General features: G+C 47.9%; 192 protein-coding genes and 5 tRNA genes (2 of these 197 running past the window's edge). 119 read left to right on the top strand and 78 right to left on the bottom strand.

The annotated features are described in order from the left end of the window. Positions 1-148, bottom strand: the 5' end (the start) of a protein-coding gene (locus K7B07_RS05765; protein ID WP_223708169.1) for a POTRA domain-containing protein. 1,655 nt of this gene lie to the left of the window's left edge; the window shows 148 of its 1,803 coding nt (coding positions 1-148); it begins with the start codon at positions 146-148; the stop codon falls past the left edge of the window. Positions 149-240: 92 nt separating this feature from the next. Between K7B07_RS05765 and hemW the strand changes: the two genes are divergently transcribed. Beyond that, positions 241-1,362, top strand: a complete 1,122-nt coding sequence (gene hemW, locus K7B07_RS05760) for a radical SAM family heme chaperone HemW (protein ID WP_223708168.1) — start codon at positions 241-243, stop codon at positions 1,360-1,362. A gap of 36 nt (positions 1,363-1,398) precedes the next feature. Here the strand turns inward: hemW and K7B07_RS05755 are convergent, their stop codons facing one another. The 7 genes from K7B07_RS05755 to K7B07_RS05725 are packed head-to-tail and all read right to left on the bottom strand — an operon-like array spanning position 1,399 to position 8,303. Continuing rightward, on the bottom strand, positions 1,399-3,231 hold the full coding sequence (locus K7B07_RS05755) for a hypothetical protein (RefSeq protein WP_223708167.1): 1,833 nt from the start codon (positions 3,229-3,231) through the stop codon (positions 1,399-1,401). A 34-nt stretch (positions 3,232-3,265) separates the two neighbouring features. Beyond that, positions 3,266-3,694: a GPW/gp25 family protein gene (locus K7B07_RS05750; protein ID WP_223708166.1), complete on the bottom strand. Its 429-nt coding sequence runs from the start codon at positions 3,692-3,694 to the stop codon at positions 3,266-3,268. A 6-nt stretch (positions 3,695-3,700) separates the two neighbouring features. Continuing rightward, positions 3,701-4,786 carry a PKD domain-containing protein gene (locus tag K7B07_RS05745; protein ID WP_223708165.1) on the bottom strand — a complete coding sequence of 362 codons (1,086 nt, stop codon included), beginning with the start codon at positions 4,784-4,786 and terminating at the stop codon, positions 3,701-3,703. Positions 4,787-4,807: 21 nt separating this feature from the next. Beyond that, positions 4,808-5,329 (bottom strand): type VI secretion system TssO, encoded by a 522-nt coding sequence (tssO, locus tag K7B07_RS05740; protein WP_223708163.1) that lies wholly within the window; start codon positions 5,327-5,329, stop codon positions 4,808-4,810. 42 nt (positions 5,330-5,371) lie between these two features. Beyond that, positions 5,372-6,523 (bottom strand): hypothetical protein, encoded by a 1,152-nt coding sequence (locus tag K7B07_RS05735; protein WP_223708161.1) that lies wholly within the window; start codon positions 6,521-6,523, stop codon positions 5,372-5,374. A gap of 25 nt (positions 6,524-6,548) precedes the next feature. Next, a complete protein-coding gene (locus K7B07_RS05730) occupies positions 6,549-7,400 on the bottom strand; it encodes a TssN family type VI secretion system protein (RefSeq protein WP_223708160.1) in 852 nt (283 codons plus the stop codon). A 39-nt stretch (positions 7,401-7,439) separates the two neighbouring features. Beyond that, complete coding sequence (locus tag K7B07_RS05725; RefSeq protein WP_223708158.1) at positions 7,440-8,303, bottom strand: hypothetical protein; 864 nt, start codon at positions 8,301-8,303, stop codon at positions 7,440-7,442. Between the two features lie 309 nt (positions 8,304-8,612). On the opposite strand from K7B07_RS05725, the gene K7B07_RS05720 reads away from it, so the two are divergent. The 10 genes from K7B07_RS05720 to K7B07_RS05675 all read left to right on the top strand — a co-directional run bounded on the left by K7B07_RS05720 (position 8,613) and on the right by K7B07_RS05675 (position 19,643). After that, on the top strand, positions 8,613-10,526 hold the full coding sequence (locus K7B07_RS05720; RefSeq protein WP_223708156.1) for a phage baseplate assembly protein V: 1,914 nt from the start codon (positions 8,613-8,615) through the stop codon (positions 10,524-10,526). Positions 10,527-10,532: 6 nt separating this feature from the next. Further along, the gene (locus K7B07_RS05715; protein WP_223708155.1) at positions 10,533-11,144 is read left to right on the top strand and encodes a DUF4123 domain-containing protein; all 612 of its coding nucleotides are present in this window, start codon (positions 10,533-10,535) and stop codon (positions 11,142-11,144) included. A gap of 10 nt (positions 11,145-11,154) precedes the next feature. Beyond that, a complete protein-coding gene (locus K7B07_RS05710; RefSeq protein WP_223708153.1) occupies positions 11,155-11,781 on the top strand; it encodes a PAAR domain-containing protein in 627 nt (208 codons plus the stop codon). 13 nt (positions 11,782-11,794) lie between these two features. Continuing rightward, positions 11,795-13,762 (top strand): hypothetical protein, encoded by a 1,968-nt coding sequence (locus K7B07_RS05705; protein ID WP_223708152.1) that lies wholly within the window; start codon positions 11,795-11,797, stop codon positions 13,760-13,762. 11 nt (positions 13,763-13,773) lie between these two features. Further along, positions 13,774-14,430 (top strand): hypothetical protein, encoded by a 657-nt coding sequence (locus K7B07_RS05700; protein ID WP_223708150.1) that lies wholly within the window; start codon positions 13,774-13,776, stop codon positions 14,428-14,430. Positions 14,431-14,457: 27 nt separating this feature from the next. Next, on the top strand, positions 14,458-14,907 hold the full coding sequence (locus K7B07_RS05695; RefSeq protein WP_223708149.1) for a hypothetical protein: 450 nt from the start codon (positions 14,458-14,460) through the stop codon (positions 14,905-14,907). 15 nt (positions 14,908-14,922) lie between these two features. Continuing rightward, complete coding sequence (gene tssD, locus K7B07_RS05690; RefSeq protein WP_223708148.1) at positions 14,923-15,408, top strand: type VI secretion system tube protein TssD; 486 nt, start codon at positions 14,923-14,925, stop codon at positions 15,406-15,408. Positions 15,409-15,429: 21 nt separating this feature from the next. After that, on the top strand, positions 15,430-16,764 hold the full coding sequence (locus tag K7B07_RS05685) for a DUF5458 family protein (protein ID WP_223708147.1): 1,335 nt from the start codon (positions 15,430-15,432) through the stop codon (positions 16,762-16,764). A 91-nt stretch (positions 16,765-16,855) separates the two neighbouring features. Further along, the gene (locus K7B07_RS05680) at positions 16,856-18,469 is read left to right on the top strand and encodes a hypothetical protein (protein ID WP_223708146.1); all 1,614 of its coding nucleotides are present in this window, start codon (positions 16,856-16,858) and stop codon (positions 18,467-18,469) included. Between the two features lie 85 nt (positions 18,470-18,554). Beyond that, positions 18,555-19,643: a lytic transglycosylase domain-containing protein gene (locus K7B07_RS05675; protein WP_223708145.1), complete on the top strand. Its 1,089-nt coding sequence runs from the start codon at positions 18,555-18,557 to the stop codon at positions 19,641-19,643. Between the two features lie 48 nt (positions 19,644-19,691). Here the strand turns inward: K7B07_RS05675 and accC are convergent, their stop codons facing one another. The 3 genes from accC to efp form a co-directional block, all read right to left on the bottom strand. Continuing rightward, the gene (gene accC / locus K7B07_RS05670) at positions 19,692-21,032 is read right to left on the bottom strand and encodes an acetyl-CoA carboxylase biotin carboxylase subunit (protein WP_223708144.1); all 1,341 of its coding nucleotides are present in this window, start codon (positions 21,030-21,032) and stop codon (positions 19,692-19,694) included. 105 nt (positions 21,033-21,137) lie between these two features. Beyond that, a complete protein-coding gene (gene accB, locus K7B07_RS05665; protein WP_223708143.1) occupies positions 21,138-21,614 on the bottom strand; it encodes an acetyl-CoA carboxylase biotin carboxyl carrier protein in 477 nt (158 codons plus the stop codon). A 185-nt stretch (positions 21,615-21,799) separates the two neighbouring features. Beyond that, complete coding sequence (efp, locus tag K7B07_RS05660; protein WP_223708142.1) at positions 21,800-22,366, bottom strand: elongation factor P; 567 nt, start codon at positions 22,364-22,366, stop codon at positions 21,800-21,802. A 369-nt stretch (positions 22,367-22,735) separates the two neighbouring features. Here efp and K7B07_RS05655 point away from each other — a divergent pair, with 369 nt between their 5' ends. Further along, positions 22,736-23,809, top strand: a complete 1,074-nt coding sequence (locus K7B07_RS05655; RefSeq protein WP_223708141.1) for a porin — start codon at positions 22,736-22,738, stop codon at positions 23,807-23,809. A 152-nt stretch (positions 23,810-23,961) separates the two neighbouring features. On the opposite strand, the gene K7B07_RS05650 is transcribed toward K7B07_RS05655, so the two are convergent. Further along, positions 23,962-24,129 carry a DUF5684 domain-containing protein gene (locus K7B07_RS05650; protein ID WP_223708139.1) on the bottom strand — a complete coding sequence of 56 codons (168 nt, stop codon included), beginning with the start codon at positions 24,127-24,129 and terminating at the stop codon, positions 23,962-23,964. An 80-nt stretch (positions 24,130-24,209) separates the two neighbouring features. Next, positions 24,210-24,668, bottom strand: coding sequence for a GNAT family N-acetyltransferase (locus tag K7B07_RS05645; RefSeq protein WP_223708137.1), 459 nt, complete (start codon positions 24,666-24,668; stop codon positions 24,210-24,212). A gap of 128 nt (positions 24,669-24,796) precedes the next feature. On the opposite strand from K7B07_RS05645, the gene K7B07_RS05640 reads away from it, so the two are divergent. Together K7B07_RS05640 and K7B07_RS05635 are read left to right on the top strand one after the other, a co-directional pair. Further along, a complete protein-coding gene (locus K7B07_RS05640) occupies positions 24,797-25,123 on the top strand; it encodes a hypothetical protein (protein ID WP_223708136.1) in 327 nt (108 codons plus the stop codon). 65 nt (positions 25,124-25,188) lie between these two features. Further along, positions 25,189-25,629: a tail fiber domain-containing protein gene (locus K7B07_RS05635; RefSeq protein ID WP_223708135.1), complete on the top strand. Its 441-nt coding sequence runs from the start codon at positions 25,189-25,191 to the stop codon at positions 25,627-25,629. A gap of 23 nt (positions 25,630-25,652) precedes the next feature. Here the strand turns inward: K7B07_RS05635 and K7B07_RS05630 are convergent, their stop codons facing one another. Next, positions 25,653-26,297 carry a response regulator transcription factor gene (locus tag K7B07_RS05630; RefSeq protein WP_223708134.1) on the bottom strand — a complete coding sequence of 215 codons (645 nt, stop codon included), beginning with the start codon at positions 26,295-26,297 and terminating at the stop codon, positions 25,653-25,655. Continuing rightward, a complete protein-coding gene (locus tag K7B07_RS27780; RefSeq protein WP_223708133.1) occupies positions 26,284-28,221 on the bottom strand; it encodes a tetratricopeptide repeat-containing sensor histidine kinase in 1,938 nt (645 codons plus the stop codon). The genes K7B07_RS05630 and K7B07_RS27780 overlap by 14 nt, the downstream gene beginning before the upstream one ends. Positions 28,222-28,415: 194 nt before the next feature. Between K7B07_RS27780 and K7B07_RS05620 the strand changes: the two genes are divergently transcribed. The 7 genes from K7B07_RS05620 to K7B07_RS05590 all read left to right on the top strand — a co-directional run bounded on the left by K7B07_RS05620 (position 28,416) and on the right by K7B07_RS05590 (position 35,044). Beyond that, a complete protein-coding gene (locus tag K7B07_RS05620) occupies positions 28,416-29,075 on the top strand; it encodes a hypothetical protein (RefSeq protein WP_223708132.1) in 660 nt (219 codons plus the stop codon). A gap of 46 nt (positions 29,076-29,121) precedes the next feature. Further along, complete coding sequence (locus K7B07_RS05615) at positions 29,122-29,856, top strand: hypothetical protein (protein WP_223708131.1); 735 nt, start codon at positions 29,122-29,124, stop codon at positions 29,854-29,856. Between the two features lie 17 nt (positions 29,857-29,873). Next, positions 29,874-30,296 (top strand): hypothetical protein, encoded by a 423-nt coding sequence (locus K7B07_RS05610; protein WP_223708130.1) that lies wholly within the window; start codon positions 29,874-29,876, stop codon positions 30,294-30,296. Between the two features lie 68 nt (positions 30,297-30,364). After that, on the top strand, positions 30,365-30,667 hold the full coding sequence (locus K7B07_RS05605) for a hypothetical protein (RefSeq protein WP_223708129.1): 303 nt from the start codon (positions 30,365-30,367) through the stop codon (positions 30,665-30,667). Positions 30,668-30,759: 92 nt separating this feature from the next. After that, on the top strand, positions 30,760-32,307 hold the full coding sequence (locus K7B07_RS05600) for a YifB family Mg chelatase-like AAA ATPase (protein ID WP_223708128.1): 1,548 nt from the start codon (positions 30,760-30,762) through the stop codon (positions 32,305-32,307). A gap of 247 nt (positions 32,308-32,554) precedes the next feature. Beyond that, positions 32,555-33,043: a putative immunity protein gene (locus K7B07_RS05595; protein ID WP_223708126.1), complete on the top strand. Its 489-nt coding sequence runs from the start codon at positions 32,555-32,557 to the stop codon at positions 33,041-33,043. 195 nt (positions 33,044-33,238) lie between these two features. Continuing rightward, positions 33,239-35,044 carry an ABC transporter ATP-binding protein gene (locus tag K7B07_RS05590; protein ID WP_223708124.1) on the top strand — a complete coding sequence of 602 codons (1,806 nt, stop codon included), beginning with the start codon at positions 33,239-33,241 and terminating at the stop codon, positions 35,042-35,044. Positions 35,045-35,226: 182 nt separating this feature from the next. On the opposite strand, the gene K7B07_RS05585 is transcribed toward K7B07_RS05590, so the two are convergent. The 3 genes from K7B07_RS05585 to K7B07_RS05575 form a co-directional block, all read right to left on the bottom strand. Further along, a complete protein-coding gene (locus tag K7B07_RS05585; RefSeq protein ID WP_223708123.1) occupies positions 35,227-36,351 on the bottom strand; it encodes a cysteine desulfurase family protein in 1,125 nt (374 codons plus the stop codon). A 134-nt stretch (positions 36,352-36,485) separates the two neighbouring features. After that, positions 36,486-37,877 (bottom strand): phosphoglucosamine mutase, encoded by a 1,392-nt coding sequence (glmM, locus tag K7B07_RS05580; protein WP_223708122.1) that lies wholly within the window; start codon positions 37,875-37,877, stop codon positions 36,486-36,488. A 241-nt stretch (positions 37,878-38,118) separates the two neighbouring features. Next, a complete protein-coding gene (locus tag K7B07_RS05575) occupies positions 38,119-40,089 on the bottom strand; it encodes an LTA synthase family protein (RefSeq protein ID WP_223708121.1) in 1,971 nt (656 codons plus the stop codon). 125 nt (positions 40,090-40,214) lie between these two features. On the opposite strand from K7B07_RS05575, the gene K7B07_RS05570 reads away from it, so the two are divergent. Together K7B07_RS05570 and K7B07_RS05565 are read left to right on the top strand one after the other, a co-directional pair. Further along, the gene (locus tag K7B07_RS05570; RefSeq protein WP_223708120.1) at positions 40,215-40,832 is read left to right on the top strand and encodes a phosphatase PAP2 family protein; all 618 of its coding nucleotides are present in this window, start codon (positions 40,215-40,217) and stop codon (positions 40,830-40,832) included. Beyond that, positions 40,832-42,127, top strand: coding sequence for a hemolysin family protein (locus K7B07_RS05565; RefSeq protein WP_223708119.1), 1,296 nt, complete (start codon positions 40,832-40,834; stop codon positions 42,125-42,127). The genes K7B07_RS05570 and K7B07_RS05565 overlap by 1 nt, the downstream gene beginning before the upstream one ends. A 74-nt stretch (positions 42,128-42,201) precedes the next feature. Here the strand turns inward: K7B07_RS05565 and uvrC are convergent, their stop codons facing one another. Continuing rightward, positions 42,202-44,001 (bottom strand): excinuclease ABC subunit UvrC, encoded by a 1,800-nt coding sequence (gene uvrC / locus K7B07_RS05560; RefSeq protein ID WP_223708118.1) that lies wholly within the window; start codon positions 43,999-44,001, stop codon positions 42,202-42,204. 173 nt (positions 44,002-44,174) lie between these two features. Beyond that, the gene (gene gpmI, locus K7B07_RS05555; RefSeq protein WP_223708117.1) at positions 44,175-45,716 is read right to left on the bottom strand and encodes a 2,3-bisphosphoglycerate-independent phosphoglycerate mutase; all 1,542 of its coding nucleotides are present in this window, start codon (positions 45,714-45,716) and stop codon (positions 44,175-44,177) included. A gap of 213 nt (positions 45,717-45,929) precedes the next feature. On the opposite strand from gpmI, the gene K7B07_RS05550 reads away from it, so the two are divergent. From K7B07_RS05550 to K7B07_RS05530, 5 genes are all read left to right on the top strand, one after another. Next, a complete protein-coding gene (locus tag K7B07_RS05550) occupies positions 45,930-46,322 on the top strand; it encodes a DUF4783 domain-containing protein (protein ID WP_223708116.1) in 393 nt (130 codons plus the stop codon). 63 nt (positions 46,323-46,385) lie between these two features. After that, a complete protein-coding gene (gene nadC / locus K7B07_RS05545; protein ID WP_223708115.1) occupies positions 46,386-47,246 on the top strand; it encodes a carboxylating nicotinate-nucleotide diphosphorylase in 861 nt (286 codons plus the stop codon). Positions 47,247-47,298: 52 nt separating this feature from the next. Further along, a complete protein-coding gene (locus K7B07_RS05540) occupies positions 47,299-47,643 on the top strand; it encodes a translation initiation factor (protein ID WP_223708114.1) in 345 nt (114 codons plus the stop codon). A gap of 189 nt (positions 47,644-47,832) precedes the next feature. Then, complete coding sequence (locus tag K7B07_RS05535) at positions 47,833-48,117, top strand: hypothetical protein (protein WP_223708113.1); 285 nt, start codon at positions 47,833-47,835, stop codon at positions 48,115-48,117. A gap of 4 nt (positions 48,118-48,121) precedes the next feature. Next, positions 48,122-48,751, top strand: a complete 630-nt coding sequence (locus K7B07_RS05530; protein ID WP_223708112.1) for a hypothetical protein — start codon at positions 48,122-48,124, stop codon at positions 48,749-48,751. A 78-nt stretch (positions 48,752-48,829) separates the two neighbouring features. Here K7B07_RS05530 and K7B07_RS05525 read toward each other — a convergent pair whose 3' ends face one another. The 6 genes from K7B07_RS05525 to aspS form a co-directional block, all read right to left on the bottom strand. After that, positions 48,830-49,423, bottom strand: coding sequence for a rhodanese-like domain-containing protein (locus K7B07_RS05525; RefSeq protein ID WP_223708111.1), 594 nt, complete (start codon positions 49,421-49,423; stop codon positions 48,830-48,832). 29 nt (positions 49,424-49,452) lie between these two features. After that, complete coding sequence (locus K7B07_RS05520; RefSeq protein ID WP_223708109.1) at positions 49,453-49,899, bottom strand: GNAT family N-acetyltransferase; 447 nt, start codon at positions 49,897-49,899, stop codon at positions 49,453-49,455. A gap of 60 nt (positions 49,900-49,959) precedes the next feature. Then, a complete protein-coding gene (locus tag K7B07_RS05515; RefSeq protein WP_223708108.1) occupies positions 49,960-52,902 on the bottom strand; it encodes a M16 family metallopeptidase in 2,943 nt (980 codons plus the stop codon). A gap of 105 nt (positions 52,903-53,007) precedes the next feature. Beyond that, positions 53,008-53,586 (bottom strand): GNAT family N-acetyltransferase, encoded by a 579-nt coding sequence (locus K7B07_RS05510; RefSeq protein ID WP_223708107.1) that lies wholly within the window; start codon positions 53,584-53,586, stop codon positions 53,008-53,010. A gap of 111 nt (positions 53,587-53,697) precedes the next feature. Further along, the gene (locus tag K7B07_RS05505) at positions 53,698-54,030 is read right to left on the bottom strand and encodes a hypothetical protein (protein ID WP_223708106.1); all 333 of its coding nucleotides are present in this window, start codon (positions 54,028-54,030) and stop codon (positions 53,698-53,700) included. A gap of 87 nt (positions 54,031-54,117) precedes the next feature. Further along, positions 54,118-55,944: an aspartate--tRNA ligase gene (gene aspS / locus K7B07_RS05500; RefSeq protein WP_223708105.1), complete on the bottom strand. Its 1,827-nt coding sequence runs from the start codon at positions 55,942-55,944 to the stop codon at positions 54,118-54,120. A 192-nt stretch (positions 55,945-56,136) separates the two neighbouring features. On the opposite strand from aspS, the gene deoC reads away from it, so the two are divergent. The 6 genes from deoC to K7B07_RS05470 all read left to right on the top strand — a co-directional run bounded on the left by deoC (position 56,137) and on the right by K7B07_RS05470 (position 64,365). Continuing rightward, positions 56,137-56,805 (top strand): deoxyribose-phosphate aldolase, encoded by a 669-nt coding sequence (gene deoC, locus K7B07_RS05495; RefSeq protein WP_223708104.1) that lies wholly within the window; start codon positions 56,137-56,139, stop codon positions 56,803-56,805. 431 nt (positions 56,806-57,236) lie between these two features. Next, positions 57,237-57,602 (top strand): response regulator transcription factor, encoded by a 366-nt coding sequence (locus K7B07_RS05490; RefSeq protein WP_223708103.1) that lies wholly within the window; start codon positions 57,237-57,239, stop codon positions 57,600-57,602. Positions 57,603-57,638: 36 nt separating this feature from the next. After that, complete coding sequence (locus K7B07_RS05485; protein WP_223708102.1) at positions 57,639-58,772, top strand: HEAT repeat domain-containing protein; 1,134 nt, start codon at positions 57,639-57,641, stop codon at positions 58,770-58,772. After that, entirely contained in the window at positions 58,769-60,217 is a 1,449-nt protein-coding gene (locus tag K7B07_RS05480) for a glycosyltransferase family 2 protein (protein WP_223708101.1), read from the top strand. Before K7B07_RS05485 ends, K7B07_RS05480 begins: the two co-directional genes overlap by 4 nt. Next, positions 60,214-62,130 carry a tetratricopeptide repeat protein gene (locus K7B07_RS05475; protein ID WP_223708099.1) on the top strand — a complete coding sequence of 639 codons (1,917 nt, stop codon included), beginning with the start codon at positions 60,214-60,216 and terminating at the stop codon, positions 62,128-62,130. Before K7B07_RS05480 ends, K7B07_RS05475 begins: the two co-directional genes overlap by 4 nt. 12 nt (positions 62,131-62,142) lie before the next feature. Continuing rightward, complete coding sequence (locus K7B07_RS05470; protein ID WP_223708098.1) at positions 62,143-64,365, top strand: DUF4838 domain-containing protein; 2,223 nt, start codon at positions 62,143-62,145, stop codon at positions 64,363-64,365. Between the two features lie 24 nt (positions 64,366-64,389). On the opposite strand, the gene K7B07_RS05465 is transcribed toward K7B07_RS05470, so the two are convergent. The 3 genes from K7B07_RS05465 to K7B07_RS05455 form a co-directional block, all read right to left on the bottom strand. Beyond that, positions 64,390-64,875, bottom strand: coding sequence for a GNAT family N-acetyltransferase (locus K7B07_RS05465; protein ID WP_223708096.1), 486 nt, complete (start codon positions 64,873-64,875; stop codon positions 64,390-64,392). A 29-nt stretch (positions 64,876-64,904) separates the two neighbouring features. Further along, positions 64,905-67,580: a 4-alpha-glucanotransferase gene (locus K7B07_RS05460; protein ID WP_223708094.1), complete on the bottom strand. Its 2,676-nt coding sequence runs from the start codon at positions 67,578-67,580 to the stop codon at positions 64,905-64,907. A 580-nt stretch (positions 67,581-68,160) separates the two neighbouring features. Continuing rightward, positions 68,161-68,805, bottom strand: coding sequence for a hypothetical protein (locus K7B07_RS05455; protein WP_223708092.1), 645 nt, complete (start codon positions 68,803-68,805; stop codon positions 68,161-68,163). A 146-nt stretch (positions 68,806-68,951) separates the two neighbouring features. Between K7B07_RS05455 and K7B07_RS05450 the strand changes: the two genes are divergently transcribed. Genes K7B07_RS05450 through K7B07_RS05440 form a run of 3 tightly spaced genes read left to right on the top strand, consistent with a single transcriptional unit; the run spans position 68,952 to position 70,198 of the window. Beyond that, a complete protein-coding gene (locus K7B07_RS05450) occupies positions 68,952-69,359 on the top strand; it encodes a DoxX family protein (RefSeq protein WP_223708090.1) in 408 nt (135 codons plus the stop codon). A 6-nt stretch (positions 69,360-69,365) separates the two neighbouring features. Next, positions 69,366-69,788 carry an acyl-CoA thioesterase gene (locus K7B07_RS05445; RefSeq protein WP_223708088.1) on the top strand — a complete coding sequence of 141 codons (423 nt, stop codon included), beginning with the start codon at positions 69,366-69,368 and terminating at the stop codon, positions 69,786-69,788. Between the two features lie 32 nt (positions 69,789-69,820). Continuing rightward, positions 69,821-70,198, top strand: a complete 378-nt coding sequence (locus K7B07_RS05440) for a VOC family protein (RefSeq protein WP_223708087.1) — start codon at positions 69,821-69,823, stop codon at positions 70,196-70,198. 24 nt (positions 70,199-70,222) lie between these two features. Here the strand turns inward: K7B07_RS05440 and K7B07_RS05435 are convergent, their stop codons facing one another. From K7B07_RS05435 to K7B07_RS05425, 3 genes are read right to left on the bottom strand one after another with little or no spacing between them, the layout of a single operon-like run. Continuing rightward, positions 70,223-70,621: a thiol-disulfide oxidoreductase DCC family protein gene (locus K7B07_RS05435; protein WP_223708085.1), complete on the bottom strand. Its 399-nt coding sequence runs from the start codon at positions 70,619-70,621 to the stop codon at positions 70,223-70,225. Position 70,622: 1 nt separating this feature from the next. Next, positions 70,623-71,036: a hypothetical protein gene (locus K7B07_RS05430; RefSeq protein WP_223708083.1), complete on the bottom strand. Its 414-nt coding sequence runs from the start codon at positions 71,034-71,036 to the stop codon at positions 70,623-70,625. A gap of 25 nt (positions 71,037-71,061) precedes the next feature. Beyond that, the gene (locus tag K7B07_RS05425; protein WP_223708081.1) at positions 71,062-72,381 is read right to left on the bottom strand and encodes a Gfo/Idh/MocA family protein; all 1,320 of its coding nucleotides are present in this window, start codon (positions 72,379-72,381) and stop codon (positions 71,062-71,064) included. A gap of 143 nt (positions 72,382-72,524) precedes the next feature. On the opposite strand from K7B07_RS05425, the gene K7B07_RS05420 reads away from it, so the two are divergent. Continuing rightward, positions 72,525-73,880 (top strand): 3-keto-disaccharide hydrolase, encoded by a 1,356-nt coding sequence (locus K7B07_RS05420; protein WP_223708079.1) that lies wholly within the window; start codon positions 72,525-72,527, stop codon positions 73,878-73,880. A 171-nt stretch (positions 73,881-74,051) separates the two neighbouring features. Further along, entirely contained in the window at positions 74,052-76,322 is a 2,271-nt protein-coding gene (locus tag K7B07_RS05415; RefSeq protein WP_223708078.1) for a monovalent cation:proton antiporter family protein, read from the top strand. Between the two features lie 53 nt (positions 76,323-76,375). On the opposite strand, the gene K7B07_RS05410 is transcribed toward K7B07_RS05415, so the two are convergent. The 4 genes from K7B07_RS05410 to K7B07_RS05395 are packed head-to-tail and all read right to left on the bottom strand — an operon-like array spanning position 76,376 to position 81,627. Then, positions 76,376-76,999, bottom strand: coding sequence for a SprT-like domain-containing protein (locus K7B07_RS05410; RefSeq protein ID WP_223708077.1), 624 nt, complete (start codon positions 76,997-76,999; stop codon positions 76,376-76,378). Further along, complete coding sequence (locus K7B07_RS05405) at positions 76,992-77,411, bottom strand: hypothetical protein (RefSeq protein WP_223708076.1); 420 nt, start codon at positions 77,409-77,411, stop codon at positions 76,992-76,994. Before K7B07_RS05405 ends, K7B07_RS05410 begins: the two co-directional genes overlap by 8 nt. Then, complete coding sequence (locus K7B07_RS05400; protein ID WP_223708075.1) at positions 77,408-77,614, bottom strand: AtpZ/AtpI family protein; 207 nt, start codon at positions 77,612-77,614, stop codon at positions 77,408-77,410. The genes K7B07_RS05405 and K7B07_RS05400 overlap by 4 nt, the downstream gene beginning before the upstream one ends. A 32-nt stretch (positions 77,615-77,646) precedes the next feature. Further along, the gene (locus K7B07_RS05395; protein WP_223708074.1) at positions 77,647-81,627 is read right to left on the bottom strand and encodes a hybrid sensor histidine kinase/response regulator transcription factor; all 3,981 of its coding nucleotides are present in this window, start codon (positions 81,625-81,627) and stop codon (positions 77,647-77,649) included. A 522-nt stretch (positions 81,628-82,149) separates the two neighbouring features. On the opposite strand from K7B07_RS05395, the gene K7B07_RS05390 reads away from it, so the two are divergent. The 14 genes from K7B07_RS05390 to K7B07_RS05325 all read left to right on the top strand — a co-directional run bounded on the left by K7B07_RS05390 (position 82,150) and on the right by K7B07_RS05325 (position 107,652). Beyond that, positions 82,150-85,119 carry a TonB-dependent receptor plug domain-containing protein gene (locus K7B07_RS05390; protein ID WP_223708073.1) on the top strand — a complete coding sequence of 990 codons (2,970 nt, stop codon included), beginning with the start codon at positions 82,150-82,152 and terminating at the stop codon, positions 85,117-85,119. A gap of 30 nt (positions 85,120-85,149) precedes the next feature. After that, the gene (locus tag K7B07_RS05385; protein ID WP_223708072.1) at positions 85,150-86,694 is read left to right on the top strand and encodes a RagB/SusD family nutrient uptake outer membrane protein; all 1,545 of its coding nucleotides are present in this window, start codon (positions 85,150-85,152) and stop codon (positions 86,692-86,694) included. A 60-nt stretch (positions 86,695-86,754) separates the two neighbouring features. Next, on the top strand, positions 86,755-87,426 hold the full coding sequence (locus tag K7B07_RS05380) for a fasciclin domain-containing protein (protein ID WP_223708071.1): 672 nt from the start codon (positions 86,755-86,757) through the stop codon (positions 87,424-87,426). Between the two features lie 9 nt (positions 87,427-87,435). Then, positions 87,436-88,458 (top strand): DUF5007 domain-containing protein, encoded by a 1,023-nt coding sequence (locus tag K7B07_RS05375; RefSeq protein WP_223708070.1) that lies wholly within the window; start codon positions 87,436-87,438, stop codon positions 88,456-88,458. Between the two features lie 32 nt (positions 88,459-88,490). Then, the gene (locus tag K7B07_RS05370; protein WP_223708068.1) at positions 88,491-91,631 is read left to right on the top strand and encodes a SusC/RagA family TonB-linked outer membrane protein; all 3,141 of its coding nucleotides are present in this window, start codon (positions 88,491-88,493) and stop codon (positions 91,629-91,631) included. A 14-nt stretch (positions 91,632-91,645) separates the two neighbouring features. Continuing rightward, on the top strand, positions 91,646-93,181 hold the full coding sequence (locus K7B07_RS05365) for a RagB/SusD family nutrient uptake outer membrane protein (RefSeq protein ID WP_223708066.1): 1,536 nt from the start codon (positions 91,646-91,648) through the stop codon (positions 93,179-93,181). 6 nt (positions 93,182-93,187) lie between these two features. Next, positions 93,188-93,925, top strand: a complete 738-nt coding sequence (locus K7B07_RS05360; protein ID WP_223708064.1) for a fasciclin domain-containing protein — start codon at positions 93,188-93,190, stop codon at positions 93,923-93,925. Between the two features lie 11 nt (positions 93,926-93,936). Further along, positions 93,937-95,553: a DUF5008 domain-containing protein gene (locus tag K7B07_RS05355; RefSeq protein ID WP_223708062.1), complete on the top strand. Its 1,617-nt coding sequence runs from the start codon at positions 93,937-93,939 to the stop codon at positions 95,551-95,553. Positions 95,554-95,567: 14 nt separating this feature from the next. Continuing rightward, entirely contained in the window at positions 95,568-97,340 is a 1,773-nt protein-coding gene (locus K7B07_RS05350) for a LamG-like jellyroll fold domain-containing protein (RefSeq protein ID WP_223708061.1), read from the top strand. A gap of 13 nt (positions 97,341-97,353) precedes the next feature. Beyond that, the gene (locus K7B07_RS05345) at positions 97,354-99,378 is read left to right on the top strand and encodes a M60 family metallopeptidase (protein WP_223708059.1); all 2,025 of its coding nucleotides are present in this window, start codon (positions 97,354-97,356) and stop codon (positions 99,376-99,378) included. Positions 99,379-99,445: 67 nt separating this feature from the next. Further along, positions 99,446-101,134: a DUF4983 domain-containing protein gene (locus K7B07_RS05340; RefSeq protein WP_223708057.1), complete on the top strand. Its 1,689-nt coding sequence runs from the start codon at positions 99,446-99,448 to the stop codon at positions 101,132-101,134. A 388-nt stretch (positions 101,135-101,522) separates the two neighbouring features. Then, a complete protein-coding gene (locus tag K7B07_RS05335) occupies positions 101,523-103,613 on the top strand; it encodes a glycoside hydrolase family 2 protein (RefSeq protein ID WP_223708056.1) in 2,091 nt (696 codons plus the stop codon). A gap of 37 nt (positions 103,614-103,650) precedes the next feature. After that, complete coding sequence (locus K7B07_RS05330) at positions 103,651-105,153, top strand: alpha-L-fucosidase (RefSeq protein WP_223708054.1); 1,503 nt, start codon at positions 103,651-103,653, stop codon at positions 105,151-105,153. 879 nt (positions 105,154-106,032) lie between these two features. After that, on the top strand, positions 106,033-107,652 hold the full coding sequence (locus K7B07_RS05325) for a beta-N-acetylhexosaminidase (RefSeq protein ID WP_223708052.1): 1,620 nt from the start codon (positions 106,033-106,035) through the stop codon (positions 107,650-107,652). 13 nt (positions 107,653-107,665) lie between these two features. Here the strand turns inward: K7B07_RS05325 and K7B07_RS05320 are convergent, their stop codons facing one another. Then, positions 107,666-108,337 carry a DUF1345 domain-containing protein gene (locus tag K7B07_RS05320; RefSeq protein ID WP_223708051.1) on the bottom strand — a complete coding sequence of 224 codons (672 nt, stop codon included), beginning with the start codon at positions 108,335-108,337 and terminating at the stop codon, positions 107,666-107,668. Between the two features lie 74 nt (positions 108,338-108,411). Here K7B07_RS05320 and K7B07_RS05315 point away from each other — a divergent pair, with 74 nt between their 5' ends. Then, positions 108,412-109,650, top strand: a complete 1,239-nt coding sequence (locus K7B07_RS05315; protein WP_223708049.1) for an MFS transporter — start codon at positions 108,412-108,414, stop codon at positions 109,648-109,650. 26 nt (positions 109,651-109,676) lie between these two features. Here K7B07_RS05315 and K7B07_RS05310 read toward each other — a convergent pair whose 3' ends face one another. Continuing rightward, entirely contained in the window at positions 109,677-110,570 is an 894-nt protein-coding gene (locus K7B07_RS05310) for a LysR family transcriptional regulator (protein ID WP_223708047.1), read from the bottom strand. Positions 110,571-110,801: 231 nt separating this feature from the next. Here K7B07_RS05310 and nhaA point away from each other — a divergent pair, with 231 nt between their 5' ends. The 3 genes from nhaA to K7B07_RS05295 all read left to right on the top strand — a co-directional run bounded on the left by nhaA (position 110,802) and on the right by K7B07_RS05295 (position 114,009). Beyond that, positions 110,802-111,995 carry a Na+/H+ antiporter NhaA gene (gene nhaA / locus K7B07_RS05305; RefSeq protein WP_223708046.1) on the top strand — a complete coding sequence of 398 codons (1,194 nt, stop codon included), beginning with the start codon at positions 110,802-110,804 and terminating at the stop codon, positions 111,993-111,995. A 120-nt stretch (positions 111,996-112,115) separates the two neighbouring features. Continuing rightward, on the top strand, positions 112,116-112,994 hold the full coding sequence (locus K7B07_RS05300; protein ID WP_223708045.1) for a bestrophin family protein: 879 nt from the start codon (positions 112,116-112,118) through the stop codon (positions 112,992-112,994). A gap of 49 nt (positions 112,995-113,043) precedes the next feature. Next, positions 113,044-114,009: a helix-turn-helix transcriptional regulator gene (locus tag K7B07_RS05295; RefSeq protein WP_223708044.1), complete on the top strand. Its 966-nt coding sequence runs from the start codon at positions 113,044-113,046 to the stop codon at positions 114,007-114,009. A gap of 27 nt (positions 114,010-114,036) precedes the next feature. Here K7B07_RS05295 and K7B07_RS05290 read toward each other — a convergent pair whose 3' ends face one another. Beyond that, the gene (locus tag K7B07_RS05290) at positions 114,037-114,528 is read right to left on the bottom strand and encodes a DinB family protein (RefSeq protein WP_223708043.1); all 492 of its coding nucleotides are present in this window, start codon (positions 114,526-114,528) and stop codon (positions 114,037-114,039) included. Positions 114,529-114,671: 143 nt separating this feature from the next. Between K7B07_RS05290 and K7B07_RS05285 the strand changes: the two genes are divergently transcribed. Together K7B07_RS05285 and K7B07_RS05280 are read left to right on the top strand one after the other, a co-directional pair. Beyond that, positions 114,672-115,664 carry a hypothetical protein gene (locus K7B07_RS05285; RefSeq protein ID WP_223708042.1) on the top strand — a complete coding sequence of 331 codons (993 nt, stop codon included), beginning with the start codon at positions 114,672-114,674 and terminating at the stop codon, positions 115,662-115,664. A 1-nt stretch (position 115,665) separates the two neighbouring features. Continuing rightward, the gene (locus K7B07_RS05280) at positions 115,666-116,361 is read left to right on the top strand and encodes a hypothetical protein (RefSeq protein ID WP_223708041.1); all 696 of its coding nucleotides are present in this window, start codon (positions 115,666-115,668) and stop codon (positions 116,359-116,361) included. Positions 116,362-116,373: 12 nt separating this feature from the next. On the opposite strand, the gene ilvA is transcribed toward K7B07_RS05280, so the two are convergent. From ilvA to K7B07_RS05210, 14 genes are all read right to left on the bottom strand, one after another. After that, a complete protein-coding gene (ilvA, locus tag K7B07_RS05275) occupies positions 116,374-117,621 on the bottom strand; it encodes a threonine ammonia-lyase IlvA (RefSeq protein WP_223708040.1) in 1,248 nt (415 codons plus the stop codon). A 178-nt stretch (positions 117,622-117,799) separates the two neighbouring features. Further along, on the bottom strand, positions 117,800-119,251 hold the full coding sequence (locus K7B07_RS05270) for an ATP-binding cassette domain-containing protein (RefSeq protein ID WP_223708038.1): 1,452 nt from the start codon (positions 119,249-119,251) through the stop codon (positions 117,800-117,802). Positions 119,252-119,349: 98 nt separating this feature from the next. Continuing rightward, complete coding sequence (gene ilvC / locus K7B07_RS05265; protein ID WP_223708036.1) at positions 119,350-120,831, bottom strand: ketol-acid reductoisomerase; 1,482 nt, start codon at positions 120,829-120,831, stop codon at positions 119,350-119,352. Positions 120,832-120,901: 70 nt separating this feature from the next. Next, entirely contained in the window at positions 120,902-121,363 is a 462-nt protein-coding gene (locus tag K7B07_RS05260; protein WP_223708035.1) for a DinB family protein, read from the bottom strand. 3 nt (positions 121,364-121,366) lie between these two features. Further along, the gene (locus K7B07_RS05255; RefSeq protein WP_223708034.1) at positions 121,367-121,744 is read right to left on the bottom strand and encodes a glyoxalase superfamily protein; all 378 of its coding nucleotides are present in this window, start codon (positions 121,742-121,744) and stop codon (positions 121,367-121,369) included. 4 nt (positions 121,745-121,748) lie between these two features. Continuing rightward, complete coding sequence (gene ilvN, locus K7B07_RS05250) at positions 121,749-122,336, bottom strand: acetolactate synthase small subunit (protein ID WP_223708033.1); 588 nt, start codon at positions 122,334-122,336, stop codon at positions 121,749-121,751. Positions 122,337-122,351: 15 nt separating this feature from the next. After that, a complete protein-coding gene (locus tag K7B07_RS05245) occupies positions 122,352-122,936 on the bottom strand; it encodes an O-methyltransferase (RefSeq protein WP_223708032.1) in 585 nt (194 codons plus the stop codon). Continuing rightward, positions 122,929-123,273, bottom strand: a complete 345-nt coding sequence (locus tag K7B07_RS05240; protein WP_223708031.1) for a cupin domain-containing protein — start codon at positions 123,271-123,273, stop codon at positions 122,929-122,931. Before K7B07_RS05240 ends, K7B07_RS05245 begins: the two co-directional genes overlap by 8 nt. Continuing rightward, positions 123,270-123,569 (bottom strand): antibiotic biosynthesis monooxygenase family protein, encoded by a 300-nt coding sequence (locus K7B07_RS05235; RefSeq protein ID WP_223708030.1) that lies wholly within the window; start codon positions 123,567-123,569, stop codon positions 123,270-123,272. The genes K7B07_RS05240 and K7B07_RS05235 overlap by 4 nt, the downstream gene beginning before the upstream one ends. A gap of 42 nt (positions 123,570-123,611) precedes the next feature. Continuing rightward, positions 123,612-125,366 (bottom strand): biosynthetic-type acetolactate synthase large subunit, encoded by a 1,755-nt coding sequence (gene ilvB, locus K7B07_RS05230; protein WP_223708028.1) that lies wholly within the window; start codon positions 125,364-125,366, stop codon positions 123,612-123,614. Positions 125,367-125,399: 33 nt separating this feature from the next. Further along, the gene (ilvD, locus tag K7B07_RS05225; protein WP_223708026.1) at positions 125,400-127,082 is read right to left on the bottom strand and encodes a dihydroxy-acid dehydratase; all 1,683 of its coding nucleotides are present in this window, start codon (positions 127,080-127,082) and stop codon (positions 125,400-125,402) included. 285 nt (positions 127,083-127,367) lie between these two features. Then, a complete protein-coding gene (locus K7B07_RS05220; RefSeq protein WP_223708024.1) occupies positions 127,368-128,354 on the bottom strand; it encodes an isocitrate/isopropylmalate family dehydrogenase in 987 nt (328 codons plus the stop codon). A gap of 1 nt (position 128,355) precedes the next feature. Further along, entirely contained in the window at positions 128,356-129,852 is a 1,497-nt protein-coding gene (locus K7B07_RS05215) for an ATP-binding cassette domain-containing protein (protein ID WP_223708022.1), read from the bottom strand. Between the two features lie 76 nt (positions 129,853-129,928). Continuing rightward, positions 129,929-131,089: a 2-isopropylmalate synthase gene (locus K7B07_RS05210; RefSeq protein ID WP_223708021.1), complete on the bottom strand. Its 1,161-nt coding sequence runs from the start codon at positions 131,087-131,089 to the stop codon at positions 129,929-129,931. A gap of 200 nt (positions 131,090-131,289) precedes the next feature. On the opposite strand from K7B07_RS05210, the gene K7B07_RS05205 reads away from it, so the two are divergent. Beyond that, positions 131,290-132,855 carry a hypothetical protein gene (locus K7B07_RS05205; RefSeq protein ID WP_223708020.1) on the top strand — a complete coding sequence of 522 codons (1,566 nt, stop codon included), beginning with the start codon at positions 131,290-131,292 and terminating at the stop codon, positions 132,853-132,855. A gap of 36 nt (positions 132,856-132,891) precedes the next feature. Here K7B07_RS05205 and K7B07_RS05200 read toward each other — a convergent pair whose 3' ends face one another. Then, on the bottom strand, positions 132,892-133,251 hold the full coding sequence (locus tag K7B07_RS05200; RefSeq protein WP_223708018.1) for a hypothetical protein: 360 nt from the start codon (positions 133,249-133,251) through the stop codon (positions 132,892-132,894). 346 nt (positions 133,252-133,597) lie between these two features. Here K7B07_RS05200 and K7B07_RS05195 point away from each other — a divergent pair, with 346 nt between their 5' ends. Next, positions 133,598-135,019 carry a tetratricopeptide repeat protein gene (locus tag K7B07_RS05195; RefSeq protein WP_223708017.1) on the top strand — a complete coding sequence of 474 codons (1,422 nt, stop codon included), beginning with the start codon at positions 133,598-133,600 and terminating at the stop codon, positions 135,017-135,019. A 180-nt stretch (positions 135,020-135,199) separates the two neighbouring features. Here K7B07_RS05195 and K7B07_RS05190 read toward each other — a convergent pair whose 3' ends face one another. Continuing rightward, positions 135,200-139,102 (bottom strand): AsmA family protein, encoded by a 3,903-nt coding sequence (locus K7B07_RS05190; RefSeq protein WP_223708016.1) that lies wholly within the window; start codon positions 139,100-139,102, stop codon positions 135,200-135,202. An 89-nt stretch (positions 139,103-139,191) separates the two neighbouring features. After that, positions 139,192-141,321 carry a methionine--tRNA ligase gene (gene metG, locus K7B07_RS05185; protein WP_223708015.1) on the bottom strand — a complete coding sequence of 710 codons (2,130 nt, stop codon included), beginning with the start codon at positions 141,319-141,321 and terminating at the stop codon, positions 139,192-139,194. 197 nt (positions 141,322-141,518) lie between these two features. Between metG and K7B07_RS05180 the strand changes: the two genes are divergently transcribed. The 3 genes from K7B07_RS05180 to K7B07_RS05170 all read left to right on the top strand — a co-directional run bounded on the left by K7B07_RS05180 (position 141,519) and on the right by K7B07_RS05170 (position 144,769). Further along, positions 141,519-142,547, top strand: a complete 1,029-nt coding sequence (locus K7B07_RS05180; RefSeq protein ID WP_223708014.1) for a S66 peptidase family protein — start codon at positions 141,519-141,521, stop codon at positions 142,545-142,547. Positions 142,548-142,568: 21 nt separating this feature from the next. Beyond that, positions 142,569-143,480, top strand: coding sequence for a S66 peptidase family protein (locus tag K7B07_RS05175; RefSeq protein ID WP_223708013.1), 912 nt, complete (start codon positions 142,569-142,571; stop codon positions 143,478-143,480). A 350-nt stretch (positions 143,481-143,830) separates the two neighbouring features. Further along, positions 143,831-144,769, top strand: coding sequence for a hydrogen peroxide-inducible genes activator (locus tag K7B07_RS05170; RefSeq protein WP_223708012.1), 939 nt, complete (start codon positions 143,831-143,833; stop codon positions 144,767-144,769). A gap of 48 nt (positions 144,770-144,817) precedes the next feature. On the opposite strand, the gene K7B07_RS05165 is transcribed toward K7B07_RS05170, so the two are convergent. Further along, entirely contained in the window at positions 144,818-146,797 is a 1,980-nt protein-coding gene (locus tag K7B07_RS05165) for a KUP/HAK/KT family potassium transporter (protein WP_420847740.1), read from the bottom strand. Positions 146,798-146,976: 179 nt separating this feature from the next. Between K7B07_RS05165 and K7B07_RS05160 the strand changes: the two genes are divergently transcribed. The 4 genes from K7B07_RS05160 (at position 146,977) to K7B07_RS05145 (ending at position 150,965) form a co-directional block, all read left to right on the top strand. Beyond that, positions 146,977-148,560, top strand: a complete 1,584-nt coding sequence (locus K7B07_RS05160; protein WP_223708011.1) for a hypothetical protein — start codon at positions 146,977-146,979, stop codon at positions 148,558-148,560. Between the two features lie 93 nt (positions 148,561-148,653). After that, entirely contained in the window at positions 148,654-149,622 is a 969-nt protein-coding gene (locus K7B07_RS05155) for a hypothetical protein (protein WP_223708009.1), read from the top strand. A gap of 88 nt (positions 149,623-149,710) precedes the next feature. Next, a complete protein-coding gene (gene purQ, locus K7B07_RS05150; RefSeq protein ID WP_223708008.1) occupies positions 149,711-150,424 on the top strand; it encodes a phosphoribosylformylglycinamidine synthase subunit PurQ in 714 nt (237 codons plus the stop codon). Positions 150,425-150,512: 88 nt separating this feature from the next. Next, positions 150,513-150,965, top strand: a complete 453-nt coding sequence (locus K7B07_RS05145; RefSeq protein WP_223708006.1) for a protein-disulfide reductase DsbD domain-containing protein — start codon at positions 150,513-150,515, stop codon at positions 150,963-150,965. Positions 150,966-151,045: 80 nt separating this feature from the next. On the opposite strand, the gene K7B07_RS05140 is transcribed toward K7B07_RS05145, so the two are convergent. Beyond that, positions 151,046-151,636 (bottom strand): UbiX family flavin prenyltransferase, encoded by a 591-nt coding sequence (locus K7B07_RS05140; RefSeq protein ID WP_223708004.1) that lies wholly within the window; start codon positions 151,634-151,636, stop codon positions 151,046-151,048. Positions 151,637-152,009: 373 nt separating this feature from the next. Continuing rightward, the gene (locus tag K7B07_RS05135) at positions 152,010-152,348 is read right to left on the bottom strand and encodes a YbjQ family protein (RefSeq protein WP_223708002.1); all 339 of its coding nucleotides are present in this window, start codon (positions 152,346-152,348) and stop codon (positions 152,010-152,012) included. A 37-nt stretch (positions 152,349-152,385) separates the two neighbouring features. On the opposite strand from K7B07_RS05135, the gene K7B07_RS05130 reads away from it, so the two are divergent. Both K7B07_RS05130 and K7B07_RS05125 read left to right on the top strand, forming a co-directional pair. Then, positions 152,386-152,874, top strand: a complete 489-nt coding sequence (locus tag K7B07_RS05130; RefSeq protein ID WP_223708001.1) for a hypothetical protein — start codon at positions 152,386-152,388, stop codon at positions 152,872-152,874. Between the two features lie 1,098 nt (positions 152,875-153,972). Continuing rightward, complete coding sequence (locus K7B07_RS05125; protein WP_223707999.1) at positions 153,973-154,356, top strand: hypothetical protein; 384 nt, start codon at positions 153,973-153,975, stop codon at positions 154,354-154,356. A gap of 145 nt (positions 154,357-154,501) precedes the next feature. Here K7B07_RS05125 and K7B07_RS05120 read toward each other — a convergent pair whose 3' ends face one another. Beyond that, positions 154,502-155,761, bottom strand: a complete 1,260-nt coding sequence (locus tag K7B07_RS05120) for an aminotransferase class I/II-fold pyridoxal phosphate-dependent enzyme (RefSeq protein WP_223707997.1) — start codon at positions 155,759-155,761, stop codon at positions 154,502-154,504. 143 nt (positions 155,762-155,904) lie between these two features. Then, positions 155,905-158,337: a penicillin-binding protein 1A gene (locus K7B07_RS05115; RefSeq protein WP_223707995.1), complete on the bottom strand. Its 2,433-nt coding sequence runs from the start codon at positions 158,335-158,337 to the stop codon at positions 155,905-155,907. A gap of 205 nt (positions 158,338-158,542) precedes the next feature. Here K7B07_RS05115 and K7B07_RS05110 point away from each other — a divergent pair, with 205 nt between their 5' ends. Both K7B07_RS05110 and K7B07_RS05105 read left to right on the top strand, forming a co-directional pair. Continuing rightward, positions 158,543-159,316 (top strand): phosphosulfolactate synthase, encoded by a 774-nt coding sequence (locus K7B07_RS05110; protein ID WP_223707993.1) that lies wholly within the window; start codon positions 158,543-158,545, stop codon positions 159,314-159,316. Beyond that, positions 159,316-160,059: a shikimate dehydrogenase family protein gene (locus K7B07_RS05105; RefSeq protein WP_223707992.1), complete on the top strand. Its 744-nt coding sequence runs from the start codon at positions 159,316-159,318 to the stop codon at positions 160,057-160,059. The genes K7B07_RS05110 and K7B07_RS05105 overlap by 1 nt, the downstream gene beginning before the upstream one ends. A 13-nt stretch (positions 160,060-160,072) precedes the next feature. Here K7B07_RS05105 and K7B07_RS05100 read toward each other — a convergent pair whose 3' ends face one another. Continuing rightward, complete coding sequence (locus K7B07_RS05100; RefSeq protein WP_223707990.1) at positions 160,073-160,945, bottom strand: cupin-like domain-containing protein; 873 nt, start codon at positions 160,943-160,945, stop codon at positions 160,073-160,075. A 330-nt stretch (positions 160,946-161,275) separates the two neighbouring features. Between K7B07_RS05100 and K7B07_RS05095 the strand changes: the two genes are divergently transcribed. From K7B07_RS05095 to rplL, 15 genes are all read left to right on the top strand, one after another. Then, the gene (locus K7B07_RS05095) at positions 161,276-162,076 is read left to right on the top strand and encodes a glycosyltransferase family 2 protein (RefSeq protein WP_223707988.1); all 801 of its coding nucleotides are present in this window, start codon (positions 161,276-161,278) and stop codon (positions 162,074-162,076) included. Positions 162,077-162,131: 55 nt separating this feature from the next. Next, positions 162,132-163,295 (top strand): glycosyltransferase, encoded by a 1,164-nt coding sequence (locus tag K7B07_RS05090; RefSeq protein WP_223707986.1) that lies wholly within the window; start codon positions 162,132-162,134, stop codon positions 163,293-163,295. 86 nt (positions 163,296-163,381) lie between these two features. Continuing rightward, entirely contained in the window at positions 163,382-164,494 is a 1,113-nt protein-coding gene (locus tag K7B07_RS05085; protein WP_223707984.1) for a glycosyltransferase WbsX family protein, read from the top strand. 73 nt (positions 164,495-164,567) lie between these two features. Further along, on the top strand, positions 164,568-166,781 hold the full coding sequence (locus K7B07_RS05080) for a glycosyltransferase (protein ID WP_223707983.1): 2,214 nt from the start codon (positions 164,568-164,570) through the stop codon (positions 166,779-166,781). Positions 166,782-167,091: 310 nt separating this feature from the next. Next, positions 167,092-168,363 carry a glycosyltransferase gene (locus K7B07_RS05075; RefSeq protein ID WP_223707982.1) on the top strand — a complete coding sequence of 424 codons (1,272 nt, stop codon included), beginning with the start codon at positions 167,092-167,094 and terminating at the stop codon, positions 168,361-168,363. Positions 168,364-168,482: 119 nt separating this feature from the next. Beyond that, positions 168,483-169,283, top strand: a complete 801-nt coding sequence (locus tag K7B07_RS05070) for a DUF5672 family protein (RefSeq protein WP_223707981.1) — start codon at positions 168,483-168,485, stop codon at positions 169,281-169,283. Between the two features lie 92 nt (positions 169,284-169,375). Beyond that, positions 169,376-170,692 (top strand): glycosyltransferase family 4 protein, encoded by a 1,317-nt coding sequence (locus tag K7B07_RS05065; RefSeq protein ID WP_223707980.1) that lies wholly within the window; start codon positions 169,376-169,378, stop codon positions 170,690-170,692. A gap of 68 nt (positions 170,693-170,760) precedes the next feature. Then, positions 170,761-171,423 (top strand): TylF/MycF/NovP-related O-methyltransferase, encoded by a 663-nt coding sequence (locus K7B07_RS05060; protein WP_223707979.1) that lies wholly within the window; start codon positions 170,761-170,763, stop codon positions 171,421-171,423. Positions 171,424-172,165: 742 nt separating this feature from the next. Further along, the gene (locus K7B07_RS05055) at positions 172,166-173,278 is read left to right on the top strand and encodes a clostripain-related cysteine peptidase (protein ID WP_223707978.1); all 1,113 of its coding nucleotides are present in this window, start codon (positions 172,166-172,168) and stop codon (positions 173,276-173,278) included. A 259-nt stretch (positions 173,279-173,537) separates the two neighbouring features. Next, complete coding sequence (locus tag K7B07_RS05050; protein WP_223707977.1) at positions 173,538-174,770, top strand: M57 family metalloprotease; 1,233 nt, start codon at positions 173,538-173,540, stop codon at positions 174,768-174,770. A 438-nt stretch (positions 174,771-175,208) separates the two neighbouring features. After that, positions 175,209-177,023, top strand: coding sequence for an ABC transporter ATP-binding protein (locus tag K7B07_RS05045; protein WP_223707975.1), 1,815 nt, complete (start codon positions 175,209-175,211; stop codon positions 177,021-177,023). A 270-nt stretch (positions 177,024-177,293) separates the two neighbouring features. After that, positions 177,294-177,737 carry a 50S ribosomal protein L11 gene (gene rplK, locus K7B07_RS05040; RefSeq protein WP_223707974.1) on the top strand — a complete coding sequence of 148 codons (444 nt, stop codon included), beginning with the start codon at positions 177,294-177,296 and terminating at the stop codon, positions 177,735-177,737. A gap of 32 nt (positions 177,738-177,769) precedes the next feature. After that, positions 177,770-178,465: a 50S ribosomal protein L1 gene (gene rplA, locus K7B07_RS05035; protein WP_223707973.1), complete on the top strand. Its 696-nt coding sequence runs from the start codon at positions 177,770-177,772 to the stop codon at positions 178,463-178,465. A gap of 49 nt (positions 178,466-178,514) precedes the next feature. Then, on the top strand, positions 178,515-179,084 hold the full coding sequence (gene rplJ, locus K7B07_RS05030) for a 50S ribosomal protein L10 (protein ID WP_223707972.1): 570 nt from the start codon (positions 178,515-178,517) through the stop codon (positions 179,082-179,084). A gap of 108 nt (positions 179,085-179,192) precedes the next feature. Continuing rightward, positions 179,193-179,567, top strand: a complete 375-nt coding sequence (gene rplL / locus K7B07_RS05025; RefSeq protein ID WP_223707971.1) for a 50S ribosomal protein L7/L12 — start codon at positions 179,193-179,195, stop codon at positions 179,565-179,567. Between the two features lie 114 nt (positions 179,568-179,681). On the opposite strand, the gene K7B07_RS05020 is transcribed toward rplL, so the two are convergent. Further along, the gene (locus K7B07_RS05020) at positions 179,682-180,599 is read right to left on the bottom strand and encodes a ComEA family DNA-binding protein (RefSeq protein ID WP_223707970.1); all 918 of its coding nucleotides are present in this window, start codon (positions 180,597-180,599) and stop codon (positions 179,682-179,684) included. A gap of 464 nt (positions 180,600-181,063) precedes the next feature. Here K7B07_RS05020 and K7B07_RS05015 point away from each other — a divergent pair, with 464 nt between their 5' ends. The 17 genes from K7B07_RS05015 to K7B07_RS04935 all read left to right on the top strand — a co-directional run bounded on the left by K7B07_RS05015 (position 181,064) and on the right by K7B07_RS04935 (position 202,307). Continuing rightward, positions 181,064-184,615: an Ig-like domain-containing protein gene (locus K7B07_RS05015; protein WP_223707969.1), complete on the top strand. Its 3,552-nt coding sequence runs from the start codon at positions 181,064-181,066 to the stop codon at positions 184,613-184,615. A gap of 82 nt (positions 184,616-184,697) precedes the next feature. Then, entirely contained in the window at positions 184,698-185,696 is a 999-nt protein-coding gene (locus K7B07_RS05010; protein ID WP_223707968.1) for a hypothetical protein, read from the top strand. Positions 185,697-186,120: 424 nt separating this feature from the next. Further along, positions 186,121-189,924 (top strand): DNA-directed RNA polymerase subunit beta, encoded by a 3,804-nt coding sequence (gene rpoB, locus K7B07_RS05005; RefSeq protein WP_223707967.1) that lies wholly within the window; start codon positions 186,121-186,123, stop codon positions 189,922-189,924. 118 nt (positions 189,925-190,042) lie between these two features. Next, the gene (rpoC, locus tag K7B07_RS05000) at positions 190,043-194,338 is read left to right on the top strand and encodes a DNA-directed RNA polymerase subunit beta' (protein WP_223707965.1); all 4,296 of its coding nucleotides are present in this window, start codon (positions 190,043-190,045) and stop codon (positions 194,336-194,338) included. Between the two features lie 109 nt (positions 194,339-194,447). After that, positions 194,448-195,167, top strand: coding sequence for a hypothetical protein (locus K7B07_RS04995; RefSeq protein ID WP_223707963.1), 720 nt, complete (start codon positions 194,448-194,450; stop codon positions 195,165-195,167). A gap of 9 nt (positions 195,168-195,176) precedes the next feature. Then, positions 195,177-195,914, top strand: coding sequence for a class I SAM-dependent methyltransferase (locus tag K7B07_RS04990; protein ID WP_223707961.1), 738 nt, complete (start codon positions 195,177-195,179; stop codon positions 195,912-195,914). 176 nt (positions 195,915-196,090) lie between these two features. Beyond that, positions 196,091-196,163 (top strand) — tRNA-Thr (locus K7B07_RS04985). Between the two features lie 84 nt (positions 196,164-196,247). Further along, positions 196,248-196,330: transfer RNA gene (locus K7B07_RS04980), tRNA-Tyr, on the top strand. Between the two features lie 73 nt (positions 196,331-196,403). Then, positions 196,404-196,476 (top strand) — tRNA-Gly (locus K7B07_RS04975). A 53-nt stretch (positions 196,477-196,529) separates the two neighbouring features. Beyond that, positions 196,530-196,601: transfer RNA gene (locus K7B07_RS04970), tRNA-Thr, on the top strand. Between the two features lie 166 nt (positions 196,602-196,767). Further along, positions 196,768-197,955, top strand: coding sequence for an elongation factor Tu (tuf, locus tag K7B07_RS04965; RefSeq protein ID WP_223707959.1), 1,188 nt, complete (start codon positions 196,768-196,770; stop codon positions 197,953-197,955). A gap of 364 nt (positions 197,956-198,319) precedes the next feature. Then, positions 198,320-198,390: transfer RNA gene (locus K7B07_RS04960), tRNA-Trp, on the top strand. An 81-nt stretch (positions 198,391-198,471) separates the two neighbouring features. Further along, complete coding sequence (gene secE, locus K7B07_RS04955) at positions 198,472-198,669, top strand: preprotein translocase subunit SecE (RefSeq protein WP_223707957.1); 198 nt, start codon at positions 198,472-198,474, stop codon at positions 198,667-198,669. A 3-nt stretch (positions 198,670-198,672) separates the two neighbouring features. Then, the gene (nusG, locus tag K7B07_RS04950) at positions 198,673-199,266 is read left to right on the top strand and encodes a transcription termination/antitermination protein NusG (RefSeq protein ID WP_223707955.1); all 594 of its coding nucleotides are present in this window, start codon (positions 198,673-198,675) and stop codon (positions 199,264-199,266) included. A gap of 154 nt (positions 199,267-199,420) precedes the next feature. After that, positions 199,421-200,026, top strand: a complete 606-nt coding sequence (locus K7B07_RS04945; RefSeq protein ID WP_223707953.1) for an OmpH/Skp family outer membrane protein — start codon at positions 199,421-199,423, stop codon at positions 200,024-200,026. Positions 200,027-200,130: 104 nt separating this feature from the next. Beyond that, positions 200,131-201,645 (top strand): APC family permease, encoded by a 1,515-nt coding sequence (locus K7B07_RS04940; RefSeq protein WP_223707951.1) that lies wholly within the window; start codon positions 200,131-200,133, stop codon positions 201,643-201,645. Positions 201,646-201,755: 110 nt separating this feature from the next. Beyond that, complete coding sequence (locus K7B07_RS04935; RefSeq protein WP_223707950.1) at positions 201,756-202,307, top strand: hypothetical protein; 552 nt, start codon at positions 201,756-201,758, stop codon at positions 202,305-202,307. Here K7B07_RS04935 and K7B07_RS04930 read toward each other — a convergent pair. From K7B07_RS04930 to K7B07_RS04910, 5 genes are all read right to left on the bottom strand, one after another. Next, a complete protein-coding gene (locus tag K7B07_RS04930) occupies positions 202,273-204,006 on the bottom strand; it encodes a M14 family zinc carboxypeptidase (RefSeq protein WP_223707948.1) in 1,734 nt (577 codons plus the stop codon). The two genes, K7B07_RS04935 and K7B07_RS04930, sit on opposite strands and share 35 nt — an antisense overlap. A 24-nt stretch (positions 204,007-204,030) precedes the next feature. Continuing rightward, positions 204,031-204,762 (bottom strand): pyridoxine 5'-phosphate synthase, encoded by a 732-nt coding sequence (locus K7B07_RS04925; RefSeq protein ID WP_223707946.1) that lies wholly within the window; start codon positions 204,760-204,762, stop codon positions 204,031-204,033. A gap of 136 nt (positions 204,763-204,898) precedes the next feature. Continuing rightward, positions 204,899-205,702 carry a 5'-nucleotidase, lipoprotein e(P4) family gene (locus tag K7B07_RS04920; RefSeq protein ID WP_223707944.1) on the bottom strand — a complete coding sequence of 268 codons (804 nt, stop codon included), beginning with the start codon at positions 205,700-205,702 and terminating at the stop codon, positions 204,899-204,901. Positions 205,703-205,793: 91 nt separating this feature from the next. Then, the gene (locus K7B07_RS04915) at positions 205,794-206,066 is read right to left on the bottom strand and encodes a hypothetical protein (protein ID WP_223707943.1); all 273 of its coding nucleotides are present in this window, start codon (positions 206,064-206,066) and stop codon (positions 205,794-205,796) included. Positions 206,067-206,095: 29 nt separating this feature from the next. After that, entirely contained in the window at positions 206,096-206,965 is an 870-nt protein-coding gene (locus tag K7B07_RS04910) for a UbiA prenyltransferase family protein (RefSeq protein WP_223707941.1), read from the bottom strand. A 72-nt stretch (positions 206,966-207,037) separates the two neighbouring features. Here K7B07_RS04910 and K7B07_RS04905 point away from each other — a divergent pair, with 72 nt between their 5' ends. The 7 genes from K7B07_RS04905 (at position 207,038) to K7B07_RS04875 (ending at position 213,227) form a co-directional block, all read left to right on the top strand. After that, positions 207,038-208,018, top strand: a complete 981-nt coding sequence (locus tag K7B07_RS04905) for a LuxE/PaaK family acyltransferase (RefSeq protein WP_223707939.1) — start codon at positions 207,038-207,040, stop codon at positions 208,016-208,018. A 41-nt stretch (positions 208,019-208,059) separates the two neighbouring features. Further along, a complete protein-coding gene (locus K7B07_RS04900) occupies positions 208,060-209,013 on the top strand; it encodes a hypothetical protein (protein ID WP_223707938.1) in 954 nt (317 codons plus the stop codon). A gap of 78 nt (positions 209,014-209,091) precedes the next feature. Next, on the top strand, positions 209,092-210,465 hold the full coding sequence (gene dacB, locus K7B07_RS04895; protein ID WP_223707937.1) for a D-alanyl-D-alanine carboxypeptidase/D-alanyl-D-alanine endopeptidase: 1,374 nt from the start codon (positions 209,092-209,094) through the stop codon (positions 210,463-210,465). 38 nt (positions 210,466-210,503) lie between these two features. Further along, positions 210,504-211,496 (top strand): aldo/keto reductase, encoded by a 993-nt coding sequence (locus K7B07_RS04890; protein WP_223707936.1) that lies wholly within the window; start codon positions 210,504-210,506, stop codon positions 211,494-211,496. A 32-nt stretch (positions 211,497-211,528) separates the two neighbouring features. Continuing rightward, positions 211,529-212,260, top strand: coding sequence for a hypothetical protein (locus K7B07_RS04885; protein WP_223707935.1), 732 nt, complete (start codon positions 211,529-211,531; stop codon positions 212,258-212,260). Positions 212,261-212,316: 56 nt separating this feature from the next. Further along, a complete protein-coding gene (locus K7B07_RS04880; protein WP_223707934.1) occupies positions 212,317-212,772 on the top strand; it encodes a hypothetical protein in 456 nt (151 codons plus the stop codon). Beyond that, on the top strand, positions 212,772-213,227 hold the full coding sequence (locus tag K7B07_RS04875) for an RES family NAD+ phosphorylase (protein ID WP_223707933.1): 456 nt from the start codon (positions 212,772-212,774) through the stop codon (positions 213,225-213,227). The genes K7B07_RS04880 and K7B07_RS04875 overlap by 1 nt, the downstream gene beginning before the upstream one ends. A gap of 8 nt (positions 213,228-213,235) precedes the next feature. Here the strand turns inward: K7B07_RS04875 and argC are convergent, their stop codons facing one another. From argC to K7B07_RS04855, 4 genes are read right to left on the bottom strand one after another with little or no spacing between them, the layout of a single operon-like run. After that, on the bottom strand, positions 213,236-214,219 hold the full coding sequence (gene argC / locus K7B07_RS04870) for an N-acetyl-gamma-glutamyl-phosphate reductase (RefSeq protein WP_223707932.1): 984 nt from the start codon (positions 214,217-214,219) through the stop codon (positions 213,236-213,238). Between the two features lie 12 nt (positions 214,220-214,231). Beyond that, positions 214,232-214,597 (bottom strand): cupin domain-containing protein, encoded by a 366-nt coding sequence (locus K7B07_RS04865; protein WP_223707930.1) that lies wholly within the window; start codon positions 214,595-214,597, stop codon positions 214,232-214,234. Beyond that, on the bottom strand, positions 214,578-215,783 hold the full coding sequence (gene argG / locus K7B07_RS04860) for an argininosuccinate synthase (protein ID WP_223707928.1): 1,206 nt from the start codon (positions 215,781-215,783) through the stop codon (positions 214,578-214,580). The genes K7B07_RS04865 and argG overlap by 20 nt, the downstream gene beginning before the upstream one ends. Before the next feature lie 14 nt (positions 215,784-215,797). Further along, positions 215,798-216,508, bottom strand: a complete 711-nt coding sequence (locus K7B07_RS04855; protein WP_223707926.1) for a GNAT family N-acetyltransferase — start codon at positions 216,506-216,508, stop codon at positions 215,798-215,800. Between the two features lie 305 nt (positions 216,509-216,813). Here K7B07_RS04855 and K7B07_RS04850 point away from each other — a divergent pair, with 305 nt between their 5' ends. Beyond that, positions 216,814-217,251 carry a hypothetical protein gene (locus K7B07_RS04850; RefSeq protein WP_223707925.1) on the top strand — a complete coding sequence of 146 codons (438 nt, stop codon included), beginning with the start codon at positions 216,814-216,816 and terminating at the stop codon, positions 217,249-217,251. Here K7B07_RS04850 and K7B07_RS04845 read toward each other — a convergent pair. The 3 genes from K7B07_RS04845 to upp all read right to left on the bottom strand — a co-directional run bounded on the left by K7B07_RS04845 (position 217,240) and on the right by upp (position 220,212). Next, a complete protein-coding gene (locus K7B07_RS04845) occupies positions 217,240-217,938 on the bottom strand; it encodes an SAM-dependent methyltransferase (RefSeq protein ID WP_223707923.1) in 699 nt (232 codons plus the stop codon). The genes K7B07_RS04850 and K7B07_RS04845 overlap by 12 nt on opposite strands. A 90-nt stretch (positions 217,939-218,028) precedes the next feature. Continuing rightward, positions 218,029-219,369, bottom strand: coding sequence for an NADP-specific glutamate dehydrogenase (gene gdhA, locus K7B07_RS04840; protein ID WP_223707922.1), 1,341 nt, complete (start codon positions 219,367-219,369; stop codon positions 218,029-218,031). Between the two features lie 192 nt (positions 219,370-219,561). Next, positions 219,562-220,212 (bottom strand): uracil phosphoribosyltransferase, encoded by a 651-nt coding sequence (gene upp, locus K7B07_RS04835; RefSeq protein ID WP_223707921.1) that lies wholly within the window; start codon positions 220,210-220,212, stop codon positions 219,562-219,564. 111 nt (positions 220,213-220,323) lie between these two features. Here upp and K7B07_RS04830 point away from each other — a divergent pair, with 111 nt between their 5' ends. The 5 genes from K7B07_RS04830 to K7B07_RS04810 all read left to right on the top strand — a co-directional run bounded on the left by K7B07_RS04830 (position 220,324) and on the right by K7B07_RS04810 (position 223,683). Further along, positions 220,324-221,406, top strand: coding sequence for an anhydro-N-acetylmuramic acid kinase (locus K7B07_RS04830; protein ID WP_223707920.1), 1,083 nt, complete (start codon positions 220,324-220,326; stop codon positions 221,404-221,406). A gap of 49 nt (positions 221,407-221,455) precedes the next feature. Further along, positions 221,456-221,746 (top strand): Asp-tRNA(Asn)/Glu-tRNA(Gln) amidotransferase subunit GatC, encoded by a 291-nt coding sequence (gene gatC / locus K7B07_RS04825; RefSeq protein ID WP_223707919.1) that lies wholly within the window; start codon positions 221,456-221,458, stop codon positions 221,744-221,746. Between the two features lie 4 nt (positions 221,747-221,750). Further along, complete coding sequence (locus K7B07_RS04820; RefSeq protein ID WP_262903523.1) at positions 221,751-222,455, top strand: ABC transporter ATP-binding protein; 705 nt, start codon at positions 221,751-221,753, stop codon at positions 222,453-222,455. 90 nt (positions 222,456-222,545) lie between these two features. Continuing rightward, positions 222,546-223,103: a cob(I)yrinic acid a,c-diamide adenosyltransferase gene (locus K7B07_RS04815; RefSeq protein ID WP_223707918.1), complete on the top strand. Its 558-nt coding sequence runs from the start codon at positions 222,546-222,548 to the stop codon at positions 223,101-223,103. Between the two features lie 169 nt (positions 223,104-223,272). Then, positions 223,273-223,683 (top strand): hypothetical protein, encoded by a 411-nt coding sequence (locus K7B07_RS04810; protein ID WP_223707917.1) that lies wholly within the window; start codon positions 223,273-223,275, stop codon positions 223,681-223,683. A 51-nt stretch (positions 223,684-223,734) separates the two neighbouring features. On the opposite strand, the gene K7B07_RS04805 is transcribed toward K7B07_RS04810, so the two are convergent. Beyond that, positions 223,735-224,385, bottom strand: coding sequence for an ABC transporter ATP-binding protein (locus tag K7B07_RS04805; RefSeq protein WP_223707915.1), 651 nt, complete (start codon positions 224,383-224,385; stop codon positions 223,735-223,737). A gap of 320 nt (positions 224,386-224,705) precedes the next feature. Between K7B07_RS04805 and K7B07_RS04800 the strand changes: the two genes are divergently transcribed. Further along, positions 224,706-224,927 (top strand): DUF2795 domain-containing protein, encoded by a 222-nt coding sequence (locus K7B07_RS04800; protein WP_018627833.1) that lies wholly within the window; start codon positions 224,706-224,708, stop codon positions 224,925-224,927. Positions 224,928-225,249: 322 nt separating this feature from the next. On the opposite strand, the gene K7B07_RS04795 is transcribed toward K7B07_RS04800, so the two are convergent. Together K7B07_RS04795 and K7B07_RS04790 are read right to left on the bottom strand one after the other, a co-directional pair. Then, a complete protein-coding gene (locus K7B07_RS04795; RefSeq protein ID WP_223707913.1) occupies positions 225,250-225,972 on the bottom strand; it encodes a DsbA family oxidoreductase in 723 nt (240 codons plus the stop codon). Between the two features lie 107 nt (positions 225,973-226,079). Further along, on the bottom strand, positions 226,080-227,255 hold the full coding sequence (locus tag K7B07_RS04790) for an acyltransferase family protein (protein WP_223707911.1): 1,176 nt from the start codon (positions 227,253-227,255) through the stop codon (positions 226,080-226,082). 254 nt (positions 227,256-227,509) lie between these two features. Between K7B07_RS04790 and K7B07_RS04785 the strand changes: the two genes are divergently transcribed. Further along, a protein-coding gene (locus tag K7B07_RS04785; protein WP_223707909.1) for a hypothetical protein crosses the window boundary here: on the top strand, positions 227,510-230,686 show its 5' portion. 312 nt of this gene lie beyond the right edge of the window; only the first 3,177 of its 3,489 coding nucleotides appear in the window; it begins with the start codon at positions 227,510-227,512; the stop codon falls past the right edge of the window.

Here is a 230,686-nt window from a genome sequence, read left to right as displayed (position 1 = left end):
AGTCGGTCTTTACCGGAAAATCTTTTTTCAGAAAATTACTGTCTTTATCAACAAGGGTAACAATCAATGTATAGCGGTCCTGAGCCGCGGCATAAAAGCCCGTCCATAAAAATGCAAGAAGCGGTAAAAGGTATCGTACATTTGTCATTCTGAAACACAAATAAACGCTATTTTTTATAGAAAATTGCTGCGTACCGGGGCAATATGAACCGGGCGCTTTTGTATAAAAGGCAACAGATTTTGGCAGGTATTTATATTCATATCCCTTTTTGTAAAAAAGCTTGTAATTATTGCAACTTTCATTTTTCCACTTCCCTGCATTACCGGGAGGCATTGATAAAGGCCCTGGGAAGCGAAATAGCTCTTGCGGCAACCGGAAATTTTATCCGTACAGAACCCGTGGAAACGGTATATTTTGGCGGCGGCACACCCAGTCTGCTGCCGGATGAGGATATCAGCTCACTGCAGCAGCAGCTCAAAGCCCGGTTCCCGGTACAGGAAGATGCAGAGATCACACTGGAAGCCAACCCCGACGACCTGACCCGCGGGAAGCTGGAGGCCTGGAAAGCCGCAGGTGTCAACCGTCTGAGTATCGGTGTGCAATCTTTTTTTGAAAGGGATCTCGTCTGGATGAACCGGGCGCATAATGCCCAACAGGCGAAAAACGGACTGGAACTGGCGCTTACTTATTTCAACAATATAACCATCGATCTTATATATGGCGTGCCGGGGCTGAGCGATGAGCGGTGGCGTCAGAATGTGGAAACAGCGATGGATCTCGGCATTCCGCATTTATCCTGTTATGCATTAACCGTGGAACCGGAAACACCGCTGGATAAAATGATCCGCAATCACCAGAAACAAAATGTGACGGGTGACCAGCAATCGGAACAATTTTTATTGCTGATGGAATGGCTGGGCCGGGCCGGCTATGAGCATTATGAGATATCCAATTTTGCAAAGCCCGGCTTCCGGAGCCAGCATAACAGTGCCTACTGGCAGGGCGTACCCTATTATGGCCTGGGACCGGCAGCTCATTCCTACAATGGAATGACCCGGCGCTGGAATGTGGCCAATAACCAGCAGTACATCCGCAGCATTGCTGCCGGGATCATCCCCTATGAGGAAGAAGTACTGACACCCGTGCAAAAACAGAACGAATACATCATGACCGCTCTTCGTACTGCAGAGGGAATAATGCCGGACCGCTTTGAAGGTGTGATCCGGGAACAGTTGTTAAAGCGTGCGGCGCAGTTCCGGGAGAAGGGCTGGCTTACACCAGAGGAAGCGGTGATCCGTTTAACCAATGAAGGGAAGCTGTTCGCCGATGGTATAGCCGCCGATCTTTTTACCGACGAATAACCGGGAGTATAACGTATCCCGGGTCTGCGGTCGCTTTCAGTCGATATAGGTGATCCGGCTTTCGAAAGGAAGCACAAAAGATGCATGGTTTTCCAGCTGATAATGTAACAGCTTCTGAAGATAAGCGAGCTCATCTGCCGTATAATCCTGTTCCCGCAGCTGCAGTTCAATATCGATGACTTTGGTAATGCCGTTCCGGGCTCCCTGAAGAATATGCATGGCCTTGCTGATGATCACGTTCTTGAGCCGTATGCCAAATAATTCAAAACACAGCAGCCGGATATCTTCCCTGGAGATGATTTTTCCACGGGAAGATAATTGCCGCACCAGCATTTGTTTTTGGGTATAATCACTAAAGGTTTCCACGCCACCGGAAGTACCGGTTAACGCGATACAGGGACCTGCTGTAAGAGAATGCATCACCGGTTTGAAGACGGTAAAGGCTTTTAACGCGGAAGCTGTGGCAGGAGCCGTGGACCAGTACTGCACGAAAACGGTTTCCTGTTGCTTTTTTGACCGGAGCAGCACATAATAAAACGCGGGCCGCTCATCTTTTGCCACCAGGAGCCGGTCCTGCAGCCGCGCCAGCAGTTTGGAGATCTCATTCAGCTGGGCGGCGATAAAATCATTGCTGATCCTGCTGAAGTAGGCACTCTCATCCCGGATACTTTCCAAAAGACTGTTGATGGAATTCCGTACATCGCGGCTGCTGTCCTTCCCGATACGGGAGGTCCTCATGATGGCCTGCCCTTCCTCAATAGTATCTTTCCCTGGATCCGGGCGCAACTGGTACCGGGTCCCTTCGATCCCTTCGATACTTTTGATATCGAGAAAAGATCCCTGTACGGGAAGGGGAATGATGTTGATCCAGCGGTCTGTCTTAAAGTGGATTTTTTCAGGCTTGCGATTGATCACGGGAAACGCATTCACACTGATCAGCAGCCGCTCCAGTACTTCCCGGGAAAAATGCCTGCTTAACCGGAGGGTGAGGTAGATGGTTTCTCCGGTGTAAATGGTTTCCTGTAATTTCCCGGGAAGGCCCGCCAGGAATAAGGGATCTTCAGGAACACCGGGAAGGTTTTCCTGCGCTACTGTTATAAACTGGCGGCCGTAGATGCCGGCGATCTCCCTGCGGATCTTCCTGCTGTAATCGCCGTCCGGGGCGAGGCTGTCTTTCAGGCCTGTCTCGTACTGCTGCTGCTGATAGCAACCGCCGGAAAACGCGGCCGGCACTCCGTTGATGAACAATTGTGCCTGTTGAAGGGCGAAGTAGAAGTTCGAGGCTTCTGAATGTCCTTTCAGATCAAAAAAAAGCTGCAGGCCCTGAAGTGTATCAAACACTTCCCGGCTATGAAGGGTGAGATGAAGTTCGTCAACCAGCACAGTCGCCGCCGGCTCATCGTGTATCAATGACCTGCGGCCGGCTTCATCCAGTTTATAAACCTTACCTCCGGTTCTTAAATAACCGGTGCTGAGCTTAAACAACTTCACGGTACCATTGGGCGTAAAATTGAGTTCGGTCTCTGCAACCGGCATTCCGGGATCCTGGCTGGTTACCACAGCGCTGAAACTGTGCTCTTCATTCAACAGCACTGTTCTTTCAACGGGCATTGCTGTAAGAATACAGGAGGCGGGTTTGGCACGCAGCAGGGCATGTGGCAGCATTATGGACGACAGCTCGTTCAGCAGCCGGCCGCTTACGGCATCGATCTGGTGGCCGATGGTTTCCACTTCTGCTGCCAGCACATCAAAGATCAGCATCAGCAGCGGATCAAAATGGGCTTCGATCTCATTCTCCGGGATCTGCCACTGGGCTGCAGCCAGGCGCACCATCCGGTCTCTGATCTGTTCTTTTTTTAATGTTTCCATCCGTAGTGATTGCTTTATTGAGTGGTATCTACGGTTAATCCAGTGTCAGTGGCCCGATGAACAATCCTGTCTGAAACCGGAACGGCTCGAGCGTTTTCTGGATCTGTCCCTGTACCCTTATTTCAATTTTTCTTCTGGGCAGACCGGCATTTTGTGTTTTCAGCACGGCCATTTTTACTTCAACGCTTATGACAACATTGGTGATCCGTTTTTCGTAACGTTCGATCTGCCGTTTAAGGATATTGGCGATCAGTTCTTTCCGGGAATCGTTGTCGAGATGGATGTCATAATCGGTTTCCCAGAACGAAGCCCCGTATACTGCATCCGCCTTGTTCTCTCCCCGGACGGTGGTGATGATCAGGTGGAGGTTGCGGTATATGGAATCCTGCAGCTCGCAGGAGGGCAGCTTTTTTTTATCGAAGAACTGATCGAAGCGTAATGGTAATTTCAGATATGTTTTCACCTGGGTTTATTTATAACTGATGTAAATTATTTTTACGCAATTGCCATTGCCGGCATCTCTTACAATTTTAAATGACTGGATCTTTCTTTTTCTTTTTAATAAAGGCAGTCCTTTCTTTTCTTTAAGTGCATTGCAAAGAGCAGCGAAAGTGGTGGCTTCATTATTGGCCATAACTTTTGTTCCTGCCCCGTTACAGAGGATGTTGTTAAAATCCTCAACGCTTTTCTTTCCTACTGTTACCTCTTCCAGCATCGCCTGTATCGCCGGCTCTGGCAACTGTTCATACACTTTGACGGCAGGGGGCGCCGGTTCCTGTGGTGCCTGGGTGCCGGCCTCTTCTTTGACCGGCTCCTGCTTTTTCGGTTCATCCACAGGCAGCGGTGGCGGCCCTGTTTCGGCCGGACCGGGTGGGAGCGGAACACTGGAGGCAGGAGTGCCACTCCCCAGCGGATCGGTTACCTGGATGGGCTTCTGATACCGTAGGCCTTTATCCAGCAGGAGCAACACGGTGAAAGATCCCGGCTTTGTAAATATAAAGCGCGCGCTTTGTGTGGTTTGCTGTCCCAGTTCCGGCAGCTCTGCAATACTCCAGGTATATGTTCCGGAAGAGGCGGTGGTATTAAAAACGGTCTCATTGCCCAGGGTAACAACATCATCCGAAACAATCCCGGCCACTGCGGGACTACCGGTTTCACTGATAGGCGTGCTGTTCTGTATCACGCGTATATTGAGGGACATGGTACAGCGGCCGTTCACTGATGCCGTAACGAGGTAATTGCCTTCTTTGATAAAACGGTGCATGACCGATGCGCCGATCTGCGTAGCCGATTTATCACCAAAATTCCAGGTAACGATGAGGCTGGCATCATTTTGCGTAGCGAGAAACTTTACCTGTTCGTTGACGAAATAGGTATTGGGACGCTCCGAAAGATGATTGATCGTGCTTCCGGTTTTCAGCTGAAATTCAGGACAGGCCACATGGGTAGCCACTTTATAGCCGAGAAGTCCCAGGGTGGCCACAGCCAGAAGGAGCAGGGAAACCCATACCCTGAAATCGAGCCGTCCCCATTGTTTTGAATATACAAAATGCATGATGTAGTGATTAAGGTCCTGTTATTTTTGACGCAGGAGAAGGTTCTGCATCTCCAGTTGTTTATACGAGTCCTGCCACTTTGTAAGCGAATTTTTCAGTTCCTGTATCTGTGCGTTATACATGGCCACAACAGAATCCTTGCTGCTGGCGGCTCTCAGCCCTTTTTTGTCCGTCTGTGTATTGTTGAGGGCCTTGATCACCTGCGCGTAGATGTCCTTTGAGCCGGCCTCGTTCCGGCTCAGCAGTGCATCCATCTCCTGTATCTTCTGGGTGATGCGTCCGTCGATGAGTCCGGACCGGGCCGGGTCAAGGTTCACGGTGTCCAGCAGGGACTGTGTTTGCAGCATATTGCCCGCAAAATTGTCGCGGAACCGGTTCTCCTTTTCAATGATGGCGAGCTGTTCGCGGAGTTTTTCATTTTCCGCGTAAGGAATGCGGATCCCAAAGAAGATCGCGGTGACCATCAACGCGACGGTAAGGAAAAAAAACAGTAAAAAACGGGCAAAAGCACGGCTCCTTTCAGTGGTATTGTTGGGTTTCATGAATAATTATTTATCGCTTTAAGGATTATATACATTCCGGTATTAGCCGAAAAACCGGCGTTTCGGTTTGGGGGCATTGGCATCGTTGACGGGAAAGGTCTGCTCTTCCTTTACAAATAAGCCGGAGTCCTTGCGTTTGCCTATAAATTCCAGGTTGCTCAATGTGTTGAACAGCTTTCCGATCACTTTGGCAAAGCCGATGATCTGCCGGATATTTTCATTGATGTCATTGTGCTGATACCGCAGCAGTGCCATATCGTTCAGCAGGCCTTCCAGTTCGCCCTGGTTCAGTTCGCACCATTCGCAGAGATAGCTCATCAGTTCATCCTTGCCGGAGCCGATACGCAGGTCGATGGTATTTTTAATAACCCGGGCCAGTGCTGCAATATGCCGGAGCAGGAGCGCCGGCGATTGATGAATCAGGTCCCAGCGGTATTCGGTGATCACCTGGCCGAGGAACAGCATGATCCGGTCGCAGAGAAAGCGGGCCAGTTCAGACAGGTTGTTCTGCTGGCTTTTTTTATAGATCTTCTGAACGATCTGGGAGCAGGACTGTTCAAGCCCGGAGAGGAACTGATCCAGTTCTGCATGCAAGCCCAGCAGGTCGGCAGAAGCGGCTGTGCAAATACAGGGGGGAATGTATTCCTCGTCGATATAGGCTGCGTTTCCTGTTGCGTTTATTTTTCCGATACACAGGGCCATCGGATGTTGGGCGTACTGACCGAATTCCTGGTCCTCCACCAACAGCACCGTAAATCCCGGTTTTACAAAAGGGAACCGGGCTGGGGTTTCATCCGGGTCAATAGTGCCGGCGGGATTCCGTTCAAAGGGTTTGGCCAGCAGTACCACCCAGTAAAGGGCCTGTTGACTGGTATTGATCTCCAGGGATGCAGCGGGAATGCCATCGGCAGCGGATGCGTCGGTGAACGCGTCGATGAATACAGGGATACCGCCTAGGGTAAGCGCTTTACAGGAAAGCACCGAAACCCGGATGGTATGCTGGTTGTCTACAGCCATCCTTACCGAAAAGTTCTTTTCCACCGGCAGCAGCCCGTATCTTATAGGAGACAGTGTGGAGGCGATCAGCTGGTGGGAAGCGGCGGCGGCGGCATTGTCCTGGGCAATAAAAAGCGCTTTGTTCAGCTTCATGCCGTCCGACCAGTTTACACGTAAAAAAGTAGATCCGTTGTCCATGTTTTAGTTTTTGAATAACGGGTGGTTACTGAACCCGTTCACAGATAATAATAGTATTTTCTTTTATCGGGTTCCGGGCCACCGGGGAGGCCGCATCCAGTACTTTTGAGAAATTGTACCAGCGGGACCGGGTCCGGAACTGCCATTCGGAGGTTTTCTCGTCGTTCTTATATTCAATCGGTGTTTCGCTGTGATCCTCATTGTACTCATTGATAAAATGATAGAACAGATCGCCCAGCAACATGTCTTCCGGGGCCTTTCCCCTGAAAAAGGTGCGTTGGGTATCCGTGAGTTTTTTTGCTATTTCAAACCAGATCACATAAAGGTGTTCCCCTTCCTTTTCGTCCGGCAGTTCGAGTGTTTGTTCCGGATACTGCCATGCCGGGTAGTCCGGCCTGGGGATATTTATAGCAGCATCAAATGTATGCAGTACCAGAACCGGGATAAAAAAGAACAGCATGCACAGCAACATCGGGAAATACATAAAATTCCGGTCTTTGAGAAAATACTGCAGCGAGGAGAAAAGGGCAACGCAAAGGAAAAGTATCGAGCAGCCGAAAAGCAGCTCCGAGAACAGCTGTTTGTTGCGGTTGTCATGACGGGCACGGAAATATTTCTTATGCACGAGTAATACAAAAAGGAAACCCAGGACCAGGAACAGCCCGCCAAGCAGCCAGAACGTTGTAAACAGGTTTTGGGTAATATAAGTAATGGCAAAGGCAGCACCGGATGAAAGGGCCGAGGCAACAAAGCTAAAGATCCAGGGACGTTTGCCCCTGTTGCTGAATGAGCTGCTCATTTGCCGGATCAAAGGGATCAGTGCCAGTGACGAGAATAAAAACAGGCCTGCGTAGAGTATAAAAAACTTTAACGCCATAGTTATTAAGTTTTGAAATAAACAGTTGTAAGACCCGGATCAGATATGGGCTCCATAGCCGAGTACCGAACCAAGATCTTTACCCGCCTCCTTTTCCTGTATATCAAATTCAAATTGCACATCTATTTCAAATGGAACAAAGAGGTCTTCGAATTTTTGCAGAATAGTTGTCTGGCCGGGTTGGGGGACAAAGAGCAGCAGTTCCCTGCCTGTTGTGCCCTCAATCGAAAATACCCAGTGATGAAACAACTCCAGCGTGTTATCGCCGATCGTACTGTTTCCTCCCAGCCGCGTTTCGGCGAGCGCATCCGGAGATGACAGGGGAACCGCACTGGGCTTCTCTGCTTCACGCAGCAGCACTTTTTTATTCAGTATATAGGCCAGCGCTTCTGCTGTATCGGCGGGGTTCCCTTTTATGGCATGCAGATAGGGCATCAGTTGCAACATCCGGCCGGCTTCCTCTCCCGGCAATGCGGTGTCGAAGTTCCAGAAATCAAACCATGCCCGGTTCAATCTTCCTCCCTGGAGATCAAACTGCATGTCCTGTTCTTCTTTTTCCAAAAGAACCTGGTAGCGGAACAGGAGCTGTTCCAGTGGCGAAAAAAACTTCCGGGCCAGCCGCTCTTCTTCCTTATACCGTTTGTGCTCCTGAACGGCATCTTCTATGGTGCGGATCCGGCTGTTACCTTTTGTCTGATGAAAGAGTCCTTCCGGCAGCTTGTCATAGAGGCTGTCCCTGTTCACGGTCAGCTCAAATCCGGAGCCGGTCTCGTCCAGTTCCGCCACGTCGTCGCTAAAGCTTTTTCTGAAGCCGCCTCTTGCATGAACAACGATCTGATCTGCCGGAATTCCCGATCTGATCAACCCCGCACATATGGCTTCGGCGCGAAACGGAGGTTTCATAATATGGTTATTCCGGGAGCTCATGTTGTTTTAATTATGGTATTCTTTTCTGATGCGAATGACCTGGTATCAAAAGTAGAAAAAAAGAAAAGGGTGGGCTATACCTAATAATAGCGATGGTTTGTAGTAACGCAAAGATCTATTTTTACTGAAAATAAAAACCTATTCTGTAACTAGGCAATTAATGAGCTGTGTAATCTAAGAAAGGACATCAGGCAGGCAGGTAGGTGTTTCCGACCGATCTGGCCCCAGCCTGACCTAGCGTGAACATGCATTTCATCTGCTTAAAGCCGGCTTAAATAATAACACATGTCAAATGATGCCATTCTGAGCAAAACCGAGATCGTTATACAGGGATACCGCAACAACCAGCCGGTTGTCTTCTCCAATCTCTTCCTGGATGAAGCGTTCGTAAATGTAAACGCTTTTTCATTTTCCATGCGGGCAGACGATGATCATGGAACACTGGATGCGATCATTGATTTTAAGAAAGCCGTTCTGGGCCGGGAGCTGCAGATCGATTTCAAGGACAGCAGCGATACTTCCTGTCACCAGTTCAAAGGGATCATCGAATCGGTGAACTCGGCGCTTATCGATGAACGCAATTATGAATTCCGGATCAAAGGCTCCGGTCTTTTTTGTAAGGTGGATAAAATACCGGAATTCCATTCCTTTTATAAACAGTCCATTTCCGGTATCCTCGACAAGGCTTATAAGGATTCTGATCTGAAACCGGCCGTGAAAAAGGAACCGCAGTATACGCGCCTGCTGCATTATACGGTACAGTATGGGCAGACCCTGTTCGATTTTACCACTTCTCTCGCCGTGCGTTTTGGTGAATGGATGTTCTATGACGGAGCGCATCTCGTATTCGGAAAGAAACCCGATGGACAGCCGGTTGAACTGAGGGCGCCGGATGATGTTTCGAATCTGAATATTCATGCCCATGTGTTGCGGAACCCCAAAGCGGTTGTAGGTACCGATAGTTATAAAGGTGAGATCATCCGTTCGGAAAAAGAAGAAAAAGTGCCCGATAGTTCCATCGTTCAGGCTGCGGAAGATGCCGGTAAAAAGGCCCTGGAAGCCCGTGGCGATGATTTCCTGGCATCGGGTTTTAACCAGGAAATGATGGATCATTTTTTTCGCATCGACCAGCATTCCCGGTATACATCAGCCGCCGCCATCACCGGCACCACGCGAAACAATAAATTGTCTGTTGGAAAGATCGTAAAGATAAAAGACCAGGATGATACCGCGGGAAAAAGCTTTATTATCACGCAGATCCATCACGAAGCATTACAGGCAGATCATTATAACAACCATTTTACCGCGATCCCGCTGGAAGCGGAAGTGCCGCCATATGCGGATGCCGCTGTTTTTCCAAAGGCCGTATCGCAGGTAGGCGTCGTTACCGACAATGAAGATGATGCCGGTATGGCCCGGGTAAAAATAAAATTTCCCTGGATGAAAGAAGATGAAAAAAGCCCGTGGATACCAATGGTGGTGCCACATGCCGGCGGCAGTAAAGGATTCCGGTTTCTTCCGGAGATCGATGATGAGGTAATGGTGCATTTTACCGATAACAATGCAGAACGGCCTTATGTGGCCGGTGCGCTTTATACGGAAAAACACAAGCCGGAAATACCGGAAAAAGGCAATCATATAAAACGGATCGGGACAAAAACCGGAAGAAGGCTGGAGATGGACGATGACAAAGGCGAAATGATACTGGCCGATGATTTTGATAATGAAATTGGAAACCGCCTTTATATGCTGAAGAACAAAGAACAGAAGATCATCAAAATAACCAGCGGTAATGATGATGATAATTTTTCGGTATTGTTCCTTGACGGGGATAAGGGCCGCGCTACCTGCGGTATAAAGAGCGGAGGTAATGTGATCCTTAAAATCGATATGCAGAAGGACGGCAGTGTGATCGACATTACTTCAAACGGAAACATCAATATCAAAGCCGACCGGTCGATCAGTATGAGTGCGGGTGAGATCAGCCTGAATGCCACTACCATCAATGTAAAAGCAGACGATAAGCTAAAGCTGGAAAGTAAGCTGGCGGCGGAGCTTTCCGGTACCGAGATTAAAGTGGATGCCAGTGCCTCGCTGGATCTGAAAGGAGAGGCCCAGGCAAAACTGGCAGGGGCCATGCTGGATCTGAAAGGCGATGGTGTGACTTCTTTAACAGGGGCCCTCGTAAAAATAAATTAAGCTGCCGTGCATTTGTTATGTTATGATACCGCTCTGAATGGCGAATATACACTGATCCGGTTACTTCAGCGCTATCCCCGCTACAGGTCGCTGTTCTATCAAACCGATGATGAGCGGATATGGGATGCTGCACCCTATCTTTTTGAAATGGATAAGGAGGTATATTCCCTGCGAGAGAAAAATGCACTGGTCCGGCTGAATCATTGCATCTTTTTTGAAACGCAGGAATCCACGGAAGCGGTTGTCGCCTTCCTGCAGTCGCTCTTCTATAAAGAGCAGGAAGCCCGGCCGGTATATGTTCGTATATGGGATGCCCGGGTGCTGTTGTCTGGGTTTGGCGGCTGGAGCAGGAAAGAGCAGCTGGCTTTTTTTGACTGTTTCGATTGTTTTTATACCGAGCATGAGGATCGGGGCTACCTCAACCGGTGGCTCCCCGGCCGGAATAATGAATTACGATCCGAACGCATACCGGCATCCGCGATCAGCTACGGAACGGCAGAAACCGGGCAGTTGCCGGCAGCAGCAGCACCCGGAAATATACCGGAAGATACTACAAGACCGGAGACCGGCGCACAGCAGGAGGAAGCACCGAAACGCCGGCGATTTTTTATTGAATAAAATAATAACAATGGGAAAACCAGCAGCACGGGTAGGAGATATGCATGTTTGTCCGATGGTGAACGCACTGGTGCCGCATGTTGGAGGACCGGTGCTGCCGGCAGGAGTGCCAAATGTGCTGATCGGAGGATTGCCTGCTGCAACGATGGGCGATATGTGTGTGTGCACGGGTCCACCTGACGTCATCACGCTGGGAAGCTCCGGCGTACTGATCGGAGGAAAACCTGCTGCCCGTATGGGCGACATGACGGCACATGGAGGAAGTATTCTACTCGGATGCTTTACAGTGCTTATCGGCGAAACCGGAGGAGGTGGAGGTGGTGATGCTGCCGGTGCCGGAGGAGGAGCGGGAATGGCAGGAAAAACAGGCGCCGCCCAGGCAAAGGATATCGCGAATGGCAATGCCTTAAAAGCGGCCGCCGAAAAAGGTGAAGCGGTTGCAGAGAAAACGACAAAAGAGGATTTTACCGCCACGTTCACACTGAAAGATGAAGCACAGAAGGCCGTTGCAGGAAAACGATATGAGATCCGGACCAGTGATGGCAAGATCCATGAGGGAAAAACAAACAGCAACGGGGAAACCCAGCCATTGCAGGGCTATACAACGGCCGACTGCGCAGTGACCTTTATAAAATAACAAAGAAAGCAATATGCCCGCAAACGGTGCAGATACAAAACAGGAGTTTGAACTCAGCGACATCCGGCAGCTGCTGGTGCTGGTACGGTATAAACCTTCCGGTGCACTGGGTGCGGATCAGCTGCTGGGTGGTGCTGCAGGTGCTGTGCAGGGCGCCGTGGATAAAGTGGAAGGGATGGCCGGCAGCATTCCCGGACTGAGCCTGTTTTTCAAGGAGGAGCAGGAGCCGGAAAAGAAAAGTGATAAGGAATACACGTACTATAAGGATTACAGCGACTGGGATGCGTATATGAAGAAGATGAAAAATGAGCTCTCCAACCGTCTGAACATCGATAATGAGGTACTTGTTTTTGATTTTGATGCCGAGGATGCCGCGGAACGGAAAAAAGAAGCGGCGAAACTGACCGCCCAGATAAAAGCAAAGACCGCTTCCTGGACGGATTACCGGTCCTGCTTTCATTTCGTAGGCCTGGGCCAGGGAGGGAATGTGGCCAATGAATGCATTGAAGAGCTCAGTAAAGAAGAAGCGTTTAAGGATAAATGGTGGGTGAAATCAGTAGTATATGTAGCTACACCGTTGTACCGTTATCAGCACACATTTGACGAGCAGCGTGCCTTTCGCGGTAAAGGAACAAAATATGCTTTTGGGAACCGGTTCGATCTTACGGCACAGGCTATCGAATACTTTGAACCGAATGAAGACCTGCGCCGGGTGATAGCGGAATGCAATTCAAATACGCTTTCCGTTTTTACCGGCAAGCTGAAAACAAGGCTGGTGACGGCTTTAGGTAAACTGCTGAGCATTGATGGCTTTGGAACAGGAAAAGATAACGAAGGACATCTTAATAAACTGAAAGAAGCTAAGGAAGAAGTAGAGGGGCTGATCGGAGAATGTGTGAATGCGGTAAAAACACTGGTGGATGCGGTTCCTGGTCTTATAAAACCCGGAGACCTGCCGGAATTTGATCAGATGCTCCAGGGGTTTGACCAGGTTCCCAGGCAATCAGTACAGCGGCTTGAGAAATTTATCGATGAGGTGAAAAACGCGGCCCAGGGCACCAGTCTGGATACCCAGCGCATTAAGAAGGAGAAAATACTGAATTTTCTTTGTCCCCTTGTCGACAAACTGACTGCATCACTCCGGTTATTCGCTGTGGGATCGGAAACAACGAACCAGGCTTTCGACAAGCTGATCGAACAGACCGGTATAAAAAAGATCCATGCACCGCAGACAATGCCTGTGGAACAACTGGGTGTTGATCCTTATCTTGAAAACGTGGCAAAGATGGCGGCGGCAGCGCAGCAAAAACAACCCGGGGAAAACGGAACAGCCCAGCAATCGGCCGATAGCGCGGTTTACGACCAGTCGGTGACAATGATCAGCAATTGCCGGAGCAATATCGGCGCCGTTACAAAAGACCAGGACCTGGATCTTAAAAACAACACCCTTTCCGGCGAAGACCAGGGCCGCATCGCCGCTGCTATTTCGGCACTGTTGCTGCCAATGATGCCTTCGAAGAAAAAATTCTACGCCCAACTGTTGCAATACCTGCCGCTGGATGGGATGAATGGTTTTTTAAAAAAGCTTACCGGAGAAAACGCTTTTGCCCCGCTGAAATCGGTTACCGGAAACTTCCTGGGCGACTTTGATGAAGGAACCCCGGAAGAACCGGGCCTGAAAACATCGCTCAAACAATTTGATGAAGCGCTCAGCCGGATAAAGGGCTTTCTGAACAAGAATAACTACCCGGTACATAAGGATGCGAACAGTCTGTATTTTATTTATAACAGTCATAACCTGATGTTGAAAAAAGCATACGGGCCGGTATTGAATACCATCGACCGGGAGACAGGATACCTGGATTATATGGAGAGCACGGGGAATGCAAATTTTTTTAATCTGGAGAAGAATGAATACAGAGCGTCCGGCAGCGGCCCGTCGGCGGAGGCGGAGCCGGCGATCCGGAAGACAGCAACATAAAATAAACTGAAATGTTTGACGGTTTGGGAGATTATTTAAAAGCACGGGCCATCTGCACAGGAGCAACGGATGAGCAGGTCTATAATTCGATCATGAATTACTGGGACTGGATATCGCCCCAACCCAACGCGCGGGCGCATCTCTGGCATTACCGTAACGGCGGCGGGCAGGATTATGCGGAGCCCCGGCTGGCAGACCTGTTCCATGCAAATGCCCGGATCCGTACCAAAATATTTGAAATGATCGGCCGCCAGCTGCAGGCAAGGCCGCAGGAAGATGCCGGCAGCATTATCGGGCGCGGAGTGGATGACGGGGCGCCGCCGCCTATCGGCCAGGGAGATTATGATTCGGAAGACTGGCTGAATGCGAACGGTAATATTGATGAAGTACACTGGCGGCTGGAAGGAGATTATAACCCGTATGACAACCGGGAAACAGAAGAGCGGGCTTATTTCCTGCGGGCACAGCGGCGGGGCTCGGTATTTCTGCTTCGGGTGCAGGTTTCCATCAGGGATCCCTACACCTGGCATCCGCAGGAACAGCGGCCCACGCAATGCATCCACCAGGCGATGGAACGGTTGAAGACGGCCGGTGCAGCAGATTATGTAACAACCGGAACTACCGTGCTTTCCATGCCTTCGGTATACCTGCCCGGATGGGTGCGGTAATGCCGCTTAACAGAAAAATGTTTAAAGATGGCAGATGAGTTTTACAACAACAGCTGGAATGGGGAGCAGCAGCTGACGGAAACGGTGGCGGAGATCGCGCCCAATCGTACGCTTTTTGTACTACAGCTCACCGATCAGCCTCCACTGAAGCCGGAAGCGGTGCACGGACTCAAAGACCCGGAGATGCTCTTTAATCATTACCGGCCGGAAATGACCGTAAAGATTGAAAATGAAAAAGAAGAAATGGTTAGTGAAACCTTTCGTTTCCGGAACCTGGAAGATTTTGCTCCCGGGCAGCTTTCGGAGCAAAGTGCCTGTCTGAGCGGTATACGTTCCCGGCAGCAGGAACTTTTACTGCTGCTGAAAGCACTGAAAACAGATCCGGCGCTGCTGCAAACCCTGGCGAATGCTGAAAAAAGAAAAGCGCTGCATGCCGCTGTAAAAAAAATGATCGCCTTTTTAGAACCATATTCATAATTAAAAATATGCACTATGTCTTTCTATGCTATTTTAAAAATATCGGGTAAAACCTACAATGTATTAAGCGCCGCGTATGATTTTAAGAAATCAGCGGACCAGTATGGAAAACCACGGGTAGGAACGGATGGCGGATTGATCAGCCTTACCCTGGAATCCTCACTGGATACGACTTTTATCAAATGGATGCTTTCACCCACCATGACACAGGAGGGAGAGCTTATTTTCATGAAGCGGGATACAAAAGCCGCCATGCGAAGGGTGCAGTTCTCGAACGGGTATTGTTTGAACTATTCGGAGACCTTCACCGGCTCCGGCGAAAACCCGATGACCATAGGTCTTCTGATCTCCTGCAGCAAAATGGAGATAGACGGGGAGGCGTTTGATAAATCCCGGTTCTGGGGCAATGCAGGATCCGGTAGCGCACAACAGCGTAGCTCCGCAGGAGCCGGAAGCGACAGCCCGTCGGGAAATGGTGTCAGTTCCTTTATCCCCGATTAAAAATTTTGAAGATCAACGTATATGACAGGCAATACAGTACATCAGAATGAGCCGGACCGGTCTGCAGCAGTTACGGGTGGGGAACCGTTTTCCGGTGAGCTGTTCTTATTGCTTGCCGGGCTTATTGAAGGTGTGTCCTACCTGGATCAGGAACACGAGGCGCGCCGTGCTGTTTTTATACAGGAGAATGATTTCCGGCGGGAGCGGAGGCAGCTGCTGAATCGGCTGCAGCTCTGGGAGGTGCTGCTGGGTGCAGCAGACGATGATACATCGGTGATAACTGATTGTGAAAAAGAGCTGGCGGACCTGCAGCGTATTTATGAAAATGGCCTGGCGCATATCCTGAACCAGACAAGAACACTGGAAAGGGCATACCGTGCTGTGACCGCCTTCTTTATGAATACAGAAAAAGATATCCTGTCCAATATTTCTTTTGTGAATGCCGGCCTGGAGCAGCTGAAAGAAACAGAGCACCCGGTCTTTATTGATTTTGTCCGGGAGGAACTTAAGAAGAACTACGACCGCCTGGATCTGCGGGATCATTACAGTCTGCTCGTTGTTCCCGGATACCTTGGAGCTAAGGTGATCGTAGACACCTGGGCAAAGCTGGCACATGAGAACAAGGTAATGCTGGTGACGGACTTTGAGCATCTTGATGAGCCGGATGATGTGATGGAACTGTTTGACCGTGTACAACACGCAGGGGGTGAAAAATTTCTGTCAAGCGTAATGATGACCTGTAACTGGCTGATCGCACGTGGAAGATATGTGAACATAGAGGAAGAAGATCTTTATATGCCCCCCTCGGCGGCCCTGGCGGGAAAACTGTATCACATACAGATGAGCCAGGTGGCAGCGGGGAAAAAATTCGGGATGCTTAAGGGAGTGAACGGAGTGGCTTTTGAACTGAAAAAAAGCGAGGTCGCCAACCTGGAGAAAATGAGTCTGATCCCGATGGTAAAGGAACAGGGATCCGTTATTGCTTTTTCCGCAAAAACGTTGTTCTCAGGCGACAATATGGGGCTTCAGACCTACTCGGTGGTGCGTGTATTTGATTATGTGACCAAAGTACTGATCGACTTCCTGAACCGCCGTGCATTTGAAAATTTTAATGCGAATACCCGGCGCGAGCTGATGACGCAGCTGGTGATGTTCCTGGACAGCATTTCAGGCCCCCGTAAACTGGTGGAGAATTTTACGATCCGGCGGTTTGAACAGGATGCCGTAAAAAAAGATAACATTCATCTTGATATTTTCATGAAGCCCTATTTCCCGGCCAAGAATTTTCTGATCAAAATGGAGGGGCAAAAGAATGATGGCGGCAACAGCTGGGATACGGATTATGATGACTCGTAGCTATCAGCTGATTGCTATTCTCAACTCTCATCCCGATAACTATCGGGACGCAACTCTCGAATCTCAATTTCAGAATCTCAACTCTCAAAGCATGTATACTTCCGGTTATTTAAAAAAATGTTTTCTTATCACGTTGTGCTGCTTCGTTTATTATGCGCATACCAGTTCCCAGAACATCAATGGGGAAAAGATCATTGTCGGACGTGAAAGCATTACCATTATTAACTTCCCGGATAAGGTGGTTAATATTAACTTTTCTGATGAAGCGGCTTATGATTTTTATATACCCAAACGGAGAGAGGAGCGGTCCATTTCCATTCAGTTCAATAAAGAAAAAAGCAGCGGCCCAACCACTGGTCTGCTGGTAAATGAAGGCGGCCGCAGTCATATGTTCCGGCTGCTGTTCGATTCGGCTTATGATATCAATGACGACAGCCGCCCCCCGTTGTGGTATGATCATTCCAGTCTTAAAGACCTGAAAGCATTTGTAAAGAATCAGAAAACACCTGCAGAAGCCGCACCGGAGGAAGAGCTGGTTCAGGAGCGGGCGCGACAAAAAGAAGCAACCACTGCGCGCAGGGAGGAGGCATTGGCAACACAACAAAGGGCCGGAGAAACGGCTATTGCAAAAGGGCCTGCACCGGAAACAGAAAAGCCGGCAAAACAACAGCAGGCGGCACTGGAACAGGCCCGGAAAGAAGCCGGGGAGCAGGAACGGCAATTAAAACTGGCTCAGGAAAAGGAAGCGGCGGCACAGAAAGCTGCTGAAGAACAGGCACAGAAAGACGCGAAGACCCTGGCTTTACAGAAAGAACAGGATGAAAAAAAACAAAAAGAACTAAAGGAAAAACAGGATGCTGAAGCCCTGGCAAAAGCGCAGCAGGAAGCACAGGAGAAAGAACAACGGCGGCAGGAGCAATTGGCAAAGAAGAAAAAAGAGGAGGAGGAAAAACGTAAGCGAATCGCGGAGGACCTGGCGCGGAAAGAAGCAGCCCGTAAGGAGGCGCAGGAACGCCTGGCAAGACTTGAGGCAGAGAACAGGAAAAAGGAAGCGGATAAAGCCTACTCGGAAGCCGGCCTGTGGCAGCGGTACGGAAAGCGGGGGATCGACCTGTATAATTTCCCGAGAGAACAGGTGGCTACCGTAAACTCCGATTTTTATATAGCAGCAGATACCCTGCGGAATTTCAGGATATCGGATTCATTGCTGCATACGGATATCACTGAAAAACTCAATATACCGGCCGATAAACCGATCAATAAAGGGGTTGCCATTTCACTGGAGAACATCGTATTTAAGGATGTGCATACATACTATAAACTGAAGATCGAGAATAAAACGGACGAAGATTTTTTAATGGGCCGGACCTATATCTACTGGTATGATGCGGCCGAGCAGGCAAAGATGATGGTAAAAGGGAGTTATCTTACCTATATCAGTTTTTTCCCGCTGGTGCGGCCGAAAACAACACAGTATGTGGTGTTTGTAACGCGCTCTCCCAATATGGTTAATAATGAAAGCCTGGTATTGTTTATCGATGAACGCCGGAAGGAAAAAGGCTCCGCCAGTATCGTTATACCGGGCAGCGATTACAATAAGGAACTGGCGAAGGTACAAATATCAGTAAAAAAAGAACCTTCGAACCAAAACAACGGACCGGAGGTGCAGGGGAAAAAGAAAACAAAGAAACACACCGGCAAATAAGTTCGGGTACGGGAATGTCTGTACTCATTTGCCGGATCACAGAGCGGCACCCCTTTAAATACAGTACGCTTTAAACAGCATCGTATTGAAAACTTATAAAAAACATATAATAACAGCGCTGGTATTTTTTATCCCGGTCTCCGCAGCGGCACAGCACATTGTTACTTTTTGCGGGGAACAGGTGCCGATGGATCAGCAGTTCATACAGGATAAGCTGGTCAATACCATTAAGAAGCAGGTGAACGTGGTCAATTTTCCTGCGCTGCGGAAGCGGGCCTTTGCTTATTTCCCGCTCGTAGAGCGGTATCTGGCAGCCTATGGTCTTCACCGGGATCTAAAATACCTGCCTATTGTGGAAAGCGGCTTTCTTACGGAAGAGGAATCCGCGGTGGGAGCAAAGGGCATCTGGCAGATCATGCCGGCTACTGCGCGCAGTTATGGCCTTGTAATTGATGAGACCCGGGATGAGCGGCAGAACTTTGACAAAGCCACCCGGCTGGCCTGCACGCTTATAAAGGACAATTACAATATGCTGATCAGGTTTGTGGGAAGGACCAACTGGCCGCTTACCATTGCCGCCTATAACTTTGGTATCGGTAATATTGTAAAAGCAGTAAAAGCACAGGGGTACAACTATTTTACAATGCGGCTAAATCCCGAGACGGCTTTGTATGTATATAAGATCATTGCTGTAAAAGAGTTGTTCGAATACCCGGAGCTTTACAATTCCAAATTTGGCTATAATATTTTTAATCCAAAATCCGGCCCGCGGACACAGCCTTCCCAAAAGGATCTGAAAGTGGTCAACGACCCGGATGTATTACAGGAGATCGAAAAGGAAGTGGCAAAAAACGCTGATAAGAAAGAAACCGTAGTCCGGGAGGAATATGTAATGGCGCATGTGCAGGGGAAGATAAAGAATTTCCAGGACGGGGATATTGTGGAAGTGGAACTGGATGAGGATCTGCAGACAGCACGGAAAGGGCTTTCTTACAAGGGTTATAAGTTTGGCGTGCAGGGCTGGATCATCGATGACCGTGTATATTTTAAACTGGGCTATGATCATGATGTGACACTGCTGGATACCAATAAAGAGAAGGGGATATTACTGACGGACCTGCTTGCTCAAAAGCGGATCGACGTTTTGCTGAAGAACCTTGTATATGGGAAATAAAAAAACCGCAACAAAAAATGCTGCGGTCCTTATTGCTGAATAATTCAGTTATTTTTTCATTACAAAGCTTTCCATGAATTTGGTATTGAAATTACCGCTCCGGAAATCTTCGTTCTGCATTAATTGCAGGTGGAAGGGAATGGTGGTCTTGATCCCCTCGATCACATATTCACTCAGTGCACGGTACATGGTATCGATGGCTTCGTTACGCGTACGGGCCACGGTGATCAATTTCCCGATCATGGAATCATAATAAGGAGGGATGGTGTACCCTGCGTACACATGACTGTCTACCCGTACCCCATGTCCGCCGGGAACATGCAGGTTGGTGATCTTTCCGGGAGAGGGGCGGAAGTCATTATAGGGATCTTCCGCATTGATGCGGCATTCGATCGCATGCATCTGGGGGATATAGTCGGCTCCGGATACTTTTTCACCCATTGCAATCTTTATCTGTTCCTTGATCAGGTCAAAATTGATCACCTCTTCTGTTACACAATGCTCTACCTGGATACGGGTATTCATTTCCATGAAATAAAAATTCCGGTGTTTATCCACCAGGAATTCGATGGTACCCACGCTTTCATAGCCGATGGCACCCGCAGCTTTTTTTGCAGCCTCACCCATGGCATGCCGCAGTTCATCGGTCATAAACGGGGAGGGGGACTCTTCCACCAGCTTCTGATGGCGGCGCTGAATAGAGCAATCACGCTCACTGAGATGGCAAATGGTGCCATACTGGTCGCCGGCCACCTGGATCTCGATGTGGCGGGGTTCTTCCACGAATTTCTCCATGTAGATCCCATCGTTTTTAAAAGAAGCAGCCGCTTCCGCTTTTGCGGTATCATAGGCCCGTTCCATTTCTGCGTCTTCCCATACAATGCGCATGCCTTTACCACCACCACCGGCTGTTGCTTTCAGGATCACCGGGTAGCCGATCTCTTTCGCCACAACCTTCGCCTGGTCCAGACTTTGCAGCAGTCCTTCACCCCCCGGAACTACGGGTACGCCGGCCTTGATCATGGTTTCTTTTGCAGTAACCTTGTCGCCCATTTTGTTGATCATTTCGGCGGTGGGTCCTATAAATTTGATCCCATTCTCATTACAGATATTGGCGAACTTGGCATTTTCAGCGAGAAAGCCATATCCCGGATGTACAGCATCTGCATTGGTGATCTCCACCGCAGCCATAATATTGGGTACATTTAAATAGGAGTCTACGCTGGCCGGTCTTCCGATACAAACCGCTTCGTCTGCGAATTTAACATGGAGGCTTTCGCTGTCTGCGGTGGAATAAACGGCCACCGTCTGGATGCCCATTTCCCTGCAGGTCCGGATAACACGAAGGGCGATCTCACCTCTGTTCGCAATTAATATTTTTTTAAACATCGAACGTCGTTGATAATTGGATGATTGATAAAGAAAAATAAACCAATCCGGCTGGCAGGATACGGCAACGCCGTTTTCAATGCCCCGAATTGGATGACGGGTAAATTAAGCGGGTTCTACAAGGAACAACGGCTGGTCAAATTCAACCGGAGAGGCATCGTCTACCAGTACTTTTATTATTTTACCACTTACTTCGCTTTCAATTTCGTTGAAGAGTTTCATGGCCTCAATAACACAGATCACTTTCCCGGGGGTAAGGATATCGCCTTCTTCAACAAAGTTGGATTTATCGGGTGCCGGTCTTCTGTAAAAAGTACCGATCATAGGACTTTTAACGGTGATCGTATTCGAGGGCAGTTCAGCCGTCTTGGAAGCAGCTGCGGGAGCCGCTGGCGCTGCTTGTGCAGGCAATACTGCAGGCACCTGGGGCTGGGCAAGCACGGGGGCGGCGGCAACCACCTGGGTGATCTGCTCTTCTTTCTGACGGATGGTGATTTTGAAATCTTTTTGTTCAATACTCAATTCGCCAATATTGGATTTGTTAACCATTTTGATTAACTCCTGGATTTGCTTAAAGTCCATATTTCTTCAAGATTTAAATAGTTTGGGGTCCGATTTTCTTTAGTTAATAGAAAATTCATAAATGAGAAAAGCTAAGGTAAACATTTCAATAGCATTTCTGTGTAATATTCAGCAAAACACCACAATTTATACGAAAAATGGCTTAAAATCGGGTGATTTAAGCCATTTTTCAGCGATATTTTGAATTATTCCTTTACGCGCTCAACGTATTCACCTGTTTTGGTATTTACGCGGATCAGTTCTCCTTCATTTACAAATAAAGGAACATTTACCGTAGCTCCGGTTTCAACTGTTGCAGGTTTCAGGGTGCGGGTAGCAGTATCCCCTTTAAGACCGGGCTCTGTATAAGTTACCAGCATTACAATTTTATCGGGCAGCTCCACGCTTACCGGCAGTTCTGTTTCTGTGTTGATGGCAATGGCCACTTCCTGTCCTTCTTTGAGGAACTGGGGGGCATCGATCAGGCTCTCGGCAATGCTGATCTGCTCAAAGGTGGTATTGTCCATGAAGTTGTAGCCGGTCTCATCCTGGTACAGGTACTGGTAGGCTCTTTTTTCAACACGAACCGGATGGATGGTATCACCCGAGTTCCATGTCTTTTCAATGGTACGGCTGTTGTCCACACCTTTCAGCTTGGCCCACACCTTCGCTGCAGCACGGGCTGTTTTGTTTTCGCCGAATTCTACTACTGAATAAAGATTGCCATCGAGCTTTAAGATCATGCCGCGGCTGATGTCTGCTGTATTTGCCATGTAATTTTTTTTGAGGCGGCAAAGATAGCAGTTGCGGAGAAGTCCGCAAACAGACGATGGGGAAAATATCCGGATCCGTAAAAATTTTGAATTAAAGATTTATATATTAGTAATAAAAATATTTGATAAAAAATATAAATTGAATCACGTATTTTGTATTTTTATCAAAATTAATATGATTTATAAATGGTAATAACAAATAAAAAATAGATAATTGTTTAAAATAGTTAACATTATAAATAATATTAATATTAAATTGCACTGTTTCAATCAGCATCCCGCCTGCCGGGAAAGACCAGAACGATACCAAAACGGCCTGCCCTCTGAAAAGACCATAAACCAGTTTAAAACAAATTAAAATTTTATTGAATGAGGAAAATTCTGTTGCTCACAAAGACGATTTTTATTTCCGGTGCTTTATTGGCCCAGGACGCAACCACGAACGAAGTGGAAGATAAGGGAGATCTGCAGATCAATGGCTCTGTAGATGCGTATTACCGTTTTAACTTTAACCATGCCAAATCTGTCCAGCAGGCAAATAATTTCACCAGTTTTACTAATTCCCACAATTCCTTTGAGCTGGGTATGGCCTCTTTAAAGGCCAGCTATACCAAAGGAAAAGCCGGGATTGTGGTAGACCTCGGCTTCGGAACAAGAGCAAAAGAGTTTTCTTATGCTGAAAGCGGCATCACACAATCTATTAAACAGGCCTATATCACTTATGCTCCCACTGATAATATTAAACTGTCGGCCGGTAAATGGGGTACCCACGTGGGTTATGAACTGCTGGATCCCCAGCTAAACAGGAACTATAGTATGAGCTATATGTTCTCCTATGGTCCCTTCTCACATACCGGATTGAAAGCGGATTTCACTTTTGGAGAGGGCTTTGGCGTGATGGCGGGGGTGACCAACCCAACCGATTACCTGTCAGCCCCCTGGAACAAGAAGTTTATTGTCGGACAGATCAGCAAAACCTCGGAAAAGGTGAATGTGTATCTGAACTACGTAGGCGGTAAGGATACCGCAGCGATCGCTTCGAACCAGCTGGGTCTTACAGCCACAGCGAAGATCACCGACAAATTCTCCCTGGGGTATGACGGCACGGTAAAATTTGTTAAAGCCCCGGATGTGTCTTCACAGTCCTGGTGGGGTTCGGCGCTTTATGTAAATGTGGATCCTAGCGATAAGTTCGGGATTACACTGCGCGGCGAATATTTTGATGATAAAAAAGGCGTGATCGCAAATGCCGACGGCAGTGCGCTGTTCGGAACCTCTATTGTGCAGGGCACGCTGTCCTTTAACTTCAAGCCGGTAAGCGGACTGATGATCATACCGGAATTCCGGATCGACAGTGCGAAGGATCCCATTTTTACAAAAAACTCCGGAGACGGCACCAAGAGCACGGGCACCTTCCTGGTTGCTGCTGTATATTCTTTCTGATTGATACCATTACTGCTGGTAAGAGCCCCGCTGATGCGGGGCTTGTTTTTTTATAACCCGTATGGGATCATGATAATAGCACGGGTGATGTGCTGCTTTTAAAGGAAAGGCCGGATATTTACCCGGCCTTTTTTAATGTCAAAAAACAATGACTACGGATTGTTTTTTTCGAAATCAAAGCGATTGTTTTCCGTAGCTGCCCGGAAGGCTTCCGGATCGCCGTAGGGCCCCAGATACCGGGCACTTCCAAAACCCGGGATGGGATAAAACACGAAGCTCAATAAGATAAGACCAGCGGTAAATCCTTCCTGTTTGCCCAAACGTTAAAAAATATAGCGAAGCTGCTAGGCTTTCCGAACTTCTTATTAACAATATCCTTTACCGTATGGTAAATCTTATTTTAGTGCCCTTGCAATGATACCGAACAGTTGATCCACTCGCCATCAAAATGGGCGTTGTACTTTTTATAAAAATTGATCGCGGGCTCATTCCAGTCGAGTACCTGCCAGCAGATCCGCTGGAATCCCTTTTCCTTTGCCTCTTCAAACAGCCGGTCGAATAAACGGGCACCGATCTTATGCCCCCGCATGGATTCGGTAACCAGGATATCTTCCAGGTACATCGCCTGTCCTTTCCAGGTAGAGAAACGGACATAATACAGCGCAAAGGCAACAACACCGGTTTCTGTTTCCGCTACAAATGCCCACCATACGGGGTTGGGACCAAATCCGCTTTCCCTGAAATGCTCCCGGGATACGGTAACCTCCGCGGGGGCTTTTTCATAATGTGCCAGTTCTTTTACCAGCTCCAGTATCCGCGGGCAATCCGCCGCAACGGCTCTTCTGATCCTTATTTCCATGATCGCAAATTAGGCTTTTTCAACGGACCTTCAGCAATGCCTTCATCCATATCCATTAAAGCGGTTGATCATGATCAAGGGTTGTCGGATTTGTATACTTACGTTTGTTCATTTATCTTTGCATACCGATGTCTGACCTGATAAAATATATCACAGCCGGTTTTTTATCGCTGGTTATTGTTTTTGCGGCCTTTTCCGCAGACATCATCCTGCTGTATGAAAAGTCCCTGCAGAAGGAAGACATCTCCCTGGCTGCAGATGCGGGCATGGAAAAAAAGAGTACTGAGATAAAAGAGCTGTCCCCCGGAAAAGAGTTTATCAGTGACAGCAGTTCCCTGTCGCCGCTGACCATGACTGCTTTTAAAAAGACCTTCTGCGTTTTTAAACAGCCCTATATCCATAAGCTGTATAACCAGATACCGACACCGCCTCCGCGGCCTTCTTTGCCGGCATAATGCCGTTACCGCCCACGGGGCGTTCCTGAATTTTTATTTTTCAAATCATTTAATTCATTATAATTATGAACAGAAGAGTTGTGGTAAACATACTTCACGTAGTGCTGTTTTCGGGGGTGTTTTCGGTTGCCGGTGCACAGACCCTCTCCGACAAGGACATCAAAAAAAATGTGGTACCCATCGATAACCCGATCGGCAAAATAGTGCAACTGGAGCCCCGGCAGTTCGAATACAAGGCGGGGGATTACAAGTACCTTAAATTGAGTGAAGGCGCACAATACGGCTTTATGGCAGAAAACATGAAGACCGTTTTCCCGGAACTGGTAAAGGAGAGAAAAGTTTCTTATATGTTTGGCAAAAATGCTTACCGCGATGCCAGGGTAAGCACCATTGATGAAGCCGGGCTGATACCCGTCCTGGTGGCTTCCATCAAACAGCAGCAGCAGGAGATCGAGCAGCTGAAGGCCGAGCTGTTACAACTGAAAAAAGAAACGGCAGGCAAATAACGCAGGAGCGTTTTGCGTGCCCACTAAATAAAATGATATTCTTTTGCAAGGTTCACCATCGATACGATATTATTCACTCCGAACTTTTGAAGCAGGGTGGCCCGGTGTGTTTTCACGGTCAGCGGACTGATGAAAAGTGCTGCGGCGATCTCTGCGGATTTTTTACCCTCCGCAAGCAGCAGGAGTATCTGTTTTTCCCGTTTGGTGAGATCCGGTAATGCCGCCGGAGCATCCGGTTCCGGCTTTTCCATTATCGTCCGGATCTCATTGCTGAAAACCGGTGTATCGTTGTTCAGGGCGTGGTGAACACAATCCAGTATATCTTTTGCGGCGGCGGTTTTAAGCAGGTAGCCGCTGGCGCCGTTCTGCATCATTTGTACAATGATACTGCGCTCGCTCAGGTTGCTGATGGCCAACACCTTTGTGGCGGGGTACCGTTTACGGATCTCCCGGCAAAAAAGGATACCGCTACCGTCGGGTAAACTGATGTCGAGCAACAGGATGTCGACGGGGTGCTGTTCAAGCGCCTCCATCAGGCTGCCGCCGGTAGTAAAACAGCCGGTCACGGAAAAATGGGACACACCTTCCAGCAGGTTCTTTAATCCCTGTATCACGATAGGGTGGTCGTCGGCAATGGCGATATGAATCACCGGATCAGGCTGTAACATTGAGTTCAATATTTATGATAGTGCCTTCCGAGGAGGAGTCGATATGAATGTTCCCTTTCAGAAAATTCACCCGGCTGTAGATATTACTAAGTCCGATACCTTCCCGGCCGGCATGCTGTGGGTCAAAGCCGATGCCGTTGTCTTCGACTGTGATAAAAAAAATACGGTCGGCCTGACTGCATTGCACGATGATCTTACCCGCCTGTGCATGTGTTACGGCGTTGCCTACTATCTCCTGTACCAGCCGGTAGATCATCAGCTGCGCCTGCTGGGGAATATCGGGTTGCAGCTGGAAGGCATTTAAGACAATGGTTGTTCCGGGGGTTGTCATGCTTTCGCAAAGATCCTTTAAAGCCGCCTGCAGCCCGGACCGCAACAGCGATTCCGGCATCATATTCCGGGCGATCCGCCGCAGTTCCTTTACGGAGTTATCAAGCTGGTCGATGACCGGATAAAGCTCCAGCCCGCTGCGGTGCTGCTCATGGTTATAGACCATTCCGGAAAGATTGAGCTTTACCCCGGCCAGCATTCCCCCCAGGCCATCGTGCAGGTCGCGTGCCAGGCGGCTGCGTTCGCGTTCCTCTCCGATCAGCAATGCATTGGATACCTTCAGCTGTTGCTCCTGCTCCAGCGACCGCAGCTGCTGGGCGGTCTGTATCTTTTTTTGTTTAACGCTGTAAATAAAGAAAAGAATGGTAAGGGTCAGCAATGCCAGTACGCCCCATAAGGAGATCTTTTGCATTTTCGACCGGGTCTTCAGTTCGAGGATCTGTTGCTCTTTCTGCGAAGTCTGATAACGCAGCTCCAGCTCATTCATCATAAGGGAGGTCTGCTGTTTGTCCATACTGTCTTTTAAAAACGAGTATTGCTCAAGGTAGTCGTATGCAGTAGTCATATCTCCCGCCTGTTTCGAAAAGGCTGCAATGTCTTTGAGCGAGGTCAGGGTATAGGTAGAAACAGAATCTTCCTTCGCCATTTTGTTGATGGTATATGCGGCATCCCTCGCCTGGATGAACTGTCCCCGGGCAGCGGCCAGCGTTTTTCGTGAATCGTAGGCATCGTACTGGTTCTCCCGGTTGGGATAGGATTTCAGTTCTTCAAATGCCATTTTACTGGCTGCTGCAGAACGATCATATTGTTTTTTACCGGTATAATAAAAAGACAGATAGCTGTAGTACCGTGCCCACAGGTTGGTTTTGCCGATGCCGCTCAGCAGCGCCAAAGCCTTATCCAGGTAGTGTTTGGATTGGTCCAGGCTATCCATTGAGTACATCAGTAATGCCCCGCTCAAATAAGTGGTGCTCAGCTCCTCCGGCTGTCCTTTTTTTTCCCGCAGCAGGAGGTCTTTGCGAAAATAGGGATAGGCCCGGCTGTATTGCTGCATGGAGGTGAGTCCGGCTGATACATTGTGCAGGATCACCGCATACATGGTGGTATCGTTTATGGATTCGGTGAGCGGGAGGATCGAAATGATCAGCTCCATTGCTTTTTCGGAGTACCCCTTATTGTCATAGGCATAGGCAAGATTATTGGTGCTTTTGATATACAGTTTTTTTGATGGCAGTGCGGCGGTATCAGGCAGTAACAGGATGCGGGACCGGTTGAACTGGTCGATGGCGCTGTCGTTCCGGGAGGTCAGCAGCAGCACATACCCCATCCGGTGATGAGCCAGCGCCTTGTAATAATCATCGGGCAGCTGCCGGCTGAGATCCAATGCCCGGGCGGCGAAGGCCCGGGCGGTATCAACAGCACCCATATTGACATAGGCACTGGACAGCTCGCCCAGCAGAGAGATACGGGCAGTATCACTTGATGCCTTTTTCAGCAGCAGCTGCAGGCTGTCGGCACGGTGCTGGTACAGTTGCGCCTTTGTCAGGGATATACTCAGCACACAGGCCAGCAGGGTGTATAGAAAGCGGTTCACGTCAAGCTTTATTGAGAAGGTAATGTTACAGAAATTTTTCAAATTAAACTGCCAGGAAGTAAAAATACTCTCTTGGGAGTATTGCCCGGATAAAAATTGCGGCACAACTTTGAACGCAGGATCAAAACGAATGGAATGATCAGACCCTGCGCTTTTCCTGTAAAAGCGGGGCCGGAAAACAAAGCATAAATAACATGAAACAATCAATTTTTTTTAGCAGCCTTTTATTGGTAATGACACTTGCCGCCTGTAGCAAAAAAAAAGACGCGCCGGCCAGTGAGGTCGTATTGTATGAAACAGATTTCAGTACCGACGATGGTCATTGGAGTTTGGGTGCGCTGGGTAACAATGGCGCAACTGCATCTATAAAGAATGGCTACTACAATCTTGAGGGTGTCAGCGAAGGCCACGATGTATGGACGGGCTCGGTATTCTCTCAAAACGAAAAAGGAACTGCGGTTGAGGCCCATATCAAGGTCACTTCCACGAATGGAACGAAGTATGGCACCGGTGCGCTTTCCTGGGGGGCGCGGGAGTCGGCTAATAATGAATATTTTAATTTTTACTTTGTGATCTCGTTTGATGGTTATTTTACTGTAGGAGGATATCCCAATGGTATGTCGCGGCCCTATGTAACCTACAAGGACTGGACCCTGAACAGTGCTGTGAAACGTAACCAGTTCAATAAGCTCCGCATTACATTGGCGGAGGGACTGCTTCATTTTTATTGTAACGGTACCGAGTTATACAGTATGTCGTCTACAACAGATCACACACTGGATCATGTAGGGGTATCAGTAGGTAATTATTCCTTATTGCAGGCAGACGATTTTAAGGCGGTTGAATTGCCCTGATCTGTTAAAAAAAATATTATCCCCCGCAGGGGGTAAATGAAAAAAGATGAAAACATTTTTACTCCTGTGCAGCTTCTTCATCCTGGTACCGTGCACCGCCTGCGGACAGGATATGCTTACTGCAACGATCTCAAATATTGCCATACATGATTTTCAGCGGGAGCGGATACGGAGTGAATACGAACAGGAGAAGATCCGCCTGGGGAAGTCAGGTGCCGGTAGTCCTGCAAGATCCGGCCCAGCCGCAGGGGACCGTCTTTCGGCTTTTCGCTATGTTCCCTCGGAAACGACTTCCGTAAAAGTGAAGCAGGCGATCATCGCCCATCTGAAAAAAGTGAACCCCGTTTCGGGGAAAAATTTAGAGGCGGCGCTGAACCGGGACAACCCTTATGCCGCCTATGTACGGTATCTGAAAACAAGGGGATTGGATGTGCAGCACAATTATGCAGATGCTTTTACGGCCTACCTGCTGGGTATGTGGCGAATTGCAAACGGATGGAGTGATGACCCGGGAGCCGCGCAGATCAGCTATGTAAGAAACCAGGTGGCCACTGTTATGAATGTAAGCCGGTGGAATAATACACAGAAACAGGAAGCTGCAGCCTACCTGGTCTATGACCTCATTTTTGCCAATGAGCCTTATGAGGGCTCGCGCAGGAGCGGCGATAAACAACAACAGCAAAAAGATTCCGATGCGGTACACGACCGCTTCCTGAAACAGAATAATATGAACTTAAGAAAAATGATCATTACGGGCAGCGGCCTGATACCGGTCAAATGATCGCCAAAAAAAACAGGATGCAATTAATAAAAGTACTTGTCATATTGTTGATACTGCTGCCGGCCGGGGCCTTCGCCCAGGAGGGCAGGCCGGAGAAAGGAGCTGCAGTATATGTTGTCAGTAATAAGGACGCACATGCGAACGATGTAAAAAAAGAGCTGGAACACCAGCTGAAAGAATGGGGATACTGGACGATCGCCGGTTCAAAAAAGAATACCGCCGGGACCCTGCGTTTACAGGTGCAAACACATCGCGGTATGACTGCCTGGTCCTGGGGCGGGGTTACGGTACGGGCTTCTGTAGCTCTTGAAGATGCAGCGGGCGAAGTGCTTTGGACATCGAAGGAATATAAGGCGAACCCGAACGGAACAAACGGCTTTAATACCGCAAGGGCCACCGTAGAAAAGATAATCAGGGAAATGCAACGGTCCTTCCGTTAAGCATGTGCCTTCCGGAAAAGATCCGGCATCACACGCTGCCAGGGCCCTGATCTCTAAATAATAATCATATGCTCAAAAGAAATTTTTTGCTGTTGTCCCTGCTTTGTATGGCAGGATGGCTGCAGGCCCAGGACCTTGAAAGGCAGCAGCAGAAACAGGCTGTTTCGATCGAATCGGCATTTAAGAAAAAACGCATCACAGAACGGGAGTATTATAAATTACAGGAAGAGCAGGAAACGATCGTTAAGGCAATAGAACGGGCAAAGGCAGATGATTATATGAGCGCCAGAGAGAAAAATGAGATCTACGGAAAACTGCAACGGGCCGAAAAGCGCCTGCGTAAATATAAGACCAACAAGGAGCAGTACTGAGCCGTTGCTACCACACACCAGTCCGGGAGTATCGCGGACCAAATTAGGAACCTGAGTCTTACCGTTTCCTGAAAATATGCTAACTTCATTGCATGCTTGTGAAAATCAATGGAAGCGCCGTTTATGGAGTTGAGGCTATACCTATTATTATAGAAGTGAACTGGATGCCCACCGGCAAGGATCCCATGATCGTTGGTTTACCGGACAGCGCAGTAAAGGAAAGCTGGCAGCGGGTAGAAAGCACCATCAAAGCCAATAATTTTGAAATGCCCCGTACCAAGATCGTTGTCAATCTTGCCCCGGCCGATATTAAAAAAAGCGGGGCGGCATTTGATCTGCCGATCGCATTGGGGTTGCTGGCGGCTACAGAGCAGCTGAAAAATGCAGCGGCCCTGTCCGATTATGTAATTATGGGCGAACTGGGCCTGGACGGAACATTACGTGCGATCAAGGGCGCGCTCCCGATTGCCATACAGGCGCGTAAACGGGGATTTAAGGGGCTGATCGTTCCAAAGGTAAATGCCCGCGAAGCTGGTATGGTCAACCAGCTGGATGTATATGGCGTCGAGCACATCCGGGAAGTGGTGGATTTTTTTGAGAACGGCATGCAGGGGCTGGATCCCGTAGTGGTGAACACGCGGGAGGAGTTCTTTCATTCCCAGTATGATTTTGATATCGATTTCTCAGATGTTAAAGGCCAGGAAAATATAAAAAGAGCATTGGAGATTGCGGCTGCCGGCGGCCATAATGCCCTGCTGATCGGTCCGCCAGGGGCCGGGAAAACCATGCTTGCAAAAAGACTGCCGACCATTCTTCCTCCATTGACCCTGCAGGAAGCACTGGAAACAACAAAGATCCATTCGGTTGCGGGAAAACTGCCCGAAAATGCAACGCTGGTTTCCCGGAGACCTTTCCGGTCGCCGCACCATACCATTTCGGATGTGGCATTGGTGGGTGGTGGCGGAACACCGCAGCCGGGCGAAATATCACTGGCTCATAATGGGGTGCTGTTCCTGGATGAACTGCCGGAGTTTAAGCGTACCGTGCTGGAAGTGATGCGTCAGCCGATGGAAGAACGGAGGGTGACCATCTCACGTGCAAAAATAGCAGTGGATTTCCCTGCCAGTTTTATGCTGATGGCATCCATGAATCCCTGTCCCTGTGGTTTTCATAACCATCCGGAACGGACCTGTACCTGTCCGCCGGGCGCCGTACAAAAATACCTCAATAAGATATCGGGTCCGCTGCTGGACCGGATCGACCTGCATGTGGAAGTAACGCCGGTTCACTTCCAGGAGCTTTCTGTATTAAAAAAAGAAAAAAGCTCTGAAGAGATAAGAGCGAACGTGATCCGTGCGCGCGACATACAGGCCGGCCGTTTTAATGAAAGTCCGGGTATTTACTGCAATGCCCAGATGAGCAGCAAACAATTAAAAGAAATCTGTATCATTGATCAGGTTGGACAGGCATTATTAAAAAAGGCAATGGAAAAACTCAGCCTTTCTGCAAGGGCCTACGATCGTATTTTAAAGGTGGCCCGGACGATCGCAGACCTGGAAGGTTCCGCTGCTATCCGGCCGGAGTTTATTGCCGAAGCGATCCAGTACCGGAGCCTCGACCGCGAGAACTGGGCGGGATGATCGATCAGAACTGCACGATAGAATGCTTGAAAATCCGGGGGTATAGCAATAGGGTAGTCCCTACAGCGCATCAAATAAACGGGGTGTCAGGATTGATCGCTTCATTGGAGTTTTAGCTGCCAATTCAAATTTGCTGCTACCGGGTTACCTGGATTTGACCTGTTTCTTCCGGAATGTATCGTCTTGAATTTCTAATCGCCTGACTCGATGCGTTGCCGAATATAATAGTATAAATAAATTGACAGGAATGAGAAATAAAAAATTTGTAACGGAACAACGAGGAGGAACGCTTGCTTTAAAAGATCACCGGGGACTAATGAATTGGGCAATAGCATGTTCTGAACATGTTTTATTACTTGTGCAAGACCCGCCGATTGATAATCGGCTAACCTACGCCCTTTCTGTCGCAAAAGAATGGGAAAAAGGGAAGGTAAAAACCGGTTCAGCAATGAAAGCTGCCCGGGATGCACATGCTTCTGCACGGGATACCGCAAATCCCATATTGAAATCCGTAGCCCGATCAATTGGTCAGGCTGTTGCAACTGCTCACATGGCTGACCATAGCGTGGGAGCTGCCTTATATGCCTTACAGGCAGTCCTGCAAGCTGGCAAATCCGTTGATGATGAAAAAGCCTGGCAAGACGAAAAGATGAAAAATCTGCCACAGGAAATTATAAATCTTCTTAAAGAGACCCGTAGCGAGAAAAAACAAGGTTTCAAAGATTTGCGAGATTAAGTTGTTTGCATCTCTGCTTTGTTGTTCATATAAGAATCGCCCAGACACTAAAAGCTACGGCATAACCTACTTCCTGTATGGTTCCCCGCCGCAACTCTTTTCCATTTTATTTGTTGGGATAAAGAAAAATTCTTTCAAAAACCGGATTTTTACAGATTGAGCTTAATTTTAGATAATTTATTGTGTTAACAACATATGCGCATACTTCTGCAATACATTAAACCTTATCGCTGGCTGGTGGTGCTGGCATTGTTCCTTGCTGCGGTAAACCAGGTCTTTTCCCTTTTTGCACCACTCATCAGCGGAAAATTACTGGACCTGTTTGCCACGCATCCGCATCATTTTGATCATGGTAAAACCGTGCCCCGGTCGGAACATCAGTATCTTTTTGGCGGGAACGGTTATCACGGGCTTTTATTCTTTTTGGTGCTGCTGATCGGCACCGCTATGGTAAGCCGGGTGGCCAAAGCCTTCCAGGATTATTTTGTCAATGTGGTCATACAAAAATTCGGTGCTACCATTTTTACAGACGGATTAAAGCATTCCATGCGGTTGCCCTACCAGGATTTTGAAGACCAGCGAAGCGGCGAAACGCTTTCCATTCTTACCAAGGTGCGGACAGATACCGAAAAGTTCATAACCAGCTTTATCAATGTTTTTTTTGTGATCATAGTCAGCATTGTATTTGTTTCCGTTTATGCGTTCCAGCTGCATTGGTCCATTATGCCGGTATATGCTATCGGCATCTTTGCCATTGCCTTTGTTACCAGTTTGCTCAGCCGGCGTATCAAGGTCATCCAGAAAAACATTGTTAAAGAGACCACGGCGCTTGCCGGAACCACAACAGAAAGCCTGCGCAATATCGAGATCGTAAAAAGTCTCGGGCTTACGGAGCAGGAAGTGCAGCGGCTCAATAACAACACGTTTAAGATCCTGGGTCTGGAACTCAAAAAGGTGAAGAGCATCCGGGCACTGAGCTTTATACAGGGAACCATGGTGAATTTCCTGCAGCAGGTGATCGCCTTCACCCTTTTGTGGCTGATCTATAAGGATGCGATCTCCCCCGGTCAATACCTTTCCTTATCCTTTTATGGATTTTTTATTTTCGGTCCCATGCAGGAGATCGGGAATATTATTATTTCCTATCGTGAAGCAGAAGCTTCGCTGAATAATTTTCACCAGCTGATGCAGCGGAAGGCAGAACCGCGGCCGGTATTGCCGCAAACCATCGGCTTTGCCGAAACACTGGAGTTCCGGGATGTGGTGTTCCGGCATCAGACAGCGCATTTTAATGCATTGAACGGGATCTCATTTAAGGTAAAAAAAGGGGAGACCATTGCTTTTGTAGGACCCAGCGGTTCCGGTAAAAGCACATTGGTAAAATTGCTGGTGGGTTTGTACCGTCCGGGGGAAGGCCGGATCTATTACAATAAGGTAAGCGAAGAAGAGATCGACTTTGATGAGTTGCGTATGCAGATCGGTTTTGTAACGCAGGACACACAGTTGTTTGCGGGTACCATAAAAGAGAACCTGTTGTTTGTGAACCCGCAGGCTTCCGATGCGGATCTTACCGATGCACTGGAGAAGGCCAGCTGCACCAACCTGCTGGCACGTGCTGAGAACGGTGTGGATACGGTGATCGGTGAGGGCGGATTAAAACTAAGCGGCGGAGAAAAACAGCGTATTGCAATTGCACGGGCTTTATTGCGGCATCCGCACTTATTGATTTTTGATGAGGCCACCTCGGCGCTTGATTCCATTACCGAAGAAGAGATCACGCAAACAATAAAAATGGTTTCGTCTAAAAAAAGCCAGATCACCGTATTGATCGCGCACCGGCTCAGCACCATTTTGCATGCCGACCGGATCTATGTTTTGGAAAAAGGAGAAATCGTGGAAACCGGTGATCATTTTGCATTACTGGAACAAAAAGGCCTCTATTATGCCATGTGGCGGCAACAGATCGGTGAACGGAAAAAAGAAGCTTATGATCTGATATAAGCCGGTTTGAAAAGGTTGTCACGCCACACGATAAAATGATGCCCTTTCTGGTAAAGCCGCCCGCAGCGCGGTTCTCCAGCTGTTGTAAGTAATCGCCGGCCCGGAACAATAAGAAAAGAGCGCCGGGGATGCGCTCTTTTAAAATACATTGGAAGGCTGCTGTTTAAATCGGTAATCGATTGTTAGATCAGTTCTTTCAGTGCATCAATTGTATGATCGATTTCTTCTTTTGTATTGTATTTACTGAAAGAGAACCGGACAGGGACAGCATCCCCTGCATCAAGCGCAGCGATGACGTGTGAACCCTGGCTGGCGCCGCTGCTGCAGGCACTGCCCCCGGACACACAAATATTATGAATGTCAAGATTGAACAATAACATTTCTGAGCGCTCTGTGAGAGGAAATGAGGCGCTTAAGACCGTATAAAGGCAGCTGCCTTTGTAATCCCCGTTAAATTTAACCGAAGGGATCTTGCTTTGCAGCTGCGTGATCATATAGTCTTTCAGGTCCCTGATATAGGCGGATTCCTTTTCATAGTTTGCCATCGCAAGATCCAGTGCTTTTGCAAAACCTACAATACCGTATACATTCTCAGTACCCGCGCGCATGTTGCGTTCCTGCCCGCCGCCAAATATGAAGGGTTTTATCTGAAGATTACTGTTTACATATAAAATTCCGGCTCCTTTGGGCCCGTGGAATTTATGACCGGAAGCGGAAATAAAATCGACATCAATCCGTTCCAGGTCGATGGGATAGTGTCCCACCGTCTGTACACAATCGGAGTGAAAAACAGCACCATATTTCCGGCATAATGCACTCACAGCATTGATCGCCAGTAAGTTCCCGATCTCATTGTTAGCGTGCATCAGGGTAACCAGGCATTTCCGGTCCTGTGCCGCAAGCTGCTGCTCCAGGTCTTTCAGGTCAACATGACCATCCGGAAGCAGTTTTACAAAGCCGGAAGTTATTTTTTCGCCGTCACAATAATGTTCCACGGTGTGCAGCACGGCATGATGCTCGATACCGGAAGTGATGATGTGCGTACAACCGAGGTCGCGGATGGAGGCGCTGATGGCCGTGTTGTTGCTCTCGGTTCCTCCGGAGGTAAAAAAGATCTCCCCGGGTTTTACGTTCAGGTGGCGTGCCACTGTTTTGCGGGCCGTTTCTACTGCAAGCCTTGTTTCCCTTCCATAGGAATAGACCGATGAGGGATTGCCAAAACTGGTGGTCATATAGGGGAGCATCGCATCCAGTACTTCTCTGTCCAGACTGGTGGTTGCGGCATTGTCTAAATATATTTTTTCCATGTCTTCTCTTCCTTTTTCCGGTATGTCTCCTCCCGGTAAAACGATTTGCAAAGTTAAGGAAGCTCTGGCATATGTTTTTTATAGACTATCCGGCCGGTCCTGCAAAACCGGCGTGTATCCATTCAATTCCGCTTTTATACCATATTCTCTTTGATGTCCTGCATCAGTTTCTGCGCGATATTTTGTGCTTTTATCTCAAAATCGCTCTCCGAATAGATGCGGATAATGGGTTCGGTATTGGACATCCGGAGGTGTACCCAGTCCTCATCGAATTCGATCTTCAGTCCGTCCTCATCATTTACAGGGAGTTTGGCGTATTTCTGTTTGATCCGTGCAAAGATCGAGGGAAGATCGGTGTTCTTATCCAGCTCGATCTTGTTCTTGCTGATAAAATAATCCGGGTACAGGCCTCTCAACGACTTGATGCTTCCTTTTTGATTGGCCAGATGGCTCAGGAATAATGCAATGCCGATCAATGCATCGCGGCCGTAATGGAAATCGGGCACAATGATGCCTCCGTTGCCTTCACCTCCGATCACGGCATCCACGGCTTTCATTTTGGCCACAACATTTACTTCGCCAACGGCTGAAGGGTAATAAGTGCCCCCGTGTTTGAGGGTGACCTCTTTTAATGCCTTGGTACTGCTCATGTTGCTTACGGTATTCCCTTTGCGTTTCGACAGTATATAATCGGCTACCGCCACCAGCGTATATTCTTCACCAAACATGCTGCCATCTTCATTTACAAAACAAAGACGGTCCACATCCGGATCTACGGCAATACCCAGGTGCGCTTTTTCCTTTACTACAATACTGGACAATTCACGCAAATGATCGGGCAGCGGTTCCGGGTTGTGCGCAAAATTTCCGGTAACTTCTCCGTTCAGCACAATCACCTCATCCACACCCAATGCTTTCAGTAATGCGGGAACAAAAACAGCACCTGTGGAATTGATGGCATCCACCACCACTTTAAATTTTTTGGCTGCAATGGCATCCCGCTGCACCAGGGGATAAGCCAGGATCGCATCGATGTGCTTTTGCATATAAGTGTCGTTGGGAGTGATTTGCCCCAGTTTATCAACCGGTACAAATTCAAACTGCTCTGCAGCGGCAATGTCAAGCAATTGCCGGCCCAGCTCGGCGGAAATAAATTCCCCGTCACTGTTTAAAAGCTTCAGTGCATTCCATTCCCTGGGGTTATGACTGGCGGTTAAAATAATGCCGCCGTCTGCTTTTTCCAGGGGAACTGCTATTTCAACAGTAGGGGTGGTGCTGGGACCAAGATCGGTCACGTCGATTCCCAGCGCACTCAGCGTTGCGGTCACTAAACTGCTGATCAGCGGCCCGCTGATACGTCCGTCACGGCCTACAACTACCTTTAACCGTTTCTGGGCAGGAGCTGCTTTTTTCAGGATGGTGCCATAAGCTGCGGTGAATTTCACTACGTCTACAGGAGACAGGGTTTCTCCTGTTTTCCCGCCGATTGTTCCACGGATTCCGGATATACTTTTAATAAGAGACACTATTATGTTGATTTAAGTTTTAAACGTTCTGTACCATTGACCGGCGACGGCTTATGGAGGTTGCAAAAGTACACTCCTTCCACGATATTATTTTAGTTATAACATTACTTTTACTGAAAACAATCACCGGTTCTGTCCTTTGGAGGGCGCTGTGACATTAAAGCAGTACCTGCGGTGAAACGTGCCGGGATCCGGAATCAAATAACCTGATTATCATCGATCTATTTACCGGTGCTTATGACTAAGGAAGTTGTTTGTTGTTGAGAAGGAGGTATTGAGCCGTCTGGTAATAGGCCTCGGTAAAAGCACGCATCTTTTTTTTCACAGAATCCAGCGCGGCGGGAGAATAATGAGCAGCTGTGTCAATGGGAACAAGATCCTCTTCCGCAAACCCGAGGCTTTTTACATAATAGAAATCATCATTGACCATTCCGATCTTTCCCGCTGTGTTGGTGATAAATGCGGCATTGCCTTTCTTGCCGGGATCAAGCAGATCACGGCCCAGCGTAAAATTCTCATAAGGACGTTGCAGCAATCCCGCAATGGTGGGCAATACATCGATCTGGGAAACTGTTTCCTTCTTTAATTGCGGCGCTACAAGATAGGGCGCGTAAATCAGAAAGGGAACATGTTCATCGGAAAGGCGGTGCGTGGTCCATACCGCCGGGTATACATTGGTGGCATTGCCGGCCACACCGTGATCACCGATGAATACAAAAATCGTATTGTGAAAATAGGCTTCCTTTGTTGCCGCCTCCATAAATTTTTGGATCGAATAGTCGGCATACCGGAAGGTGTTATACTCTTCGGGCGATTCGAACCCGTTTGCCAGAAGCGTATCCTTTGGTATTATTTTCCGGGTAAAATCCCTGTCCGACTCCGGTATCGTATATGGCCGGTGGTTATCGGATGTTTGGATGATGGCAAAGAAGGGTGTTTTTTCTGCCTTAAAGACATCATTGGCTGCGAGGAACAGGTCCTTATCACTTACGCCCCATACATTGATACGCGGCGCTTTGATGGTTTGCTCTGTATGCAGGCGGAGGTTGCTGATGTTCATTAACAGACCTTCAAAATTATTGAACTCCGGGTCACCGCCTAAAAAATAATGTTTGGAGTAGTCGGTGAAATTATTGATGATGGTATTCTGGTTGATGGCTTCCGGGTTCCGCGTGGAAAATTTGAACAACTGCACATCCGGGGTACCGGTGAGAATGGCAAAAAGCCCTCTTGCGGTTGAAAAGTGCGGCGTAAAACAACGTTCAAAGAAGATGCCTTTTTTGCTCAGAGAATCAAAAAAGGGAGAGGCATTGAGTTTGTTGCCGCTCATCGTACTTTTATACATGCTGTACGACTCGCAGATGACCAATACCACATTGGGTTTACTTTCCAGTGCGGCACTATGGGGCGCAATGGTGCGTTTAAAGCCAAAAGGTGCATTGGGCGGAAGCTGCAGGAAGCCGGCCATAAGCGGGAATGCTTCGCGCGCGCCTTTTTCATTGATCACAGGCTCCCTGAATTTCATAGTGGAAAAGAAATTTTGCAGCGGGTTCAGCGCCAGGTAGGTTTTAAAACTGTCCCTGAGCGCAAAGGAGTCCTTCCATTTCAGCGGCGGGCCCATTTTACCATAAGCGAAAAGTCCCAGCAGGAGGGCTGCGGCGATAAAGGGCATTTTACGGTGGGGAATAGCTTTGCCATCGGTCAGGTTGATCACCTGCCAGTGACTTTTGTTCAGTGCCCATTTAAAGCTGATGACGGCGGCTGCAAGTCCCACCAGGATCCAGACAAGCGGGTAGGTCTGCCAGATCATGTTCAGGGAAATGCCCGGATCTTCCACAAAGTTCATGGCACCGGCATCCAGCCGGGTGCGGTTATAGGAAAAGCTGACCAGGTCGGCAATAAAAAAAAGAAAGATCAGGAAGGTGATCACCGCCAGGTACCAGGTCCAGATGCGTTTGTTGCGCGCAGAATAAAAAGGAGAGAAGGACCGGTGATAGCTGAACAGGATGATGGGCAGCAGGAATACCGCGATCCAGCGGAGATCGTACTGGATACCCAGCACAAAGGCCGGGATACAATCGTTAAAAGAGATCCCCGGTGGTTTGAAGGCAAAGAACGTGATCAGGCGGAATATGAAGAACAAGGCAAAAAGCACCAGTCCGGTGTTGATCACCCACAGAATGGTCTTTGGTATTTTCAGCCTTGATAACATAAAACTGCAAACTTAATCAAAAGTATCAGCTATTGGCCTTCCGCTTTGTGCGGTCAGCTGAAAGCGGAGGGCTCAATTCGCGGATCTAATGCTCAAATTAACGTTTTGCGTTCTAAATTTGCCGAATGACCTCATTTTTGTATATCCCGTTTCCGGATTGGCTGGTAAAAGCAGACCGCTGGTTATTTGAGCTGATCAATATAAAAAGTGCCGGTCCGGTTCTGGACGGACTGCTGCCGCTTTTCCGCAATCCCTATGTATGGGGACCGGTGTACCTCTTTGTGGTGGCCTTTGTGCTGATCAATTTTAAAAAACAGGGCGCATTCTGGCTGTTGTTGTTTATCTGTACGGCGGCCAGTACCGATCTGGTGGGTGCACACCTGTTTAAGGACATTTTCGAGCGGCTGCGTCCCTGCAATGACCCGGAGATGGAAGGGAAGGTACGCCTGGTACTGGGGCGCTGTTCCGGCGGGTTCAGTTTTGTATCCAACCATGCGATCAATCATTTTGGTATCAGCATGTTCTTTTTTGTAACCTTCCGCCGCTTTTTTAAGTATGCCTGGCTGCCGCTCATCTGGGCCGGTATTATCGGGTTTGCCCAGATATATGTAGGCGTGCACTATCCCTTCGACGTTCTCGGAGGTACCGCCCTCGGGATTTTAATTGGATGGTTTTGGGGCAACTTATTCAATAAAAGATTCGGATTTCATATCTTCGATAAGGAATCAACCGAAATAGTTTAATGGAACTACTCATAATAGCCTTATTGATTTTACTCAATGGACTATTCTCAATGGCAGAAATAGCACTTGTATCAGCCAGGAAAGCAAGATTGGAAGCCCAGGCAAACAAAGGCGATAAACGGGCTGAAGCAGCACTCAAGCTGGCCAATCACCCGGATGTCTTTTTATCCACTGTACAAATAGGTATTACCCTTATCGGTATCTTAACCGGTATCTACTCCGGAGATAAAATTACCGGACATATTACTTCTTTCCTTGTACAATTTCCAAACATTGCACCTTACAGCAAAGGCATTGCTACCACAACAGTGGTAATCATTATCACTTATTTTACACTGATCTTCGGCGAGCTAGTGCCCAAAAGGATCGGGCTGTCCCGGCCGGAAAAAATTGCCAAGTTTGTAGCACAACCCATGCGGTGGGTATCCATCATCACGTATCCGTTTATATGGTTGCTGACCAAATCGAGCGGATTGATCGGTAAACTTTTCAATATAAAAAGTGAGAACAGCCAGGTTACGGAGGAAGAGATCAAAGCGATCATCAGCGAGGGAACCGAACAGGGAACGCTGGAAGAGACGGAGCAGGAGATCATTGAGCGGGTCTTTCACCTGAGCGACCGGAACATTACTTCCCTGATGACGCACCGGAGTGATATTGTATGGTTCAAAGTGAACGACACCGAAGAAATGATCCGGGAGAAAATCTTAAAGGAGCCGCATTCGATTTACCCGATCTGTGATGAAGAAATTGATAATATAAAAGGGGTGATCTCACTGAAAGACCTGTACACCAACAAAGACACGGTGCCGTTCAAAGACCTGATGCGTCCCGCACTTTTTGTACCGGAAAATAATACGGCGTTCCGCGTAATGGAGAAATTTAAAGAATCGCAGTTACACTCCTGTTTTATTATCGATGAATACGGGAGCGTGCTGGGAATGATCACCCTGAACGATATCCTGGAAGCGATCATCGGTGAGATGCCTGATGAGAACGAAGATGATTATGAGATCGTCCGCAGGGAGGATGATTCATTCCTCGTGGATGCGCAGATCCCTTTTTACGATTTCCTTTCCTATTTCGATAAGGCCGAATGGATGAATGAAGGTGAGCAGGAATTTGACACACTGGCCGGATTTATCCTGCACCGGCTGAAACAGATCCCTTCCACAGGCGACAAGCTCGACTGGAACGGGTTCGATTTTGAGATTGTGGATATGGACGGGCATCGCATTGATAAGGTACTGGTACATATCAGCAATGAACTGAAGGAAGAGATGGATGAGGAATAGAGTACTGTTAAATTGGCCATGAAAAGCTGAGGATAGAGCATCCTTTACTGATCACATTTCACGAACTGCCGGCCTCATAAAGCAAAATGATCAACGATAAGCTGGGCCTTTGCCTTCCCTACTACAATGGCCAGCTCGTCCAGCGATCTTTCTTTAACGTTCTTAACCGACCGGAAGGCCTTCAGCAACTCATCGGCAGTGTTTTTCCCAATGCCTTTTATGTCTTCCAGCTCATTTTTAAAGGTGCCCTTGCTCCGCTTCTGACGGTGGAAGGTGATACCGAAACGGTGTACCTGGTCGCGGATAAAACGGATGAGCTTGAGGCTCGGGCTGTTGTAGGGTAATTTCAGTGATTCCATATCACCTGCAAAAAAGAGCTCTTCCACGTTTTTTGCCAGACCGATCAGGGTGATGCTCCCCTGCAGCTCCAGGTCCTCAACGGCCTCCAGTGCCGCTCCCAGCTGACCTTTACCTCCATCAATGATCACCAGTTGCGGCAATGCAGCCCCTTCTTCTTTCAGTCGTTTATAGCGGCGGTACACCGCCTCCTTCATGCTGGCAAAATCGTTGATGCCCTCGACGGTCTTTACATTAAAATGACGGTAATCTTTTTTACTCGGCACGCCGTTTTTAAAACAAACCATGGCGGATACCGGGTAACTGCCCTGGAAATTGGAGTTATCAAAACATTCGATGTGGACGGGCAGCTCCTGGAGCTGAAGATCGATCTGCAACTGTTCCAATACCTTTACATGACCCACATTCCGGTTGATCTTTATCCGTTCCTTGTTCTTCAGCTCTTCAATAAAATAACCGGCATTCTTTTCAGAAAGTTCCAGTAATTTTTTCCGGTCTCCGGCCCGGGGTACCATTGTATCAACACCCGCTTCGGGGTACTCGATGTCGAAAGGTACCACGATCTCCGGCACCTGGCTGTTGAACGTCATGCGCAGCTGGCTGATGGCATAAACCAGGATCTCTTCAACCGGCTCATCCAGATGTGTTTCCAGCTTGTTGGTTTGGGTTTGTACTACCGTTCCGTTCCGGATCATGAGGTAATTTACATAGGCGACCGATTTGTCCTTTATGATGGAAAATACGTCTTTGTCGCCTCCCTTTATCCCGGTGATCACGGATTTGGACTGATAATATTCTTCCAGGTATTCAATTTTCCGGCGCACCTGTTCCGCTTTTTCAAACTCCAGGGCATCGGCATGTTGTTTCATTTCTTCTTTGAAATGGCGGATCACCGGTCCCAGGTTGCCTTTCAGAAGATCCCGTATCTGGCCGATGTTTGCATCATAATCCTCCCGGGTCTGCAGCCCTTCGCAGGGGCCTTTGCAGTTGCCGAGGTGGTATTCCAGGCAGACCTTGAATTTTCCTTTCTGAATGTTTTTAGGTGTCAGGTTCAGACTGCAGGTACGCATGGGAATGGTGCGCTTAATAAACTCCAGCAGTTCGCGTACCTTAAAAACAGAGGTATAAGGCCCCAGGTACTCGGAACCATCGTTTACCGGTTGTCTTGTGAGGTAAATACGGGGGAACGGTTCGTTCTTGATAACAATATACGGATAGGATTTGCTGTCCTTCAGGTTGATATTGTATTTGGGCTGGAACTGCTTGATCAGGGAATTCTCCAGAAAGAAAGCATCCGGTTCGCTGTTTACAATGGTAAACTCCAGGTGATGGATGCGCTGTACCAGCTCGTGGGTCTTATAATTGGTAAATGTTTTATTGAAATAAGAACCCACCCGTTTGCGCAGGTCTTTTGCCTTGCCTACATACAGGATCTTCCCGGCATCATCAAAGTATTTATAGATGCCCGGCTGGTGCGGAATAGTGGCGGCGATATTTGAAAATTCTTCCTGTGTCAATCTGTTGCTTCAGGCGTTTAAGAACCTGCAAAATTAACAGCAAAATCCTGTTTTAAAAAATGTGGCCGCATCCAGAGAAAAATAAAGTGAGACCAGCAAGGCAACCATCAACCGGTTCATCCGGCCCCGCGTTTGCTTTTCTGATCCCACTCCGGCGGAAACCGCCCTTATTATTATATGGAATCCTTATCCACTAATACATCTCCTGTCATTTCTTTGGGGATCGGCAGCTTCATAAAAGTAAGAATGGTTGGAGCGATATCTCCCAGTTTTCCTTCTTTTATAGCCCCTTTAAAGTTATTGTCGATAATGAACAACGGCACCGGGTTCATGCTGTGTGCGGTATTGGGACTGCCATCTTCGTTGATCAGGTAGTCGGAATTACCGTGGTCTGCGGTCAGGAACACCACGTAATCCTGTTTCAGCGCTTCTGTTACGATCTGCTCCACGCACTGGTCAACAGTCTCCACCGCCTTAATGGCTGCTGCAAAAACACCGGTGTGGCCTACCATATCAGCATTGGCGAAATTCAGGCAAATGAAATCGGCATTCTTATTCCGGATCTCCGGCAAAATGGCTTCCGTAAGTTCCTTTGCGCTCATTTCCGGCTGCAGATCGTAGGTCGCTACTTTGGGTGAAGGTTTTAAGATACGGCTTTCACCTACAAAAGGATTTTCGCGTCCGCCGCTGAAGAAGAAGGTAACATGCGGGTATTTTTCTGTTTCGGCAATACGGATCTGCTTCAGATGATTGGCCTCGATCACTTCTCCGATGGTCTGGGTAAGGTCTTCATTGCGGAATAATACATGCACATTTTTGAAGGTGTGGTCGTAAACGGTCATGGTGGTATAATCCAGTTCCAGTGTATGCATATTGTATTCCGGGTAGTTCTGCTGGGTCAGCACCTGTGTGATTTCCCGGCAGCGGTCGGTCCGGAAGTTAAAGCAGAGCGCCGAGTCTCCGTTCTGAATAGTGGCAACAGGTTTATTTTCGGCGTCGACAATTACAGTGGGCTTTATAAATTCATCGGTAATGTCCTGTGCATAGCTGTTTTTTATGGCGTCCACGGCTGAAGGAGCTGTTGCTCCTTTCCCGTTTACCAGGGCATCGTAGGCAAGTGCCACGCGCTCCCAGCGCTTGTCCCGGTCCATGGCGTAATAACGTCCGTCCACGGTTGCTATTTTACCCACTCCGGTCTGGTCCAGGTGCTGTTGCAGGTCCTGTATAAATCCGAGTCCGCTTTTGGGATCTGTATCCCTGCCGTCGGTGAAGGCGTGGATATAAACTTCGTTTAATCCGTTATCCTTACAAATGTTAATTAGTGCTTTCAGGTGGCTAATATGAGAGTGTACGCCGCCATCGCTTACCAGGCCTAACAGGTGTAAGGGCTTGTTATTGTCCCGGGCATGTGTAACAGTGCGCAATAGTTCGGTATTAGCCGCCAGTTCACCTGTCTTTATGGCTACATTGATGCGTTGAAGCTCCTGATACACAATGCGCCCGGCGCCCAGATTGAGATGCCCTACCTCGGAGTTGCCCATTTGCCCCTCCGGCAGACCCACCAATTCTCCAAAAGTGGTCAGCGTGGTATTCGGATATTTTTCGTATAAAGATTTTGTAAAAGGCACGTTGGCATTCTGGATGGCGTCTGCTGATGCAACTTTACCGAGTCCCCAGCCGTCCATTATTAATAAGATCGCTCTTTTTTGTGACATGAACTACATGTTTTTAGTTAAAAAAATAAGAGGCTGTAAAACTGAACTGCAAAACGGTTCCCTCAGCCGAAACTGTAAAATTAAAAATATTGTTTAAGATAAATGATTTTAAAAGGTTCTATTTACACAGAATGCGGTTCAGGGAAGATCAAGCACTTTTTTTTATATATTCGTAAAAACCTTGAACGGAGCGTGATAACAAAAATGAATACAATGAAACATTTTTTACGATTGTCCTTAATTGCTGTTTCAACCTGCTTACTGGTCTCCGGTTTACATGCGCAGAGTGTGGACGGCGTTATTACAAGTCTTAAAACAGGAAATGCGGCCCAGCTTGTAGGAAATGTGGGAGGAAGCATGCAGCTGACCATCGCCGACAAAAGCAATACCTACAACAAGTCGCAGGCGGAGCAGGCATTAAAGGACTTTTTTGGAAAGAATACCGTAAAGGGTTTTGAGCTGAAACACAAAGGCAGCTCGCCCACCGGCAACTATGCTATCGGCACCCTGCAAACAGCGGGCGGCAGCTACCGGGTAAATATTTTTATGCGGAAAGAGAAGGGCGGTGAGGTGATCAAAGAATTGCGTTTCCAGCTGATTGAGTAAGTTTCTCGAAAATTTAGTTATAAAACGGCCTCTCCTATGGAGAGGCTGTTTATTTTTACAGGTATGATAGATCAATTTCAGGAAAAACTCGGACAACTGATCAGTAACGCGCTTCAGGAAGACATAGGAAGCGGGGATTATTCCACACTGTCCTGCATCGACCCGCAGGCAAAGGGAAAAGCCGTGCTGAAGGTAAAGCAGGAAGGTATTCTGGCCGGTGTGCAGGTGGCTGCCGCGATCTTAAGGTTCAGGGAGCCGGGTAGTACTGTCACATTTTTTATGGAGGATGGCAGCGCAATGCAGCCCGGCGATGTGGCATTTGAAGTGGAGGCACTGGAGCATACCATTCTGCAATGCGAGCGGCTGCTGCTGAACTGTATGCAGCGTATGAGTGGTATTGCAACACTAACCCGTAAGTATACCGATAAGCTGAAAGGGTACCGGACGCGTTTACTCGACACAAGAAAGACCACACCAAATTTCCGGTTGCTGGAAAAGGAGGCCGTACGTATCGGCGGTGGAGTGAACCATCGCTTTGGTCTTTATGATATGATCATGCTGAAGGACAATCATATCGATTATGCCGGAGGCATAGAGAACGCCATTCAGAAAGCGCATGCATATGTAACGGAGCACCGGTTAGGGATAAAAATAGAAATAGAAACCCGCACACTGGCGGATGTAAAAAAAGTGATGGAAGTGGGCCCGGGAAAAGTGTTTCGCGTAATGCTGGATAATTTTACACCGGAGCAGATAACGGAGGCGCTGAATATCATCAGCGGAGCCTTTGAAACAGAAGCAAGCGGGGGCATTAACCTGGATACGCTGGAAGCTTATGCCGCTACGGGTGTTGATTTTGTGAGTGTGGGCGGACTGATCCACCAGGCGCAAAGTCTCGACCTGAGCCTGAAAGCGAAGGTTTAGCAAGGGCCGGACAGAGCGGGCTCATCTCTTAACAGTTAAAACGTATCTTATTGTGGCAAAGAACAAATCAGACAGGCAGGGGTTTGTCTACAGCACCGATCCGGATTTTAAATTTGAACCGGATGCAGACCAGCCGGCTACCCTGCCGCCTGCACAGCAACGGCTGCGCATTCAGCTGGAAACAAAACACCGCGGCGGAAAGACGGCCAGTGTGATACTGGGGTTTACAGGTACCGATGATGCCCTGCAGGAGCTGGCAAAAAAACTGAAATCGTTTTGCGGAACGGGTGGCAACGCCAAGGATGGCGAAATCATCATCCAGGGTGATCACCGCGACAAACTGCTGCAATGGTTCCAGAAGCAAGGGTATACACAGGTCAAAAAAAGCGGGGGATAGCGTCTGAAATGTAAAAGCAGAGAAGCCCGCTGACGGTGTGGCAGATGTGCCGTTAAGAAAATAACCTCTGTCATCTGCCTGCTTCCTCCGACAGCGATGTCTCCTGGCATTTATGGCTGATTGCTGACCTTGCAAAAACAGGCAGATGTAGCAAGGCTGCCGGTATCTTTAAAAAAATCACCACCCGTTATGAAATTCCTGATACCTCTTGTCTCCTTCCTGTTTACACAGTACCATGCGTTGGGACAGGAATCCCATATGGTTTTTAAAAATGAAAAGGACAGCTCACAAAATTTTTATATTGTCAGGCCCCCGCGTAGTGCGATAAAGGGCCTGCTCGTACTCAACGACCGGACCCTATCCGATAGTGCTAAAAGGAAAGCCTTTGAAGCCGGTATTCTGATAATGACGGTTGTACCTGCGGCAAACGCTCTTGATAATTTAACGGGCGACAGCGTCGCCGGTACGTATTGACAAAATGATCAAAGAGGAACTTTGTAACTACAGCGTTCCCGGGAACAAATTTGTGATCGGCGGAATGTCTGCCGCCGGAACGGGCGCCATTCGGTATGCCCAGTATTGCTCGGGTCAAATAAAAAGTACGATAAAACCTATTGCTGTATTTGCAGTGGATCCGCCGCTGGATTATGAGCGGTTATGGAATGAAGCAGAAAAATCGGTACAGCGAAACTTTAACAACGATGCTGTTGCTGAAGGTAAAAGTATTATGACGCTTTTGAAGACGGCGCTGCATGGAACACCCGGAACAAACAGCAGCGCTTATCGCATAAAATCCCCGTTCTGTTATTCGGCTGCTAATGGCGGTAATGCTTATTTACTCAATAACCTGGCATTGCGGCTGTACATAGAACCTGATATTGACTGGTGGATTGAGAACAGAAGAAAAGATTATGGTGATATTAACGCGATTGACAATGCCGGCCTGATCAATCAACTAAAAATAAATGGCAATAAAAATGCCGAATTGATTGTAAGCAGCCATAAGGGATACCGGGAAGACGGAAGCCGGCATCCCCATTCCTGGAGCATTTTAGATGAATCAGAATTGCTGGACTGGTGCAGCCGGCTGTTTGCCACTATGCAATAATTGCTGGTGAACGAAGTTTCTTAAAACAACAGAAAATAACGGGCTGATAGAATCGTTCCCTACAGCACAAGGTTACAGTCATCTTTTCGACATCAGTGTTACACCTGCGGGTGAAGGTCCGGGACCACCGACCCCGGTGCCTTCCAGTTGCAGACGGGGATCATCGATGTGCACCAGCTCGGAAAGCTCGAACACATTCCGGTAACCATATCCATATAAGTTGATATAGGTGGGAATATTCAAAGCCAGGGTGATGGGCTTTACCTTTTTGAGCGCAGCGGCCGGTACCACCGTTTTGGTGGCGAAGTTGCGCTGATCTCCCTCAAAATTATTATTACAGTAGATGAGCACTTTTGTTTTAAACGAAGGGATCAGCCTGGCCAGGTTCGCCTGTGTAAAGTCTGAAAAATTCAGATGTACCGCACCTTTTATGTGTTTCCGGTTGTACATTTCATCCGACCGGGTATCCAGTACAAGCACACCGCTGTCGCTGCTTAGTTTTAAAAATTCATCCAGGGGCACCAGTCTTTTTTCCCGGTGTTCCTTCACTTCTTTTACCAGGTTTTCGAAAGCATCGTAATCAACCCTGGCCTTTGTAACAGCCGTTTGGGCCCGTACGATACCAGGTATCGATAAGAAAAGTAAAATGAAAAGCAGGATTGTCCGTTTCATTGCGGCAGTTTTAAACAAGATGAGATCCGTCAGTTTTCCGTTGCATACGAAAAGTGGATCACTTTTTCCGGCGTGCCCCCGGTGGCCTGGTAAAAGTCAACCGCGTGCTGGTCTGTAATAGCTGCCTGCACGAAAAAGCCTTTCACCCGATGTGTGCTGCACCAGCTGTTTAATGTGGCCAGCAACTGTTTGCCGATGCCTTTGCGCTGAACTGCCGGGGCTACGGCCAGGTCGTATACATATACTTCCGACGCTTCCGAATAAAGGGAAGGAAGGATATGTGCCGTTAAACCGCCTGCAACCCGGTCGTTTTGTATTGCGGCAATGAACAGTAGGTGATCTGCGCTGAGCAAATAGCGGAAACGGGAAGCTTCCGGCATCGCATAAGGCGTGTCAAATACTTCGGTGTAAAGCTGAAACAGTTCCCGTAACAATACTTCATCATTACTGTCCAGGAGTTTGTACCGGATATTCATTTTCAAAAGGTACAAAAAAGCCGGAACAATTGTTCCGGCCTTAACAAAATAGAGATAAGGTCAATAGCCGAAGAGCTCTTCAAGGCTCAGGGTCTTTACTGTTCCTATCTTTTGAAGATCATCCGTTTTTATCTTTTTATCGGAGGCCAGCACACAATATGTATATGGCTTTCCCGAGAGCTCCTTTTGATGGAAGGCCTGTATGTCGGTAAAGCCTACCTTGCCCAGCTGATCATATTTTTCTTTCCGGATATCATAATCCAGTCCCTTGCGCTGTGCGGCCAGATAACTGAAGAGAATACCTTCGTTTGTGATACGGTCGGTCTCCAGATCATTTTTCAGACTGGCCTTGGCACTTTCAAAACTTTTATCTGATCGGGGAAGCGTTGCGATGAGCTCGTTCATGCCCGCAACCGCATCGTTCATTTTGTCTGCCTGACTGCCCACATAACCCATAAAGCTGTACCGGTCGTCTTTTTTGGACGGCGTCAGGTAAAGGGCATAGGTGGAATAAGCCAGCGCTTTTGATTCACGGATGGTTTGAAAAACGATACCACCCATACCACCTCCAAAATAGTTATTGAACACATCTACCGTCAGTTCCTTTGAAGGCGTGTAGGCATCGGTATTACGCACCCAGCGGATCTCCGACTGTACCATATCATAATTGGTGAACAATACCTGGTTCTCCGTCTGGCTGGTGCGGTTAAAGGTCAGCCCCGCAGGATATTCGTTGAAGCGGGAGGGGACTTTGTGAAGTACGGCGATCTTCTTTGATGCATCTGTAAGCGGCGCCGGCCCGAAATACATCACGATGTGTTTATATCCTGTAAGCTGATGTAACGCATCGATGAGGGTTTTGCTGTCCAGGTTCTTCAGCTCCTCATCGGTGAGTGTATAATTGAATGGATTTTTGGCACCATAAGAGGCATAGGCATTCAACCCCTGCATGATAGCACCTTTGTCCAGCTTACGGTTTGCCCTCGATTTAGCCAGCCGGCCCTTTAATGCGGTAAGGGCCGCTTCATCCGGCTTGCAGTTCAGCAGCAGGTCTTCAAAAAGCCGAACAGCTTTCTCAAAATTCTCCTGCAGACCGCTGATGGTGATGGTAGTGTTCTCCGTGCCTACATTAACGGAATAATTACAGGCGATGTCGTAGAATGCCTTATTGATGGCTTCTGCTGTAGCATTGGCGGTGCCGATATAGGACAGGTAATTGGCGGCTACCGGAAGTATTTTGTTGTTCCAGGAGCCCATATCAAAACGGTAGTAGAGGCTGAACAATTCATTCTCTTTATTGGGAACATACAGCAGCTCGGTGGTGCCGGCCCTGCCTTTTTGGATCGCCTTGTTGTAATCGATCCATAAGGGTTTTACCGGGGTGGCCGGCATGGCATTTACAGCCTTTACATAATCAGATTCAAGATTGTCGTTGGTAGCCACCGGGGTGATGGACGGTTTTTCGACCTTCACAATACTTTTGTCTTCCCCTTTCCGTTTATAGATGACGGTGTAATTGTCGGGTTTGAAAAACCTGTTGGCAAAATCAACCACATCTTTTTTGGTGATCGTGGAAAGGTCCTGCAGGTATGAAACCGTGCGGATCCATCCTTCGCCCTTGCTGGCAATAAAAGACTGCATCAGCTGTTCCGCCCGGTTGTCGTTGCTCGATAGTCCGCGGATCTCGCTTAATTTGTAGTTGGCAACGATGGCCTTTAAAAGGTTGTCATCAAAAGTCCCTTTTTTTATAATGTCGATCTGTTCAAACAACAGTCCTTTTACATCTTCAAGTGACTGGTCCTGTTTGGCCGTTGCATAAATGTCAAAAACACCATAGTCCTTGTATTGCCGCAGGTAGGCACCGCCCGACAGGATCTTTTGCTGCTGATTCAGGTTCAGGTCGATCAACCCCGCCTTGCCGTTGGAAAGGATGGTGGACAGCAGGTCCGCCATCATGGCATCCCGGCTGCCTTCCGGGCCGCCGCGGAATCCGATCTGGATGTTCTCAGCGCTGGGGCCGAGGATCTCGGTAACCACCGGCCCTTTTATCTCGGGTTCCGGTGCATGCTCGTAACCGGTCACCGGCTTGGGCTGCATGTAGGCAAATTGTTTACTGATCTCGCGGATGGCCGCTTCCATATTAAAATCGCCGGCAAGGATAATGGCCATATTGTTGGGCACATAGTATTTGTCGAAATATTCCCTGATGGCTTTTAAAGAAGGATTCTTCAGGTGCTCGATGGTGCCGATGGTGGTCTGCTGCCCGTAATTTGACGTGGGGAACAGGTTGCGGTGCATGGCTTCCATTACCTTCCAGCCATCGTTGTCCATGGTGCGGTTCTTTTCTTCGTACACGGCCTCCAGCTCGGTATGAAAGATCCGGAATACAGGATCCCGGAAACGGTCGGCCTGCACTTTCAGGAATTTGTTCAGGGAAGTGGAAGGGATATTTTCTTCATATACGGTTTCTTCCACCCAGGTGTGGGCGTTGGTACCCTGTGAGCCCATGGTGGCCATCAGTTTGGTATATTCATTGGCGATGGATACTTTGGCGGCTTCCCCGGATACCTGGTCGATCGTTTTGTAAATCTCCCTGCGTTTTGCGGTGTCGGTGGTGGAATTGTATTGTTCATACAGATCGCCTATCTGGTCGAGATAGGGCTTTTCTTTTGCAAAATCGGTAGTGCCCATCTGGCTGGTGCCCTTGAACAAAAGGTGTTCCAGGTAATGCGCCAGTCCGGTATGATCTTTCGGATCTGTATTACTGCCCGCCCTTACAGCGATCTTTGCCGTGATCCGCGGTTCCTTTTTGTTTTCGGTAAGGATGACCGTCAGTCCGTTCTTCAAGGTATAAAAACGGGTCTTCATCGGATCATTGCTTACATATTTATACGGGATGCCATCGGTGGTGCCGGTAGCCCACTGGTAGTTTTTTTGCTGCGCCTGTACACCGGTGATCAGCAGGGTGCAGGCCGCCGCACAAGCAATTAATTTTAATTTCATAACCGAATAATTATTGTTAGTCGTTTTTGTAAATATAATAAAATACCTTTTTGTTTTAAATATTTTTAAATAAAATGGATTTGAGGCGGGGATATTGGATATTTTCTAAACCGGATGCGAGGGGGAGAGCGTCTGGGTTGTTTGCGGGAGGGAATGGACGAGGGGGTTTTTCTGCAATTCAAAAAGGCAGCATGCTTCCTTGTCGCCCCGCAACAGGACCGTTCCGGCGGGATGTAATCCCAGTTTTTGCAGCAGGCGTTGGGAGCCGGTATTATCCGGGGCGGTAATAGCCAGGATGCGCTCCAGCTTCAGAATGCTGAATCCCGCCTCAATGACTTTCTGCGCTGCTTCGAAGGCATATCCCCTGTGCTCGAACCGGGGCAGAAACGCAAAGCCGATATCAGGAGCCGTAAGGTTTTCGCGCTGGTAGAGCCCGCAGGTGCCCATTCTTTTATGATCTGTTTTGCGGATCACGGTAAAGCTCCCAAACCCTGCCCGCGCCTGTTGCGGCCTGATCCGCTGGAGAATATAATTGCGCGCTTTTTCTACGGAAGTGATCTCCCTGTTGCCGATATACTTCAGCCACTTCGGACTGTTCATCAGGTAGAAGAGAAAAGTGGCATCGGCTTCTTCTGTGGGCCTGAGTATCAGTCGCTCTGTTTCGAGTAATGTGAGGGAAGCCATGCAGTTAACGTTTAATTGCAGATCAAATGTAACGAAAATTACCCGATCGGAACAAAAGAGGCCGGATAGCACCCTGCCGGCCGGGATGAAAGGATGCACGAAAACAGTGTATCATTCTGTATTACCTGGTCTCAGATCGTCGAGGAAAGGGTCTTTTTCTGAAACGGGCTTAAGAAGATCAATCATCAGTTTCAGAAATGCGATGGCAAAAACAAGATAGGTGATATGGGATATATTGGCGAGTACCATAAGGTTCCAGTGCCGCTCTGCCAGACGACCGGATAAAGAGATCGTCTGCTGAAACTGTAACAAACCTATTGCATAGGATACCAGATAGCTGAGAAATAAAACGTAACTGAGCGCGCTTTTTTTCCGGATCAGGTAGTAAAACAGGGCACTTAAAATAATTAATTGCGGAATATTCCGGATGATCAATGCCAGCATAGTTGGTTATTTGTCTTAAAAGTACAAAAAAATAACCAGCGGCAATAATGTTGCCGCTGGTCGTATAAACTCTGGTATCTCCGAAAACTATTTCAGATCCACTTTTATCTGCAATTCATCCAGCTGTTTGTTGTCGATGGTAGCCGGTGCATCCAGCATGATATCCCTTCCGCTGTTGTTTTTGGGAAATGCGATAAAATCACGGATGCTTTCGCTTCCGCCCAGGATAGCGCAGAGCCGGTCGAATCCGAAGGCAATGCCGCCATGCGGTGGTGCGCCGTATTCAAAAGCACCCAGCAGAAAACCAAATTTATGCTGCTGTTCTTCCGTATCCATGCCCAGCGCCTCAAACATTTTTTGCTGTAATTCTTTCTGGTAGATCCGGATACTGCCTCCGCCGATCTCGTTACCGTTGAGCACCATGTCATAGGCATTGGCTTTGATGTTGGCATAAGGATGTTCCAGGTATGCTGCTGCATTTTCGATCCGGGGGTTATTGCCGATCATGGTTTCAATATCTGCCGGCTTTGGCGAGGTGAACGGATGATGGCGGGCCACCCACCGGTTCTCCTCTTCAGCGTATTCAAACAGCGGGAAGTCCAGTACCCAAAGCAGTTTGAATTCATCCTCCCTGCGAAGCCCCAGGCGTTTGCCCATTTCCAGTCGCAGCTCGCTGACGGCCTTGCGGGTACGCTCTTCTGCGCCTGCGAGGATCAGGATCAGGTCACCGGGCTGTGCCTCTGCTGCTTCGGCAATGGCTTTCAGCCGGTCTTCACTGTAAAATTTATCCACGCTGCTTTTAAAGCTACCGTCTGCATTGTATTTTATAAATACCAGGCCTTTCATCCCGATCTGCGGGCGTTTCACCCATTCGGTCAGCTCATCCGTTTGCTTCCGGGTGTATTCGCTGCAACCGGGAACTGCGATGGCCAGAACGGTTTCGGCATCATCAAATACGCCGAAGCCCGCACCTTCGATGAGGGAGACCTTGCTATGTTTCTGAGCAAATACCTGCGCCGGGAACTTGAGGTTCAGCAGTTTCATGCCAAAGCGGATATCCGGTTTGTCATTGCCATACTGCCACATGGCCTCTTCCCAGGTCATGCGTTCAACTGCTTCTGCGTAATCGATCCCCTTTACTGTTTTAAAAATGTACTTGATCAGGTTCTCAAACATGCCCAGGATGTCCTCCTGTTCCACAAAGGCCATTTCACAGTCGATCTGTGTGAATTCCGGCTGGCGGTCGGCACGCAGGTCTTCATCCCTGAAACATTTTACGATCTGGTAGTAACGGTCGTAGCCGCTCACCATCAGCAGCTGTTTAAATGTTTGGGGCGACTGGGGCAGTGCGTAAAACTCACCCGGGTTCATACGGGAGGGCACTACAAAATCCCGCGCACCCTCGGGTGTCGATTTGATAAGGAAAGGCGTTTCAATATCCATAAAGCCCTGCTGATGCAGGTAATCGCGGGTGGCGCGGTTAACAGCATAACGCAGCTCCAGGTTCTTTTTCACCGCATTACGGCGCAGATCCAGGTACCGGTATTTCATGCGCAGATCATCACCTCCATCGGTATCGTCCTGGATGGTAAAGGGCGGTGTAATGCTTTTATTGAGTATGGTAAAACGGTCAACCAGGATCTCGATATCTCCTGTAGGAATGTTTTTGTTCTTATTGCTGCGCTCGCTGACACGTCCTGTAACCTGCAATACAAATTCCCGGCCCAGCGGATTCGCATCCAGCTGCGCATTCAGGGCTTCCGAAAACAGGAGCTGGGTGATCCCGTAACGGTCGCGAAGGTCCACGAATGTAATACTGCCAAACTTGCGGACGGTTTGCACCCAACCGGCCAGGGTCACTTCATTATTAATGTCTGCGGATCTCAGTTCTCCGCAGGTCTGCGTACGAAACATGCTTGAAAATTTCGGCAAAGATAAGGGCTGGGAGAGGTTTATAAGTTTAAAGTTCAAGGTTTAAAGTTCCGGAACCAGAGATCAGGCGTCCGGTCTCCCGTCTCCGGCAGCCATAACCCTCCTGTTAAAAAAAGGCACAGGTACCCGGTTCCCACGCAGAAATCAGTAGGTTTGCACTTTAAATCAAGAACAATGAACATCGCCGGATATATAGACCATACCATCCTGAAGCCTACCACCCTGGTAAGTGATATTGAAAAATTGTGCAGTGAAGCAAAGGAATACGGCTTTGCAGCGGTTTGCGTTCCGCCTCCTTTTGTAAAAAAAGCCAGGACCCTGCTGGAGGGGTCGGAAGTAAAAACGGCCACGGTGATCGGGTTCCCGTTCGGGTACTCCGCCGTGGAAGCAAAGCTGGCTGAGGTATTGCTGGCCATTGTAGACGGAGCCGATGAGCTGGACATTGTGATCAACCTGATCGCATTAAAAAATAATGACTGGCAATACCTGGCCAATGAGATCAATCACCTGATGCCCGTGATAAAGGAAAAGGGCCGGGTAATTAAGATCATCATCGAAAGCGGTGTTCTGACCGATGAGGAAATTATCAAATGCTGTGAATTATACGGAGCGGCCGGTATCGATTATCTGAAGACCTCTACTGGGTATGCTGAAAAAGGTGCCAGTGTGCATGCTGTGGAGCTGTTCCGGAAACACCTGCCCGCACAGGTGCAGATAAAGGCCAGCGGCGGCATACGGGATTATACGTTTGCCCGTGAACTGATCGCAGCGGGCGCCACCCGCCTGGGGTGCAGCGCCAGTGTGGCCATCGTTAAGGGCGAAGCAGGCACCGGTACATATTGATATTTGTTTATATTAATTTCTTTGGTGATCCTTAATAGATTGTAAATGATCTTCCCCGGATCCGTTATCCGAACGATCCGTATTTTATATTAATTTTAATAGAAAGCGAACGGCCGGATGCTATCTACATCTTGTCAACGAACTGAAATTTTTATACGTCTCTCAGATCAAATGGCATCAAAATTGAGTTAAGTGATGTCGCAAAAAGTATAAATCAGCAGGCGTGCATGAGAAGAAGGTATACCCGTGGAAGGACCGTTGATCCGCCGCCGGTCTAAAACAGGAACAGCGGAGTGCTATTCAGGGATGTGTAATGCCTGTGATTGATGGGATGCTATACTATAGGCAACACCTGTGAAATAAGCCACCAGGGACAGGAACCATGCTGTAAGTTGATTTCATTTTATTGATTCGTATAGGCAAAAAAATCTATGGACAGAATTCTTTTAGTCGAAGACAACGCGGTGATACTAAAAACGGTGCAGTTTATTCTTAACAAACAGGGGTATGAGGTGGTTATTGCCACCAATGGAAAGGAGGGGCTGGAAGCGCTTGACCGCGAGCATTTTGATCTGATGATCACCGATCTGATGATGCCTTTTGCAAACGGAATGGAGCTGGTGGAAGCCATCCGTTTAAAGGCACCGGATACAAGGATACTTGTATTATCGGCTGTGCAGAATGAGGAGACGGTCACCGATAGTTTTGACATTGGTGCCAATGACTACCTGAAAAAGCCGTTTACACCGGGAGAACTGGTATCCCGGGTAAAGCGGTTGCTGGCAGTAAAGCAATAAAATATAAATATCCCTTATTGTAATTTAATCCAACAGATGCCTGTGGCACTACTGAACCTTCTGCAATACGAACACTACCCCATTGTTATCCAGGTGGCGCTATGGGTGTCGCTTACAGCGATCAGCGGTTTTATCCTGGTGCACCTGGTCTTATTCTACCGGCGGTTGAGCGGCTATTTTCTGAACCGCCGGAAAAAAAAGCTGATCGCAAAATTTGAAAATTTATCGCTCCCTCATCTTGTCCTGAACCCCAACCTGGGAAAGGTACCGGTCAGGGAGATCAGCCTCCCGCTGAATGATTATATCAGCCTGGGTATTTATAAAAGCAGTCATACCCGTATCGTTTTTACAGAATACCTGATGCAACTGAGTGATGCGTTTTCGGGTAATGTGCATTTGTTGATCCGGAAATTATACAACGACCTCCGGTTGGGCCGTCATGCGCAGACCCGGTTGCGGTCGGGAAAACGGGATATCATTCTGGGACTGCACGAACTGACCTATTTCAATGTGGTAGTGAAAGATGATACGATCTTCCGGCTGATCAATCATTCCGACAAGCTGATCCGACAGGAAGCGACCTGTTATGCGCTGAAACTGTTCCCGGAGCCGCTTGAGATTTTTTCTTCCATAAAAGCGCCTTTTTCTGAATGGGCGCATGTGGAGTATTTTGAAATAATAAAAAGCCGGAATGATATCGAAATACCCGGTATGGGCAGGTGGATCCAGCCGGGAGGGAATAAAAGCGTTATGCTTCTGTGCCTGGATCTGGCAGTGTATTTTCAGCAGGTGGAAACTGCCGATGCAATACTGGCATTGCTCCCCGCAGCGGATACCGGTTTGAAACGGAAGCTGGTTAATGCATTGGGAAAACTTTTTGACCCTTCCCATGCAGCGGAACTGGAGCAGCTGTATGCGGCGGAACCCGAACTGCCGGTCAAAACAGAGATACTGAAAGCACTGGGCCGCATGGGGAATGAGGCTTCCATTCCGTTTTTGCAGGAGGTTTTCAGAAGCACCGGTGATATTGTATTGAAGAAACACGCGGCATATTCCCTGTATCATATGAACGTGAACCGGGCCGCCCTGGTGCCTTTGTATGAGGATGCTACTGCGGAAGATAAGGTGGTGCTCAGTTATATTCAGAATCCCATTATAAAATATATATGAATATCTGGAAAGAAATACTGCATTTTTACGATGGTGCCATCTTCATTTATTGCATGATGATCTTCCTTTGTTATTGTTTTCTTTCCATCGCTTCCTATATCTCCATTAACAAAAACCTCTTCCTGCATAAATACCGGAATCTCAATAATCTTTCCCGTCTTTCACTTATGCCGGGGATCAGCGTGATCGCACCTGCGTTTAACGAAGGGAAAACGATCATATACAATGTGCGGTCACTGCTGACACTGAACTATCCCAAATACGAAGTAGTGATCGTGAATGACGGAAGCACGGATGATACACTGGAGAAACTGATCCGGGAATTCAAGCTGATAAAAGTCGATTTTGCCTATAATGCCGTTGCCCTGTCGCGGCCTGTAAGAGGATTTTACAAGTCGACCGACAAAGCTTATAAGAAGTTGCTGGTAATCGATAAGGAGAACGGCCGGTCAAAAGCAGATGCTGTTAATGCGGGCCTGAATGCTGCTGCCTTTCCTTATTTCCTCAATACTGATGTGGATTGCATCCTGGTGAACGATACGCTGGTGGCCCTGATCCAGCCGTTCCTTGCTGATGACAAGCGGGTCATCGCGGCAGGCGCCACACTCCGTATGGCCAATTCTTCAGAAATTGATTCAGGAATGATGATCCGCGCGAGGCCGCCCCGCCAGCTGCTTCCCCGGTTCCAGGAAATGGAATACATCCGATCCTATGTGCATGGAAAAATGGGTTGGTCGCTGATCAATGCAGTGCCCAATGTCTCAGGTGGATTGGGGTTATTTGATAAGGAGATCGCCTTAAAGGTGGGAGGCTATGATGCCCGCTCGCTGGGGGAAGATATGGATATCGTCATCCGCATGTGTAAATACATGTGCGAAACGGATCAGGAATATGCGGTACGTTATATCCCGCAAACATTATGCTGGACCGAAGGACCGGAGTCGCTCAAGGTATTTGTGCGGCAGCGTGTGCGCTGGGCGAGGGGATTATGGCAGATATACATGAGCAACCTGAAACTGCTTTTTAACCCGCGTTATAAACGCCTGGGTTGTATTGTTTACCCGTATAATTTTTTCTTTGAACTACTGGCGCCCATCATTGAAACGGTTGGGATACTGGTATTTATTTTCCTGATCATCTTTGGCAATATCAACTGGACCTATGCCACGATTTTATTGATCCTGGTATATGTATTCGCGATCTTTTTAACCACAATGGCCATTTTATGGGATCAACTGATCTTCCGACAGTATAAATCCTGGAAAGAAGTAGCCGGCCTGACGCTCATGGCCTTCGTGGAGCCGTTTATCTACCATCCTGTTATTTTATATGCTTCTATAAAAGGCTATATAAAGGAGATCACCGGTGCAAAACATCAGTGGGGCAATATGCAACGCAAGGGCTTTGAGGCGCCTCCTCCAAAAAAAGTATCTGTTAATAAATGAAAATTTCCACAATATACCGTCCCCTTTTTCTCATCCTGCTTACACTGTCGGTTTGCTCATTACAGGCACAACGGAAGAAAAAAGCAGATGCGGATGTGCTGTTGCAGCAATCGATCCGGGAAGGGCGGGCTGCAAACTATGATAAGGCGGTAGAGCTGGCTAAAGCCGGATTGGCAGTAAGTCCCGCTTACACCGATCTGCGGCTGCAGCTGGCGCAGTTATACCGGAGACAGGGCAACTATACTGCCGCTATCGAGCAATACCGCCTGCTGCTGGCAAAGGAACCGGGTAACCGTGAAGCACAAACAGGACTGGCCGGGAGCTACGAGGCGGCGGGTAATTATGAAGAAGCGCTGGCCGTTTACAAACAGCTGTCGGAGCGGAGCCCTGCAGATACCGCTTATCTTCTGAAGCAGTTTGGGATACTGGAACTGCAAAAAGAGTTTGACCAGGCCGCTGTAATATCCCATCGGCTGATCAGTTTGTATCCTTCCAGCCCCCGTTTTCAACAACTGGATGCATATGCATTGTTATCCGCTGCCCAGATAGCGGAGAAGGAGAACCGGACTGAGGCTGCGGTCGGAAAATACAAGTCATTGCTGGATGCCTATCCGGGTGACGGGCCGGCACTGAAGGGGCTTGCCGGTGTATATGAAAAGCAGGGGGATCTCGAACAGGCGCTTCTGTATTATGAAAAAGCTTACGGCGCTTCGTCGCAGGACAGCAGCTATCTTCAGAAAAAGATCGCCCTGTACGATGCATTGCAGCAATACGGACCGGCAGTTGAAACGATTTTAAAATTAAAGACCGCATATGGCAGCACCGATCAGCGGACAAAACTGGAGCGCTACCTGCGGCTGGCGCTTGCAGATCAGCTGATAAAGAAGGATTCCCTGCAGGCTGCCACAGCACAGTTGGATCAGGTGCTGGAAACAAGCCCCGGGGAGACGGAGGCATTATTAAAAAAAGCAAGCGTATCGCTGAAGCAGCAGCAATATGGAACTGCATTGCAGACCTACGACCGTTTGCTGGAGCAATCGCCGGGCGACAGTAACTACCTGCTGAAAAAAGCCGGGATCTATGAACTGCAAAAAGAATACAGACAGGCTGCGGCAACGATCCGGCCGCTGACCACGCAGTATCCGGCCAGCAGGCGTTTCAGGGAATTGTACCGCTCTTATCAAAGCAATGTACAGGAAGATAACCAGATCGGTGTCCTGCATATGCAGTCGTTCTACAACCTCGGTATCCGTACCGCTTCCATCAGCTCCCTGCAGTACCTGCGCCGGCTGGGAAATAACAGGAAAAGTACCGTGATCGGCCGGATCAATTATGCAAACCGCGCATTCGGTGACGGGGTGCAGTTTGAAGCCGAGTCGTATATTTCACACAATAAAAAACAATACTCCTTTTTAAATGCTGCTTTTTCCAACAGCACCGTGTTCCCAAAATTTAAGGCCGCCTATTCTTTTAACCAGGGGCTGGGAAAAGGATGGGAGCTTGAGGTGGGTGCGCGTTATCTCCGTGCAGCGGAACTGGACATCTATTCAGGTATTCTTGGATTTACAAAGGAATATGATAATGACTGGCTGAACCTGAAGAATTATGTTTTAAGGGACTCCGCCAGCTGGTACCATGCCCATGTGTTTACCTGGCGTCATATGGTAAATGAAAAAAGGGATTATTTTTCGGTAATACTCGGGCTGGGAACTTCGCCGGACGACCGGAGCCGGAACTTCGCCGGATCCAGTTTTTCCACATCCAATACGACTTCTGCCGGGCTGGGTTATGCAAAAAAACTCGGACTGCGGTCGCTGATAACGGTTTCCGGCGTCTGGAACCAGCAGCGGCTGCTGGATAAAAGACGACTGAACCAGGTTGATCTTTACCTGAACTTTTTCCGGGATTTTTAGAAGAGGATCGTTATGAAGAACATCGTTTACCTTATTATTGTTTTTTTTATGCAGCAGGTTCAGGCACAGAATGAACGGGGCCTTGTTTTGGTCCGCGATGGCAGCTCTTCCTACAGCATTGTGATTTCCCGGGGTGCAAGTCCTGCCGAAGAAAAAGCTGCGGGGATCCTGCAGGATTACCTGGTGCGCACCACTACCTGCAAATTGCCCATCGAAAGATCATCAGCGATTGCCGGCAAAGCCATCCGGCTGTCGGAAGACCGGGCAGCACTGCAGCCCGAGCAGTTTACTATTGAAGTAAAAGGGCCGCTGCTGGAAATAAAGGGGGGCGCCCGGCGCGGACTGCTGTTTGGTGTTTATGATTTTATTGAAAATTTCCTGGGGTGCAGGAAGTGGAACGCCGGCGAACCGGCTTATTGTCCGCAGTATAAGGAATTGTTATTGCCGGGGCAGCTTCATAAAACGGGCCGGCCCGCTTTTGAATACCGGGAAGTTTATTATCCTGGAGAAACAGACCCTGAGTACCTCGACTGGCATAAACTGCAACAGCTGGAAGATCTCTGGGGGATCTGGGGGCACAGCTTCAATAAACTGGTGGATCCGGCCATTTATTTTAAAAGCCATCCGGAATATTATTCCTACTTCAATGGAAAGCGGCAGCCACTGCAGCTCTGCCTCACCAATGATACCGTATTTCAGATCGCCGCTGAAAGTCTGAAGAAAGCATTTGCGGCACATCCCGATGCTTTGTACTGGTCGGTGAGTCCGAATGATGATATCGGGTATTGCGAATGCGATGCATGCAGGAAAGCAGATGCGGTTGACGGAGGGCCCCAGGGCTCATTGATCCGGTTTGTGAACCGGATCGCGGCCACTTTTCCGGATAAGAAGTTTACCACGCTGGCCTATACCTACGCCGCCCGCCCGCCTTTAAAAACGGTTCCCGGAAAAAATGTCTATATCCTGCTGAGCAATATTGATGCCTACCGGCTGCAGCCGGTAGGGGAGGCGCCTTCTGCAGCGGCATTCAGAAAAAATCTTGCAGGCTGGATCGCGAAAACACCGAATGTATTCGTATGGGATTATTATACCCAGTTCACGAATTACCTGGCGCCTTTTCCCGATATTCCGGCGCTGATGCCCGGAGTCCGTTTTTTTCAGCAACAACAGGTCAAAGGCGTTTTTGCACAGGGAAGCGGTGCTACCTATAGCGATATGGCTGAGCTGAAGTCCTACCTGCTGGCCAAAGCTTTATGGGATCCGGGTCTGGACGCCACTGTTGTTGCTGATGCGTTTATAAAGGGGTATTATGGCAACGCCGCTCCGTATATAAAAAAATACCTGGATGCATTGAGAGCCGCGGCAGAAAAGGAAAAAGTACCGCTGGATATTTATGGAAATATTGTCAATGATCATAACAGCTATCTGACACCTGCACTGATGGATGTCTACAGTTCCCTGCTGGATAAAGCTGAGGCGGCCGCCGAACCGGATCCGGTCTTGCTCAAACGGGTGGAGCGGGTACAGCTGTCGCTTGAATATACGTATCTGCAGCAATCCCGTTTTTACGGGATCGGGCAGCACGGGATCTTTTACCGCACGCCGGAAGGCGACTGGCAGGTGCATAAGGGGTTTGAAGAACGGGTGAACCGATTTGTAAAACGTTGCAATGCGTATAATGTGAAGGAACTGTCGGAAGGAGGAATGAGCCCGGCAGCTTATCAAAAAGAATGGCAGTCCATTTTTGAGAACGGTGTCAGGGATAACAAGGCACTGGGTGCTGCGGTTACACTAAAATATCCTTATGTGCCGGAATATCCTGCAAAAAAGGAGCGGACACTTACGGATGGCGTACCGGGATATCTGGATTTCAGCTATAACTGGCTTTGTTTTGCAGGGGTACCCCTGGAAGCAGTGACAGACCTCGGAACCGTAACGGATATCCGGGAGGTTGAATTAAATTTCCTCGAAGACCAGCGGCACTGGATCTTTCTTCCGGCTTCGGTTGTTGTCCAGGTTTCGGATGATAATGTGCATTACCGGGAGTATGGCAGGCAGCAGCTTTCGTTACCGGAAGAAGATTTTGAGATCCGCCGGCATGCGGTGCGTTTTACAGGTGCTGTAAGCGCAAGATATCTTAAAATAACGGCCCTAAACCGGGAGCAGCTGCCGGAGTGGCGCTTCAGCCGCACCCGCAAACCCATCATTGCAACCGATGAGATCTGGGTCCGCTAAAAAGGGCTCCTGCGTACCCAACCGCTACAGGTCTTTCAACATCCAGATATTGCAGCCGCAATGTCCTGAATTGCCCATGGGGGCATCCAGTTTTCTAAAGCCCAGTTTCTCATACATTCCAACGGCGGTGTTGAACTGCGGAAGGCTTTCCAGGTAAACCTGGCTGTAACCTAATGCTGTGGCGGATTCCAGGCATTTATTAAAAAGGGATTTGCCTGCTCCTTTGCCCCGGGCGGCCCCGGACAGGTAGAATTTTACGAGCTCCGCACAATGCTCCGGTAATCCTTCTGTTGGATAAATGCCGCAGCATCCCAGCAACTGTCCTCCTGCTTCCGCCACCCACAGTACCGAGCGGGGGGCACCGAACAGGTCCGACAGACGGTCGGTGGTGGGGTCTTCAAATACGGTACCCCGGGTAGGAGCGTTGAATTCTAAAAATGCGGTACGGATGATCGTAGCCAGTTCAATATTATCCTTTTCTTCAACGGGCCTGATGAAAACGGTGCTCATAGCACAAATATACTATTTGTTCATGGTGATCAGCGGCCGCTGGAGCTGATCATATCTTTTAACAGATCTGAGAACGGAACATTCTCGATCAGTTCGGTCAATGTCAGGTGCATGCGGTAACGCCAGTAGTGATGCGGGTCTGCCGGTATGTTGATCCGCTCTTCTGAGGGGTCCTTTCTGCGGATGCTTTCATCCATGCCCAGCAGGTCCTGCAGCTGGCAGATGCACCACATTGCCGGAGACTGCAGGTGACGCCGGATGATCTCCCGGTTGATCCACCCTTCACAGGTGGCCGGGGCTTCTCCCTGCAGGTGCAGCAATTCATTATAAAAATATTGGGTCTGCTCCCTGTTCTCTTCCCACCAGCCGCGGAGCGTGCTCATATCATGTGTGGAAGGAGAGACCACCGACAGGTAGGGGGCATTGGCCGGATCAAAGAACCTCAGACCCTGTAGCTTGGGCATGCGCTGAATCTCCAGGCTGAGAATACCGAGCTCCTGCATTACTTCAGGAACACTTGAGGGAACAAGGCCGAGGTCTTCGCCACAGATCAGCATATTGGTGGCGGCTTTCAGCTCCGGCAGTTTTTTCAGTGATTCCCGTTTCCAGAACTGATCCTGGCGGCGGAAAAAGTAGTCGGTATACAGCTCTTTCAGTTTTAGCTGCTGGTCGTGCGGAAGCGATTGAAAGGACAGGGTACGGTCCAGGCCGAAACGGGGATGATAGACGGTTTGCCCGTTTAGTTGCTGTCTTAACACCAGTACATTCGACAGCAGCTGGAACAATCCCTGCTTCAGCTCATTGCCAATGGCATCCTCCTGGCAGGCAAGCCAGTGCTCCATCTTGCGCTGCGTGTCAAATTCCGGTAAAAACGTATAATCAAATCCGTTCCCGGTTTCGAGGAATTGTTGTTTTACGAATCCGGCGCGGTCGTCAAACAGCTGGTTGAGCACCACATTGTTTACAAACGGCGTGCAGAAGCGGTCCTCATTGAATTGAATGCCCCGCTCATAAAATTCCTGCGCGGACAGGGGAATGCCCGGATCAAAATATCCCATAATGCCCTGCACGGCGTCGAGCGGAATGCTCCAGATTCTGAAGAAACCCAGGATATGATCAATACGGAAGGCATCAAAATAATGACTCATCTGTTCAAACCGGCTGCGCCACCAGCTGAAATGATCTTCCTGCATACGTGGCCAGTTATAAGTCGGGAACCCCCAGTTCTGACCGTTTATGGCAAAGTCATCCGGCGGTGCTCCGGCCTGCAGTTCCATATGATAAAGCTCCGGTGCCATCCAGGTATCGCTTCCATAGCGGTATACCCCGATGGGAATATCCCCTTTGAGAACAACACTTTTCTGATGCGCATAAGACACCGCATCTTTCAGCTGCAGGTGCAGGTGATACTGGAGGAAACAATAAAAACTGACTACCGGGTTGTTTTTAAAAATTTCGGTTATGGCCGCCGGGTCATAAACGGTATGACTGTTCCATTTGGAATAATCTACCGTTTTGTATTTATCCCTCAGATAGCAGAATACCGCATACGGCTGCAGCCAGTGCTGGTTGGCGGCAAAGAACTGTTTATAATTTTTGGACTTCAGCTGTTCCTTACCAAGTAATTCAAACAGCTTCTTAAGCGTATGGATCTTTATTTTTAAGACCGCTTCATAATCGATGTGGGAAAGTGCATTCAGCCGTGCTTTCTCCGGCAGGAGCTCCTGCAGCAGTTCCGGGGCTTTATCACCGGCGACTGCTTCCATATTCAGATAAATCGGATGAAGTGCAAATGCCGAGATCGCAGCGTAGGGATAAGAGTCCCGCCAGGTAAATGTAGCCGTAGTATCATTCACCGGGAGGATCTGGATCAGTTTTAAACCGGTCTGCTGTGCCCAGTCGGCCAGTTGCTTCAGATCGCTGAACTCGCCGATACCCAGTCCTGCGGCGCTGCGCAGGCTGAATACCGGAATCGCCACTCCCGCCCCGCGCCAGGCATCGTTGGGCAGCTTTATAAAACCATCCTGCAGCATCACAACATCGGTCGCATTTGCCGGGTGGTCAGCGATCCGGTTCTCTTTTTGTTCAAAGCAGATGAAGTGCTGTTGCCGTGTATCGTAGATCCCGTATTTGTATTCAAAAGGAAAGAGTGAAGACGTAATGGACAACTGCACGATCCAGTCGTCCTCTGACCGGTTCAGTAATACCGGTTTTGCAGTGTCCCAGCCCGAAAGCTCCTGTATGCTGCCCAGCAGGCAAACCGCTTCATGTTCCTTTACAAGCGGGGCCTTGATGCTGAACGTATAATTAGTGCCAGGTGGCAGGGCCCCGGCGGGGTTGCTTCCCGAAGGCAGCAGCACTTCCCGGAAAGGAGCTGTATAAAACACATTTTCGATGGAATCGGTAGCCATCCAGGTATCATAGATAACCAGCCGCTGACCGTGTTCCTGAAGCAGCACCCGGCGGGTACCTTTCTGTTCAGGGATCAAGGCTCCTTCGGTGTTCTGAAAGAGGTAATAATAGGACAGGGGGCGGCTGAGGGTGGCTGCGTCCAGGTCGAGCTCCAGTGTCCAGTAATCATAGCTGAGGTATTTCATCGGGACGGGGTCTGTCCAATCACCCTCTTTAAAAGCGGTATCCATGCCGCACCACCACAGGCTTTCTCCGTACCGGGTATGGAACCGGATAGTAAACTGAACTTTCATGTATCAAAAAATTTTCTAAGAACCGGCAAGTAACAGGTTTTATTCAATAATCGTTAATCTTTTTTATAAAGATAATGTGTATTTGATACACATTCAAAAAAAATACACCTTTTTTGACCGGTGGCTATCTGCCCAAGATTCGTTTTTTAATATTGGCGGCATCCCTTATTTTTGTGCAAAATTTTAAGAATGACAGCAGCATCAAAAAATAAAGGGTTAATGTGGATCTTGTTTTTCCTTTCCACTGCTTTTTTTCTGTATTTAATCTTCAGCCATAACCCCTGGCTGACCCTTGCGCTTCCTTTTGTGACTACCTTTTTTGTAAAGGCAATGGATATTATTTAAGCCATCCTTACGATTTTATAACAGGCTGCCCCAAAAAGGCAGCTTTTTTTATGCGAATAAAGAGCATTCTGACTTGATGCCGTTGACGGGTACGATGATGACAGGGAATTATTCAATTCTTGTTCTATTGGCCGGAACAGCATTATGAGCGACACCCGACGCTGAAGTCGCCTGGCCGCTACATTACAGCCGGGCTTTCTTTATCAAGGTACGGTCAGCGGAAACGGTTCCCGGTTTATTTGAGCTCGTATGTATCTGCCGGTTTTTGTATAGTGGCTTTTTGCTGATTGGCTGCTGATTGCAGGCTGCAGCCATTCTTCAAAAAGAACAGGGCCGCGATCACGGCTGTTGCCGCCAGGACGATCCAGGCTATTTTTAACCCGGTACTTCTCTTTTCGCCGGCTGCCAGCATTTCCTCTCTTATAGCTTCTGAGCTTGTTTCGTTTTCGCCCCGCAGTACCTGGTGACTGGCGTGTTCACGAATGACACGCTGCGCTGTGATACCGGAAAAAGGAGACAGGGTTACGGTCTGTGGAGTAAAGACAACACGGAAATCCGGCTTCTCCAGGATCCCCACATCTTCCCACACCACTGTTTCCTGGTCATTCAGCTTTACCTGTGTATTCCTTGCAAATTCTTCAAACTGCTGCCGTGCCTCTTCGTTGCTGATGGCTTCCTTTGCCGCCAGCAACGTGTAAAAGCTGTCCGGGTTTTCGGAAGCGGTTGCCGCTTTGTCCTCTGTGAACCTTATTTCCCAGGCAGGAGCTTCCACCGCATCAAAACCCGCAGCCGCATTTTTAGGCGCCAGTTCAAAACGGCCGATCCCCGGTATACTTATTTTTTTCTCCTGGTACAGATATGCGGATAAGATAGAAAACATGATGCGATGATTTGTGGGAACGAATATACAATTCCTCTGATTATCCGGGAAAAAACCGGTACGAATGTCCGGAGCGGGTCAATCCGTCCTGGCGGATTGTTTCGCTAAAAGAAATACCCTATGTTTGTTTATAAATCGATATTCAGATGAAATTTATCAGTACGAAGTACAGGGATAACCATGTGGCGCTGGGGATCTTATTGCTGCGGGTGGTGACGGGTTGTACAATGGCGGCACACGGATTAAAAAAACTAACAGGATTTAATGCGATGGCTGCCAAAGGGTTTGCCGATCCGTTCCATATCGGGGTGAAGGCTTCCCTTTCTTTAACCATTTTTGCAGAGTTTTTTTGTGCGTTATTCATCGTCCTGGGGCTGCTGACCCGCCTGGCAACCCTTCCCCTGATCGTGTGTATGTGTGTGGCGCTTTTTATAGCGCATGACGGGAAGATCTTCGGGGATGGCGAGCTGGCCGCGGTATACCTCGCGGTGTTCCTGACACTCTTCATCATCGGGCCGGGCAAATACAGTGTTGATAAAGCAATCGGTAAATAATTTCCCATGTTCCTTTCCGAAACACAGCTCCGGGTCCGCTATGCCGATACCGATAAAATGGGCGTCGTATATCACAGCAACTATATCAATTATTTTGAGGTGGCGCGAACAGAGTCCATCCGTAACCTGGGTTTTACCTATGCGGCCATGGAGTCCATGGGTATCATCATGCCCGTGATAGAAGTGCATTGCAGGTATATACGGCCGGCCACCTATGATGACCTGATCACTGTAACGGCCAATCTGCATGAGTTGCCGGAGGGCCATCGTATCGTGTTTCACCAGGAGGCTTATAATGAGGAGAAGGCGCTGCTGGCAAAAGGACATGTGGTGCTTTATTTTATGGAGGCCCGGACCATGAAGCGGACAGTGATGCCGGATCCGCTGCGGGCGGCACTGATCCCTTATTTTGAAACTGCAACAAAGTAGTTCTTTGTTTGTTCCTTTTAAAAACAGATCTTATGAAAGTAGCAAAAGGCCACCAGCCGCTGATGCCTTATCTTATTTTGCTGAAGGCGGAGGACTTTATCGGGTTCACACAACGGGTATTTAACGCTATTGAAATCTTTAAGAGCTATCGGGACGCCGACAGCAGGGAGATCATGCATGCTGAGGTACAGATCAATGGCTGCAATATTCTTTTTGCGGATGTAACAGAAGGGTACGATCCGGCACCGGCCAACCTGTTCATCTATGTGGAGGACGCCGCGGAAACGATGCGAAAGGCCGTGAACAACGGATGTACCGTTATCGATGAGCTGGCGCAACGCGATTATGGTTACAGCGGAGGTGTGCGTGATCCGTTCGGGAATGTGTGGTGGCTGACCGCCATGAAATAAGCGCACAGCAACTCTCCGGCGCTGTTAAAGGAATCTGGCCTGAAGCTGCGGTGTCGGTATCATACAGTGACCGGACCTGCCAAACCATTTATAGCGATTGCGTGCAATAAAATCATAGATCCGGTCACGCAGGAAAGCCGGGATCACCCATCCGAAAGCCAGCAGCGGCCATAGTCCGCCCAATTGCTGTACCACCTTTAGTGCTGCGGCCGATCGCCGATAAGCCCGGTTGTTTTGCAGCAATACAAATGATTCGAAAGAATGGGGAAGGGCATATTCTTGTAATAGTTGTTGCCCTGCGGGTGACTGTAAAGCAGCAAACCGGAACCGGTCTTTTTTATCGTGCCGGATAACAAACTGAACGGTATTGTTGCACAGGTTACAGACCCCATCAAATAATATCACCGGATGGTTTGTTTGCATATCACTGCAATTTACGAACAGCAAACACTGCCTTTTGTAGGCCTTTTTTGAGCGTGCTTGCAGGGTTGGGAACAATATCGCTGAGAGTAAGCTCGTACTGATGATTGCCGGATGTAATGGTGTCCTGTCCGGTGCGTTGCTGCAGGCGGCAATCGGGGCCGGTACAAAGTGAAAGTGTGTCTGCGCTGCCTTCCAAAGCCAGGGTTGCGATGGCCTCTCCTGCACGGATACAGCGGGCGTTCATCGGGCACCTGCTCTCCCGGATGCCTGATACCGCGATGGTGAGATCTCCGTAGGTGATCTTTTCGTGAAGTGCAGCGCTGAATGTAGCGCCGTTGGCACTGGTAGCCGGTATTGTTTTTTCTGCACATCCCGCAAGGGCTGCAACAATCAATATCCCCCACAAATAATTCATCGTATCTCTTTTTGCAAAGATACGCTTAAATCTGCGGCAGCTTCCAGCCGTTTTGATACACCGGTTTTACCAGTTGTGTTGCAGCGGGCACATTGAACTGGTTCTTCATTTTATCCCAGTAGATCTTTTGTCCCGTCCGCACAGCTATATTGCCCATATGGCTGGCAATGGCCACGGTAGCGGCTGCTTCCACCGGGCAATGAAGGGTTTCTTTTTTGCGCGATTTTACCGCGTCGATAAAATTGGCGGTGTGCAGGTTCAGTCCATTGTCCACGGACCTGGTCCAGGCAACGGCCTCGATCTTGTCTTTTTCGGGCCGTACTTCCCAGCCGCCCCGGTTTAAAAGCAGGGTGCCGTTTTCGCCGATAAAGGCAATGCCATGCTGCATGTTGTACAGTCCCACACCTGTGGCCAGGTTGTGTTCCCAGCTCATCTGGAAATTTCCGAAATCATACAGGGTGGTCTGCAGGTCAGGCGTCTCCCTGGCATCATCCGGGAAAACAAATTTTCCGCCGGTGGCCATCACCGATTTCGGCGCGTCTGCCTTCATACCCATCAGTACGATGTCGATCAGATGCACTCCCCAGTCGGTCATCAATCCTCCGGCATAATCCCAGAACCAGCGGAACTCGTAATGAAAACGGTTCTTGTTGAACGGTCTTTTTTTTGCCGGGCCTAACCACATATTATAATCCACGCCCGCGGGAACCGGTGTGTTGGGTACTACCGGCAACGCAACAGAACCGCCGCGGTACATCCAGGTTTTTGCCGAAGAGATACGCCCCAGTTTTCCGGATTGCGCAAAAGCGATCGCGTCCTTGAAATGCTGCTGGCTGCGCTGCCATTGTCCTGCCTGTACCATCCGGTTGTATCGGGCTGCTGCTTTTACCATCAGCTGCACCTCAAAGATGGAATTGGCCAGCGGCTTTTCGCAGTAAACATCTTTGCCTGCTGCGCAGGCATCGGTCATTTGCAGACAATGCCAGTGATCGGGTGTGCCCACAATAACCACATCCACATCCTTATTGGCCAGCAGCTTCCGGTAATCTTTATACACCGCAGGTTTCGTCGGACTCAGCTTGGCGAGGTCGGCAAGGCGTTGCTGTAGAATCGTATCGTCAATATCGCAAACCGCCACACATTGTGTTTCCGGTACTTTCAGCATGGAAGAAAGGTCGGACCAGCCCATGCCTTTCAGCCCGATCACGCCGATACCTATCTTATCATTAGGTGATACAGCTCTTTTGATCGCTGCAAGCGACTCCAGCGGGATCAGGGCTCCCAACCCGGCCGCTGCGGCAGCCAATCCTGTATTTCTTATAAAGATGCGTCTTGTTGTGCTCATCTGGCAATAATTGTAAAGAGTGGTAATGAAAACGAATATAGGGTATTTATCAAAACCGGATTTACGAAAACGTTTGAAGAGTTAATTTCTTTGTTTTAGCGGAAAGCTGCTAATTTAGCCGGTATTCTTTTAAAAAATAAGCAATGAAAAAGTTAATGATGCTTGCAGGCTGTGCAGTGTGTATGCTTACAGCAGCAGCCCAGGGCTCAGGATGGAAAGACCTTTTTAACGGGAAGGATTTAACGGGATGGAAACAACTGAACGGCAAAGCCAGGTATACAGTAGAGCAGGGTGAGATCGTGGGAACGACCGTATTCGGGCAGCCCAATTCATTTATGGTTACCGAGCAGGATTATGGCGATTTTATTCTTGAACTGGAATTCAAGGTAGACAGTACCATGAACTCCGGTGTACAGTTCCGCAGCGAAAGCAACGCGGCCTATAAGAACGGCCGGGTACATGGGTATCAGTTTGAGATCGATCCTTCCCCCAGGGGCTGGACCGGCGGTATCTATGATGAGGCGCGCCGTGACTGGCTGTACCCGCTGGATCTGAATCCAGCGGCAAAGACGGCCTTCCGTCAGGGTGCCTGGAATAAGATCCGGCTGGAATGTATTGGCAACACCATGCGCACCTGGGTGAACGGGATCCCCTGTGCTTACCTGGTTGATGATATGACACCCAAAGGATTTATTGCATTGCAGGTACATGGCATCGGAAATAAAAAAGATGAAGGCCGACAGATCCGCTGGCGTAATATCCGTATCCGCACAACCGATCTCAAACCGGCGCCGCTGGACGGAACATTCGTGGTAAATATGATCCCGAATGACCTGTCGGATGCCGAAAAGCACAACGGGTTCGGCCTGCTGTTTGATGGCAAGACAACATCCGGATGGAGGGGCGTTCATAAAAAAGCATTTCCGGCCAAAGGATGGGAAGTGAATAACGGTGAAATCACCGTACTGGCCTCACAGGGAAAAGAATCACAGAATGGCGGCGACATTGTAACCGACAAACAGTACAGTGCCTTTGTGCTGGAGTTTGATTTTAAACTGACCGAAGGTGCCAACAGCGGTGTGAAATATTTTGTTACCGAAAAAGAACAGACCGGCGGTTCGGCCATCGGCCTGGAATACCAGGTGCTGGATGATGAGCGGCATCCTGATGCAAAGCTGGGCGTTAACGGCAACCGGACCCTTTCTTCCCTGTATGACCTGATCACTTCAAACCGGGAAAAGCGCGCGCGCAAACCCATCGGTGAATGGAATAAGGGAATGGTGATCGTGTACCCGGATAATACAGTACAGCACTGGCTGAACGGCTGGAAGATGGTGGAATATAAAAGAGGGTCTGCCGAATTTGAAGCACTGGTTGCCAAAAGTAAATATAAAGGATGGACCAATTTCGGAATGGCACCGCAGGGGCATATCCTGTTACAGGACCATGGCAACCGGGTTTCTTTCAGGAGCATTAAGATCAGGGAATTGAAAAAATAACAACTAAGAATCGTATTGGCAAAAGAGCAATCATTAAACGGATTGCTCTTTTTTGTTGGGGAGTTGCCGGCACGGCCATTTCCGCGTATGATTTTTTTGTAAATAGTCTTCATTTTCTGCCAGAAAATGCTTATATTTTCCGCAAACTGAAAGCGCGTAACGTTTAAATATATGGGGCATTTACCAAAATTGATCGAAGACCTGGCACTGATCCTGATTGCGGGAGCAATCGTTACTTTATTGTTCCGGAAAATAAAGCAGCCCCTGGTTTTGGGATATATTATTGCGGGATTTCTGGTAAGTCCTCATTTTATTTTTACCCCCAATGTGGTGGACCAGGAAAATGTAAAAACACTGGCGGAGATCGGGGTGATCTTTTTATTATTCAGCCTGGGTCTGGAGTTCAGTTTTAAAAAGCTGGTCCGGGTGGGGGGTACGGCATCGATCACTGCATTTACGGAAATCATCTTTATTACCGTCGGGGGCTATTTTACGGGAAAGCTGATGGGGTGGAGCACTATGGACAGCCTTTTTCTTGGCGGTATGCTGGCGAGCTCTTCTACTACCATTATCCTGAGGGCCTTTGACGAGCTGGGAGTAAAAACAAAACAGTTTGCGCGTATCGTTTTTGGCATACTGGTGGTAGAAGACATCGTAGTGATCTTATTAATGGTATTATTGTCGACAGTTGCCGTTACGAAAAATTTTGAAGGAACACAGATCCTTTACACTGTAGCAAAACTGTTGTTCTTCCTGGGAATGTGGTTTATTGTCGGCATCTTCCTGCTGCCCACCTTTTTGCGGGTGGCCCGGAAACTGCTGGATGAGGAAACCCTGCTGATACTGGCGCTGGGACTGTGTTTGGGAATGGTGGTACTGGCAACAGAAGTTGGTTTTTCTGCAGAGCTGGGAGCTTTTGTAATGGGATCGATCATTGCGGAGACCACGCTGGCCGAAAAAGTAGAGCACCTGATAAAACCCGTGAAGGATCTGTTTGGTGCGGTATTCTTTGTTTCGGTAGGGATGATGATCGACCCGAAGGCGATTGCAGCTTACGCCGCACCTATTTGCTGGATCACGCTGCTTACACTGTTCGGGAAAATGATCAGCACCACCATCGGGGCACTTATATCCGGTCAGCCTTTAAAGCAGTCGGTGCAGGTAGGGATGAGCATGGCGCAGATCGGGGAATTTGCGTTTATCGTAGCCACACTCGGTTTATCATTGGGTGTGATCTCCGAATTTTTGTTCCCGATCGCCGTGGGCGCTTCGGCCATTACCACCTTTACCACACCCTATCTGATCAAGTTCTCCGAACCTATTTATAACGGATTGATAAAAATGCTGCCGGACAGATGGGTGAACCGGATCAACCGGTATTCTTCAAGTACCCAGCAGATCCAGGCGGAGAGCGACTGGAAAATTGTACTGAAGACGTATCTGCGGATCCTGCTCACCAATTCGATCATCCTGGTGGCGCTGCTGTTGCTGAGCAAGAATTTCCTGCTGCCGTTCATCAATGAACGGATCGCCAGCGGATACCTGCGCAATATCGTGGTGCTGATCGTTTCCCTGGCTGCCGCCGCTCCTTTTTTCTGGGCCTTTATGGCAGGGAAGCCCAAGAACCAGGCGTATAAAGAGCTTTGGGTGGATAAGAAATACAACCGCGGGCCCCTGTTCATTGTAGAGCTGCTGCGTGTGGCAATGGGTATCTTGTTTATGGCCATTTTTGTGAATACGCTGGTGCCCGCCCGTATTGCGCTGCTGGTGGGTATCCCTTTTACCGTGCTGGTACTGATACTGTTCTCCAAAAGGATCCAGAAATTTTACCAGCGCATGGAACGGCGTTTCATCAGCAATTTAAATGAACGCGAGACCGTTGCGGCGGAGGCAAATGCTGTAGAAAATAACCTGCAGGAAAAGAATAAGGAAATGCGCTCCAACCTGGAAGCATGGGATGCGCACATCGTGGAAATGGAGGTGAGCCCGCAGGCGACCGCCATTGGTATTGCTTTTAAGGACCTGCTGTGGCGGGAGCGGTTCGGGATCAATATCGTATACATCAAGCGGGGGGAGAAGATCATCCATACTCCCGGACGGAACAACCGGTTGCTGCCTTTTGACCGGGTGGGTATCCTTACCACGGATGATCAGCTGGCGGCCTTTAAACCGGTATTTGAAGCAAAGGAAGTGCTCGAAAATGAAGAGATGGATATTTCCGATATCGTATTGCAAAAGATACTGGTAGATGAACATACCAAGCTGAAAGGGCAGACCATACACGGGTCGGGCCTCCGCGAACGTACCAACGGACTGGTGGTGGGGATCGAAAAGGGAAAGGGCCGGATACTGAACCCGGAATCTTCGACGGTTCTTGAATGGGGCGATATTGTTTGGATCGTTGGTGACCGGAAGCGGCTGCAGCGGCTGATCGTGGAATAAAGCTATCAGCGTTCAGCTGTCAGCGTAAAGCTCATGGCCGACAGCTCGCCATTCTAGTCCTGCGGGGCATATACTTCATAAACCGGACTGAATAAATACAGTTTACCGGTTTTCATTTCCTGGCATTCATAGCGTTTGGTGCGCTTCCTTCCTTTTTTAAAAACACGCCCGTCCTGAAGGGCGAACAAAGCGCCTTCCGGCAATTCTTCCACCAGGTAATGATGCTGTTTCCGCTCATCGTACCGGTAGAGGATACGCTGCAACCCCTCCTCGGCGCAGGTGGAGGCGCCCGGATTGTGAAGGGAGCGTTGGAGCTCAAGTGCGATGTCCTGAGGGAACACGGCTCTTTCGAGAAAGCGTGCCAGCAGGCGGCCATAATTGCTTTTCCACTCCCGGCCGTGGGCCATTACCTTGTTGCCGTATTGCTCAAAAGTGATAAGATGCGCCAGTTCGTGCAGCAGGGTGATCAGGAAGGCATATTTATTCAGGTTGCCGTTCACACTGATACGATGATGTTCCGCTGCTGCCCGGTGCCGGTAGTCGCCCAGAACCGAGGAACGGCTTTTGGCAATGGTAAGATGCACGTTGTACTGTTCCAGGTAGGCCAGAACGGACGCATAGGTATCGTCCGGAAGATAAGCTGCCAGCTGCCCCATGGGAACCTGTTTCTTAGGCATCTCTTTTTTTATTATTGAATATGGTTTTCAGGGTAGTGGTCTCTATCAGCGAATAGATGATATAAATGCCCAGGCAGATAAACAATGCCGGTTTGTTGATACGCCCCTGTTGCGTATAAATATAAATAAAAGCAGCTACCGCGCAGGCAAACAGACGGATGATGAAACCGCCGTAAAATACACGCACAAATACCTGTGGGTTGGGTTTATCGATGGCATTTGCCGACCGGATGATATTCAGCAGGCTGATCAAAAAAAGCAGCAGGTTGCCTGCAAGCACTACCGTAGTGTCGATATTGTTCTTTTGTAAAGGTTCTTTTCCGAAGATAAAAATACCGCTGATTACCACAAATACGGCGATCATCAACCGTATGGGGATCTTGATGGCGGCTTTGGCGCTGGATGAAGTCATTGTTTTTTCCTGATCGTTTCTTTATACAATTTATAAAAGGTTACTCCTAAAACCAGCAAAGGTAACACGATTATGAACAACGGCGAAACATGAAGTTTTTTATCCAGCCAGATGGCTGCATATACTGCCAGGCCGATCAGGACCAGCAGCTGGGCGGTCAGCCCCAGGTATTTAAGCCAGGAATTTTGGGAAGGTTGGTTCATTTTTTTGGTTTTAAACAGGTTAAAGGCGGTATCTACGGTGCAGCCTCCTGATTTTTTATATATTCCCTTGGGGTAACCCCGAATTGCTTTTTGAATTCTTTACTAAAGTATTTACGATCGTAAAAACCCACCATCAGGCTGATCTCATTGATGGAGTAACTTTTTAGCTGCAAAAGTTGCGCCGCCTTTTTCAAACGGATCGATTTGATAAAATCATTAACCGACATATCAGTAAGTGCCCGGAGCTTTTTATAAAGCACGGACTGGCTCATCGCTATTTTAACGGAAAGCGGATCCACGCCGAAATCCGGGTCATCCAGGTGCTCTTCAATGATCTGCACCAAGCGGTCGATAAAGTCTTTGTCTGCCGACCGGATCACGGTGTTTACCGGGGCGATCACAAATTCCTTGCTGAACTTCTGCCGCATCTTTTCGCGGGCGGAAAGCAGGTTGTGCACGGTCAGCTGCAGTATCGGTACGCTGAAAGGTTTGGTAAGGTATATGTCGGCCCCCCTGCTGAGGCCGGTGATCTGATCTGTCTGCGCGCTTTTGGCCGTCAGCAGTACAACGGGAATATGACTGGTGCGCTCATCTGTTTTGAGCATGTTGCATAACGCCAGACCATCCATTTCGGGCATCATTACGTCACTGATGATCAGATCGGGGATCTGCTGGATGGCGGCTTCCCATCCCTCCACACCGTTTTCGCAGAGCGTGATCTGATAATGATTCCGGAGGGATTCCCGGATCAGCCGGCGGAGCGATTCGTTATCTTCCACCACCAGTATATGAAAGGAGGCGCTGTCCGGCGAAAGCCCGGGCATATCAGCAGCCGCAGGGTTGCTGCTGCCTGCGGATTCGTCGTGCTGCCGCTGCCCGGGTATTATTTTTGTGTTCTTAAAATGGGCATGACCTTTCAACAGGGATACCGTAAAACTGGTAAGTCCTTCGGTGTCGTTCGTTGCAGGTCTGCTGGTGGCATGGAGCGCACCTTTATGCAGGGCCACGATCGATTTAGACAGTGCCAGGCCGATCCCGTATCCGGTGTTTTTATCGGGATTGTCTTCTGCCTGGAAATAATTGGTAAAGATCTTATCCAGGTATTCGGGGGCAATGCCTTTTCCGTTGTCGGTAATGTGGATCATTACCCGGTCTTTTCCATCCTCCACATACATACCGATGCGACCGCCTTCCGGTGTGAATTTAAAGGCATTGTTAAGCAGGTTGAAGATGACTTTCTCCATTTGGGTCTCATCAAAATACAAGAATATTTCCGGCAGGTCGTGTATCAGTTGCAGCTGTATATTTTTCTTTAGTGACAGGTCCTCAAACGATTCGTATATGGCGTTCAGGAAGATGATAAGATCGTTCCGCCTGATGTGCAGCGGTATTTCTGTTGCTTCGGCTTTTCTGAAATCCATAAGTTCTGTTACGAGCTGCAAAAGGCGGTGCGCGTTGGATTTGAGGTGTGTGAGCTGCCGCATCAATCCGGGATGTTTGCGGTGCTCCTGTTCGATCTGCTCAATAGGTGCCTGGATCAGTGTGAGGTGGGTGCGTATCTCATGGGAAATGTTTGTAAAGAAGTTCAGCTTCATTTCGTGCAGGGCATGATCCTTCCGGAGTAAGGCGCGCAGGTAAAAGAACCGTACCACAAAGAAGAGCAGTGTAAAGCCCGCCGCTGCATAGATCAGGTAGGCCCACCAGGTAGCCCAGAATGCCGGCAGCACTTTGATCTTTAAAAAACGGGGGGTGCTCCATATCCCGTCATTGTTGGCGCCTTTGATCGCCAGGGTATAGGTTCCCGGGGAAAGGTTGGTAAATGTTGCTGCGGGTATGGGAGAATAGATCCAGTCTTTATGTACTTCCTGCAGTTTATAGGCGTACAGGTTTTTCCCGGGTTTTATAAAATTAAGCAGGGCAAATTCTACCGCGAAGGTATTGTTGCGGTAGGGCAGTACCAATTGGGTAATGTGGTTGATATCGTCTGGCAGTATACCGGAGGGATCTTCCACTGCTATTGTTTCATTCAGTACTTTCAGGCCGGTAAAAACCAGTGGTGCCGCATCGGTATTTTCCGGGATCTGGTCCGGCCGGAAACCGATCAGTCCTTTCATGCCGCCGAAGAATAACATGTCCGACCGGGCTTTAAGGAAGGCGCCTTTATTGAATTCGTTGCCGGGCAGTCCGTCGCTTATGGTATAGGTGCGGATCGCATTTTTTTTCGGATTGAATTTTACCAGCCCGTTGCCGGTGCTGAGCCAGAGATTGTTCTCCTTGTCGGCAAGGATACCGGTTACGTTGTTATTGGGTAGGTGTTGTGTGATGCCGTGAACACTGAAACGGTGCTGATCTTCGTTATAGGTTGCCAGTCCTCCATAATACAATCCCAGCCAGATGATGCCCCGTTCGTCCTGTGCAATGCAATTGATCTTCAACGGTTCGGTGGCATTGGTAAAAGATAGGGCAGTGATAGATGACGTGCGGCGGTTAAAACGCCAGATACCTTTCAGCGTACCGATCCAGATATTTTGCTGCCGGTCTTCCAGCAACGCCGTGATGTATTCGTTAAGCAGCGGTTTTAGGACGAATTGCAGGGATGCAGGTTGCAGCAGTGTTCCCGTACGGTTAAAAACATTCAGTCCCCTGCTGGTGCCTACCCAGAAAAGCCCCTGCTTATCTTCAAGAAGGGCCGGGATCTCTGCCTGGCGGTAATTTAGCACACCGACCTCATTGAGATAGGTTTGGAAGGTGCCGTTTTGAGGGTCAAATCGGTTCAGTTTACCGCCATGCGTACCGATCCATAAATTTTTATCCCTGTCAATATAAATGGTCTTTATCAGGTTGGAGGCCAGGCTTCCGGCTGCATCAGGTGCATTTTTATAGCTCCGGATCTGATGGGTCTGCTGGTTGACAAAGTTTAATCCGCCCCCTTCTGTGCCGATCCACAGGTTATGCGCATCGTCCATTGCTATGGAGCTGATGATATTGCTGCTGATCGCGGGGAAGGAGTAGCGCTGTTGCCACACAGGAGCATTCAGCGAAGGATTGTACGCAACATTGACCCCTCCGTAAAAAGTGCCTGCCCACATGGAGCCCTTTGCATCGCGGAACAGGCATTGGATGGAATTCTGACTCAGACTGCCCGGATCATCAGCATCGTAGCGATAGGAGGTGCAGCGGTTTGTAAACGGATCCATAATGCTGATACCATCCTGGGTGCCGATCCAGATATTGCCTGCCGCATCGCTTTCCAGTGCCCGGATATTATTATGTACAATGGCATCGGGGTTACGGGCGTCTGCAAAAAAATGGGTGAACTGTTCGGTTGCCGGATCAAAGCGGTTCAATCCGTTCAGCGTTCCCAGCCACAGCGCGCCTGCGGCATCCTCATAAAAAGCGGTCACAAAATTATCGCTGATAGTTCCGGCGCCCTTGTCCCGGATGGGAAATGATTTCTTTTCATACCTGCCGGAGGTCAGGTTGATCCGCAGCGGCCCCGACTGCGAATCACCTGCAATCCAGAGAAATCCTCTGGAATCTTTAAAAAGCCGGCGGACCCGTTTGTTTTCCTGTTTGCTGAGGATGCCAAGTCGATCGGCCCTGGTAAACCGGTTCTTACCGGGGTCGGTGAGTACATAAAGGCCATTGAAACTGCCCACCCAGATCCGGTCTTTGTCGCTTATGATCCAGTCGATAACAGGGGCGCTGGTTGCCACGTTGTCGCCCAACGGTATTCTTTCAAACCGGTTTTTTTGAGGATTGAACCGGTTAAGCCCCTTTTCCGTGCCGATCCAGAGGCCGGTGGCCGGGTGGTAACAGATGGTATTAATATAGTTATTCGATATCGATGTACTGTCTGCAGGATCGTTTGTATAAACCTTGAAGCGGTAGCCATCATAACGGTTCAATCCATAGCGCGTACCCATCCATATAAATCCGGCATCGTCCTGAGCGACCGTCAGCACCGTATTTTGTGAAAGCCCGTGTTCTGAATTAAGGTTCGTAAAGGACACTTTCTGGGCACCGGCTGCGGCATAACAGCACAATAGTGCTATTACCCAACTAAGATATTTGTACTGGCAACACATTGGTATATACTCTAAAACAGCTGGTCCGTTCAATTTTCTCCGGGGACAGCAGGTGCTGACATGGGTGTGCAACCATTTTTACCGATCCGCTAACCTAAAAAAAGGGGAACCCTACAAATGTAAGGGTATTTTATTTGTAAAAAAGAGGACAGATCTGTTTCTCTTAAAAATGAAAAGTTTTTAATATTTTGATAATCAGATTGTTGGAATCGCCTTTGAAACTAAACGCTTTTTTCCCCCTTTTTAAGCAGGATTATCACCCTTTTTCACAGCAGAACGGCCGCATCTTTAACACCACGGAACAGAGATTAATTGCGGTGTAGAAAATTACCGGAGAGAAAATTGAAAGAGGGATGATTGCCATAAAGACAGCTGTATCTGTTTGTTCCGCCATTTATTAATTCCACGTATTGGTTTTTCATTAAATCAAAAATGATCTATTTGAGGATGAGAAAATTGCTATTAACTGCCCTGTTGTTTGCCGGAATAGGCGCACATCGTGCCAGCGCAGGGGCTGCGGCACCGGAGATCGCGGTATCTGCTGCCTGGTTTCAGGATACTATTCCTGCAACCGATTCAGCTTCGCCGGACATCCGTATCAACATTGAAGGGTATATCGGATCCGTTGGCACAGAGCTGGCGTCAAAAGGGGATTCCGTCCCGCTGCTGCTTCAAAAAAAGATGCCCCTGATCACGGTTCCCCAGTATGTGAAAGGAGCAGCTGCCGGTCTTTATATACAGGAAAATACGGGCGAGCCGGGAACAACCCGTCAGTTCATGTACCTGCGCGGACTTGCCAGACCGGTACTTTCAATAAAGGATATGTACGATGTACAACCGGCTGTTTATGTTAACGGCATTCCCCTGATACAGGACAATCCCTTTATCTATAATATTCAAACCTATACAGTAAACCCGGCCGGCCCTGCGAATAATTTACTGTCCACGCTGAGCCTGGACAATATCGATCAGATCCGGGTGGTAAAAGATTACAGGGATGCCGCCCTTTTGGGTCCCTTTGCTTCCAACGGTGCGGTTTACATTACCACCAAAGCTGCAGCTGCGGGAGAAAACAGGGTGAGTGTCAACAGCTATATGGGATACGTACAAACCCCGGGGATCACTACCATCAATGCGGAATATGAAAAGAATTTCCGGCTGCCTTTCTATTATAAATATGGTACCGCAGCAGATTTCGAATCCATGCCGGCCTATTTAAGTGATTCGTCCAATGCCAGCTACTATGGCCCTTCCAACTGGACAGACCGCTATTACAAGAATACACCCCAGTACTCGGTCAATGCCAGTTTAACAGGTGGCTCAGAGCGGGCGAATTTCAGATTTTTCGGAGATTATACCCGTTCAGTGGCGGGCGCGGACGATACGAAGTTTGACCGGTACAGCGGCTCCTTTTATATCAACATGATGCCTACCCGCTGGCTGACCATTTCCAGTATGATCAACGGAAGCATCCTGGACCGGGACCGGAATAAAAGCTTTGTAGACCGTTTTGCTGAAATGCAGTTCCTGCCCAATTCAAAGAACCCGCTGGCACCGAACCTTAATAACTACAATGCCTTTCTTGATTTTTATGATAACACCATCGACGACAATGCCACTACTTCCATCCAGGGTTTTTGGGATATGAACGCGCGGTTGCTGAAGGACCTGAATTATGATGCCCGTGTTGCGTTCGACTACAACGAAGGACGGCGGAATATATTCTGGAACAGCGCACTGTTTGACGGCAGCAATTACGCCTCCAATTATTTTGGGTTTAACCAACGGCTGGTTATTGAAAATACGCTCAATTTTAAAAGGGAGCTGAAAAACGGAGATGTGTTGAAGCTGAAGGGCGGCATTTCCTATACCGGCGATATACAACGCTATAATTACGGGATCGGGTACAATGGTCCGAATGACTATATAAAGGTGAATGTGGTAAAGGGGAACAAAAAAGAGCCGGGAACCTATCTTATATCCAAGGGATTTGATGTATACAGTTTTACAGACAAAATGCAGCAGCGCCTGATGTCTTTTTACGGTAAAGCCGATTACAGTTTTTCTGATCAGCTGGATCTTGGGGCATTGGTGCGGAGTGACGGGTCCTCGGCCATGCAGCCCGGAAACCGCTGGTTCATCTCCTATGCTTTTGACGGAACATATCACCTGGCACCAAAAATAAATTCAGCCCTGTTCTCCCGGTTGGATGTATTTGCTTCCTGGGGAAGGATCGGGGATTTGAGAACCGATCAGAACATTGGTGCCGGCCCGCAATACCTGTCGCAGCTGGGTTGGGCCAGCTATCCCACCCTGGGGTCTTATAATTCTTTTGGTACTTATTCCCGTCCCTATAACTATGGCTGGATCGGCTATGATATTCCCTGGGCGTACAGCAGCCAGCTGAATGCCGGAACCGAATTCGCTGTTTTGAAAGACCAGATCGCTCTTCGCCTGGAATGGTATTCGAAGGATAACAGGAATGTTGTTTTCCCGTCGCCGGTAACCGCAGAGTCCGGTTATATTTATGAATGGAAGCCGGGAATGGAAGTGAATAATACGGGGCTCGACCTGACCATCAGCTCCCGGCTGGGCAATAAGAACGGTCACGGACTCTCCTGGAACGGACAGCTGAATGTCGGGTTCAATAAGAATAAATTAAAGGCGTTACCGGATGGCCTGTCGTCCGTAATCACCGACGGCCGCAAACTGGAAGTAGGCAAGGCGGTAGATCAGTTCTGGCTGCTGCAGAACAATGGTATCTATAATACGGACAGTGAAGTACCGGTAGATCCGGCCACCAATCTGCCCATGACCTACAGGGGCATTGCCCTGAAAGCGGGCGATCCGAAATGGATGGATGTGAACGGAGATTATACTATTGATGATAAAGACCGCATACTGATGGGAAATTACCTGCCCAGGATAAGCGGTGGCTTTGTCAACCAGTTCGCCTATAAAAAATTTGACCTCAGCTTTCAGCTGGTATTCGCGCTGAAAAAACAGGCGATGAACCAGGTTGCAGCCGGTTATTACGGTTTTATTGAAAGAGACAACGCCAATACCCTGGAGAGTGTCAAAGAGATCACCTACTGGGAAAAGACGGTGGAGCCCGATGCCTATGAACGTTACAATCCGTGGAGCCAGGTGCGCCCTTACCAGGTAGATCAAAGCATTTTTATGGAAAGTGCTTCATTTCTTAAGCTGAGGACAGTAAGCCTGGGTTATCAGGTCTCCAATAAAGTGCTTGCCAATAAAATAAGAAAGATTTATCTGTACATAACCGGAACGAACCTGCTCACGTTCACCAATTATTCGGGCAAGGATCCTGAACTGATCGAATACAACGGATATGATACCGGGTATGGCATGCGCTTACCCAAAAGTTTTATCCTGGGCGTAAAGGTAGACCTGTAACACTCATTTTAAAGTATAATGTCTTTTATCATGCATATAAAAAACAGAAGGCTAAGACTGGCGGCTATGTTCCTTTTCCTTTGGGCGCTGGGCAGCAGTTGTAATAAAATACTGGATATAAAATCCTCCAATTTAATTAATGAAAGCAATGCCTGGAGCTCTATAAATGATGCGAGGGCCGGATTACTGGGTACCTATGGATTGTTAAGAACGGCCCTGGCGGAGAATGAGGCGAATTGGTTGTACGGAGAACTCCGGTATGGCCCGTTTGTGGCGATGAACCGCCCCGACCTGGATGCCATTATCCATAATAACCTGAAGCAGTCGCATGATCTTTTAACCAAAGTATCCAACTGGCGTAAGTTCTATGCGGTGATCAACAGCGCCAACTTATTTATTGAACGCTCAGGAGAGATCCTGCAAAAGGATCCCCAGTATACCCGGCTGAACAACAGTGTGGACGTCGCCCAGATGAAGGCGCTTATCGGTCTCACTTATTTTTACATGGTACGCATTTGGGGGGATGTGCCTTTGCTTACCAAATCGTATGACGGCACATTTCCGCAAATCCCGAGATCGGAAGCAAAAGCCGTTTTGAAATTTGCAGAGACGCAGCTGAAAGAAGCGGCTTTGGTATTGCCGTTTGTTTACGGGGATGTGAATGCGGATTATTTTCCGGGGCTTTATTACGGAAGGAGCATTACTACCTGGGCAGGGGCATTGATCAACAGGAATGCCGCCTATGCCATACTGGCCCATATTGCGGCATGGGACAACCGTTATCTGGATGCTTCTGTTTATGCAGATTTTGTGCTGAACAATGCCGGCAGGTCAGGCATCCAGTCTTCTACCACCTATGATCTGACCCGCTCCGATGGCTTTTTCCTGAACGTGAACAGCAACCAGGTTTTTGCACTGGGCATGTCTTCGCTCAACGGCGAGGCAACACCTACGGGGCATATTGAAAATCTGGCACTCGCCAACCCGCTTATTCCAAGGGCCAATCCGGCCGTTTATATCCCGGATAGCAGGATCGTGCAGTTGTTCAACCAGCCGGGAGACGAGCGGTTCTTTATTGATTCGAACGGCGTTGCCCATTCGTATTATTTTTCAAAATCATCATCGGATCTTATCATCTTCAGCAAGATCAAGGTCATAGGGTCGGGTGGCACACAGCAAAATACCGCGGGGGAAAATACCAATGTACTTACCCGGTACAGCTCCCCCGTGATCTTTACCCGGCTGGAGGAAATAAAGCTGCTGAAAGCGGAAGCCTTAACCGTACTGGGCCAGGGCCGGGATGCGCTGGATATCCTCAACGGATTAAGGACGAACAGAGGTATCGAAACAACGATTGAGACAACCGATGGATTGCTGGAACAGATCTTCGCAGAACGGACCCGGGAGTTACTGGGAGAAGCCTGGGCCTGGTACGACTATGTGCGGTATCAGCAGATAAAAAATAATGATGCTGCGTTCAATGCCATTCGTCAGAAAGGAGGAATCTACTGGCCGGTGGCCCGGGAAGTGCTTGATCAAAACCCTTTGCTACAACAAACAGAATACTGGAAATAAGATAGCCCGGCCGGAATGCCGCCTGCCGTATGGGTTACCGCCATTAATAAAATCAGACAAATGAGAAAAATATATTTATTGCCCCTGTTCCTGGTCCTTTTTATGACAGGACTGTTCTATTCCTGCCGGCAAAAACCGGATGGGTATTATGATTTCAGCAATAAAGAGAATGTTTTTGAAGGAACCATGTATGAATACCTGAAATCCAAAAACGGTATCTATGATTCCCTTTTAAAGACCATGGAACGGGTGCCCTGGCTGAAGGACAGTCTGCAGAAGGAGAACGGCGCCTTTACCCTGTTTGCCCCGGTGAACAATAATTTCCGGCTGGCCCTGCAGAACCTGAACATTGTACGACAGGGAACCGGCAAGCCGTTGCTGGACCTGAACACCGTGGATGCATTGCAGCTGGATACGTTAATGGACTGGTATGTGGTAAAAGGGAATTATACAACGGACAGTATGTTGTATGTGGATGGATTGTACATGCGCTCGGCAAAGAACAACGACTCCCTGCATGCGCAACGGGTAATTGATGGTGCGCAAGGTGTAAAGGATGGCGGGCCAACCAGCGTATACTACAGCTATACCAACCGGTCGCAGTTTGTGAGCAACTGGGTGCGTGCGCTTACCCAGGTGGTGAATATCAAAACGAAGAACGGCACGGTGCATGTGCTGTCCTTTGCCAATGAGTTTGGCTTTAACCAGTTTACTAACAGGATGAATAAATAATAAAACGGTATGAGAAATAATTTTTATGTGACCCTGCTGCTGCTGCTGATGGGCATAGGAGTACAGAGCTGTCAGAAAAAGTACCTGCCGACGGACCGTGATGCGTTTGATCTGGGGGCCTCTTTCTCTTCAATGGTATACCGCCCGGTTCTGGGCCGGACGACATTGTTTACCGATAATTTCAGTGATCTGAATTCTTCCAAACCCCTGAACTTCCGGATGCTGAATATCCGCACGTTTGATGGGTCCGCGGCTCCCGAGCTGCTGAAACCATTTCCTGCAACGGTCTGGATAAAAAAGTATACCGGAAAGGAAACCAGTCTGGCCGAGATCGAAGCCAAAAGGAAAACAGAAGATCATCCGCTCTTTGAAATAAGAGCGCATTCGGGTGAATTTATATTATGGTCGAGCGCCAGCTCATCCCTGTTGCGTCCCATGCCCGATTCAGGATATGTTTTTGATGTGGAAGTGAGTAATAACGGCGGACGTAAAATTATTGAAGGATTAAAACTGCAACCTTACCGGGAGCGCGACTATGAGCCGAACAATGCAGACCCTGTTACGGGGAATGTGGTCAATGAAGCGGTGCATCCGCTCTCGGTTTCAAATATCATCGGTGATTCATCGGGCATTACATTAAATGCGCAGGACATTGATATTACATTTCACCGGGCATCCTTTACCGGGTCTTCGCTCACGTTCAAGTTCCTGGATGATAATAACCGGCTGATTGATCCCGCACGGTTCAATCTGACCGACTGGGCGAAGCTGTTGCATGGATTTAATATGCAAAAGACCAATACCTATATTAAATATGATGTCGCCTATCCTATTCCGCTGGTGGAAATACCTACATCCTATACCAATGGCCCGGGTACCATGGCCCATTTAAATTTTGGCTACGAACGGCTGGGGTTTGGAGGGATCCGCCAGGTTTCCGGTCTTTTATTTGATTTTGCGATATACTCCAAAGGAGACTGGGAGATCGTTATCGCCTTTAGAAAAGAGACACCCAGATTCGACAACGATTAATTTTTTAAGCAGCAGATATGAATACTAACAATATGAGGTATTTTCTTTCATTCATACTCTTTTTCTTTTCGGCAGCACTGCTTCATGCGCAAAACAGGGTAGTCAAGGGTAAAGTAATGGATAACACCAGCAAAAGCCCGCTATTCGGTGTTACCATTAGTCTGTCTGATACTGCCAATGCCCTGGCAGCTACCGACGAGAACGGAAACTTCTCTGTAATTGTGGCAACGGGAACTGCCACGCTTCATTTTTCCAATGTTGGTTTTAAAACAAAAACGGTAATCATCAGGGGAAAAGAGGAGGTGGAAGTATTTATGGAGGCCAGCAATGACGCCATGCAGGGCGTGGTGGTACAGGGTTTTCAAAAACGGTCAAAATCCACCGCAACGGGGTCCACCATAAGTTTAAGCGGGGAAGATATCCAGAATGTGCCGGTATCGAACTTTACCGAATTGCTGCAGGGAAGGGTGGCAGGGGTGAACATACAGAACACGACCGGTATGCCCGGCTCACGCACTTCCATGACCTTCCGGGGAATGACTTCGGGGTCAATATCCGGTTCCGGAAACGATGCCTTTCTTTCACCTACATCTCCGTTGTTTGTAATTGATGGGGTACCGGTAGATGTCAACTCCGGCTATGAATATGGTTTTGACCAGAGCGGTCCGGGTATGAGTCCTTTATCCATGATACCTCCGGAGGATATCGAAACGATCGACTTTCTGAAAAGCGGTGGTGCCACGGCACTTTACGGATCGCGGGGAACTTACGGCGTGGTGCTGGTGACGACCAAGCGCGGTAAGACAAAAGTGCCTGTTATCCGCTACTCCGGGAAGTTCTACGTAAATACAGTACCAAAGCTGAAGCCGGTGATCGGAGGGAAGCTGGAGCGGGAACTGCGCATACAGCAGATCCTTGAGAATGATTCCAGCCTTTATTCCGGCCGGGACAAAATTGATATGAACCCCGGACTTTCGGATTACCTCAATCCCTATTACAATAACGCTACCGACTGGCAGTCCATTTTCTATGGACCTACCTACAACATGAGCCACAATATACAGGCCTCCGGCGGCGATCAGAAATTTAATTACAAAGTGAATGCCGGGTATTCCAAGGATAAGGGGATCATCAAAAACACGGGCTTTACCCGTTATGCCCTTTCCATGAATACGGATTACCGGCCTACCGAACAGTTCAACCTCACCACTTCTTTTAATGCCAGCATGGGTGAACAGCAAAAAGGAAATGGCAATGGCGTATCGCAGACGGGAGTGGCTTCCGCTGTTTCTGCTTCTTCACTTCTTCCCCGGCCGTCTTTTTTTGGAGGTAATTCCGTAGCCCTTGGTAATTTTTCCAACCGTAACGAGAATAAATCTAGCAGCCTGATGGGGAATATCCAGGTGCGGTATGAATTCCTGAAAGGACTGACCGTATCGGATAATTTCAGTTATACCTATACAGCAGGCAGGGAAACGAATTTCACACCCTCGCTGATCAATAATAATACGGCAATGGCCTATGCCTACGACGACAAAAAACAGGAATTGAATAACCGGGTAATGCTGGCACTGAACAAGCAAATCGGTGATCACCTCATCAATGCCTATGCTTTCAATGAGCTTACATCAAGGACGTTTTATCCCAAGGCCATTATGCACTATGGTTCACCCAATGATCAGTATGAAGGACCACTGGGGTATGACCCGGGAACCGGGTTATGGGGCATTATAGATAACTATACTCCCGGCTACCGCATCATGGGGAACGGAGGCAGTGTTACGTACAACTATGATGGCAGGTACATCCTGGATCTCTCTTACCGGTTTGACGGTACTTCATCCAATGGTCCCAATCAGCCCTTTATCCGTAACCCTTCCATAGGAGCAAGATGGAATTTCTACCGGGAACATTTTCTGGAAAATGCAGCATGGCTGAGCAATGGTTCCATCCGGGCCGACTGGGCAAAGAACATTACCCCCCAGGGCAGTATTTTTGATGCCAATGGTAAATACCTGTTCACCGGCCGCTTTAATAACAATCCTACTATCGGTATGGACTGGGAGTTTATTCCCAACCCGGATCTGTTGCCCATTACCGCACAAAAGTACAATGCAGCGATAGAGCTGGGCTTCCTGCAGAACCGTTTCAATCTTACGGTGGAATCGTATTATGAGCAAAAAGATAATGAATTGTACGATTATGCAATTGCGGATCACAATGCCTTTTCAAAAAAGAAAGCCAATGCGCTGAGCTCTGTTAACTACGGATACGAATTTTCATTGGGTGTTACCCCGCTTCCCCGGACCAGTAAAGTGCAGTGGACGGTAAATTTTAACGCCTCCATTAACCGGAACGTGGTAACACATCTGCCGGATGATGTGCGCCTTCTTTTCAAATACGACAACGATAACAAACAGGATATTGTTTACCGGCTCGGAAGAAGCAACCTCAGCTATATCCTGTATCATTACCGTGGAGTGTTTCAATCCGATGATGAAGTGCCCGTGGATCCCGCTACGGGTAAGCCTTACAGGGTGCAGACAGATAAAGGAACCTATTATTTTGGTGCCGGCGATCCCTACTGGACCGACCTGGACGGGAACTATATCATTAATGGGAACGACCGGGTAATAGCGGGCAGCGCTGCCATAAAGATCTTCGGCGGGATGCAATCCAACCTCCGGTACAAGGATTTTTCGCTCAATATCAATATGTCGTATGTAAAAGGACGTGATATCCTGAACAACGCCCTGGCACAGCGGCTGCAGTCTTATGGAAATCCCTTCGCGCTTGAGAAAGATGCCAGCCTGATCCCCATTAATGATATCGATTTCTGGTCGGCGGACAATACGGTGGGCAGGTATCCCTATCCCTACAATTACCTGTACAACGGGCTGTATAATCCTTTCCGTTTTGATCAGACCCTGTTTATGGAAGACGGATCCTACTTTAAGATCAACACGGTTACCTTAACCTATATGTTGCCCAAGTCGCTGATCTCCCGTTTCAATATGACCACGTTCCAGGTATTTGCCACTGCCAATAATGTATACACCTTTTCGAGATACAGCGGCCCCGATCCCGAGCTGGTCACGGACCTGGGTAAGGACCGGTCGGATGGATATCCCAACCGGAGGAGCTATACACTTGGTTTAAATATTCAGTTTTAAAATTGATTTGAGTAATGAAGCAACGATTTCTTATTACGATACTGGTCATTGCCATGTTCAGCGGGTGTAAAAAATTTCTGAATGTGGATCCGTTAGACAGCCTTTCGGGAAATAATTTCTGGAAGACCCGGCAGGATGCCGAGACCTACACCCGGGAAGTGTACCGGTTATTTAGAGAAGGGGTGGCGATCCGGACCGGGATGATCCTTGTGGGGGACCTCCGCTGTGCCCCTGTGGCATATGGGGCCTATCCGCCCCGGGGGGATTTTAACCTGCTGTCATCAAACAGTATCCGCACACTGGTGAACACGCCGCGGATCCAGGGGGATATCAATACCTACTGGCAGGTGCATGGTGCCTGGGATGTGATCAGCGACTGGACACCGATCTATAAAGTAGTACAGGCGGCAAATGTACTGTACGAAAAAGCCCCGGATGTAGCGGAAGCGGATCAATCCATGTCGGCCGAACTGATCCGAAAATACCAGGCGGAAGCCGTTTTTATGCGCTGCCTGAGCTATTTTTTTATGATCCGCCTGTTTGGGGATGTACCTTATTATACCAATGCGTACAACGATGTACCGCTGCCGAGAACCAAAGATGTTGAAGTGGCCAAGGCCTGCATTGCAGAATTGGAGGCGCATAGGAACGACCTGCCCTGGACCTATGAAGATCCCGCCAACCGGGCAGTCCGGGCGATGCGGGGAAGTGCTATCGCCCTCGAAATGGACCTGAATATGTGGCTGGCCGGAATAGATGAGGCGAATAAAAAAATGTACTACGAGGAAACAGACCGGCTGGGGGACGAGCTGACCGCATCCAATGCCTATAAATTACTGCCCATGGAAAATATTGCACAGGTGTTTGCGGGAAGATCAGAAGAAGGATTGTTTGAAGTACCGCAAAATGTGAATTACGGGGATGTACTGGGTAATATCAGGCGGACCTTTACCGGTGCCGTATTGCACTATCCTTATATACAGCTGAACCAGAACAGTACCAAATCCGAGCTGACCTATACCGACGGATACCTGAAGAAGCTGTATCCGGAAGAAGCCAATGATCTCCGGAAAAAATACTGGTTCGACAATAATATTTACAACGAAGATGGTACCATGCAATGTTTTAAGTTCTTCAATCTCGCCCTGGGGGAGAATAACACTACGGCATCGCTGAGTAACTATTTTATCATTTTCCGTTATGCGGGTGCACTGTTGCTGCAGGCGGAGGCACTGGCAAACCTGGAGGAAGGCAGCCAGAAGGCGGAGGCGTTGTTAAACCAGGTGCGGACAAGGGCCGGTGCGGATCTGTATTCGGCAGGTACGGATAAAAACCTCCCGGACGCTATATTTTATGAGCGCTCCAAGGAACTGATGGGAGAGGGGCATTACTACTACGACCTGGTACGTTCCCGGAAGATATATAATCCGGACTACTGCTATCGCCCCATTTCATATGGAAATTTTGTACAGGGCGCCTGGCTGTGGCCCATCAGCGAAAAAGCATTGGTGAACAACCCGCATATGACATTAAACAATTACTGGAGGTAACAACATATGAAGAAAATCATCTTACCGGCACTTATAGTCGTTCTGTTGACAGCGGCCTGCAAAAAAAGCAGTTTTGAAGATTCGGGTGTCAATGATCCCAGGTTCAACGGTACCATCATGGAATACCTGGAATCGGATCCCCTCTATTTTGATACCCTGGTACGTGTAGTAAAATACGCAGGGTTGGAAGAGACGCTTCGCAAGGAGAACCTGACCTTTTTTGCGCCTCCCGATCCTTGTTTTAAAAAAATACTGGATGCCGTCAACGACTACCAGCTGACGCTGGGGGCCGACAGCGTAACCCGGTTTGAACAGGTGAAACCGGAGGTATGGAAGCAGTTCCTTGATATCTACCTGTTCCCGGGAAACAGGGGACTTAAGGATTATACACAGGTAGATACCCTGGCACTGGATACCTACAAAGGAGCACTCTTTGAATCGGTAAACACCACACCGATGAATATCGGGGTTATTTATAACGATGCAGTAAGCGGTGACCCCAACACGGTTGGAGGCAGCACGATTATCAAATACAAAGGATACCGGCAGCTGATGCTGTCCTATGTGCCGGACGAGGCTTTCCCTTACTCCAACTGGATCAATGCAGTAGTGGCTGCCTCGGATATCGCCCCGACAAATGGTCGTGTGCACCGGCTGCGGTATATGACCCATATATTCGGGTTTGATCCATTCCGGTTTATACAGGCAGCGCGGGAACGAGGCATTGACTATACAAAACAATAATCAGAACAGCTATGATGATGCATAGAAATTTTTATATACTTTGTTTATCTGCCCTTGTATTAACGGGACTGTCGGCCTGCAGCAGAAGTGCGGATCTTTACGATGATCCCTATGGTGGCGGGAAAGAAGTGATCGAGGTCGATTTTATAAATACACCACCCACACCGGCCAACGGACAGCCGGGGCAGCAGATGACTTTTGCGGTAAAAGGACTGAAACCGGAAATGAAAGATCAGCTTACATTTCTGGCAAACGGAATGACCGCAACAATCGCTGCCTACACCGACAGCTCTGTAACGATCGTGCTGCCGGATAACGTAAGTTCCGGCGGGGCTTCGCTCCGGGTGGGCGGACAGATCTTCCCGGGTCCGTCTTTTACCATCAGGGGAAAGCTGCAAAAAGATCCTTCTTTTAACCCGGGCACCGGTGTAAAAGGTATTACCAACCAGATCCTCCAGCTGCCGAATGGCAATTTTATGCTGGCCGGTTCCATATACGGCTATCAGGGAAAAGACCAGGCCTCGGGTATAAACGGCCTGGTACAGATCGATCCCAGCGGTAATCTCGCGGGTAACTTCAGTCCGGGCAGCGGTCCCGCCGGTTTTATCAACAGCGTTCTCCGCCTGCCGTCTGGAGAATTCCTTATCGGTGGTACCATGACAACATATGATAACGTGGATGGTATGAATGGATTGACCGTTCTGAACTCCAATGCCTCGATCAAAACAAAGATCGTTAGTCTTTATGTTAGTCCCAATGTGTCGGACCCCAGCATGGCAACAGATACTGTTTCCTGGTTTAACGGCAATCTGACGGAAGGAAGCATCAGCAAACTGTTCTATGGCAATGATCAGATCACGGCAGTGGGGTCCTTTGAAAGATACGGGACCTATTTTTATGAGCGGTCTACAAAAGACAATAAGCTCTTCGACTACATACCGGCAAACCAGCTGGTGCGTATGGATACAGAAGGCAACCTGGATTCCTCGTATTCTTATAATAAAACTACCCGGCAGGCTCTGCCGGGCGCAAACGGCAGCATCAACGATGCCTTCCTGCAGCCGGATGGCAAACTGATCGTGGTGGGGGATTTTACGACGTTGCGCGGCAAACCGGCCAACCGGATCGCCCGTTTAAATGCAGACGGTACACTGGACGCGGGCTTTAAGACCGGAGCGGGAGCTGATGATGTGATCTATTCCATCCGGTACAATGCCGTTTCAAAAAAAATCATCCTTACCGGAAATTTCAGCAGGTTCAATAACCAGCCGGCTGAAAAGATCGTAATGCTGGATGAACTGGGACAGCCCGATCCTGCTTTTAAGAGCGCAGGTTTTAGCGGTGGTCTGCCCACAATGGCGTTGCAACTGGGCAATGGGCTGGTTGTGGTTACCGGCTCCTTCACCACTTATAACAACATTGTAAGAAACGGGCTGATGGTGCTGAATGCTGATGGTTCGCTGGCAGCGGGATATAATGCCACCGGCAAGATCGACGGAACGGTGACGGATATGATAGAAACAAAATCCGGCATCGGCGGATTGCCCGCAGTGATGCTGGTAGGCTATATCAGCCGGTTTGAAGGACAGCCTGCGGGTGGTATTCTAAAGCTGGTATTCAATAATTAAAGAAGTAATAGCGTATGAGAACAAGATCTGTATTCGTTCAATGGGGCTTCGCGCTTCTGGGTTTAATACTCGTTTCCTGTAACCGCGATTTTGAAAACAAATTGCAGTTCCCGGCTGATACCGACACTACAAAGCACCAGTTGCGTGACGGCAATAAGGTACTCTATGTTATTGTAGACGGAGGCGTTGGCGCAGTGCTGGAAGCAGAGGCGCTGAAAGATGATATCCATCCCAACCTGTATGCCTTAACAAAGAATGCCTTGTATACGGGGGGAAGTGTTGCTGATTCGCTTACTTATGCGCCAACTACCTATGCCGATATGCTTACCGGTGTGGATTATAAAAAGCATCAGGTGGGCCCCGGCGGGAACGGTAATCTTGCGGATTATCCTGCTGTACCGGCGGTATTGAAGAACAGTAAACCGGCATTGCGGACAGCGGCTTTTGTACGGGCACCCTATATTTTTGATCACCTGCTTACCGGAGCGGATCAGAAGCAATTGCTGAATTCCGATACAGAGGCACAGAAAGCAGTGGTGGATGAACTGAAAAGACCGGAGGCTGCGGTTGTAATAACGCAATACCAGGGCCTGCAGGATGCCGGTCAGCAATTTGGCTACGGCCCGCGTGTGCCGCAGTATGTAGCTGCCGTAAAACCACTCGATGATTTCCTGGGCGTATTAAGAACCGCGCTGCGCAGCCGGCCCACCTATGCCAGTGAAAACTGGCTGATTGTTGTCGCTTCCAATAAAGGCGGTGTCTATGCACTTTATCCCGAAGAAGACGACGACAGCCCTTTTACGGATACGGAGCGCAACACATTCCTGCTTCTGGCCAATGATAATTTTGTTACAAGATATATCGCCCGGCCCAATACCCTGAACTACCAGCAGGAAGGATATATTATCGGGGATGCTTCTTCTGCGGTAGCCGCCAACACCATGGGCAGCACTACAAGCAGCCTGGGCATTATCGACGAAAACCGTGCCGATGTCTTTAACCTGGGCACTGCGGGTGGCTATACCATACAGTTAAAAGTGTATATGGTGAACAGGGGTTCCAACCTGCCGGCTATTTTTTCAAAGTCGAGTACAGCAGCCGGAAACAGTCCCAACGCCGGCTGGGCCTTTGTGCTCCATTCGGATGGCCGGAATGATTGGGATTTCCGTATCGGAGGTACTTCCTGTACCGCGCCGGCTTTTGGACTTAACACCTGGAATACCTTCACGGCAAGGATCTATGACAGTGCCTCCAAGCGCTGGTTGCGTACCTATACCAATGGCGTTCCGGGAGGAGTGGCTGATATCACCGGCAAAAACGGAACTACCGTATCGCCGCTCCGGCTGGGTGGTGTTCCCTCTTATGGTCAGGGAAATATAGGATTTAATGTGGTGGACGTGCGTATTTACAATACAGCCCTTCCGGAATCGTACATCCTTTCAGGCTATTGCGGCACGATGGTGAATCCCGGTGATCCCTATTACGCTTCGCTTATCGGTTACTGGCCGGGAATGGGGCTGCAGACCAGGGAACGGTCTTCCAATAGTTTTATTGATATGAGTCCGGGCGGACGTGATATCGTATTTCCTGCCTCCTTCTCCTGGACGAGTTTCACCCTGGGTAAAAGCGATGCCATCTGTCCTACGGTGCCGTATAATATTACGGAGGCCGTACCGGTTCCGGTGGATCTTCCCCTTTTTATTTATAGCTGGATGGGTGTTTCCGGCATCAGCAGCCTGAACCTCGACAGCAGATCATGGATGCCTGCCTTTGATAATGCCCAATAATAATCTTTTTAATATGAAGTATAAAAAGCAATCCATTTTTCCGCTGATCCTGTTTTGTATCGGTATCCTTATTGCCTGCAACAAAGAATACGGATTCAATTTCGAGAATGGGTATACACCTACCGATTTTCCGGACACCGTGAATTACGAAGTGGACACCAGTGTTAAGATCGACAAATCAAAATATGTTGCAGCCAGCGTGTTCCCTGGTCTGATCAATCCGGATGAACCCCGGTTGCAAAACTACAAGGTGGAGATCGATCTTAACTACATCAATGTGCCCGCCGCTGATCTCCGGATCAGCGTGGCACCGCAGAACTGGCTGAGCACAGGAGTTTGGGCCCCGGCAGGAGAACTGGTAACCGTTGAGGTGCCCGACGGTATTTACGGACTGGAAGCGCAGATCGGGTCGCATACGGATAATTTATCAGGTAAACCGGAATTAAAAAGAGACCCGCTGATCTACAATCGTAAACAATTGTTTCCCGGCAAAAACTATTTAAGGAACCTGTATGGAGGACTGATCTACATCATTCCGTCAAAACCTACGGGGAGCGTGGTGCCGGTGACATTTTCAGGAGTGGCGAAATCAGCCAGTTTCTTTCTGGGAAAAACAACCGACAGCGAATGGAAAGAACTGGTGTCCAAGACTTCTGTTCCCTTCTTTGAACTGGTGGGTACCAGGATCGTATTTACACTGGAGGTAGCTAAATTAAAGTCCGCGCCCATCAGCAGCCCGACAGAACTGATGACCTTATGGGATAAGACGATAAAAGAGGTTTACTGGGACTGGTATGGTCTTACAGAAGGGAATCCGGATGTGAAGAACCGTGCCCCGGTAAATCAATGGCGTATTGTGCATGATGTACAACCCTCTGTGGGAGCACAACACAGCGGCTTTCCGGTAGTGGCGATGAATACGATGAACTATTTTACTCAGGCCGTGACACCGGAGCTGGTACGCACTTCCAACTGGGGTACCTTTCACGAGCTGGGGCATAATATGCAGATGCATTCTACCTGGACCTTTGGCGGTAACGGCGAGGTTAGCAATAACCTCTTCAGTTTCAAAAATGCGCAGCGCAACAGTTACCGGCACGGCAACGAGCTGCGTTCCTGGAATGCCGCACTGCCTTATGTTTCGCTTGATTCAAGCAAAAAACTCTGGACGGGTACCGGCACAAATATTTCCAACCCGACGGATGATGCCAAGATGAGTTTCTATACGCAGATCTTTGAAAAATACGGCTACGACTTTATGACCTATCTGTGCATTGCGGCGCGGAATGCCCGGTTTACCTCGATCGATGATCAGTCGAAGACCGACTTTTATTATGAACGCCTCTGCGAATTCACCCAAACGGATATGTACCGGTTCATGCGCGAATGGGGGCTTAAGATCAGCCAGACCTCCCGGAATGTGATCGCCGGAAAGGGATATCCGAAGCTGCGGACCAACCTGTGGATGTATAATCCATATACGAGAACAGGGGGGGATCAATCAATAGTGCCCCGAAAAGAATTTGGCGAAGGAAAGCCTGGCCCCGCGCTGGGATGGGTTATCGACAGTATTACAAATGTGAGGGGCAACAATGATGGAACGGTTAATACAACCTACCAGGCGAGCAATTTGCTTGATGGAGATATCAATACCATCTGGCACAGCTGCTTCAACGGTTGTGTAGTCGGATACGATCCGGGTACAAAAACGTTGTATCCATTTAAAGCAGCTGTTAAAACAGGAAATGCACCTGTAACAGCAGACGGGTTTTACATCGTACAACGGCAAAACGGAAACAGCAATCATATGGAAAAAATTACCATCCAGATAAGTATGGATGGCAGCAGCTGGCAAACATTGGGAGTATTTCCGCTGAAAACTGCAGCCAACAGTTCTGCCGCTGAAGCATTGGCAAAACAGTACATTGATTTGCAGAATCCGGTAACGTTTCAGTATTTCAGATATGTGTGGGATGCGCCTCCGGCAGATGCGAATAAGAATTCCGCATTTGCAGAAATGGGTGCTTACTATTATTAATCATCAATAGCGAATGAATATGCGAATCTCTAACAGGACCCTGATTTTTTTTAGATATGCCGTTTGTATGATGGTACTGCTTGTGCTTTCAAATGCCTGCTCGAAATATTACGATCCCCCGCCTGTATTTGAAAATGCAGCGGATAAACCGTTTACCAAAAAACGGAAGCTGCTGCTCATCGTGATCGATGGTGCTGCTGGTCCGGAAATAAAAAAGATCGCCCCGCCGGCCCTGATGGGTCTTACGGAACATGCGAAATATACCTGGGAAGCCTTTGGTGATACCCGGTCGGGCGACGGTCCTTCCTGGATCAATATCCTTACCGGGAAATCCGCAGCACTGGCTGCCGTTTCCGACAGCACCCTGGCACCCGTTGCTGATGAGGAAGATGAACACGAGCATGAAGAGATACCGGTATACAGCAACTTTTTTCAGCGCCTGCTGGTCTCCGGCTATCTGCCTACCACGGTATCCATCACTCCCTGGGAGCTGTTATCGGAACGGGCACTGAAATTTTCAGGTCGTAATATTGCGGCTGCTAACGACCGGGCTGTAAAAGACAGCGCGCTCCGCAATATTACAGACGATAAGGTAGGCGTCATGCTGGTGAATTTCAACGGTGTTAACCTCGCCGGCAGGGCCGCTGCATTCTCGGCCGATGAGGTATTGTATAAGAACGCCGTACTGACGGTTGACGGCTATGTAAAAGAGCTCCTGGAGGCAGTAAAAAAACGGCCGGACTATGCCAATGAAGACTGGCTGACAATTGTAACATCGAATCACGGAGGCACGGGAAATAGTTACGGTGGGCCGAGTTTTGCAGAGCGAAAAGTTCTTAGTATTTATAATAATTCAAATCTTAAAGGACAGGAGCTGGAACTGCCTTCCATTCGTAATACTTTTGTTTTTACTGGCAGTGCATCCGCCGGAACCCGGCGGGCGGTTATTCCCGCTGCGGAAGCCGGCCCCTATGAAATAGGAGCTTCGGGTGATATGACTATCATGGCAAAAGTAATGATGCTTACAAAACCTTCCGGGGGAGCGAACCATGTTACGCTCGCTTATAAGGCCAATCACGCTTACAGCGGGGTGCGGGGGTGGACTTTTCAACATGCGGCAACGGGCGCTTATCGTTATGTTATTGGCGACGGCGCCCTCATCTATATCGGAGGCAGCGGCACAGAAGCCTCAGGCCCGGTAGGTTCGTGGGATGTTGTAGCTTTAAAGATCTACGCAGAGGGAAGTAAACGGTTTGCAGTAATGTACACCAATGGAAAAAGAGGAACACCCGTAGAAATAACAGGCCGTAACATAAATGGAAGTGCCTACGATTTCGGATTGGGTACGATCTCCACATCACAGACCACTGCAAACTTCGTATTACAGGATGTTGGCATATGGAATAAGGCCTTGCCGGACGATTACATCGAGAATTACGGCTGTTTGAACGGAATTCCGCAGGCAGATATAAATAACGGGAACCTTATCGGATACTGGCCCTGTGACGAAGGGGATGGTACTGTAATAAAAAATGGCAGCTCCCTGGCGGCAGGAAAAGATGCTGTATTGGGCGCATTACCTGCCTGGAGCATACGATCATCGTTGACCTGCGGCGATACCGGTAATACAGCAATGATCGTTAACTCGGACATTGCCCCCAATCTTTTTTATTGGCTCAACCTGACCCCACTGACCTCCTGGGGTTTTGAAAGCAAGGAGTGGTTGTCGCGATATGAAACTGAATTTATCAAATAGGAATAAGCGCATTACTGCGAAGCCCCGGTATTATGGAGATGCTGTTACCGTGGTATTGGTCGCAGTGCTGCTCTTTTTTATCTTTTTAAAAGCAAATGGCTTTGTGTAACGCAGCCTGCACCGGTTCAGCCGGAATGCTTCGGACGATTTTCTACAAACAATCAATCTCTCGTCGCGCCATTTCTATGGTGTGACTTTTCTAATGACAAATAAACACTTAATGAACTTTATATACAGAGGATCCGGCCGGCACATGCAATAACAGCAGGGTCAGGGTGTGCCTGTTAATTCTTGGTGAAGATGAACGGACCACCGGCGGGGCAGGAAAATTTAAAATACCTTCGGTGATCGGGATATAATAGTACATAATAAATCGCTACAGTTAAAGATGATGCACACAGTTCAGAGTTTTGGAAAACACTTTTTATTAGGGCTTCTTTTCTGCGCCGGTCTGATGAACGGGCTTTTGGCGCAACAGGGGGGCGGCCGTCAGACGATCCCGTTTAACGATAACTGGGAGTTTAAAAAAGGCCCGGGCAATTTTGGGAAAGATACTTCTTACCTGCACGAAGAGTGGGAACCGGTAACCGTACCACATACCTATAACCGGACGGATATGCAGCTGGATAAAAACTTTTATACCGGAGATGGGTTCTATAAAAAGAAATTTTGGGTAGATGCAGAACAGAAAGGGAAGCGGATTTTCCTGCGTTTTGAAGGAGCTGGATCCGTGGCAACCGTGTATGTGAACGGAAAGTACCTTACCACCCATAAAGGAAGCTATGCGGCATTTTCGTTTGAGATCACGCATGTTATAGCGTATGGACAGGACAATATGATCCTCGTAAAAACGAATAACGATGCCCGCAGGGATGTACTCCCGGTAAACCATTTTCTTTTCCCCATCTACGGCGGGATCTACCGGCCGGTGGCGATGATCATTACCGGACCGGTGAATATTACCGTAACGGACTATGCTTCCCCGGGCATCTATATCACCCAAAAAAATGTTTCAGCCGCCGGGGCGGATATTGATGTGAACGTAAAACTGGAAAACAAAGAAAAGACCGCGCAACCGGTCACAATTCAGACAATAATAAAAGATGCCTCAGGTAAGCCCGTCGGAGCTGTGAAAAAAAACCTGATGATAAGTCCGCAAGGCACTACTTATACGGCACAATCCTTAACAATGTCCCGGCCGCATCTCTGGCAGGGCGTACGGGATCCATACCTGTACACGCTTACCACAACGCTGTTGCAACAGGGCAAAGTAGTGGACGCGGTAACACAACCGCTGGGTATCCGGCATTTTGAATTAAAGGCCGGCGAAGGTATGTTCCTCAACGGGAAAAAATACCCGATGTATGGTGTAACACGGCACCAGGACCGCTGGCAGTACGGAAATGCCTTGTCGCACGATCAGCATCTGGAGGATATGCACATCATCCGGGAAATGGGCGCTACCACGATCCGGCTGGCACATTACCAGCAGGCGGAAGATATGTATGCGCTGGCCGACCGGATGGGATTGCTGATCTGGGCGGAAATTCCTTTTGTAAATGCCACTTCCTTTGAAGAGGATGAGAATGCAAAGCAGCAGCTTACCGAGCTCATCCGGCAGAACAGGAACCATCCTTCCATTTTTATGTGGGGCCTGCACAATGAAGTGTATTCAAAAACACCGGATGAGCATGTGCCTGTACTCACGCGGGTGCTGAATGATATTGCAAAAACCGAAGATCCGGACCGTTATACAGTGGCTGTTTCGGGGTATGGTGAAATGGACCGCCCGGCTAACCTTGCAGCGGATGTGCAGGGGATGAACCGCTATTACGGCTGGTATGAAGGAAAGATCGGCGACCTGGAAAAATGGGCCTCGAAACTGGAAACAACCTATCAGGGTTATAAAGTAATGTTGTCTGAATACGGTGCCGACGGTAATATGGATCAGTCTGCTGAAAACCTGCCGGATCCTTCAGCCATCAACCCGGTGAGCGGCAGGTTCTTCCCGGAAAATTACCAGACAGAAACGCATATCCGCCAGTGGGCGATCATCGAAAAACACCCCTATATCCTCGCTTCCTATTTATGGAATACCTTTGAGTTCGCTGTTCCCATGTGGAACAGGGGGGGCGTGAACGCAAGGAATTTAAAGGGCCTTGTAAGCTTTGACCGGAAACGGAAGAAGGATGCCTTCTACTGGTATAAGGCCAACTGGAACCCGGAACCCATGCTGTACCTGGCCAACCGGCGCGACAGCATCCGGACAGACGGCACGACAACCGTACAGGCATTTTCCAATTTAAAAAATGTACGGCTTTTTGTAAATGGAAAAGAAGCCACAGGAAGGCAGGGCGTTAATGATAAACACTGGATCTTTGACCCGGTGTTGCTGAAGCGGGGCGTTAATAAGATCAGGGCAACAGCGGTATCACAGGGGAAAACACTGACAGATGAGATGCAATGGATCCTGCGCTGAGGTTGCTGCATTATTATTTTTTAAATGAATACGAAAAATGAAAGGAATTACAATCAGATTAGGGTTTGGGCTGTTGTTTGCAATGCTGGCGGTTAACAGTCCGGCGCAATGGACAGGTGCCAAAAAAAAGCCACAAACATTAAAAGATATAAAATACGGCCCCATCACACCGGCGCATCGTACCGATGCACAGATGTCGGCTTTCCGCAATTATGGTCTGGGACAGTTCATCCACTGGGGGTTATACGCCATTCCCGGTAATGAATGGAACGGTGTAAGCGCGAGAGGCGGGGCTGCTGCTTCTGAATGGATCCGCTCCTGGGGTGGTCCTACGGCTCCGAAGGACTGGAAAAAAACATATGACAATCTTTACCGGCAGTTCAATCCCCGGCAGTTTGATGCGGTAAAATGGGCACAGCAGGCAAAAGCGATGGGCGCCCGTTACATGATCTTCACTACAAAACACCACGATGGATTCGCATTGTGGCCAACCCGGTACTCCGACTACAACATTTCTAAAACACCGTATAAAAAGGATGTGGTGAAACAGGTGGTGGATGCTTACACTGCTGCGGGGATCGATGTGTTCCTGTATTTTTCCGTGCTGGAATGGAACAACCCCGACTATCTGTCGAAAGCACCGCAGACACCGGAAGAACATAAACGCTTTGACCGGTTTTTGCAATATACCCGGAACCAGTTACTGGAACTGGTGACCAATTACCCGCAGATAAAAGGCCTGTGGTTCGACGGAACATGGGATGCCTCCTGGAAAAGTGCATATGATTTCACCTATAAACTGGAAAAAGAACTGCGCGAAAAACATCCGGGGCTGATCATTGGTTCGAGATTCCGGAACGACGAGTTCGGCGCAAGGCATTTCGACAGCAACGGGCGCTTACTGGGCGACTATGAACAGGGCTGGGAACGCAAGATGCCCGGGAGTTTCGACTGGCTGGACGGCAACGACTGGGACTGTGTTATGACGATACCGCCCAACGGCTGGGGCTATATGAAAGACTGGAGCGGGATCTATACCAAAACCACGGATGATCTGCTGGAAATGCTGATGCGTTGCCGCTCGATGAATGGCAACTTTGTTTTAAATTTCGGTCCGGATGGTAACGGGAACATGCGGCCCGAAGAAGACCGGATCGCTTCGGAAATGGGGGAATGGGTGAAACAAAATGCGCCCGCCGTTTATGAGAGCAGGCATTCAGACCTGCCGGCCTCTGGTTACGGATACTTTACAGAAAAAGACAGTGTACTCTATCTTACGGTTTTTAACCGGCCGGTAAACAATATTGCCCGTATCGCGATACCCCGGTCATCAAAGCAGGTACCGGTATCGGCGACCCTGTTACAGAATGGCAGCGGACTTGAAGTGAAACATGCAGATATCGGACTGGATCTTGATAAGAATACGTATTATGATATTGTGTTGCCGGCATCTTTTCAGACAGAACGTGCGTTTGTGATCCGGATCGGGTTAGGCGCTCCTGCAAAAAAAGCCGACCGGCTGATGGATGCAAAGATGTAGACGCAAATTGCCTGTTTGCTTTTTTGAATCTGTGCTCAACAGGAAATAACCGCAGTGCGGCGGTAACCTGCTGCACAGGATCATGCTATTCCCGGTACGCTGCACCTTAATTGTCTGTTAGGATCATTTACTTCAACGATCAACGCTGCGTTGCAACTTTCAGAAGAGGCACGACCTTTTCAGAATGAAATACACTGATCCGGTGTTTTTTCCGGGGCAGAGGGTCATTAAAAACAAGTGGTCAAGGCACAGCGCGCCGCTCATCTTTATAACCCGGGTGCCTGATGACTTTCCAGCCGCAGTGCGGCTGGAACCTGCCTTACAGGATCACGCTATTCCCGGTGCGCTGCACCTGGTTGTCTGTTACGATCATCTGCTTCAAAGATCAACGCAACGTTGCAGCTTTCAGGAGAAGTACGTCCTTTTTAGAATGAAATACGCTGAGCACCGGTGTTTTTTTTTGGCAGGGGATCATTAAAAATAATTGACTTAGGCGCAGCGCGCCGCTCATCTTTGTAACCCGGGTGCCTGATGACTTTCCAGCCGCAGTGCGGCGGTAACCTGCCTTACAGGATCACGCTATTCCCGGTGCGCTGCACCTGGTTGTCTGTTACGATCATCTGCTTCAAAGACCAACGCTACGTTGCAGTTTTCAGGAGAAGTACGTCCTTTTTAGAATGAAATACGCTGAACGCCGGTGTTTTTTTGGGTAGCGTATCATTAAAAACAATTGACTTAAGGGCAGCGCGCCGCTCATCTTTGTAACCCGGAATAACAAATGAGTTCAGCATGACAACATAAATCCGCGCTTCCGGTCCAGCCTGTTCATCGGCAGCGGGATGCGCTAAAAATAGTATCTTTCCGCATAAAAAAACTGTAATGAAAAAATGGTATGCCCTTCTTCTGCCGGTGATCGCAGTGCTTGTAACCAATGCCCAGCAGTCTTGTCCTGTTATTCCGGCTCCGCGTAAGGCCGTACTTGGGAACAACGCATTTGTACTCAATAAATACACACGGATTTATACTGGTCATCCATCGTTAAAGGATGCTGCCGCTTATTTACAGCAGGAATTGCTGGTAAAGGAGTTGCTGCCGCTTGCATTGACCAGCAATACCTCTACAGCCAATACCATTCATCTTGCATTTAGCAAAGAGGCATCGGAGGGAAATGAAGGATACCGGTTGCGTATTACAGAAGGACAGATCACGATCCTCGGTAATTCAGCGGCAGGCGTGGTGAATGGCATCTCCAGCTTATTACAGCTGGTGCGCGATAAAAAGCAGGAGCACGGAACTATCACTATTGACGGATGGGAGATCACAGACGGCCCCCGGTATGGCTGGCGTGGATTTATGCTGGATGAGGCGCGGCATTTTATGGGAAAGGAAAAAGTACTGCAGCTGCTGGACTGGATGGCGTTTTACAAACTCAACCGTTTTCACTGGCACCTGACCGATGAACCGGCCTGGAGGTTGGAAATAAAGCGGTATCCCAGGCTGACCCTGGTAGGCGGTGCCGGCAGCTATACCAATCCGGCGGCGCCGGCAGCCTATTATACCCAGCAGGATATTGCAGACATTGTACACTATGCCGCGCAGCGGAACATCACGGTGATCCCGGAGATCGATATGCCGGGGCATGCAACGGCTGCCAACAGGGCCTATCCGGAATACAGCGGCGGCGGAAGTGCCCAGCACCCGGATTTTACCTTTGATCCCGGTAACGAACGTACTTATAATTATCTCACTAATATCCTGCGTGAAGCCAACACATTGTTTCCTTCGGGCATTGTGCACCTGGGAGGAGATGAAGTGAGCTTTGGTACAGATAAATGGCTGCAGAACGCAGGAATAAAAAGACTGATGACACAACATGCTTTAAAGGATCTGAAAGCAGTTGAACGTTATTTTATGGAGCGCATGGCAGATTCGGTTTACAGTATGGGCGCACGTTTGGCGGCCTGGGACGAGATGGCAGAGGTGAACCTGCCTAAAGAGAAGACCATTATTTTCTGGTGGCGGCACGACAGGCCGGAGCAGCTGCGGATGGCGCTTGAGCGCGGATACGAAACCGTGATCTGTCCGCGGCTGCCGTATTATTTCGACTTCGTACAGGATAGCCTGCACCGCCTGGGACGCAGATGGGGAAAGGGCTATGCCGCGCTGAAAGATGTATATTCTTTTCAGGTAACGCCGCTGATCGAAAAGAAGCAGGAAAAACAGGTACTGGGCTTACAGGCCAATTTATGGACGGAAACGGTTCCCAATACCAACCGTATGGACTATCTGGTGTTTCCGCGGATCGCCGCTTTGGCGGAAGCCGCCTGGACCAGCGACACCAATAAAAATTATGAAGATTTTACTGCCCGTTTAAAAAAGCAGCTGGCATTATACCGCGAGGCGGACCTTTATTTTTATAATCCCTTCAATCCACTGGAAATCCCCGAGCCCGTATATTTCCGGAAAGACCGGCGCAACCTTGAAGCGCAGGAAAACTAATGCCCGCACATGTTTAATGGATCAGTCCGGAGATGATGTTGATGGTGAGCGCCACCACAAAGGTATTCAGGGCGAAAGAAAGCACGCCGTGGAACAACGCTACATGCCGGATATTCCTGGAAGAAATGGCTACATCCGATACCTGGAAGGTGCAGCCCATCACCAGCGAGAAATAAGCAAAATCAAGGTAGTCGGGTTTTTCATTTCCCGGAAAGTCAAGACCGCTTCCTTTACTGCCTTCCTGGTAATAAAGATGGGCATAGTGAAAGGTATAAATGGTATGCAACAGCAGCCAGGACAGGATCATGCCCGCTACAGAAACAGGTACAAGCAATGCTTTGCTGATCTCATTCTGCCGGGCATTGATGATGATGCTTAAAACTGCAGCCAGACAGGCAAAACAGGCAATAAGAATGAACAGGAATACATAGGCCCGGCTTCCATCCTCCTCATCCGCCCGCTTTACAATGAAGGATTGCGGCATCGTATAAATAACATACCAGCACAGGAACAGGTAACAAAGACAAAAACACAGCCATGCGATCAACAGGTTCATGATCTCGGGAAGATCAAACGGACGTACAATAAAGTAAGCCCCCGCAGCTGCCCCAACCGCTATAAAAGCACGCTGCAGCGAGCGGAACCGGTGTACGGCCTTCTCTTTGAAAGGGGCATCTCTTTTCATAACGCAACTTGTGTAACAAATGTACTGGATATTTCGTGCTTTTTGCGGTACCTTTGACGCCTTTTCGATTACAGATGGGCATTCTCCGGGTATATATCAATTCCTTTAAAGGGCTTTCCAAAGAGGCCTGGATGCTGGCGGCAGTCATGCTGATCAACCGCTCCGGCTCTATGGTACTGCCTTTTCTCGGTGTATATATGACCGATCACCTTCATTTTGATCTCAAAGAATCAGGCATTGTGCTCAGCTTTTTTGGTGTTGGCTCTGTGGTGGGTTCCTGGCTGGGCGGTTTTATTACCGATCGTTTCGGCGAATTTAAGGTACAGGTATCGAGCTTGTTTTTGAGTGCCCCGATGTTTGCAATGCTGCCGTTTTTCACAACCGTACACGGACTGGCCGCCGGCATCTTTATTCAAAGTGTGATCAGTGAATCGTTCAGACCGGCCAACTCGGTAGCGATCACAAAATACGCAACACCCGAAAACCTCACCCGGGCCTTTTCGCTGAACCGGATGGCTATCAACCTTGGATTCTCCATCGGCCCGGCGCTGGGCGGCATCCTGGCCGCAGTATCCTACAATTTCCTTTTTATAGTGAATGCGGTAGCGGTACTGGTGGCGGGAGTGGTGTATACCCGTTTTTTCAGCAGGCGGTCGGCACAGTTCAGACCTGCAAAAAGAACGCAGCAAAAAGAGACAGCGAATGCTGCCATTACCAGGGAAGGTTCGGCCTATCGCGATGTGCCTTTTATTATCTACTCGGTTTTTTGCGGGATCTTCTCCATATGCTTTTTCCAGTTCTTTAATACACTGCCCTTATTTTACCGGGATGAGGCAAAACTTCCGCAAACAACGATCGGCTATATACTTGGCTACAGCGGGTTTGTGATCGTTGTTATGGAAATGTTGCTGGTAAATATGGCTGAAAAGAAACTGACCCCTGCCGCTACGCTTTTTGCCGGTGCAATGGGAACAGCGTTGTCCTATTCCATGCTTGCCCTGAGTCATCACCTGTTCGTCCTGGTGCTGTCCATTACCGTCTTAAGCCTGGCAGAGATCCTGGTATTGCCTTTTATGTCGGCAATTACTGCCCTCCGGTCGGGGAAAGGTAATAAAGGCTCTTACATGGGACTGAACGGCATGGCTGTTTCTATTTCCTTCATCATAACACCGCTGCTGGGAACAAGAGTGGCGAGCGATTTCGGATTTGATACACTTTGGACCGGTACAGGGATCATCCTCCTGGTAGTGGCAGTGGCGCTCTATTATTGCGTGAAACGTATGATGCCCGGAAGAACGGCCACCCGGCACTGATGGGCGGAATGCTGATGCGGCAGCGGTTACTTAAAATTGTAATGGTTCATAAAGTTCATAAAAAAAACAGGGATTGCTGCTGCGCCGCTGTGTAGCTGGATGAACTGGAAATGCCGCTCAATGTCTAGTCCCTGCACATCCACTATGGCGAGCTCATTGGTATTTAATTCGCGCAGTACCGTGTGGATGGAAAGAAAAGAAACGGCTTGTGAGTTGGCAATATAGGACTTAATGCTCTCTGCACTTTCAAGTTGAATCTCCCGGTTGAGCTGCGACAGTTTAATACCTTTTGCCTTAAGATGCTTGACGATGGTTTCCAGCGTACCGGATCCGGGTTCACGCAGTACCATCGGCAATGCCTGTAGTTCTTTCAGGGTTATTTTTTGCTTCCGGGTAACCGGGTTTTTTCCCGAAGCCACCAGCACAATTTCATCTTTTGTAAAGGGAGTGTATTTGAAAAGACTGTTCTTCGGCTGTCCTTCGATCATGCCAAAATCGATCTCGTTCTTTTGAAGCAATTGTTCGATGTGCTCTGTATTTCCTCCCGAAAGTACAATGGAAATATCGCGGAACCTGTTTTTAAAAGCGGCCAGTGCGGGCGGCAGCAGGTATTCTGCAATCGTGGAGCTGGCGCCGATCCGCAGCCGCCCTTTGTGCTGCGCTGCAAAAGAATGCAGTTCCAGTTCCATTTTCCGGTGAATACTGAAGAGTTCTTCGGTATACCGCAACAATGCTTCACCCGCAGCGGTGAGTGTTATTTTTGAGCCGTTCCGCTCAAATAGCTTTGTTTTATAATACTGCTCAATTTCCTGTACATGCTTGGTAGCGGCCGGTTGGGAGATAAATAATTCTTCTGCGGCACGTGTAAAATTCAAGCGCCGTGCAACTGCCTGGAATACCTGCAAGCGAAAATCAAACATAATAAAAGCTTCTGGTCAAAGATAGGAAACCCGCCTGTTCCGCAGGGCGGACGCTTATGTTTATTTTTTGTACACAGCTCTTTAAGTTTTGCGGTAGAATAATCATTCTGTTTGTGCATTCCCGGCCCGGATGCCGGCCTCCAACGGAGGGAACTTTACAGTTTCATCATCAATTCGTAATTTTAGCATCTTTATTATTACTACACCTTATTGTTATAAGAAGTGCCGGCTATGTTAAAACGGATCAATTTAGAAACATTTAAGAAATATGTCAGTTCCAATTCCACCGGAGGCGTGATCCTGATCATATGTGTGCTGTTGTCATTGCTGATCGCCAATCTTCCCGTGGGTGCTTCATTTGATCAATGGTTGCAACGATATGCCGGATGGGAAAATGATGTTGTGGGCCTGCGGTTTTCGATACTGCACTGGATCAACGACGGGCTGATGGCTGTTTTTTTTCTGCTGGTTGGCTTAGAAATAAAACGCGAGATGGTGGAAGGCGAACTTTCTTCTCCGCAAAAGGCCTTGCTTCCGGTTATCGCAGCTTTTGGAGGAGCAATACTGCCTGCGCTTATTTTTGTATTGTTTAATAAGGGAACAGCCACCGCTGCCGGATGGGGCATACCGATGGCAACCGATATTGCTTTTGCATTAACGGCTGTTATCCTGCTTGGGAAAAAAGTGCCGGCCAGCCTGAAGATATTCCTGGCGGCTTTGGCGATTGTTGATGATCTGATTGCGATCCTGGTCATAGCATTGTTTTATTCGTCGGAGCTTCATCTTAATTATTTACTATATGCAGGCGGGGTGCTCTTGCTGCTGATCGTATTTAACCGTCTCAGGTTGAAAAGCCTTTGGTTTTACCTGGTGCCGGGTGTTTTTGTATGGTATTTTGTACATCATTCCGGTATTCATGCCACCATTGCCGGGGTTCTGGTTGCCATGACGCTGCCCACAACGCCGGACGCTACCCAATCACCGCTGGAAAAACTGGAGCATGCACTTACAAAGCCGGTCAATTTTTTTATCATACCGCTGTTCGCACTGGCCAACACCAATATCCGGTTTGAATCATCCATGCTGAATGGCTTGCTGGAGCCGCTGGGGCTTGGTATTATTGTCGGTCTGATCGCAGGAAAATGTGCCGGTATTCTCCTGTCTACCTGGCTGGGAGTGCGGCTGCGCATCGGGAAGCTGCCGCGGCAGGCTACCTGGTTACACATGACCGGATTGGGTCTGCTGGCGGGTATCGGGTTTACTATGTCTATTTTCATAAGCCTGCTTTCCTTTGAAGATCCGGCGTTGATTGCAGAAGCCAAGCTCGCCATTCTGGTGGCTTCTGTGCTGGCGGCCTTGCTGGGCTGTCTGGTGCTGGTCGGGGTGAACAGCCGGCAAAAGCCTATAGGGGAAGATCCCGATTAAAGACAGCAGTCATCGTACGCATGTGACAGGAAACAGAAGCCCGGAACTGTGCTGATTCTCCCGGGATCTGTGTATTTTGCACAACACCTTACACCCGTTGATTATTTTAAGCATTTATATATGATGGTTTATAATTCGAAGGAATGGTTCAAGTCGGTTTTCTTTATACATAAATCGGATACCTTCCGGAAACTGTTCCCTTACCTGTTACTGACCGGTCTGTTTTCCTGGGGCATTGCCTATCTGGAACTGGAATACCTGAAACTATCTGAAAAAAGCTGGCTGAAGAACATTAATATGGTGCATAACCTGCTTGGTTTTGCACTTTCGCTGTTGCTGGTTTTTCGTACCAATACAGCATACGATCGGTGGTGGGAAGCGCGGCGCCAATGGGGAACACTTACCAATGTATGCCGGTCGCTGGCAATAAAACTGGATGCCTTCCTTCCCAAAGACGATAAGCAAAGCAGGCATTTTTTCCGGAAATCGATCCCGTTATTCCCGCAGACCCTGTTCGGGTTTTTACGGTCGGACTACACCACTTTTATGCTGGATCAGGCCGATCATCCGGAACTGGACTTTGAAAAAAAACATGGTCCCAACCAGGTGGCTTCGATGATCTTCCGGTATGTAAATGAGTTGTACCGGGAGGAAAAGATCACCGGAGATCAGCTGATCGTACTGAATAATGAAATACAGTCGCTTACCGATGTAGGCGGGGCTTGCGAACGGATCAAGAATACGCCGATTCCGTACTCCTACAGCTCCTTTATCAAAAAATTTATTGTAGTATATGTGATGACGCTGCCGATCGGTTTTGTATTTTCGATGGGCTATTTTGTAATCGCAGCGGTACCTTTTATTTTTTATGTGCTGGCGTCATTAGAACTGATCGCAGAATCGATAGAGAATCCATTTGGAACGGATCCGGATGACCTGCCCCTGGAGCAGATCACCACCAATATGAAGAAACACATCCAGGAAGTACTGCACGCATAGGATGCCGGCCGTTTGAAGAGCCGCCGCCCTTGGTTTATAAAGAATAATTATGTCATTTGATACTATCAATAAATTTGACCGGATCGTTGCGATACTGATACAGCTGCAATCAAAGCGTATTGTTAAGGCGCAGGACCTGGCAGATCGTTTTAATGTAAGTTTGCGTACGATCTACCGGGATATCCGCAGCCTGCAGACAGCAGGGGTGCCGATCTCAAGCGAGGCAGGTATCGGCTATGAACTGGTGGAAGGATACCGGTTGCCGCCGGTAATGTTTACCCGCGAAGAGGCTTCCAGCTTTGTGGCGGCCGAAAAGCTGATGCAGAAATTCATTGACAAACGGATGGGGGATCATTTTGCTTCCGCGATCACCAAGATGAAGGCCGTCCTGCGTATGGCCGATAAAGACTGGATCTCAAGCATTGAAGGACAGGTGCTGGTACGGCAGGGACAGAGCATCTTTAATGAGAAAGTACCGGAAGCCTTATCGGTATTGTTCGACAGTCTTGCCCAAAAAGTGCAGGTAGAAGTGATGTACAAAAAACTGGAATCCAGTCAGCCGGAGCGGCGCATCATAGAGCCGGTAGGTGTGTTTCATGAAAATGAATTCTGGTATCTTATGGCGTACTGCCATCTCAGGAAGGATTACAGGCGGTTCCGTACCGACCGGATCCAGGGGATCAAAAAAACAACAACCCCTTTTATAAAAGAACATCCGGAGCTTCAGGAGTTTTTAAAGCAACGCCAGGATTTTCCCCGTACAAAAGTGCGTATCGTAGTCCATCCCAAGGTTGCCGGTCACCTGCAATGGAATAAGAATTATCATGGATTTACGGAAGAAAAGATCACGGAAGAAGGTATTGAGATGACCTTTATGAGCCGCTACCCCGAAAGTGATTTTGCCCGCTGGTTCCTGAGTTTTGGCGATTATGCGCGGATCCTTGAGCCCGAAACCCTGAAGAAAAGCGTTCATGCGATCGTAGAAAAACAACTGGAAAACCTGAAAAAGAAATAAGCACCCTAAGGTGCTTATCCTGGTTCATTATCCACGTTCCCAGAAGAACGGAGGTTCAATATTCAGCGCCCTGAGATAAACATAACCCTGGCCCCGGTGATGGATCTCGTTGTCTACAAAATACAGGACGTTCTGATAGATCGGAAATTCATATTGTCCGAACAGGTTGAATGTTTTTGAAAAATCCGCTTCCGGGATCTGCCCGAAATATTCGTTGATGGTCGCTGTTTCCGCATCCCATAAGGCCAGTAATTCCTGTTTGGTTTTCGGGGCAATACCTTCTTCTGTGTAAGGAGTGGCTTCCCGGCCGGCAATGGCTTTTAATGCCGGTCCGCCGATGGACAATAATTCAATGGCCAGCTGACTGAAGGGACGCATTCCTCCCACGGAAAACTCAAACAGTTCTTTCTCCGGAAAAGCATCAATAACCCTGCGGGTTAACGTGCGGTGCCCCTGCCAGTGCTCAAGAAGTTGCTCTTTTCCGATAACGGAACCTTGTTGGATTGTTGCTGTTGTCATAATGTTTTTGTTTTATAAATCAAAACTATAACCAGGGAGTGACAGCCCTTTGTCAGCAGGATTTAAATTCTTTTTGTTTTTTTATCATCGAGCGCTTTTTTTAATTGTTTGGCGCATTTACACCAAAAACATTAAATTTAATTATGACGCCTTCTCCAAATAAAGCGATACCCGGTCTCGGTGGTCTCCGGTTCCTGCTGTTCTTTTTTGTTGCATTCACACTTTTTATGACCATCGGCCTTCCGCTGATCATCCACTATGCGGGCGGTGAATGGGCACTTAGCGCTCCTGATCAGTCTGCAACAGCAGCATTTACCTGGCTGGGGACCGGTTGTTTTTTGTGGCTGCTGGCCCTGTGGCTTTTTGTGAACAATTTCATATTGGATCAGTTCCGGAAAAAACACCGGCTGGAACGGCTGCTGCGCGAAGGAAGGCATGCAAAAGGCACCGTGCTTCAAAAACAGGTGGCACAACAGATGGGTGGGAATGAATTGCTCCTGCTAAGGGTTTCTTTCCGGAACTATGCCAATGCAGAAGTGGAAACCTCACTGGATATTGTGGACTCCAACCCGCTGATGAACCGGTTTGCTCCGGGTAAATCGGTGCCGCTGATCCTCAGCCTGGATGCAGGCAATCCGCCTGTGATGGTGGAGGGCAAAGGGTTTCAATGGAACCGGACCATTATGGGCATTGTTGTTTTTGTGCTGCTTCTCCTGCTGCTGATACCGCCGTCATTGCTGGTCTATTCCTATACCCGGGAAAGCCGGGGATACGGCTGGCGCTATCTGGGTTTTAGCCACCCCTTTATACTGATCGCCTTTATCATTACAATCGAACTGCTGGTTTACAGCCTGATCCGGAAGAAAGCAGGCGTCAGGTCACAGACATCCCGCCTGCTGCTTTATGGTAAAACCGCAACCGCTACCATTATCAGTACTTCGCAGACCGGTTTATACATCAATGAGCAGCCACAGGTGCTTTTCCACATCGAGTTCGAAGGAGACAGGGGGCGTATCCTTCAGGCTTCTTTTAAAAAGATCGTCGATCTGCTAAAAATACCCGAAATCGCCCCCGGCAAAACAGTAACAATATTATATAACCCCGAAGATCCCCAACAAATACAAACCATTGATTAACATGAAACCTTCTTTTTACTTCAGCCTTTTGGCCGGTGCGGCAACCGGACTGACATTTTTATCCTGTCAGCAGCTCAGCAAAAGCTTTGAAGAAACCCGGAACCCCAAACCTCAAAAAGAAGCGGTGCAGGAAACCGGCAGCAGTACCACAAGTACCAGTACCGTCATCATCCGGGATCATGCAGAAGGACAAACGGCAGGGCCGGGCATTTTTGAAGACGCAGAAGCATTGGACCGGATCCAGCAGGAACTGGAAAACCTGCCGCAGTTCAGAGGTAAAAAGCTGATGTTGTACCAATCACTTCATTTTTATGATTTTCAGGGTGGCCGCATTTCCATTAATATTCAGAATCCGGATACGACTGAAAATGTGGATACCTATGTTTACTTTAACGGTAAATGGCAGGAGCCTGCCCCGGTAAAGATCATTGGACAGTTACAGACCGAAGTGGACTTTTTTATGCCCCTGGACCGTATCCGGTTTGCAACGGCAAAAAAGATCAACGATATCACCCGGGAAAAGCTGAAGGGGATCCCGGGAGGCCATACAAACGGATTTATTTATTTTAACTGTATGCGCATTAAACGGCTTAACAGGGAAGAAGCGGGCTGGTATGTGCAGATACAGGGCAGCCGCAGCGATACAAAGCTGGACTTTGATGTGGAGGGCAACCTTAAGAAGGAAATGAAATTATAGCAGTGACAAAACTTATACCAGGTAACTGAACAAGGTGTTATCCTTATTCAGTTCAGTAAATTCGATCTGCATTTTTTCAAGATTGCTGATCAGGGGCTGGTAATCTTCCCGGTTTTTCAGCTCAATGCCGATGAGGGCCGGACCACTTTCCTTATTGGTCTTTTGCATGTATTCAAAACGGGTGATGTCATCGTCCGGTCCCAGTACGTGATTGACAAAGACCTTCAGCGCGCCGGGACGCTGGGCAAAATTGACCAGGAAATAATGTTTAAGCCCTTCGTATTGCAGACTGCGTTCTTTGATCTCCTGCATCCGGTCGATGTCATTGTTGCTGCCACTTACAATACACACTACATTTTTGCCTTTAATGACATCCTGCATAAGATCCAGTGCGGCGATCGAAAGCGCGCCGGCCGGCTCCGCCACAATCGCATCCTTATTATAAAGCTGGAGGATGGTGGTGCATATTTTCCCTTCGGGAACCAGGCGCATGTCGTCGAGGTGCTGTTTGCAAAGTGAATAGGTAAGCTGACCGACCTTTTTTACGGCGGCGCCATCCACAAAACGGTCGATGCTTTTTACTTCAACGGGGCCTCCGCTTTTTAATGCCAGTGTCATCGAAGGAGCGCCCTCGGGCTCTACACCGGTTATTTTTGTATCAGGACTTACCGATTTGATATAGGTGCTTACGCCGGCACATAGACCGCCTCCGCCGTTGGGTATAATGATATGGTCGATCTTTTTCAGATCCTCCCAGATCTCCACACCTACGGTGCCCTGACCTTCGATGACCCGCTCGTGATCAAAAGGAGGGATAAAGATCATTCCCTTTTCTTCCGTATAGATTTTTGCGGCTGCAGCACAGTCGTCAAAAGTGTCTCCCGTAAGGATGATCTCAATATTGGTATCTCCAAACATTTTCGTCTGATCGATTTTTTGTTTGGGTGTGATGGTCGGCATAAAGATCACGCCTTTTACATTCAGGCGGTTGCAGCTGTAAGCCACGCCCTGGGCATGATTTCCGGCGCTGGCACATACCACTCCCTTCTCCAGTTCTTCAGGGGCAAGCGACTGCATCATATTAAAGGCGCCGCGGAGTTTGTAGGAGCGCACGACCTGCAGGTCTTCTCTTTTTAAATAAACATTGCAGCCGTACCTCCTGGAAAGGTTGAGATTCAATTGCAGCGGTGTATGCGTTACCACGTCTTTGATGCGTGCCGTGGCTGCCGGGAAATCGAGGTGTATGGATGTTGCTTGCATGAGGCGGATCTTGCTTTTTATTGGCAGATAAAGGTACAATATTGAAGGAGACGCTGCCTGAGAACCCTTTATAGGCAGGTACTGTACCTGTTTCCTGTGTGAGGGTTCCGGCAGTTAAAAAGAATACGACTGCTTTTGACCGTTTTTTATTACCCCGGGGGAAAGCATACACTGCTGCTTATCCGGGTTGGGTTGCAATATGGCTGTTTTGCAGGGATCTGCCGTCCTGCAACACCAGTTTATGTGTGAGGCACCCGGGCAGCTGCGTTTCAAAATGGCCTACATAAATGATGGTAACGCCGTTCCTGCTGATCTCGTCTACCAGTTTATTAAAGTATTGCGTTTGCTGCTGATCCAACCCCTGGCAGGGCTCATCCAAAACCAATAACTGGGGGTTTTTGATGAGTGTACGGCCGAGTAAGGCCAGCCGTTGCTTGCCCAGCGGAAGCGTGGCCAGGAGTTCATCTTTTACATCATAGAGCTCCAGGAACCGCAACAACTCATCCAGCTGCTGTTTTTGCGTATAACGCAGTTGCCGGTAAAGGCCGTTACTGTCAAAAAAACCGGAAGCAAGACTTTGCAGAACCGTGGCGTTCGCATCAAAATACCAGTGGAATTCCGGGGAGATGAGACCGATCCTTTTTTTGATGTCCCAGATGCTTTCCCCGCCACCGCGTTGTACGCCGAATAACCTGATATCATTGGCATATGCCTGGGGATGGTCGCCGGTGATCAGACTCAGCAGGGTTGACTTTCCTGAACCGTTATGGCCCTGGAGCAGCCAGCGTTCCCCGGCATTTACCTGCCACCGGATGCCGGACAGGACCTGCTTGTCGCCGTAGTGTACGTGTACATCGTTCATGTGGATCAATGTGTGCGTGGTATACTGCGGCGGTGCTTTTAAGAAACCGGGAAGAGGTTTTAAGATCTTCTCTTCAAAAACAACTGCTGCATTACCTGTTGTAAGAGTCCCGTTCTTCAGCACTGCAAAATGGTTCACACAGGCGGGCAGTTCCGCATCATTGCTGATCAGGAGCAGGGTGCCATCACTGACGGTGTATTCATTGAGCAGGTCATTGAGGCGTCCGCGTGAGGTTACATCCAGCCCTGTATAAGGCTGATCAATGATCAGCAACTGCGGGCACAGCCACAATGCTTTGATCAGCTGCAGTTTTTTGTGCTCACCGCTGGAGATCTCAAAAAGCTGTTCATCCAGTACTTTGGCATAGTCCAGTGCGGCGATGAGCTCGTTTAAACGGTCGTTGTTCAGCGCATGTTCTTTGCCATACAGCTCCAGCTCCCTTGCGATGGTGACGGTGTCTCTTCTTTGCTGATGATTGTACCGTTGCTGGTAGTAAAAATTCCGGTCACCCTCCAGGTTGGTAAAGCGGTACCAGCTTTCTACAAACAATACTTTTGCAGGCAAGGGGCTTTGCGGATTGAAATGAATGTCCAGCGTTCCTGTATATTTTGCCTGGCCGGCGATCGTCTTTGCCAGGGTTGTTTTGCCGCTTCCGCTTTCGCCGCGTATCACCCAGCTTTCGCCCTGGGTTATCGTAAGAGACAGGTGGTCCAGAACTGTTTTAGAGCCATAATGTACAGACAGCTCTTCTATATTAAGTAAGGTCAAGGGTGCAAGTTTTTAAAATAAATAAGACCCGTAAGGTTTAACCTGTCCGCTGTGACGGGAAACCTTACAGGTCTTTAGGTCTCTTGGGTTTGCGGTTGTTACGCGGTTTTGATCGCCTTCATAGCGGTCATGGCCTTACGCAATACCGTGCCCACCTGCTCTACAGGGTGTGTACGAAGTGCTTCATTTACTTCCACCAGTTCCTGGTTGTCTACAGCACCATCCTTTCCTTCATTGTAGTTCTTCCCTGCCAGGTCGGTATCCACGGTTTTCATGAAGTCCGCCAGCAATGGCTTACAGGCCTGGTCGAACAGGTAACAGCCGTATTCTGCCGTATCAGAGATCACCCGGTTCATTTCGAACAGTTTCTTACGTGCTATGGTATTGGCAATTAACGGTGTTTCGTGTAAGGATTCATAATAGGCAGACTCCGGTTTGATGCCGGCCTCTACCATTGTTTCAAAGGCCAGTTCCACACCCGCCTTGATAAAAGCTACCATCAATGTATAATTGTCAAAGTATTCCTGATCTCCGATCTTCATCTCACCAGCGGGTGTTTTTTCAAATGCGGTCTCACCGGTTTCAGCCCGCCACTTCAGCAGGTTGGCATCTCCATTCGCCCAGTCTTCCATCATAACGCGACTGAACTCGCCGCTCATGATATCGTCCTGGTGCTTCTGGAACAAAGGACGCATAATGGTTTTCAGTTCTTCTGAGATCCGGAAGGCTTTGATCTTTGCGGGATTGCTCAGCCGGTCCATCATACCGGTAACACCACCATGCTTCAGTGCCTCGGTGATTACTTCCACACCATATTGCACCAGTTTGGAAGCATAGCCCGGATCAATACCTTTTTCGATCATTTTGTCGAAGGAAAGAATGGAACCGGTTTGCAGCAGTCCGCAAAGGATGGTTTGCTCACCCATCAGATCGGATTTTACCTCTGCTACAAAAGAAGAGCGCAATACACCGGCACGATGTCCGCCGGTACCTACGCAGTAAGCTTTTGCCTGTTCAAGGCCTTTGCCCTCGGGATCATTTTCCGGGTGTACGGCAATAAGCGTGGGAACGCCGAAGCCACGGAGGTACTCGGCCCGCACTTCGCTGCCCGGGCTTTTGGGCGCCACCATAATTACTGTAAGATCTTTACGGATCTGCATGCCTTCTTCAACGATGTTGAAGCCATGGGAATAAGAAAGGGTAGCACCCTGTTTCATCAATGGCATCACGGCGCTTACAACACTGGTATGTTGTTTGTCGGGCGTCAGGTTGATCACCAGGTCTGCACCGGGGATCAGTTCTTCGTAAGTGCCCACATTAAAATTGTTATCGGTTGCGTTTTTCCAGCTGGCTCTTTTTTCTTCTATGGCTTCTTTCCGCAACGCGTAAGAAACATCCAGACCACTATCTCTTAGGTTTAAGCCCTGGTTCAAGCCTTGAGCACCGCAACCGACGATCACAATCTTTTTTCCTTTTAATGCATCCACGCCGTCCAGGAACTCGTCGTTGCTCATAAATTCACAAACACCCAGTTGGTTCAGCTGTTCCCTCAGGGGTAGTGTGTTAAAGTAATTTGCCATTGTTATTTGATATTTAGTATTTACGATTTTGAGATTTGAGATTTCAGATCTCGGATTTGTTGTTTAGTATTTACGAATTGAAAATTCGTTTATAGTCCCGCATCGCCTGCCAGTGCAGGGTATCATGCGCCGCTACGGTAATCAGCATTTCTTCGATAGTGGTAACCGTCAGGCCAAAGGTGGCAGTAGTATACGCTGTAATATCCTGGAAGCGGTTGGCATCAAGGGCTTCTTTTACGGCTAAAGTGAAGGTGTCTGACAAGGCGATCAGCTCATCAACCTCCTGTTGCGTAGCAGGAACGGAGGGCCTGCTGCCTTTTTTGTAAGTGTCCTGCAGCGGAATAATGAAATTGGGATCTACTTCAGTGGCTTTAAATACCAGGCTGTAACCGCTGACCACCAGGTGGCCAAAATTCCAGATCATATTGTTATTGAAGCCGGCAGGTATCTGGTTGAGTTGTTCAAGCGGCGTTTCTTTTATAAGGGCGATCGCTTTTCGCCGGATGCTGTCAATGATATTAAGTAGGTACATGATTTAATTTTTATCTCCGGACATTTTTTCGTTAAAAGATATCCTGTTGTTAAAAGGATCGTTGACCGTAACACACCAGGCGTCATAAAAGGTTTCTTCCAGGCCGGGTCGGTTGTATTTGTATGGTTTGTTGATGAGTTCGCTGTGAAATGCCTTTAAACCGGTGCACCATACAAATACATGGGTGCCGGGGGTGCCGTCGCCATGATGCTCACTTAGGTGCAGCAAGATGCCGTCTCGCTCTACTTCAATATATCGGGGTGCTCCTTCGTGAAAAGTATGTTCAAAATTAATTTTAAAGCCCAGCCAGCCGACATAAAACTCGATGGCTTTATCATAGTCGAAGATACGCAATACGGGTATGGTCTTATCTGCGGTCATATTGTTACATGCTGAATACTTTATCCTGTTCATTCAGGAATTCGTTCTCGATCACTTCTTCTCCCGGTTCGCGGGCTTCAAACTCCTTGATCTTTTTATGGAAGCCTTCACTGCTCTTGATAATGGCTACCCGGCCGCCGCGTACAAATTCGATGAGCCCGTATTCTTCAAACAGTTTCACGAGCTTTTCGGTTTCTTCCCGGTGCCCGGTACATTCAAAAACAGTATAGTCGCTGTTGATGGAAACCACACGGGCGCCGTATTCTCGCAGGATGCGCTCTACGATCATCTTTTCGGTCACCTGGTTCGTAGGCACTTTGTACAACGCCAGTTCCTGCCAGATGATCTCGCTGTTCAGGTTGTAATAGGCTTTCAGCACTTCCACCTGTTTTTCGATCTGCTTACAGAGTTTTTTTACCACTTCTTCTGTTTCGTCAATAACAATATTGAACCGGTGGATACCGGGGATCTCTGAAGAAGAAGTGTTCAGACTGTCGATGTTAATTTTCCGCCTTGAGAAAATAATGGTGATCCGGGCCAGCAGCCCGATCTGATCTTCCGCGTAAACTGTAATGGTATATTGTTGTTTCATTTCAATGTTTGATGTTTAAAGTTTGATGTTTGAAGTTTTTGTGGCGATGATGATCCCGGTGGACCAGCTCAGCTTTGTAAGCACAAGATCTGTTCTTGACTCAAGCATTGTGATAAAAGCCGCCACCTTTTGTGCATGCCCCTCCGGCCAGTTGGGCTGGGGCAGCATGTCGTCGATAAAATAGATCCCGCCGGTATTCAGGAGTGCAAAGGTTTCGTCGAACAGGTCATATTTACCCGGCATGGCATCGGCAAATAGGAGATCAAATTTTTCATCGTTATAAGCAGCGATCCATTCATAACCGTCCGCACATACAAATTCAACCCGTTCGTCCTTTAACTGTTCCTGCGCAACATTGATCAATAAAGCATTATTGTCGACAGAGATCAGCCGGGATTTCGGGTCCATGCCATTAAGGATCCAGGAAGTGGCCAAACCCGTACCGGTACCTAATTCCAGCATCCGGCCGCCGGGTCTGGATGCTGTCAGCGTGCAAAGCAGCGAACCGGTCTGCAGGTCGGAGGGCATATCAAACCCCAGCTCCTTTGTTCTGTGAACAATGGTATGATATTGCGCCGGTATATTGTTAATGTTATTCATTAATGCTTGCTTTTTCTCCGCCTGCCGGACCATAAAAGATTACCCAGGTTGAAAAGTCCTCGCTGAATTCAAAAAAACGATGTTCTTTGCCCGCAGCAACAAATAAAAAATCTCCTTGTACCACTTCAACAATTTCCTGATCGTTGATAAACCGGGCCGTTCCTGAAGCGATAATGTATACCTCATCTTTTTTGTGCGGCTGCTGTTGATCTTTTTTGTCCGGCTTATACAATTCCACTTCTAAAGAACCATGATTGAAAAGCGGGATGAATTCCTTTCCCGAATTTTTCAATTGCTGTAAGCCATTGAACAACCCTATTTTAAATTCCTGGTTCATGCTGCTTTAGCTGTTCCTTGATAATGTTCCACAACAGGAAAGGGATCATAAAAATGATGCAGGAGCTTTTTCCATTCCTGGTATTCACTGCTTTTTCTGAATCCTTCCGTATGGTCTTCCAGATGTTGCCACTGTACGATTAAAATATATTTATCGGCTTCTTCCATGCATTTCAGTAACTCGTGTTGCAAATACCCCTTCATGGAGCGGATGATATTCCGGGCCTGCTCAAAGGAAGCTTCAAAAGCGCCGCCCATTCCCGGCCGGATATTCAATATCGCAATTTCTGTTACCATCCCCTTTCACTTTTTACTTTTAACTATTGCTTTTCACTGCGGCTATTTCAACCGGATCTCCGCTACACTGCTGCCCTGCGGCACCATCGGGAATACATTGTTCTCTTTGCCCACTTTAACTTCCAGTAAATACGCTCCGTCGTGCTCCAGCATTGTCCTGAGGGCTGCTTTGAGATCGGAACGCTGATCGATGGACTGACCTTCGATGCTATAAGATTTTGCCAGTGCCACAAAATCCGGGCTGGTAATATTTACAAAGGAATAACGCCGGTCGTGGAACAGTTGCTGCCACTGGCGTACCATTCCAAGAAATTCATTGTTCAGGATCAGGATCTTTACTGCTGCACCAAACTGCATAATGGTTCCCAGCTCCTGTAAGGTCATCTGGAAACCACCGTCTCCGATGATGGCCACTACGGTTCTGTCGGGAGCGCCGTATTTTGCGCCGATGGCCGCAGGCAGTCCAAAGCCCATGGTTCCCAGGCCGCCGGAAGTTACGTTGCTGCGGGTCTTATTGAATTTGGCATAGCGGCAGGCGACCATCTGATGCTGGCCGACATCGGTGACGATCACCGCGTCGCCTTTCGTAAGCTCGTTTAAGGTGGCCATTACCTCCGCCATCGACATCACGTCAGTTTCCGGATGCATTTCCGGCTGGATACATTCTTTGTCTTCTTCTGCAGCATATTTTGCAAACTCCTTCAGCCAGCTGCTGTGCTCCTTTTTTTCGATCAGTGCGGTAAGCAGGGGCAGGGTTTCTTTACAGTCGCCCCAAACCGGCACCGTAGTCTTTACGTTCTTATCCACTTCTGCGGGATCAATGTCGAGGTGGATCACTTTGGCCTGTTTGGCATATTTGTCCAGGCGTCCGGTCACCCGGTCATCAAAACGCATCCCTACGGCGATCAGTACATCACACTCATTGGTCAGTACATTCGGGCCATAGTTCCCGTGCATACCCAGCATGCCCACTCCCAGGGAGTGATCGGTAGGCAGTGCGCTTTCACCCATGATGGTCCATGCCGCGGGAAGATTTCCCTTCTCGATAAAGGCTTTGAATTCATTCTCTGCCTGACCTAAAATAACCCCCTGTCCAAAGATCACAAAAGGCTTTTCGGCACTGTTGATCAGTTTTGCCGCTTCGGCAATATATTCTTTACGTACGATCGGTTTGGGACGGTAGCTGCGCACATGATTGCATTTCTGATACCCGGGGTATTCAAACTGCTGCAATTGCGCATTCTTGGTAATATCTACCAGCACCGGACCGGGACGGCCGCTGCGGGCGATATAGAAGGCCTTGGCCAGCACATGAGGGATCTCATTGGCATCGGTAACCTGGTAATTCCATTTGGTAACCGGCATGGTTACATTGATCACATCTGTTTCCTGGAAAGCATCTGTTCCCAGCAGATGGGCAAATACCTGGCCGGTGATACATACCAGTGGTGTGGAGTCGATCTGTGCATCGGCCAGACCGGTAACCAGGTTGGTGGCGCCGGGACCGCTCGTGGCAAATACCACACCCGTTCTGCCGCTGGTACGGGCAAAGCCCTGCGCTGCATGTATGCCTCCCTGTTCATGTCGTACCAGGATGTGCTCCAGTTTTTTTGTATAATCGTAAAGCGCATCATAGATGGGCATAATGGCGCCGCCGGGGTATCCGAAAATAGTGGATACGCCTTCCGCGATCAGCGCTTCCAGCAGGGCCTGGCTTCCCGAAATGGTGGTGCCGGGTTTTATGCCTTCAGCTGCTGCGGTTTTATTTTCTGTATCGGTGATCTGGATTGTTTCCATAATATTTTTGTTTTGTAAGAGTCGTTATTGTTATTAATCTTCATCGGTTACGCAGCCCTGGGAAGCATCCTTTACCAGCTTGGCATATTTGTAAAGGATACCGCGGTTCACTTTTAACGGCGGTTGTTTCCAGCCGGCCTTCCGTTTTGCGATCTCTTCTTCCGGCACCTGTAAGGTGATGGTATTATTTACTGCATCAATTTCGATCTGATCGTCGTCCTGTACAAAACCGATAAGACCGCCCTCGAATGCTTCCGGGGTAATATGACCAACTACAAAACCATGCGTTCCGCCACTAAAGCGGCCATCGGTGATAAGTGCCACGTTTTTTCCAAGACCGGCACCGATGATGGCGGACGTGGGCTTCAGCATTTCGGGCATACCGGGAGCGCCCCTTGGCCCTTCATTTTTGATAACAACCACGTCACCGGACTTTACCTTTCCGCTGGAGATACCTGCGATCAGGTTTTTCTCCCCGTCGAATACACGGGCCGGACCGGTGAATTTTTCGCCCTCTTTTCCGCTGATCTTTGCAACACTTCCTTTCTCTGCAAGATTGCCATAAAGGATCTGCAGGTGCCCGGTAGCTTTTATGGGATTTTCCAGCGGATGAACAATATCCTGGCTTTCAAAATCCAGATCCGGTACGGTCTCCAGGTTCTCGGCAATTGTTTTACCGGTAACGGTTAAACAGCTGCCATCGATCAATCCTTTTTTCAGCAGGTATTTCATCACCGCGGGAACACCACCCTTATTGTGCAGGTCTTCCATCAGGTATTTACCGCTGGGTTTGAAATCCGCAAGTACGGGAATGCGGTTGCTGATCGCCTGGAAATCATCCTGGGTCAGCGGTACATCCACGCTGCGGGCCATGGCCAGCAAATGCAGTACGGCATTGGTGCTTCCGCCCAGCACCATGATCACCACAATGGCATTTTCAAAGGCCTGCCGGGTCATGATGTCCCGGGGCTTGATATCTTTTTCCAGCAGCAGGCGGATCGCTTCACCCGCAGCGGCGCATTCCTTCTTTTTTTCTTCACTCAGCGCAGGATTGCTGCTGGAGTAGGGGAGGCTCATTCCCATTGCCTCAATAGCGGAGGCCATGGTATTCGCCGTATACATACCGCCGCAGGCACCGGCGCCGGGGCAGCTGTTTTTTACAATGCCCATAAAATCGGCTTCGTCCAGCTGTCCGGCGATCTTTTGCCCCAGCGCTTCAAAGGCAGATACAATGTTCAGGTCCTGCCCCTTATAATGTCCCGGTGCAATGGTACCGCCATACACCATAATGGAAGGGCGGTTGAGGCGGCCCATGGCGATGATGGAGCCCGGCATATTTTTATCGCATCCCGGTACAGTGATCAGCCCGTCGTAGTATTGTGCCCCGCATACGGTTTCAATAGAATCAGCGATCACATCCCGGCTCACCAGGGAGTAGCGCATTCCGTCCGTACCATTGCTCATACCATCACTTACGCCGATGGTGTGAAAAGTTAAACCGACCAGGTCCTGCTTCCAGACCGCATCCTTCACATGTTTTGCAAGGTCGTTCAGATGCATGTTACAGGGATTGCCGTCATAGCCCATGCTGACGATCCCGACCTGTGCTTTCTTTAAGTCTTCTTCTGTTAAGCCCAGTGCATACAGCTGTGCCTGTGCCGCGGGTTGTGTAGGATCCTGCGTAATGGTTTTGGAATACTTGTTTAACTCTGTCATGCCGTTTAACTTATGATTTAATAATAAATAAAAAACCCGCCTTGTCGGAGGCGGGTTCTATTTGAAAAATGTTATTGTTTCAGATGATATACCCTCCTCCATTTTGATGCAAAATGACGCTGACAATCACCACAATAATATTGCGGGAAAAGAAACTGCCTGTGTTGAAATTGCCGGTCATAAAATGAAGGAGCTTTCTGCGAATATAAAGCCTCATTTGTTGTGATCAAAATTTTTCCCGGGAGAAAATTTTTGAACTATATAAAAGAACTACAGGGAGCGGGACTATATGATCGTTGATTTCTGCAACGCCATATTTTCGCCTTTTGCAAAACCGGGTATGGTTCCGCGTATAAAATCACTTACCAGGTCACCGATGGTGCCGGTTGAATAATTGTTTACAGCATCAATATCTTTTGATACAAATCCGTGGAGTAAGGTCCAGTTGATCGCCGTCCTGATGATCAGCGCTTCTTCATGCAATCCGAAGTAATCGAGCATCATTGCCACCGACAGGATCGCTCCAACGGGATTGGCATTGCTTTTATTGTTCTCGTTTTGCTGATCGAATCCAAAGGCCGGACCAAAGAACGGAACAGCTTCCGTCACTCGTACGGAAGGGATCATCAACCGGGCGCCGCTGATTGCTGCTGCCTGGCTGAACAGGTAATAACCTGCAGCTGCATCTGTAACAATGATGTCAAATTCCGCCGGCTGTTGCAGCAGCAGGTCCCAGGCGGTCTGAAGCGGTACCTGCTCCAGATGGATTTCCGTCGTGGTCTTGCCGATCTTCTCAAAAACCTGCTGCCAGCTGCTGCTGCTTTCCGGTTCTGCAACAATGCTTATCTTTTTCTTCCGGTTGGCAGCCTGCTGTACTGCCGATTGCGCAATACGGAGCCGGCTGTTTTCATCTGTTGCTGCCGCCTGGTCCTGGTAGATCAGCAGGTTCATTCCCTCACTGTGCCGGGGCTTTAAGGGGGAGAGGTGCTGAAGGGGAGGATAAACGGCAACCGGCTGCACCATTGCCACTAACGGGAATGTTTTTTTGATCGCCTGTTCGGTAGCGGTGCCGCTGAACAGAAGCGCATCACTGCCGGTTGCGGCCGCTGCGGCATTTTCGGAAAAGAACGGCGGTGTTTCCGCAAGGCGGATGCCCGATCCCTCGAAGTAGTGATCATATTGTTCGGCCACGGCGCTCAGCACTTTCACCGCCTGCGCGGTTACCTCTCCGGCTGCACCCGTTTCCTCTATGATCGTGATTTTCTTTTTCATTTTATGATACCCGGTGGGTTAAGGTGTGATGTCTGGGTTTGGCAAAAGCGGCAGGGGCCACACTTTTATAGATCGTAGGTACTCCCTTGTCCAGCTCCATGATATTTTTAACACAGGAAGGAACTTCGTCTTCGTAGTGACTGATGAACAGCAATGTCATCCCGGTTTCCTTATGAATGCGGTCCAGCAACTGTATTACCATCTTCGACTGGCTGTCATCCAGCCCCTGGCAGGGCTCATCCAGTGCCAGCATCAGCGGATCTTTGATCAGTGCCCGCGCAATCAGCACCAGGCGCTGTTCTCCGCCAGACAGCGCTGCCAGCGGAAGCTGTGCTTTGTCCTGCAGCGAAAAGAAGGACAGCCACTCGTTTATCTTTTGTACCTGCGCGTCGCTGAGCTTTCTGAACAGTCCGATGGTATCAAAGAAACCCGATCCTGCTGCCTGGAAGATGGTGGTAGCCGGGTCAAAGAAATGCTGCAGCTCCGGTGATACAAAACCGATGCGGCTCTTAATGTCCCAGATGCTTTCGCCGCTGCCGCGTCTCTTTCCGAACAGGTAAATGTGCTGCGAATATGCCTGCGGATGATCGCCGTTGATCAGGCTGAGCAACAGCGATTTTCCTGCTCCGTTATGTCCTTTTATCAGCCAGCATTCGCCATTGTTCACCTGCCAGTTGATATTGTTAAGCAAGGTATTGTTGCCATAACGGATGGTAACATCTTTCATGGACAACAGCGGACCGATGTGATAGGCCTTTTTAAGGGAAGGAAGTGATGCGTTCAGTTTCCGGGGCTGCATCGATTTCATAAACCCGAGCTGTTCCACCGGGGTATAATTGATCACTGTGCCGTTCGACATTTCCGCAAAATGGGTAATAGAGGCCGGCAGCTCATGACTGTCTGTAATAAGGATGATCGTGATGCCCGTTGCTGCCAGCTGGTTGAGCACGGTATGCAACACTTTCCTGCTTTTTGCATCCAGACCTGTAAATACGCGGTCGAGGATAAGAATATCCGGATTGGTAAGCAGATGACGGATCAGCTGCATTTTTTTCAGTTCGCCGTGAGACAACCGGATCAGCGGCGTATTGCGGCGGTGCAGCAGCTGGAATGTTTCAAGCCAGCGGGTGATGGTGGCGGCATCGCCTTTCTGTGAGAGTTCTGTATTAAGGGTAGCGGCGTCTCCGGCAGTACAGGTATTAAAACGCTGCCGGTAATAGAAACCGGAAACACCGGATCTGGCCTTGAGGGGATATGCGGCCGGAACATAGGCCACAATCGGGTTTACAGCGACCCCCTTCTTTTTATATTCAATGGTACCGGTATGGAAGATCGCTCCTTTCAGGGCTTTTGCCAGCAATGATTTACCACTGCCGCTGGCGCCAAAAACGGCCAGGTGCTCACCTGCCTCCAGGGTAAAGCAGATGTTATTCAGTAAAGATTTTCCGGACTGTTTTACCGTTACATGGTTCAATATGATGCTGCAGTAACCTTCCATTGCTTATGTCCCGATAGTGATATCCGCTGCTGGTCTCCGGTATATAACCCTTTACTGCGGGGCGGTATCAAAAATATTATGCGATTGTTTTTACTTTCTCTGCCATTTCTTTTAAGTCATTGTCGCCTACTTCTTTTTTTGCATCGGCTACATTCAGGAATTGCTGGTACAGGGCATCAACCTGGTTACGGTCGAATTCATATCCCAGGTTTTTGAAACGGTAGGCGAGTGCGCTGCGGCCGCTGCGCGCGGTGAGCACGATACGGGAAGTATCGGCACCCACTTCATGCGGCGCAATGATTTCGTAAGTGGTCGACTCCTTTAAAAAACCGTCCTGGTGTATGCCCGATGAATGCGAAAAGGCATTGTCGCCGACGACGGCCTTATTGGGCTGGACGACCATCCGCATGGTTTCGGCCACGAGGTGGCTCATCGGGAGTAATTGTGTGGTGTCCACATCAGTGTACAGGTCCAGCTCCGGATGCTTTTTAATGGCCATTACCACTTCCTCCAGGGAAGTGTTCCCGGCACGTTCACCGATCCCGTTAATGGTGCACTCGATCTGCCGGGCTCCGGCGATGGCACCTGCGATGGAATTGGCGGTTGCAAGACCGAGATCATTATGACAATGGCAGGAGAAGATCGCCTTATCGGCATTGGATACATGCTGCAGCAGGTAAGCGAATTTTTCTGCATACTGATGCGGCAGGCAGGAGCCGGTAGTATCGGGAATGTTTACCACCGTAGCACCGGCACCAATCACCGCTTCCACCAGCTGTGCCAGGAACTGAAGATCGGCACGGCCTGCATCTTCGGCAAAAAATTCCACATCCGGAACCAGGTTACGGGCCAGCTTTACCGCGGCTACGGCCCTTTCAATAATATTTTCGCGCGTGGTATTGAACTTGTATTTGATATGGTTATCGGACGATCCGATACCGGTGTGGATCCGGGGACGTACAGCAGGCTTCAGCGCCGCCGCAGCTACTTCAATGTCCTTTTGCACTGCACGTGTAAGACCGCATACCGTTGCATTTTTAACCACTTTGGAGATCTCTTCCACGGAAGCAAAATCGCCCGGGCTCGAAATGGGGAAACCGGCTTCAATAACGTCTACGCCAAGAGCTTCGAGTTTAAGCGCCAGTTTGATCTTCTCTTCGGTATTTAACTTACAACCGGGTACCTGTTCTCCGTCTCTTAATGTAGTGTCAAAAATAAAAACCTTGTTATCCGCCATAATTCAATTTATTTAATTTAGAATTGTTATTTTCAATGACCCAATCCGCAACATCGGAAAGCGATATTTGTAATATTCTTAAAAATACCCCCATATTATAAAATCGGGAAACCAATTTGCGGAACTACTTACATTGAATAAAGGGAATTGATGAATTGTAATTGATTGATAATCAATATTAAAAGGAGGTGTAAATTACGATGCCCAGTAGGTCGACAGACGCATTATTTCAACTGATAAAATCACTGGAAAAATCGGAAAAACGGAACCTGAAACTTTTTGCAGGCCGCAATTCCGGAGCAGAGTCATTAAAGAGCATGCAGCTTTTTAATGCCCTGGATAAATTGCCGGAATACGATGAGAAAGTGCTGCTGAAAAGGGTCCCTGCCGTAAGCAAGCAGCAGCTTTCCAATACCAAGGCTCTTTTATACAAACAGATACTAAGCAGTTTGCGGATCATCAGGGAAGACAAGAACGTTGATATGCAACTGCGTGAAATCATGGACAGTGCCCGGATCCTTTTTAATAAAGGACTTTATCTTCAAACACTCAAAGCACTGGACCGGGCCAAAGAAGTAGCGCGCACCTATCACCAGATGACCTATCTGCAGCAGGCACTTTTTTTTGAAAAGAAGATCGAGGGCCTTTATATTACCCGCAGCATTCAGAACCGTGCCGACGAACTGGCTGAGGAAGCAGATGCTGTAATTGAAAAGATCGCTCATATCAATACGCTTTCCAACCTTGCTCTTCAATTGTACAGCTGGTACATCCAGAACGGGCATGCCCGCAATGAAAACGATGTGAAAACCGTAAAGCTCTTTTTTGAAAAGAGCCTGCCCCGGAATGCGGTACAACTGGAAGGGTTTTATGAGAAGCAGTATTATTACCAGAGCTATGCCTGGTACGCTTTTATAAAACTGGATTTCCTGGCCTTCTACCGCTATTGCCAGAAATGGGTGGATTCTTTTGAGGCAGAGCCGCAGATGATTCAGGTAGAAACCACCATGTACATCAAAGGCGTACATAACCTGATGAGCGCCCATTTCGATCTGATGAACCGGGACGGTCTGGCCGCCTGTATCAAAAAGTTCAAGCATTTTGTGCAGACGCCGCTGGTGCAGGACAATAATAACAACCGCATTAACGGCTACGTTTACCTTTATACGGCAGTGATCAACCTTCATTTTCTGGAAGGCACTTTTCACAGAGGACTGAAGATGGTGCCTTACCTGGAGGAAATGCTCATTGAGCATGGCCGCTACCTGGACCGGCACCGGGTAATGGTGTTCTATTACAAGATCGCCTGTTTGTATTTTGGAAGCGGCAACAATAAAAAAGCGATCGATTACCTCAACCGGATCATTCATCAGAAGGATGACCTGCGCACCGATCTGCAGTGTTACTCCCGGCTGCTGCACCTGATCGCCCATTACGAACTGGGTAATTTTGACCTGCTGGAATACCTCATCAAATCGGTATACCGTTATATGGCAAAAATGGAGAACCTCAGCAAGGTGGAAGAGGAGATGTTCCGCTTTCTGAGAAATGCCTTTAAATTTAACACCCGCACCATAAAACCGGAATTCGAAAAACTGCTGGTCAAACTGAAACGCTATCAGAATAACCGGCTGGAGGCAAGGGCATTTGCCTATCTGGACGTGATCAGCTGGCTCGAAAGCAAGTTGTCCGGCATCAATGTTCAGGATGTGATCCGTAAAAAATACCTGCGCGAGAGCCGCCTTAGCAAAAAAAACGCTCCCTGATAAAAAGGAGCGTTTCGTTGAAATAATTTAGTGCCTCTACCGGTTGAAATTCCTGAGCGATTCGTTCGGATTAAAAGTGAACCGGTTTAATACCACTTTTTTCTTATAGGGAACAAAATAGGTATTGGTCCCTTTCTGATAAGAAATCGTGTTATTGAGGTTGATGTAGTTATTATTCGTTGTGCTGGTGTTCGTCAGAACACGATCGCCTCTGTATTGATAGTCCGACCGGAGGGAAAAAGAGGAAAGCTCTTTTTCAAATTTGTTCTCTGCCACATAGCCGTTTTTCGGTTTATCCTTTCCATGATCCACATCGGTAACGGTATTCTCGGCAGCAAACGAAGCACCCCCTACAGCCAGGACACAAAGCACAGTAAGTAAGAAGGTTTTTAACATTTTTAATGCCTTTTGATAATTTAAACTAATGCAAAGTTATAATATAATTGTAAGATTTGAAAATTTTAATTTTTTTTTAACCCATTTTGTCATACGATGGATAATAAATAACCGTTAACAGTGCTTTTTTGGAAAATCTTTAATAGGGAATTCAGACTGTTTTTTGTATAATATGCTTATTATCAGTATATTAATTTTTGATGCAACAAAGGGGCCTGAAATTACCTCTTACCAGTAAGTTTTGCACACCGGAGGAAAACTTGTAACCGGGGGGTATGGGGCTTTTTTCCTATATTGAAACAAAATAGGGGATTTAGTGGTTTTGATAATATAATAAATGAGCAGTATGAGAGAGTATTCGAATCAGAGTGAAGAGCGGAGGGAAGACATGGACGAATTATTACAACGCTATGAAAACCTTAAAACCGGCCAATCCGCATCCTACCTTGAAGAAGAAGAATTTGAACGGGTTATCAATTATTTTGAGTCGAAAGAGGCATTTAAAAAGGCGTTAAATGCAACAGAGATCGCCATCGAGCAATTCCCGTATTCAGCCGGGCTGCTGATAAAGAAGGCCGACCTTGTTTTAAATAACCGTGCCTACGATACGGCACTGGAACTGCTGGATAAGGCCTCCATATTTGATGGCAACAACATCGACATCTATATTCTGAAGACGGAAGCATTCCTGGCGCTCGACCGGCAGGAAGAGGCGGTGGTATTGCTGGAAGAGGCGCTCAACCTTTTTGAAGGCGATGAGAAGATCGAGCTGCTTTTTGAGCTGGCCGATGTTTACGACGACTATGAAAGCTTCGATAAGGTATTTGATTGCCTGAGATGGATCCTTGAGCTGGAACCGGCCAATGAAGAAGCCCTGTACAAGATCTGTTTCTGGACCGACTACACCGGCCGTAATGCAGAGAGCATTGAGTTGCATCAGAAGATCATCAATGAATTTCCTTACTGCGAGCTGGCCTGGTTCAATCTGGGTGCATCGTATCAGGGGATCAAGCTGTACGAAAAAGCAATAGATGCATATAAATATGCTATCGCCATCGATGAGAAATTCGATTATGCCTACCGCAATATCGGTGATGCGTACATCCGTCTGCGGAAATATAAAGATGCTATCGAACACCTCGAGCGGGTACTGGAACTCGCAAAACCGGAAGATGTGATCTACGAGGCCATCGGGTATTGTTACGAAAAACTGAAGAACTATGCCCAGGCGCGTTTTTATTTCCGCAAAGCCTCACATTTAAATGACGACAAAAGCGTCTTATTCTATAAAATGGCGCTTACCTACTATAAGGAGGATAAATTCGAGCTCTGTGTCCGCCAGCTGGAATCCGCACTGAAGATCAAGAATAACAATCCCGAATACCTCTTGCTGATGGGGCAGAGCAAGCTGGCCCTGGGCCAGCAGCGGGAAGCATTGCAATACTTCCTCAATGTGGTGCGGCTGCGTCCCAAACTGATGATGGGGTGGGAGGCATTGCTGATCGGACTTTATAAGGCAGAACAGTTTGACCAGGGGCTGGAGCAGGTTCAGAATGCCATCCTGCGGATCGGTGCCGATAAGCCGTTATTTCATTATTACAAGGCCCTGTTCTGCTTTGGTCTGGGCCAGTCGAAACAGGCACTGCTGGAACTGGAAGAAGGCCTTGTGAAAGCACCCCGCCAGCTGAAGAAGATACTGGAAGTGGAACCGGCGCTGCTACAGCGGCCGGCCGTAACTGCGTTGATCGTAAAGGTGAAACGGAAGTAGGCTTTAGTCTTTAGATATCCGGATACCGGATCTGGCACAGGATGGAGCAATTCTTGATAATGCAGGCGCGATAAGGTTGGCGATTTAATGCTTTCCCGGAATTAAACGGAAGTTCTTCTTTCAGATGAGATAAAGTGACATTGTTACGTTGCCGGCTGTGGTTGATTGCGCCGGGCGTGCTCAGCTGTTCCGGTGTTTGGTTTGCTGTAATCTTTTTACCCGTTTCATGTACCGGCGTTCCTTTCTTTTGGCGCCAGGTATGCCAATGCTGGATTTAATGCCTTCCAGGATGGATTTGATAAAAAAGTTAACGGGGGATTTATCCTTCAGGCGTACAAAGAAAACCGGGGCATTTTTACCTCTGTTGTTTTTGCGGAGGATGAGGGCATTGGCCGCCCAGCTGATCACTTTATTCTTAAAACTTTGTTTAGTGAGGTCGTCTTTATTCATCAGCCGTAACTTCAGCCCCTGGTAATACATTTGCATGGATCCTTTTGAATAGTCCTCGTTACCGGCTGCGGTCATGTTCAGGCTGTCGAGGTATCCTCCCAAAACTTCCGCGCCTACAAGGGGAAGTAACGCGGCGTTCCATTTTTTCAGATCCAGCGCGCCGGTATGCAGCTGCATGCGGAAGCGGGCGAGACTATCGGTATATGACTCCTGTACATCCAGACGGGTGTCCATTGCCCCCAGCACCTTTGCCCTTGCCTGGATGTAAAGGCTGTCGGTTGGATGCAGGTCATAATTCCTCACGGGATAAAGGGATGCATTGAGCTCATAAACCGGGATGATACCCAGGGTATCGGTCTGCGGATTGATCTCCCAGTATTCCACGTATGCGTTTGAAATACCCACCGTATCAATATTGATCTTTATCGGTATTTTCAGTATCTGCGGTACGGGCAGCGCTTTGTATTTCTTTGCGGTATCCGGTTGTGTCTTATCCTTGAACGAAAGCAGCCGGACAGCATCCGCATTCAGGTTGCCGATTTTAAGGATACTGTCACTGCCATAGGCCAGCCGGTCAAAAGGCCCGCCGCTGATGGCTCCTGTATGCAGGCGGAGATAATCTTCATTAAAGGCTTTTGCCTTTTTATAATCTTCAATACTTTGAACAGGTACCAGGCTGAGGGAATCCACCTTGAAAAAGCCCTTGTCCAGATTAAAATTATACCAGTCGAGCTGGTTCTTGCCGGTAGTATAGCTTCCTGAGGCATTACCGATATACAGGCGGTCGCTTGCCTGGATGACCTCTGCAATATTCCGGAGCGATCCGGAGCTGAGGGCTACATTCCGCACGTCACCTTTATCCAGCTTCAGAACGGCATTCTTTTTACCCAGACTGTCAAATACCAGCTTGTCCATGGAGCGGACGCTCAGCAGGGTGCTCCAGTCCAGTTTCCCGTCTTCATTTTTTCCTGCTTTCAAACCGGACAGCAGGATATTGAATCGGTTGTAGTTGGTGGCGAACCGTTTTCCGTTGCTGTTGTTCAAAAACTCAAAGTTGGTAAGGTAGGCTTCCAGTTCATTTACATCAAGCAGGGACTGCGCGGAGGAGCTGAACTTTTTAAGACGCAGGTAACTGTTTTCCGGAACGCCATCCCAGCTGATGGTATTGGTCTGATTTTTTTTGTTTACAAAACGCAGTTCCAGTTTTGGCCGCTGCAACAACACCTCCCCGAGCAGGATGTCAGGTGTTTTGTTTTTCTCGCCCGCGCTGCTGCTGTCTTTTTGCCCGAAATGCCCGGTAATGTCCGGATCGCTAAGTGTAAGCTGCTGCAGTTCCAGGTGGCCATTCACCATCCGGTTAACTTCCGGGATAAAAGCGATTGTTGGGATCTGTATGCGGATGGAATCCGTAGCGGTACTTTTTTCAAATGAAAAATTGCGGAGGATGCTGCTCGACCGGTCGGCTATAGAGATCTCGTCCACCGACAGCCGCTGATCCGGGCCGGTCATAACAAAATTATTTCCCGAGAGGGAAAGTCCCTGTAACTGTACCGCATTCTTTTTGTTTTTATAAAATTCGTCCACAGCAAGGGTGGTAAAATAGCCTTTGACCTCCCTGCTGCCATCATTGAATTGCAGGGAGGTATTGCTTCCTTTGAGGTCCTTTATAACGAACTGGGCAAGCGGCTCTTTTTTTGCCGGTTTCCCCGGCGCTACCGGCTGGTCCATGCGGATCGCGGCGCTTCCCCAACGGATGCCAAAAAGCGACAACCGCTGGTTGGTACTGTCGAGGACCATATCCCGGAGCCTTGTATTGTTGACGTCGGCATGGACCCCGTTACCTCTCACCGCAATACTGGCGGCCCTGATGCCATTGTCTTCCAGGGCTGCCCGGTTAAATGTTACCGTCAGCGGCCCTTTCTGATAGACGCCTTTACCAAAATTAAAAACTTTGATGGAGTGCTGGATGTGCTTGACCTTCTTTGATGCGGTCAGTTCCTCCGGCATTACGGAAAGGTTGGCGTCATTGAGTTTTAATGTAGCGTTCTTCCCCAGGTTAAGATGGATATTGCCGTTCTCTATTGCAAGCGCATCCAGGTTCATGATCGCTCCTATATTGGTGAGGGTCTGGAAAATGCTTTTATCCTTTTTCGTTTTTTGCGGGGTTAATGTGTATTGTATTTCAGGGTTCAGGAACAAGGCACTGTTGGCACTGAAAAAATTATCATAGAGCAGGGATTCCCAGGAAAGCCCCCGGAGCTCAAACCGCGGCATCTGCACGTTGTTGATGATCTTTCCCTTGTTGTATTCCTTAAAGGAGAATTTGGTAAGGTTGATCGCATCATTGAGGAACTGGACACTGTCAAATGCCAGCGCATACCGGCCATCCTGTAGTTTTGTTTCATAGTTGTGGAGGGTCATAAGGAATTTATCCACCTTTACCGCCTGATCATAACTCTGCCGGATCATCAGCCCCTGTAATTCAAAATTGTTATTTGTGGAGGTAAAGGTGTTGACCTTTCCCTTGCGGATGGTATTGATATTGATGCCGGCATTTTGCACGATAACGTAGTTCAGCATCACATCCCCGAACAGCTGCTGCAGCAGGTCATCGATCTTCTGGATCTTTTTATTGTTCCGGCGGGATGTTTTCTGATCGCTGTCGATATCGAGGAAAATATTGGGGTTGGTGCTGTAAACCGAATCCGCCTGTACCACTTCCTCATGATAAAGCGTGTCGAAATTTATATTGGTCAGTCTTAATTTATCAAAATAGATCTTAAACGCGCTTTTTGAACTGTCGTCTTTGGTGCCTCTTATGGTGCAGCTGTCAAACTCCACCCGCTGATCCTGCAGCGTGAACTTAAAGTTTTTAAAGCTCAGCATATAGCGGTTACCGGGGAAGATAATGTTCTGATCGTGGGAGCGGATATAGATCTCATCGGTAAAAGGGATCTTTTCGTCGGAATTGCTGTTCTTCCTGCTGGTGGTGCTGTCTACCTGAAGACCGTCCAGCCGCATATCGATCTTATTGACCACAAACGGCATTTCTGCTGGTTTGGTATTGTCGATCAGTGAAAGGCTACCGTCATTCAGGATGAACCGGTTGATCTGTAGTTCATTGATCGCATCATTGATGGAGTTGGACACTTTTCCCATTTCCAGCGCCACGGAGAAATTTTCATCATTGGCGTTCCTGCCCGCCCGCCTGGAGCGCCGGTTCATCCGGGTAATGGTCACTGCCGGTGTATAGAGATGGATGGAATCAATGAGGATCTGTTTTTTGAACAACAGGGGTAAAAAGCCGCGGGCCTTTACCGTAATGCGTTTGACATTTACATTGTAAACCGATCGGGCAGTGCTGTCTGTTGAATAAAATAATGCGTTCTGCAGTTCGATCTTGTTTTTGATCCAGTTGAATTTGAATTTATCAACCTTGAGTTTCAGCTTTCCCTTCGACTGGCGTTCCACGATCTGTTCCAGCGCCGATTCCGCGTGATCGATAAACCAGAAGTTAAATGCGGTGATAGCAGTAGCTACAATACCAAGAACAATAAGCCAGAAACGATAGCGTATTCTCCTGAACCGGAGGTTCAGGCGTGGTAAATCTTTCAGGCGGATACGGGTTTTCAAACTGTTGTTGGTTTATACTTAAAAATAATGAAAAAAGTTGAATGATTTCATTAAACAAAAGTATAACTATCAACGTTTTAACAAGATGCTTAACTTATGGCGACGCCATTAGGAGCCGTAAGGTCCGCTGCAACAAAGACCAATTTGCCCGTTTCATCCTCCGCCATGAGTATCATGCCATTGCTTTCGATGCCCCGCATCTTCCTGGGGGCGAGGTTGGCCACCACCACCACTTTGCGGCCCGGTAATGTTTCCGGGGCAAAATGAAGGGCAATACCGGAAACGATGGTCCGTTTTTCAAAGCCGAGATCAATTTCAAGTTTTAACAGTTTATCGGCTTTTTCCACTTTCTCTGCACTAAGGATCGTCCCGGTACGCAGGTCGATCTTGGAGAAATCGTCGAAGCTGATCTGGGATTTGAGATTTGAGTCCCGATAATCATCGGGATGAGGTTTGAGATTTGAGGTTTGAGATTTGAGATCGGGCAGCCCGCTGCCTGCTGATGGCTGATCGCTGCCGGCCCTTAGTTTTTGCAACTGCGCTTCCACTTCCGCATCTTCAATTTTCCGGAACAGTAATTCCGGTGCCCGCAAGGTATAACCAACACTCAGAAGGTTCAGTTTGCCGGCATTTTCCCAGTCCAGCATGCGGTCCACCACCTTCATCATATGCAGCATTTTTTGTGCTGCCGTTGGCAGGAAGGGATTGATGAGGATGGCCAGGTTGGCGGTGAGCTGCAGACACAGGTGCAGGCAGTTGTCGATCTTTTGTTGCGCAACAGCACTGTCCGGGTTATCCGCTGTGAGCTGTTTTGCAAGGATCCAGGGTTCTTTTTCCTGCATGTATTTATTGCCCTTACGGCTCAGGTCGATCACCTCAAACAAGGCATCGCGGAAACGGAAATTCTCCAGTGCCGTCTGCACTTTGGCTGCCGACTGCTGGATGTCGGAGATCAGCGTCTGGTCGGCCTCATCCAGTAATTCGGTATGCAGCTTTGGCACTTTGCCGCCGCAGAGTTTATGCATCAGCACAAAAGTGCGGTTTACAAAGTTCCCGAAGATCGATACCAGCTCGTTGTTATTACGGTCCTGGAAGTCCTTCCAGGTAAAATCATTATCCTTGGTTTCGGGCGCGTTGCTGCAAAGCACATAACGCAGGGCGTCCTCGCATCCGGGAAAATCTTTTACATATTCGTGCACCCATACGGCCCAGTTGCGGCTGGTAGATACTTTTTGCCCTTCGATGTTCAGAAATTCATTGGCGGGCACATTGTCCGGCAACACAAAATCACCGTGGGCCTTCAGCATCGAAGGAAAAATGATGCAATGGAATACGATATTGTCCTTACCGATAAAATGGATCAGGCGCGTGTCTTCCTTACACCAGTAGTCGGCCCATCGATCGGTAAGCTCCTTGGTGGCGGATATATACCCGATGGGCGCATCAAACCATACATACAATACTTTACCCTCGGCATCCGGAAGCGGCACTTTAATGCCCCAGTTGCTGTCACGGGTCATTGCCCGCGGCTGCAGCCCATTGTCCAGCCAGCTTTTGCACTGGCCGTATACATTGGCCTTCCATTCCTTATGGTCTTCCAGTATCCATTGTTTCAGCCATTCTTCATAATTCTGCAACGGGAAGTACCAGTGTTTGGTTTTTTTCTTTACGGGTATGGCATCACTCAGCGTACTGCGCGGGTTGATCAGCTGCTCCGGCGACAGGCTGCTGCCGCATTTTTCACACTGATCCCCGAAAGCGCCGGGGTTGCCGCAAACAGGGCAGGTGCCGGTAATGTACCGGTCTGCCAGGAAGGTGGCTGTTTTTTCATCGTAGTATTGCTCGGTCTCGCGCTCCTCGAACAGGCCTTTGTCGTAAAGCACCTTAAAGAAATCGGCCGCCGTTTCATGATGTATTTTGGCGGAGGTACGGGAATACACATCAAATGAAATCCCCATCTGCTCAAAGCTTTCTTTGATCTGGGCATGGTATTTATCCACGATGTCCTGCGGTGTTACTCCCTCTTTCATGGCCCTTATGGTAATGGGTACTCCGTGCTCATCACTGCCGCCGATGAATTTAACATCTTTTTTCTGTGCCCTCAGGTAACGTGCATATATATCAGCGGGGATATAACACCCTGCCAGGTGGCCAATGTGCACCGGCCCGTTGGCATAAGGTAACGCCGCTGTAATTAAGGTTCTTTTATATTCTTTCATTGATCGTGCTTGAATTAATCTGCAAAAGTACAACGATTTCCGCTATTAGCCACCAGGAGTTGGTCGTCGGCTTTTAACTTTAGAAAGGAGAATTGAATTTTGAGAATGGACTGCTGACCGCCGGGAGCTGACGGCTGATCGCCGAAAGCCGGTAGGTGCCCGCTCAAATCTCACGTCTCAATCCTATCTTAGCAGCTATGAACCGTAAAACCTTTGTACAATCATCATTAACGTTGCTTGCTGCAGCAGGGCTCCCTGTATCCGTTGTAAATGCGGGAACGCAACCGGCGGAAACAAAAGAAAAAATACCGCCTTTTCTGAAGCCGGGCGACATGATCGGGATCACTTCCCCTGCCGGATTTATCATGCGGGAAGGGATCATTCCGGCGGCTACCCTGATGCAGCAATGGGGGTTTAAGATCCGGGTCGGATATACGATCGGCAAACGCGATTTTACATTTGGCGGAACGGATGCGGAGCGGAGGGAAGATCTGCAGCAATTGCTGGATGATCCGGCGGTAAAAGCGATCATGTGCGCCCGGGGCGGCTACGGATCGGTGCGGATTGTGGACGGCCTGAACTGGGACCGGTTTAAGGCAAATCCCAAATGGCTGATCGGGTTCAGCGACATCACCGTATTGCATTCCCACATAAATAAAAACCTGGGCATCGCCACCCTGCATTCAAAAATGTGCAATAGTTTCCCGGATGTATGGGACACCGCAGACCCGCTGCAGAAAGATACGATCGAATCGATACGAAAGGCGCTTACGGGGGAGAAGATGAGCTATACCGCGGAGGCATTCAATCAGCTGAACAAGACCGGAACCGCCACAGGAGCCCTGGTGGGCGGCAACCTGAAAACGCTGGAAACGCTTGCCGGATCTGCGTCTGACCTGGATACGGACGGGAAAATACTGTTTGTGGAAGATACCGGCGAATACCTGTACAGCATTGATCGCATGTTCTGGAACCTGAAGCGGACAGGGAAGCTCGACCGGCTGGCAGGACTGATCGTGGGCGGTATGAAGATTAAACAGGACCCGCTGGATGAACAGTTCGGAAAAAATATTTATGATATCGTACTGGAGAAAACAAAAATGTACAGTTACCCTGTTTGTTTTGATTTCCCGGTTGGACACCAGATCAATAACTACGCCCTGCGATGCGGGATGAAGCACCAGCTGTCCGTAACCACCGCCGGGGCCACATTAACCAGTTTATAATTTTTTAAATCAATCAAGATCATGAAAGTTACCCTACCCCCCGCGTTGCAGAAAGGTGCTACCATCGGGATCGTTTGTCCGTCGGGGTTTATGGACGCCGCAAAAGCGGCAGAATGTATACGGGTATTACAGCAATGGGGCTTCCGGGTAAAGACCGGTGCCACGCTGGGAGGGAACTCCGCTACCTATTTTTCGGGTACCGATGCAGAACGGCTGCAGGACCTTCAGCAGATGCTGGACGATAATGAAGTGCAGGCCGTGCTGTGTGGCCGCGGCGGGTACGGGATGGGGCGGATCATTGACCGGATCGATTTTAAGAAATTCCGGAAAGGACCCAAGTGGGTGATCGGCTACAGCGATATCACGATCTTTCTCAATCATATTTTTCAGAATTTTAATATTGCCGGCCTGCACGCACCCATGGCTGCTGCTTTTAACGACGGGGGCTACAGGAACCGTTATGTACGGTCGCTGCACCAGGCGCTCACGGGCGAAAAGGCGGTGTATACCGTGACCCGGTCCCGGCACAACTGGCAGGGTACGGCAACCGGAACGCTGGTGGGAGGTAATCTGTCGCTGCTGGTGAATGCCATCGGCACCCGATCTGATGTGCGCACCAAAGGCCGCATCCTCTTCCTGGAGGATATCGGCGAACAGAAATACAGTATCGACCGGATGCTGCACCAGCTGAAGCGCAGCGGCAGGCTGGCAGAACTGGCCGGATTGATATTTGGAGGCTTTACAGACATACAGGACACCACGCGGCCGTTTGGCGAGGAGATCCACACGATCCTGCTGGATATCGTAAAGGAATATGATTATCCTGTTTGCTTTGATTTTCCGGTGAGTCATGATAAAGCGAACTACGCACTTAAAGTGGGCGGGAACTACCGGCTGACCGTAGGCAAAAAAGTACAGCTGGAGGAGATCTAGTTTTATGGCAGCAATACTTTTTCAGTAAGGTATGTCAGGGCTGTCCCGGTAGCGGTCACCTATGCGTCAGGCTAATGTTTGCCATTAGAACGCTGCAGCGCACCGGGAATAGCGGTACAGGTGGTGTGCAGCAGGTTATCGCCGTGCTGCGGCTGCTTTTATTTGATAAATTGTAAGGGAAATGCTGATCTGCCGGACGTTTTAGCCGGATGACGAAGTCGTGCTTTGAGGGGCCTTTGTCGGGCTCAGGGCAACATATAGTCCGCAATTTCATAATTGATACGATACCAGAACGTCCAGACCGGTCATCGATAAAATCAATTAGTTTTGCATTTTTATCGGTACGATTTATGACCCTGCAGCAACTGGAATATATCATCGCGGTGGATGTGCACCGCAATTTTGTAAAGGCCGCCGACTCCTGCTACATCACACAGCCAACATTGAGTATGCAGATCCAGAAACTGGAAGAAGAGCTGGGACTGAAATTGTTTGACCGCAGCAAACTGCCTGTGGTACCCACGGCGGCGGGAAAAGATGTACTGGAATATGCGAGGCGAATCCTGCACGCCCGCAATGAGCTGAACCGCTATATCGAAGATCAGAAAGGACGGCTCTCCGGACAGCTGCGTATCGGGATCATCCCGACATTGGCGCCTTACCTGTTGCCCATTTTTGTGCCGGCCTTTATAAAAAAATACCCGGATATCAAACTGATCATCCACGAGCTGATGACAGAGCACATTGTTTCTTATCTGAAGGAGGAAAAGATCGATGCGGGTATCCTGGTCACTCCACTGAATGAAACGGGTATTACCGAGCAGGTACTGTTTTATGAAGAGCTGATGGTATTCACTTCCAAAAAGAACCGGGCTTACCAGAAGCAGTACATACTGCCCAAAGATATTGATACCAGCAAACTCTGGCTGCTGGAGGAAGGACACTGTTTCCGGTCGCAGATCCTTTCCATCTGCGAATTACAGAAACAAAGCAAGGCGCATTCCGGTCTGGAATATGAAGCCGGCAGCCTGGAAACCCTGAAACGGATGGTAGAGATCAGCGATGGTGTAACGATCGTGCCGGAGCTGGTTACCTTACAAATGCCCAAAAGCCAGCAACAGCTGATCCGGCATTTTAAAAAGCCCGTGCCAGTGCGGGAGGTGAGCCTGGCCGTGCACCGCGATTTTTTAAAGGAGAAACTGGTCAGGGCTCTTCAGGAAGAAATACTGCTTGCCGTGCCGGAGCAGTTAAAGAAAAAACCTTCGTCCAATGTGATCCCGATCAACTAAAGCCGTTAGCGACGACCTGTCAGCCCTGAGCTGATGGCTGACAGCTGCTTATTCCGGATCCTGGATGCGGTTCAGTTTTACACTCGTAAGCGGTGCCACGATGAGCGGGAATTTTTCCACGGTTACATTGGAAAGATCCAGCCCGAATCCTTTTTCTTCGGAGAGACTGATCTGCTTGATCAGGAAGTGCAGCTTCATAATGATCTTTTCCATAAACGGAAGATCATTGTCCGGACTCAGGTATTTTTCCATCACCATAAACTGGAAGTCGCCCACGGTATTGCTGCTGGCCAGACTTTCATAACGGCTGATGATGTTCACCTCGTTGTTCACTACCAGGTCTTCCACTACTTTTTTGAACATGATATTGATCCGGGGCTGTATGCGGAAACCCAGCCGGAAGTCGATGCGGATGATATCATTGGGAATGATATGCTCCACTTTGTATTCCGCTGTATAGGGATCATCCAGTGTGTCCACATGTACGAACCAGTAGATGTCGGCGCGTTTGGGTTTCTTATTCAGGATGGAATAGATGATCTTGTGTTCGATCTCTTTTGGGTTATCGGCGCTGGTAAGATAGATCAGATGCGTGGCGTATTTAGCGATGGAGCGGTCGGCGCTGAGCTCCTGCATTTTGGGAATATAGTGCTCCATGCGCACAAATTCCACATAACGGTTCTTGATCTTCCGGGCGCGGTACCATACATACATCACGATAAACATCAGGCCGCCGATCATCACCGTAATATAACCCCCGTGTACAAATTTTGCCAGCAATGCGATAAGGTAGGCAATTTCGATCACCAGGTACCCGGCAATAAAGAGGTAGACCCAGATCGGTTTGATCCTTTTCAGCACCAGGTAATTGGCAAAAAGGATGGTGGTGGTGAGCATGGTTACGATAATGGCCAGTCCGTAGGCTGCTTCCATACGGGAGGATTGCTGAAAATAAAGCACCACGCCGACACAGCCCACAAACATCAGGGTGTTGATCGCGGGTATGAACAGCTGTCCTTTTGCTTCGGACGGGTATCTTATTTTTACCTTGGGCCAGAGGTTCAGCCGCATGGCCTCACTGATAAGCGTATAGGCGCCGGATATCATGGCCTGGCTGGCAATGATCGCCGCGGTGGTGGCAATGACCACACCCGGTACAATAAACCACTCCGGCATTAAATTAAAAAAGGCATTGATACCCAGGGTCTTTTTAACCGATTCGGTAATGGTCAGTCCGTCGTGACGGGACAACAGGTAGGCACCCTGCCCAAAATAGTTGAGCAGCAGGCATAATTTTACATACATCCAGGATATCCGGATGTTCTCCCTTCCGCAGTGCCCCAGATCGCTGTAGAGCGCCTCTGCTCCCGTGGTACAGAGAAAGACCGCCCCCAGCAGCCAGAAACCGTGCGGGTACCGGATCAGGAAATCGATGGCATAATGCGGGCTGAGGGCCCGGAAAATTGATACGTCATCAAATAAATGGATGAGGCCGAAAACGGCCAGCATGGTGAACCAAAGGAACATCACCGGACCAAATACCTTGCCGATGGAGGCTGTACCGAACTGCTGCAGGAAAAAGAAGGCACAGAGAATGCAAAGGACAATGATAACAATGGTATTGGTAGACATATGCCTCAGGGAGGGGAGGATGGAAAGTCCTTCAACAGCGGAAGTGATGGTCATAGGCGGGGTAATGATTCCATCGGCGATCATAGCGGCACCGCCGATCATGGCAGGGATGACCAGCCATTTTCGTCGCCTTCTCACCAGGGCAAATAAGGCAAAGGTACCGCCTTCCCCCCGGTTATCGGCCCTAAGGATGAGCACTACGTATTTAATGGTGGTTTGCAGGGTAAGGGTCCAGATGATACAGGAAAGCGACCCTATGACCAGCAGCTCGTTCACCTCGCGGTTCCCGATAATTGCATTAAACACATAAAGAGGGGATGTGCCGATGTCGCCATATATAATTCCCAATGCAACTAGCAGGCCGGCGGCCGTCATTTTGTTTGTGGAAGCTTTCACTTGCTATGAGTCCTTTTTTTTCTGCAATAAAGCAGCAAAGTTTACATAAAGATTAAAAAACAAAAAACTTATTTTATTACCGCCTTTCACTATATTTTCCCCCTAATAACAGGCTTTGTTAAAAGCGAATCGGGTATGAAAATAAAGCTGTAACTTTATAATCAATATTTGAAAGTTTTATGAAAAAGTTGATTTTTAGTCTGTTATTAACCATTTTCAGCCTTATAAACGTTGCAACCGCACAAAGTATTGTGTACGCAGATGTAAATAAAGCGGATGTGCAGCGGATGAACTTTGAAATCATAGGAAAGCTGGCCAACAACTATCTTATCTATAAGGAAGTAAAAGGGAATCACCAGATCAACGTGTTCAATGAAAGCATGCAGCTGCTGGAATCTGTTCCCATCACCTTCCTGCCTAAAAAAGGCGCGCTGCTGGATCTTACCTTTTATCCGTTCCATAACTACGCCTACCTGTTGTACCAGTTTCAGAAAGATAATGTCGTTTATTGCAATGCTGCCCGCATTGAGGCGAACGGGAAGGTACTGGAAGAACCGGTGACGCTGGATACGACCATTATCGCTTATAAGGCCGACCGGAAGATCAGCAATTCGGTGAAAAGCAGCGACGGGAACAAGATCCTGCTGTTCAAGATCAATAAAAAGAACCCGGCGCAACATGTATTTAAGACCCGGCTCTACGACGGAGAATTGAACCTGCTGCAGGAGAGTCGTTATACAGTGCCTATGGAGAACAAGGGTGATTTTCTCAATGGCTATAGCCTTACCAACAACGGGGATTTTGCATTTGTCAAATATACCCGGCTTAACAGCGGCAATATCCAGGAGGCATCCCTGATCGTTAAGCCGGCAAAAGAAGACGCCTACCAGGAGTATCCGCTTTCCGTTAACGACCTGTTCCTTGATGATATCAAACTCAAAGTGGATGAAGAAAATGGCCGTTACCTGATGAGTTCTTTCTATTCCGCGCAAAAAAGGGGAAATATCGCAGGTGTTTATAATTATGCGCTGCGACTGGACAGCCGCGAAAAATTATTTGAAACCACCACACCGTTTAATGACGAACTGCGGAAAAAAGTAGGTGGTAAAAGGGGCGGGAAAACAGCTTTCAATGATCTTTTTATAAACAGCATCATCATCCATCAGAATGGCGGCTTTTCCATCGGAGCAGAGGCATTATATACCTCCAATGCCGGGGGAATGTGGGATCGCTGGAATTACTGGGGCGGCCCCTACGGCGGTTTCTATGGCCCTTACGGATTTTATGGCGGCTGGGGCGGATGGGGTCCCTGGGGGGGGGGGATCTGGTCGCCCTATTACTACTATTCCCCGTTCTTTTACAGAAGCTACTGGTGGGGAGCCGGCTTCGGATACGGCGGCGGCTATGCCCGGTACAATGCGGGCAATATCGGCATCTTCTCTTTTGATAAGGAGGGGAACCGGACAACGGAAAATATCATTTTCAAGAACCAGTCCGAGATCGAAACGGATGGTACGATCTCTTACCAGGTGTTGCTGGACGGGGACCGGATGCATTTTATCCTGAACCGCGCCGGAAAAATATCCGACCTGGATGATGTGGTCATCACCGAGGACGGGCAAATGACCGAGGCGGAACCGATCGAAGCAAAGGATAAATACGTGGATTTTATGCCCCGTTATGGAAAGCAGGTGGGCCCCACAAGTATGATCATCCCCTATTTATATAAAAAGAATATTTCGTTTGCAAAGGTTGATTTTTAAATCCGCCCTCTAAACCGGCGCACATGTATTCAAATTTGACTGACTGTTATTGTGATTGGAGTTTTTAAACAAAAGAACCCGGGAAATCTCATTATGATTTTCATACTGGGGGTTTTGCTGAAATTGCCCTGGCTCCTGCTTCCAGCTGCACAGGAAGGCAGAAGGGGGGTGGTGGTGCGCCCGCAGGATGGCTTCCTGTACGACCGGCTGCTGCAATTGCTGGACCCGGTTGCTGCTGTATTCCCCTCATTTTTTTGTATCGCGGCTTTTCTTCTTTTGTTCTGGCAGGCCTACCTGCTTACAAATTTCATCAACAACCAGCGGCTGGTGACCCGGTCCAATTACCTGCCCGGGATGGCGCTGATGCTGATCTCTTCCTTTATTCCCGAATTTAACTACTGGTCGGCACCGCTGATCGCTTCGTTTTTATTCCTGCTCTCCTTTGTTTTTATTTACAAGGCCCATAGTCATCCCAATGCAAAAGGATTCATCTTCAATTGCGGAATGGTGCTGGGAGGGGCAACCATGTTTTTTCAGCCGGCCGTCTTTTTTGTGGCCTGGGGGTTGCTGGCACTCGGAATGTTGCGTCCCTTCCGCATCAATGAATGGCTGCTGCTGCTGTTCGGGGTTGCAACGCCCTATTATTTTTACCTGATCTACCTGTTCCTGTCGGATCAGTGGCCCATGGTATACCAGCTGCTGGAACCCTTTTCGTTCGGCATCCATCTTGGGAAACAATCCCTGTGGTTTGCAGGTGCCCTGTTTCTTACCATCCTGCCATTGCTGGCAGGCATCTATGCCATCAATCTGCTGTCCGGTAAAATGCTGATCCAGGTGCGGAAGGGGTGGATCCTTTTCCTGATGTATTTTGTGGCAGCCGTGGGTATCTCTTTTGTGAATCCCGGTCCGGGTTTCACCAACTGGGTGCTGATCCTGGTGCCCTGTGCGGCTGTACACGGGTTTGGCTACCTGAGCAGTGATGTAAAATGGTATCCGCTTGTGGCCTTCTGGCTCACAGTCGGTTATATCATTTCGATAGAGCTTTCCGGTATCTTTTCCTGAGAAAGGACGGCCGCCGTTTAATTTCCATTCATAATAAGCAGGGCTTTGGTTATCTTTGTTGCTTGGTGAACGATAAATCATTATACGAATGAAATTTGGAGTAATAATATTCCCCGGATCCAATTGCGACCGGGATATGCTGGATGCATTACAGTATGATCTTAACCAGGAAGTGGTTCCGCTCTGGCACAAAAGTGAGGATATCAGTGCCTTTACCACAGAGGACTGTATTGTATTGCCCGGCGGTTTTTCCTATGGCGATTACCTGCGTTGCGGTGCCATTGCGCGTTTCAGCCCGGTAATGAAACAGGTGATCGACTTTGCCGGAAGCGGTGGAAAAGTGTATGGGGTTTGTAACGGTTTCCAGATCCTTTGCGAATCGGGTTTATTGCCGGGGGCACTATTACGCAATGAACGGCAGCAATACATCTGTAAGAACATTTTTATAAAGGCGGATGGTTTTTATAAAGAACAGCTGAAAGAAGACACCGAACTGTATCAGGATGTTTACAAGATCCCCATCGCACATGGTGAAGGGAGGTTTTATGCCGACCCGCAAACACTGGATCAGCTGAAAGAAAACGGACAGATCCTTTTCAGGTATTGTGATGCCGATGGCAACGAAACACCCGGAAGCAACCCCAACGGGTCAACGGACAATATCGCAGGTATCTGCAACGCCGGCCGGAATGTTTTTGGAATGATGCCGCATCCCGAGCGGGCCTGCAGCGCCGTGCTGGGCAACGAGGATGGGAAGAAGATCCTCACCTCCCTGTTAATGGCAAAGCAACTGGTTCCTTAGTTTTAACGTCATCAGTGCAACAAATCTGCGGTGTTTTTGTAATTGAACACAGAACACGTATGAACCTGTAAAATTAAAATCAACAGCAATGAAGTATGTTTTGATCGGCTTATTGTCTGTGCTGGCCTTTGGCACCGTAAAAGCACAGGGCGATCCGGCAAGCTGGAAGTTTTCCGCAAAAAAGATCAGTGAAAAAGTATATGATGTACAAATGGTAGCCACTCTGAAAAGCGGCTGGCACCTGTATTCCCAAACACAACCCAAGGGAGCCATTGCTTATCCTACAAAAGTGGACTTCACCAATAACCCGCTTCTCATCCGTACCGGCAATGTAAAGGAACTGGGAAAAATGGAAAAGTTTCATGATGCCACCACCAACTCAACCGCGCATCAGTATGGCAATACCGTAACATTTGTACAGCGGGTAACGCTTAAAGCTCCTGCAAAGACCGCGCTTTCCGGTACAGTGGAATACCAGACATGTGATGACAAAAAATGCCTGCCTCCGAAGAAGGTACCTTTCAATGTACCGCTGGGATAAAAATTTATAATCAGTAGATATAGACAGGCCCTCTTTAACCGGAGGGCTTTTTTATTGGAGCTTCCCGCTCGAAACCCGCGTCAGGCATTGGTTTCATCAATCAATGGACCGGTTGTTCCCCAACGGTAAGACGGAATGTCCAGTCCGGCGAGGTCCAGAACCCGGTCTACCACGGTGTCCGCAACCGCTTCGATGGTTTTGGGCCTGCTGTAATAAGAAGGAGTTGCGGGACATACGATACCACCGGCCAGTGTAAGGGCTTCCATATTCCGGATATGAACCAGGCTGTAGGGGGTTTCGCGTACCACACAGATCAGTTTGCGGCGCTCTTTCAGTACCACGTCTGCTGCCCTTGTGATCAGGTCATTTGAAATACCCGTTGCGATGCGTCCCAGGACGCCCATTGAGCAGGGGATGATGATCATTGTATCGAAGCGGCCGCTGCCCGACGCAAAAGGTGCATTAAAATCAGTGGTATCATAATACGAAAAAGAAGGTTCCGTTCTGAAAGCAGTTCCTGTTTCTACCTGCCACACTTCTTTTGCATTATTGGTAACTACAACACCAATCTCGCTCCACTGATCCTGTACGGTCAAGAGTTTTGATAGCAGCCTGGAAGGGTAAATGGAACCGCTTGCACCGGTGATAGCCACTACAATTTTTCTTTTCATTGATTTTTAGCTTATTAAGGATTTGGCAGGAAATAAATTGATAATAAAATGTGAAAATTTCCTACACTTCAAAATAATGCTTTTGAAATCTAGGAAATAGTTTATAAATTTGAAATTGAATTTTCATAGGATAAGGTTTAATGGTTAATGGTTTTTGATGAAGGTCCCCAACATGAATAATGTTGGGGATTTTTTTTATCCGTACTTTTTGTCAATTTCAATCGGAAAAAAGACGCGGGAAAAACCGGCCTGGTTGCCTGGTTATCAAATATTTTTATTTCTCATTTTATTCCCGGTTTTATTGCAAAAAGGCCTTTCCGGAAGGCAAATAACGACATTTAAAACGAATGCTTGTTTGTGTTTTTGATGGCTCTTAAATGCCTTCTATCTTTACAGCAGTGCCGCTTGCGGTAACCATCAGCATACTCTGACCAACGGTTTCGTAATCCAGGTCTACACCAATCACCCCGTTTGCGCCCAGTTGGATGGCGTAGTCCTGCATCTCTTTAAGGGCGGTATCTTTGGCTTCCCGCAATACCTCTTCATAAGATCCCGACCGGCCGCCTACGATGTCCCGGATACCTGCAAAAAAATCCCGGACGATATTGGCACCGATCACCGTTTCGCCGGATACGATACCACAATATTCCACGATTTCTGCGTTTTTTAAACTGATGGTAGCGGTAGTGGTAAGTATAAATTTCTTATTCATGAATGCATATTTTTGTAAACCTACAAAAATTTATCAGATGACACGAATACCCTTCTATGCCCTTCTGGCGCTGCTCTTTTCCGGAGCCTGTAATAATCCTGCCACACCGCCGGCGGCAGTGGATAGTACAAACAGTCAGCCGCAGGTGCGGGATACAACGCCCGGCATGGTACAACCCAGCGATAGTTCCGGCAAAACCGGGAACGATTCGCTTATTGTGCTGACCGTAAAAGAACCTGTGGCACAACTGGCGGCAGACATCAAAAAAGATTACCAGCAGATCCATGTGAACGTGACGGTATCCGGAACAAAAAAAATTAAAGCAGTACTGAAGCCGGAAGGCAGGGAACGGAATCTGCGGATCAGTCAGATCGAAATGCCCGATGGAAAAACCGATGGTCCCTTTGGCGCAACCATGGAATACCAGACCGCAAAAAAAGGCGTATACACGCTCATTATTGCACGCAACAATATGGCAGAAGGGGAAGTAAAAGGGCCCGTGCAGATCCAGGTAACCCTGGAGTAAGCCCGTTGTATGCCGGAGCGCAGCTATCGGGATCGCCGCAACAGGTTTGAACGGCTGTAAACCGATATTGTTTGCAGTGCTATTTACTGCAATAGGTCCGTGGTCGTTTCCTGTATTCAAAGAATAAGGAAAATACCCTCCCAATTGCAGCGCTTCAGTGTAGCTCCTGAAAGGGAGCAGGGAAGCATGAATCTGCAGCATCTTATGGAACAATTTACTAATGAACTCATAAGCGAATGCATTGAAAGTATAGGATGATGAAGGCCGCCGATGCATCTTTGGAAAGGCGCAGAAGAATGTGACGCAGCCCCATTCTTTAAAAAATACAATCGGCAATTGAGCATAAACTGTCGATTCAACAACTACTGAGTTTTATATCGGATAGTATCGAAATGGCAGGTGTGTAAATAAAAGCCATGTTCCGGCAGGAACATTTGTTTTTATTTATGCTGATACCCTGCCCTGGTTACATGCTTTACGCATAAGGAACCGTAAAGACATCCTTGTTTATTTAACAGTGATATAAAATCTGCACAAATCAACCAGGAGCTTACAGGTTTAACTGTCCGGTGGCGGGAAGTTTACCCGCTCCTGATTTTACAGACGACTGCCTGCACGTTGTTATAAACCTTCTTTACCAAATTCCGGAAGCCTTTTTAATTCCTCATTTTTATCCATTTTCAACCGTTGGATATCATTAGGGTAATCAATGCAATTAATTGATAGTGAGAAGTATATATATTCATCTCAAGAGCTAAACACCCTATGGGAGCCCGAATATTGGTTTTATCTGCCGTTTTATGACCCGTAGCTTTGTGTTGTCAATCAAAAAATGGTGAATAGATAAACCACCAGATCTGAGCTCAGCAACCATGATTCGCTTGTCTCGTTTTGTTTGCCACCCGGCGATGCAACCATAAAAAGATATTGAACAAATAAACAAAAGGAGGCTTAAAATGAAAACGTTATTAACCAGAGCTGCAAATGCAGCCTACAGATTGGGAGTGTTATTTTCCAATACTATAACAACAAAGAACATTTATATAAAATAAAAAACCGGATCACCAAACCTGAATTTAAACAATTAAAAAAATAACTATGAAATCTAAAGTATTATCAATCGTTATCGCTGCAATTTTTGCAACCTCTGTTTCTGCTTTTGCAAATGACAATGTGGAAAAACCCGTTGAATTAAAGTACATCAACTCTTCTACCCAGTTGCCTATTTACCAGCTGCGTTTAAACAACCTGGCTAAAGGTACTTACGCAGTTACCATTAAAGATGAAACTGGTGAACTGCTGTACACTGAAACTGTATCAGGAGCCAAGATCGTACGTAACTATCAATTCGACAGTGTGCTGCCCGAAGGTGCAAAACTGACCTTTGAAGTAAGCGATATTAAAAACAATAATGTTAAAGTATATAACGTAAGCAAAACTGCAAAAGTTATCGAAGACGTTGTTGTAAACGAAGTAAAATAACCAGTAAGTAATCGTTGTTAAAACGTACGGGGCTGTCCGAGAGGGCGGCCTTTTTTGTTGCATCCGCAAATGGCAAAAAGAAAAGTGAGGGAAATCCTTTAAGGCCCCTCACTTTTCTTTTATCTTGTATAACGATGCGTTGCAGTTACGAGCGCTCCGCCATATCGGGTATCGCGTTTGTTTTATAGGTTCCCGCATCCAGTTTTTCCTTTACTGCAGAGAAAGCGTTTAATGTGGCTTCTATATCTGCGTCGGTGTGACTGGCGGTAGGGATCAGACGGTAAATGATATGTCCTTTTGGAATTACCGGGTACACCACGATCGAACAGAAGATGCGGTAGTGTTCCCTGAGGTCCATCACCATTGCAGTGGCTTCTTCTACACCGCCCTTCATATAAATGGGCGTTACAACAGAGTCTGTGGTACCGATGTCGAATCCTCTTTCTTTTAAACCATTTTGCAGTTTTAATGCATTTTCCCAGAGCTTGGCTTTTAGCTCAGGCCGGGTACGCAGCAGTTCCAGGCGTTTCAGATTGCCGACAACCAGCGGCATGGGCAGGCTTTTTGCAAAGATCTGGCTGCGGATGTTGTAGCGGATGTAGTCGATGATCTTCCGGTCGCCGGCAACAAAGGCGCCGATGGATGCCATTGATTTTGCAAAGGTGGAAAAATAAATATCGATCTGATCCTGTACGCCCTGCTCTTCTCCGGCACCTGCGCCGGTCTTACCCAGCGTACCGAAACCATGCGCATCATCTACCAGGAGGCGGAAATCGTATTTGCCTTTCAATGCCGTGATCTCTTTCAGTTTTCCCTGGTCACCGGCCATGCCAAAAACGCCTTCCGTGATCACCAGGATACCGCCCGATTTTTGTTTTTCAATGAGCGCCGTGGCCCGCTCCATCTGCTTTTCAAAGTCTTCAATATTATTGTGCTTGAACACGAAGCGATGCCCCGGATGCAGCCGCAGTCCGTCGATAATACAGGCATGACTTTCTGCGTCGTAAACAATAACATCATGGCGGCTGCAAAGCACATCGATGATACTCACCATGCCCTGGTAGCCAAAGTTCAACAGCACCGTGTCTTCTTTATGTACAAAAGCGGCGAGTTCTGCCTCCAGCTGTTCGTGAAGGTTGGAGTTGCCGCTCATCATCCGGGCACCCATGGGTAAGGCAAGGCCGTATTGAGCCGCCCCTTCTGCATCTGCTTTTCTTATTTCCGGATGATTGGCCAGCCCCAGGTAATTGTTCAAACTCCAGACGATCACATCGTTGCCCCGGAATTTCATTACACTTCCTATTTCCCCTTCCAGCTTTGGAAAAGCAAAATAACCATGGGCCCTTTCCCGGTGTTGTCCAATGGGTCCGTAATTGTTTAATAACCGCTCGAAAATGTCTGCCATATATTGATTCGATTTTTAATAAAATAATGTGCAAATATAAGACTCTTGATCCGTTTATAAGGAACAGGCCTGCCGCCGTACCCGGAGGGCAACAAAAAAGCCTGCAGATCAACCACAGGCTTTATTGTAAGCAGGAGGGCATCCTATTCGTCCTGCTGATTTTTTTTCTTGTCCTTTTTCTTAAAGAGTCCGCCCAGGAATCCTTTTTTCTTTTTCGGCTGGTCTGCTGACCCGATCGGTTTTCCCTGAGGCGCCTTTGCCGGTTCTTTTTTAACCGTATCTTTTATTGGTTTGTTCTCATCCAGCAAAGGTTTGGATTCCGGACCAATGTACTCATTATTGTTTTGCATATAATCCTGCTCGGTGCCTACTCCTGCATCTTCCCCTTCAGCGGTAGGCTCCGGATTTTCAGAAGTAACATAGATCGAAGGATCCGCACTCAGCACTTCATTTTCCATGGTGGCGGGCTCTGCAAACTTTTCATCCCTGTTTATGCCTAACGATTTATCCGCATATACTTTTTTGAAAAAAGCTTCCCAGATGGGACGGGCAGCTTCGCCTCCAAACCCGCCTCTGCCTTCATTGCGGATAAAGCGGTCATCACAACCTACCCAAACCCCTCCCAGTAACTGAGGAGTGAAGCCCATAAACCAGGCATCACTGTTGTCGTTGGTGGTTCCGGTCTTCCCCGCCATTTCCGCAGCGCCCAGACGGGCACGCAGACCTGCTGCTGTGCCTTTGTCCACAATCCCCTGCATCATACGGCTCATGGTATAGGCAGTGGCCTCGCTGATGGCTTCTTTCCGGTTCACACTATAGTCGAACCGTTTGATCACGTTACCATTCCGGTCTTCGATCCGGCTGATAAAATAAGGTTTGGTGGAAAAACCACGTCCTCCAAAAATGGAGTATCCCCAAAGCATTTCGAAAAGCGAAAGCTCACAGGAGCCCAGGGCGATGGACGGGAAGGGCGCTACTTTTGTAGGGATATTGATGCGCTGTAAAAAGTTAGAGAACTGGGCCGGTCCCACCTGTTTCATAATATAAGCGGTGGCGCAGTTCCGGGACCAGGCAAGGGCGGAGGCCATCGTCATGGTTCTGCCGGTACAGGTACGGCCGGTGGCAGGCACCAGCTGACCGTTGCCAAAGTTCTGTTGCACATCTTCCACCATCGATTCCGGCGTCATTCCTCTTTCTTCGATCGCCTGGGCGTAAAGCAATGGCTTGATGGTGGAACCCACCTGACGTTTTGTTCGGAGATTTACGTGATCGTACTTATAGGTCTTAAAGTCAATACCTCCCACCCAGGCCTTTACTTCGCCGGTGACAGGGTCCATCACCATAAATGCCGACTGCACCATGGTGCGGTGGTATTTAATCGAGTCGTAAGGTGTCATTACGGTGTCGCGTGCCTTGCCGGGGATCCAGGCGAAGATACGCATGGGTACTTTTTTATAGAAAGAGGCTTTGATCTCTTTGTCTGAAAAACCGTCATCCGCCATACTTCTCCAGCGATCACTTTCCTTCATGGCGCGCAGCAGTACATTGTCATGGCCTTTCCACACGGCGCCGCTCTTTATAAAGGACTGGCGCACGAGCGCCCGTTGCAAATTAGGTACCTGCATGTAAACGGCTTCTTCTGCATATTGCTGCATCTGGGGGTTGATGGTGGTATAGATCTTTAACCCGTCTTCATAAAGACTATAGGAGGACCCATCCGGTTTTTTCAGGTCTTTCAGCACGGTCTTCAGTTCGTCGCGCAGCACATCCCGGAAATAAGGCGCATAACCGGTGTTCTCATCCATTTTCCTGTAGTTCACCTTCATAGGCGCCGCCGACAGCCGGTCGGCTTCTGCACCGGACAGATTCCCGTTTTCCACCATACGGGCGATCACCAGGTTCCTCCGGTCCATCGCCAGTTTGGGATTTCTCCTGGGGTTGTAAATACCGGGACCATTGATCATTCCGACCAGGAGTGCAGCTTCATCCACGCTCAGGCGATCCGGTTCCTTCTGAAACCAGGTCCTGGAAGCATTGCGGATGCCATATACGTTGTCACTAAAAGGTACGGCATTCAGGTATAAGGCAACGATCTCTTCTTTGGTAAAGTTCCGTTCCAGCTTTACAGAAATGATCCATTCCTTCAGTTTCTGGATGACCCGAACAGCTTTGTTGCTGGCCCGCTGATTAAACAGCGCCAGGGCCAGCTGCTGGGTAATGGTACTGCCACCGCCTTCTCTACCCAGTAAAAAGATGGCCCTCAGCGTACCTTTAAGGTCAATACCAGCGTGGTCATAGAAACGTTTGTCTTCTGTGGCGATCAACGCATTGATCACATTGGGGGAAATATCACGGTATTTTACCAGGGATCTGTTCCCGTTGGGGAGGTAATACTTTCCCATAAGGGTTCCGTCTGCCGCCAGTACTTCAGAGGCCTGGGTGATAGTGGGGTTTTCCAGTTCTGCCAGTGAAGGCATTTTGCCAAATACGCCCCAGTTCGCGAGCAATACCGTTAAAATGCCAAGGCCAAATAAAATGAAAAAAATTCGCCAAAAAATACGAACTGATTTCTTCATATAGAAATGATAAAAAAGTTTATAATAAAATCTGGTACCAAAAATAAGTAAATGCCTTCCTATAAACTGAAAAACCCCTGATAATTTAAGGCGGTTTTATCAATTGGTACCTCATACTCAATGCTTTTTCTTGAGCTAACTTCATGTGAGTGACCTAAACTTAAGCAAAATGGTTACTTTTGCGACGATTAATAACAGATACCGAATGAAGTTTAATTTGACGCAGATGCCGGAACGGTACGTACGTCCACGTACAAACGGCATCACAATGGTAATGGATAAGGGGTTGAGTATTGATGAGGCCAAGAGTTTTATGAGTGTTTCTTATCCTCATGTTGATGTGGTAAAGCTGGGATTTGGTACCGCCGTCGTAACCCCGAACCTGGAGGAGAAGATTGAGGTATACCGTTCTTATGATATCCCGGTTTATTTTGGGGGTACCTTATTTGAAGCGTATCTTGTAAGAAACCAGGTGGATGACTACATTGCCATCTGTAAGCATTTCGGAATCGATTATATGGAAGTGAGCGATGGCTCGATCAGTATCCCGCACGCAGAAAAATGCGGTTATATTGAGAAGCTGACCCAGCATGGAACGGTGTTGAGTGAGGTGGGCAGCAAGGATGCCACCCATATCATCCCGCCATATAAATGGATTGAGCTGATGAAAGCAGAGCTGGAAGCCGGATCATCCTATGTGATTGCGGAAGCGCGGGAAGCCGGAAATGTGGGTATCTACCGCGGTACCGGTGAAGTGCGGGAAGGACTGGTACAGGAGATCCTCACCCAGATCCCTTCTGAAAAGATCATCTGGGAGGCACCGCAGAAGGCCCAGCAGCTTTATTTCCTGGAGCTGATCGGCTGTAATGTGAACCTGGGCAATATCCCTCCCAATGAAGTGATAGCACTGGAGGCCATGCGTATCGGGCTGAGGGGGGATTCATTTGATTTATACCTCGATAATAAAACGGCATTTTAATGACCCTGTACGGTTTGATAGGATTTCCGCTGAGCCAGTCTTTTTCAAAACGCTATTTTACCGAAAAATTTGAAGAAGAAGGTATTGCCGATTGCCGGTATGAAGCATTTGAGATCCCTTCCATTCAATATCTTACAACGCTGCTGCAACAATATCCCGAACTTGCCGGGTTTAATGTCACCATCCCTTACAAACAGGAGGTAATGGCATTTTTACAGGAGCTGGATGGTGAAGCTGCATCCATCGGGGCCTGTAACTGCATCCGGATCAGCGAAGGCCGGTTAAAAGGGTATAATACAGATGCTTCGGCATTTGAGACCACACTGCTGGAACAACTGCAGCCGCACCACACACAGGCACTGATACTGGGTACGGGTGGTGCAGCAAAGGCGGTCTGCTATACACTGGAGAAACTGGGTATTGCCTATAAATCCGTCTCCCGTAATCCTGAAGAAGGGGAGTTGGGCTACAATGACCTGGATGGAGCGGTGATGGAGGCATATCCGCTGATAATAAATACCACACCACTGGGAAGTTTTCCAAAGACCGAAGGAAAACCCGATCTTCCTTATGACCGGATCAATTCAAATCATTATTTATATGATCTTGTATACAACCCGCCATTGACGGGCTTTCTGGAAGAAGGCCGGAAAAGAGGGGCCCTGATCAAAAACGGGTATGACATGCTGGTAGCACAGGCTGAGCTGAGCTGGAATATCTGGACCGCCCCTGTGGAGAAGTAGCTTATTTTGGACTTCAGATATCTGCCGAAACCCGGTCCGCAGCAGCATAGACCTGTTTTAGTTTCCGGTCGTACCACCACTTGGGTGCTGTTTTCTTCATCAGGGTATCAATATTACGCATTCCGAACAGGTTCCACGCCCCTTTCAGCTTACCGGTAAGACTGTTTTGCAAAGCCCTCAGGCTCATAGCAAAGCCGGCATCTATATATTCCATATGATGCCAGTAACCTGCGGGCATGAACAGGGTATCGCCATGTTCCAGCACCACTTCATAGCCTTGGGCATTTTTTGCAGCAGGGAATTTTTCATAGTCGAAATTGTCGTAGTAGCGGGCATAATTGGCCAGACTCAATACCTCCCAGGGCTTCCGGTAGAGTTTGTGCTGTTCTTCAAACGGAAATAGCAGCACTCTCTTTTTGCCGATGAACTGGGTATGCAGGATATGACTCATGTCGATGTCAAAATGCATATGTGTAATGGAGCCCTCTCCGCCAACAAACAGCATCGGGAATTTTTTTACAAATCCTTTCATGTAGGCATCCGGCCAGGTAAAATCGGTCACGATCTGGGGAGCATGCTGGAATATATTAAAGAGAAAGATCCGGAGTTCCACCGGGCCTTTTTTTACCATATTCAGGTATTTGCCGAATTTCATATAAGCATCAGCTGTATTGATGGGCGTATAGGAGTCGCTCTTTACATTATTGTAGACGCCCACTTCCCTGTCGCCGACAATATTGATAAAATAATCCCAATTCCATTTATGATAAGCCGGCCACTGACGAGCCAGATCACGGATAACAACCGGTTTGTTCTTTTGGTAATAGTTCTTTTTGAAATCTTCGGGGCTGAGGTGATCGAATTTATCTAAAGCTGTTAATTGCATAATCTATAAATAAACGGCAAATTTAGTAATAGTTTGATAAAATCAAACGTCCCTGGTGGAGGATATGGCCCGGTTTCTGTATATAGATGTCGTAAAAAAACTATCTTTGCAAGTTAAGCAGGAGCGCAAAAACAAACATTGCAAGCTGAAATGAGATAACTTTCGATAATTTAGAAGGAACTGAGGACCCTGAAATTGTGAAAGAAGTGATAAATTTGAACATCTTGCATCAACCAAACCGGCAAGAGATGTTGCGATAGCGGACTTTACAACGTTATTAATAAAAGCAATTGATAACCGGTCTAAACCAAAAAGCAGAAAGACAGATATATGGAAAAAACTCCTTTTACGGTAGCATTAATGATCTCAACCTACAAATGGCCCGAGGCCCTGCAGCTGGTGTTAAAAAGCGTATTATACCAGAGCCGGAGACCGGATGAGATCATTATTGCAGAGGATGGTGACGACGCCCGTACAGCCTGGTGCATAGAGGACTTCAGTAAGAAGCACGGGATCCCTATAAAACACGTGTACCATGAAGACCGGGGTTTTCGTAAAAGTCTGATCCTGAATAAAGCCATAAAGGAGATCGAGTCGGATTATATCATTGAGATCGACGGGGATATCGTAATGCACCGGGAATTCATTGCCGATCACATGAGGGCGGCCCGCAAAGGGTTTTTTGTGCAGGGAAGCCGTACCCTTATTGCAGAATGGCGGACCCACGAACTGTTGCAGACCAAAGACATCAGCAGCCTGCATTCCTTTATGCGGGGACTGGGGAACCGGTTCAATGCATTGCGCGTGCCGCTTTTTTCCGGCTGTTTTTTTGTAAATCCCCGGAAGTCGCACAATATCAAAGGGTGCAACCTGGCATTCTGGAAAAATGATTATGTGAAAGTGAATGGTTATTACAGCGGGTTCGAGGGCTGGGGCAGGGAGGATTCGGAACTGGGGGAGCGTCTGATCAACCTGGGCATCAAAAAGAAGAAAGTAAAGTTAGCCGCAGTAGGCTATCATATATTCCATACTTTTAATTCGCGTGCCAACCTGGGCACCAATGAAAAAATATACCGGGAGACCGTACTTTATAAATACAGCTACCGGCCTAACGGATACCTGGAAGCATAAGTGTGGATGCACGTTCTTTAATCACCCTTATTTGATTTAGTTTTCCCGGAAAATAATGAGAAGGCTGCTGTATTTTATTCCTTTTAATATTATGAAAAACAACGCCGGTGCTCATACCAGAGCCTGGGAGTTGCTGAAAGCGTTTCATAAAATGGGGATCACAGTAGATTATGTACACAGCGAAGATACCTGGGGTGCACCTATGAATAGTGAAGAAACAGCAGAAATGCTACAGACCGGGCTGGTGCGCCGGGTATACGGCCTGCGAAAAAAGCCAAAAGGAGGCGCAGATCTTTGGTACGCGATACAGTACCGGCTGCAGCGTTTTTTCCGGGATCTGATGTTCCGGCGTGCTTTACCCTCGTTTGTCACCCCCTACAACCAGCACCTGTTCAATCAGATCCTTAAAAGAGAACAGTATGATTATATTGTGATCAGCTATGCATACTGGGCGGATCTGATCAGGGATAATACTTTGACCGGGAAGGCCCGGCTGCTCATCGATACGCATGATTTCCTGACGGCACAGGAGCGGGTCTGGAAACGATTCAGTATCGGCAGGGCCTTTTCAAGGGAGATGAAACGGCTGAACTACTTCGACCAGGTATGGGCAATTTCTTCCGAAGAACAATACCTGTTCCGGCAGTTTGTTGATAAGGATGTTAAACTGATCCCCTTTTGCCTTGAAACACCTGCTGTTCCGGAAGGAAATGAGAAGGCATTTGATGTTATTTTTGTTGCCGGCAATAACCGGCACAATATTAAGGCCGTTAACTGGTTTTTTAAAGAAGTATACCCGCTTTTGGAATCATCGGTGCGCTGGTGTGTTATTGGTGGTATTCATAAATACATCCCGGACCTGGAAAATGTGCAGAAGCTGCCGTATGTTGCGGACCTGGGGCCTTATTATTCCCGGGCAAAGCTGGCCATTTGCCCCATGCTTAGCGGTACCGGTGTAAAAATAAAGGTAATCGAAGCCCTTTCCTACGGCCTGCCGGTGGTATGCAGTCCGAGAGGCGTGGACGGGCTCGTAAATAAAACGGACAACGGATGTGTGGTGGCGGACGCGGCTACAGATTTTGCAGACAGTATCAGCAAGCTGCTTGGCAATAACAGCTATTATTCCTTTGTAAAAGAACAGGGACGTATTTTTTTTAATCAGCATCACAGCAGGGAACATTTTAACGGGATAATGGAAAATGTGCTGGCTGCCAGGTAATAAAATCGTCGAATGCAAAAAAGAAATCGACAGATACGGCCGTTTCCGTTGGCAGGTTTATATAATTAAAACAGGAAAGGAACAGCATGAATCAACAGCGCGATAGTCAGGAGATCAAATGCCTGGCCTTTTATCTCCCCCAATATCATCCTATTCCTGAAAATGATAAATGGTGGGGGAAAGGGTTTACAGAATGGACAAATGTGACCAAAGCAAAACCGCTGTTTAAAGGGCACCGGCAGCCGGTATTTCCGGCGGACCTTGGTTATTATGACCTGCGGAAGCCTGAAGTAAGGGAGGCACAGGCAAAAATGGCAAAGAAGTATGGTGTATATGGATTTATTTATTACCATTACTGGTTCGGGAACGGGAAGCAGCTTTTGGAGCAGCCGTTGAATGAAGTGGTGGCTTCCGGAAAACCGGATCTTCCGTTTTGCATCTGCTGGGCCAATCAAACCTGGAGTGGTATCTGGCATGGGGCGCCTGATAAGGTATTGATCAAACAGGAATACCCCGGTGATGAAGACATTGTAATGCATTTTGATTACCTGATAAAGCTTTTTGAAGACCCGCGGTACATACGGGTAAATGATCGTCCGTTGTTTATGATCTATGATGGTATCGAGCTGCCCGATAGCAAGGTGTATACCGATAAATTACGGGCAGAAGCCTTAAGAAGGGGATTGAAGGGGCTGTATATACTGGCATCGAATATCAATGCGGACCATTGGGATTTTAGACAGGCCGGATTTGATGGAAAGGTTTCTTATGCATTTAATAAGGCACAATACCGGTTGATGGGAAAATCAAGAAAACGGCTTCATAAAAAACTGGGTCGGTTTCTGCGAAGGGCATTCGGGGATCGTTCCTACCGGGGAGTGACCTGCGTTGATCAGCGTCGTATTGTAAAACGAGTTATGTTTGAAGACCAGCCGGGGGATATCTACCCCATGGTATTGCCCAACTGGGACAATACCCCGCGGAGCGGACATAACGGGGTGGTGATCCGGAATGCGACCCCGGAATTATTTGGCGCACAGATCCGCAAAGCGGTTGAATATATAAATAACAGGGAAATGAGCGACCGGTTTCTTATCTTAAAGTCCTGGAATGAATGGGCGGAAGGGAATTATGTGGAACCGGATACGCATAATGGATACGGTTATCTGGCGGTACTAAAAAAGTATCTTACCGGATAAAAGCAGGCTGTCTTGGCCGTAGCAGATGTTTCAATAGCCGAAGGGCGTGTAAAAAGATGTTGATATAAGTAGAATGAGTTCAAAAAAATTTACCCGTAGAATAGACCAGTTGAATTATACCACCTGCTACCGGCTGGTACAAAAATACCATCAGTGGAAAGAAGGGGCAAAAAAACGACTGGTGGACAAGAAATTATTGAAACTGCTTTTCAAGCGCGCGTTCTGTTTATTTATACTGATCTTCCGGTTTAATAAATACCCGCACAAGATCCAATATAGAGGAAAGCTGAAAAATTTTATAAAGCAACTGGCAGGGTTCTATGTTTTTAAGAAAGCAGATATTCCTGTCCGGCTTGATCATTATCCTCCGCTTATTTTCCCTTCGTTTCATGTACCTGCTGTTACAATTATCATTGCGGTTTTTAATAAATGGGAATTTACTTATTGTTGCCTGAAATCGATTCTGGCCAATACCACCGGTATTCCCTATAAAATTATTGTTGTTGATGATTGCTCTACGGATGAAACCGCCGCCGGTCTTAAGGCCTGTGAAAACATTACGGTGGTACGGAACGAGCAGAATATGGGATTTCTCCGGTCCTGCAACAGGGCTGCAGCGCTGGCGGATACAAAATTTATCTGCTTTTTAAACAATGATACACTGGTTGTTGAAAAATGGTTGTATCATATGATAGCGGTATTTGATCTTCAGCAGGATACGGGTATTGTGGGGGCCAAATTGGTTTACCCCGACGGACTGTTGCAGGAGGCAGGCGGGTTGGTTACTGCCTCCGGAAAGCCCGCTAATTTTGGCCGGGATACCGACCCTTCCCTGTACCGGTACAACTATCTCCGGGAGACCGATTATTGTTCCGGAGCCTGCATCATTATCCAGCGGGATGACTTTGCTGAATTGAACGGATTTGATGAGCAATATGCGCCGGCTTATTATGAGGATACGGAATTGTGTTTTGCCGTTCGCTATAAACTGAATAAAAAGGTGTTTTATCAGCCCATGGCCGAAGTGGTGCATTTTGAAGGTGTCAGTTCCGGGAAACGTCCGGAAGAAGGGAATGTAAAATCCTATCAGGTGGTCAATGCAACGACATTTGAGAGCCGGTGGGCGGCTTTTTTCAACCGTTTTTCTGATAGCGATCGTTTTGAAGACCAGGTGGATAAATTTTCAGCACATAAAAAGAAGCTGCTTTTTATTGACGGGACCATTCCGTATTATGATAAGGACTCCGGCTCCAGGAGGATGTTTGAACTGATAAAGATTTTTCTTTCGTTGGATGTTGAAGTGTATTTTATGCCGGAAGCGGATGACATTGCAGCACCTTACCGGGCGGAGCTGATAACAATGGGGGTTCGGTTGATCTATGAGCATCCTGCAAAGGAGAAGCGGGCACTTCTGAATGAGCTCTTGCCGGGATTGGATTATGCGTGGATCTGCCGGCCGCATTTAAATGAAAAATATGCGACCCTGGTAAAACAATTCCCCAATATCTACTGGATCTACGATACCGTGGATCTGCATTATTTACGGCTGGAACGCTCGTTGCAGTATGAACCGGCCCAGGGTATTGATCAGACAACGATTGCGACCATCAAAAAACAGGAGCTTGATTTTGCAAAGAACGCCGACCTCACGATTGTGGTAACGCCGGCCGAGGCTGGTGTTTTAGAAAAAGAAGGTGCCGGAACTGTCAAAGTGATTCCCAATATACATCGTATAATGGACCTGGAAAGCGCTCCTGTATTTGAAGAACGGGAAGGACTGTGTTTTATCGGTAGTTATGAGCACCGGCCTAATGTGGATGCCGTATTGTGGCTGGTCCGGGAAATCATGCCCCTTGTATGGCGGCAGCTGCCTGAAATAAGGCTGAACCTGCTTGGCAGCAACCCTCCCCCCGAGGTATTGGCCCTGAGTGGTCCGCTGGTACAGGTGCCGGGCTATTTACAGGATGTTTCCGCTTATTTTTATAACAGCAGGCTGTTTGTGGCGCCCTTACGCTATGGCGCGGGGATGAAGGGGAAAATAGGCCAGGCCATGGAATTCGGGCTGCCGGTTATTACAACCGCTATCGGTGTAGAGGGGATGGAGCTGTTGAACGGCGAGGATGTGTTGCTGGCAGAAACCAGGGAATCCTTTGCGGACGCGATTCTCCGGCTGTATCGTGATAAAGGGCAATGGCAACAGATCTCAAAAAAATCCCAGGCTTCTGTACGACGTTATGCGCCAGAAAACGTTCGTGAATTGGTTAAAGAAATCATTGTATTTAAGTAACCCGTTAACTCTACAAGAGCCGGGTAAAATATCAGATAACCCGCCTGGTCTGCAGATTTTCCCGGATTATCAGCAGCAGTTATAACCTTATTGATTGTATCTGTTGGAGAAACGTCTTTGGGGCCATTCGGCCTGCAGAGCGCTTTCGGATATTATGTTCCCTCAATGCTATTTGTATTTTTTTAACAAATAAATATAAGCCGGCTGTTGCGAAACGGCTGACTTTGTCGTTTATAAATAAAAAGCAGGCAGTAACAACTGCTTGATGGTAACATTTTATTGAAAAACTACAGGTTAAAATTGCTGATTAATGATTCGTAAGAAAAGGGTCCTCTATTTTATGCCTGATCCGCCATTGAGAAAAGATCACGGATGTCGGACGCGGGCACTCCAGTTTCTGGAATATTTTGACAGCCGGTCTGATTTCTTTGAGGTGGATTTTATGAGTATAAAAGAGATTGCAGGCTGGAATGATCAGGATGACCGAGCGTTTAAACAACGATTTCCGAATTTTGGTTTATACGTTGGAACAACCGAGATGCATCAACGGAAGAAGAAATCCCGGAAGGCATTCAGATGGAAACCAATGGATCTTTTTCGAAGCAAAAAGCAATTAAATGAAGCCCCCGCGATAGCCGATCTTACCAACGCTTATTTGCAAAGTCAGTTTGACGGGATATTACAGCAGCATACTTATGATATCATTATTATCAGTTATGTTACATGGGCCAATCTTGTTCGAAACAATCCGTATCTGAAGGGTGCGAGACTGATCATTGATACGCATGATTTCATGACTGTTCAATTTAAAGAACAGGAAGGCTTCAGACTTGGTGCCGCATTTGAACGCGAAATGGAACTGTTGTCCCTGTTTGATGAAATATGGTCGATCTCTATGGACGAATATTATCTGTTCAGCCAGTTTTTGAAAGCAAAGCACCGGTTTGTTCCAGTAATGTTCAGCAATACCAATGAATCCAGTGGCGTTGTCCGGGGCAAGCGGAAATATGATCTTATTTACGTGGCAAGTGATAACCCCAATAATCAGCGGTCGGCCAATTGGTTTTTTGAACAGGTCTATCCGTTGCTGCCTAAAGAACTGACGATTTGTGTTATCGGACTTATCTCAAAGCATTTTCCGGACTATCCGAATGTAGAAAAGCATTTGTTCGTGGAAGAGCTGCACGGTTATTATAATGATGCCAATATTTCCATTTGCCCTATGCTCGGCGGAACCGGAATAAAAGTAAAAGTGGTGGAAGCTATGTCCTATGGCTTGCCGGTAGTGTGTAATCTCAGGGGACTGGACGGTATTCCGCTGAAGTTTGATAACGGATGTATAAGAGCGGATATTCCCAGGGAATTTGCAGAGCAAATCATTAAACTGATGAAAGACAATCAATACAGGGACATCGTCGCCAATCAGGCTAAGACGGTTTTTGGCCGGTTTTTTACCCTGAGCAAGGGATATGAAACGCTGGATGCCATCTTCGAGTTGTCGGCAGAGACGAATGCTCCTATAAAAAGCATTATGCGTGCGTTGCCCAAACAAATGCTGAAAGAAGCTTCCTATGTTGGTTAGTAGTCGGTGGTGGTATGTGGAAATTACCCGGCGTTTAATAATGTCATCATACCAATAATCCTTTTTTAATTTGCCGTTCATGGGCTGTCCCTTGGCTCATGAGCCCATTAAATGTTTCTATGTCGAATAAAGTTGCAGTAGTAATACCGGTTTACAAAACTGCGTTGAGGGATTATGAAGAAATCAGCCTGCGGCAATGCTGCCGCATCTTGGGCACTCATCCACTGGTCTTAATTAAGCCGGAGACGCTCGACATTACAACATATCTCCCTTTTTTTGAAAACAATAACCTGCAGATTGAATCGTTTCCCGATCTTTTTTTTAACGGTATAAAAGGATATAATCATTTAATGCTATCCGCAGCATTCTATGAGCGGTTCTTGAACTACGATTTTATATTGATTTATCAGCTTGACGCTTTCGTATTTAAAGATGAACTGGCATTCTGGTGCCGGCAGGGACTGGATTATATCGGAGCACCATGGATCGAACGACATAAATGGAAAAACAAATTGCTTTCTTTCCTGCACTACCGATTCAACCGCAAAGCGCCCAATAGTAAATTACCTACGGTATTGCAATTTTACAACCGTGTAGGCAATGGCGGGTTCTCGTTGAGGCGGGTTGAGAAATTTTATAATTTATGCAAGACCGAACAGCCGCAAATAGATTTTTATAATGCCCATAACGACAGCAAGTTTTTTAATGAAGACGTCTTTTGGTCGCTAGAAGTAAACAGGTCCGGAAAAAGATTGTGTATCCCGGGTCACATGAAGGCCATTCGTTTTTCCATTGAACAGCAGCCGGAACTTGCAATGGAACTTATGGGTGATACGCTGCCGTTCGGACTTCATGGAATAAATGTATATCCCGATTTTTGGCGACCTTACATTCACCGGGCGGGACACCCTACATTTTAAGTCTGGCAGTGCGGTCATGCAAACAAAAGAAAAAGAGCTCTTGAATAGTTAACGTAACAAGTTTTCAAATCATTAACTGACTAATAAATTTTATGAACATTCAAACCAAACCAAATGTTGCTGTTATCACCTTTCTTTGCCCCTTCCCCGTTTCGGATGGCGGGCGGTTCGGTGTTTTTGGTCAAATTAATGATCTGAGAAAATTTTACAATGTAACATTGGTCTTTAAGGTTGCGATAACCGAAAAGCCGCATGTAGAGGCGTTGCAGGCAATGTGGCCGGAGGTAGAGATCCTGCCGGTCTATAGCAACGATGTTATGGCCAATCATGCATCAAAAAAACAAATATCCTTTTTAAAGAAAATATCCCGGCTCGTAAAGAAAGTTAAAAAACGGAAAAAGGCAAGAAGGTCACATCATCAGGGGATTTCAAATCCGCACCGCCATTATCCCTTTTTACCTGTTGACCGGCAAATGATTGATTTTCTTGAAGCGCTGTTTCAGAAGCAAACATTTGATATTGTTCAGGTAGAATACAGCGATTTGCTCCCCTTGATCCATTCCCTGCCGCACGGTGCAAAGACGGTATTTTTCCAGCATGAAAACCGGTATTTGATCTTACAGGATTACTTTAAACTTTACAATGATAAAAGCCTCTATGCCTCACATGTTATCGATACTGTAAAATTCACAGAGTTGAACCTGATGAATCTTTATGACCGGGTGCTGGTGTTGAATCAGAATGATTTTGCACAGTTACAGGAAGGTGTTCATGAAGCAAAACTGAGGGTATGGCCTACTGCAGTTCCCGATATGTTTTATGCGGCCTCGGTAAACCGGCAGCCACCGGAAAAAGCGGAAAAAATAGTGTTTTTAGGCTCTCAGGGACACCCGCCGAACGAGGATGCATTGAAATGGTTTATTGAGGGAATGTATCCGGCAGTCCTAAAACAAACAGGGATGTTGCTGTATGTTACAGGAGTATGGGAGGAGTCGTTTAAGAACAACTATCCGGAAGTTATTTTTACCGGATTTCTTCAGGACCTGACGGACTTATTGCATGGTGCGGTACTTATTTCCCCGATACGCCTGGGAGGTGGGGGGATCCGTATAAAGATTCTTCAGTCGATGGCAGTGGGAGTACCGGTTATCACCACGCTGCTGGCATGTGACGGGATGGAGGGGATTAAACATGGGGAGAATATTTTTGTTGCAGAACAAGAGGCCGGTTTTATTGAGATCTTACAGGATCTGGCCGCTAAGGAGGGACTGTATGCTTCGGTGTCGGAGCATGCAAAGAAATTTATTCAGGATCATTACAGTGAGGGGGTAACATCACTGATACGGCAAAAAGTATACAATGAATTATTGGCCGAAACCCCTGGTCATCGCAGCGATCAGGGGAAATGATAAAAGATAAAGGAGTAATGATTCTGTGATAAGAATAGCAGCGTTGCAATACATTAAAAAACGATACCATGGAGCGAAGACTTGTAGATGACTATTTAAATGAGCATAAGTTTGTTCTTGAAGAATCCATGCAGGCATTGGGCAGGGAACGGCTGTTCTATGTCCCGGTCAATTTGGGATATGTACGTATCAGCTCGCTTGAGCTTATAGCGGAAGAAATCAGAAAAAATAGTGTGCCGGGTGCAGTGGCGGAGCTTGGTGTATATCGCGGGGATTTTGCTAAATACATGAATGAAGCGTTCCCGGATAAAACCCTGTATCTTTTTGATACATTTGAAGGCTTTTCAAAAAGGGATGTTCTTATTGAAGAAGCAAATAGTTACAGTCCGGGCACACAGGATTTTTCGGACACTAACGCCGGACTGGTATTGGATAAAATGATAAAGCCGGATAATTGTGTTATCAAAAAGGGATATTTCCCTGATTCACTTGAGGGGCTTGAAGACGTTTTCGCCTTTGTTTCCCTGGATGCAGATCTGTATCAACCCATTTATGAAGGATTGCAATATTTTTATCCACGGCTGTCCCGGGGGGGATTTATTTTCATTCATGACTATAATAATGACGAATATAAGGGCGTAAAAAAAGCGGTCACAGATTATTGTAATGATCAGAACGTGCCGTTTGTACCTATTTGTGATCCCTGGGGAACTGCGGTGATCGCAAAATAGGTTCCTGCTGGTTTGACTCTGTATTAGGCTGTTCTAAACCTAAATTGAGCACCAGTAATCTGCGATAGATAGAATAGGGTTAGGTTGTCTAAAAAAATCTTTTTTATACCCGGCTATTTTCTGAATTCATAAAGTTGCAGATTAGCTAAGTTTTTGCAAAAGAAGTTATTGTTTTCAGTTAAAAGTCAACAGAATGTAGGTAGCGTAGCGGCCTATGTTTCCGTTATACAGTTTTAAAGTAGCTTTTTTTAGTTCAAATGCAAATATCTTAGAATTTATTCTTATTTTTAATATAAATTACTAACTAATATGCTACGAACTAATTCGCCTCCGTCAGGGGACCTAAAGTAATAACTCTGAATTACACAGTTTGAATTTTTTATTAGATTCTTTATTTGATTAATAAAAAATTATATATGAAAAAGCTCTCTTTACTAACACTTTTATTGTGCATTTAGTATCTCTTGATAAGGAAAAATCTTTGTAGTGGATATTTGGCGAATGCAAGATATTTTTTGTAAAGAATATCCAACCTGATTTTTTGTTTTCAAAGGGATTAGAAACAAGCAATACAGAACACTTGAATGTAATATGAAATAATACCAATTGCAGGGTGAATTTTACAACAAATTCTCCCAACCGGTATTTAAATACCCCCCTTAAATCTTTTTATAAATTTATTAAAGTGCTTGCGTATTGGTTCTTCAAACTCGATCATTCAAGCGTTTAAACTCCATATCTTATGAGAACGCATTTTTTTAAATATTTCCGGAGCTTAGTTTTAGGGCTATTATTTTTTAGTAATTGCAAAAAAGAAAGAGGGCGAGATACGAATGAAGCGATGGTGCTGATATATATGGCTGCTAATAACGATTTAAGACAAGATGCGATTGATTGTTTGAATCGTATAGAATCAGGATTCTCGGGGAATAATAATCTTTTAGTGTATATCAAGACAACATCAGAAAGCTCTTGTATTTTAAAAATCAAGCACGATAATACAAATAGGATTATGAGTGACACTATTTTGCAGTATGGGAGCGAAAATTCTTCAGATCCCCAATTTATGAAAAGAGTTATCGGTGATGCAAGAAAAATGAGTCCGGCGCTCGAGTACGGGTTGATCCTTTGGTCACATGCCAGTTCTTGGGCGCCTCCATTAGGCATAAAGGTAAAATCATTCGGGGAGGACAGGGGAGTCGATATGGATATTATTGAAATGAAGAATACGTTGCCTTTAGATTTCTCCTATATTATTTTTGATGCCTGCTCAATGGCCAGTGTAGAAGCCATTTATGAATTACGGAACAATGCCAAATATATTTTGGCATCACCAACAGAAGTTCTATCAACTAGTTATCCATATGAACAAATTATCCCATATTTATTTGGAGGGAAAGATGAATTAAAAAAGGTTGCGCAAAGATTCATGAGCTACTATCGCTCTATGAAAGGTGATTATGCCTCGGCTACGGTGTCATTGATTGATACAGAAGAGCTTGATTTACTCGCTCAAAAGACAAAATCATTGTTGGACGCAAAAGAAGCGAAAGGTGATTTTAATGTTAATAATATTCAGCGCTTGGATTTTGATACAAAGACAAGAGTACCTGCCTATGATTTTTTAAATTTTCTGGAACAAAACTTTAATATAGAAGACTATTCTTCTATTACTAATCAGCTAAGGAAAACAATTTTGTTTAAAGACAATACAAGTGGATTCTTAGGTAATCCTATCAATAGTTTTAGCGGTCTTAGTATTTATTTGCCTAGAGTCAATGATATTTATCAAAATTATTATAGCAAGTTAGCTTGGTATCAGAGCGGTGGGTGTTATAATTTATTCAGTCAATAAAAAGACTGGCATTTTTCGAAAAGACTTAGCTGATTCGAGAAAACTATCTTGAAATGTAAAAAGCCAGCTTCTAATTTGTAGTTAAGCAAAAAACTTAACTCAGCTCTATGGATTCTTTGTAAAATCTCTATTATTAATAATAAATAACTCAAATGCAACAGACTCATGCCCCCCCAGGTCTTATCTAGATTGGCATCAATAAGATATAAATAACTACTCGGACTAAAATTTATGAGACCTCCAAACTAAAAAAATATATATGAAAAAGCTTTCTTTACTAACGTTATTATTATGCGTTTTGACGTTTTCTTGTAAAAAATCTGACAAGATTTTAAATGAAGATCAACAAAACAAAGTCGAAAAAGAAGATCACTCTGTATATCAATTCATTAAAAAACTGGGGTATAGCGATTCGGAAATAAAAGATCTCGGAAGTGAATATCTGGTAGATGGTGATATACTTTTTGCCAAAAACGAGTTGCCAAACTTTTCAATTTTTCAGCAAAGTCCCAAAACAAAACAGTACGGAACAAGCTATTATGTCGGCTATAATATACAACCGAATATTACAGTAAGAATAGACCCATCTATGAGTGCATATGCCAGTGAAATTAATGGGGCTATCGATATGTGGAACAATGTTACTAATTCTAGGATTAATTTGACCTTAACCAGTTCAACAAGTCAAGACATCCTTATTACAAATTCTAATCTTGGCTCTGGTATCTGTGGAGCGGGCTACTTCCCGGTAGATGGGCGTCCCGGCGGGTTAATTCGTATTAATATTAGTCAAATTGCTGGAAATTCCTTTGCGCAAAGGCAGCGTACAATAGCACATGAGCTTGGTCATACAATTGGGTTCAGGCATACTAATTGGCAAGCTTCTGGAGAACCTATTGGAGGTCAACTGCCTGATAATAATGCATATTTTTATGCTATGCATTTATTAGGAACTCCAACTGGTGGAGATGCGAACTCGCTAATGAATGGGGGGGAATGCGGAATTGGAGCTACCTCTCTTTCGAGTTATGATATTCTGGCAGTTCAGTTTATGTATCCTATGAATCCTCCCATAGCTGGTTCAATTCCTGTTTTTAGATATTCTGCTGGGGGATATCCAGATATAAGAAATACTGATCACTTTTTTACAATAGATATAACTGAACTAGGAAATGGAAGCAGCACTTACAGTTTTGAAGGAATAGGATTTTTCGCGTTTTCAAGTCAAGTATCAGGTACGGTTCCTGTCTATCGGTATCGTAGAAATCAATATGCAGATCACTATTATACGACTCAGAGTGGTAGTGTTAGCGGATATACTTTTGAAAGTATAGCTTTTTATGCATATCCCTCAGCTATAAATGGAGCCTTGCCTGTTTATAGATATTATAGTGACAGTAAAGCTGATCACCATTACACAAAAAACACTAATGAGTCACAAGACCTTACAACAAATTATGTTTATGAGGGGATTGCTTTTTATGCTTATTGAGATCTAATAAATTATAACGAATGAACGAATGCAAAGCGCTTGTAAATTAGACCCGAGTGCTTTGCTTTTTTTAATGTCCTTATGGCAAAAATATAAGATATAACTGCGTTTGTCCCTAAAACAAACACATCAACAAATAAGTGCTTGTGATATTTTCTCGATAACTTTGGGTAGAGAAATTTCTTCTGTCTAGAGTTTATGGGGCAAAATTATTAAGGAAGTCAGAACAGGAGTTCTATCGCTTCATTCGGAATAACTAATGAAAGGTTTGAAGACATTTATCAAACCAGTATAATAAATTTAGAAAGAATGCAGCGGATCTTAAACTTTATGAATGATCACCATAGTATAAATCATTAGAAAAGGCGCCTTTCCAAAATTTAAAGAAGAAAGCCGCATTTTCTTGTAACTTTGCGCGTTTTAAATATATAAACGCGGATGGGGCTAAAAAAATTCAGTCGCTTATTTAAGTATATTGGCTATTACAAGGGAAAGATCATCCTGTATATTTCTATTACTATTATAGCTTCTTCATTATCAGTAGTCTCTCTGGGTATGCTGGCACCACTGATGTCACTTATCTTTAAAGTGGATGGTATCGGGGGACAAAATATACTGAACAAAATCCCGGGAGGACGCTATATCGGTAAAGCATTGCTGGAGCTGGTGAACAGCGGGCAGCAGATGCGTGCCGTGCTGCTCTGCTGTATATTGGTGATCGTGTCCGTTTTTCTGAAAAACCTGTTGCTCTACGTATCCTCGCTTATTTCGGTGCCGGTGCGGAGCTCCATCATCATTCACCTGAAAAATGATCTTTACTCCAAAGTGCTGAACCTGCCTGTCGGCTATTTTTCCGAACAGAAAAAAGGCGATATCATGAGCCGCATGACCAACGACGCCAACCTGGTGGAAAGCTCTATCGTTAACGCCCTGGAAGGGTTGATAAAGGACCCGGTTATGGTGATCAGCTATCTTTTTGCAATGGTGGCCATCAGTCCCAGCCTTTCGGTGTTTTTATTGATCCTGCTGCCCGTAACTGCTTTTATCATCGGCCGTATCAGCCGCACCCTGAAAAAGCAAAGTAATGCCGCATCGCTCCGGGTGGGTGATACCCTTTCGATATTAGACGAAACCTTAACCGGCATCCGTATTATCAAAGCATTTACCGCGGAAAAAATAATGAATAACCGGTTCATTAGCCTGAACAATACCTTGCTGGGCATCAATAAAAAAATGGCAGCCCGCAGGGACCTGGCGTCACCGCTAACGGAATTGCTGGGTGTGGTGGTGCTCTGTGTGATCATTTATTTCGGAGCGAACCTGATCCTCAACGGCAATACGCTGGGTCCCGGTGATCTTATCTCGTTTATAGCCATATTTGCCATGATGATCAATCCGGCCAAATCGCTGGCCGCATCCTTCTTCAGGGTACAGGAAGGCGCTGCCGCCATCGAGCGCATTGAAAACATACTGACCACACCGGAAAAGGTAGAGGACACAGGAACCAGAAAACTGGATGCGTTTAAGGAAGGGATCGAGTTTAGAAATGTATCATTTGCCTACAATGAAACGCCGATTCTCAAAAATATCAGCCTGTTCATTCCCAAAGGGAAAACCGTGGCCCTGGTGGGCAGCAGCGGGGCCGGAAAAAGCACGCTGGCAGACCTGGTGCCCCGTTTTCATGACATTAGCTCGGGCGAGATCCTTTTTGATGGTGTCAATATCAAAGACTACAGCATCGAATCAATAAGAAAGCAAATCGGTATTGTAAGCCAGGAGCCGATCCTGTTTAACGATACCATCGGCAATAATATTACCCTTTCTGACCCCGATGCCCCCCAGAGTGAAATTGAAAGTGCTGCCAGAATTGCGAATGCCTGGCGTTTTATTGACAATAAACCCGAAAAGTTCAATACCAATATTGGGGACAGGGGGACAAAATTAAGCGGAGGCGAAAAGCAGCGGCTTACCATTGCCCGGGCTGTTCTGAAAAACCCGCCGATCCTCATCCTGGATGAAGCCACTTCCTCCCTGGATACGGAAAGCGAGCGCCTGGTACAGGATGCCATTAATAATATGATGAAAAACCGTACTTCACTGGTGATCGCCCACCGGCTGAGCACCGTCCGGCACGCCGATGAGATCATTGTGCTTAATAAAGGAGAGATCGCAGAGCGGGGATCCCATAAAGAGCTCATGCAGATCGAGGGCGGCATTTATAAAAAGCTGGTGGACATGCAGGAAATGGTTTAAGGGTAATATTAGACTTTTTGTATTCAGATTTTTAGCATTCAGACTTTAGTTTCTAATCGTTTAATAGTGAACAGGTAAGGAATATTTACAAAAATTCTGAATTCTGAAATCCAAAATCTGGATTCTTTCCGTACCTTTGCAGCCCCAATTAGTTCTTTTATAGTTTCCATCTGGATCAGATCCGGAAATGGAAGAGAAGGTCCCGGTAGCTACCGGGATTGGGAGTACCCGGAAATTTTCGGGTACGTTTGAACCAATAAATCGAATAAAATGGCAAAAGAAATCTCTGGCTTTGTAAAGCTGCAATGTAAGGGTGGTCAGGCCAATCCTGCACCTCCCATCGGGCCGGCGTTAGGTTCCAAAGGTGTGAACATCATGGAATTCTGCAAACAATTCAACGCCCGCACTCAAGACAAAATGGGAAAAGTACTTCCCGTATTAATCACTGTTTACAGCGACAAAAGTTTTGAATTTGTAATCAAAACTCCTCCTGCAGCAATTCAGCTGATGGAAGCCGCTAAAATTCAGAAAGGTTCTAAGGAAAGCAACCGCGCCAAGGTAGGTAAAGTTACCTGGGAGCAGGTGGAGGCTATTGCAAAAGACAAAATGCCCGACCTGAACTGCTTTACCGTTGATGCCGCCATGAAAATGGTAGCCGGTACTGCACGCAGCATGGGACTGAATGTTGAAGGAAAAGCCCCATGGGAAAATTAATCCATTTTACAGAACTTAAAAAGAATTGACAAATGGCATTCATTAGTAAAAAAAGAAAAGTTGCAAATGCAAAGGTAGACGCGAACAAAGCGTACTCACTGAAAGAAGCCTCTGCATTGGTAAAAGATACAAATGTGGCGAAATTCGATGCTTCTGTTGACCTGCACGTACGTTTGGGTGTGGATCCTAAAAAAGCAGATCAGGCGATTCGCGGTACGGTAACATTACCTCATGGAACCGGTAAAACAAAAAGAGTACTGGTACTTTGTACTCCTGATAAAGAAGCCGATGCAAACGGCGCGGGTGCAGACTATGTAGGTCTGGACGAATTCATTCAAAAAATTGAAGGTGGCTGGACAGATGTGGATGTAGTGATCGCTACACCGGCTGTAATGCCTAAGATCGGTAAACTGGGTAAGATCCTGGGACCGCGTAACCTGATGCCCAACCCCAAAACAGGCACAGTAACCAATGATGTGGCGGCTGCTGTTAACGAGGTGAAAGGCGGTAAGATCGCGTTCAAAGTGGATAAAGCCGGTATCGTGCATGCTTCCATCGGCCGTGTAAGCTTCAGCCCTGAAAAGATCGCTGAAAACGGACAGGAGCTTTTAAATGCGTTGATCAAGGCAAAACCCACTACAGCAAAAGGTACTTATTTAAAAGGAATCAGCATGGCAAGCTCTATGGGCCCCGGCATTTCTTTGGATACAAAATCTTTTGTACAGTAATCACCCGGCATAACCGGTTTTAATTTTAAAACAGTCAAACCGCAATAAAATGACTAAAGAGCAAAAAAATGAAGTAATTGAGGTATTGAAGGGAAAGTTCTCTCAATACAGCAACTTTTACATAACAGATACCGAGTCGCTCAGTGTAGAGCAGGTAACAAAATTGCGCCGCGCTTGTTTCGATAAGAATGTGGAAATGAAAGTGGCCAAGAACACCCTGATCAAAAAAGCACTGGAAGCAATCGACGCAGAAAAATATTCAGGCGTTTATGATTCATTGCACAAAGTGACCGCGCTGATGTTTTCTGAAAACCCCAAGGAACCGGCGGTTATCTTGAGCGCATTCCGTACTGAAGCAAAGAAGGAAAAGCCGGAACTGAAGCTGGCCTTTATCAATGGGGATGTTTATGCCGGCGATAACCAACTGGCCACACTGGTGAAGATCAAGACAAAGAACGAACTGATCGGCGAAGTGATCGGTCTGTTACTGTCTCCGATCCAGCGTGTGATCGGTGCCCTGCAAAACAAAGCAGATGGTGCCGCTGCTACTGAAGAAGCAGCACCCGCGGCCCCGGAAGCTGATGCACCTGCGGCAGAAGCAACACCCGCAGCTGAATAATTGTATCTATTGGTAATCCTTATAGAGTAGTAAATCGTTCGTAAACAATTTTTTTAAACCCGCCGTCGGACCCATAGCGGGAATGAAGACGGTAAAAATTAAAACAAAATGGCAGATATCAAAACATTAGCAGAAAGCCTGGTAGGTTTAACTGTAAAAGAAGTACAGGAATTAGCAGATTTTTTAAAGACTGAATATGGCATCGAGCCTGCTGCAGCTGCGGTAGTAGTATCCGGCGGTGGCGAAGGTGGAGCGGCGGCTGCTGAAGAAAAAACAGCATTCGACGTGATCCTGAAGAGTGCAGGTGCTTCTAAACTGAACGTTGTTAAGATTGTTAAAGATCTGACTGGTTTAGGTCTGAAAGAAGCAAAAGAACTGGTAGACGGTGCTCCGAAACCGGTAAAAGAGGGTGTATCTAAAGCAGAAGCTGAAGACATCGCTGCTAAATTAAAAGAAGCAGGTGCTGAAGTAGAAGTAGCTTAATCTTACTTTGAAATAGTTTTAGAAAGCAACCAGAAATGGTTGCTTTTTTTTATGGTTATTTTTGCCACAGCTATCACAGAAACACAACAATCAGTGTTTCCGTGCTTCAGTGGCTTATTCAAAGCGGATATAAGGCGCCAGCTTTTCCCATACGTCATTTGTTTGTGTCACCAGGGGCTGCAGCATTTCTATGGAGGTAATCGGCCCGGATCGCCGTTGTTTTACGATCAGATAGGCCAGTTTGCTGCTGATATAAGGATGTGCGTTGAGCGCCTCGTATGAAGCCGTGTTAATATCCAGCTTCCTGAGTACTGATTCATTTAACCTTAAATAAGGCATTATCTTCCGGAACGTCGAGTCGGGCACACCATAGGTTTCCCCCACCTGCCGGATGCTGTAAAACCCACCCAGCTTTTCGCGGAAGTTCACGATCCTTGCAGCCAGCCGGCTTCCGATCCCGTAAAGCGATTTATAGGCAGTGGTGTCCGCGGTATTGATATCAATAGGCACGACCGTGCGCGTGATGCGTTTTTCTCTTTCAGGTGAGGCCGGGTATGCAAAGGAGCGGTCAGGTGCGGCGATCCTGATATAGGGCTGCAGCCGTTCAAATTCTTCGGGCCGCAACCCGTAGATCTTTTTCAGGTCGTCCGGTTTACGGAACGTTCCGCCTTTGCTTCTGTAGTTAAGTATGGTGCGCACCGTTCGCTTCCTGAGGCCCAGTTGCAGCCAGTCGGCCTCTGAAATTGTATTGGGATCAAAAATAAAAAGACGTGCAGGAGCATCAGTAACGGCAGGACCATTGTTGCGCGGGTGGTCTTCGTTATAAACTGTTTCTGCTGGTTTTCCGTGCCCTTGTTCTTTGTTGGCAGCAGGAGGAAAGGCCTGCAGCAGGGATAATGTCTCTTTCTCCGGAAGCGCTTCTTTGGAGGAGCGGGTAGGGATAAGCGGAAGAACAGCAAAAACAAGTATAATAATGAGCAGAAGGGTCAGGCCTGCCAGTTCTTTTTTTGAAAAGCGGAAGTATTGTTTCATAGATCAGTTTTTTGTATCGGTTGCCGGATCGGGTGTCTCCCCTAATTTAAGCCAAAAAGAGTTTACAAAAAAAAAATCGTTAAAATTTGGTTTATTGGTCATTTGGCATTTATCTTTATGCCGGCTATTGCATTGTAAACCTACTTGATTATTGAACTACTAAATAACTATTGTACCAATTATAAACACTGTAGTAGCTAAAAAAAATGAAGATTGCCCCTTTGTCCTTTGTAAACTGACCATCTTCATTTGTGTTTTTTTTGTGATGTGTTGCACCAAAGCGCTGTGTTTTTGAATCGTTCAAAACCAGCTAACGTGAACTCGGATTTTTTTCTTTGCTGCGATGGTGTCCCGATACCGGGATGATCGCTTTTTTGATACGCCGTGATGTGAGGCGTAGGAGTGTTTTGTATTGTAATACTCTCTGGGAGGTGATGTGCCCGGGGAAATAAACTATATCCAATATGAGATTTTATCTACCTCTTAAAACCGCCGCTAGAAAGGCTGCCTTATGTGTATTTTTATTGACTGTCATTTTATCCAACGGATTTGATGCACTGGCCCAGGTATCTACCATACCTGTGAATCAGTATACGCCATGGGTGAATACCGGCGGAAGAGCGCTTACCACAGCAAACAGTCCGGGTCTTCCATTAGTAGCAAGCTGGAACAGCAGTTCGATTGCGAATGCAGTTGATGGTACGCTCACCAATAAAGCCACCTGGAGCAGCCTGGTTTCTTTAGGTGGTCTCACGCAGGCGTGGCTTGAAGTGAAGGACCCCAACGCTACCGGGGCCCAGGTATATCCGGCAGGTTCCTATGCCGGATTTGTTATTGACGACTATGGTGTATTGGATCTTGCCAATACGGTTACCATCACCACTTACCTGGGTTCAGATTTAAAAGAAACCTATACCGTTGACGGTTCGGTCTTATCCGTATCGCTGCTGGGCGGAGGGATGGCAAAGGTTGGTTTTATAACACAGACGTCTGCATTCGACCGGGTGCGGATTACGTTTAATGTAGTAGGTGTTGCTACATCCAGAAGCGTTTATTATGCAGAGATACTTCGTCCGCAAGCCGGACCGGTGCCTGCCTGTAACACCAATACACCACTGGTACAAACAGCTTACCCTGCAACGGTAATTACCGGTACTACCGGTGTTGCCAATGTAAACCTGCTGGGGGGTATTTTTAGCAATACCGGAAATGTGGTAGATGCCAACACCGGTAATGCCGCTACGATTGCGCTTCCGGTAGGAGCCCTGTCTACCGCTTATCTTTCTGTAAAGGAAGCTGGTGCTCCCGGAGCGATCAGTCATCCTGCAGGTTATTTTGCAGGGTTTGAAGTGGCCAACAGTTCTTTGCTTGGGCTTGGGTTGCTTTCCAATTCCAAGATCTCTACCTACCTCGATGGTGCTTTGCAGGAAGAAGTGGCGGGTAATAACCTGCTCCTCTCTGCACCGCTGCTGAATGGTTCAGGCCGGTCCACTATCGGGTTTGTAACCACCAAAAATTTTAACGAGGTACGTTATACACTTACACAGCCACTGAATGTAAATCTCGGTACTACGTCCGTATATGCGGCCGTTATCAAACGGTTCTGCGCAGGTACGCTGGATTGTAACACGCTGACACCGATGTCGGCAAGCACACAACCGGTTTATATTGATGCAGCGAATACCGGATTTACCGGTGCTGTTTGCGCCTCCTGTAACTTTAACGGTATCGATAATGTAATCGACGGCAATCCGGCTACATCAACTACAATGACCTTAACGGCCGGTTTGGGTACCACCGGAAGTCTGGCAGTTGCAGACGCTGTTACTACTTATACTGCCGGAACATTTGCCGGATTTGATATCCAGGTTTCCACACTGGCAAAAATATCTGTACCGGATGCGGTACGTATAGAACTGCTGAATAACGGAACCGTTGTTCAGGCAGCTACAGGCCCTGCTCTTTTAGCGGGAGTGTCTTCAGCATTACTCAGCGGCCAGGTAAGGCTGCCGGTAGGGGTGATCGCCAAAGTGCCGTTTGACGAAGTGAAGATCAGCTTTAACAGCCTTTTGGATGTGAATCTCGGAAGCGTGCAGATATATGATGCGGTTTGGCAGCGGAACTGCGAAACACCATTGCCCTGTAATACAACCTCCATCCTGAAGACACCGGATTTTGGTGTGGTGATCGATGGTGCCTTAACAGGATTCAACGGGTTGGTGGGTGCCGGATCTGTAGTACGTGATCCGCAGAACCTGATCAATGCTTCCAATACCGACTTTGCAAGAATTGAAGTTGTTGCAGGAGCGGCAGCACAGGGTTCCATTGCTGTGGCAGCGGGTGCGAACACCTTCCCCGGCGGAACCTATGCCGGGTTCATTATCCGTGATAATAACTCTCCGATACTGCTGGCAGACCTGCTCAAAGGAATTACCATTGAAACATATAATGACGGGGTGCTGCAGGAAACCAAAACAGATGCGCAATTGCTGGGTCTTACCGTATTGTTGCCGATCCTGGGCGAGTACGGGGTTAAAGATGTTGGCTTTATCACAACACTGCCTTATGATGAGATCCGTATCTCGGTAGGTGCAGTAGTAGGGGCATCGCTTCCAAGAAGTATTGATGTATTTGGTGCCACTGTTGACACCCGTTATGTAGTACCGGGAACACCGGGATTGAACTGCCCGCTGTTTATCACAGCTCCGGATATCAACTACACTACCATTAACAAACCAGTTGACGGAAACGTGGCCACCAACGACAGGGTACCTGCGGGATCCACTTATTCCAATGCGACTCAGGTTCCGGGAGCTAACGGCGGCACCATGCCGACAGGCGGTACCATCAACCTGAATGCAGACGGTACGTATACTTTCACGGCAACCACGGCGGGCGTTTACTCTTACAACATTAATGTGTGCTCCAATACCGGTTACTGCGAATTGCAGAACCTGACCATTACAGTAACCGATCCAAGTATCAATACGAACAAACCCGTGGTGAATACAGATATCATTACCACCAGCACCGGTCAGACCGTAGCCAGCTATCCGATCCTGGCGAACGATCATGCCAGCAATACCGGCGGTACACTGGGTACACCCACCATCACCGGTGTGGCTTCTCACGGTACGGCTACGATCAACGGCGACGGAACCCTCCGTTATGTTCCGGAAATAGGATTTGTCGGAAAGGATACCGTGATCTATAAAGTGTGCGAAACACCGGGAACGGATCTTTGCGGAAGCGCTTATGTGTTTATCGAAGTAAAACCGGGACCGATCAATACCACAACGGCTACGGATGACTTTAACCAGACAGGCGCAGGTGTTGCTGTAACCGGTAATGTAAAATTAAATGACATCGATGCGGAAGGAGATCCACAGACGATCACCACGCAGAACGCCAGCAATACATACGGTACGTTTGTTCTGACTGCCGATGGTGACTATACCTTTACACCGGCGCCCAACTTCTCCGGTACCGCACAGTTTGCTTATAAGACCTGTGATAATAAAGGAGCCTGTGCAATGGCTACCCTCTATGTGTACACGAAAGATGCAGGTGTGAATCTTGGGGTAAGCATGCTGGCATTGCCCACACAGATCTCAGGAACTAAAACAGTTACTGTAAACGTTACTGTATTCACCGGAAACACCGCATCAAACGGAAGCGCAGTTTATGTATTCGTAAATAAATCGCCGAACATTACCCTGGAAACCTACGAGGCAGCAACCACCAATGCGCTGGGGCAGGCAGTACAGAATGCCGATTGGAGTTATGACGGTGACGATGCATCGCGGTATCGCTTTAAACTGGGCGGGGTGAACAACAAGACGGTTATTGCTGCCAGTTCAGCATCTACCTTCAGCTGCAAGTTTACTTTCACCGGAGTGAACGTTTCCGGATCGGATAATATTACTGCAAACATTTTTGAAGGATCTGGCGGAGATAATGACAACACAAATAACAGTGATACGGAAACAATCAAATACAACAGGGATACACCCTAATGGGTACTGTGCCTGATAAAAAGATAATTGAATCGAAAGAAAAATGAGCGACTTAGTTATAATGAAAAAAACAGCATTCAATATGAAAAAAATCTACGCCTTTGTACTGGCTTTGGTAATGTGTGGTGGTGTCTATGCCCAGGATCCCTCTGTCAGCGGGGTAAAAGTTGATCCAAATCCGGCACAGTTAAATGCCAGCGGAACATTTAGTTTTAATTTCCTGAACGCCTCTGCAACGGCCATTCCCTTAGGGCCGGTACCGGCATCGATAACCATCAACCTGAACAGGCTGACCCCTGTTCTGGAGACCGGGAATCCCAAGGTAACCGGTGCAGGTGCTGGTTATTTTGACTGGACCTATGACCCTACCAATAATGTGATCATGGGAAGGCAGAATAAAGTGATCCCCGGCGAAACGCCTACTGTACCTGCGGGCGGGCCGATAGAGATCGAAGTAGTGTTTACAACCGCTGCCTCACAGGCTGAGGCAGGAGCTGGGAATGGTAACGGTGGTATCATTAATATCCAGCCCGGTTCCGGCGGAAACCTGAATCAGACCAATGACCAGGTGAGCGGTTATGGATACACTGATGGTGTGCTTCCCGTTGCCTTTGGTTTCACCAGTGCCAGTTTTGTTTCCGGAAAGCTAAAAGTGGAATGGGCTACACTGACAGAAGTCGATAATAAATCATTTACGATCGAGCTGTCGAAGGACGGTAAACAATTCACTCAGGTAGGACTTGTTCCCACCCAGGCCGCAGATGGCAATTCCACTGCGGAGATCAAATACAGCTTCAGTAAGAACTGGCAGGAAATCGCTGCACAGCTTGGTTTCTCCCCGCTGCAGCTCGCCATCATGGTATTGCTGGTGATCTCTGTTCTGGTATCTGCAAAGCGCGCCAAAAAACAGGCGATGTTGTTCTCCCTGGCCCTGTTGCTTACTGTTGGTATCGGATGCCGTAAGAAAGAAAAAGAGCTGGATCAGCAGAACTATCCCAACGCCTTTGTGCGGATCGGCCAGATCAACAAAGATGGTACCACCTCCAACTATTCCAAGGTGGTGAAAGTGGTTGCAGAATAAAAGGTAGTAAGATTTTTTCAAAATAAAGACGGCCCGGAACCGATTATATCGGTTCCGGGCTTTCCCGTAGAAATAAGCAGCCCCTTCAAATTATTGGGTTCCTATTAATATTTTGATAATCAATAAAATGCAGTTTTCCGGGTGTATGGGCGGGGTAAAAACGGGAAAATACACGAAACAGACAGGCCTGCTTTTTTTAAATAAAATTTTAGAAATGTCACTGTCTGGCAATATTCTTGTGAGAAGTTTTCTTCTTTTCAAAGTTTTCCTTAACTTTGCCTTCCTTTTATTTTGGCCAATAAAAAATTGATTAAACAAGACATGTTCATGTAATTGAATCTCAATGGATTTCTTTTAGCAATAAAAGTGATCCTGTTTTTGTTTTGTACCTGATCAATCATTAAAAAAACCGGGTTTATAACATATGTCATCTACAAAAGTGAATTCAAGAGTAAATTTCGGAAAGATCAAGCATTTAGCTGAAACACCTGATCTGCTCGAAGTACAAATTCAATCCTTTAAGGAATTTTTCCAATTAGAAACCACACCAGACAAACGCAATATTGAGGGCCTGTTCCGGGTATTTAAGGACAACTTCCCCATTACTGACACCCGCAATATCTTTGTGCTGGAGTTTCTGGATTATTTTATTGATCCTCCCCGTTACTCGATAGACGAGTGTATGGAGCGCGGACTGACCTACGCGGTACCCTTAAAGGCGAAACTGAGGCTGAGCTGTAATGACGAAGAGCACGTAGACTTTCAAACCATCGTACAGGATGTGTTTTTAGGAAACATTCCCTACATGACTCCCCGCGGAACCTTTGTGATCAACGGGGCAGAGCGTGTGGTGGTTTCCCAGTTACACCGTTCTCCGGGCGTATTCTTTGGTCAGTCGGTACACCCGAATGGTACTAAGATCTATTCCGCCCGCGTGATCCCGTTCAAAGGATCCTGGATGGAGTTTGCGACAGATATCAACAACGTGATGTATGCTTACATCGACCGTAAGAAAAAATTCCCTGTAACCACGTTACTGCGTTCGATCGGCTATGAAACGGATAAGGACATCCTGGAATTATTCGGCATGGCCGATGAAGTTCCGGGCGACCGCAAAGCACTGGAAAAACAGCTGGGCAAACGCCTGGCCGCCCGTGTACTGCGTACCTGGGTGGAAGACTTTGTAGATGAAGACACCGGTGAGGTGGTTTCCATCGAGCGGAATGAGATCGTGATGGAACGCGATGTGGTGCTGGACGAAGAGGCGATTGATATTATCGCGGACATGGATGTAAAAAGCGTATTCGTACAGCGCGAAGATGTTGGTGGCGACTATGCCATTATTTATAATACGCTGAATAAAGATACTTCCAACAGTGAGCTGGAAGCGGTCCAGTTCATCTACCGCCAGCTGAGAGGTGCCGACGCCCCGGATAACGAAACCGCCCGTGGCATCATCGATAAACTGTTCTTCAGTGATAAACGTTATGATCTGGGTGAAGTAGGACGTTACAAGATCAACCGCAAGCTGAATATTGATGCCCCGGTTACGCAAAAGACGCTGACAAAGGAAGACATTATTGAGATCATTAAATACCTGGTACGTTTAACAAACGGGAAAGCAGAGATCGATGATATCGATCACCTGAGCAACCGTCGTGTGCGGACCGTAGGTGAGCAATTATATGCACAATTCGGTGTTGGTCTGGCCCGTATGGCCCGTACCATCCGTGAGCGTATGAACGTGAGGGATAACGAGGTGTTTACACCCGTTGACCTGATCAATGCGCGGACCCTTTCTTCTGTGATCAACTCGTTCTTCGGAACCTCTCAGTTGTCGCAGTTCCTGGATCAGACCAACCCGTTATCCGAAATCACCCACAAACGCCGTATCTCTGCGCTGGGGCCAGGTGGTCTGAGCCGCGAGCGTGCCGGCTTTGAGGTACGTGACGTACACTATTCGCACTATGGCCGTCTGTGTACGATCGAAACGCCGGAGGGACCGAACATCGGTCTGATCTCTACACTTTGTGTTCACGCCAAGATCAACGAAATGGGCTTCATCGAAACACCTTACCGCAGGGTAACCGATGGTAAAGTGAACATGAAAGAACTGGAGTTGCTGAGCGCAGAAGAAGAAGATACGGCCAAGATCGCGCAGGCCAATGCCCGACTGGATGAAAACGGCAATTTTGTAAATGACCGCGTGGCCAGCCGTGAAACAGGTGACTTCCCGATCCTCGACAAAAGCGAGGTGGAATATATGGACGTTGCTCCGAACCAGATCGTGGGCCTTAGTGCTTCGCTGATCCCGTTCCTGGAGCACGATGATGCCAACCGGGCACTGATGGGTTCAAACATGCAACGCCAGGCGGTTCCGCTGCTGCGTCCGGATGAACCGATCGTAGGTACCGGTCTGGAAGGCAAGGCTGCGAGAGATTCAAGGATCCAGATCCATGCGGAAGGAAATGGTGTGGTGGAGTTTGTGGATGCCAATGAGATCCATGTACGCTACGACCGGGATGTGAATGAAAAACTGGTAAGTTTTGAAGAAGACCTGAAAGTATACAAGCTGACCAAGTTCATCAAGACCAACCACGAAACCTGCATGAACCTGAACCCGGCAGTGAAGAAAGGGCAAAAGGTAAAAGCGGGCGATTTCCTGACCAACGGGTACGCGACAAGAAATGGTGAACTGGCCCTGGGTAAAAACCTGAAAGTGGCCTTCATGCCCTGGAAGGGTTACAACTTCGAGGATGCCATCGTGATCAGCGAAAGAGTGGTAAAAGAAGATATGTTCACTTCGATCCACATTTCCGAATATGAACTGGAAGTGCGCGATACAAAACTGGGTGAAGAAGAACTTACCTCAGATATCCCGAATGTTTCTGAAGAAGCTACAAAAGACCTGGATGAGAACGGTATCATCCGTATCGGAGCCCAGGTAAAAGAAGGTGATATCCTGATCGGAAAGATCACTCCCAAAGGAGAAAGCGACCCGACTCCGGAAGAGAAACTGCTGCGTGCCATCTTTGGTGACAAAGCCGGTGATGCAAAAGATGCTTCTTTAAAAGCTCCGAACGGAGTAGAAGGTGTGGTGATCGGTAAAAAACTGTTCCAGCGCGCCAAGAAAGACAAGAATGCGAAAGTGCGGGAGAAAGCAGCAATCGAAAAACTGGATAAGGCACACGAAAAGAACGAACAGGACCTGCTGAATGTATTGCTGGAGAAACTGGGAACCATCCTGGAAAACCAGGTATCTGCAGGAGTGATGAACAGCTTTGATGAGATCGTGATCGGAAAAGGATCCAAATTCCATGCGAAGAACCTGGGAGCACTGGATTACGCCAACATCAATCCGCTGGGCTGGACCACTGACGAGAAGATCAATAACCAGATCAATACCCTGTTGCACAATTATAATATCAAGTATAACGAAGAGCTGGGAAGATACAAACGCGAGAAATTCAATATTTCTATCGGGGATGAATTACCTGCAGGTGTATTGAAGCTGGCCAAGGTATACCTGGCGGTAAAACGTAAACTGAAGGTGGGGGATAAAATGGCAGGTCGTCACGGTAACAAAGGTATTGTTGCCAAGATCGTTCGCCAGGAAGACATGCCGTTCCTTGAAGATGGAAGCCCGGTAGACATCGTACTGAACCCGCTTGGGGTACCCAGCCGTATGAACCTGGGACAGATCTACGAAACCGTGTTGGGCTGGGCAGGTAAAGAACTGGGAGTGAAATTTGCCACTCCGATCTTTGATGGTGCTGAACCGGAAGAAATTGAAAAGTATTGCGCGGATGCCACCATTCCCAAGTTCGGTCACACGCACCTGTATGATGGTGAAACCGGCGAACGCTTCCACCAGAAAGCAACTGTGGGTGTGATCTATATGATCAAACTGCACCACATGGTGGATGATAAGATGCACGCCCGTTCTATAGGACCATACAGTCTGATCACACAGCAGCCGCTGGGTGGTAAGGCACAGTTCGGTGGTCAGCGTTTTGGTGAGATGGAGGTTTGGGCACTGGAAGCGTATGGTGCGTCCAGCATCCTGCAGGAATTACTGACCATCAAATCTGATGATATCATAGGCCGCGCAAAAACGTATGAAAGCATTGTGAAAGGCGATAATATCCCGAGAGCCGGCGTACCGGAATCCTTTAACGTGTTGATTCACGAATTAAGGGGACTGGGACTGGACCTGACATTCGAATAACGGATATACGGGATCCCGACCGGGACAAAAGCTGAACACAACTATTAAAAATTAAATGATTTGAGGGGAAGGCATTACCTGAACCTCAAATCTCAAATCATAAATCTTAATTAAGATTATGGCTACAAAAAAAGACAATCGCCCAAAGGCAGCATTTTCAAAAATCACCATCGGTCTTGCTTCTCCGGATACCATCCTGGAAAAAAGCCATGGTGAAGTATTAAAGCCCGAAACTATCAACTATCGTACTTACAAACCGGAACGCGATGGTTTGTTCTGCGAAAGAATATTCGGACCGGTAAAAGATTATGAATGTGCCTGCGGAAAATACAAACGTATCCGTTATAAAGGGATCGTGTGCGACCGTTGCGGTGTGGAAGTGACAGAGAAAAAAGTGCGCCGGGAGCGGATGGGGCATATCAAACTGGTGGTACCGGTGGTACATATCTGGTATTTTAAATCCCTGCCCAATAAGATCGGCTACCTGCTGGGAATGAGCTCCAAGAAACTGGAGACCATTATTTACTACGAAAGATACGTAGTGATCCAGGCGGGTGTTCGTGAAGACAAAGGCCAGAACTACGGTGATCTGTTAACAGAAGAAGAATACCTGGATATCCTGGACACACTGCCCAAGGACAACCAGTACCTGCCGGATGATGATCCGCAGAAATTCATTGCCAAAATGGGGGCCGAAGCGGTACACGACCTGTTGCAACGCATCGACCTGGATCAGTTGTCTTTTGATCTGAGAAATTCTGCGGCCACTGAAACCTCCCAGCAACGTAAGGCAGACGCCTTAAAACGTCTGAGCGTTGTGGAAGCTTTCCGTGATGCCAATACAAGAATTACCAACCGTCCGGAATGGATGGTGATGCAATACATCCCGGTGATACCACCGGAGCTGAGACCACTCGTACCGCTGGATGGCGGCCGTTTTGCCTCCTCCGACCTGAATGACCTGTACCGTCGCGTGATCATCCGGAACAACCGTTTGAAACGCCTGATGGAGATCAAGGCGCCCGAGGTGATCCTGCGTAACGAAAAACGGATGCTTCAGGAAGCGATCGATTCTTTGTTTGATAACTCAAGAAAATCCAATGCCGTTAAAGCCGAAGGCGGACGTGCATTAAAATCATTGAGCGATGTACTGAAAGGAAAACAGGGCCGTTTCCGTCAGAACCTGCTGGGTAAACGGGTGGATTACTCCGGCCGTTCCGTAATTGTGGTGGGACCTGAAATGAAAATGCATGAGTGCGGCCTGCCAAAAGATATGGCGGCTGAGCTGTTCAAGCCATTTATCATCCGTAAACTGATCGAAAGAGGTATCGTAAAAACAGTAAAATCCGCCCGTAAACTGGTAGATAAAAAAGAAGCGGTGGTTTGGGATATCCTTGAAAATATTTTAAAAGGGCACCCGGTAATGTTAAACCGTGCCCCAACGCTGCACCGCCTGTCCATCCAGGCATTTCAGCCCAAACTGATCGAAGGTAAAGCGATCCAGCTGCACCCGCTGGTAACCGCGGCATTCAACGCCGACTTTGATGGTGACCAGATGGCTGTGCACGTACCATTGAGCAATGCAGCGATCCTGGAAGCACAGCTGCTGATGCTGGCTTCTCACAACATCCTGAACCCGCAGAATGGTACCCCCATCACCCTGCCTTCACAGGACATGGTACTGGGACTGTACTACATTACCAAAGGAAAGAAATCCACCGAAACCGAAAAGGTGCGCGGGGAAGGGAAAGCCTTTTACTCTGCGGAAGAAGTGATCATCGCTTATAATGAAAAGCAGGTGGACCTTCACGCTTGGATCAAGGTAAAAGGGATCGTGCGTAATGAAAAGACCGGTGAGCTGGAAAGAAAATTAATTGAAACCACTGTTGGCCGGGTTATTTTCAACCAGAATGTTCCGGAAGAGGTAGGCTTTGTAAATGCATTGCTGACCAAGAAGAATCTCCGGGAAATCATCGGGGATATCATCGAGATCACCGACGTACCCAAGACCGCTAAATTCCTGGATGACATCAAACAACTTGGTTTCCGTACTGCCTTCCAGGGCGGGTTGTCCTTCAGCATCAATGACCTGATCATCCCCGATATCAAGCAGGAACTGCTGGATAACGCAAAGGGTGAAGTGGATGAGGTTTGGGACAACTATAACATGGGACTGATCACCAACAACGAGCGTTACAACCAGATCGTGGATATCTGGAGCCGTGTGGATACACGTCTTACAGAAACACTGATCCGCGAACTCAGCTCTGACAAACAGGGATTCAACTCTGTATACATGATGCTGGATTCCGGGGCGCGTGGTAGCAAGCAGCAGATCAAGCAGCTGGCCGGTATCAGGGGATTGATGGCCAAGCCGAGAAAATCAGGCTCCACGGGATCTGAGATCATCGAAAACCCCATCCTCTCTAACTTTAAAGGAGGGCTGAATGTATTGGATTACTTCATCTCCACACACGGTGCGCGTAAAGGTCTTGCGGATACGGCGTTGAAAACCGCTGATGCCGGTTACCTGACCCGTCGTCTGGTGGATGTGGCACAGGATGTGGTGATCACAGAAGAAGATTGCGGAACACTGCGTGGTATCTCTATTGCTGCGTTGAAAGATAATGAAGATGTAATTGAGCCGCTGGCAGACCGTATTGAAGGACGTACTTCACTGCACGATATTTATGATCCGCAGACGGACGAACTGCTGCTGGAGGCAGGAACAGAGATCTCTGCAGAAAAAGCCCGTGCGATCGAAGCTGCAGGCATCGAATCCATTGAGATCCGCTCCGTACTTACCTGCGAAAGCAAGCGCGGTTGCTGCGTGAAATGTTATGGTAAGAACCTCGCATCCGGCATCCTTGCCCAGAAGGGCGATGCAGTGGGTATCATTGCGGCACAATCCATCGGTGAGCCGGGTACACAGCTGACACTGCGTACCTTCCACGTGGGTGGTGTGGCCGGATCTGCTTCAGTAGATTCAACCCTGATCGCGAAATTTGATGGTACAATCCAGTTTGACGGTGTACGCTCTGTTATAACCACCAATGCCGAAGGAGATGATGTACGTGTGGTGATCGGCCGTACCGGTGAAGCCCGTATTATCGATACAAAAAATGACCGCCTGTTAATTACCAATAACATTCCTTACGGATCTACATTACTGGTAAAAGATGGTCAGAAGGTTTCCAAAGGCGATGCGATCTGTTCCTGGGATCCTTATAACAACGTTATCATTGCGGAAGCGGATGGTGTGCTGAAATTTGAAAATGTGATCGAAGGGGTAACCTACCGTGAAGAAGCGGATGAGCAAACCGGTCACCGTGAAAAAGTGGTGATCGAAACCCGCGATAAAACAAAAATTCCTTCTATTGTTGTAGAAGGTAAAGAAAATAAATCCTATAACCTGCCGACAGGAAGCCACCTGATGCTGGATGATGGCGATGAGGTGAAAGCCGGCAGGGTACTGGTGAAGATACCGCGTATCCTGGGTAAGCTGAAGGATATCACAGGGGGTCTGCCCCGTGTAACCGAGCTGTTTGAAGCCCGGAACCCCAGCAGCCCTGCCGTTGTATCCGAGATCGATGGTGTGGTTTCCATGGGCGCCGTTAAACGCGGCAACCGCGAGATCATCATTGAGGCAAAAGATGGCGTTACCCGCAAATACCTGGTGCCGCTGACAAGACAGATCCTGGCACAGGATGGCGACTTTGTAAAAGCCGGCAGCCCGCTTTCTGACGGACAAATCTCTCCGCAGGATATCCTGGCGATCCAGGGACCATTTGCTGTGCAGCAATACGTGGTGAATGAGATCCAGGAGGTATACCGTTTACAGGGTGTGCGTATCAACGATAAACACATTGAAGTAATCGTTCGCCAGATGATGCGTAAGGTAAGCATCGTGGATCCGGGTGATACCCGCTTCCTGGAAGATGACCTGGTGGATAAATTTGAGTTTGTAGATGAGAACGACTTTGTATACGAGAAGAAAGTGATCACCGATCCGGGTGATTCCACCAAGCTCCGCGCGGGTCAGATCATCAGCCTGAGGGAATTGCGCGAGGAGAACTCTGTTCTGCGTCGTAACGACAAGAAAACAGTGGAACACCGCGATGCACAACCGGCTACATCCGCACCCACATTGCTGGGGATCACCAAGGCCTCACTGGGTGTACAGAGCTGGATCTCTGCGGCTTCCTTCCAGGAAACCACCAAGGTACTGTCTTCTGCGGCCATCCATGGTAAAGCAGATGAAATGCTGGGATTGAAAGAGAATGTGATCACAGGTCACCATATCCCTGCCGGTACCGGTTTGCGTGAGTTTGAGAACATGATCGTAGGAAGCAAGGAAGAATACGAACTGTTACAGACCGCACGTGAGGCGATGTCCTTTGACGAAGAAGAATAACTTTTAAACCGGAAGGTTTGTAAATAAGTACAGGAGCGGTTGTAAAAACCGCTCCTTTTTTGTGGAATCCTGCAGAGAGCGACGTCCTTATGTTTTAAAAAACAGACGTATGAGAAAAGCAATCCAGGTTCTTACTGTGTTGTTTATTATACAGGGATGCCATACAGGGGAAACACCGGCTCCTGCTAATAACTCAGATAAGCAAACTGCTGAAACCATTGTGGATAGTGTGTTTCAACGGGATACCGACAGTTTGCATGAGCTTGCAGCCCCTATTCATAGTATGAGGTACTGGCAAGGATTTGAGATGAGCAGTGGGATTCCGGAGAATGACATTTACAAGAAATTAGATAGCATTAATGAAATATTTTCTCCTTTTAAAGATAAGGGGGATACGATGGCAAAGCGGTCCATTGCAGCAGATTATTACAAAACCACCCGGGATGTTTTTGAAGGTCAGGAACATTACAGCTCGGGTAATGTAAAGGATCTTTATGATTGCCGGGCCTATTTACAAAATGATACGCTTCGTATTTTAATTGGTGCTCATTTGGGATTTGGAGATTCGGGTTTGAATATCTGGATCGTCCGGGACCGGTTTGTACTGATGCCTTATAGCTCATTTTGTGTAATTACAGACCATCCATGTGAGCCTCTTAATGCCCCTCTCTGGCAACGGTTGGTGCTGGATAAAAAATCCTATTCCATAGGAGATAGCCTGTACGGTTATCTGTCTTTTGGTGCTGTGTATTACGATGTAAGGAGGAATCCTTCAGGGCAGAAAGCGAAGGGCTTTTTCAGAACCATAATTAAAAAAGGAGAGGGCTAATTTTGTGCTATGCAACAGAATAAATACGACGATCCTTCTTTTTTTGAAAATTACAGCCGTATGCCCCGTTCACAGGAAGGCCTGGGCGCGGCAGGAGAGTGGCCGGTATTACGTGCTATGTTGCCGGATCTGAGAGGAAAACGGGTGCTGGACCTGGGTTGCGGCTACGGGTGGCATTGCCGGTATGCAGCGGACCAGGGCGCTTTACAGGTAACAGGCGTGGACCTGTCGGCTAAAATGCTCGAAAAGGCGCGCAGTTACCGGTTTTCCCCCCTTATTACTTACCTCGAGTCACCGGTCGAATCCGTTGATTTTCCTCCCGGATCTTTTGATGTGGTCATCAGCTCCCTGGCATTGCATTATGTGGCAGATTATGCTTTATTATGCAAAAAGGTATTTGGCTTTCTGACAGCCGGAGGTTGTTTTGTCTTCTCAACAGAGCACCCCGTATTTACAGCAAGGGCGGAACAGGATTGGTTTGTTGATAAGGAAGGAAACCGGCTGCACTGGCCGGTAGACCATTACCAGCAGGAGGGACGGAGGGATACCCGCTTCCTGGGGCATGAAGTGATCAAATATCACCGGACAATGGCTACCCTGTTAAATAGCCTGCTGCAGGCCGGCTTTAGCATCCTGGAAATTGCAGAGCCCGGGCCGGACCCCGGATTATACGGCCGGTATCCGGAAATGGTGGACGAAACACGGAGACCTATTTTTGTGTTGGTTGCAGCCCGGAAGCCGGAATAAAATGCGCCGGATTGACAGCTGTGACAGGATTTATTTTGACGATAAAAAATTATAAAAAAAGTATCCAACAAAATTTATTGAATTGTAAAAAAACCTTACCTTTGCTTTCCAAATTTTTGGGGCAGTTCAGTTGCTTGTTTAGCATCTAACTATCAGAAAATTAGTTCTTTTTTTAAGCCGAAGTAGCTCAGTTGGTAGAGCAGCTGATTTGTAATCAGCAGGTCGCGGGTTCGACTCCCTTCTTCGGCTCAGTTAAGTTGACAAGTTGAAATGTTTAGGGTAACAGCACATGCGGTATCAACATTTAAACTTGTAAACCTGTCAGCTTAAAAAGGGTAGATGGCCGAGTGGTTAAAGGCGACAGACTGTAAATCTGTTCTCTTCGGAGTACGGAGGTTCGAATCCTTCTCTGCCCACAGTTCTTTGTTCGAAAGTTTAAAGTTTAAGGTTCAACGCTGAACTTTAAACTTTGAACTTCAAATTTGTTAAGCGGGAGTAGCTCATTTGGTAGAGCGATAGCCTTCCAAGCTATAGGTGGCGAGTTCGAGCCTCGTCTCCCGCTCCGTTTCGTTTGTAGTTGAGGTTTGTGTAGAACCGGAGCTATCAACTGAGATCGCCGTTGTAGCTCAGGGGTAGAGCACTTCCTTGGTAAGGAAGAGGTCGTGAGTTCAAGTCTCATCAACGGCTCTTCTGGAAGCAGTCATTCCGATTGAAAATCGGGGTTTATGACTCTTCTTTTATATTTTAGATGAGTTGCACTCAATACAGCGATTCAGCTAAAGCATTGCAATCCAGCCCTGGCTGGATTTGTGTATAAACAAAAATTTAGTAAAAACAATTAAAAAAGATAACAATGTCAAAAGAGACCTTTAAGAGGGAGAAACCCCACGTAAACATTGGTACCATTGGCCACGTTGACCATGGTAAGACCACTTTGACTGCCGCTATTACCGATATTCTTTCTAAAAAAGGTTTAGCACAGGCAAAAAAATATGACGAAATTGATGGTGCACCTGAAGAAAAAGAGAGAGGTATTACAATCAATACAGCTCACGTAGAATATGAAACTGCAACTCGTCACTACGCACACGTTGATTGCCCCGGTCACGCTGACTACGTTAAAAATATGATCACTGGTGCTGCACAGATGGATGGAGCCATCCTGGTGGTAGCCGCAACTGATGGTCCGATGCCTCAAACAAAAGAGCACATCCTTTTGGCTGCACAGGTAGGTGTACCTAAAATGGTTGTTTTCTTAAATAAAGTAGACCTGGTTGATGACCCCGAACTGCTGGATCTGGTTGAAATGGAAGTTCGTGATGAACTGACAAAACGTGGTTTCGACGGTGACAACACTCCGATCATCAAAGGTTCTGCTACCGGCGCTCTGGCTGGTGACGAAAAATGGGTGAACGCAGTAGTTGAACTGATGGATGCTGTTGACAGCTACATTCCCCTGCCTCCCCGTCCGATTGATCTGCCGTTCCTGATGAGTGTTGAGGACGTATTCTCTATCACTGGTCGTGGTACAGTAGCTACAGGTCGTATCGAAAGAGGTAAAGTTAAAACCGGTGAGGCTGTAGAAATCGTAGGCCTGATGGAAAAACCCCTGACTTCTACTGTAACAGGTGTGGAAATGTTCCGCAAGATCCTGGACGAAGGTGAAGCTGGTGATAATGCAGGTCTGTTGCTGCGTGGTATTGAGAAAACCCAGATCCGTCGTGGTATGGTAATCTGCAAACCCGGATCAATCACTCCGCATACTGAATTCAAAGCTGAAGTTTACGTACTGAGCAAAGACGAAGGTGGACGTCACACTCCGTTCTTCAACAAGTATCGTCCTCAGTTCTACTTCCGTACAACAGACGTAACTGGTGAAGTTACCCTGAACGAAGGTACTGAAATGATCATGCCTGGTGATAACACTTCACTGACTGTAAAACTGATCACTCCGATCGCGATGGAAAAAGGTCTTAAATTCGCGATCCGTGAAGGTGGACGTACAGTAGGTGCAGGTCAGGTTACTGAAATCATCAAATAAGCCCTCCAGTCCCCGGATGGGGAGTATGGAAGCAGTCTATATTTGCAAAAGTACTTGGGCTGAAAAGTTCAGGTACTTTGCTTTTAAAGTTCTTTATTTTATTGCTCCTTTTACTTTTCATTCAGAAAAGCTGAGGAGCTTTTTGCGGGCATAGTTCTTCCGATAACTATCGGGAGGCAGAATAGAAAAGGCGTAAGTTTATTCTGTTCGGTGTTCGGAAAGTAGTTCTTAAGCCGGGTATATCCCGGCTGTATACGGGCATAGTTCTCCCGATAACTATCGGGAGGTAGAATAGAAAAGGCGTAAGTTTATTCTGTTCGGTGTTCGGAAAGTAGTTCTTAAGCCGGGTATATCCCGGCTGTATACGGGCATAGTTCAATGGTAGAATAGAGGTCTCCAAAACCTTTGATCAGGGTTCGAATCCTTGTGCCCGTGCAAATTTTTGTTCAATGTTCATGTGTTTGACGTTTAATGTGGCTACATTAAACCTTGAACCTTGAACTTTAAACCTGGAAAATGAGCAAGTTCGGAGATTATGTAAAAAACAGCTATAAGGAGCTGGCAGAAAAAGTGACCTGGCCCACATGGAGCGAACTGCAACAGTCTACAATGATTGTGCTGGGTGCTACCGTCCTGATCACGGTGATGATCTGGCTGATGGATTTTATTGCCGGCGGCGGGCTGAATTTTTTATACAAAATCCTTTATAGTTAAATAATGGAAGAAGTAAACACAACAGATAACACAACTCCGGAAGCACCCCAGCAGGATACCAAATGGTATGTGTTGCGGGTGGTTAGTGGTAAAGAGCGGAAGGTAAAGGAGTATCTGGATAAAGAAATTTCGAGAAGCGAATTTGAGAAGGTGGTAAAGCAGGTGTTCCTTCCGGTGGAGAAAGTATATAAAGTACAGAACGGGAAAAAGGTAATGCGGGAACGCAACTATTATCCCGGCTATGTAATGATCGAAGTGCTGGATGGCAAGATGAGTGATGATCTGAGGGATATGGTGGTAAATACGAACAGTGTGATCCATTTTCTTGGAAAAGACAACCCGATCGCACTCCGTAAGGCTGAGGTGAACAAAATGCTGGGCAGGATGGATGAAATGGCTGAAGCCGGCGGTGTAAGCATGGTAGAGCCATTCATAGTTGGCGAAACCATCAAGATCGTTGAAGGACCTTTCAACGATTTTAATGGTGTTATTGAAGAAGTGAACGATGAAAAGAAAAAGCTGAAGGTTACTGTGAAGATTTTCGGAAGGTCTACACCGGTGGAACTGAACTATATGCAGGTAGAGAAGATCGTTTAATGGGAACCGAAAGATAGTCGAAAGCCGCTCTGATGCAGTCAGAGCGGCTTTTTTAGGCTGTTAAGGGTTTCATAAGATAGCTTTTTCAGATTTTTTTTGTTTAATTCATTGGTATATTGCAAGTTGTTTTATATTTATTGTAAAAAATTGAGAAATGAAGAATGCACTTCTTGTTGTTAATGCATTGCTGGTAATAGCTGTGGGTTTTTTGTTGTTTAAGCAGTTTGGCGGAACAACAGAAAGGGCGCCTCATGCCGACGATGTTATTTCAAAAGGCAAGGACTCCCTGATGAGCCGGAAAGCAGTGTTTGCCTATATCGATATGGATTCGATACAGGAGCACTATGACCTTGCAAAAAGCGTTCAGGGGGAAGTTGAGAAAAAGAAAAGTGCCATTACAGTAGAACTGGATAAGATGGAGAAATCGTTTAAGGCAAAAGTAGGCGGCTACCAGCAGCAGAGCAATACGATGACCGACGAACAGGCAATGGCCGCCCGGCAGGATGTAGAAACGACCCAGGCGCAGATGATGGATAAACGGCAAAGTCTGATGGACGACTTTAATAACTTTGTCAGCAGCAAGAACCTCAGCGTTAAAAAGAAGATCGAAGATTTTCTAAAGGTCTTTAATGCCGACAGAACTTTCTCTTTCATTTTTGCCTACGAACCGGGGTTGTTTTACTACAAAGACACGGTTTATGATATTACAAAAGAGGTGGTGAAAGGGCTTAACGAGCAATACGCCAAAGAAAAGAAATAGCACGGGGATCCCCCGTTTTTTCAATATTCCTTGCGAACTTCCGCAAGGTTTTTTTTGCCGTTTATTTCCAATAAAATCTTATTTTGAGCTAATAAATTTAAACGATGGCTGAAAAAGTTACATTTAAACAATCGCTCAACCTGTTTGACGGAACCATGATCGTGGCCGGATCCATGATTGGTTCCGGTATTTTTATTGTAACATCAGACATGACCCGTCAGGTGGGATCGGCCGGCTGGCTGGTAGCACTTTGGGTGATTACCGGGCTGATGACGGTTTTTGCTGCGGTCACCTATGGCGAACTGTCGTCCATGTTTCCAAAGGCCGGCGGGCAATATGTTTATCTGAAAGAAGCCTACAATCCCATGTTGGGATTTTTATACGGATGGAGCTTTTTTTCTGTTATACAAACGGGCACCATTGCAGCGGTAGGAGTAGCCTTCAGCAAATTTGCCGGCTATTTTATCCCGGCATTGACCATGGATGAAAAGAACCTTCTTTTTGAGCTGGGCTGGATACGCATTTTCCCGGCACAGCTGGTGTCCATCGCATTGATCATTTTTCTCACCTACATCAATACCCGGGGGGTAAAAGATGGAAAAACGATCCAGACGATCTTCACCATTGTAAAATTATTCTCGCTTTTCGGACTGATCATCTTCGGATTATTGATAGCTGCCAAAGCAGACATCTGGAATGCAAACTGGGCCACCGGATTTGATATGAAATTTACAGCACCGGTTACCGATGCGGCGGGTGTAAAACAGGGTTGGTCCGTGTTCCAGTCGCCCGGCAGCATGATGATCGCGCTGGGGCTGATCAGCGGGGCCATGGTAGGTTCGGTTTTCAGCAGCGTGGCCTGGGAAAACGTAACCTTTATCGCCGGAGAAATAAAGAACCCCAAAAAGAATGTCGGCTTAAGCCTTTTCCTGGGTACCCTGGTAGTAACGGTGGTTTACCTGTTGGCCAACCTGATGTACCTGGCGGTGTTACCCATGTTCCCTCCTGCTTCGGGTGCGGAAGTGGCTTATGCTTCTGAAGTGGCTGCGCCCAATATCGCTTTTGCGGTTCAGGACCGTGTAGCCACTGCTGCTGCATCCTCTATATTTGGCAATTATGGTGCTGCGGTCATCGCAATAATGATCATGATCTCCACTTTCGGATGTAATAACGGGCTCATATTGTCGGGGGCACGTGTGTATTATACCATGGCAAAGGACAATCTCTTTCTTCTCCAGGCCGGAACACTCAATAAAAATGCGGTCCCCCAATGGGCACTGTGGGCGCAATGTGTATGGGCCAGCGCGCTTTGCCTGAGCGGACAGTATGGTGTATTGCTTGATTACGTGGTATTCATAACCGTAGTGTTTTATATACTGACCATTGTAGGGGTATTCCGGCTGCGGCGGAGCAGGCCCGAAGCCGAAAGGCCATATAAAGCTTTTGGCTATCCGGTCATCCCCGTGATCTATCTGCTGATGGCGGGTACTTTAGGAATCGGTTTGTTGTATGCAAAGACCTCTACTTCATTATTAGGCCTGGTTATTGTTATAATAGGAGTGCCCATTTATTACTATTATGCGCGTAAAACGAAACGGGCTTCCGGTCCGGCTGTTTAGCGCACAGCTATGGGTGATTAACAATATTTAGAGCAATTCCGGTGCCGGGAACAGCCATGCCCGCTGATCCTGTGGGAGTTGGATCTGATCACAAAAACTTAAAGGTTCGAATGAAATTGAATCCGTTCTTATTCGTATTTGTATTGCTTGTTATGGCAGGTTGCAAAAGTAAGATCACTATGACGGCCAAGCAGTTCAGTGATGAAATCGCAAAGGAGGAACAAAGCCTGGCTGAGCCGATCCGTGCGGCTGAAAATGCCATTAAAGTCCATGCAGACAGCGCCGACTATAAAAGCGTGGCCGAGGAAGCCAAGAAAATGGAAGTCCTGATACAGGAAAAAATTGACCGCATTGAAAAAGTGGATGTCTCTTCATTGACAGGGGGAGAGGACTTTAAAACGGTCGCCATACGGTATTTCGAGTATTTCAAAAGTCTGTATACCGCCTACCGGGAAATCGGCGATGCACCCGATGAGGCCGCCCGGATTACGGCGAGCGATCGGATGAACCAGATCCTGGTGGCCCAGGAGGAAGTGATCCTTCGTTTACAGGACACCCAGGCACGCTTTGCTGCTGAAAATGGCTTTATACTAGAGAAAGCACCCGCAGAACCGGCTGCCCCGGCCACTAATCCACAATCCGGTAAACGGGATAGCGCATAAAATCAGGGTCCTTATAAGGCGATTGATCGAAGATAAATGTCAGCTGCGCAGCGGCATTGCCGGCAAACGCCGGGTCGGCGGTGCGTTTCGCTTCAAGCGCTTTCCGGAGGGTGGTATCCTTCTTCAGCTGTTCTGCCGCAATGTCTTCATAATTATAGGCGGAATACCATTCCTTGTTATTCAGTATCCCGTCAAAAAAATTCCAGGCAAAATAGCTGTCTTCACAATATGGTTCCAGCGTTTCAAACAGGAAGCGGTTGGCGGTCTGGTTCATAGGGATCAGCCAATCGCCTTTCCAGAAATGCAGGGATTGTTTTTTTGTTTCCACTTCCACATCAGTATTAGCGTGATGCATCTGGTAAGGCGCGGGGGAAGAACGGTATTTCGTTATGTAGTAGGTCTCCACACCGATCGTGGTATCCCTGGTAAGCGGCTCCAGGATCACCTTATTGGCCTTCAAACGGTCAATGACCTTCCACCAGCCCTGGGGGATCACATATGCCTTGGGTTTCCGGACCAGCCGCTCCGGAATGTATTGATTGTGGAAAGGGATCTGCCGTGTAAATGGCCTGGACCGGTCATAGTAAAGCCGCGGCAATCCCGAAACCGCACTTTTTTTACGGATGGCCTCATAGCCTTTAAAAGTGATGGTGCCGGCAGCTGAGGAGTCAAGCCTGAAAGATACCGGAAATGCCTCCGTATGCAGTAATGCAGCGCGCGCTTCCTTCCGCAGTTGCCGGATCGTTATGCCGTTTTCCTTTGCAAAGGTGATAAAGCTCTTCATCAGGGCATAAGTGGCTTTTACACGTTGGGGATAGGGTTTCAGCATATGTGTTTCCGGAACAAATGCGAAGGACTGGAACAGCGTGGCATATCCGCTGGCATATCTCGGACTGTCCCAGAAACCTGCCCACCCGTTTGTAACGGAGTCCCCGAAATCATTTACGTAAGGGATCAGGTCAAACCCTTCTTTTCCCATTAGCTGATACAGGGCGGGTTCAAAACGGCGGTTCATAAATTCGCCCATTTTTCCACCCAGTTTATTGTGCTGCGAGGTAAGCAGGGTCATCACATGCTGATAATCCGCACCATTGCTTACATGGTTGTCAATAAAGATATCCGGATCCACCCGGTGAAAGATCTCTGTAAATGCAAAGGCATCTTTTGTATCGCACTTGATAAAATCGCGGTTCAGATCAAGGTTCTGGGAATTGCCTCTGGATCCGAATGCTTCGGGTCCGTCCTGGTCCACCCGGTAAAGGCTGCTGCGGTTCAGGCATCCGCCGATATTATATACCGGGATCAGGGCCAGCACCACATTATCTGGGAGCGTCAGTTTTTTCTCAACAATATCCCTTATGAGCAGCATGGAGGCATCAATACCATCCGGCTCGCCGGGGTGGATACCGTTATTGATGAGGAGTACAGTCTTTCCCTGCTGATGTGCGGCTTCAAAGCCGGTCATCGGCTGGTTACTTACCATCACCAGGTGCAGCGGGTAGCCGGCATCGGTCATTCCCACGGCTTGCATACTTACCTTGTCGGAAGCCTGGTCCAGCTGCTGCCACCATTTGATGATATCGGGGTATTCCGGGGTCTGTTTACCATTGCTGGTTTCAAACAAGGTCGTGATCTGCTGTGCACGTCCTGAAATGGCAAGCACTATTATTGCAGTCAACAGAAAAAAGAAACGAACCATAGTATAATTATGTGAAAGTGAAAACTACAGGCTGCTGCGCATGGCGAGCTGTCGTTTATACAGCTGAATGGTATTTTCAAAACCCAGGTAAAGCGCATCGCAAATAAGGGCATGGCCGATACTTACTTCATCCAGCCAGGGTATCTGCTGGCTGAAGTAGTTGAGGTTCTTCAGGTCGAGGTCATGCCCGGCATTCAATCCCAGTCCCAGTTCGCGGGCTTTTTCCGCTGCGGTTACATAGGGTGCAATGGCGGCTTCTTTTCCGGAAGCAAAATGGCGGGCATAGGCTTCGGTGTACAGTTCAATACGATCGGTTCCTGTTGTGGCGGCACCTTCTACCATTTCAACAACCGGGTCCACAAAAATGGAGACTCTTATACCGGCATCTTTAAAGATCCGTATTGTTTCTTTCAGATACACGTTGTGTTGAATGGTATCCCAACCATGATCGGAGGTCAGCTGGCCGGTGGCATCGGGCACCAGCGTTACCTGCTGCGGCCTTATTTCCAAAACCAGGTCAATGAATTTTTGTTCCCTGCTGTTCCCTTCAATATTGAGCTCCGTGGCAAGCAGGGGTTTCAGGTCACGCAGGTCCTGGTACCGGATATGCCGTTCATCGGGCCGGGGATGTACCGTGATGCCATCTGCACCAAAGCTTTCAGCGTCCAGCGCCATTTTAACCAGGTCTGGATTATTACCGCCACGCGAATTACGCAGGGTGGCGATCTTGTTGATATTTACGGATAGCTTTGTCATATTTTAAATTTAGCAGGAATAAAAATTCCTTTTTTGGGAGCATTGCTGCCGGAAGTTCATAGCTGATGCAATGTACGCTATTTTAGTTTAGCAGGAACGGCGATCATACCGGCAGATCAGAAAAGAAAGGGCTCCGCTAATAACCGGTTAGGTTAGCTTTTATGGCAGAATCTTTCTGCGCGGGAGTAAGGCTGTGGCTGTTGCCGTAGATCGCATCTTCCCAGCCGCCATAGGTAATATTGGGCAGTATAATAAATCTTGTACCGAATTGCGCCGCATTTTCTTCCACCCGTTGCAGCCGTTCCTTGGTTGTTTTTTTATCCCATAGCATACTGAAGTCGGCAAGGTTGTCACCCAGCAGCAGCACAATATCGTAACGGGCAGCGATTTGCTGGCGGCGTGCCTCTTTTGAACTTTCCTTTTGCATCATAATGAGGTGGGCATCGTCCGCAAAAGGATAATTGAACCGTTTGAGGTTGGCCATTGTACCCGCCCGTTCGTTTTCTCCACGGTTGGTAACATAAAAGACGGTCACACCCTTTGAAGCGGCATAGTTGAAAAAAGCGACACTTCCCGGTAACGGAACTGCGTTGCCTTTTGAGGTCCATTCCTGCCAGGTCTTACTGTCGTAATCCAGGCCCTGAAAGGCGCGGTAAACGGCATAAGGACTGTTATCAAGAAAGGTTTCATCAATGTCCGTCACAATGGCCCGGGGTTTTGCAGATACCGGGCCTGATAAGGTTTTGTCGAGACTTGCCTGTGCCGCATTATAGGCCTGGTGGCAGAGGGCGGCATACTCTGCCGCTTTTTGCTGGAAAAGGGAGCCCCATAGCTTTCCGCTTACCGGCAGGGCCGGGGCGGTTTGCGTCTCGCGGGCTGAATGCCTGGTTGTGGAACAGGAGATGGCCGTTACAAGAAGCAGCAATAAGAGCCTTTTCATCTGTTATTTTTTTCAGTTGCCAGATACAAACAACGCAGCCTTAAACGATTGTTGTTGCAGGAATGGTACGGCTGTTTTAAGACGGTAGTAATTAATTATTTAATACGCCTTCCTCAAGTTCTGTGATCAGCAATTCCCGGTTATCGGTAACCCATTCGGGGACAGGCATCTTCGTGGTAAGCGCCCATTCATTATCTTCCTTTAGCAGCCGGAAGAACAACCTGTTTCCACGATCATCAGCGGTATCCACATCAAAAACATAGCTGCCGGCATTGTTATTTTTCCGGTAGTTAAATTCTCTTAATCGGCCGTTTATTTTTATAAGGCGGGTGAAGTGTACAATTTTATTAAATGAAGTATGCATAAGTTATATCTATCAATTTTTGTGCTAACTTATTGTATATACCGCTCAAAAACGGTTTTCATAAAGTACAATACGGATGTCAGCGCCATAAGGCCGTCTAAAATAAAATAAAAAAGGTAATCATTTTTAGATTTTATTGCCAGGGGGTAGAGCAGGTAGGTGAACGCTGCCGGTAAAGAAAGGAAAATGAACTGTATAAGATCTTGAGTATAAGTATATAAGATAAAGGATCCGGCAATATTGATGACAATAAACAGCGTGAAAATAATTTTTATTTTTTCAAGTGGAAGAATGGTCACCAGGCTCTTTACACCGGTTTGACGGTCGAACTGTTTGTCCCGTATATCAAAGAGGATGCAGATCGCAAAGATCAGTGCAAACCGAAGTGCCACATAGATAAAATGGGGTGGCTGCCAGTTGGCATGAAGTACAAAAAAAGGTAAAGCCGTTGTTACGTAGGTCCACATAGCAGCGAGCAGAAAGGTCTTGCCCAGGATAAACCGTTGCAAAGACCGGAAAAAGGGATGCGGAAATTTTGGGGCGGTGTACATCAGTGTAAGTCCCACGGCCGGCAGGATGTACAACCAGTATGCCTGCAACCGGATCAAAAAGAAACCGGTGCCGATGGCGCTGATGATGAAAAAGGTGGCATGTACTTTTTTATACTGCCGCAGCCAGTCGGTGCGGCTGGCGGTTGTTTCCTCCTCTTCATTGGTAAGGTACCAGTGAATGCTGTAACTGGACAGGGTGGAGAAGAAAACAAAGGCCACAAAATCAACGGGGAGCTTCCCCAGGCCAAACAGAGCGGTACTGCAAAGACACATCGCAACAGCACAAAATGCGATAAAAAGGTTGCTGAAAATAATGAAATCAAAAAAAATCTTGCCTTTTGCCGCCATCCTGTAAGCTTTTCAACTGCAAACTTAATCCTATTTATCTGCATCCTATTTGTATTTTTGCTCCTGATTTGTATGAAGACATGGAAGGATGCGATATTTTCAGTGGATACCGGAGGGTTTGAGGCCCTTGCAAAAGAACTCTTTCTTTTTCAGTATGAGCAGAATGCAGTTTACAGGAATTACGCGGATGCGATCGGCAGGCGGCCGGGGACAATAAGCCGGCTGGAAGATATTCCGTTCCTGCCCATCCGCTTTTTTAAAACACACGCCGTTACGGCAACAGACTTTACTCCTGAAATCATTTTTGAAAGCAGCGGAACCACCGGTATGGTCAATAGCAGGCACCTGCTGAAAAATGATGAGATATATATAGAAAGTTTTATGCGGGCATTCCGGCAGTTCTATGGGGATGTAACAACATTTTGTGTGCTGGGCCTGTTGCCCTCCTACCTGGAGCGGGGGAATTCTTCCCTGGTATTCATGGTGGATCACCTGATACGGGAGAGCGGACATCCGCAGAGCGGTTTTTATCTGAATGATCTGGAATCACTGGCCGGCACCTTAAAAAAACTGGAGGCAGCAGGGCAGAAGACACTGCTGATCGGTGTCACCTATGCGCTGCTTGATTTTGCTGAACAGTTTCCCATGTCCCTGCAACATACCATTGTAATGGAAACAGGAGGAATGAAAGGCCGCCGCAGGGAGCTGGTACGTGCGGAGGTGCACGAACGGCTGATGCAGGAGTTTAAGCTAACGGATGTCCATTCGGAATATGGCATGACAGAACTGCTTTCCCAGGCCTATTCAAAAGGCAAAGGGGTCTTTAACACACCGCCATGGATGAAGATCGTTTTGAGAGAAGAGGATGATCCGCTTTCCCTGCTGAATCGTCCGGGACGTGGTGTCCTGAATGTCATCGACCTGGCCAATGTGTATTCCTGCAGTTTTATAGCAACGGATGATCTCGGACTGGTTCATGCCAACGGTTCTTTTGAAGTGCTGGGGCGCAGGGACAACAGCGATATAAGGGGCTGCAGTTTGCTGGCGCTTTGAACTCCTTTGCCAGAGTACCGCTTCATTATTTTTCTTTTATTATGAAACCTGGATTTCTTTTTGTTTTTTGTTTACTGGGTATTTGCGGTTCATTGCTGGCGCAGCAGGATGAGCAGCTGCAGGATTCGCTGGAGAACGAACGGCTGGCTCAAATGGTCACACTTTCAGAAGTAGTGACCAATAATAAACTGAATGTGCCCAGCTTTATCGACCGCGTAAAAAAAGATACTACATTTTATAAGGCCTTTAAAAACCTGAGGATACTGAGCTTTTCTTCCCTGAATAATATTGTAATGAAAGATAAGCGGGGTGCACAGATCGCCTCGCTGAACAGCAAGACCCACCAGGTATACAAAGACGATTGCCGCACTATGACCAAGGAATATGAGAAGACCACCGGAGATATGACGGACGGGGAGGGGAATTATAATTACTATACAGCGGAATTATATGCAGGCCTCTTCTTTACAGCTGGAAAAGTGTGCGGTGAAAATAATATTGTTGGAGCTGCCGGCCTGAACCCCAAAAGCAAATCGGGTATCGCAAAAAGAAAGGAACAACTGAAAATGCTTTTTTTCAATCCCGGAAAAAGAATTCCGGGCATTCCGCTGATGGGTGAGAAAAGTAATGTATTCGATCCCCGGGTAGCGGACCTGTATGACTATACCATCGATTATGTTTCTTATAAAGGACAACGGGCCTATAAATTTGAGATCAAAGCAAAGGAAGGACTGAGTGGCTCCGACCGGAACAAGATCGTTTATGATAATATGACCACCTGGTTCAATGACCATAATTTTGAGATAATGGGCCGGACCTATGCTCTGAGCTATAATACAGGCGCCTATGATTTTAATGTGCAGATGGAAGTGGAGTTGACCCATGTAGGAAAACTGCTGGTGCCGAGTGTGCTCCGGTATATCGGGAACTGGGATATTATTTTTAAGAAACGGGAACGCGGGCTGTTTACTGCTACGTTGTTTAACTTCAGGTAGCCCTTATTCAGGAAAAAGGGTGAGCGGCAGCCGCTGTTCCTGAAGAATGTTGTATTTTCCCTTCTCAACACAATTACTATGAGAAGGTTTTTGCTTTTACTGATGGCGTTGGGGTGTCTCGGCGTACAGGCGCAGGTGGCACAGCGTATCTCCGGGGCAATGGAGGCATTTAATGGGGACGAACAGCTGGCACATGCATTGAGTTCCCTTTATATAATCGATGCGGCAACGGGGACGGTAGTTTATGACCAGAACAGCAGGATCGGTATGGCCACCGCATCAACAGAAAAAATAATAACTGCAGCCACGGCGTTTGATTTGCTGGGCAGCGACTACAACTATGAAACGCGGTTCGGGATCGTCAACACACCGCAGGGCAAATGCCTGTACGTATATCCTTCAGGTGATCCAACCCTTGCCAGCTGGCGCTGGGAGGAGACGAAGGACCTGGCTTTTCTGGCAAGGCTGAAAGCGGCATTGCAGGAAGCCGGTGTAAAAGAACTGCATTCGGTAATGGTATACAATGGCGAATGGGGAAACGAAACGATTCCCGACGGATGGATCTGGCAGGACCTTGGGAATTATTATGGTGCCGGTGCACAGGCCATCAACTGGAGGGAGAATCAGTTTGACCTGATCCTCCGGTCCGGCAACAGTATCGGCAGTCCGGTCAGCGTGGTAAAAACCAATCCCTATCTGTATGATTATCGTATCACCTCCCTGGCAACAGCGGCAGTAAAGGGCTCAGGCGATAACAGTACCCTGTATTATCCGTCGATGGGACGGAACACCGGCCTGCTCACCGGGACCATTCCGGCTGACCAGACCGGTTTTGTTGTTGCGGGTTCTATCTATGACCCGGTGAATCAGTTTACAAAGACCCTTATCAACAACCTGAAAGGGACTGTCCGCTTTTCAAGTGATAAGCCCGTTATTACAAACAAGGGAACAAAAGAGGTCAAATGGGTCTATACTAACCGTTCGCCGGAACTTTCAAAGATCTGCTACTGGTTTTTAAAAAAAAGCATCAACCTCTATGGCGAAGCGCTGTTGAGAACGGTTGGTCTGAAACAGAAAGGCATGGCGACAACCGAAAACGGGATCAGTGCCATACAGGAGCACTGGAAAAGCAGGGGAGTGGATGCGGATGAACTGCATTTATATGACGGATCGGGTTTGTCGCCGCAAAACAGGATCACCACAAGGGCACAGGTGACCATTTTAAAATACGCACAGCAGCAACCCTGGTTTGACGCTTATTATGAAGGGTTTCCGCTTTACAATGAGATGAAAATGAAAAGTGGTACCATTAACCGGGTAAAAGGATTTTCGGGATACCAGAAATCAAAAGAAGGGAAGAGCTATATCTTCTCATTTTTGGTAAATAATTACAGCGGCAGCCAGCTTTCACTGATCCGCAAGATGTATAAAGTGCTGGATGTGTTGAAATAGACAATAAAATAGTTGATAATAAAAATAAAACACGGCAAATGAAATTTAATGCATCAAGATACGCCACCATGCAATACCGCAGAAGCGGCGCCTCCGGACTGAAGCTGCCGGCCATTTCACTGGGTCTCTGGCATAACTTCGGTGATGTGGATGATGAGAAAGTGTTTCGTAAAACACTGCATACGGCATTTGATATCGGCATCACCCATTTTGACCTCGCCAATAATTATGGTCCTCCTCCGGGTTCGGCAGAAACCAACTTTGGAAAAATGCTGCATACAGATTTCAAACAGCACCGGGACGAGCTGATCATTTCGACGAAAGCGGGCTATACAATGTGGGAGGGGCCTTATGGTGACTGGGGTTCCAAGAAGTACCTGGTGTCCAGCCTGGATCAGAGTTTAAAACGCATGAAGCTGGAGTATGTGGATATTTTCTATCACCACCGGCCGGATCCCGAAACACCGCTGGAGGAAACGATGGCGGCACTGGACCTGATCGTGCGCCAGGGTAAGGCGCTTTATGTAGGTATTTCCAACTATCAGAAAAAAGAAGCAGCACAGGCTTTTAAGATACTGAAGAAACTGGGGACGCCCTGCCTGATCCATCAACCCAAATACTCCATGTTTGAGCGCTGGGTGGAGAACGGTTTGCTCGATCTCCTGGAAACCGAAGGCGTGGGCTGTATTCCTTTTTCGCCCCTGGCACAGGGATTGCTCACTAATAAATACCTGAAAGGGATCCCGAAGCATTCGCGGGCAGCAAAAAAGCACGGCTTCCTCAAGAAGGACCAGATCACGGAAAACAAACGCTGGCAGATACAGCAACTTAATGCGCTTGCGGAAGCACGCGGACAAAGCCTTGCACAAATGGCACTGTCCTGGATACTGAAAGACAACAGGATCACATCGGTCCTGGTAGGCGCCAGCAGCAGCGCGCAGCTGCTCGATTCGGCAGATTGCCTTAAAAATCTTAATTTTAACAGTGATGAGCTGACCCGTATCGAAAAGATCCTGAATGTGAAGGAATAGCAATTGAATGGTTAAACCTTAAATAGCCCTGTATGAAATTAAAAATTCAATTCTGTTTACTCGGTCTGTTTTGCCTGATGCTGTCTACCGCTTTTTCAGAACCTGCACAAAAGCATCCGGTTAATGGCAGCTGGATGTTCACCAGCGATAATGAAACCTGGCTGCTGATGGCTGCGGACGGTTATTGCATGGTTACGCATTATGACCAGGCGGGAAAAAAATTCTTTAAAACATTCGGCGGCTTTCTGTCGCTGGAGAATGATAAACTGAAGCTCCAGTACCGGTTCCATTCGGGTGATCAGGGCAAAACGGGCACTACTGCTGTGTTTACCTGGGAACCCAATGGCAAAAATGCGGAAAGTGATCTCTCCGGGAGCCGGGGAACCTGGGTGAGAGTAGGGGAGGCTGATAGTGAAATGACCGGGATATGGCGTATTACGCAGCGTAAAGAGGGCGCGAATATGCGGGAGATCCGCCTGGCCCCGAGACGTACGTTAAAGTTTCTCACCAATGACCGTTTTCAATGGGCTGCCATCAATGTAGAGACCGGAGAATTTTCCGGCACCGGCGGCGGCACTTATACCTTTAAAGACGGGACCTATGCCGAAACCATCCATTTTTTCTCACGCGACAGCTCAAGGGTAGGGATGACCCTGGAATTTAAAGACCGGATGGAAGGAAGCAACTGGGTGCATACCGGATTGAGTTCCAAAGGGGATCCGATCTATGAAGTATGGTCCAAGACCAGTAAAAATGAGCAATAGCGGCATGAAATTGAAATACGACAAAAAACACGTATATTTGTGACAAAAGTCGTTTTGTGAAAAAAAGCACCAAAAAATATCCTACAGCAGCCGATGCTCCTCTTCCGATGGTTTCGGATTTTGAAGCCATCTATGAAGTGCGGCAGAAAAGTTCCAAAAAAGAACCTGCAGTAAAAGACTTTACGTATGCCCGTTTTAAAAAAATTGCAGACAAAAGTCCGTTCACTTTAAATGACTGGGCAGATCTGCTTTATATCAGCGAACGCTCCCTGCACCGCTACGCAAAAGACGGCAGCGGTTTTAACGGCCTCCAGATCGAACGGATCCTTTTGCTGGAAATGCTGATCGATATCGGCAATGATTTCTTTGGTAAGGAGGGGTTTCGCCAGTGGCTCGACAGCCGGCCTTTTTCTTTAAACGGGGCGTTGGTAAAAGAGCAGCTTACCACACATGCCGGTATAGAGGAGGTCATTGCGCTGCTTCATCGTCTTGAACACGGAATCTCCGCCTGATGCTGGTCTATCGTCTGGTAAATGCTCCTTACCGGGAAGATATTTCCGGATACGGTGCTTTTCTGTTTGGAGGCCGCTGGAATTCGAAAGGAGTATATGCACTTTATACCTCTGAACATATTTCGCTGGCGGCGTTGGAAATCGTCGTGAATTTTGACCGTGGTCTGTATAAAATGCTGCTGAATTACTACCTGCTTACGCTTGATGTTCCCGAAAGTCCGGGTGTTCAGATCCAGCTAAATGTTCTGAAGGACAAATGGGCGGAGGATATGGAGTATACGCGGTTTATGGGCGACCAGTTCCTGCTGCACCGCTCCCACCTGGTGCTGCGGATGCCTTCTGCTGTGATCCCTGAAGAATGCAATCTTCTGCTGAATCCCCAGCATTCGGATTTTAAAAAGGTAAAAATTGTTGAATCCCGGCCCTATGGTCTGGACAACCGCCTGTTTAAATAACCGCCGGATTAAAAAGCGGCCGGTTTCAGGTTCAGACCTGCTCTTTCATCCAGATCAAACAGGAGGTTCATATTTTGTACCGCCTGTCCGCTGGCGCCTTTTAAAAGATTGTCTGCTGCCGAATGCACTACTAGTTTGGTACCTACTTTTTCCAGTTGTATCACAGCCTTGTTGGTGTTTACGATCTGTTTTAGGAAAATCGGTGTGCGGCTCACTGAAGTAAAGGGATGGCCCTTGTAAAAATCTTCAAAAAGTACATACAGTTCTTCAAGTGCCAGGTCTGTAGTGATGGTGGAGCTGATAAAGATCCCACGGGCAAAATCGCCCCGCCAGGGAACAAAGCTCAGGTCGATCTCTGTGCCCGGTTGCAGCTGGTCCAACGATTCGCCTATTTCTCCCAGGTGCTGGTGTGTCAGTGTTTTATAGGCCTGTATATTGTTGGCCCTCCAGCTGAAATGGGAGGTGGCGGCCAGTTTTTGACCCGCTCCTGTTGAACCTGTAATGCCGGTGGTGTAGATCTCTTTAAGAACACCGGTGTGCGCCAGTGGTAACAATCCCAGCTGAATGGTTGTGGCAAAGCACCCGGGATTGGCAATGTTCTGTGCTTTCCGGATCGCTTCCCGGTTCAATTCCGGAAGCCCGTAAACAAAGCTGCGGTTCAGTTCCGGCTGATTGCTGTCCTTTCTCAGGCGGAAGTCATTGGCCAGGTCAATGATCCGGATGGAAGCATTGACCGGGGTCTCTTTTAGAAATTTAGTGGACTCTCCATGCCCCAGGCAAAGGAACAACACATCAATATCCTGTGAGATGTCACCACTGAAGATAAGGTCCGTATCACCGATCAGATCCGAGTGTACATCGGTAACCGGTTTTCCTGCATTGCTTCGGCTGTGAATAAAAGAAATGGTTACAAAGGGGTGATGGATCAGCAAACGAATCAGTTCACCACCCGTATATCCTGCGCCACCGATTATTCCAGCTTTTATCTTCATCCGTATCTTTTTTTATGAATGCAAATTTAAACGATCCTGATCTGTTGAAGGAGTCGAATATACAATAAATTCAAGCAGCTGCTCCTTATTGTTGGAGATCCGGTGCGCCTGACCCGGAAAGATCTCAATGCCCTGTCCGGCGTTCACTTCAAATGCAGCTCCATCAATCTCAAAAGAGGCCGTTCCTTCAAGGATGTAAAAGAATTGTGTGGCTTTATGATGCAGGAGGAACTGTTCCCCGCTTCCGGAAGGAATGGATTCTTTTTTCACCGAAAAATGTTCACTGCCGGAAAGTACATATGCGTTACAGTTGACTCCCCAGGCATACGCGGAAATCGGCTGCTGCTGATGAACTACTTTATTTTCCTTCGTGGGCATTTTCTTTTATCTGATGGTAGATGGACGTCTGATTGCCAAAGATCCTAGTAAAGCCTTTTACATCCTCTCCCGTAAAACTCCTGTTTGCTTCACCATAGCTGCCAAATGCATTATTCATCAGATCATAAGGGCTTTCAATACCCAGTACCTGGTAACGGTAAGGGTGCAGCTGAAGAAAAACCGTTCCGGTTACATTGCGCTGGCTGCTTTCCAGGTAGGCTTCAATATCCCGCATTACCGGATCCAGGATCTGTCCTTCGTGCAGCCAGGTTCCGTAGAACTGAGCGATCTGGTCTTTCCATTGCAGCTGCCATTTGCTTAAAACATGCTTTTCCAGTGCATGGTGTGCTTTAATGATCAACATAGGAGCCGCTGCCTCAAAACCCACCCGGCCCTTGATACCGATGATGGTATCACCTACATGGATGTCGCGTCCTATTCCGTAAGGACCCGCCAGTTGCTGCAGGAACTGGATGGCTTCTGTAGGATGATCAAATTCCTCGTCATTTACCTTTTTCAGTTCGCCGTTTTCAAATACAAGTGTTACGGCTTCTGTGTCTGTTTTGGTAACAGGCGTGGGCCAGGCATCTTCCGGCAGGTACCCGTTTGAGGATAATGTTTCCTTACCCCCCACGCTGGTACCCCACAATCCTTTATTGATGGAATACACCGATTTTTCAAAATTCATATCAACACCTTTTCCTTTGAGGTATTCCACCTCTGAGGCGCGGCTGAGGTTCATGTCCCGGATAGGAGTGATGATCTCCAGTTCGGGCACCATTATGTGAAACACCATATCAAAACGTACCTGGTCGTTACCGGCGCCGGTACTTCCGTGCGCAATCGCATCGGCATTGATCTCACGTGCATAATTGGCAATATGAAGCGCCTGGCTCAAACGCTCTGCGGATACGCTGAGCGGGTAGGTGTTGTTCTTTAATACGTTTCCGTAAACCAGATAACGGATAATGGAGTCGTAGTAGTTTTTTACAGCATTAACGGTTTTGTGCGATTTTACGCCCAGCTTTTTTGCGTGCTCCTCGATCTTTTTTAATTCGTCTTCGCTGAAACCTCCTGTGTTCACGATAATGCTGTGCACTTCGTATCCCTTTTCATCGGTCAGGTATTTTACACAAAAAGAAGTGTCCAAACCGCCACTAAAACCCAATACAACTTTTTTGGCCATTTTAATTGAATGATTTAATGAAATAAGTTAAAGAATGATTTTAATGTTCCTGATCCGGTTCCGGTCTTGTCTTTTTTCCGGAATGCTTTCAGGAATTTCCATTGTTTCAACCGCTGGAGCCGTTCGAGCCCGGTTTTGTTTTCTTCAAAAAACGCCTTGGTCTCTTCGGGTTCGTAATGATCCTTGGGGTCATAGAGCATGGCCGTGCACATACAGTTCTTCCGGTCTTTGCTCATCAGGATCTCATAGTTCACACAGCTTTTGCATCCTGCCCAGAACTGCTCGTCCTGGGTAAGCTCCGAGTAAGTAACCGGCTCATACCCCAGCTCGCTGTTGATCTTCATCACGGCCAGACCGGTGGTGAGTCCGAAGATCTTTGCTTCCGGGAACATTTTACGGCTGAGCCGGAAAATGGTCTGTTTGATCTGTTTGGCCACTCCGCTTTTACGGAAATGAGGCGCAACGATCAGTCCTGAGTTGGCTACATATTCCCCGTGGCTCCAGGTTTCTATGTAGCAGAAACCGACCCATTCCCCTTTGCTGGTAAGCGCTATAACGGCTTTACCCTCATCGATCTTTTTTTCGATATATTCCGGACTTCTTTTTGCAATGCCGGTTCCCCGGGCTTTTGCCGACGCTTCCATTTCGTCCGTAATAATGATAGCATATTTTTTATCAGCAGCTTCCGCTACTCTTACGATAATTTCCTGATTGAGATTGTCCACGATGTGTAATTAAGATGAATTTGCGGGAGACCAGTCCTGAAAAGTTTTTGGCGGGGAGATTTCACTGACAGGGCCCAGGTCAGGGGTTCGTCCTGTCAGCAATCAGGACAGCGCATCGGTCGTGGAAAGCATACAGCTACATCAAAACCGACGGCATAAATACCCGTGGTTATATTTGCATGAAATGCAACGTGTTTTGTATGCTTTAAAAAGTTATTCATTTAAAAACAAATTGTACTTTCGATTAGCAAAAATAATGCAATATTGAATATTGTACATTAAATTTTTTAAGTTAAACCTTTTTTATGGAAACCTTACCAATTGAGAACCAAACAAGAGCAAACAAACGTTCGGGTTGCCGCCGGTATTTTTTTATAGCCCTGCTGGTGTTTGTGTTGATTGCCGGAGGGTATGTGTACTGGCATTACTACAATGTGTTTGGCGACGGGGTGAAATCGGGTATCCTTAAGAATGTGGTGCGCAAGGGACAGATCTTTAAAACATTTGAGGGAGAACTGATCCAGGCGGGCATAAAAGGCGCTGTCGGAGGAGGCGCGCAATCCAATAATTTTGTTTTTTCCATCGAGAATAAACGTATTTATGATACCCTTGCGATCCATAGCGGAAAACGTTTCGATCTTCACTACAAAGAATACCGTGGCGCGTTGCCCTGGCGGGGAAATACGGTCTATATAGTCGACAGCATCATTGCAATGACCGATGCCGGTGTTTCACCTTTTTAACAAAAAGATCGCCGGCCGCTTGTGCAGGTCAGGGATTGCCTGTTGCCACTGCTGAATGGTTTTTGTTTGTATGGATTCGTTGGTGCCGGTGATATCCACCGCAATACACAGACGGGTCTGAGGCTGGCATTGTTTTAACAGGGAGTCCAGCAACTGGTTGTTCCGGTAAGGGGTTTCAATAAAGATCTGTGTGCTGTTTTTTCGCAGCGATTCGGTTTCCAGTTCTTTTATGGCTTTGATACGTTGCCCGTTGTCAATGGGAAGGTAACCCGCAAAACTGAACTGCTGGCCGTTTAAGCCGCTGGCCATCAGGGAAAGCAGGATGGAACTGGGGCCTACCAGGGGGATCACCCGGGCACCGGCATCCTGGGCTGTGGCAATCAGCAGCTGACCGGGATCGGCAACACCCGGGCATCCGGCTTCGCTGATGATGCCGATCGTTTTGCCTTCTTCTAGTTTTTGCCGGAATTGCTGCAGCACTTTTTCTTCATCCTTCTGAATGCCGAACCATTCAAAATCGTCGATCACGATTTCTTTTTTCAGTTGCTTCAGATAGCGCCGGGCGGTGCGTTCGTTCTCGGCAAAAAGCACGGTACATTGCTCAATGTGTTCCAGAAGGTACGCCGGCAATACCTGCAGGTTGTCTTCGTGCAGGTAAGTAGGAATAAGATAAACCTGTGCTGTCATAACTGGAACAATGTTACAATTTTTTAATTGAGATATACCGGAACAGCTGCAAGGACCCTGAGGCAGGAAACCCGAACAACGTTCATGGTTTTATACAACACCCTGGGCCAGCATGGAATCGGCAATTTTTACAAAGCCGCTGATATTCGCACCGCGTTCGTAATTGATGTGGCCGTCGGTTTCCTTTCCGTATTTTAAACAACGCTGGTGGATCTCGCACATGATATCCTTCAGCTTATTATCCACTTCCGTCCGGGTCCAGGAATACCGCTGTGAGTTTTGCGACATCTCCAGGCCGGAAACAGCCACCCCGCCTGCATTTGCTGCTTTCCCCGGGGCATAATATACTTTTGCCTTGTTAAATGCAGCTACCGCTTCCGGGGTACAGGGCATATTGGCCCCTTCTGCCACACAGAAAACCCCGTTCTTTATCAAGGTACGTGCATCCGACAACTCCAGCTCATTTTGTGTGGCATTCGGAAGTGCGATATCACATTTGATTTTCCACGGCCGTTCACCTGCAAAATATTCACAATGGTACTTGGTGGCATATTTTTTAATACGTCCCCGTGTATGATTCTTCAGCTCTTTAATGAACTCCAGTTTTTCCTTATCGATACCCGACGGATCATAAATAAATCCCTCAGAGTCAGACATGGTCAGTACCCGGGCGCCTTTTTCAATACATTTTTCTGCGGCAAACTGGGCCACATTTCCCGAGCCGGAAATGGTTACCTTTTTGCCCACCAGTGAATCCTCCCTGGTCTTCAATATTTCTTCTACAAAGTAGATCAGCCCATAGCCCGTGGCCTCCGGCCGGATGAGACTGCCGCCCCACTCGTAGCCTTTCCCGGTAAGCACTCCATTGAATGCCCCGGCAATGCGCTTGTACTGGCCAAACAGGTAGCCGATCTCGCGGCCGCCCACACCGATATCTCCCGCAGGGATATCGATATCCGCACCTACATGGCGGTAGAGTTCGGTCATAAAACTCTGGCAGAATTTCATTACCTCATTATCCGATTTTCCTTTGGGATCAAAATCAGCGCCTCCTTTTCCGGCACCCATGGGCAGGCCGGTAAGGCTGTTTTTAAAGATCTGTTCAAAGGCCAGGAACTTCAATACACCCAGGTTTACAGAAGGATGGAACCGCAGCCCTCCCTTGTAAGGACCGATGGCGCTGTTCATCTGCACCCGGAACCCCCGGTTGACCTGGATCTCACCCTGATCATCGAGCCAGGGAACCCTGAAAATCACTACCCGCTCCGGTTCTACAATGCGTTCGAGGACTTTACTGTTCCGGTACCGGGGCTCTGATTCAATAAAAGGAATAATAGAAGTGGCTACTTCCGTTACAGCCTGTAAAAATTCGGATTCCCCGGCATTTCTTATCTTAACCTGGTTGATGAAATGCCTGATCGATTCGTTCATAGTTCTTTAATAGTAAATAAGATAGATTGGTCTGGAAAAATAAAGAATAATTCCTTACACCGGGGGGTTAATTTTTTTGCCGGCAGACAAAAGGCAATAAAAGGTAGGATCGTCCTACTAAAAAACAAAGAAGTGTTCCCCAAAAAATACAGGCAGCGCGGTTGTTATAGTGATTCCGGTACCGGCGTGGTGTCAGTATTGGGCTTTTCCGCCAAAAGCCAGGTCCCCGGCATCTCCCAGGCCAGGAACAATATAGCCCTTAGCTGTTATCTCATCGTCAATGTCGCCGCACCAGACCTTTAATGCAGGCTCCTCGCGCAATACGTATTCTATTCCTTCAGTACAGGCGATAGCGGCGGCTACATGGATCGTTTTGGGACGGCCCACTTCCCTCAGGAACTGAATGGTTTTTACCAGGGAAGCCCCGGTAGCCAGCATGGGATCCGAAACAATGATGATACGGTCTTCCAGTTCGGGGCTGCTGAGGTATTCCACGTTGATCGTAAAACTTCCATCCTTGTGATGTTTGCGGTAAGCAGATACAAAAGCGTTGTCTGCTTTATCAAAATAATTGAGCAACCCCTGGTGCATGGGGAGTCCCGCTCTTAATATGGTAGCCAGTACCGGCTGCTCTTCCAGTACCTTTGAACTGGAGATGCCGAGCGGCGTTTGGGTCTCCACTATTTTATAAGGAAGTTCCTTACTGATCTCATAAGCGATCACTTCGCCGATCCGCTCCAGGTTTCTGCGAAAACGCATGCGGTCGTTCTGAACTTCAATATCCCTTAGTTCGCTGACCCAATTGCTCACCAGGCTGTGTTGCTCGCTTAAATTGATGATCATGTTGTTTTTAGTTTATTGTTCCCTTGAGTAATAAAAATAATACAATCAATGCAGCCATTAAAGCCGGAACCGTTTTTTGTTTGTTATTTTTGGCAAATCTAAAATTTTATTATGATCTACAGGGCTATAGGTATTATGAGCGGCAGTTCGCTGGATGGGCTGGATATCGCATTTGTGGAATTTCATGAGAACGGGGGCAAATGGCAGTTTGAGATACAACAGGCGGAATGCCTTCCCTATACACCGGAATGGAAATCGAAACTGGAGCAGGCCGTGCATCTGAATGCGCTGGAATACCGGCTGTTGCATACAGATTACGGTCATTATATCGGAGAGCAGGTCAATACCTTTATAGACCGGCACAGGCTGCACTATAAAGTTGCGGTGATTGGCTCCCATGGTCATACCACTTTTCACATGCCGGAACGCCGGATGACCGGGCAGATCGGTGACGGGGCGGCCATCGCCGCGGAAACGGGGCTGACCGTTGTTTCGGATCTTCGTGCCCTGGATGTGGCGCTGGGCGGGCAGGGTGCGCCGATCGTACCCATTGGAGAGCAACTGCTGCTGGGCGCGTACCGCTATTTTTTAAATATAGGAGGGATCGCCAACCTTTCGGTAAATACCGAGCCTTACCGGGCTTTTGATGTTTGTGCTGCCAACAGGGTCTTAAACCTGGTAGCGGGTACAGTAGGGGCGGAGTACGATGCCGGCGGGCGGTTTGCAGCGGCCGGAAATATCAATCAGGCGCTCCTCGAAGAATTGAACGGGCTTGATTATTACAACCAGCCCGCGCCCAAATCGCTGGCAAATGATTTTGGTACGGATACCGTGTACCCCATCCTCCTTAAACATGGCGGACCGGCAGCGGATCAGCTGCGGACCTATGTGGAGCACATTGCATTTCAGGTAGGACGGGCACTGGAGGCAGACCCCGGGTACGGGGAAGAAGGGCAACAACTACTGGTAACCGGCGGCGGGGCGTTTAATGATTTCCTGGTCAGCCGGATGAAAGAACTGCTGAAAGCAGAAGTGGTGGTGCCGGAGGAAAAGCTTGTACAATATAAGGAGGCCCTCATCATGGCGCTGATCGCCGTATTGCGGTGGCGGGAGGAAAAAAATGTACTGGGAAGCGTTACCGGAGCCAGCCGCAACAGTGCGGGCGGAGCGATGTGGCTGGGCGCGGGGGAATGATGTTCCGAATTTGAACGTTAAAATTTAAGGTATACGTTATCTTTGACTAATGGAAGTAAATGAGGCATTAATTGATAAACTGGCGCATCTTTCAAAACTCAGCTTTTCAGATGAAGAGAAACTGGAGTTTCGGGGCGATCTCGAAAAGATGATCGGTTTTGTGGAAAAACTGAATGAACTGGATTTAAAAGCGGTGGATCCGCTGATGCATATGAGTGAGGAGATCAATGTGCTGCGCGATGACGCTGTTAAAGGCTCCATCACCCGTGAAGCCGCATTGCGGAATGCTCCTGCGACCGATGGCGTTTTTTTTAAGGTACCAAAAGTAATCCGGAAATAGCGTGATGCACTCCATCATCCATATCGACAATTTGCGTAAAAGCTATTTTATGGGACAGCAGGAACTGCCTGTTTTAAAAGGGGTTTCCTTAAACATTAACAAGAACGAATATGTCGCCCTTATGGGGCCGTCAGGCAGCGGGAAAAGCACACTGATGAATATCCTCGGATGCCTTGATACGCCTACCTCGGGCACCTATGTACTGAACAGCAAGGATGTAAGCAAGATGGAAGACAATGCGCTGGCTGAGGTCCGTAACAAAGAGATCGGTTTTGTATTCCAGCAGTTCAACTTATTACCGCGGCTTACCGCATTGGAAAATGTTGCATTGCCCCTGATCTATGCAGGTATCAAAAAAAGCGAACGCAATGAAAAGGCGATGCAGATGCTGGAGCTGGTGAGTCTTACCGACCGGTATCACCACAAACCCAATGAGCTGAGCGGGGGACAGTGTCAGCGTGTGGCCATTGCCCGGGCACTGGTCAACGACCCCTCCCTGATCCTGGCGGATGAGCCAACAGGAAACCTGGACACCAAGACCTCCTACGAGATCATGGATATCTTTAACCGGATCCACAGCAATGGAAATACAGTGGTGCTGGTAACCCATGAAGAAGATATTGCCAATCATGCGCATCGCATTGTACGGCTGCGCGACGGAGTTATCGAAAGCGATGAGGCGGTGGCAAAAGCAGCGGTACCATCCTAAAACAGGCGGGCTGAGCCATTCCCGGTCCTGCTGCGGGCCCGACTTCCGCAGTATCAATGCGGATGTCTTATAACCTCAATTCTGAATGCAATGACTTTTCGTATTTACACAAAGACAGGCGATAAAGGTAAAACGGCGCTGATCGGCGGCACCAAGGTTTCAAAAGCGCACCTGAGAATAGAAGCCTATGGAAACGTGGATGAATTGAACTCTTTTATCGGTTTGTGCAGTGATGCCTTGCACGACGCTGCGGGAAAAAAAATATTGCAGGAGATACAGGACCGTCTTTTTACGGCGGGTGCCGTGCTGGCGCAGGATCCGGGTAAACATACAAAAATGCAGTTGCCCGATCTGCACGAGACGGATATCGAATTACTGGAACAGGAAATAGACCGGATGACGGCCGTGCTTCCGGAAATGAAATCGTTTATTGTACCGGGAGGTAGTATCGCTGTTTCTTATCTGCATGTTGCCCGGTGCATTTGTCGCAGGGCAGAGCGCTCCTGTGTACGGTTACAGGAAGAAGAACCTGTGGCAGAGATCGTTATAAAATACCTCAACCGGCTCAGTGATTATCTCTTTACCCTGGCCCGCTATACCGGCCATCTCGCGGGAATTGCGGATATTCCCTGGCGTCCGCGTACCTGATAATCAACCAGGATTACCACCTGCTTTCGCTTTAACAAAAGTTTAGAAAAATTTTCAGCGACACGTTGTTGATTCTAAGCGTCTTTCAGACGTTATCCGGACCACATGCCGGGCTTGGCATAAATCTTGAAATATTTAAACCGTAAACTTTAAAACCGAAAAGAATATCATGAAATCAAGTTCAAAAATTATTTTAGCCGCTTTATTGATCAGTACACTTGCGCTGGGCGCTTGTTCCCGGACAAAAGACGCACTGGGGCTCGATACGATGTACAATGCCATCTCTGTTGGTAAATGGTATCACTGGACCTCTACCGTTACGCCAGGTGCCTCTGTCAACAATCTTCAGGAAGGCCAGTATCTTACGTTCGGTAAGTCGAACGGGACAGCCTACGTATATAATGCGGACGGCAGCCAGGTTACAGGGTCAAAACATACGTATGAGTTCCTCGATACCAAACGTATGGTATTTGACGGTGTGACTTACGAGATCAAGGAGAATTTTGCAGGCAGCTTTAAGACACTTACCCTGGAAAACAAGAATGGAAGTGTTACTACCACACAGGCATTGGAACGTTAAGACGCGTTAAAAAAAGCAATACAAAAAGGTCCGGCCGAGAGCCGGATTTTTTTATACGATAAGCCCGTCTTTCATATGCAACGTGCGGTCGCTTAAGCGGGCCAGTTCTTCGTTATGTGTTACAATAAGAAAAGTTTGCTGCAACCGCTGCCGGAGATCAAAAAAAAGCTGGTGCAGGTCCCGGGCATTGGTGGTGTCAAGGTTACCGGTAGGCTCATCCGCAAAAATGATCTCAGGCTGGTTGATCAGCGCGCGTGCCACGGCTACCCGCTGCTGCTCGCCCCCGCTCAGTTCGTTTGGTTTATTTTCAAGGCGATGAGCAACACCTAAAATGCCCAGCAGTTCCTGCGCCTGTTGCGTCACTTCTTTTTTTCTGCGTCCGGCAAGCCAGCCGGGAATACAAACATTTTCAAGTGCTGAAAATTCGGGGAGGAGGTGGTGGAACTGAAATACAAAGCCGATATTTTTATTCCGGAATGCAGCCAGCTGCCGGCCGCTCAAAGCGCTGATCGGTGTGTCATTCATGACCACCGCACCTGTATCCGGTTTATCCAGTGTGCCCAGGATATGCAGCAGGGTGCTTTTCCCGCTGCCTGACGGTCCTACGATTGAGACCACCTCGCCTTTGCTGATGTCTATGTTCACGCCTTTCAGCACCTGTACGGCGCCATAGGCCTTATGTATATTATTGCCGGAAATCATCGCCGTAAATATACTTATTGTACCCTGCTTCAGCAACAGGATTATCAGGAAGGGACAGCGCCGCCATTTTTAGCACTGATCCGGGTGCGGGGTGCTTTTATGGCATCCGTCCTGAAATCAGAAAAGGCGTTTTTCAAACCCCTGGTTTTGGCACAATTTGCATTGTCGATTTGCACAAAAACAGCTGTTTTTTTGATGAGTTTCCAAATTAATAATAAGTATTTTTTAAATTACAGAATACAGTTACTTTTGCAAAAATTTGAAAATACCCTGAACCTTGTTTCAGGTATCCTGTTAATTATTAAAAAACCGAATATAGTATGTTTTGGACACTTGAGTTAGCCTCTTATTTAGAAGATGCCCCTTGGCCGGCCACTAAAGATGAACTAATTGACTTTGCTATCAGGAGTGGGGCGCCCATTGAAGTGGTTGAAAATTTACAGGAGCTGGAAGATGAGGGCGATGTTTACGAAACCATAGAAGACATCTGGCCGGATTATCCCACCCAGGAAGATTTCCTGTTCAACGAAGACGAATACTAATTCTAATTTCCGAAAAAATTAAACATCAGAAAGCTGCTTCCGTTTCCGGAAGGGCTTTTTTTTATGCTGCTGTAACCGTTTTTCGGATAAGCAGGGGCGCGCCGTTCAAATGCCACAAACACGCAAGTACCATGAAATAACTGTAACCATTTTTGCTGATTGAATACAGCATTCTTGCAGCAATACCATTTTTAATTTATAATGTGAATCAGAGGGCCCCTAATCATTCTTAACTTTTTAATGATTTTAATTCCTGATACACATTTACCGCAAATCTGTGGTACTATTTTCCGTTAAGCTGAAACCTCCGCACTTCCCGCCGTTATCCGCAATCCCCGTCGGGTGTGCAGGATTCCCCCTCTGTGATTTCAAAGGATGCAGCCGGGTTGCTTTGGCGCCATTCCGAAAAAGCCTTGTCGATGGTTTGTGTAAAGGCCTCCGGCGGCTGGGCCTCTGAAACCGCATATTTACGGTCGAATACAAAAAAGGGAACGCCGGTTATACCTAGTTGCTGCGCCTCATCGATATCCTGATTGACCCGGCCCGCATAAGCATCGCCGGTAAGGGATTCGCTCACTTCTGCTTCTGTAAGACCGATCTCCTTTCCCAGTTCCGTCAATGTATTCCGGTCGGCAATATCCCGCCCTTCCGTAAAATAAGCCCTGAAGAGCCGTTCTTCTGCTGCATCGCCAAGTCCTTTTGTTTTAGCCATCTGGATGATGCGATGTGCATTGAAAGAATTCACCGTAACAATGTTCTCGAAATGATAATCGAGGCCCGCATTTTTTGCCGACTGCGTTACATGGTCCAGTAAGGCTTTTACCTGTGCCTGAGGCAACCCTTTGCGTTCCGTCAGATATTGTTCATGACCGATCTCTTCTTTTTCCGGAAGAGAAGGATCCAGCTGGAAACTCTTCCAGGTGATCGTTATATTGTTTTTACCGGCAAATGTTTCAAGTGCCGTTTCAAAATGCCGCTTCCCAATATAACAGAACGGACACATGACATCGCTCCATATTTCTACCTGCATCTTATTTGTACTCATGATTGAATTTTTATGTTAACAAGTTCCGGATCAGAAAGTAGTGTACAATTTTTATGCTTAAACAGGCAGCGGCCCGGATGGCTGCCATTCCGGTAAAAACCGTGCCATCAGCGACTGCTTCCCGGGTCAGTATGTGCCGATGTGACAGCAGGTACCGGCTGAAGCGCTGCTTTGACACCCCGCTGTTTCAGTATACGGTTTCTTAGTTGCAGGCAGGGGTTTTCCACCAGATAGCGAAACAACAACCCAACGGCTATACAATTGAAAACAGCGATCAGCAGGGCAAGATTGCTGGTGGTAGCAATGCCCGTTCTCTCAAGAAGGGTTTGCGTCATGTGGATGACGCCTTTGTGCGACAAATAGATGGTGAACGATAGACGGGCCAGCTGCTCCGTAATGAACCATCCTTTTTTATACAAAAAAGAAGACGGCGCTGCGGCAGCAGCCACCCAGCATCCGAAACCAACAGCAACCAGGAGAAAGCCCCATATGCTGGCAGCAAAAGAAGCCTGGTCCCGGCAGATAAACCAGGCGGCGGTCAGAAAGGGGAGCCCGGCAAGAAAAAATAAATTGCCGTTTTTTGAAATAATGGCAGCGCCGCGGGGGGCATAATGCACCACCCACGCGAGTCCCACGCCGATCAAAAGCCCGTCGAGTCTTGTATAGGTCGGATAATAAATGTACTTGTACCAAAGCAGCCAGAAACCGGTTTCGTTGCTGTTGAGCGGAGCGATCCAGGTATCCCAGGAGATCCAGCGCAGCAACAGCACCAGGAGCAGCAGCAGGAAAAAAAGAACCCGGGGGGCTGAACGGCTTTTATACAGCAGGAGCAGGATAAAAGGCAGGGTGAGATAAAACTGTTCTTCAATACAAAGGGACCAGGCATGCGAGAAAGTACCCTTATGAATCACATCCAAACCGAAATTATGTGTAAAAGTCAGGAATTTCCATAAGGGAGCCAGGGCCTCACGCTCCCTGAAAAAAGGAAAACAAAAATAAAGGGCCACCACAACGAGATAGGGCGGGATGATCCGGAAAAAACGTTTTATAAAGAACTGCTTCAGAAGCAGGGTTCCGCTGGTCTTCAGCTGTCCGAAAAGCTGACCCGCTATCAGAAATCCGCTTAATACAAAGAACAGGTCCACTCCCGTCCAGCCGAAATCAGTAAACTGATCAATCCACGCAGGATGATGAAACCCCCGGTAATGGTATAAAAAAACGAGTAAAATAGCCAGCGCCCTCAGATGATCCAGGCCGTAAAGTTTTTTTGAAATTACGGACATACTTCCGGTGTTTTGATTCATAAAATTTTTCTATTGACAGTTGAATGCCGGCTCCCTGAACCGGGAATTAAAGTTAGTGAAAACCTCCTGCCGGCATAAACTGTTTTAATTAATTTTTCCGATTGCCGGCAATGAACAGGAGTACTGCCGCGAGATGGTGATTCTTTTACTGGTACCGTGGGATGCAAACCCCTTTAACTTTTACCCTTTATATAGCTAAAAAGCCGATTTTTGCCGAATTAAATCTGGCAGTATTGCGTCTATTGAGAAGCATAGCATTTTTTATTTATCTTTTTTGCCTGGCGGGCGGGTTAAGTGCACAGGAATCTCCTTCTTCCCGGCCATTATCCAACCTGAGAAGCAAATTACTGCCGGTTGAACAGGACAGGATCAGCGTGGACAGCCTGAGTATCATTCCCGGCAGTTTTTATGCGGAAGCTGTGGACAGTGCAGATTACCGGCTGGATTATGTAAATGCGGTCCTGTACTGGGTACACAAACCCGCGGAACCGGTAAAGGTGCAATACCGCGTTTTTCCGGTGAAGCTGAACCCGGTAGTACAGCGGATGCAGTTTGATAGCCTGGTGCTGAATTCTGCGGCGCCGATCGCGCCGCCGGAGGCTACCGAAAAGGCCCGCCAGTTATTTAATTTCGGTAACATCAATGCACAGGGAAGCTTTGGCCGGCAGATGGGGTTCGGAAATAATCAAAGCCTGGTACTGAACTCGAATCTGAATGTGCAGCTGAGCGGTATGCTGGCCGACAGCATTGAGCTGCAGGCGGCCATTACTGATAATAATATTCCCATACAGCCGGATGGCAATACGCAACAGCTGAATGAGTTTGATGAGGTATACATCCGCTTCAAAAAAAAGAACTGGCAGCTGAATATCGGTGATCTGGACCTGAGAGAGAACCGCAGTTATTTCCTTAATTTTTACAAGCGGCTTCAGGGTGTGTCGTTCCAGACGGATAACTATATCTCAAAAAAAACGAGCTCCAATACGCTGATCAGTGGGTCCATCGCCAAGGGTAAATTTACACGCAATGTATTCCAGGGACTGGAAGGGAACCAGGGACCCTACAAGTTGCAGGGGGCCAATAATGAGTTTTTTTTTATCGTACTCGCCAATACGGAACGGGTGTTTATTGACGGGGAACTGCTGCAACGGGGAGAGGACCAGGATTATGTAATTAACTATAACACGGCAGAAGTGAGTTTTACCCCGCGCCGTATGATCACCAAGGACAGCCGCATCCAGATCGAGTTTGAATATGCCGACCGGAACTTTCTGAACACAAATGTTTATGGCATGCAGGAGCTCAATTTCAATGATAAGGTGAAACTGCGTGTGGGCTTTTTTAATAACAGTGATGCCAAGAACTCTTCGATCAACCAGGTGCTGGACAACCGGCAAAAGCAATTTCTTTCCCAGATCGGTGATAGCATTCAGAATGCATTGTATCCTTCTGCAGTGCCGGATACCTTCGCGGCAGGAAAAGTGTTGTATGCCCTGGATTATTTAATGGAAGGAACTACGGTGATCGATTCCTTTTACCGCTACTCGGTGAACAGGGACTCTGCAAAATACAATGTTTCGTTCATGGATGTCGGTTTCGGAAAGGGGGATTATGTTGCGGATATTAACAGTGCCAATGGAAAGGTATTCCAGTATGTGGCTCCTGTAAACGGGCAGAAGCAGGGGAACTTTGCCCCGGTTATGGCATTGGTCACTCCCAAGAAACAACAGGTGCTTACACTGGGGGTGGATTATGCCCTCACCAAAAATACCCTGCTGAAAACAGAAGTGGCCGCCAGCAGTTATGATGTCAATACCTTTTCCCGCGTGGATAATGGAGATGACAAGGGTTTTGCGGCAAAGGTCAATCTCTCCAACACAGCAGCACTTAGCAGTAAGAATAACCTGCGGCTGATCTCTGCCATCGACTATGAAATGGTACAGTCCCGTTTCCAGCCTGTGGAACGGCTGCGGAGCGTGGAATTTACGCGGGATTGGGGGTTGCCGTTGGTTACAGCGCGTGTCAATGAGAACATTATCCGGGCCAGCGCCGAACTGAAAAATGAAAAAGGCAACAGCCTGCAATACCGCTTCACCAACTACAACCGGAGCGACCGGTACAATGGATTTCAGAATGCGCTGACCCAGTTTACACAATGGAAGAACTGGACCTTCAATAATGATGTTACCATTACCAATTATTCCGGTGCGCTGGATAAAGGATATTTCCTGCGCCCCGTACTGGATATCAGCAAAAAAATACCGGCGCTTGACAACTGGAGCGTGGGGGCAAGGTATACCCTGGAGCGCAATGAGAGCCGCAACAGTGCAACCGACACCCTTAATGCGACTGCCTTCTCTTTTGATACCTATACGTTCTTTTTAAAATCGGATGAGGCCCGTCAGAATCGTTATGGCATCAGTTTTTATACAAGGGAAGACCAATACCCCGTACAGCGGGGATTTATAAAGGGTGACCGCAGTTACAATCTTAATTTGACCGCAGAACTTTTGTCCAACAAAAACCGGCAGCTTTATATGAACACGACGCTGCGGCGGCTGAAGGTAAATGACGCGGCCGTGAGCCATCAGCAGGAGGAAAATTCCATCCTTTCAAGGCTTGAATACAATATGAATGAGTTCAAAGGCTTTCTTACGGGTAATGTATTGTATGAAGTAGGATCCGGACAGGAACAAAAAAGGGAATATGCCTACCTGGAAGTACCCGCGGGCACCGGGCAATACACCTGGATCGATCTGAACCAGGACAGTGTACAGCAATTGAATGAATTTGAGCTGGCGGCTTTCCCCGATCAGGCCCGGTTTATCAGGATCAATACACCTACCAATGAGTATATAAAGGCAAATTATAATACCCTGAACTACAGCCTGGGTTTTAATCCACGGTTACTCTGGAATGAAAAAACAGCCAGCGGCCTGCAAAAATTTGCAGCACGTTTCAACCTGACCAGCACCCTCCAGGTTTCAAGGAAGGCGCAGGCCACCGGGCCAGTGGCGTTGAATCCTTTCCGGTATGGGCTGAATGATACCAACCTGATCACCATGAGCTCCGTATTGGTGAACACACTTTCGTTTAACCGGCTGAGTACCGTATGGGGAATTGATATCAGCAACCTGCAGAATACGGGCAAGTCGCTGCTTACCTATGGTTATGAAAGCAGGAAGACAAAGGAATGGTCCGTAAAATACCGGCATTTCTTTGGCGGCAATTTTACCTTTAACCTGGATGCGCGCAACGGCGTGCTGGCGCTTTATTCGGATAATTCGCAGTTCGATAACCGCAACTACGAGATCAGGAAGAACAGCGCGGAACCTTCCGTTTCTTTTATCAGCGGCACCACCTTTCGTGTAATGGCCGGGTATAAATATGAGATAAAGAAGAACCGGCCG

The sequence above is a fragment of the Niabella beijingensis genome (assembly GCF_020034665.1).
Classification (GTDB): Bacteria; Bacteroidota; Bacteroidia; order Chitinophagales; family Chitinophagaceae; genus Niabella; species Niabella beijingensis.
The sequence above is the reverse complement of the archived record's forward strand: the minus strand, read 5'-3'. Positions and strand labels throughout refer to the sequence as shown.

Coding starts and splice junctions, on each gene's coding strand:
- K7B07_RS05755 (WP_223708167.1), bottom strand. CDS start 3,231: ATGGAAACATTAAAAAAAGAACAGATCAGAGACCGGATGGTGCGCCTG.
- K7B07_RS05745 (WP_223708165.1), bottom strand. CDS start 4,786: ATGCATTTTGTATATTCAAAACAATGGGGACGGCTCGATTTCAGGGTA.
- tssO (WP_223708163.1), bottom strand. CDS start 5,329: ATGAAACCCAACAATACCACTGAAAGGAGCCGTGCTTTTGCCCGTTTT.
- K7B07_RS05735 (WP_223708161.1), bottom strand. CDS start 6,523: ATGGACAACGGATCTACTTTTTTACGTGTAAACTGGTCGGACGGCATG.
- K7B07_RS05730 (WP_223708160.1), bottom strand. CDS start 7,400: ATGGCGTTAAAGTTTTTTATACTCTACGCAGGCCTGTTTTTATTCTCG.
- K7B07_RS05725 (WP_223708158.1), bottom strand. CDS start 8,303: ATGAAACCTCCGTTTCGCGCCGAAGCCATATGTGCGGGGTTGATCAGA.
- K7B07_RS05720 (WP_223708156.1), top strand. CDS start 8,613: ATGTCAAATGATGCCATTCTGAGCAAAACCGAGATCGTTATACAGGGA.
- K7B07_RS05710 (WP_223708153.1), top strand. CDS start 11,155: ATGGGAAAACCAGCAGCACGGGTAGGAGATATGCATGTTTGTCCGATG.
- K7B07_RS05705 (WP_223708152.1), top strand. CDS start 11,795: ATGCCCGCAAACGGTGCAGATACAAAACAGGAGTTTGAACTCAGCGAC.
- K7B07_RS05700 (WP_223708150.1), top strand. CDS start 13,774: ATGTTTGACGGTTTGGGAGATTATTTAAAAGCACGGGCCATCTGCACA.
- K7B07_RS05695 (WP_223708149.1), top strand. CDS start 14,458: ATGGCAGATGAGTTTTACAACAACAGCTGGAATGGGGAGCAGCAGCTG.
- tssD (WP_223708148.1), top strand. CDS start 14,923: ATGTCTTTCTATGCTATTTTAAAAATATCGGGTAAAACCTACAATGTA.
- K7B07_RS05685 (WP_223708147.1), top strand. CDS start 15,430: ATGACAGGCAATACAGTACATCAGAATGAGCCGGACCGGTCTGCAGCA.
- K7B07_RS05680 (WP_223708146.1), top strand. CDS start 16,856: ATGTATACTTCCGGTTATTTAAAAAAATGTTTTCTTATCACGTTGTGC.
- accC (WP_223708144.1), bottom strand. CDS start 21,032: ATGTTTAAAAAAATATTAATTGCGAACAGAGGTGAGATCGCCCTTCGT.
- accB (WP_223708143.1), bottom strand. CDS start 21,614: ATGGACTTTAAGCAAATCCAGGAGTTAATCAAAATGGTTAACAAATCC.
- efp (WP_223708142.1), bottom strand. CDS start 22,366: ATGGCAAATACAGCAGACATCAGCCGCGGCATGATCTTAAAGCTCGAT.
- K7B07_RS05655 (WP_223708141.1), top strand. CDS start 22,736: ATGAGGAAAATTCTGTTGCTCACAAAGACGATTTTTATTTCCGGTGCT.
- K7B07_RS05645 (WP_223708137.1), bottom strand. CDS start 24,668: ATGGAAATAAGGATCAGAAGAGCCGTTGCGGCGGATTGCCCGCGGATA.
- K7B07_RS05640 (WP_223708136.1), top strand. CDS start 24,797: ATGTCTGACCTGATAAAATATATCACAGCCGGTTTTTTATCGCTGGTT.
- K7B07_RS05635 (WP_223708135.1), top strand. CDS start 25,189: ATGAACAGAAGAGTTGTGGTAAACATACTTCACGTAGTGCTGTTTTCG.
- K7B07_RS05630 (WP_223708134.1), bottom strand. CDS start 26,297: ATGTTACAGCCTGATCCGGTGATTCATATCGCCATTGCCGACGACCAC.
- K7B07_RS05620 (WP_223708132.1), top strand. CDS start 28,416: ATGAAACAATCAATTTTTTTTAGCAGCCTTTTATTGGTAATGACACTT.
- K7B07_RS05615 (WP_223708131.1), top strand. CDS start 29,122: ATGAAAACATTTTTACTCCTGTGCAGCTTCTTCATCCTGGTACCGTGC.
- K7B07_RS05610 (WP_223708130.1), top strand. CDS start 29,874: ATGCAATTAATAAAAGTACTTGTCATATTGTTGATACTGCTGCCGGCC.
- K7B07_RS05605 (WP_223708129.1), top strand. CDS start 30,365: ATGCTCAAAAGAAATTTTTTGCTGTTGTCCCTGCTTTGTATGGCAGGA.
- K7B07_RS05600 (WP_223708128.1), top strand. CDS start 30,760: ATGCTTGTGAAAATCAATGGAAGCGCCGTTTATGGAGTTGAGGCTATA.
- K7B07_RS05595 (WP_223708126.1), top strand. CDS start 32,555: ATGAGAAATAAAAAATTTGTAACGGAACAACGAGGAGGAACGCTTGCT.
- K7B07_RS05590 (WP_223708124.1), top strand. CDS start 33,239: ATGCGCATACTTCTGCAATACATTAAACCTTATCGCTGGCTGGTGGTG.
- K7B07_RS05585 (WP_223708123.1), bottom strand. CDS start 36,351: ATGGAAAAAATATATTTAGACAATGCCGCAACCACCAGTCTGGACAGA.
- K7B07_RS05575 (WP_223708121.1), bottom strand. CDS start 40,089: ATGTTATCAAGGCTGAAAATACCAAAGACCATTCTGTGGGTGATCAAC.
- K7B07_RS05570 (WP_223708120.1), top strand. CDS start 40,215: ATGACCTCATTTTTGTATATCCCGTTTCCGGATTGGCTGGTAAAAGCA.
- K7B07_RS05565 (WP_223708119.1), top strand. CDS start 40,832: ATGGAACTACTCATAATAGCCTTATTGATTTTACTCAATGGACTATTC.
- gpmI (WP_223708117.1), bottom strand. CDS start 45,716: ATGTCACAAAAAAGAGCGATCTTATTAATAATGGACGGCTGGGGACTC.
- K7B07_RS05550 (WP_223708116.1), top strand. CDS start 45,930: ATGAAACATTTTTTACGATTGTCCTTAATTGCTGTTTCAACCTGCTTA.
- nadC (WP_223708115.1), top strand. CDS start 46,386: ATGATAGATCAATTTCAGGAAAAACTCGGACAACTGATCAGTAACGCG.
- K7B07_RS05535 (WP_223708113.1), top strand. CDS start 47,833: ATGAAATTCCTGATACCTCTTGTCTCCTTCCTGTTTACACAGTACCAT.
- K7B07_RS05530 (WP_223708112.1), top strand. CDS start 48,122: ATGATCAAAGAGGAACTTTGTAACTACAGCGTTCCCGGGAACAAATTT.
- K7B07_RS05525 (WP_223708111.1), bottom strand. CDS start 49,423: ATGAAACGGACAATCCTGCTTTTCATTTTACTTTTCTTATCGATACCT.
- K7B07_RS05520 (WP_223708109.1), bottom strand. CDS start 49,899: ATGAATATCCGGTACAAACTCCTGGACAGTAATGATGAAGTATTGTTA.
- K7B07_RS05515 (WP_223708108.1), bottom strand. CDS start 52,902: ATGAAATTAAAATTAATTGCTTGTGCGGCGGCCTGCACCCTGCTGATC.
- K7B07_RS05510 (WP_223708107.1), bottom strand. CDS start 53,586: ATGGCTTCCCTCACATTACTCGAAACAGAGCGACTGATACTCAGGCCC.
- K7B07_RS05505 (WP_223708106.1), bottom strand. CDS start 54,030: ATGCTGGCATTGATCATCCGGAATATTCCGCAATTAATTATTTTAAGT.
- aspS (WP_223708105.1), bottom strand. CDS start 55,944: ATGTTTCGTACGCAGACCTGCGGAGAACTGAGATCCGCAGACATTAAT.
- deoC (WP_223708104.1), top strand. CDS start 56,137: ATGAACATCGCCGGATATATAGACCATACCATCCTGAAGCCTACCACC.
- K7B07_RS05490 (WP_223708103.1), top strand. CDS start 57,237: ATGGACAGAATTCTTTTAGTCGAAGACAACGCGGTGATACTAAAAACG.
- K7B07_RS05485 (WP_223708102.1), top strand. CDS start 57,639: ATGCCTGTGGCACTACTGAACCTTCTGCAATACGAACACTACCCCATT.
- K7B07_RS05480 (WP_223708101.1), top strand. CDS start 58,769: ATGAATATCTGGAAAGAAATACTGCATTTTTACGATGGTGCCATCTTC.
- K7B07_RS05475 (WP_223708099.1), top strand. CDS start 60,214: ATGAAAATTTCCACAATATACCGTCCCCTTTTTCTCATCCTGCTTACA.
- K7B07_RS05470 (WP_223708098.1), top strand. CDS start 62,143: ATGAAGAACATCGTTTACCTTATTATTGTTTTTTTTATGCAGCAGGTT.
- K7B07_RS05465 (WP_223708096.1), bottom strand. CDS start 64,875: ATGAGCACCGTTTTCATCAGGCCCGTTGAAGAAAAGGATAATATTGAA.
- K7B07_RS05460 (WP_223708094.1), bottom strand. CDS start 67,580: ATGAAAGTTCAGTTTACTATCCGGTTCCATACCCGGTACGGAGAAAGC.
- K7B07_RS05455 (WP_223708092.1), bottom strand. CDS start 68,805: ATGTTTTCTATCTTATCCGCATATCTGTACCAGGAGAAAAAAATAAGT.
- K7B07_RS05450 (WP_223708090.1), top strand. CDS start 68,952: ATGAAATTTATCAGTACGAAGTACAGGGATAACCATGTGGCGCTGGGG.
- K7B07_RS05445 (WP_223708088.1), top strand. CDS start 69,366: ATGTTCCTTTCCGAAACACAGCTCCGGGTCCGCTATGCCGATACCGAT.
- K7B07_RS05440 (WP_223708087.1), top strand. CDS start 69,821: ATGAAAGTAGCAAAAGGCCACCAGCCGCTGATGCCTTATCTTATTTTG.
- K7B07_RS05435 (WP_223708085.1), bottom strand. CDS start 70,621: ATGCAAACAAACCATCCGGTGATATTATTTGATGGGGTCTGTAACCTG.
- K7B07_RS05430 (WP_223708083.1), bottom strand. CDS start 71,036: ATGAATTATTTGTGGGGGATATTGATTGTTGCAGCCCTTGCGGGATGT.
- K7B07_RS05425 (WP_223708081.1), bottom strand. CDS start 72,381: ATGAGCACAACAAGACGCATCTTTATAAGAAATACAGGATTGGCTGCC.
- K7B07_RS05420 (WP_223708079.1), top strand. CDS start 72,525: ATGAAAAAGTTAATGATGCTTGCAGGCTGTGCAGTGTGTATGCTTACA.
- K7B07_RS05415 (WP_223708078.1), top strand. CDS start 74,052: ATGGGGCATTTACCAAAATTGATCGAAGACCTGGCACTGATCCTGATT.
- K7B07_RS05410 (WP_223708077.1), bottom strand. CDS start 76,999: ATGCCTAAGAAACAGGTTCCCATGGGGCAGCTGGCAGCTTATCTTCCG.
- K7B07_RS05405 (WP_223708076.1), bottom strand. CDS start 77,411: ATGACTTCATCCAGCGCCAAAGCCGCCATCAAGATCCCCATACGGTTG.
- K7B07_RS05400 (WP_223708075.1), bottom strand. CDS start 77,614: ATGAACCAACCTTCCCAAAATTCCTGGCTTAAATACCTGGGGCTGACC.
- K7B07_RS05390 (WP_223708073.1), top strand. CDS start 82,150: ATGAGAAAATTGCTATTAACTGCCCTGTTGTTTGCCGGAATAGGCGCA.
- K7B07_RS05385 (WP_223708072.1), top strand. CDS start 85,150: ATGCATATAAAAAACAGAAGGCTAAGACTGGCGGCTATGTTCCTTTTC.
- K7B07_RS05380 (WP_223708071.1), top strand. CDS start 86,755: ATGAGAAAAATATATTTATTGCCCCTGTTCCTGGTCCTTTTTATGACA.
- K7B07_RS05375 (WP_223708070.1), top strand. CDS start 87,436: ATGAGAAATAATTTTTATGTGACCCTGCTGCTGCTGCTGATGGGCATA.
- K7B07_RS05370 (WP_223708068.1), top strand. CDS start 88,491: ATGAGGTATTTTCTTTCATTCATACTCTTTTTCTTTTCGGCAGCACTG.
- K7B07_RS05365 (WP_223708066.1), top strand. CDS start 91,646: ATGAAGCAACGATTTCTTATTACGATACTGGTCATTGCCATGTTCAGC.
- K7B07_RS05360 (WP_223708064.1), top strand. CDS start 93,188: ATGAAGAAAATCATCTTACCGGCACTTATAGTCGTTCTGTTGACAGCG.
- K7B07_RS05355 (WP_223708062.1), top strand. CDS start 93,937: ATGATGATGCATAGAAATTTTTATATACTTTGTTTATCTGCCCTTGTA.
- K7B07_RS05350 (WP_223708061.1), top strand. CDS start 95,568: ATGAGAACAAGATCTGTATTCGTTCAATGGGGCTTCGCGCTTCTGGGT.
- K7B07_RS05345 (WP_223708059.1), top strand. CDS start 97,354: ATGAAGTATAAAAAGCAATCCATTTTTCCGCTGATCCTGTTTTGTATC.
- K7B07_RS05340 (WP_223708057.1), top strand. CDS start 99,446: ATGATGGTACTGCTTGTGCTTTCAAATGCCTGCTCGAAATATTACGAT.
- K7B07_RS05335 (WP_223708056.1), top strand. CDS start 101,523: ATGATGCACACAGTTCAGAGTTTTGGAAAACACTTTTTATTAGGGCTT.
- K7B07_RS05330 (WP_223708054.1), top strand. CDS start 103,651: ATGAAAGGAATTACAATCAGATTAGGGTTTGGGCTGTTGTTTGCAATG.
- K7B07_RS05325 (WP_223708052.1), top strand. CDS start 106,033: ATGAAAAAATGGTATGCCCTTCTTCTGCCGGTGATCGCAGTGCTTGTA.
- K7B07_RS05320 (WP_223708051.1), bottom strand. CDS start 108,337: ATGAAAAGAGATGCCCCTTTCAAAGAGAAGGCCGTACACCGGTTCCGC.
- K7B07_RS05315 (WP_223708049.1), top strand. CDS start 108,412: ATGGGCATTCTCCGGGTATATATCAATTCCTTTAAAGGGCTTTCCAAA.
- K7B07_RS05310 (WP_223708047.1), bottom strand. CDS start 110,570: ATGTTTGATTTTCGCTTGCAGGTATTCCAGGCAGTTGCACGGCGCTTG.
- nhaA (WP_223708046.1), top strand. CDS start 110,802: ATGTTAAAACGGATCAATTTAGAAACATTTAAGAAATATGTCAGTTCC.
- K7B07_RS05300 (WP_223708045.1), top strand. CDS start 112,116: ATGATGGTTTATAATTCGAAGGAATGGTTCAAGTCGGTTTTCTTTATA.
- K7B07_RS05295 (WP_223708044.1), top strand. CDS start 113,044: ATGTCATTTGATACTATCAATAAATTTGACCGGATCGTTGCGATACTG.
- K7B07_RS05290 (WP_223708043.1), bottom strand. CDS start 114,528: ATGACAACAGCAACAATCCAACAAGGTTCCGTTATCGGAAAAGAGCAA.
- K7B07_RS05285 (WP_223708042.1), top strand. CDS start 114,672: ATGACGCCTTCTCCAAATAAAGCGATACCCGGTCTCGGTGGTCTCCGG.
- K7B07_RS05280 (WP_223708041.1), top strand. CDS start 115,666: ATGAAACCTTCTTTTTACTTCAGCCTTTTGGCCGGTGCGGCAACCGGA.
- ilvA (WP_223708040.1), bottom strand. CDS start 117,621: ATGCAAGCAACATCCATACACCTCGATTTCCCGGCAGCCACGGCACGC.
- ilvC (WP_223708036.1), bottom strand. CDS start 120,831: ATGGCAAATTACTTTAACACACTACCCCTGAGGGAACAGCTGAACCAA.
- K7B07_RS05260 (WP_223708035.1), bottom strand. CDS start 121,363: ATGTACCTACTTAATATCATTGACAGCATCCGGCGAAAAGCGATCGCC.
- K7B07_RS05255 (WP_223708034.1), bottom strand. CDS start 121,744: ATGACCGCAGATAAGACCATACCCGTATTGCGTATCTTCGACTATGAT.
- ilvN (WP_223708033.1), bottom strand. CDS start 122,336: ATGAAACAACAATATACCATTACAGTTTACGCGGAAGATCAGATCGGG.
- K7B07_RS05245 (WP_223708032.1), bottom strand. CDS start 122,936: ATGAATAACATTAACAATATACCGGCGCAATATCATACCATTGTTCAC.
- K7B07_RS05240 (WP_223708031.1), bottom strand. CDS start 123,273: ATGAACCAGGAATTTAAAATAGGGTTGTTCAATGGCTTACAGCAATTG.
- K7B07_RS05235 (WP_223708030.1), bottom strand. CDS start 123,569: ATGGTAACAGAAATTGCGATATTGAATATCCGGCCGGGAATGGGCGGC.
- ilvB (WP_223708028.1), bottom strand. CDS start 125,366: ATGGAAACAATCCAGATCACCGATACAGAAAATAAAACCGCAGCAGCT.
- ilvD (WP_223708026.1), bottom strand. CDS start 127,082: ATGACAGAGTTAAACAAGTATTCCAAAACCATTACGCAGGATCCTACA.
- K7B07_RS05220 (WP_223708024.1), bottom strand. CDS start 128,354: ATGAAAAAGAAAATCACGATCATAGAGGAAACGGGTGCAGCCGGAGAG.
- K7B07_RS05215 (WP_223708022.1), bottom strand. CDS start 129,852: ATGGAAGGTTACTGCAGCATCATATTGAACCATGTAACGGTAAAACAG.
- K7B07_RS05210 (WP_223708021.1), bottom strand. CDS start 131,089: ATGGCGGATAACAAGGTTTTTATTTTTGACACTACATTAAGAGACGGA.
- K7B07_RS05205 (WP_223708020.1), top strand. CDS start 131,290: ATGCCCAGTAGGTCGACAGACGCATTATTTCAACTGATAAAATCACTG.
- K7B07_RS05200 (WP_223708018.1), bottom strand. CDS start 133,251: ATGTTAAAAACCTTCTTACTTACTGTGCTTTGTGTCCTGGCTGTAGGG.
- K7B07_RS05195 (WP_223708017.1), top strand. CDS start 133,598: ATGAGAGAGTATTCGAATCAGAGTGAAGAGCGGAGGGAAGACATGGAC.
- metG (WP_223708015.1), bottom strand. CDS start 141,321: ATGAAAGAATATAAAAGAACCTTAATTACAGCGGCGTTACCTTATGCC.
- K7B07_RS05180 (WP_223708014.1), top strand. CDS start 141,519: ATGAACCGTAAAACCTTTGTACAATCATCATTAACGTTGCTTGCTGCA.
- K7B07_RS05175 (WP_223708013.1), top strand. CDS start 142,569: ATGAAAGTTACCCTACCCCCCGCGTTGCAGAAAGGTGCTACCATCGGG.
- K7B07_RS05170 (WP_223708012.1), top strand. CDS start 143,831: ATGACCCTGCAGCAACTGGAATATATCATCGCGGTGGATGTGCACCGC.
- K7B07_RS05160 (WP_223708011.1), top strand. CDS start 146,977: ATGAAAAAGTTGATTTTTAGTCTGTTATTAACCATTTTCAGCCTTATA.
- K7B07_RS05155 (WP_223708009.1), top strand. CDS start 148,654: ATGATTTTCATACTGGGGGTTTTGCTGAAATTGCCCTGGCTCCTGCTT.
- purQ (WP_223708008.1), top strand. CDS start 149,711: ATGAAATTTGGAGTAATAATATTCCCCGGATCCAATTGCGACCGGGAT.
- K7B07_RS05145 (WP_223708006.1), top strand. CDS start 150,513: ATGAAGTATGTTTTGATCGGCTTATTGTCTGTGCTGGCCTTTGGCACC.
- K7B07_RS05140 (WP_223708004.1), bottom strand. CDS start 151,636: ATGAAAAGAAAAATTGTAGTGGCTATCACCGGTGCAAGCGGTTCCATT.
- K7B07_RS05135 (WP_223708002.1), bottom strand. CDS start 152,348: ATGAATAAGAAATTTATACTTACCACTACCGCTACCATCAGTTTAAAA.
- K7B07_RS05130 (WP_223708001.1), top strand. CDS start 152,386: ATGACACGAATACCCTTCTATGCCCTTCTGGCGCTGCTCTTTTCCGGA.
- K7B07_RS05125 (WP_223707999.1), top strand. CDS start 153,973: ATGAAATCTAAAGTATTATCAATCGTTATCGCTGCAATTTTTGCAACC.
- K7B07_RS05120 (WP_223707997.1), bottom strand. CDS start 155,761: ATGGCAGACATTTTCGAGCGGTTATTAAACAATTACGGACCCATTGGA.
- K7B07_RS05115 (WP_223707995.1), bottom strand. CDS start 158,337: ATGAAGAAATCAGTTCGTATTTTTTGGCGAATTTTTTTCATTTTATTT.
- K7B07_RS05110 (WP_223707993.1), top strand. CDS start 158,543: ATGAAGTTTAATTTGACGCAGATGCCGGAACGGTACGTACGTCCACGT.
- K7B07_RS05105 (WP_223707992.1), top strand. CDS start 159,316: ATGACCCTGTACGGTTTGATAGGATTTCCGCTGAGCCAGTCTTTTTCA.
- K7B07_RS05100 (WP_223707990.1), bottom strand. CDS start 160,945: ATGCAATTAACAGCTTTAGATAAATTCGATCACCTCAGCCCCGAAGAT.
- K7B07_RS05095 (WP_223707988.1), top strand. CDS start 161,276: ATGGAAAAAACTCCTTTTACGGTAGCATTAATGATCTCAACCTACAAA.
- K7B07_RS05090 (WP_223707986.1), top strand. CDS start 162,132: ATGAGAAGGCTGCTGTATTTTATTCCTTTTAATATTATGAAAAACAAC.
- K7B07_RS05085 (WP_223707984.1), top strand. CDS start 163,382: ATGAATCAACAGCGCGATAGTCAGGAGATCAAATGCCTGGCCTTTTAT.
- K7B07_RS05080 (WP_223707983.1), top strand. CDS start 164,568: ATGAGTTCAAAAAAATTTACCCGTAGAATAGACCAGTTGAATTATACC.
- K7B07_RS05075 (WP_223707982.1), top strand. CDS start 167,092: ATGATTCGTAAGAAAAGGGTCCTCTATTTTATGCCTGATCCGCCATTG.
- K7B07_RS05070 (WP_223707981.1), top strand. CDS start 168,483: ATGTCGAATAAAGTTGCAGTAGTAATACCGGTTTACAAAACTGCGTTG.
- K7B07_RS05065 (WP_223707980.1), top strand. CDS start 169,376: ATGAACATTCAAACCAAACCAAATGTTGCTGTTATCACCTTTCTTTGC.
- K7B07_RS05060 (WP_223707979.1), top strand. CDS start 170,761: ATGGAGCGAAGACTTGTAGATGACTATTTAAATGAGCATAAGTTTGTT.
- K7B07_RS05055 (WP_223707978.1), top strand. CDS start 172,166: ATGAGAACGCATTTTTTTAAATATTTCCGGAGCTTAGTTTTAGGGCTA.
- K7B07_RS05050 (WP_223707977.1), top strand. CDS start 173,538: ATGAAAAAGCTTTCTTTACTAACGTTATTATTATGCGTTTTGACGTTT.
- K7B07_RS05045 (WP_223707975.1), top strand. CDS start 175,209: ATGGGGCTAAAAAAATTCAGTCGCTTATTTAAGTATATTGGCTATTAC.
- rplK (WP_223707974.1), top strand. CDS start 177,294: ATGGCAAAAGAAATCTCTGGCTTTGTAAAGCTGCAATGTAAGGGTGGT.
- rplA (WP_223707973.1), top strand. CDS start 177,770: ATGGCATTCATTAGTAAAAAAAGAAAAGTTGCAAATGCAAAGGTAGAC.
- rplJ (WP_223707972.1), top strand. CDS start 178,515: ATGACTAAAGAGCAAAAAAATGAAGTAATTGAGGTATTGAAGGGAAAG.
- rplL (WP_223707971.1), top strand. CDS start 179,193: ATGGCAGATATCAAAACATTAGCAGAAAGCCTGGTAGGTTTAACTGTA.
- K7B07_RS05020 (WP_223707970.1), bottom strand. CDS start 180,599: ATGAAACAATACTTCCGCTTTTCAAAAAAAGAACTGGCAGGCCTGACC.
- K7B07_RS05015 (WP_223707969.1), top strand. CDS start 181,064: ATGAGATTTTATCTACCTCTTAAAACCGCCGCTAGAAAGGCTGCCTTA.
- K7B07_RS05010 (WP_223707968.1), top strand. CDS start 184,698: ATGAAAAAAATCTACGCCTTTGTACTGGCTTTGGTAATGTGTGGTGGT.
- rpoB (WP_223707967.1), top strand. CDS start 186,121: ATGTCATCTACAAAAGTGAATTCAAGAGTAAATTTCGGAAAGATCAAG.
- rpoC (WP_223707965.1), top strand. CDS start 190,043: ATGGCTACAAAAAAAGACAATCGCCCAAAGGCAGCATTTTCAAAAATC.
- K7B07_RS04995 (WP_223707963.1), top strand. CDS start 194,448: ATGAGAAAAGCAATCCAGGTTCTTACTGTGTTGTTTATTATACAGGGA.
- K7B07_RS04990 (WP_223707961.1), top strand. CDS start 195,177: ATGCAACAGAATAAATACGACGATCCTTCTTTTTTTGAAAATTACAGC.
- tuf (WP_223707959.1), top strand. CDS start 196,768: ATGTCAAAAGAGACCTTTAAGAGGGAGAAACCCCACGTAAACATTGGT.
- secE (WP_223707957.1), top strand. CDS start 198,472: ATGAGCAAGTTCGGAGATTATGTAAAAAACAGCTATAAGGAGCTGGCA.
- nusG (WP_223707955.1), top strand. CDS start 198,673: ATGGAAGAAGTAAACACAACAGATAACACAACTCCGGAAGCACCCCAG.
- K7B07_RS04945 (WP_223707953.1), top strand. CDS start 199,421: ATGAAGAATGCACTTCTTGTTGTTAATGCATTGCTGGTAATAGCTGTG.
- K7B07_RS04940 (WP_223707951.1), top strand. CDS start 200,131: ATGGCTGAAAAAGTTACATTTAAACAATCGCTCAACCTGTTTGACGGA.
- K7B07_RS04935 (WP_223707950.1), top strand. CDS start 201,756: ATGAAATTGAATCCGTTCTTATTCGTATTTGTATTGCTTGTTATGGCA.
- K7B07_RS04930 (WP_223707948.1), bottom strand. CDS start 204,006: ATGGTTCGTTTCTTTTTTCTGTTGACTGCAATAATAGTGCTTGCCATT.
- K7B07_RS04925 (WP_223707946.1), bottom strand. CDS start 204,762: ATGACAAAGCTATCCGTAAATATCAACAAGATCGCCACCCTGCGTAAT.
- K7B07_RS04920 (WP_223707944.1), bottom strand. CDS start 205,702: ATGAAAAGGCTCTTATTGCTGCTTCTTGTAACGGCCATCTCCTGTTCC.
- K7B07_RS04915 (WP_223707943.1), bottom strand. CDS start 206,066: ATGCATACTTCATTTAATAAAATTGTACACTTCACCCGCCTTATAAAA.
- K7B07_RS04910 (WP_223707941.1), bottom strand. CDS start 206,965: ATGGCGGCAAAAGGCAAGATTTTTTTTGATTTCATTATTTTCAGCAAC.
- K7B07_RS04905 (WP_223707939.1), top strand. CDS start 207,038: ATGAAGACATGGAAGGATGCGATATTTTCAGTGGATACCGGAGGGTTT.
- K7B07_RS04900 (WP_223707938.1), top strand. CDS start 208,060: ATGAAACCTGGATTTCTTTTTGTTTTTTGTTTACTGGGTATTTGCGGT.
- dacB (WP_223707937.1), top strand. CDS start 209,092: ATGAGAAGGTTTTTGCTTTTACTGATGGCGTTGGGGTGTCTCGGCGTA.
- K7B07_RS04890 (WP_223707936.1), top strand. CDS start 210,504: ATGAAATTTAATGCATCAAGATACGCCACCATGCAATACCGCAGAAGC.
- K7B07_RS04885 (WP_223707935.1), top strand. CDS start 211,529: ATGAAATTAAAAATTCAATTCTGTTTACTCGGTCTGTTTTGCCTGATG.
- K7B07_RS04875 (WP_223707933.1), top strand. CDS start 212,772: ATGCTGGTCTATCGTCTGGTAAATGCTCCTTACCGGGAAGATATTTCC.
- argC (WP_223707932.1), bottom strand. CDS start 214,219: ATGAAGATAAAAGCTGGAATAATCGGTGGCGCAGGATATACGGGTGGT.
- K7B07_RS04865 (WP_223707930.1), bottom strand. CDS start 214,597: ATGCCCACGAAGGAAAATAAAGTAGTTCATCAGCAGCAGCCGATTTCC.
- argG (WP_223707928.1), bottom strand. CDS start 215,783: ATGGCCAAAAAAGTTGTATTGGGTTTTAGTGGCGGTTTGGACACTTCT.
- K7B07_RS04850 (WP_223707925.1), top strand. CDS start 216,814: ATGGAAACCTTACCAATTGAGAACCAAACAAGAGCAAACAAACGTTCG.
- K7B07_RS04845 (WP_223707923.1), bottom strand. CDS start 217,938: ATGACAGCACAGGTTTATCTTATTCCTACTTACCTGCACGAAGACAAC.
- gdhA (WP_223707922.1), bottom strand. CDS start 219,369: ATGAACGAATCGATCAGGCATTTCATCAACCAGGTTAAGATAAGAAAT.
- upp (WP_223707921.1), bottom strand. CDS start 220,212: ATGATCATCAATTTAAGCGAGCAACACAGCCTGGTGAGCAATTGGGTC.
- K7B07_RS04830 (WP_223707920.1), top strand. CDS start 220,324: ATGATCTACAGGGCTATAGGTATTATGAGCGGCAGTTCGCTGGATGGG.
- gatC (WP_223707919.1), top strand. CDS start 221,456: ATGGAAGTAAATGAGGCATTAATTGATAAACTGGCGCATCTTTCAAAA.
- K7B07_RS04820 (WP_262903523.1), top strand. CDS start 221,751: ATGCACTCCATCATCCATATCGACAATTTGCGTAAAAGCTATTTTATG.
- K7B07_RS04815 (WP_223707918.1), top strand. CDS start 222,546: ATGACTTTTCGTATTTACACAAAGACAGGCGATAAAGGTAAAACGGCG.
- K7B07_RS04810 (WP_223707917.1), top strand. CDS start 223,273: ATGAAATCAAGTTCAAAAATTATTTTAGCCGCTTTATTGATCAGTACA.
- K7B07_RS04805 (WP_223707915.1), bottom strand. CDS start 224,385: ATGATTTCCGGCAATAATATACATAAGGCCTATGGCGCCGTACAGGTG.
- K7B07_RS04800 (WP_018627833.1), top strand. CDS start 224,706: ATGTTTTGGACACTTGAGTTAGCCTCTTATTTAGAAGATGCCCCTTGG.
- K7B07_RS04795 (WP_223707913.1), bottom strand. CDS start 225,972: ATGAGTACAAATAAGATGCAGGTAGAAATATGGAGCGATGTCATGTGT.
- K7B07_RS04790 (WP_223707911.1), bottom strand. CDS start 227,255: ATGTCCGTAATTTCAAAAAAACTTTACGGCCTGGATCATCTGAGGGCG.